General features: G+C 54.4%; 184 protein-coding genes, 1 tRNA gene and 2 pseudogenes (2 of these 187 only partly in view). 122 read left to right on the top strand and 65 right to left on the bottom strand.

The window, feature by feature from the left end:
• The 5 genes from hypB to flhA all read left to right on the top strand — a co-directional run.
• Positions 1-290 carry the final stretch of a hydrogenase nickel incorporation protein HypB gene (gene hypB, locus J9880_RS13660; protein ID WP_232769471.1) on the top strand. 490 nt of this gene lie to the left of the window's left edge, so 290 of the gene's 780 nt are visible here — the last part of the coding sequence; its start codon lies beyond the left edge, outside the window; the stop codon is at positions 288-290.
• Positions 281-571: a HypC/HybG/HupF family hydrogenase formation chaperone gene (locus tag J9880_RS13665; RefSeq protein WP_232769472.1), complete on the top strand. Its 291-nt coding sequence runs from the start codon at positions 281-283 to the stop codon at positions 569-571. Before hypB ends, J9880_RS13665 begins: the two co-directional genes overlap by 10 nt.
• Positions 571-1,737: a hydrogenase formation protein HypD gene (hypD, locus tag J9880_RS13670; protein WP_232769473.1), complete on the top strand. Its 1,167-nt coding sequence runs from the start codon at positions 571-573 to the stop codon at positions 1,735-1,737. Before J9880_RS13665 ends, hypD begins: the two co-directional genes overlap by 1 nt.
• Positions 1,730-2,752: a hydrogenase expression/formation protein HypE gene (hypE, locus tag J9880_RS13675; protein ID WP_095922923.1), complete on the top strand. Its 1,023-nt coding sequence runs from the start codon at positions 1,730-1,732 to the stop codon at positions 2,750-2,752. Before hypD ends, hypE begins: the two co-directional genes overlap by 8 nt.
• A 105-nt stretch (positions 2,753-2,857) precedes the next feature.
• Positions 2,858-4,945, top strand: coding sequence for a formate hydrogenlyase transcriptional activator FlhA (flhA, locus tag J9880_RS13680; RefSeq protein ID WP_408637204.1), 2,088 nt, complete (start codon positions 2,858-2,860; stop codon positions 4,943-4,945).
• Between the two features lie 2 nt (positions 4,946-4,947).
• Here the strand turns inward: flhA and J9880_RS13685 are convergent, their stop codons facing one another.
• Together J9880_RS13685 and J9880_RS13690 are read right to left on the bottom strand one after the other, a co-directional pair.
• Positions 4,948-5,367 carry a tautomerase family protein gene (locus tag J9880_RS13685; RefSeq protein ID WP_232769475.1) on the bottom strand — a complete coding sequence of 140 codons (420 nt, stop codon included), beginning with the start codon at positions 5,365-5,367 and terminating at the stop codon, positions 4,948-4,950.
• Between the two features lie 15 nt (positions 5,368-5,382).
• Positions 5,383-5,706 carry a carboxymuconolactone decarboxylase family protein gene (locus J9880_RS13690; protein ID WP_095922919.1) on the bottom strand — a complete coding sequence of 108 codons (324 nt, stop codon included), beginning with the start codon at positions 5,704-5,706 and terminating at the stop codon, positions 5,383-5,385.
• 105 nt (positions 5,707-5,811) lie between these two features.
• Here J9880_RS13690 and J9880_RS13695 point away from each other — a divergent pair, with 105 nt between their 5' ends.
• Positions 5,812-6,693 carry a LysR substrate-binding domain-containing protein gene (locus J9880_RS13695; protein ID WP_095922918.1) on the top strand — a complete coding sequence of 294 codons (882 nt, stop codon included), beginning with the start codon at positions 5,812-5,814 and terminating at the stop codon, positions 6,691-6,693.
• 12 nt (positions 6,694-6,705) lie between these two features.
• On the opposite strand, the gene J9880_RS13700 is transcribed toward J9880_RS13695, so the two are convergent.
• On the bottom strand, positions 6,706-6,906 hold the full coding sequence (locus J9880_RS13700; protein ID WP_232769476.1) for a DNA polymerase III subunit theta: 201 nt from the start codon (positions 6,904-6,906) through the stop codon (positions 6,706-6,708).
• 155 nt (positions 6,907-7,061) lie between these two features.
• On the opposite strand from J9880_RS13700, the gene yghX reads away from it, so the two are divergent.
• Positions 7,062-7,967: a YghX family hydrolase gene (gene yghX / locus J9880_RS13705; RefSeq protein ID WP_133822889.1), complete on the top strand. Its 906-nt coding sequence runs from the start codon at positions 7,062-7,064 to the stop codon at positions 7,965-7,967.
• Positions 7,968-8,032: 65 nt separating this feature from the next.
• Here the strand turns inward: yghX and yghU are convergent, their stop codons facing one another.
• Both yghU and J9880_RS13715 read right to left on the bottom strand, forming a co-directional pair.
• On the bottom strand, positions 8,033-8,878 hold the full coding sequence (yghU, locus tag J9880_RS13710) for a glutathione-dependent disulfide-bond oxidoreductase (RefSeq protein ID WP_232769477.1): 846 nt from the start codon (positions 8,876-8,878) through the stop codon (positions 8,033-8,035).
• Positions 8,879-8,972: 94 nt separating this feature from the next.
• Positions 8,973-10,034 (bottom strand): LacI family DNA-binding transcriptional regulator, encoded by a 1,062-nt coding sequence (locus J9880_RS13715; protein ID WP_095922914.1) that lies wholly within the window; start codon positions 10,032-10,034, stop codon positions 8,973-8,975.
• Positions 10,035-10,319: 285 nt separating this feature from the next.
• Here J9880_RS13715 and J9880_RS13720 point away from each other — a divergent pair, with 285 nt between their 5' ends.
• From J9880_RS13720 to J9880_RS13735, 4 genes are read left to right on the top strand one after another with little or no spacing between them, the layout of a single operon-like run.
• The gene (locus J9880_RS13720; RefSeq protein ID WP_232769478.1) at positions 10,320-11,495 is read left to right on the top strand and encodes a Gfo/Idh/MocA family protein; all 1,176 of its coding nucleotides are present in this window, start codon (positions 10,320-10,322) and stop codon (positions 11,493-11,495) included.
• A 2-nt stretch (positions 11,496-11,497) separates the two neighbouring features.
• On the top strand, positions 11,498-12,565 hold the full coding sequence (locus tag J9880_RS13725; RefSeq protein ID WP_232769479.1) for a Gfo/Idh/MocA family protein: 1,068 nt from the start codon (positions 11,498-11,500) through the stop codon (positions 12,563-12,565).
• Between the two features lie 13 nt (positions 12,566-12,578).
• Positions 12,579-13,601 (top strand): Gfo/Idh/MocA family protein, encoded by a 1,023-nt coding sequence (locus J9880_RS13730; protein WP_133822893.1) that lies wholly within the window; start codon positions 12,579-12,581, stop codon positions 13,599-13,601.
• A gap of 37 nt (positions 13,602-13,638) precedes the next feature.
• The gene (locus J9880_RS13735; RefSeq protein WP_232769480.1) at positions 13,639-15,177 is read left to right on the top strand and encodes an MFS transporter; all 1,539 of its coding nucleotides are present in this window, start codon (positions 13,639-13,641) and stop codon (positions 15,175-15,177) included.
• Between the two features lie 43 nt (positions 15,178-15,220).
• Here J9880_RS13735 and J9880_RS13740 read toward each other — a convergent pair whose 3' ends face one another.
• The gene (locus J9880_RS13740; protein WP_095922909.1) at positions 15,221-15,748 is read right to left on the bottom strand and encodes a GNAT family N-acetyltransferase; all 528 of its coding nucleotides are present in this window, start codon (positions 15,746-15,748) and stop codon (positions 15,221-15,223) included.
• Positions 15,749-15,998: 250 nt separating this feature from the next.
• Here J9880_RS13740 and J9880_RS13745 point away from each other — a divergent pair, with 250 nt between their 5' ends.
• A complete protein-coding gene (locus J9880_RS13745; RefSeq protein WP_232769481.1) occupies positions 15,999-16,331 on the top strand; it encodes a hypothetical protein in 333 nt (110 codons plus the stop codon).
• A gap of 64 nt (positions 16,332-16,395) precedes the next feature.
• Here J9880_RS13745 and J9880_RS13750 read toward each other — a convergent pair whose 3' ends face one another.
• Positions 16,396-17,250 (bottom strand): DUF4225 domain-containing protein, encoded by an 855-nt coding sequence (locus J9880_RS13750; RefSeq protein ID WP_166654447.1) that lies wholly within the window; start codon positions 17,248-17,250, stop codon positions 16,396-16,398.
• 261 nt (positions 17,251-17,511) lie between these two features.
• Here J9880_RS13750 and nlpA point away from each other — a divergent pair, with 261 nt between their 5' ends.
• From nlpA to kwaB, 4 genes are all read left to right on the top strand, one after another.
• On the top strand, positions 17,512-18,330 hold the full coding sequence (gene nlpA / locus J9880_RS13755) for a lipoprotein NlpA (protein ID WP_232769482.1): 819 nt from the start codon (positions 17,512-17,514) through the stop codon (positions 18,328-18,330).
• A gap of 218 nt (positions 18,331-18,548) precedes the next feature.
• Positions 18,549-18,980, top strand: a complete 432-nt coding sequence (locus J9880_RS13760) for a hypothetical protein (protein WP_232769483.1) — start codon at positions 18,549-18,551, stop codon at positions 18,978-18,980.
• A 791-nt stretch (positions 18,981-19,771) separates the two neighbouring features.
• On the top strand, positions 19,772-20,233 hold the full coding sequence (kwaA, locus tag J9880_RS13765; RefSeq protein ID WP_232769484.1) for an anti-phage protein KwaA: 462 nt from the start codon (positions 19,772-19,774) through the stop codon (positions 20,231-20,233).
• Between the two features lie 9 nt (positions 20,234-20,242).
• A complete protein-coding gene (gene kwaB, locus J9880_RS13770; protein ID WP_232769485.1) occupies positions 20,243-21,223 on the top strand; it encodes an anti-phage protein KwaB in 981 nt (326 codons plus the stop codon).
• 22 nt (positions 21,224-21,245) lie between these two features.
• Here the strand turns inward: kwaB and J9880_RS13775 are convergent, their stop codons facing one another.
• The 3 genes from J9880_RS13775 to J9880_RS13785 form a co-directional block, all read right to left on the bottom strand.
• Positions 21,246-22,412 (bottom strand): tyrosine-type recombinase/integrase, encoded by a 1,167-nt coding sequence (locus J9880_RS13775; protein ID WP_232769486.1) that lies wholly within the window; start codon positions 22,410-22,412, stop codon positions 21,246-21,248.
• 160 nt (positions 22,413-22,572) lie between these two features.
• Positions 22,573-22,647, bottom strand: a tRNA-Arg gene (locus tag J9880_RS13780).
• A gap of 90 nt (positions 22,648-22,737) precedes the next feature.
• Positions 22,738-23,655, bottom strand: coding sequence for a formate/nitrite transporter family protein (locus J9880_RS13785; protein WP_232769487.1), 918 nt, complete (start codon positions 23,653-23,655; stop codon positions 22,738-22,740).
• A 248-nt stretch (positions 23,656-23,903) separates the two neighbouring features.
• Between J9880_RS13785 and ccmA the strand changes: the two genes are divergently transcribed.
• From ccmA to mlaA, 11 genes and pseudogenes are all read left to right on the top strand, one after another.
• Positions 23,904-24,530 carry a cytochrome c biogenesis heme-transporting ATPase CcmA gene (gene ccmA, locus J9880_RS13790; RefSeq protein ID WP_095922902.1) on the top strand — a complete coding sequence of 209 codons (627 nt, stop codon included), beginning with the start codon at positions 23,904-23,906 and terminating at the stop codon, positions 24,528-24,530.
• A gap of 21 nt (positions 24,531-24,551) precedes the next feature.
• The gene (gene ccmB, locus J9880_RS13795) at positions 24,552-25,211 is read left to right on the top strand and encodes a heme exporter protein CcmB (RefSeq protein WP_095922901.1); all 660 of its coding nucleotides are present in this window, start codon (positions 24,552-24,554) and stop codon (positions 25,209-25,211) included.
• Positions 25,212-25,544: 333 nt separating this feature from the next.
• Positions 25,545-25,880, top strand: a pseudogene (ccsA, locus tag J9880_RS13800) (cytochrome c biogenesis protein CcsA); the annotation flags it as partial.
• A pseudogene (ccsA, locus tag J9880_RS13805) lies at positions 25,862-26,371 on the top strand (cytochrome c biogenesis protein CcsA); the annotation flags it as partial. The pseudogenes ccsA (J9880_RS13800) and ccsA (J9880_RS13805), both read left to right, overlap by 19 nt.
• The gene (ccmD, locus tag J9880_RS13810) at positions 26,368-26,628 is read left to right on the top strand and encodes a heme exporter protein CcmD (protein ID WP_095922899.1); all 261 of its coding nucleotides are present in this window, start codon (positions 26,368-26,370) and stop codon (positions 26,626-26,628) included. The pseudogene ccsA (J9880_RS13805) and the gene ccmD, both read left to right, overlap by 4 nt.
• Positions 26,625-27,119, top strand: a complete 495-nt coding sequence (gene ccmE, locus J9880_RS13815) for a cytochrome c maturation protein CcmE (protein ID WP_095922898.1) — start codon at positions 26,625-26,627, stop codon at positions 27,117-27,119. Before ccmD ends, ccmE begins: the two co-directional genes overlap by 4 nt.
• Positions 27,116-29,089 carry a heme lyase CcmF/NrfE family subunit gene (locus J9880_RS13820; RefSeq protein ID WP_095922897.1) on the top strand — a complete coding sequence of 658 codons (1,974 nt, stop codon included), beginning with the start codon at positions 27,116-27,118 and terminating at the stop codon, positions 29,087-29,089. The genes ccmE and J9880_RS13820 overlap by 4 nt, the downstream gene beginning before the upstream one ends.
• Positions 29,086-29,637, top strand: coding sequence for a DsbE family thiol:disulfide interchange protein (locus tag J9880_RS13825; RefSeq protein WP_119822599.1), 552 nt, complete (start codon positions 29,086-29,088; stop codon positions 29,635-29,637). The genes J9880_RS13820 and J9880_RS13825 overlap by 4 nt, the downstream gene beginning before the upstream one ends.
• The gene (locus tag J9880_RS13830) at positions 29,634-30,119 is read left to right on the top strand and encodes a cytochrome c-type biogenesis protein (RefSeq protein WP_119822598.1); all 486 of its coding nucleotides are present in this window, start codon (positions 29,634-29,636) and stop codon (positions 30,117-30,119) included. The genes J9880_RS13825 and J9880_RS13830 overlap by 4 nt, the downstream gene beginning before the upstream one ends.
• Positions 30,116-31,330, top strand: a complete 1,215-nt coding sequence (gene ccmI, locus J9880_RS13835) for a c-type cytochrome biogenesis protein CcmI (protein WP_232769489.1) — start codon at positions 30,116-30,118, stop codon at positions 31,328-31,330. Before J9880_RS13830 ends, ccmI begins: the two co-directional genes overlap by 4 nt.
• A 34-nt stretch (positions 31,331-31,364) precedes the next feature.
• A complete protein-coding gene (mlaA, locus tag J9880_RS13840) occupies positions 31,365-32,132 on the top strand; it encodes a phospholipid-binding lipoprotein MlaA (protein ID WP_095922893.1) in 768 nt (255 codons plus the stop codon).
• Between the two features lie 66 nt (positions 32,133-32,198).
• On the opposite strand, the gene fadL is transcribed toward mlaA, so the two are convergent.
• Positions 32,199-33,476 carry a long-chain fatty acid transporter FadL gene (gene fadL / locus J9880_RS13845; RefSeq protein WP_131694030.1) on the bottom strand — a complete coding sequence of 426 codons (1,278 nt, stop codon included), beginning with the start codon at positions 33,474-33,476 and terminating at the stop codon, positions 32,199-32,201.
• Positions 33,477-33,894: 418 nt separating this feature from the next.
• On the opposite strand from fadL, the gene J9880_RS13850 reads away from it, so the two are divergent.
• The 4 genes from J9880_RS13850 (at position 33,895) to sixA (ending at position 38,969) form a co-directional block, all read left to right on the top strand.
• Positions 33,895-34,227, top strand: a complete 333-nt coding sequence (locus tag J9880_RS13850) for a YfcZ/YiiS family protein (protein WP_095925185.1) — start codon at positions 33,895-33,897, stop codon at positions 34,225-34,227.
• Positions 34,228-34,554: 327 nt separating this feature from the next.
• On the top strand, positions 34,555-35,868 hold the full coding sequence (gene fadI, locus J9880_RS13855; protein WP_195817402.1) for an acetyl-CoA C-acyltransferase FadI: 1,314 nt from the start codon (positions 34,555-34,557) through the stop codon (positions 35,866-35,868).
• Positions 35,865-38,066 (top strand): fatty acid oxidation complex subunit alpha FadJ, encoded by a 2,202-nt coding sequence (fadJ, locus tag J9880_RS13860; protein ID WP_408637205.1) that lies wholly within the window; start codon positions 35,865-35,867, stop codon positions 38,064-38,066. The genes fadI and fadJ overlap by 4 nt, the downstream gene beginning before the upstream one ends.
• 414 nt (positions 38,067-38,480) lie before the next feature.
• Positions 38,481-38,969, top strand: coding sequence for a phosphohistidine phosphatase SixA (gene sixA, locus J9880_RS13865; protein ID WP_095922889.1), 489 nt, complete (start codon positions 38,481-38,483; stop codon positions 38,967-38,969).
• 212 nt (positions 38,970-39,181) lie between these two features.
• Here the strand turns inward: sixA and smrB are convergent, their stop codons facing one another.
• On the bottom strand, positions 39,182-39,721 hold the full coding sequence (gene smrB, locus J9880_RS13870) for an endonuclease SmrB (protein WP_095925184.1): 540 nt from the start codon (positions 39,719-39,721) through the stop codon (positions 39,182-39,184).
• A gap of 203 nt (positions 39,722-39,924) precedes the next feature.
• On the opposite strand from smrB, the gene prmB reads away from it, so the two are divergent.
• The 6 genes from prmB (at position 39,925) to J9880_RS13900 (ending at position 44,685) form a co-directional block, all read left to right on the top strand.
• Positions 39,925-40,857: a 50S ribosomal protein L3 N(5)-glutamine methyltransferase gene (prmB, locus tag J9880_RS13875; RefSeq protein ID WP_095922888.1), complete on the top strand. Its 933-nt coding sequence runs from the start codon at positions 39,925-39,927 to the stop codon at positions 40,855-40,857.
• A gap of 77 nt (positions 40,858-40,934) precedes the next feature.
• Positions 40,935-42,020: a chorismate synthase gene (aroC, locus tag J9880_RS13880; RefSeq protein ID WP_095922887.1), complete on the top strand. Its 1,086-nt coding sequence runs from the start codon at positions 40,935-40,937 to the stop codon at positions 42,018-42,020.
• 86 nt (positions 42,021-42,106) lie between these two features.
• Positions 42,107-42,880, top strand: a complete 774-nt coding sequence (mepA, locus tag J9880_RS13885) for a penicillin-insensitive murein endopeptidase (RefSeq protein ID WP_095925183.1) — start codon at positions 42,107-42,109, stop codon at positions 42,878-42,880.
• 44 nt (positions 42,881-42,924) lie between these two features.
• Entirely contained in the window at positions 42,925-43,725 is an 801-nt protein-coding gene (locus tag J9880_RS13890) for a sulfite exporter TauE/SafE family protein (protein ID WP_119822594.1), read from the top strand.
• 99 nt (positions 43,726-43,824) lie between these two features.
• A complete protein-coding gene (locus J9880_RS13895) occupies positions 43,825-44,382 on the top strand; it encodes an elongation factor P hydroxylase (RefSeq protein WP_131694026.1) in 558 nt (185 codons plus the stop codon).
• Between the two features lie 24 nt (positions 44,383-44,406).
• Positions 44,407-44,685, top strand: a complete 279-nt coding sequence (locus J9880_RS13900; RefSeq protein WP_013574543.1) for a YfcL family protein — start codon at positions 44,407-44,409, stop codon at positions 44,683-44,685.
• A gap of 73 nt (positions 44,686-44,758) precedes the next feature.
• Here the strand turns inward: J9880_RS13900 and mnmC are convergent, their stop codons facing one another.
• Positions 44,759-46,789: a bifunctional tRNA (5-methylaminomethyl-2-thiouridine)(34)-methyltransferase MnmD/FAD-dependent 5-carboxymethylaminomethyl-2-thiouridine(34) oxidoreductase MnmC gene (gene mnmC / locus J9880_RS13905; protein WP_095922884.1), complete on the bottom strand. Its 2,031-nt coding sequence runs from the start codon at positions 46,787-46,789 to the stop codon at positions 44,759-44,761.
• Positions 46,790-46,958: 169 nt separating this feature from the next.
• On the opposite strand from mnmC, the gene fabB reads away from it, so the two are divergent.
• The 4 genes from fabB (at position 46,959) to J9880_RS13925 (ending at position 51,496) form a co-directional block, all read left to right on the top strand.
• Complete coding sequence (gene fabB / locus J9880_RS13910) at positions 46,959-48,179, top strand: beta-ketoacyl-ACP synthase I (RefSeq protein WP_095922883.1); 1,221 nt, start codon at positions 46,959-46,961, stop codon at positions 48,177-48,179.
• A 159-nt stretch (positions 48,180-48,338) separates the two neighbouring features.
• Positions 48,339-48,824 (top strand): DUF2946 domain-containing protein, encoded by a 486-nt coding sequence (locus J9880_RS13915; protein WP_095922879.1) that lies wholly within the window; start codon positions 48,339-48,341, stop codon positions 48,822-48,824.
• A gap of 87 nt (positions 48,825-48,911) precedes the next feature.
• Positions 48,912-50,351 carry a PepSY-associated TM helix domain-containing protein gene (locus J9880_RS13920; protein ID WP_095922878.1) on the top strand — a complete coding sequence of 480 codons (1,440 nt, stop codon included), beginning with the start codon at positions 48,912-48,914 and terminating at the stop codon, positions 50,349-50,351.
• Positions 50,352-50,368: 17 nt separating this feature from the next.
• Complete coding sequence (locus J9880_RS13925; protein WP_232769491.1) at positions 50,369-51,496, top strand: SLC13 family permease; 1,128 nt, start codon at positions 50,369-50,371, stop codon at positions 51,494-51,496.
• Here J9880_RS13925 and pdxR read toward each other — a convergent pair.
• Entirely contained in the window at positions 51,450-52,961 is a 1,512-nt protein-coding gene (gene pdxR, locus J9880_RS13930; protein WP_232769492.1) for a MocR-like pyridoxine biosynthesis transcription factor PdxR, read from the bottom strand. The genes J9880_RS13925 and pdxR overlap by 47 nt on opposite strands.
• A 100-nt stretch (positions 52,962-53,061) precedes the next feature.
• On the opposite strand from pdxR, the gene J9880_RS13935 reads away from it, so the two are divergent.
• Positions 53,062-53,514 (top strand): rhodanese-like domain-containing protein, encoded by a 453-nt coding sequence (locus J9880_RS13935; RefSeq protein WP_133822925.1) that lies wholly within the window; start codon positions 53,062-53,064, stop codon positions 53,512-53,514.
• 9 nt (positions 53,515-53,523) lie between these two features.
• On the opposite strand, the gene flk is transcribed toward J9880_RS13935, so the two are convergent.
• Positions 53,524-54,573 (bottom strand): flagella biosynthesis regulator Flk, encoded by a 1,050-nt coding sequence (gene flk / locus J9880_RS13940; RefSeq protein ID WP_232769493.1) that lies wholly within the window; start codon positions 54,571-54,573, stop codon positions 53,524-53,526.
• A 243-nt stretch (positions 54,574-54,816) separates the two neighbouring features.
• Positions 54,817-55,722: a DMT family transporter gene (locus J9880_RS13945; protein ID WP_119822588.1), complete on the bottom strand. Its 906-nt coding sequence runs from the start codon at positions 55,720-55,722 to the stop codon at positions 54,817-54,819.
• A gap of 128 nt (positions 55,723-55,850) precedes the next feature.
• Here J9880_RS13945 and J9880_RS13950 point away from each other — a divergent pair, with 128 nt between their 5' ends.
• The 15 genes from J9880_RS13950 (at position 55,851) to hisP (ending at position 70,831) form a co-directional block, all read left to right on the top strand.
• Positions 55,851-56,642, top strand: a complete 792-nt coding sequence (locus J9880_RS13950; protein WP_232769494.1) for an AraC family transcriptional regulator — start codon at positions 55,851-55,853, stop codon at positions 56,640-56,642.
• A gap of 100 nt (positions 56,643-56,742) precedes the next feature.
• Positions 56,743-57,870, top strand: a complete 1,128-nt coding sequence (pdxB, locus tag J9880_RS13955; RefSeq protein ID WP_232769495.1) for a 4-phosphoerythronate dehydrogenase PdxB — start codon at positions 56,743-56,745, stop codon at positions 57,868-57,870.
• 115 nt (positions 57,871-57,985) lie between these two features.
• Complete coding sequence (locus J9880_RS13960; RefSeq protein ID WP_095922870.1) at positions 57,986-58,996, top strand: aspartate-semialdehyde dehydrogenase; 1,011 nt, start codon at positions 57,986-57,988, stop codon at positions 58,994-58,996.
• 2 nt (positions 58,997-58,998) lie between these two features.
• A complete protein-coding gene (gene truA, locus J9880_RS13965; RefSeq protein WP_232769496.1) occupies positions 58,999-59,829 on the top strand; it encodes a tRNA pseudouridine(38-40) synthase TruA in 831 nt (276 codons plus the stop codon).
• Positions 59,830-59,905: 76 nt separating this feature from the next.
• Positions 59,906-60,574, top strand: coding sequence for a DedA family protein (locus J9880_RS13970; protein WP_095925182.1), 669 nt, complete (start codon positions 59,906-59,908; stop codon positions 60,572-60,574).
• A 263-nt stretch (positions 60,575-60,837) separates the two neighbouring features.
• Entirely contained in the window at positions 60,838-61,752 is a 915-nt protein-coding gene (gene accD, locus J9880_RS13975; protein ID WP_095922868.1) for an acetyl-CoA carboxylase, carboxyltransferase subunit beta, read from the top strand.
• 189 nt (positions 61,753-61,941) lie between these two features.
• Entirely contained in the window at positions 61,942-63,228 is a 1,287-nt protein-coding gene (folC, locus tag J9880_RS13980; protein ID WP_232769497.1) for a bifunctional tetrahydrofolate synthase/dihydrofolate synthase, read from the top strand.
• Positions 63,218-64,006: a cell division protein DedD gene (gene dedD / locus J9880_RS13985; protein WP_095922866.1), complete on the top strand. Its 789-nt coding sequence runs from the start codon at positions 63,218-63,220 to the stop codon at positions 64,004-64,006. The genes folC and dedD overlap by 11 nt, the downstream gene beginning before the upstream one ends.
• 676 nt (positions 64,007-64,682) lie before the next feature.
• A complete protein-coding gene (cvpA, locus tag J9880_RS13990; protein WP_013574561.1) occupies positions 64,683-65,174 on the top strand; it encodes a colicin V production protein in 492 nt (163 codons plus the stop codon).
• A gap of 30 nt (positions 65,175-65,204) precedes the next feature.
• Positions 65,205-66,722 (top strand): amidophosphoribosyltransferase, encoded by a 1,518-nt coding sequence (gene purF / locus J9880_RS13995; RefSeq protein WP_131692945.1) that lies wholly within the window; start codon positions 65,205-65,207, stop codon positions 66,720-66,722.
• Between the two features lie 127 nt (positions 66,723-66,849).
• On the top strand, positions 66,850-67,422 hold the full coding sequence (locus J9880_RS14000) for a UbiX family flavin prenyltransferase (RefSeq protein WP_095922863.1): 573 nt from the start codon (positions 66,850-66,852) through the stop codon (positions 67,420-67,422).
• Between the two features lie 322 nt (positions 67,423-67,744).
• Positions 67,745-68,527, top strand: coding sequence for a lysine/arginine/ornithine ABC transporter substrate-binding protein ArgT (argT, locus tag J9880_RS14005; protein WP_095922862.1), 783 nt, complete (start codon positions 67,745-67,747; stop codon positions 68,525-68,527).
• A 106-nt stretch (positions 68,528-68,633) separates the two neighbouring features.
• A complete protein-coding gene (locus J9880_RS14010; protein ID WP_095922861.1) occupies positions 68,634-69,320 on the top strand; it encodes a histidine ABC transporter permease HisQ in 687 nt (228 codons plus the stop codon).
• The gene (locus J9880_RS14015) at positions 69,317-70,030 is read left to right on the top strand and encodes an ABC transporter permease (protein ID WP_095922860.1); all 714 of its coding nucleotides are present in this window, start codon (positions 69,317-69,319) and stop codon (positions 70,028-70,030) included. The genes J9880_RS14010 and J9880_RS14015 overlap by 4 nt, the downstream gene beginning before the upstream one ends.
• Positions 70,031-70,057: 27 nt before the next feature.
• A complete protein-coding gene (gene hisP / locus J9880_RS14020) occupies positions 70,058-70,831 on the top strand; it encodes a histidine ABC transporter ATP-binding protein HisP (protein ID WP_095922859.1) in 774 nt (257 codons plus the stop codon).
• 45 nt (positions 70,832-70,876) lie between these two features.
• Here hisP and pepT read toward each other — a convergent pair whose 3' ends face one another.
• Positions 70,877-72,109, bottom strand: a complete 1,233-nt coding sequence (gene pepT, locus J9880_RS14025) for a peptidase T (RefSeq protein ID WP_095922858.1) — start codon at positions 72,107-72,109, stop codon at positions 70,877-70,879.
• A 159-nt stretch (positions 72,110-72,268) separates the two neighbouring features.
• On the opposite strand from pepT, the gene J9880_RS14030 reads away from it, so the two are divergent.
• Positions 72,269-73,864 (top strand): ABC transporter substrate-binding protein, encoded by a 1,596-nt coding sequence (locus tag J9880_RS14030; RefSeq protein ID WP_232769498.1) that lies wholly within the window; start codon positions 72,269-72,271, stop codon positions 73,862-73,864.
• A 334-nt stretch (positions 73,865-74,198) separates the two neighbouring features.
• On the opposite strand, the gene J9880_RS14035 is transcribed toward J9880_RS14030, so the two are convergent.
• Positions 74,199-75,095, bottom strand: coding sequence for a TIGR01777 family oxidoreductase (locus J9880_RS14035; protein WP_095922856.1), 897 nt, complete (start codon positions 75,093-75,095; stop codon positions 74,199-74,201).
• A gap of 150 nt (positions 75,096-75,245) precedes the next feature.
• On the bottom strand, positions 75,246-75,875 hold the full coding sequence (gene yfcG / locus J9880_RS14040; RefSeq protein ID WP_095922855.1) for a GSH-dependent disulfide bond oxidoreductase: 630 nt from the start codon (positions 75,873-75,875) through the stop codon (positions 75,246-75,248).
• Between the two features lie 316 nt (positions 75,876-76,191).
• Here yfcG and yfcD point away from each other — a divergent pair, with 316 nt between their 5' ends.
• Entirely contained in the window at positions 76,192-76,806 is a 615-nt protein-coding gene (yfcD, locus tag J9880_RS14045) for an NUDIX hydrolase YfcD (protein WP_095922854.1), read from the top strand.
• 38 nt (positions 76,807-76,844) lie between these two features.
• Here yfcD and J9880_RS14050 read toward each other — a convergent pair whose 3' ends face one another.
• The gene (locus J9880_RS14050; protein WP_095922853.1) at positions 76,845-77,861 is read right to left on the bottom strand and encodes a LacI family DNA-binding transcriptional regulator; all 1,017 of its coding nucleotides are present in this window, start codon (positions 77,859-77,861) and stop codon (positions 76,845-76,847) included.
• Between the two features lie 353 nt (positions 77,862-78,214).
• Here J9880_RS14050 and J9880_RS14055 point away from each other — a divergent pair, with 353 nt between their 5' ends.
• The 5 genes from J9880_RS14055 to J9880_RS14075 all read left to right on the top strand — a co-directional run bounded on the left by J9880_RS14055 (position 78,215) and on the right by J9880_RS14075 (position 82,379).
• On the top strand, positions 78,215-78,658 hold the full coding sequence (locus J9880_RS14055; protein ID WP_095922852.1) for a PTS sugar transporter subunit IIA: 444 nt from the start codon (positions 78,215-78,217) through the stop codon (positions 78,656-78,658).
• A gap of 128 nt (positions 78,659-78,786) precedes the next feature.
• Entirely contained in the window at positions 78,787-79,068 is a 282-nt protein-coding gene (locus tag J9880_RS14060) for a PTS sugar transporter subunit IIB (protein ID WP_013574575.1), read from the top strand.
• 50 nt (positions 79,069-79,118) lie between these two features.
• The gene (locus J9880_RS14065; protein WP_119822577.1) at positions 79,119-80,495 is read left to right on the top strand and encodes a PTS ascorbate transporter subunit IIC; all 1,377 of its coding nucleotides are present in this window, start codon (positions 79,119-79,121) and stop codon (positions 80,493-80,495) included.
• Positions 80,496-80,599: 104 nt separating this feature from the next.
• Positions 80,600-81,433 (top strand): transketolase, encoded by an 834-nt coding sequence (locus J9880_RS14070; protein WP_095922850.1) that lies wholly within the window; start codon positions 80,600-80,602, stop codon positions 81,431-81,433.
• On the top strand, positions 81,426-82,379 hold the full coding sequence (locus tag J9880_RS14075; RefSeq protein ID WP_095922849.1) for a transketolase family protein: 954 nt from the start codon (positions 81,426-81,428) through the stop codon (positions 82,377-82,379). Before J9880_RS14070 ends, J9880_RS14075 begins: the two co-directional genes overlap by 8 nt.
• A 72-nt stretch (positions 82,380-82,451) precedes the next feature.
• Here the strand turns inward: J9880_RS14075 and pta are convergent, their stop codons facing one another.
• Together pta and ackA are read right to left on the bottom strand one after the other, a co-directional pair.
• Positions 82,452-84,596 (bottom strand): phosphate acetyltransferase, encoded by a 2,145-nt coding sequence (gene pta / locus J9880_RS14080; protein ID WP_195817542.1) that lies wholly within the window; start codon positions 84,594-84,596, stop codon positions 82,452-82,454.
• 180 nt (positions 84,597-84,776) lie between these two features.
• On the bottom strand, positions 84,777-85,979 hold the full coding sequence (gene ackA, locus J9880_RS14085; protein WP_112289913.1) for an acetate kinase: 1,203 nt from the start codon (positions 85,977-85,979) through the stop codon (positions 84,777-84,779).
• Positions 85,980-86,497: 518 nt separating this feature from the next.
• On the opposite strand from ackA, the gene yfbV reads away from it, so the two are divergent.
• From yfbV to J9880_RS14105, 4 genes are all read left to right on the top strand, one after another.
• Positions 86,498-86,953: a terminus macrodomain insulation protein YfbV gene (gene yfbV / locus J9880_RS14090; protein ID WP_133822932.1), complete on the top strand. Its 456-nt coding sequence runs from the start codon at positions 86,498-86,500 to the stop codon at positions 86,951-86,953.
• Positions 86,954-87,148: 195 nt separating this feature from the next.
• Positions 87,149-87,643, top strand: a complete 495-nt coding sequence (locus J9880_RS14095; RefSeq protein WP_013574583.1) for a YfbU family protein — start codon at positions 87,149-87,151, stop codon at positions 87,641-87,643.
• A gap of 24 nt (positions 87,644-87,667) precedes the next feature.
• Complete coding sequence (locus J9880_RS14100; RefSeq protein WP_095922844.1) at positions 87,668-88,321, top strand: sugar phosphatase; 654 nt, start codon at positions 87,668-87,670, stop codon at positions 88,319-88,321.
• 136 nt (positions 88,322-88,457) lie between these two features.
• Entirely contained in the window at positions 88,458-90,290 is a 1,833-nt protein-coding gene (locus J9880_RS14105; protein WP_095922843.1) for an SLC13 family permease, read from the top strand.
• A gap of 8 nt (positions 90,291-90,298) precedes the next feature.
• Here J9880_RS14105 and yfbR read toward each other — a convergent pair whose 3' ends face one another.
• Both yfbR and J9880_RS14115 read right to left on the bottom strand, forming a co-directional pair.
• On the bottom strand, positions 90,299-90,898 hold the full coding sequence (gene yfbR / locus J9880_RS14110) for a 5'-deoxynucleotidase (RefSeq protein WP_095922842.1): 600 nt from the start codon (positions 90,896-90,898) through the stop codon (positions 90,299-90,301).
• Between the two features lie 110 nt (positions 90,899-91,008).
• Positions 91,009-92,223: a pyridoxal phosphate-dependent aminotransferase gene (locus J9880_RS14115; protein WP_095922841.1), complete on the bottom strand. Its 1,215-nt coding sequence runs from the start codon at positions 92,221-92,223 to the stop codon at positions 91,009-91,011.
• Positions 92,224-93,209: 986 nt separating this feature from the next.
• Here J9880_RS14115 and lrhA point away from each other — a divergent pair.
• The 22 genes from lrhA to menE all read left to right on the top strand — a co-directional run bounded on the left by lrhA (position 93,210) and on the right by menE (position 118,377).
• Complete coding sequence (lrhA, locus tag J9880_RS14120) at positions 93,210-94,154, top strand: transcriptional regulator LrhA (protein ID WP_095922839.1); 945 nt, start codon at positions 93,210-93,212, stop codon at positions 94,152-94,154.
• Positions 94,155-94,858: 704 nt separating this feature from the next.
• Complete coding sequence (locus tag J9880_RS14125; protein ID WP_015696460.1) at positions 94,859-95,302, top strand: NADH-quinone oxidoreductase subunit A; 444 nt, start codon at positions 94,859-94,861, stop codon at positions 95,300-95,302.
• A 22-nt stretch (positions 95,303-95,324) separates the two neighbouring features.
• A complete protein-coding gene (locus tag J9880_RS14130; RefSeq protein ID WP_013574590.1) occupies positions 95,325-95,999 on the top strand; it encodes a NuoB/complex I 20 kDa subunit family protein in 675 nt (224 codons plus the stop codon).
• Between the two features lie 81 nt (positions 96,000-96,080).
• Complete coding sequence (gene nuoC / locus J9880_RS14135; protein WP_095922838.1) at positions 96,081-97,880, top strand: NADH-quinone oxidoreductase subunit C/D; 1,800 nt, start codon at positions 96,081-96,083, stop codon at positions 97,878-97,880.
• Positions 97,881-97,882: 2 nt separating this feature from the next.
• The gene (gene nuoE, locus J9880_RS14140) at positions 97,883-98,419 is read left to right on the top strand and encodes an NADH-quinone oxidoreductase subunit NuoE (RefSeq protein WP_229921071.1); all 537 of its coding nucleotides are present in this window, start codon (positions 97,883-97,885) and stop codon (positions 98,417-98,419) included.
• Positions 98,416-99,777, top strand: a complete 1,362-nt coding sequence (gene nuoF, locus J9880_RS14145; RefSeq protein WP_119822573.1) for an NADH-quinone oxidoreductase subunit NuoF — start codon at positions 98,416-98,418, stop codon at positions 99,775-99,777. The genes nuoE and nuoF overlap by 4 nt, the downstream gene beginning before the upstream one ends.
• A gap of 143 nt (positions 99,778-99,920) precedes the next feature.
• Positions 99,921-102,647, top strand: a complete 2,727-nt coding sequence (nuoG, locus tag J9880_RS14150; protein WP_232769499.1) for an NADH-quinone oxidoreductase subunit NuoG — start codon at positions 99,921-99,923, stop codon at positions 102,645-102,647.
• The gene (gene nuoH / locus J9880_RS14155) at positions 102,644-103,621 is read left to right on the top strand and encodes an NADH-quinone oxidoreductase subunit NuoH (protein ID WP_232769500.1); all 978 of its coding nucleotides are present in this window, start codon (positions 102,644-102,646) and stop codon (positions 103,619-103,621) included. The genes nuoG and nuoH overlap by 4 nt, the downstream gene beginning before the upstream one ends.
• A gap of 14 nt (positions 103,622-103,635) precedes the next feature.
• Complete coding sequence (nuoI, locus tag J9880_RS14160; RefSeq protein ID WP_013574596.1) at positions 103,636-104,178, top strand: NADH-quinone oxidoreductase subunit NuoI; 543 nt, start codon at positions 103,636-103,638, stop codon at positions 104,176-104,178.
• Positions 104,179-104,190: 12 nt separating this feature from the next.
• Positions 104,191-104,748: an NADH-quinone oxidoreductase subunit J gene (nuoJ, locus tag J9880_RS14165; RefSeq protein ID WP_119822572.1), complete on the top strand. Its 558-nt coding sequence runs from the start codon at positions 104,191-104,193 to the stop codon at positions 104,746-104,748.
• Positions 104,745-105,047, top strand: a complete 303-nt coding sequence (nuoK, locus tag J9880_RS14170) for an NADH-quinone oxidoreductase subunit NuoK (protein ID WP_004936014.1) — start codon at positions 104,745-104,747, stop codon at positions 105,045-105,047. The genes nuoJ and nuoK overlap by 4 nt, the downstream gene beginning before the upstream one ends.
• On the top strand, positions 105,044-106,891 hold the full coding sequence (gene nuoL / locus J9880_RS14175; RefSeq protein WP_131692955.1) for an NADH-quinone oxidoreductase subunit L: 1,848 nt from the start codon (positions 105,044-105,046) through the stop codon (positions 106,889-106,891). Before nuoK ends, nuoL begins: the two co-directional genes overlap by 4 nt.
• Positions 106,892-106,988: 97 nt before the next feature.
• Positions 106,989-108,518 carry an NADH-quinone oxidoreductase subunit M gene (nuoM, locus tag J9880_RS14180; RefSeq protein ID WP_095922834.1) on the top strand — a complete coding sequence of 510 codons (1,530 nt, stop codon included), beginning with the start codon at positions 106,989-106,991 and terminating at the stop codon, positions 108,516-108,518.
• Between the two features lie 6 nt (positions 108,519-108,524).
• Entirely contained in the window at positions 108,525-109,985 is a 1,461-nt protein-coding gene (nuoN, locus tag J9880_RS14185) for an NADH-quinone oxidoreductase subunit NuoN (RefSeq protein WP_095922833.1), read from the top strand.
• A gap of 193 nt (positions 109,986-110,178) precedes the next feature.
• The gene (locus J9880_RS14190; RefSeq protein ID WP_095922832.1) at positions 110,179-110,694 is read left to right on the top strand and encodes a DUF1097 domain-containing protein; all 516 of its coding nucleotides are present in this window, start codon (positions 110,179-110,181) and stop codon (positions 110,692-110,694) included.
• 111 nt (positions 110,695-110,805) lie between these two features.
• Positions 110,806-111,114, top strand: a complete 309-nt coding sequence (gene elaB / locus J9880_RS14195; protein ID WP_095922831.1) for a stress response protein ElaB — start codon at positions 110,806-110,808, stop codon at positions 111,112-111,114.
• 231 nt (positions 111,115-111,345) lie between these two features.
• A complete protein-coding gene (gene menF / locus J9880_RS14200) occupies positions 111,346-112,683 on the top strand; it encodes an isochorismate synthase MenF (protein ID WP_232769501.1) in 1,338 nt (445 codons plus the stop codon).
• Between the two features lie 23 nt (positions 112,684-112,706).
• Positions 112,707-114,380 carry a 2-succinyl-5-enolpyruvyl-6-hydroxy-3-cyclohexene-1-carboxylic-acid synthase gene (gene menD, locus J9880_RS14205; RefSeq protein ID WP_232769502.1) on the top strand — a complete coding sequence of 558 codons (1,674 nt, stop codon included), beginning with the start codon at positions 112,707-112,709 and terminating at the stop codon, positions 114,378-114,380.
• A complete protein-coding gene (gene menH / locus J9880_RS14210) occupies positions 114,374-115,174 on the top strand; it encodes a 2-succinyl-6-hydroxy-2,4-cyclohexadiene-1-carboxylate synthase (protein WP_408637236.1) in 801 nt (266 codons plus the stop codon). The genes menD and menH overlap by 7 nt, the downstream gene beginning before the upstream one ends.
• Positions 115,161-116,018: a 1,4-dihydroxy-2-naphthoyl-CoA synthase gene (gene menB / locus J9880_RS14215; RefSeq protein WP_095922827.1), complete on the top strand. Its 858-nt coding sequence runs from the start codon at positions 115,161-115,163 to the stop codon at positions 116,016-116,018. The genes menH and menB overlap by 14 nt, the downstream gene beginning before the upstream one ends.
• A complete protein-coding gene (menC, locus tag J9880_RS14220; RefSeq protein ID WP_195817388.1) occupies positions 116,018-117,019 on the top strand; it encodes an o-succinylbenzoate synthase in 1,002 nt (333 codons plus the stop codon). The genes menB and menC overlap by 1 nt, the downstream gene beginning before the upstream one ends.
• A complete protein-coding gene (gene menE / locus J9880_RS14225) occupies positions 117,004-118,377 on the top strand; it encodes an o-succinylbenzoate--CoA ligase (protein ID WP_232769503.1) in 1,374 nt (457 codons plus the stop codon). The genes menC and menE overlap by 16 nt, the downstream gene beginning before the upstream one ends.
• A 64-nt stretch (positions 118,378-118,441) precedes the next feature.
• On the opposite strand, the gene J9880_RS14230 is transcribed toward menE, so the two are convergent.
• Positions 118,442-119,875, bottom strand: coding sequence for a catalase (locus tag J9880_RS14230; RefSeq protein WP_119822567.1), 1,434 nt, complete (start codon positions 119,873-119,875; stop codon positions 118,442-118,444).
• A gap of 322 nt (positions 119,876-120,197) precedes the next feature.
• Between J9880_RS14230 and J9880_RS14235 the strand changes: the two genes are divergently transcribed.
• Together J9880_RS14235 and J9880_RS14240 are read left to right on the top strand one after the other, a co-directional pair.
• Complete coding sequence (locus J9880_RS14235) at positions 120,198-120,743, top strand: YfaZ family outer membrane protein (protein ID WP_095922823.1); 546 nt, start codon at positions 120,198-120,200, stop codon at positions 120,741-120,743.
• Between the two features lie 126 nt (positions 120,744-120,869).
• Positions 120,870-122,075, top strand: coding sequence for a nicotinamide mononucleotide deamidase-related protein YfaY (locus J9880_RS14240; protein WP_131692960.1), 1,206 nt, complete (start codon positions 120,870-120,872; stop codon positions 122,073-122,075).
• 139 nt (positions 122,076-122,214) lie between these two features.
• Here the strand turns inward: J9880_RS14240 and yfaE are convergent, their stop codons facing one another.
• From yfaE to nrdA, 3 genes are all read right to left on the bottom strand, one after another.
• A complete protein-coding gene (yfaE, locus tag J9880_RS14245) occupies positions 122,215-122,475 on the bottom strand; it encodes a class I ribonucleotide reductase maintenance protein YfaE (RefSeq protein ID WP_095922821.1) in 261 nt (86 codons plus the stop codon).
• Positions 122,476-123,606 carry a class Ia ribonucleoside-diphosphate reductase subunit beta gene (gene nrdB, locus J9880_RS14250; RefSeq protein WP_095922820.1) on the bottom strand — a complete coding sequence of 377 codons (1,131 nt, stop codon included), beginning with the start codon at positions 123,604-123,606 and terminating at the stop codon, positions 122,476-122,478. It abuts the gene before it with no gap.
• Between the two features lie 79 nt (positions 123,607-123,685).
• Positions 123,686-125,968: a class 1a ribonucleoside-diphosphate reductase subunit alpha gene (gene nrdA, locus J9880_RS14255; RefSeq protein WP_095922819.1), complete on the bottom strand. Its 2,283-nt coding sequence runs from the start codon at positions 125,966-125,968 to the stop codon at positions 123,686-123,688.
• Between the two features lie 718 nt (positions 125,969-126,686).
• Between nrdA and yfaL the strand changes: the two genes are divergently transcribed.
• Positions 126,687-130,472 carry an AIDA-I family autotransporter adhesin YfaL/EhaC gene (yfaL, locus tag J9880_RS14260; protein ID WP_408637237.1) on the top strand — a complete coding sequence of 1,262 codons (3,786 nt, stop codon included), beginning with the start codon at positions 126,687-126,689 and terminating at the stop codon, positions 130,470-130,472.
• Between the two features lie 69 nt (positions 130,473-130,541).
• Here yfaL and ubiG read toward each other — a convergent pair whose 3' ends face one another.
• Positions 130,542-131,264, bottom strand: coding sequence for a bifunctional 2-polyprenyl-6-hydroxyphenol methylase/3-demethylubiquinol 3-O-methyltransferase UbiG (gene ubiG, locus J9880_RS14265; protein ID WP_232769505.1), 723 nt, complete (start codon positions 131,262-131,264; stop codon positions 130,542-130,544).
• 259 nt (positions 131,265-131,523) lie between these two features.
• Here ubiG and gyrA point away from each other — a divergent pair, with 259 nt between their 5' ends.
• Positions 131,524-134,175: a DNA topoisomerase (ATP-hydrolyzing) subunit A gene (gyrA, locus tag J9880_RS14270; RefSeq protein WP_095922817.1), complete on the top strand. Its 2,652-nt coding sequence runs from the start codon at positions 131,524-131,526 to the stop codon at positions 134,173-134,175.
• Between the two features lie 127 nt (positions 134,176-134,302).
• Positions 134,303-137,164: a two-component system sensor histidine kinase RcsC gene (gene rcsC, locus J9880_RS14275; protein WP_232769506.1), complete on the top strand. Its 2,862-nt coding sequence runs from the start codon at positions 134,303-134,305 to the stop codon at positions 137,162-137,164.
• A gap of 812 nt (positions 137,165-137,976) precedes the next feature.
• Here the strand turns inward: rcsC and rcsB are convergent.
• From rcsB to J9880_RS14290, 3 genes are read right to left on the bottom strand one after another with little or no spacing between them, the layout of a single operon-like run.
• Positions 137,977-138,627: a response regulator transcription factor RcsB gene (rcsB, locus tag J9880_RS14280; RefSeq protein ID WP_013574620.1), complete on the bottom strand. Its 651-nt coding sequence runs from the start codon at positions 138,625-138,627 to the stop codon at positions 137,977-137,979.
• Positions 138,628-138,631: 4 nt separating this feature from the next.
• Positions 138,632-141,328, bottom strand: a complete 2,697-nt coding sequence (rcsD, locus tag J9880_RS14285; protein ID WP_232769507.1) for a phosphotransferase RcsD — start codon at positions 141,326-141,328, stop codon at positions 138,632-138,634.
• Between the two features lie 40 nt (positions 141,329-141,368).
• Entirely contained in the window at positions 141,369-142,538 is a 1,170-nt protein-coding gene (locus tag J9880_RS14290) for an MFS transporter (protein WP_195817538.1), read from the bottom strand.
• Positions 142,539-143,203: 665 nt separating this feature from the next.
• Between J9880_RS14290 and J9880_RS14295 the strand changes: the two genes are divergently transcribed.
• From J9880_RS14295 to J9880_RS14310, 4 genes are all read left to right on the top strand, one after another.
• Positions 143,204-157,234, top strand: coding sequence for an Ig-like domain-containing protein (locus J9880_RS14295; protein WP_232769508.1), 14,031 nt, complete (start codon positions 143,204-143,206; stop codon positions 157,232-157,234).
• Between the two features lie 76 nt (positions 157,235-157,310).
• Positions 157,311-158,687, top strand: a complete 1,377-nt coding sequence (locus J9880_RS14300; protein WP_232769509.1) for a TolC family outer membrane protein — start codon at positions 157,311-157,313, stop codon at positions 158,685-158,687.
• 50 nt (positions 158,688-158,737) lie between these two features.
• Positions 158,738-160,915 carry a type I secretion system permease/ATPase gene (locus tag J9880_RS14305; RefSeq protein ID WP_232769510.1) on the top strand — a complete coding sequence of 726 codons (2,178 nt, stop codon included), beginning with the start codon at positions 158,738-158,740 and terminating at the stop codon, positions 160,913-160,915.
• A gap of 17 nt (positions 160,916-160,932) precedes the next feature.
• Entirely contained in the window at positions 160,933-162,102 is a 1,170-nt protein-coding gene (locus J9880_RS14310) for an HlyD family efflux transporter periplasmic adaptor subunit (protein WP_095922811.1), read from the top strand.
• Between the two features lie 463 nt (positions 162,103-162,565).
• Here J9880_RS14310 and J9880_RS14315 read toward each other — a convergent pair whose 3' ends face one another.
• Complete coding sequence (locus tag J9880_RS14315; RefSeq protein WP_119822556.1) at positions 162,566-164,554, bottom strand: DUF4034 domain-containing protein; 1,989 nt, start codon at positions 164,552-164,554, stop codon at positions 162,566-162,568.
• Between the two features lie 777 nt (positions 164,555-165,331).
• Between J9880_RS14315 and ompC (J9880_RS14320) the strand changes: the two genes are divergently transcribed.
• Positions 165,332-166,450: a porin OmpC gene (gene ompC / locus J9880_RS14320; RefSeq protein ID WP_095922809.1), complete on the top strand. Its 1,119-nt coding sequence runs from the start codon at positions 165,332-165,334 to the stop codon at positions 166,448-166,450.
• Positions 166,451-166,583: 133 nt separating this feature from the next.
• On the opposite strand, the gene J9880_RS14325 is transcribed toward ompC (J9880_RS14320), so the two are convergent.
• From J9880_RS14325 to J9880_RS14350, 6 genes are all read right to left on the bottom strand, one after another.
• A complete protein-coding gene (locus J9880_RS14325; protein WP_095922808.1) occupies positions 166,584-166,970 on the bottom strand; it encodes a helix-turn-helix domain-containing protein in 387 nt (128 codons plus the stop codon).
• Positions 166,971-167,489: 519 nt separating this feature from the next.
• Positions 167,490-169,262 carry a penicillin-binding transpeptidase domain-containing protein gene (locus tag J9880_RS14330; protein WP_131692967.1) on the bottom strand — a complete coding sequence of 591 codons (1,773 nt, stop codon included), beginning with the start codon at positions 169,260-169,262 and terminating at the stop codon, positions 167,490-167,492.
• Positions 169,263-169,482: 220 nt separating this feature from the next.
• A complete protein-coding gene (locus J9880_RS14335; protein WP_095922806.1) occupies positions 169,483-169,725 on the bottom strand; it encodes a DinI family protein in 243 nt (80 codons plus the stop codon).
• 79 nt (positions 169,726-169,804) lie between these two features.
• Positions 169,805-170,770 (bottom strand): glutathione S-transferase family protein, encoded by a 966-nt coding sequence (locus J9880_RS14340; protein WP_119822555.1) that lies wholly within the window; start codon positions 170,768-170,770, stop codon positions 169,805-169,807.
• A 187-nt stretch (positions 170,771-170,957) separates the two neighbouring features.
• The gene (yejM, locus tag J9880_RS14345; protein WP_095922804.1) at positions 170,958-172,739 is read right to left on the bottom strand and encodes an LPS biosynthesis-modulating metalloenzyme YejM; all 1,782 of its coding nucleotides are present in this window, start codon (positions 172,737-172,739) and stop codon (positions 170,958-170,960) included.
• A 24-nt stretch (positions 172,740-172,763) separates the two neighbouring features.
• The gene (locus J9880_RS14350; protein ID WP_015696497.1) at positions 172,764-172,991 is read right to left on the bottom strand and encodes a YejL family protein; all 228 of its coding nucleotides are present in this window, start codon (positions 172,989-172,991) and stop codon (positions 172,764-172,766) included.
• A 232-nt stretch (positions 172,992-173,223) separates the two neighbouring features.
• Here J9880_RS14350 and yejK point away from each other — a divergent pair, with 232 nt between their 5' ends.
• Positions 173,224-174,228: a nucleoid-associated protein YejK gene (gene yejK / locus J9880_RS14355; protein WP_119822553.1), complete on the top strand. Its 1,005-nt coding sequence runs from the start codon at positions 173,224-173,226 to the stop codon at positions 174,226-174,228.
• Between the two features lie 227 nt (positions 174,229-174,455).
• Here the strand turns inward: yejK and rplY are convergent, their stop codons facing one another.
• Both rplY and J9880_RS14365 read right to left on the bottom strand, forming a co-directional pair.
• Complete coding sequence (gene rplY, locus J9880_RS14360) at positions 174,456-174,746, bottom strand: 50S ribosomal protein L25 (RefSeq protein ID WP_095922802.1); 291 nt, start codon at positions 174,744-174,746, stop codon at positions 174,456-174,458.
• A gap of 136 nt (positions 174,747-174,882) precedes the next feature.
• Positions 174,883-176,646, bottom strand: coding sequence for a DEAD/DEAH box helicase (locus J9880_RS14365; RefSeq protein ID WP_095922801.1), 1,764 nt, complete (start codon positions 176,644-176,646; stop codon positions 174,883-174,885).
• A gap of 332 nt (positions 176,647-176,978) precedes the next feature.
• Here J9880_RS14365 and rsuA point away from each other — a divergent pair, with 332 nt between their 5' ends.
• Both rsuA and J9880_RS14375 read left to right on the top strand, forming a co-directional pair.
• Complete coding sequence (gene rsuA, locus J9880_RS14370; protein ID WP_095922800.1) at positions 176,979-177,686, top strand: 16S rRNA pseudouridine(516) synthase RsuA; 708 nt, start codon at positions 176,979-176,981, stop codon at positions 177,684-177,686.
• Positions 177,687-177,712: 26 nt separating this feature from the next.
• Positions 177,713-178,912: a Bcr/CflA family multidrug efflux MFS transporter gene (locus J9880_RS14375; RefSeq protein ID WP_232769511.1), complete on the top strand. Its 1,200-nt coding sequence runs from the start codon at positions 177,713-177,715 to the stop codon at positions 178,910-178,912.
• A 232-nt stretch (positions 178,913-179,144) separates the two neighbouring features.
• Here J9880_RS14375 and J9880_RS14380 read toward each other — a convergent pair whose 3' ends face one another.
• Both J9880_RS14380 and J9880_RS14385 read right to left on the bottom strand, forming a co-directional pair.
• Entirely contained in the window at positions 179,145-180,497 is a 1,353-nt protein-coding gene (locus J9880_RS14380; RefSeq protein ID WP_095922798.1) for an MFS transporter, read from the bottom strand.
• Between the two features lie 175 nt (positions 180,498-180,672).
• A complete protein-coding gene (locus J9880_RS14385) occupies positions 180,673-181,656 on the bottom strand; it encodes a LacI family DNA-binding transcriptional regulator (protein ID WP_095922797.1) in 984 nt (327 codons plus the stop codon).
• Positions 181,657-181,861: 205 nt separating this feature from the next.
• Between J9880_RS14385 and idnO the strand changes: the two genes are divergently transcribed.
• Together idnO and J9880_RS14395 are read left to right on the top strand one after the other, a co-directional pair.
• Entirely contained in the window at positions 181,862-182,626 is a 765-nt protein-coding gene (gene idnO, locus J9880_RS14390; RefSeq protein WP_095922796.1) for a gluconate 5-dehydrogenase, read from the top strand.
• Positions 182,627-182,637: 11 nt separating this feature from the next.
• Entirely contained in the window at positions 182,638-183,393 is a 756-nt protein-coding gene (locus J9880_RS14395; protein ID WP_119822551.1) for an SDR family oxidoreductase, read from the top strand.
• A gap of 62 nt (positions 183,394-183,455) precedes the next feature.
• Here the strand turns inward: J9880_RS14395 and J9880_RS14400 are convergent, their stop codons facing one another.
• From J9880_RS14400 to J9880_RS14410, 3 genes are read right to left on the bottom strand one after another with little or no spacing between them, the layout of a single operon-like run.
• Entirely contained in the window at positions 183,456-184,859 is a 1,404-nt protein-coding gene (locus J9880_RS14400; protein ID WP_095922794.1) for a cytochrome c, read from the bottom strand.
• The gene (locus J9880_RS14405; RefSeq protein ID WP_095922793.1) at positions 184,856-186,511 is read right to left on the bottom strand and encodes a GMC family oxidoreductase; all 1,656 of its coding nucleotides are present in this window, start codon (positions 186,509-186,511) and stop codon (positions 184,856-184,858) included. Before J9880_RS14405 ends, J9880_RS14400 begins: the two co-directional genes overlap by 4 nt.
• A complete protein-coding gene (locus J9880_RS14410) occupies positions 186,511-187,128 on the bottom strand; it encodes a sorbitol dehydrogenase family protein (RefSeq protein WP_119822549.1) in 618 nt (205 codons plus the stop codon). The genes J9880_RS14405 and J9880_RS14410 overlap by 1 nt, the downstream gene beginning before the upstream one ends.
• Positions 187,129-187,809: 681 nt before the next feature.
• Here J9880_RS14410 and J9880_RS14415 point away from each other — a divergent pair.
• The gene (locus J9880_RS14415) at positions 187,810-188,154 is read left to right on the top strand and encodes a YejG family protein (protein ID WP_095922791.1); all 345 of its coding nucleotides are present in this window, start codon (positions 187,810-187,812) and stop codon (positions 188,152-188,154) included.
• Between the two features lie 43 nt (positions 188,155-188,197).
• On the opposite strand, the gene yejF is transcribed toward J9880_RS14415, so the two are convergent.
• From yejF to J9880_RS14455, 8 genes are all read right to left on the bottom strand, one after another.
• The gene (gene yejF, locus J9880_RS14420; RefSeq protein WP_131692970.1) at positions 188,198-189,805 is read right to left on the bottom strand and encodes a microcin C ABC transporter ATP-binding protein YejF; all 1,608 of its coding nucleotides are present in this window, start codon (positions 189,803-189,805) and stop codon (positions 188,198-188,200) included.
• 1 nt (position 189,806) lies between these two features.
• The gene (locus tag J9880_RS14425) at positions 189,807-190,859 is read right to left on the bottom strand and encodes an ABC transporter permease (RefSeq protein WP_162928546.1); all 1,053 of its coding nucleotides are present in this window, start codon (positions 190,857-190,859) and stop codon (positions 189,807-189,809) included.
• Positions 190,859-191,953 carry a microcin C ABC transporter permease YejB gene (yejB, locus tag J9880_RS14430; RefSeq protein WP_095922789.1) on the bottom strand — a complete coding sequence of 365 codons (1,095 nt, stop codon included), beginning with the start codon at positions 191,951-191,953 and terminating at the stop codon, positions 190,859-190,861. Before yejB ends, J9880_RS14425 begins: the two co-directional genes overlap by 1 nt.
• A gap of 10 nt (positions 191,954-191,963) precedes the next feature.
• Positions 191,964-193,769, bottom strand: coding sequence for an extracellular solute-binding protein (locus J9880_RS14435; RefSeq protein WP_119822547.1), 1,806 nt, complete (start codon positions 193,767-193,769; stop codon positions 191,964-191,966).
• 197 nt (positions 193,770-193,966) lie between these two features.
• Positions 193,967-195,499, bottom strand: a complete 1,533-nt coding sequence (locus J9880_RS14440; protein WP_229921067.1) for a cyclic di-GMP phosphodiesterase — start codon at positions 195,497-195,499, stop codon at positions 193,967-193,969.
• Between the two features lie 217 nt (positions 195,500-195,716).
• The gene (gene mepS / locus J9880_RS14445) at positions 195,717-196,292 is read right to left on the bottom strand and encodes a bifunctional murein DD-endopeptidase/murein LD-carboxypeptidase (protein ID WP_095922787.1); all 576 of its coding nucleotides are present in this window, start codon (positions 196,290-196,292) and stop codon (positions 195,717-195,719) included.
• A 429-nt stretch (positions 196,293-196,721) separates the two neighbouring features.
• The gene (locus J9880_RS14450; RefSeq protein ID WP_095922786.1) at positions 196,722-197,435 is read right to left on the bottom strand and encodes a phosphatase PAP2 family protein; all 714 of its coding nucleotides are present in this window, start codon (positions 197,433-197,435) and stop codon (positions 196,722-196,724) included.
• Between the two features lie 60 nt (positions 197,436-197,495).
• Positions 197,496-198,470 (bottom strand): CobW family GTP-binding protein, encoded by a 975-nt coding sequence (locus J9880_RS14455; protein WP_232769512.1) that lies wholly within the window; start codon positions 198,468-198,470, stop codon positions 197,496-197,498.
• Between the two features lie 214 nt (positions 198,471-198,684).
• Here J9880_RS14455 and J9880_RS14460 point away from each other — a divergent pair, with 214 nt between their 5' ends.
• Together J9880_RS14460 and J9880_RS14465 are read left to right on the top strand one after the other, a co-directional pair.
• Positions 198,685-198,996 carry a hypothetical protein gene (locus tag J9880_RS14460; protein ID WP_119822545.1) on the top strand — a complete coding sequence of 104 codons (312 nt, stop codon included), beginning with the start codon at positions 198,685-198,687 and terminating at the stop codon, positions 198,994-198,996.
• Positions 198,997-199,245: 249 nt separating this feature from the next.
• Positions 199,246-199,977, top strand: a complete 732-nt coding sequence (locus tag J9880_RS14465; RefSeq protein WP_095922783.1) for an FCD domain-containing protein — start codon at positions 199,246-199,248, stop codon at positions 199,975-199,977.
• A 103-nt stretch (positions 199,978-200,080) separates the two neighbouring features.
• Here J9880_RS14465 and J9880_RS14470 read toward each other — a convergent pair whose 3' ends face one another.
• Complete coding sequence (locus tag J9880_RS14470; RefSeq protein WP_095922782.1) at positions 200,081-201,550, bottom strand: mannitol dehydrogenase family protein; 1,470 nt, start codon at positions 201,548-201,550, stop codon at positions 200,081-200,083.
• A 269-nt stretch (positions 201,551-201,819) separates the two neighbouring features.
• A complete protein-coding gene (yeiP, locus tag J9880_RS14475) occupies positions 201,820-202,392 on the bottom strand; it encodes an elongation factor P-like protein YeiP (RefSeq protein ID WP_095922781.1) in 573 nt (190 codons plus the stop codon).
• Positions 202,393-202,636: 244 nt separating this feature from the next.
• On the opposite strand from yeiP, the gene J9880_RS14480 reads away from it, so the two are divergent.
• Positions 202,637-202,891, top strand: a complete 255-nt coding sequence (locus tag J9880_RS14480; protein WP_095922780.1) for a YkgJ family cysteine cluster protein — start codon at positions 202,637-202,639, stop codon at positions 202,889-202,891.
• Here J9880_RS14480 and J9880_RS14485 read toward each other — a convergent pair.
• Together J9880_RS14485 and J9880_RS14490 are read right to left on the bottom strand one after the other, a co-directional pair.
• A complete protein-coding gene (locus J9880_RS14485) occupies positions 202,888-204,102 on the bottom strand; it encodes a sugar efflux transporter (protein WP_095922779.1) in 1,215 nt (404 codons plus the stop codon). The two genes, J9880_RS14480 and J9880_RS14485, sit on opposite strands and share 4 nt — an antisense overlap.
• A 58-nt stretch (positions 204,103-204,160) precedes the next feature.
• A complete protein-coding gene (locus tag J9880_RS14490) occupies positions 204,161-204,322 on the bottom strand; it encodes a hypothetical protein (RefSeq protein WP_232769513.1) in 162 nt (53 codons plus the stop codon).
• A 243-nt stretch (positions 204,323-204,565) separates the two neighbouring features.
• Between J9880_RS14490 and fruB the strand changes: the two genes are divergently transcribed.
• From fruB to fruA, 3 genes are read left to right on the top strand one after another with little or no spacing between them, the layout of a single operon-like run.
• Positions 204,566-205,696, top strand: a complete 1,131-nt coding sequence (gene fruB, locus J9880_RS14495; protein ID WP_119822543.1) for a fused PTS fructose transporter subunit IIA/HPr protein — start codon at positions 204,566-204,568, stop codon at positions 205,694-205,696.
• Complete coding sequence (gene fruK / locus J9880_RS14500; protein WP_056778537.1) at positions 205,693-206,628, top strand: 1-phosphofructokinase; 936 nt, start codon at positions 205,693-205,695, stop codon at positions 206,626-206,628. The genes fruB and fruK overlap by 4 nt, the downstream gene beginning before the upstream one ends.
• Before the next feature lie 15 nt (positions 206,629-206,643).
• Positions 206,644-208,344, top strand: a complete 1,701-nt coding sequence (gene fruA, locus J9880_RS14505) for a PTS fructose transporter subunit IIBC (protein ID WP_119822542.1) — start codon at positions 206,644-206,646, stop codon at positions 208,342-208,344.
• A 262-nt stretch (positions 208,345-208,606) separates the two neighbouring features.
• Here fruA and nfo read toward each other — a convergent pair whose 3' ends face one another.
• Together nfo and J9880_RS14515 are read right to left on the bottom strand one after the other, a co-directional pair.
• Positions 208,607-209,473, bottom strand: coding sequence for a deoxyribonuclease IV (gene nfo, locus J9880_RS14510; RefSeq protein WP_232769514.1), 867 nt, complete (start codon positions 209,471-209,473; stop codon positions 208,607-208,609).
• Between the two features lie 90 nt (positions 209,474-209,563).
• Positions 209,564-210,670 carry a YeiH family protein gene (locus J9880_RS14515; protein WP_195817373.1) on the bottom strand — a complete coding sequence of 369 codons (1,107 nt, stop codon included), beginning with the start codon at positions 210,668-210,670 and terminating at the stop codon, positions 209,564-209,566.
• Between the two features lie 189 nt (positions 210,671-210,859).
• Here J9880_RS14515 and yieE point away from each other — a divergent pair, with 189 nt between their 5' ends.
• The 4 genes from yieE to J9880_RS14535 all read left to right on the top strand — a co-directional run bounded on the left by yieE (position 210,860) and on the right by J9880_RS14535 (position 215,490).
• Positions 210,860-211,732 carry a DNA-binding transcriptional regulator YeiE gene (yieE, locus tag J9880_RS14520; protein ID WP_095922774.1) on the top strand — a complete coding sequence of 291 codons (873 nt, stop codon included), beginning with the start codon at positions 210,860-210,862 and terminating at the stop codon, positions 211,730-211,732.
• A gap of 131 nt (positions 211,733-211,863) precedes the next feature.
• Positions 211,864-213,339 carry an amino acid permease gene (locus J9880_RS14525; protein ID WP_119822539.1) on the top strand — a complete coding sequence of 492 codons (1,476 nt, stop codon included), beginning with the start codon at positions 211,864-211,866 and terminating at the stop codon, positions 213,337-213,339.
• Between the two features lie 232 nt (positions 213,340-213,571).
• Positions 213,572-214,654, top strand: coding sequence for a FecCD family ABC transporter permease (locus J9880_RS14530; RefSeq protein WP_095922772.1), 1,083 nt, complete (start codon positions 213,572-213,574; stop codon positions 214,652-214,654).
• Positions 214,654-215,490 carry an ABC transporter ATP-binding protein gene (locus J9880_RS14535; RefSeq protein ID WP_133822957.1) on the top strand — a complete coding sequence of 279 codons (837 nt, stop codon included), beginning with the start codon at positions 214,654-214,656 and terminating at the stop codon, positions 215,488-215,490. Before J9880_RS14530 ends, J9880_RS14535 begins: the two co-directional genes overlap by 1 nt.
• Before the next feature lie 193 nt (positions 215,491-215,683).
• On the opposite strand, the gene J9880_RS14540 is transcribed toward J9880_RS14535, so the two are convergent.
• Both J9880_RS14540 and ompC (J9880_RS14545) read right to left on the bottom strand, forming a co-directional pair.
• Positions 215,684-216,490, bottom strand: coding sequence for a 5'-nucleotidase, lipoprotein e(P4) family (locus tag J9880_RS14540; protein ID WP_119822537.1), 807 nt, complete (start codon positions 216,488-216,490; stop codon positions 215,684-215,686).
• 215 nt (positions 216,491-216,705) lie between these two features.
• Complete coding sequence (gene ompC / locus J9880_RS14545) at positions 216,706-217,815, bottom strand: porin OmpC (RefSeq protein ID WP_095922769.1); 1,110 nt, start codon at positions 217,813-217,815, stop codon at positions 216,706-216,708.
• A gap of 325 nt (positions 217,816-218,140) precedes the next feature.
• Here ompC (J9880_RS14545) and dinG point away from each other — a divergent pair, with 325 nt between their 5' ends.
• From dinG to J9880_RS14565, 4 genes are all read left to right on the top strand, one after another.
• A complete protein-coding gene (gene dinG, locus J9880_RS14550; RefSeq protein WP_232769515.1) occupies positions 218,141-220,315 on the top strand; it encodes an ATP-dependent DNA helicase DinG in 2,175 nt (724 codons plus the stop codon).
• Between the two features lie 30 nt (positions 220,316-220,345).
• Positions 220,346-221,308, top strand: a complete 963-nt coding sequence (gene ybiB / locus J9880_RS14555) for a DNA-binding protein YbiB (protein ID WP_232769516.1) — start codon at positions 220,346-220,348, stop codon at positions 221,306-221,308.
• A 313-nt stretch (positions 221,309-221,621) separates the two neighbouring features.
• Positions 221,622-221,963 carry a zinc ribbon domain-containing protein YjdM gene (locus J9880_RS14560; protein ID WP_095922766.1) on the top strand — a complete coding sequence of 114 codons (342 nt, stop codon included), beginning with the start codon at positions 221,622-221,624 and terminating at the stop codon, positions 221,961-221,963.
• Positions 221,964-222,075: 112 nt separating this feature from the next.
• A complete protein-coding gene (locus tag J9880_RS14565; RefSeq protein WP_232769517.1) occupies positions 222,076-223,938 on the top strand; it encodes a M3 family metallopeptidase in 1,863 nt (620 codons plus the stop codon).
• 86 nt (positions 223,939-224,024) lie between these two features.
• On the opposite strand, the gene J9880_RS14570 is transcribed toward J9880_RS14565, so the two are convergent.
• A complete protein-coding gene (locus tag J9880_RS14570) occupies positions 224,025-224,654 on the bottom strand; it encodes a flavin reductase family protein (protein ID WP_232769518.1) in 630 nt (209 codons plus the stop codon).
• A gap of 206 nt (positions 224,655-224,860) precedes the next feature.
• On the opposite strand from J9880_RS14570, the gene rlmF reads away from it, so the two are divergent.
• The gene (rlmF, locus tag J9880_RS14575) at positions 224,861-225,829 is read left to right on the top strand and encodes a 23S rRNA (adenine(1618)-N(6))-methyltransferase RlmF (RefSeq protein ID WP_232769519.1); all 969 of its coding nucleotides are present in this window, start codon (positions 224,861-224,863) and stop codon (positions 225,827-225,829) included.
• Positions 225,830-226,171: 342 nt separating this feature from the next.
• Entirely contained in the window at positions 226,172-227,482 is a 1,311-nt protein-coding gene (locus J9880_RS14580; RefSeq protein WP_232769520.1) for a methyl-accepting chemotaxis protein, read from the top strand.
• Positions 227,483-227,631: 149 nt separating this feature from the next.
• Here the strand turns inward: J9880_RS14580 and ybiO are convergent, their stop codons facing one another.
• The gene (ybiO, locus tag J9880_RS14585) at positions 227,632-229,830 is read right to left on the bottom strand and encodes a mechanosensitive channel protein (RefSeq protein WP_232769521.1); all 2,199 of its coding nucleotides are present in this window, start codon (positions 229,828-229,830) and stop codon (positions 227,632-227,634) included.
• Between the two features lie 269 nt (positions 229,831-230,099).
• Positions 230,100-230,686, bottom strand: the 3' portion of a protein-coding gene (glnQ, locus tag J9880_RS14590) for a glutamine ABC transporter ATP-binding protein GlnQ (protein ID WP_095922760.1). Its footprint extends 136 nt past the window's final position; 587 of the gene's 723 nt are visible here — the last part of the coding sequence; the start codon falls outside the window, past its right edge; the stop codon is at positions 230,100-230,102.

Here is a 230,686-nt window from a genome sequence, read left to right on the forward strand (position 1 = left end):
ATCTGGTGTGTCCGGCCAGTTTTGATCTCGGCGAACTGCACAAAGTGGCCGTGCTGTCCGTGACGGAAGGCGAGGACAAACCGCTGAAATATCCGCATATGTTTGCGGCGTCACGCCTGATGATCCTCAATAAAATCGATCTGCTGCCGTACGTCAGTTTTGACGTTGAAGCCTGCATTGCCAATGCGCGGCAGGTGAATCCGCAGATAGAGGTGATTCAGTTGTCAGCCACCACAGGCGAAGGGATGGATCTGTGGCTGGCGTGGCTGGAGCAGCAACGATGTGCATAGGCATTCCGGGACAAATCCTGGCGCTGCACGATCAGCAGCCCGATCACGCCTGGGCGGAAGTGTGCGGTTTGCGCCGCGAAGTGAATGTCGCACTGGTGTGTGATTGCGGACGTGACGGCGCACGCGAGGCGCTGATCGGCGGCTGGGTGTTAATCCACGTCGGTTTTGCCTTAAGCAAACTCGATGAGCAGGAGGCGCAGGAAACGCTGGCCGCGCTGCATGCGATGGAGGAAGTGGAAGCCGATGTCGCCCTGTTTCTCGGTGCGGGAGAGGCAAGATAATGCGTTTTGTCGATGAATTTCGTGACCCGACACTGGCGAAAACGCTGATTGAGCGGCTGCATCAGCGTGCCGCCTTGCTGCCTTACACGGCTGAAAAACCGATGCAGATTATGGAAGTGTGCGGCGGCCATACCCACGCCATCTTCAAATTCGGGCTGGATAAACTGCTGCCCCCGCAGCTGGAATTTATTCACGGGCCGGGCTGCCCGGTGTGCGTGTTGCCGATGGGGCGCATTGATGCCTGCTGCGAAATCGCCGCCCGTCCCGGGGTAATTTTCTGCACCTTTGGCGATGCGTTGCGGGTGCCCGGTCAGCAAGGCTCACTGTTGCAGGCGCGTGAACGTGGTGCCGACGTGCGCGTGGTGTATTCACCGCTGGATGCGCTGAAACTGGCGCGTGAAAATCCGCAACATCAGGTGGTGTTTTTCGCCCTCGGTTTTGAAACCACGTTGCCGGTGACGGCGGTGACGCTGCAACAGGCGCGGCGGGAAGGCATGACCAATTTCAGCGTGTTCTGCCAGCACATCAGCCTGATGCCGACACTGCGCAGCCTGCTGCAACAGGACGACGTTCGCATTGATGCGTTTCTGGCACCCGGCCACGTCAGCATGGTGACCGGCACTGCGCCGTTCCATTTTATCAATGAAGAATTCGGCAAACCGCTGGTGATCAGCGGGTTCGAACCGCTGGATATGTTGCAGAGCGTCCTGATGCTGGTGGAACAAGTTTGCGAGGCATCGTGTAAAACGGAAAACCAGTACCGGCGCGTGGTGCCGGAAGAGGGTAACCTGCTGGCACAGGACGCGATGCGCGAGGTGTTCCGGCTTTGCGGTAACAGCGAATGGCGCGGTCTTGGTGTCATTGCGGATTCGGGGATTTCCCTGACTCCGGCGTATGCCCGGTTTGATGCCGAACGACGTTTTAATCCGCAGGCACAGCCGGTCGCCGATGATCCGCGATCCCGTTGCGGTGAGGTGCTGACCGGCCGTTGCAAGCCGCACGAATGCCCGCTGTTTGGCACCGGTTGTACGCCGCATAACGCTTTCGGCGCGCTGATGGTCTCTTCCGAAGGGGCTTGCGCGGCGTGGTATCAGTACCGGCATCAGGAAACCCCGGCGCAGCAACAGCCGGAACTTGCACAACAAAAGGTATGGCAGGATGAGTGATCGCAAAGAAGTCGTCACGATGGCGCATGGCAGCGGCGGCCGTGCCATGCAGCAGATGATCGAACACCTGTTTCTCAGCGCGTTCGATAATCCCTGGCTCAATGAGCGGGAAGACGGCGCGCGGCTGTCACTGGCCAGCCTCAGCGCGCAGGGCGATCGCCTGGCGTTCACCACCGACAGCTATGTCATTGATCCGATATTTTTCCCCGGCGGCAACATCGGCAAACTGGCCGTATGCGGCACGGCGAACGATCTGGCCGTGAGCGGCGCGACACCGGCCTTTCTGTCCTGCGGGTTCATCCTGGAAGAAGGGTTGCCGCTGGATGACTTGCAGAAAATCGTCAGTGCGATGGCGCAGACCGCCCGCGACGCGGGCATTGCTATTGTGACCGGTGACACCAAAGTGGTTCAGCGCGGCGCGGCCGACAAAATCTTTATCAACACGGCGGGGATCGGCGTGATCCCGACGGCGGTCAGATGGGCGGCCGGCACGATAAAGGCAGGGGATAAAGTGATCGTCAGCGGCACGCTGGGCGATCACGGCGCGGCGATCCTCAATCTTCGTGAACAGCTGGGGATGGATCTGGGCGTGGAAAGTGACTGTGCGGTGCTGGCACCGATGATCGCACCGCTTCGTGTCCTGCCCGGGGTTCATGCGCTGCGCGATGCCACACGCGGCGGGGTGAATGCGATTTTGCATGAATTCAGCGCGGCCAGTGGATTCGGAATCTGCATTGATGAAACGGCCCTGCCGGTTAAACCCGCCGTGCGCGGGATCTGCGAGCTGCTGGGGCTGGAACCGCTGAACTTTGCCAACGAAGGCAAGCTGGTGGCGGTGGTCTCTGCGGCGGCAGAACAGAAAGTGCTGAACCTGCTGCGGCAACATCCGCTGGGCGCGGATGCGGTGACCATCGGTGAGGTAACCGAAAATCCGCAGGTGTGTCTGCGCGGTGCGCTGGGCGTCTCCCGCCAGCTTATGTTGCCCCATGCGGAGCCGTTACCCCGCATTTGTTGATCTCGTCAGGGGAGCGCGCCGTCACGAAGGCGTAAACTTTCTTAATCGTTTTTTTCAGAATGCTTTAAATCAAGAGCCAGAGCCCACGGTATGCAGAGCGCAACAATGAGCACCACAAAACATAAAGGATTACTGGAACTGACACGCACGCTGTTGCTGCAACAGACCATGACGTCGCTGCTGGAGACCCTGACCCAGGTGGTTCAGGGGGCCGGTATTGCCGACGCGGTGACGCTGGTGTTGTTTGATCAAAACAGTGAACGTGTCAGCTTTTACGGTATCGATCCGCACCATCAGCCGGTCAGTTATGAAGACGAAACCCTGCTGGCGACCGGACCGGTACATGCCCTGCTGAGCAATCCGAAAACGCAGGTCTGGCGCAGTGAAGCCTTGCATCTTCGCTATCCGCAACTGGCGGCCCTTAACCTTTATCCGGCCTTTACGGATTATTGTCTGGTGCCGTTGCTGGCCACTTCCGGCTTACTCGGCGGCTGTGAATTTACCCGTCAGCATGCGACGCCGTTCAGTGAAGAAGACAAAAATGGCCTGTATGAACTTTGTATGCTGGCGGCCATTGCGGTGGAACAAATTCAGCTGCGTGAGAATGCGCTGTTCCAGCAATCCATGCTGCGCCATGAGCGGGACGATTTCCGCATTCTGGTGGATATCACCAACGCGGTGCTCTCCAAACTGGATCTTGATGAACTGACGGGCGAAATTGCCAAAACCATTCACCATTTCTTTCATATCAACGCCATCAGCATTGTGCTGTGCGATGCGGATAAAGACAGCGAACAGGCCAGTGTTTACGCCACCCATTACGTGCAGACGCATGTGGCGGAGCGCGAACAGTCGCGGATGACGCTGGCCGGTTCCCTTGAACAGCAGGTGATGAAAAACGGCGAAATGCTGCTGACCAACGTGCGGCCCGCCGAAGAGCCGGAGAGTGATGAGAGCACGCTTTTCCAGTTGTTGTGGCGTGACCAGACGAAAACGCTGTGCATCCTGCCGCTGTGTTTCGGCCATAAAACGCTGGGTGTTTTGAAACTGGCGCAATGTCAGCCGGACAATTTTAATGCCGCCAATCTGCGGGTGTTACAGCAAATCGCGGAACGCATCGCGATCGCCGTGGATAACGCGCTGGCCTATCAGGAAATCAAAAGCCTGAAGGAAAAGCTGCAACATGAAAATCTGTATCTGACCGAGCAGATCAACAGCAACAATCCGGATTTCAGTGACATTGTCGGGCGCAGTTCCAGTATGTCGGCGGTGCTGAAACAGGTCGAGATCGTGGCGAAAAGCGACTGTTCGGTACTGATCCTCGGTGAAACCGGCACCGGAAAAGAGCTGATCGCCCGTGCGATCCATAATCTTGGTGATCGCCGCGATCAGCGCATGGTGAAAATGAACTGTGCCGCCATGCCTGCCGGATTGATGGAAAGTGATTTGTTCGGCCATGAAAAAGGATCCTTTACCGGCGCGACTGCTCAGCGCATGGGGCGCTTCGAACTGGCGGACAAAGGCACGTTATTCCTTGATGAAGTGGGGGAAATCCCCATCGAACTGCAACCCAAATTACTGCGTATTTTGCAGGAACAGGAGTTCGAACGGGTCGGCGGCAATAAACTGATTTCGGTCGATGTGCGGATGATCGCGGCGACCAACCGCGATTTACGCCAGATGGTGGCTGATAAAGAATTCCGCAGCGATCTCTATTACCGGCTGAACGTGTTCCCGATCGTGATCCCGCCGCTGCGGGAGCGTCCGGAAGATATTCCGCAACTGGTGAAATTCCTTACCTACAAAATCGCCAAACGCATGAAACGCACCATCGACAGTATTCCGGCGGAGACCCTGCGTCTGCTGAGCCGTATGCCGTGGCCGGGCAATGTGCGCGAGCTGGAAAATGTCATTGAACGCGCTGTGCTCTTGACGCGCGGTACGGTGCTGGATTTGCAACTGCCGGAGCTGAATTACCCGATGCCGGTGTCTCAGCCGGTAATCATGCCTTGCGTGGCGGACGCGGCGCCCGCACCGCATATGAGTGAGGATGACGAGCGCGAGCGCATTCTTCAGGTGTTAAAAGAAACCAACGGCGTGGTCGCCGGGCCGCGTGGTGCGGCGCAGCGGCTTGGGTTAAAACGTACGACGTTGTTATCGAGAATGAAAAAACTGGGTATTGCGGCGCATTAATGTTACTGGCTGTCTGCGGGCAGCCTTTCCCCTTCTGGCATAAACATTTCACCTTGGCTGAATGACCAGTCTTCCGGTTGGGTGAAACTCACCACCACCATCACGTCGGCGGGGGAAATGCCCAGCGCCGCATGCAGTTTATCCGCCAGATAACGGTATAGTTCCTGTTTTTGGTATGAGTTACGCGGTTTGCCCGCCGTAATGTGAAACAGCAGAAAATCGTCTGAACGGCGGTCATTTTCTCCCGCTAAATAGGTCGGGTTGATCACCCGCTGGCGGCGGCTGACCGGTTCGAACAGCTGAAAACAGTCATTTTTCGGCACGGAAAAAGTATGCACCAGCGCCGCCTGCAAAATAGCGGAGATCTGATCCTGCCAGATTTCAGCGCGGTGTTCAGGCAATGATATGCGGGTAAAAGGCATCGTAAACTCCTCCGGTTATTGGTCGTTCAGGCTGGCAAAACGGGTCAGGGCAGACGCCGCTGCGGGCCAGCCGGCATAAAACGCCAGATGAGTGATCATCTCTGAAAGCCCGGCCTGCGTGACGCCGTTTTTAACCGCAAGGCTCAGATGAAAGGGCAGTTGTTCACTGCGGTTGAGGGCAATCAGCGCGGCAACGGTGATCAGGCTGCGGTCTCGGGGCGACAGCCCGGGGCGTTGCCATATATCGCCAAACAGCACCTGTTCGGTCACTTCGGCGAATTTGGGGGTCAGACGCGCCATGGCATCGAGTGTCAGTGTCTGGGAAGTATTGCTGTCCATATCAGGCTCCTTTTTATCAGTGTGGAAAGGAGCATAAGACGTTATGATTATCCGAAATATCGAAAATATCAGCAGTGTTAATCCATAAAAACGGGATGATGAAACGTGGTAAAACGGCCCTTAACTTTTGATGCAGAAGCCCTGCGCACTTTTGTCACCGGCATTGAACTGGGCAGTTTTGTGCTGGCGGCAGACCGGCTGGGGCGCTCGACCTCTGCGGTCAGCGCACAATTGAAAAAGCTGGAGCAACAGGCGGGGACGGAGCTGGTACAAAAATCCGGACGGCATCTGATCCTCACCGGGCGCGGGGAAGTGATGATGAGCTACGCCCGCCGGTTGCTCAGCCTGAATGACGAACTGAGTGCCGCGCTGCTGGCCAGCTCGCTCAGCGGCAGCCTGAATCTGGGTATGCAGGAGGATTTCGGCGAAACCCTGTTGCCGGCCATCCTCGGGACATTCACCCGCGCGCACCCGCAGGTCCAGGTTTCGGCCAGCATCACCCGTAATCAGCAGCTGCTCGACGGTATCCGCCATAACGAATTCGATCTGGCGGTGTGCTGGCAGGGCGATGACGCGCCGCTCTTTCCGTCAAGTCAGTCGCTCGGCCGGATCCCGTTGCGCTGGATTGGCCCTGAAAATTTCGCCCTGAAGCATTATCAGGAAAGCGGTGAACCACTGCCATTACTGGTGTTCGAAGCGCCATGCCTGATGCGCAGTGCGGCGACGGCGGCGCTGGATAAGGCGGGTATTTCGTGGCGGATCGCCTTTACCAGCCGCAGCCTGAGCGGGATCTGGGCGGCGATGTCGGCGGGATTAGGCATCACCGTGCGCACGGATTTCGGTAAACCCGCCGCAGTACGCCTGTTGAATGAATTGCCCGAACCGGGCGAGGTGGGTATCAGCCTGCACCAGAGCCAGATGCAGCCCGGCGACGCGGCCCGTTATCTGACTCAGGCGATCACGGATTTTTTCGCGACGCGTCAGTAAGCGGCAGCGGGATTATTTTTTAGCGGGCTGCTGGCGATAGTGCGCCAGACGCTCGCGGAAATACGCCCGCAGATGCTCCGGTTGTTCCATTTCAACTTCGTCTGCATTCACCGGCAGATGATTGCGCTCACGCACCGCCACCGTTCCGGCGGCCAGACCGGCGCTCACTTTATCCATTTCTTCTTTACTCAGACCTGCGAGAGTTTTGTTCATGATGTCTCCTCCTGACTGTCAGCAGTTTAGCATCCTCAGGGGGCAAAAAGGTTTTGGACTTTCCTGAGAAACGTGCCCGATTTCATCACCGGCTTACAAAATCACCAAAAACAGGCCATTATTTATCCTTCACTTGTACGGAACGGAGCCTGAAGATGACGCGAATGACAGCTAAAGATTTCCCTCCTGAACTCCTCGAATATTTTGATTTTTATGTACACGGCAAAATGACCAAGCGTGAGTTTCTCGATCTCTCGGCGAAATTTGTCGCGGGTGGACTTTCTCTCGCCGCGCTGACCACGCTGATGACGCCCAATTATGCCTATGCGGAGCAGGTTGAATTTACCGACCCGGACATTGTGGCGGAATACATCCAGTATCCGTCGCCGCAGGGGCACGGCAGCGTAAAAGGCTATCTGGTGCGTCCGGCAAAGGCCACCGGTAAAGTGCCGGGTGTGGTGGTGGTGCATGAAAATCGCGGGCTGAATCCCTATATCGAAGATGTCGCCCGGCGGGTGGCGAAAGCCGGATATGTTGCGCTGGCACCGGACGGTCTGAGTTCGGTCGGCGGTTATCCGGGCAATGACGAAAAAGGCCGTGAGCTGCAAAAACAGGTCGATCCCACCAAACTGATGAACGACTTTTTTGCGGCGGTGGAATTTCTGATGCACCACGAGACGGCGACCGGCAAAGTTGGCATCACCGGTTTCTGTTACGGCGGAGGTGTGGCGAATGCGGCGGCCGTGGCGTATCCGGAGCTGGCGGCGGCGGTGCCGTTCTACGGGCGTCAGCCGAAAGCTGAAGATGTGCCGAAAATTAAAGCGCCGTTATTGCTGCATTACGCCGAACTGGATAAACCGATTACCGAGGGCTGGCCTGCGTATGAGGCGGCTCTGAAGGCTAATAATAAAGTCTATGAGGCGCATATTTATCCCGGTGTGAACCACGGTTTCCACAATGATTCGACGCCGCGTTATGACAAAGCGGCCGCCGATCTGGCGTGGGAAAGAACCCTTGCCTGGTTTAAAAAATATCTCGAACCGCAAACAGAAAGTGCCTGATTTTCAGGCAGATAAAAAAAGGGCGGGATCCTGCGATCCCGCCCTTTTTGCGTGTCAGGCTTAGGTTATGATTTCAGTACGCCATCGAAATCTGAAGCATCGTGGCGCTCTTCCAGCTGTTCGTCGCCCCAGGTGCGGTTAACGATGCGCCCGCGTCTGACCGCCGGACGGCTCGCCACTTCCGCTGCCCAGCGCTGGAAGTGCTTATAAGAATCGATATCGAGGAATTTAGCGGACTCATACAGGCCGCCCTGTGCCAGACTGCCGTACCAGGTGAAGATGGCAATATCGGCAATGGTGTATTCTTCTCCGGCGATAAATTTATGGTCTGCCAGTTGTCTGTCGAGCACGTCGAGCTGACGTTTGGCTTCCATCGTGAAACGGTTGATGGCGTATTCGATTTTCACCGGCGCGTAGTGATAGAAATGGCCGAAACCGCCGCCCAGATAGGGTGCGGAGCCTTGCAGCCAGAACAACCAGTTGAGGGTTTCTGTGCGTCCGGCGAGATCTTCCGGCAGGAATTTGCCGAATTTTTCCGCCAGATACAGCAGGATGTTGCCGGATTCAAACACGCGGATCGGCGGCGTGGTGGAATTGTCCAGCAGCGCCGGGATTTTCGAGTTCGGGTTAACATCGACAAAGCCGCTTGAGAACTGATCGCCTTCGTTGATGCGGATGATAAACGCATCGTATTCCGCACCGCTGACGCCCAGCGCCAGCAACTCTTCCAGCAGGATCGTCACTTTCTGACCGTTTGGCGTGCCAAGCGAATAAAGCTGAAGCGGGTGTTTACCCACCGGCAGCGTTTTCTCGTGTGTCGGGCCGGCTACCGGGCGGTTAATGTTTGAGAATTTGCTGACTTCATCTTTATTCCAGGTCCAGACTTCAGGTGGCTGATACTGTTCTGACATGGCAATCTCCGCTTCTTTTTTGAGGTTAAGACTCAAAAGTCTAGCAGGAGATGAAACAGCGCGACGCTGAGAATGTGCCCCCCGGGTGCGTGGCTTAACCGGCGGCGGAATACAGCCCTTTACGTTTCCATTTCACATCGGCCACCGACTGGCCGGTGTGGTTTTTGCCCTGTAACAGCAGGTTGAATTTCGCTCCCGTTGCCCGCATCAGGCGGCTTTGCAGGATATACACCGCCTCGATACCCAGTTCGCGGCAGGGCAGATGCACGGCGGTAAAACTCTCCGCTGCCGGTGTTTTCATATCGTGCGCGAAATCGATACTCATCACGGAAATATCTTCCGGGACTTTAAAGCCGTGTTTAGTCAGGGCGTCTACGGTGGCCTGCGCGATCTGATCGCCTCCGCATACGATGGCTGACGGCATGTTTGCCCGCTGATGTTCCCGGAGATACTTCTCAATCGTTTCCCGCGCCTGTTCCCCTCCGTTGCCATGATTGACCAGCAAATGCAGGGCTTCGTCGAATGCCACATGGTGCTCGAGGCAGGCACGTTTAAAGCCGTCGAGACGCTGCATCATGGTTTCACGCCGCAGGTCGGTGAACAATAAAACCGGACGATGGCCTCTGACAAACAGATAGTTGGCGGCGCTGTAACCAATGGAATAGTGATCGGCGGAAACACAGTCGAGGCGCATTTCGCTGTCTTTGGCATTGATCATCACCACCGGCTTGTTGGATTCCGCCGCCAGCCGGTACAGCATGACGTCATCAATGCCGATGATGATAATCCCGTCGACATCCCCCTGACTGAGCGCCTGCATAAACACGGCGATGTCCGGATCATTCACGGTCAGCGCACACCTGCGCACATGAATATCAAAGCGTGCCACTTCCGCCGTGATTTCCTGAATGACTTCATAATAATAACGATCTTCATGCGGGGAGAAGGCGGCCGGTGGCGCACAGATCAGCAGACAATTCATTAACAACCGGCTGGCCGGAATGTCGCGCAAAATACCCATTGAACGCGCATGGGTAAATACTTTCTCTTTTGCCTGCGGACTGACATTGGCTTTCCCTGCCAGCACCCGGGAAACGGTACTCGGAGAAAGCCCGGTTAACTCGGCAATTTGCCTGATTTTTAATTTTCCCGTCATTTTGTGATCAACGCCTCATATGCAGATGGACTTATTACCACGCTTAACTGCTTGTAATTGATGGGCTATTCAGAATGATAGCAAATCCCGCAAACGGCACTGCAATTCCTGTCACAAATAGCGGTTGTTGGAAAAAAAATCCATTACTACTCTCCGGAATATAAATCTCAGAAACAAAAAAATAAGGTATTTATCCGCGCTGAATCTTTAAAGAATTCAATACGGTGACGTCCTTTGTGCGGCGTAAATCTGCCCGCTGTCCGGTTCAATATTAGGAGTAAGATAATGCTGAAAATAGCAATTATTGGTACGGGTAATATTTCCCATAACCATATTCAGGGATATTTAGAGTTTGCTGATCGTTGCCAGATTGTTGCGTTGGTAGATATTTATCCGGAGAAAGCCGAAGAGAAAAAACGCCATTACGGCCTGACGAATGCGAAGGTCTACGCCCGCCATGAGGATATCCTCAATCAGGCGGATATCGACATTTTTGACGTCTGTACGCCGCCGTATGTCCATGCGGAAATTTCCATTAATGCGCTCAACGCGGGCAAACATGTGTTGTGCGAAAAGCCGATGGCGGCGTCTTTGCAGGAATGTGACGCGATGATCCGCGCGGCAAACGAGAGCGGCAAAACGTTGTCCATCATTGCGCAGAACCGTTTTACCGATGCGTTCTGGCGGCTGAAAAAAGTGATCGATTCCGGCGAGGCGGGCAAGGTGTGCCACGCGCAGGTGGATTCTTTCTGGTGGCGCGGGCATTCCTATTACGATTTATGGTGGCGCGGCACCTGGGAAAAAGAAGCCGGTGGCTGCACCCTCAACCACGCCGTTCACCATATCGACGCTATTCAGTGGATGCTCGGCTTCCCTTCCGAAGTGGTTTCCATGATCACCAATGCCGCACACGATAATGCGGAAGTGGAAGATCTGTCGGCGGCCATTTTCAAATATGACACCGGCGCGCTGACCCAGCTGACCGCCTCCGTGGTGCATCACGGCGAAGATCAGAAGATTGTGATTCAGGGTGAGAATGCGCGCATTTCAGCCCCGTGGGACAAATACGCCAGCATTTCCGCGCCTAACGGTTTCCCGATCGATGCGCGCGATACGGATCACGAGAATCAGCTGGAAGACATTTACCAGTCGATCCCCAAACTGACCTATACCCTGCATACCGGTCAGATCGACAATTTCCTGACGGCGCTGGAAACCGGCACCGCACCGCTGATAGACGGCATTCAGGGCAAGCGTTCACTGGAGCTGATCGCCGCGATTTATAAATCCGCCATTACCCGCAGCATCGTTTCTCTGCCGCTGACCCCTGCCGATCCGTTCTATCAGACCGGCGGACTGGTTTCGCTGGCACCGCATTTTTATGAAAAATCCGCCTCTGTAGAAAACTTCGCCAATGAAGACGCGATCCCGCTGGGTAAAAACATGGATAAAGGAGCCTGAACATGAGCAATAAAGACGGAATGAACTATGCGCCGGTGGGCAAACCGCAGCCGGTTGTGAAACCGGGAGAGTTCGTGATTGCCGCAGCGGCACTGGATCACGGGCATATCTACGGCATGTGTAACGGATTGATTGAGGCGGGGGCCAGCCTCAGGTGGGTTTACGACCCTGATCCGGCCAAAGTGGAGAAATTTGTCGCGCAGTATCCGCAGGTGAAGGTCGCGGATTCGTTGCAGACGCTGCTTGATGACAAGGAAGTGCAACTGGTCGCCGGTGCGGGCATTCCCGCTGAACGCTGCGCGCTGGGGCTGAAAGTCATGGCGGCCGGCAAAGATTATTTCACCGACAAAGCGCCGCTGACCACGCTGGAACAACTGGCACAGGCGAAGGCGAAAGTAGCGGAAACCGGACGCAAATATGCCGTGTATTACAGCGAACGCCTGCATGTCGAAAGCGCGGTATTTGCCGGACAACTGGTGCAGCAAGGGGCCATCGGCCGGGTGATCCAAACCCTCGGTACCGGTCCGCACCGCGAGGGAGAAGGGCGTCCTGACTGGTTCTACGAGAGAGAACGTTTTGGCGGCATTCTGTGTGATATCGGCAGCCACCAGATTGAACAGTTCCTGTTTTACACCGGCAACCACAACGCCCGCGTGGTGGCCGCACAGGCACTGAATTTCAATCATCCGCAATATCCGCACTTTGAAGATTTTGGCGACACCATGCTGGAAGGCGAAAACGGCGCACGCGGTTATTTCCGCTGCGACTGGTTCACGCCGGAAGGACTGAGCACCTGGGGCGATGGCCGTCTGACGCTGCTCGGCACTGAGGGGTATATCGAGATCCGCAAATATGTCGATCTCACGCTCGGCGAGCAGGACGTGGTGTATCTGGTCAATCAGCAGGGCGAATTCCGCTATCCGGTTTCCGGCAATGTCGGCTTCCCGTTCTTTGGTCAGCTGATCCTGGATTGCCTGAACCGTACCGAACACGCCATGACGCAGGAGCATGCGTTTAAAGCTGCCGAGCTGTGCGTCCGCGCGCAAATGCTGGCAAACGAAACGCACTGAGAAGGGGCGGATCATGAAAACTCTCCAGACGGCGGTGATTGGCTGCGGCGCTATCCATACCTGCCATGTGGCGGCGATCCGGCATGAGCCGGACTGCCAGTTACGGGCGATTGCCGAATGCGATATTGGCAAAGGCCGGGCGCTGGCGCAGGAATATGGCTGTGATTTTTATACGGATTATCACGAAATGTTGTGCGATCCGCAGATTGACGTGGTGCATATCTGCCTGCCGCATCATCTGCACAAGGAGGCTATTCTCGCCGCGCTGGCGGCGGGAAAGCATGTTTTCACTGAGAAACCGGTGGCGCTGAATATCGGTGAAGTCAGCGCCATTAAACTCGCACAGACCCAGGCGGCGGGGCTGGTTGGCGTCTGTTATCAGAACCGCCTGAACCCTTCGAGCCGGAAAATTAAAACGCTGCTGGAAAGCGGGCAACTGGGCAACATGCTGAGTATCAAAGCGGTGCTGACCTGGTCGCGCAGCGGCGCTTATTACACCGAAAGCCTGTGGCGCGGGCGTTTTGCCACCGAGGGCGGCAGCCTGCTGATCAATCAGGCCATCCACACGCTGGATTTAATGCAGTGGTTTGCCGGTGGCGTCCAGGCGCTGAAAGGCGTGGTGGAAAGAACCTTTCTCAGTGATGTGACTGAAAACGAAGACACCGCGATGGCCAGTCTGAAAATGGGCAACGGCGCACGCGGCATGTTTTATGCCACCAACTGTCACAGCACCGATTCGCCGTTGCTGCTGGAAATTCATTGTGAAAAAGGACTGCTGCAGTTGCACCACAATGCGCTGTGGCTGATTGAAGGAGAAAATAAAACACTGCTGGTCAGTGATGACAGCCCGTCAGGGGCAGCAAAAAGCTACTGGGGCGACAGTCACCGTCAGGCAGTCTCAAATTTTTATTATTCCGTTCGTCATCCTGAAGAAAAAAATTATACCTCTGTATCACAAGCCGAAGTGTCTCTGAATATTATCGGGGCAATTTACCGCTCCTCACAATCAGGGAAATGGATCACGCTGGCTGATTGAATAATTTAAAATAACCTTACCTCACAGGATAATAATAATGAAACCTACTGAACGCAGAGTAGGTTACGGCACAGCAATAGGCTATGGCGTAACCGACTTATTTGGTGGCGGTGCATTCGCCGTTATCGGTACCTGGCTTTTATTCTTCTATACCACGTATTGCGGATTGTCCGTTCTGGAAGCGGGATCTATTTTTGCCATCGCCCGTGTGATCGACGCCATATTAAGTCCGATCATGGGCTATATCACCGACCACTTCGGCAATACCTGGCTCGGTAAACGGTTTGGCCGCCGTCGCTTTTTCCTGCTGATCAGTTCGCCGCTGATGTTCCTGTATGCACTGGTCTGGGTCAAGGACATGGGCTACTGGTATTATCTCGGCACTTATCTGTCGATTGAGTTACTTTCAGCGATGGTACTGGTGCCGTGGGAAACGCTGGCCGCAGAGATGACCAACCGTTTTGGCGAACGTACCCGTCTGGCGGGTGTGCGGATGATTTGTTCGCAGCTCGGCGGTTTTCTGGCGGTGTCGGTGCCGGGCGTGATCATGATGTATACCGGTAAAGATAATCCGATGACTTACACCTATACCGGTATGTTTTTCGCCACGGTATTTTGCCTGGCGGTCTTAACCACCTGGATGTGTACCTGGGAAGCCAAAGATGTACGGGATCCCAATGAACCGGAACCGGAAATGGAAACCGGCGGCAGCCTGTGGCACCATCTGAAAAGTCTGGTGCTGGATTTTATCTCGTCCTTTAATATCCGCATGTTCCGCCAGCATATTATTATTTATATCGCTTCTTTCACCGCGATGGACGTATTTGGTGCCGTCTTTACCTATTATGTGGTTTATGGCCTGCATCAGGATGTCGGGGCTGTTTCGGGATATTTAAGCGTTGCCGCGTTTGTTTCAGTACCTTCCACCATTGTCTATATGATGGTCATGGAACGGTTGAATCTTTCGCCCTCTGCGGCGCTGCGTATCGCCTACGGCTGTATATTCTTCGTTCTGGCTGCGCTGTTTTATATTTACATCACCAAAATCACGGTGCCGTTAATTCTCTTCACTTCCATCTTCGTTATTTTGGGGTTCGGACGTTCAGGGCTTTATTATATTCCCTGGAATATTTACAGCTTTATTCCAGATGTCGACGAGATCGTGACCAAAAAACGTCGCGAGGGGATCTTTGCCGGTGTGATGGTGTTTACCCGTAAAAGTACTGTCGCTATTGCCATTATGATCATCGGGCTGGTACTGGAAGAGAGTGGATTTGTGAAAGGGCAGGGCGCGCAACCGCTCAGCGCACTGCATGCGATTATCGGGCTGATGATCTTCGCCACCGGCGCCTTGCTGGCGATCAGTTTCTACATGACCTTCAAATTCAAACTGACGCGGGAAACGCATAAAATTCTGATCAAAGAAACCGCGCGACTCAAACTGGGTGGCGCGCAGGAAGACTGCGACGAAGTATCACGCAAGGTCATTAAAGACCTGACCGGTTACGAATACGACGAAGTGTGGGGCGGAAGCGCGACACGCAAAACCGCGAGGGAAAAATTAGCGATTGAGTAAGCGGTAAAAAAACGGGCAGAGAGACTGCCCGTTTTCTTTTACGTCAGCCTTCCTGCGCTGGCAACGTCTGATTCCCTTCTCCCAGCGCACGCTGCATAAAGACGGTATCCAGCCAGCGGCCATGCTTAAATCCGACGCAATGCAGGGTGCCTTTTATCTGAAAACCGGCCGCGAGATGTAAGTTAATCGAGGCTTTATTTTCACTGTCACCGACATTGCCGATCATCTGCCGGAAGCCATGGGTTTCAGCCCAGTCGATTGCCCGGCGCAGCAACGCCTTACCCGCGCCGCGTTTCTGAAAAGCGGGGTCAATGTAGATCGAATCTTCCAGCGTGTGACGATAGGCGTAACGTTCGCGATAACGCCCGAGGTAGCAATAACCTTTCACTTCTCCCTCATGCAACACCACCAGCCACAGCAGCCCCGCTTCATTAATCTTCTTCAGACGGCTTGCCATCTCGCGTACGTCAGGGGGTTGTGTCTCGAACGACGCAGTGCCGTGCAGCACATGCCAGGCATAAATTTTCTGCATTGCGGGGATATGCTGTTCTTCGGCTTCAATAATTTCCATTCCGGCAGGCTCTCATTGGTTATTTCTGATAAGCCTACTCTTTCCGAAAAGAGGCGGGGAGGGCAAATTGTTTATGACTGATATAAGGAAAAGATCTGGATGTAGTACGGAATTTGAACAGCGAAGGTCGTCTTTTTCGCAAACAATTTTGAGACAAACGTAGCAGATTTATTGAGTTAAGCATTTTCTCAAAATTGATTATGTTATGCTTTTACTCTTTCTGTGGTTGTTATTTTTAAGGATGAAAATAATGAAAAACAAAGCGTTGTTGGTATCAATGAAAACATCCGGGTTTCGCAATAGTGAAATCGAGTGGGTAAGCAACCGGGCGAAGAAGTTAAGCATAACACCCTCAGCACTTCTGTCGGAGTTATCAGCAGTTTTTCTTAAATTGATACTGTCTCATAGTCTGGTTACGATTATTTTTGTGCTCACAATCGTGTTGAATTATCAGGATATAGAAGAGCCAGAATTGATCTCTCTGATATTCACCTATGCTGTCGCTTGTATAATCATTACAATGTTTGGCCCTTTAATTATATCTTTTAAATCGTTTAGAATGTTAAGAAAAGAAAAACTTTGAAATCATAAAATTCGTGGCCTGTAATCGTTATTAGTAGGGGTTTTTAATGGTCAAATCATTTATTTCATTCCGTTGGGAATGGGAAAGGTATAATTGTAGTGACAGGTTGCAGCGAATCACTCATCGATTTGATTGTTAATCCGTCTATCCCTATTTCTATTTTCAATGCTCTGTTTGTCATGTTTCTGAATCCAAATACGGTATCATCATACATATAATAATACAGCCTGTTTTTTTCCGGTTTAAGAACGGATCGTGAGAGGGTATATGTCGATAATAGTAAGTCAACGCCGCCATAGATGATATCCCCTTGCGCGCTTGTTAGGCCAACATGTTGCGCTGCGCTTTCATAACCTTTCCTTAAATATCCTTTATAGGTTGTATTTCCAGTAATAATGGCGGTAAAGTTTTCCTGAATCGCTCCAAGTCCATGGATGACTAATGTAATGCCCGCAATATTACCAATGACCGCACCTGGCCCGGTAACATAACCGCCTCCAATTAATCCAATACCAGTGTGTATCTGAAGAGCGCCTGAAACAATGCCGATACCTTTTACGAAATAATAAAGTGGTGTTTCCAGAGCACTGTCAATGATATCAAGTGACAGTAAAATCATGAGGCTGACTTGTTTATATTTTAACTTAAAAACCTGATCGGAAAGATATCTTCTTTCCTGTTTTAAAACTCGGATAGCTTGAAGTTTTTTGTCAGGTGTTGATTCATCGTTGATTATTTCTTTCTGGTGCTCAATGAAAAGGGAGAGGTTATTGATGAAATCTTGTTTAACTTTGACATTTTTTAAGTAATTCGATGCGATTATCGTTTCTTGTAATAATGCTCTGATTTCAAGATTACCCATTATTTGATAGTAATCATTTGCCCGAGTATTATCTCTATGTAGTATATATTCATCCATTTTATACTTCCACATCCTATGAGGTTGATATTAAAATACAGTTTATCCCCATCTTTTTGCAAATGAATGAAACATCTTTGAGTCACAAATTTCATAAATAAAGCAAAGGAAGTGCGCGCCACATGAGTTATGAGGAAATCGATGCTAATGTCTATATAATTTTATCTTATAAGCGATGCTTTATTGGTTTTTTAAACCGCGCCAAACCTCCTGCTATAGTCAGTTCATTACTCTTTAGCGGTTATTTTTTAAGGAAAAAAAGTGAAACTGACGATAGCTCATTTACGGACCGGCGCGGTGGTATTACTGGCAGGATTGCTGCTGGCGGGATGTGATCAAAAAAGCGGTGATGCCAGGCATATCAAAGTCGGGGTGATTAACGGCGCTGAGCAGGATGTGGCAGAAGTCGCGAAACAGGTCGCCAAAGACAAATACGGGCTGGACGTTGAGCTGGTTGGTTTCAGCGGCGCGTTATTGCCCAATGATGCCACCGAACATGGCGAACTCGATGCCAACGTTTTCCAGCACCGTCCGTTCCTTGAGCAGGATAACAAAGCTCATGGCTACCATCTGGTGACCGTCGGCAACACCTTTGTCTTCCCGATGGCGGGCTACTCGAAAAAAATCAAAACCGTGGATCAACTGAAAGATGGCGCAACAGTGGCGATCCCAAATGATCCGACCAACTTAGGCCGTGCACTTCTGCTGCTGCAAAAAGAGAAACTGATCACGTTGAAAGAAGGCAAGGGCTTGCTGCCAACGGCGCTGGATATCACCGAAAACCCGCATCATCTGAATATTATGGAACTGGAAGGCGCGCAACTCCCCCGCGTACTGGACGACCCGAAAGTCGATGTGGCGATCATCAGCACCACCTACATCCAGCAAACCGGTTTATCGCCGGTGCATGACAGCGTATTCATCGAAGATAAAAATTCGCCGTACGTGAACATTCTGGTTTCACGTCCCGATAATAAAGACGCGGAAAATGTGCAGGAGTTTCTGAAATCCTATCAGTCGCCGGAAGTGGCAAAAGCGGCGGAGAAGATCTTTAACGGCGGGGCGGTTCCGGGCTGGTGATTGGGTCGGAAAACCAGGTTTCCTGATATGTTTAAGCGTTCAGATGGGGGAGGCTACAAGATATCTTCCCCTGATTATTTTTTTGATGACTTGAGATGACTCATTTTAATTGATACGTGTTTGTCTTACTAACTAGTGGTTGCTATTTTTCTCTGCAATATATTAATCTTAACAGATTGATGATTTCTATTAATTCTAATATATGCATGGGGTTTTTAGTGGACACAGCAAAGGCAGGGCAAGCAAAAGCGTTTGGCAAGATTAAGGAGTTAGGAGCTACAGATATCTTGATTACTAAGGAGAGTAATAAAACATTTTTTACATTCAAAGCCCCGAATGGTAAACGATATAAATTCACAACCCGGTCCAAAAAATCAAAAACCTGGCAGACCTCAATCACTTACGGAAAAGAATGCCCTGCTAATCAAAATGAATCAGAATTTTGGGTTTTTGTTGATATCACGAATGAACAGGGGGCGTTTTATATAGTTCCTCTTTTCTGGGTAAAGAACGATATTTATATTGTTCACAAGGAATATCTCAAAAAACACGGTGGACATCGCCCCTTCAATGAAAACTCAATACATCATTCCATTGCAGTTAAAAGAATTGAAAAATGGAAAGATGAATGGAGATTAATGGGGTTTTGAACCCTAAAATCTGCAACTTCCGGTCCTTCTCCGAACCAGATCACTGTCACACTTTTGTGATGAGCATGATATTTTTTCCCTATGCTAAGTTTCAGAGTCTGGGCATACAGTTGGATCATAAAGGAGGTTAAGACAGTATCACGCCCGCCTAGCTTGAAAAAATATCGACTTGTCTGAGTAACTCAGTAAAAGAAACGTGGGAAGAAGCACGACGAAACAGTGAGGCAAAAAGTACGGTTGTACGCCGAAGTTAATCCGGTGAGCGCAATGCACAAACGCGGACTGACAGATTTTTAGCCTTACATTTTTTTCAGTTTTGATTTTCATCCCTTGTGCTGCCAAGGCGCGTGGCGCAAGGGTTCTCACGACTTACCCCACCTAAAACTCCTTGTCTTTTTCTCTCCTCATTTTCGCGTAAAATAGAAAAATTCTTTGCAAACATAAGGTTAACCAGCATTCAACAAGATAGCCAAAACACTAAAACTGAAAAATACTGAAATTCATTTCAATCTTTTCAGTTTGAGATTTGCTAGAGAACCCCAGACGCGGCGCGGTCTAGCGTATCGGTTTGTAGAAAATGAAAACTGAAAAAATTATGCATTGCAAAAACCGCAGGCGGGTGCGGTGTAGTGCAATTTTTGTTATTTGAACCTTAATTTTTATGAACAAAATGATGTGTAAAGTGATCGTGCTCATACACTTAGATTGTTTCTAGAAAACTTGTATTTTACTATGCTGGATGTATTGTAAGAAAAGGGATTGTGATATCGAATCTAGAAAAGGGGGCTTAATTGGACGCTGATAATAAAAAACAGAGAGAGCAAACAAGAAGAAAAATAGATTTATATATATTATCTCTTGCTATTCTATTTGGTTTTTTTATATTTATTACATGTAAAGTCCCGATGTGTTTTTCATCAACTTGTGAATATATTGGCTCGTGGGAGCTATTAAAAACAAATATCGTTCCTGCTGTATGCATATTATTATTGTTGTATTGCCGCTTCGCTTATTCAAGATTCAAAAAAGACACAAGGAGGTCAGTTGAATTACCTTTTGAAATCATTAAGATAGAAAAAATAAATTACGAGCATTTAACATTTTTGGCAACCTACATAATACCTTTAATTACATTTGACTTTGAAAAGGAAAGGTATGTTTTTGTGTTGGGAGCATTATTGATTATCATGGGTATAATATATATAAAAACTGATCTTTTCTATGCTAATCCTTCTTATTATTCTGGTAATTAAGGGATTTTTATGACTGCACAGGTTTTAACTAAAGAACAGCTGGATGTGGATCTCCGGTATTACGTAGAAAATAAGGATTCAATTGCTGTAATTGTTTATGCAATAACTAAAGGAGATCCTACTCCCCTAAGGATGGACATCGAGGCTCCAGCTCAATCTGGACTTAAATCTCTTTTTTTAGATGTAATACAGAAAGATGTTATCGATAACGAAGAATTAACACTGTTGCCTCTTTCATCCGCTGATGAAAGAGGCAAAGTGCTTTATCACTATGATATCGAAATACCTGAAGAATTAAACTGTTTGAATCGAAGTTTAGGCCAACCAGATGAACAGGAATTTGATTTCAATGTTCATAAATTAGAAGATATAAGAGTTTTACTTATCTGCATAGGTAATGTTGGGAGGCAGATAATTTTATATAAAACAATGGCTCCTGTAAATATTTTCTCACAGGATAGCTTCTTCCTTGTGAAGTCAGATACAAGGCTTAAGGAAATAAAAGAGGATTTCTTCAGAGTTAGTGGTAATTTTCAAATAATAAAAGTCAATGAAAACCTCTTTGTCGTTGATCTGAGATTAGTTGAGAAGATGTTCGGTTTTCATGAAGTAATAAAAAAGGAAGCGACTCAGGGGATGCAGGCTATCAGTGATATGAATATTGTAGCTAATATGAATGTTATAGAGGAGTTAATTGCTGATGTTAAATATGCTAGGAAGCTGACAAGAGTAGCCAAGGCTTCACCTGTAATTAAAGCCGGAATTGATAATTTGAGTATCATTCAGTTCTGTAAAACCTATCCAACTCTCAAAGATCGCATCCGTTTTAATGAAGATGAAACAATGATTTCTTTAGATACAAAGGTGTCTAAAGATTTATTCATAAAAGTTTTAATGGACGACTTTTTAACATCTCAGTTAACTAAGTTTTATTATGATAGTATTGCTAAAGACACTTTAGCCGCCGAAGAAGATGCTGTGGTTAACTAATTATATATTGTGGTGATACCATTCACCACAATATTTTATTTGAGTACCATTCAAGCATTTCTCTACGACCATCCAAGTACTGCGCATGATTATAAGTCCCTCGAATTGAGTTCTTATCAACATGCGCAAGCTGCATCTCAATCCAGGCACTATCAAAACCTTCCTCATGCAAGACAGTGCTCATGGTGTGCCTGAATCCATGCCCTGTGGCTTTGCCATGATATCCGATCAGTTTGAGCACCTTATTAATGCTCCCTTCACTCATCGGCTTGCTGGCATCATTGCGCCCAGGGAACACAAGCTGATAACGACCTGTAAGCGTCTCTAATTGCCGTAGGATACCCACTGCGTGAGTGGATAATGGTACCAGGTGAGGGCGTTTCATTTTCATACGTTCCGCAGGGATCTCCCACATAGCATTTTCTAAATCAAACTCCTCCCATCTTGCTGCCCTTAACTCGATTGTTCGGGTGCCGGTTAGCATCAGCAGCTGCGTGGCCAATTTAGTGATGATGCTGCCTGAGTAGGAATCCAGAGCTTTTATAAAAGCAGGGAGTTCATCCGCCATCAGGAAGGGGTAGTGGTTTCTTTTTGGTGTCTGTAAGGCGCTGGCCAGATCTGGAGCTGGGTTATATGCGGCGCGGCCAGTAATAACCGCGTAGCGGAATACCTCTCCACAGCGCTGGCGTACTTTACTGGCTAATTCGACCGCTCCCCGGCCTTCAATTTTCTGAAGTACAAGCAGTAACTCTAAAGGCTGGATCCCACCAATAGCCCTTTCACCCAGGAAAGGAAACACATTCAACTCAAGAAGGCGAATCACTGACTGAGCGTAATTCTCTGTCCAAGATGCTTTCTTAGCGGCATGCCATTCCAGAGCAATAGCTTTGAAGGTATTGCCAGCAGCGGACATCTGAGCAAGTTTACCGGTTTTGCGGGCTTCACTAGGATTAATACCTTTGGCCAGTTGGGATTTGGCTTCTTCACGTTTGGTACGCGCATCGGCTAAAGAAACTGCGGGATACACACCAAAAGAAATCATTTTTGGTTTACCTGCAAAGCGATATCTGAACCGCCAGCCCTTCGCGCCCGAGGTTTCGACGAGTAAAGAAAGCCCATTACCATCATTGAGGGTGAAGGATTTTTCGGCTGGTTTGGCGCGTTTTATTTGGATATCACTGAGTGGCATGTGTATAGCTCTCTACATCGAACCTGAGTTATACGCAATTATATACACAATTGTGCGAGCTTTTACCGCATTTTATTAGATGTGTTGAGACGTGGGTTTAGTTTATTGATTTGAAATGTATGGATTTTTAGACTTTAAGAGACGTAATGAGAAGTGAAAATGGTGTCCCCTACAGGAATCGAACCTGTAACTAGCCCTTAGGAGGGGCTTGTTATATCCGTTTAACTAAGGAGACACGGGCGCCTGTGGAAAGCGCCCGCGTAGTATACCCATTTTTCTCAGAATAATAAGGCGTCAGACTGCCGTTTGGTTGTTTCCTCGCCAGTCAGGGTTTTGCGGCCTCTTTTTTCGCGGCTTCCCGTTCCTCTTTTTTCGCCTTCGCTTTCTTCTGATTACTCATATCGTTACGGATCTGCGCGTGGCTGATCAGCGCGAAGATAAAGGTGCCGCCGAAGATGTTTCCGGCAAGCGTCGGCAGGGCGAAAGGCCAGATAAATTCATACCAGGGGATGGCACCGGAGAACACCAGATACAGGATTTCTACCGAGCCGACCACGATGTGCGTCAGGTCGCCAATCGCCACCATATAGGTCATCAGCATGATCACCCACAGCTTGGCGGTACCGGCGGAGGGGATCATCCAGACCATTGTCGCAATCAGCCAGCCGGAGACCATGCCGCCGACAAACATGCCTTCGGCGTCTTTCTCCATGATTTCCAGACTGATGGTGCGGAATGCCTCGTCGGTCGCCGTATCGAAAAAGGGCACCAGATGAAAGACCAGCGCCGCCAGCCCGCCGCCAATCACGTTACCCGCCAGCACGATGGCCCATAAACGCAGCAGCAGCAGGATATTCCTGCCGGTCGGTTTTTGCATGATCGGCAAAACGGCGGTGACAGTGTTTTCGGTAAATAACTGCTGGCGCGCCATGATCACAATAATGAACCCGACGGTATAACCGAGGTTTTCGATAAAAAAACGTTCCGGCGTATCGGGCAGACGGGCGTGAAGAATGCCTTTCGCCATCAGCGAGGCGCTGATCGACAGCCCGGCGGCAATGGCTGACCACAGCAGCGCCTGTCCGTCGCGCTCGAGTTCTTTCTCCCCTTCCATGCGGATGACTTCATGTACGGCGGCCGCTTTCGACGGCAAATTCTCCTCGCCGGTTTCGATCTTTTTGCCTTGCGCGTGTTCGTCGCTGTCGACATCGTTATCATCGCGATGCTTTTTTTCTTCAGTCATTGTTGTTCCCCAAAAGTACGGCAAGTCAGTTTTATTGGTGTTCCTGAATAAGCATAGGCGAGGCGGGAAGATTATGAGCAGGTATACAAAAAAGTTACAAACCGTTAACCCATGAACCTTATGGGACATTTTACGGAATGTTTGCTGGATTTCAGGGATTTCAACCCTGTAAACTGTCGTCCCCTAAGCTGCGTCACGTCCGGCGCCTGTGATATGATGCGCACTTGTGAAAAATAAGAGACATCACCATGTTTGAAGCCCTTAACCTGAGCTGTGTTCGCGATGAGCGGACCTTGTTTAGCGGCTTAAGTTTCACTATCGAACCGGGTGAAATGGTGCAGATTGAAGGCCGTAACGGTGCCGGTAAAACCAGTTTACTGCGTATTCTTGCCGGGTTGTCCTCTCCGGACGCCGGTGAAGTCCGCTGGCAGGGCGTGAGTACCCGCCGTCAGCGCGATATTTTCCATCAGCAACTTCTGTACCTCGGCCATCAGCCCGGCGTAAAGTCAGTGCTCACTGCGTTTGAAAACCTTGCCTTCTGTCAGTCAGTGACCGGAAAAACCAATGCCGACGCTATTTATCAGGCGCTGGAGAATGTCGGTTTACTGGGCTACGAAGATGTGACGGTGGCGCAGATGTCAGCCGGACAGCAACGCCGTGTCGCGCTGGCGCGTTTATGGCTGAGTGAAGCGCCGCTGTGGATCCTCGATGAACCGCTGACCGCGATTGATAAACAGGGCGTTGCCACACTGATTGCCCTGTTTGAGCAACATGCGCAGCAGGGCGGAATGGTGCTGCTGACCACGCATCAGGATTTGCAGGGTGTGAACCGCGACGTGCGAAAACTTCGTCTGACCAGTGCTGAGCCGGTGTGACGCGAAAGGGAAAGAATAGGAATGTTTACGAAAGTCCTGCGCCGCGAGCTGAAAATCGCCTTTCGCAAAAGCGCTGAAATTATTAACCCGCTGTGGTTCTTCCTGATTGTGATTACGCTGTTCCCGCTCGGGATCGGCCCCGAGCCTAAATTACTGGCACGCATTGCACCCGGCATTGTCTGGGTCGCCGCGCTGCTGTCCTCGTTGCTGGCGCTGGAAAGGTTGTTCCGTGACGACTACCTGGACGGCTCGCTTGAACAACTGTTGTTACTGCCTTCGCCGCTGGCACTCACGGTTCTGGGGAAAGTATGTGCTCACTGGGTGGTGACCGGTTTGCCGTTACTGATCCTCTCTCCGCTGATTGCTTTGCTGCTTTCACTGGATTTTGACACCTGGAAAGCCGTCGCACTGACGATTTTACTGGGGACGCCGACGCTGAGTTTTATCGGCGCGATTGGTGTGGCGCTGACCGTCGGGTTGCGCAAGGGCGGCGTTCTGCTCAGTCTTCTGGTGCTGCCGCTGTACATTCCGGTGCTGATTTTTGCCACCGGCGCGATTGATGCCGCCTCGATGTCGATGCCCGTTGGCGGTTATCTGGCCATTCTTGGTGCGATGCTGGCGGGCAGTGCGACGCTGGCGCCATTCGCGACGGCCGCTGCTCTGCGAGTCAGTGTTCACTAACCCGTCATGCTTCGAGCCGCAGATGCGTTGGCTGCGCTTCGCCACCCGAATCACTTACTTGTGTAAGCTCATCGGGATGGCGTCGTTTGCCGCCTTCCTGCAACCCGAATTATTTAGGGTTAACCTGGACGCTGGCCAGTAGCACAGAATTATTTTACGTGTCGTTACAATAGAGAAGAAAAAACGCAACCTTTGACTAACATCACACTTCTCTATAGTGAACAATAGAGACGCCAACAATAAGTGCGGGTGATTGAAGGCTGACCGCGCAAGAACCCACCGAGGTTCCACGGCATATCACACAGTGACATTTTATAGTGAGCAACGATAACAATGTGGAAATGGTTACATCAACTCGCAAGGCCTGAACGGCTTTACCACGTCTGTGGCCGGTTCATTCCCTGGCTCGGCATTATGGGTCTTGCCTGCCTGCTGATCGGCTGGGTATGGGGTTTTGGCTATGCGCCTCCGGATTACCAGCAAGGTAACAGTTACCGGATAATGTATATCCATGTCCCGGCGGCGATCTGGTCGATGGGCATTTACAGCGCGATGGCGATCGCGGCATTTATCGGCCTGGTGTGGCAGATGAAAATGTCGGATCTGGCGGTGGCTGCGATGGCACCGGTCGGCGCGGTGTTCACGTTTATCAAGGTAACAGTTACCGGATAATGTATATCCATGTCCCGGCGGCGATCTGGTCGATGGGCATTTACAGCGCGATGGCGATCGCGGCATTTATCGGCCTGGTGTGGCAGATGAAAATGTCGGATCTGGCGGTGGCTGCGATGGCACCGGTCGGCGCGGTGTTCACGTTTATCGCGCTGGTCACCGGCTCCGCATGGGGCAAGCCGATGTACAACGCCTTCGACGACCGCCGTCTGGCCGGACGTGCCGCCGGTATTCTGGTGCTGGTCGGCGTGGTTAACATTCCCATCATCCATTACTCCGTGCAGTGGTGGAACACCCTGCATCAGGGATCCACTAACATGCAGCAGACCATCGACCCGAGCATGCGTTATCCGCTGCGCTGGGCGATCTTCGGTTATCTGTTCTTCTTTATTACCCTGACGCTGATGCGTTTGCGTAACCTGATTTTGGTTCAGGAACGTCTGCGTCCGTGGGTGGCTGGCTTGCTGAATAAGGAGCATCGCGGATGAGCCCTGCATTCTCAAGCTGGCATGATTTCTTTGCGATGGGCGGCTATGCCTTTTATGTCTGGCTGTCGGTCGCCGCCACCCTGATTTCCCTGATTGCGCTGGTGGTGCATACCTTTGTGCAGCACCGGCAGATCCTAGGCGAGGTTCATCGTCGTCAGGCGCGTGAAAAACGTATCAGTCAGTCTCAGTCTAAAAAACAGCAAGACGCGCAGACGTCACCGCTGGAACCGGACACTTCCCCGGAGAAGTTATTGTGAATCCACGTCGTAAAAAGCGGCTGTCGCTGGCGCTGGTGGTGCTGATCGGCCTTGGCCTGAGCATCTCACTGGTGATGTACGCGCTGCGCTCGAATATTGATTTGTTTTATACACCCAGTGAAATATTGCAGGGCAAAGGCGAAGACCACGAAATGCCGACCGTTGGCCAGCGCCTGCGCATCGGCGGCATGGTGATGCCCGGTTCCGTGAAGCGTGATCCGAAAAGTTTGCAGGTCAGTTTTAAAATTTATGATGCGCGCGGCGCGATCGCGGTGACATACAACGGCATCCTGCCGGATCTGTTCCGCGAAGGGCAGGGCGTGGTGGCGCAGGGCGTGATGGAACCGGGGAACGTGGTGAATGCCATTCAGGTTCTGGCGAAACACGATGAAAAATATGTGCCGCCGGAAGTTGCCGACGCCATGAAAGAAAACCACAAAGGGCCGGCTTCGGCCTATGTGGGCAACGATAAAGGAAATGACCGCTCATGATGCCGGAACTGGGAACATTTGCACTCTGTCTGGCGTTAGGTCTGGCGGTGTTACTGAGTATTTATCCGCAGTGGGGCGCTGCCCGTCAGGACAGCCGGATGATGGCAATGGCGCGTCCGCTGGCGTACGGCATGTTCGCCTGCATCGTGCTGGCCTTCATTATTCTGGTGCATGCGTTTGTGGTGAATGATTTTACCGTCGCGTATGTCGCCAATAACTCCAACACCCGTCTGCCGGTATATTACCGCGTGGCGGCCACCTGGGGCGCACACGAAGGTTCGCTGCTGCTGTGGGTGTTATTGCTGAGTTGCTGGACGCTCGCCGTGGCGCTGTTCAGCCGCCGTATGCCGCAGGATGCGGTGTCGCGCGTGCTGGCGGTGATGGGCATGATCACCGGCGGTTTCCTGCTGTTTATTTTGCTGACGTCGAATCCGTTTATCCGCTCTTTGCCGAATTTCCCGGTAGACGGCAGCGACCTGAATCCGGTGTTGCAGGATATCGGCCTGATTTTCCATCCGCCTTTGCTGTACATGGGCTACGTCGGTTTCTCCGTGGCCTTTGCATTCGCGATTGCTTCGCTGATGGCCGGTCGTCTGGATACCGCATGGGCGCGCTGGTCACGTCCGTGGACACAAGCCGCGTGGGTGTTTCTGACTATCGGCATTGTGCTCGGGTCCGCCTGGGCGTATTACGAATTAGGCTGGGGCGGCTGGTGGTTCTGGGATCCGGTTGAGAACGCCTCCTTTATGCCGTGGCTGGCCGGTACGGCGCTGATCCACTCGCTGGCGGTGACCGAAAAGCGCGGGACGTTTAAAGCCTGGACGGTACTGCTGGCGATCACCGCGTTCTCGCTGTGTCTGCTCGGCACTTTCCTGGTGCGCTCCGGCGTGCTGGTCTCCGTTCACTCGTTTGCTTCGGATCCGGCGCGCGGCATGTTTATCCTCGCTTATCTGGTGATTGTGATCGGCGGCTCGCTGCTGCTGTATGCCTTCAAAGGTAACTCGGTGCGCGCGCCGAGCCGTCACGAATTACACTCTCGCGAAAGCTATCTGCTGGGCAACAACGTGCTGCTGGTGGCGGCGATGCTGGTGGTATTGCTCGGAACATTGTTGCCGCTGATCCACAAACAGCTCGGGCTGGGCAGTATTTCTATCGGCGAACCCTTCTTTAATACGATGTTTACCTGGCTGATGGCACCGCTGGCGCTGCTGCTGGGGATCGGGCCGCTGGTGCGCTGGCGTCGTGATGAACCGAGCAAACTGTGGCGTCGTCTGGGCCTGGCGCTGGTCGTCACGCTGGTCTTGTCGATTCTTCTGCCGTGGTTGTTGCAGGATAAAATTGTCGGCATGACCGTGGTCGGTATGCTGATGTCGGTGTGGGTGATCGTGCTTACGCTGATGGAATTGCACGAACGCGCCACGCACCGTCATTCATTCTGGCGCGGTCTGACCAAACTTTCCCGCAGTCACTGGGGCATGGTGCTTGGCCATCTCGGCGTGGCGGTCACGGTGATCGGCATTGCCTTCAGCCAGAATTACAGCGTGGAGCGCGATGTGCGCATGAAGTCCGGCGATACCGTGGATATTCATGACTATCACTTTATTTTCCGCGATGTTCGTGACATTACCGGCCCGAACTATACCGGCGGTGAGGCGAATATTGACGTCACGCAGAACGGCAAAAAAGTCACCACGCTTCACGCTGAAAAACGCTTCTACAGCGTGGCGCGCAGCATGATGACCGAAGCGGCCATCGACGGCAATCTGGCGCGTGACCTGTACGCCGCGCTGGGTGAAGAGATGGACGACGGATCCTGGGCGGTGCGGTTGTACTACAAACCCTTTGTCCGCTGGATCTGGCTCGGCGGCCTGTTTATGGCGGCGGGCGGCGTGCTGTGTATTCTCGATCCGCGCTATCGCATGAGCAAAAAGCTTAAGAAGCAAGGGCTGACGGAGGCTGAAGAAGCATGAACCGTAAACTCCTCTTTATTCCGCTGATCTTGTTTCTGGCGCTGGCGGCGGCTTTTCTGGTGCAACTGACCCGCAATGCCAACGGCGATGATCCGACCTTGCTGGAATCTGCCCTGATCGGCAAACCAGTGCCGGTGTTTAAACTGGAATCGCTGGCGCAGGCGGGGAAAACCTACGATCAGTCGGTACTGCGCGACGGCAAACCGATGCTGCTCAATGTCTGGGCGACGTGGTGCCCGACCTGCCGCGCCGAACACGATTATCTGAATACCCTCGCCGCCAAAGGCGTGCGCGTGGTCGGGCTGAATTATAAAGACGACCGGCAGAAAGCGGTCAACTGGCTGAATACGCTGGGTAATCCTTACATGCTGAGTCTGTACGACGGCGACGGCATGCTGGGGTTAGATCTGGGGGTTTACGGTGCGCCGGAAACGTTCCTGATCGACGGACAGGGCATTATCCGCTATCGCCATGCCGGTGACCTGAATGAAAAGGTCTGGCAGAGCGAAGTCTTGCCGCTGTACAAAAAATACGGAGGCAGCGTATGAGACTGATTTCGTCACTGCCCGCGTTGCTGCTGGGCATGCTGCTGAGTGTCAGCGCCTTTGCGTCGATTGATACGTATCAGTTCACATCGCCGGAGCAGGAACAGGCTTACCGCGACATCACCGCTCAGCTGCGCTGTCCGAAATGCCAGAACACCAATATCGCGGCGTCGGATTCGATCATCGCCGCCGATATGCGCACCAAGGTGTTTCAGCTGCTCAATGAAGGGCAGGATCGCCAGCAAATCGTGGCCTATATGGTGGCGCGTTACGGTAATTTCGTCACTTACGAACCGCCGGTCACGCCCTCGACAATCATTTTGTGGCTCGGTCCGGTGCTGGTGATTGTGATTGGCGCGGGAATGATTTTCATGCGTTCCCGCCGTGGTAGGGTGCGCACGATAAACACAACAGAAGACATGTCAGAACAAGAGAGACAGCGCCTGGCGCAGTTACTTAAAGACAGCGACGGGAAAGGATCATGAGCATTTTTTGGCTGTGCATTATTGTGATGCTGGTTATCGCGCTGGCACTGTTTATTGTGCCGGTGGTGCGTGGCGACCGGGCGGAACATACCTCCCGCGATGCGCTGAACAAAGCGTTTTACCATCACCGTCTGAGTGAGCTGGAAGAAGACGAAGCGCAGGGCGTGGTGGATGAGCGTCCGGCGCATATTCAGGAGTTACAGGAAAACCTGCTGACGGACATTCCTGCCGGACAGGCACCGGTTGCGGTTCAGCCGATAGGCCGCTGGACGCTGGTGCCGGGCGGTATTCTGCTGGTGATCATCACGCTGGGGCTGTATCTCTACGCCGGTGGTCTGGGGCAGGTGAGTGCGTGGAATCAGGTGATGCAACACATGCCTGATCTGCGCCACCGCATTGCTGACGATCACGGTGCGCCGCTGACCGCCACGGATGTGCAGGATCTGGGGCTCGGATTGCGTACCGATTTGCAGGCTAATCCGGATAATATTCAGGACTGGGTGATGCTTGGCCGGGTCGGGATGGCGCTCAACAATGCCGCCACTGCCACGCAGGCGTATGCCCATGCGTATCAGCTCGCGCCAAACGATATGTCCGTCAAACTCGGTTATGCCGAAGTGCTGACCCGCTCGTCGGATCCGCAGGATAACCTTACCGGCGGCAATCTGTTACGCAGTATGCTGGAAAAATCTCAGGGCGATCTGCGTGTGCTAAGCCTGCTGGCCTATAATGAATATGAACAGGGTCACTACCCGCAAGCCATTGGCGCGTGGGAAGTTATGCAGAAAATCCTGCCTGCCGGGGATAAGCGTCTGGAAATGGTTAACGCCAGCATTGCACAGGCAAAACAGAAAGCCGGTCTGGATCAGGCTAAACTGGCGGTCAATGTGACGCTTTCTGCTGACGCACAGACGAAACTTCCGCAGAATGGCACGGTCTTTATTTCCGTGACAGATGGCAGCAGTCCGGTGCCGGTAGCGGTTAAAAAGCTGCCGCTCAGCCGCTTCCCGCTGGCGATCACTGTCGATGACAGTAACGCAATGATGCCGGAACGCTTGCTTTCTTCGCTGCATCAATTAAAAGTACGCGTTCGTATTTCACAAAATGGTCTGGCAACCCCGGCCTCAGGTGACTGGTACGGCGACAGTCCGCTGACTGATTTTTCCGGCAACGGTCAGGTCAGCATCGACATTAATCAGCAGGTTCCATAATAAGGAACCGACGATCAAAAACAGGGAGATATCCATGAACTTACGCCTGACTGGGCTGGCGTTTGCGACAGTTTTGCTGGTCGGTTGTGCCGGCACGTCCGGATCTTCGGACAGCGAACAGCAAGGACGTTCTGATCCGCTGGAAGGTTTCAACCGGGTGATGTTCGACTTTAACTACAACTATATGGATCCGTACCTCGTGCGGCCTGTTGCCGTCGCATGGCGTGATTACGTGCCGCAACCGGCGCGTAACGGTACCAGCAATTTCCTCAGCAACCTTGATGAACCGGCCAGCATGGTCAACTCCTTGCTGAAAGGCGATCCGTACCGTGCGGCGATCCACTTCAACCGTTTCTTCCTGAACACGCTTCTGGGGATGGGCGGTCTGATTGACGTGGCGGGCATGGCGAATCCGAAACTGGCGCGCGAGGAAGCACAAGGCTTCGGCAGCACGCTGGGACATTACGGTGTCGGCTACGGTCCGTATGTGGTTCTGCCGGGTTATGGCAGCGCGACCATTCGTGATGAAGGGGGCGATCTGGTCGATGATCTGTACCCGATGCTCAGCTACCTGACCTTCTGGATGTCGGCCGGTAAATGGGTACTGGAAGGCGTCGAAACCCGTGCTGAACTGCTCGATTCTGATGGCCTGATCCGTAACTCTTCTGATCCGTATCTGTTTATTCGTGAAGCATACTTCCAGCGTCATGATTTCCTGGCGAGAGGCGGTCAGCTGACGCCGCAGGAAAACCCGAACGCGGCATTGATTCAGGGCGACCTGAAGGATATCGATGCGGAATAACCGTTTCTTGTGCATAAAAAAAGCGCCTTCCGGCGCTTTTTTTCTCTCTGGCGTAACTTTGGCTTATCAGAAGCTATAGTTAAAGTTCGCGCCATACAGCATCGCGGTGCCTTTCGCTTCGAACTCATAGTTCGGCACACCGTCTGCCACTTTCTCGCTGATATTCACTGTCTGGCCGTGCATATAGGAGACACCGACATCCACTGACGCATCTTTATTGAAGGCGTAAGTGGTACCCGCGGAAATCCAGAAGCGATCCTGATCCGGGATAGAAATGGTGCGGTTATCTGCCGGAACCGGGCTGTCATCGAAGGCGATACCGGTACGGAAGGTCCAGTTCTCGTCGTAGTAATACGTGGTACCCAACGCGATGCGGTACGCATCATGGTAGCCTTCGTCTTTCTGGAACAGGGTCTGACCGTCAGAACCGGTGGCTTTCAGCTCCTGGAACTGGCTCCAGCTGGTGTAAGCCAGGCTGTAGTGAATCGCCCATTTCGGTGCGACTTTGTTATAACCGGACAATTCCCACATTTCTGGCAGGTTGAGGGTCAGAGAACCCGGAACGGTATGACCGCCCGTGCCGCCTAACGCCTGCGGAATGCCGTTGCGGTATTCGCCGTCAAAGTCGATTTTCACTTCTGAACGGTAGGTGAAACCGTAACGGTTATTATCATCCACTTCATACAAGATACCGGCGTTCCAGCCGTAGCCCCATTCGTTACCTTTCAGCTTGGCGGCTTCCGTGTCGGCTGGCAGCAGGCCACCCGTTTGCAGCGGAACCAGCTCACCGGCGGTACGACGGATTTTCGCTTTCGCGTAGACGGCATCAAAGCCGACACCGAAGCTGAAATTCTGGTTTAAACGGTAAGCGACACTTAAGTTAGTGTTGATGGTGGTGAGGTCTGTTTCACCGCCGATCGGGCCTGCCGGATAATTATCACTGAATTCTGTTGCCAGCCCGTAGTTGGAGGTGGCGGATGCGCCGACCGCCCACTGATCGTCCAGAGGCATAATAAAGTGGATATTCGGCACCCACTGATTTGGCGCAATATTATCATCACTGGTGCTGGCACCGGTGACCGGGGATTTCCCCGTCACGCTGACGTCCGGGTCGACATAAATCGCGCCTGCCGAGAAGGAAGGGCGATCGAACATGGTCATGGTTGCCGGGTTACGGCTACCGGACGCTGCGGTGTCAGCGATAGCGCCTTCACCAGAGAAGGAGCGACCTAAGCCCGCAGCGGTATATTCATTTAACTGAAAACCTGCTGCATATACGTTGGAGGAAACAATTGCCACTGCAGCTGCCAGAGCTGATCTTTTAAACAGGTTTTTCTGGTTCATGACCAAAACCTCAATTTTATGTTTTTTATCAAACAATGTTACATGACGTAACAATGAGCGCGGGATTGTAGGGTCCGTTATCAGTCTGACAAATCAGACCAGTGAGCGAAGTATAGGTCTGACCTGTGGTGTAGTTGCAATAATGTTTCATTGATATTTCTTACTTGATGCAAGAAATTGGATCCACTTAACAAAAAACCAACAATAAAAGTTCAATTAAGAAACGTTAAAGTGAGAAGGCAGACTTAGTTTTAACCGATTGCTTGCATTTACGTGATCTGGATCACCCCAAAGCCACATAAAAAGTAAGTTGTCGTGTGTTGTCAGGGCGGTGGCGTAAAATACAGGCTGAAAATAAATTCTTTATTCGCAAACAGGCCAGACGGTGGATGTTGCCGTTGATGCCGGGGAGAAAATGATGTCTGACGTAACTATGTCCTCTAAATCCACCCAACCTCTGCATTCCATCAACAAATGTGGCGCGGAAGAAACCGCCGCCTGCTGTTGTGTTGATGTGGGTACCATCATGGACAACACCGATTGCACCGCCTCTTACAGCCGCGTTTTCGAAAATGAAGCACAGGCGAAAGAAATGCTGCAAACCCTGACCGAACGTGCGCGCGATGTAGAATCCGAGCCATGCGAGATCACCAGCCGTCTGGAAAAAGTCGAAGGCGGCGTTGAGCTGAATATCGATTTCACCTTTAGCTGTCAGGCTGAGACCATGATCTTCCAGTTAGCCTTGCGCTAATCCCCGTCATACTTTGAGCCGCAGATGCGTTGGCTGCACTCAGTAACCCGAATCACTGACTTATGTCAGCTCATCGGGATTACCTCGATTGCCGCCTTTCTGAGACTCAAATTATTTAGGGGAAGTTTTAAATTGTAATACCGCTTATATAAGCGGTATTTTTTTGTCTGCTATTCCTGCCAGTCACTTTTCTTCTCCTTCTTATTTCAGAAAAATTTGCTGTTGCTCTCACTTCACTGCCTTTCGCTTTGCCAAATGTAAATACATGGTTAAAACTGAGTTATCAGGTCTGACCTCTTAAGACCCTATTTTTTCTCAGGAGCGTGTATGAACAAAGTCATTCCACTGGTAACGCGTGAGGGCGATCGCATTGCGATTGTCGATGGCTTGCGTACGCCGTTTGCGAAACAGGCCACCGCCTATCACGGCATTCCTGCTGTCGATCTCGGCAAGATCGTGGTCAGTGAGCTGCTGGCAAAAAGTGGGATAGACCCGAAAGACATCGACCAGCTGGTTTTCGGCCAGGTGGTGCAGATGCCGGAGGCGCCGAATATTGCGCGTGAGATTGTGCTGGGCACCGGCATGAATGTTTCGACCGATGCCTACAGTGTGTCGCGCGCCTGCGCCACCAGCTTTCAGGCGGTAGCGAACGTGGCGGAAAGCATTCTCAGCGGCACGGTCAGTGTCGGGATCGCGGGCGGAGCGGATTCCTCCTCGGTGTTGCCGATTGGCGTCAGTAAACGTCTCGCCCGCGCACTGGTGGACGTGAATAAAGCGCGCACGCTGTCGCAGCGCCTTTCCATTTTCAGCAAACTGAAACTGCGCGATTTACTGCCGGTGCCACCGGCGGTCGCGGAATATTCCACCGGTTTGCGGATGGGCGATACGGCCGAGCAAATGGCGAAAAGTCATCACATCAGCCGTGCGGAACAGGATGAGCTGGCGCACCGCTCGCATACACTGGCCGCGCAGGCGTGGGAGCAGGGGTATCTGACCTCTCAGGTGATGGCCGCGCAGGTGCCGCCGTACCGCGAGGTGCTGCAAAAAGACAACAATATTCGTCTCAACTCTGAAATCGGCCAGTACGCGAAATTGCGTCCGGCGTTTGACCGCAAACACGGCACGGTCACTGCCGCCACCAGCACGCCGCTGACCGATGGCGCGGCGGCGGTGCTGATGATGAGTGAATCGCGTGCGCGGGAACTGGGTCTGAAACCGCTGGGTTATCTGACAAGTTTTGCCTTCGCCGCCATCGACGTCTGGGAAGATATGCTGCTCGGCCCGGCTTATGCCACGCCGCTGGCGCTGGATCGCGCCGGACTGACGCTGGGCGATCTGGATCTGATTGATATGCATGAGGCGTTCGCGGCGCAGACGCTGGCGAATATCAAAATGTTAGCCAGTGATGAATTTGCCCGTGAAAAACTTGGTCGCAGTCAGGCGGTTGGCGAAATTGACTGGGATAAATTCAACGTTCTGGGCGGTTCGCTGGCGTACGGGCATCCGTTTGCCGCAACCGGCGCACGAATGATTACGCAAACGCTGCATGAATTACGCCGCCGTGGCGGAAAATACGGGCTGACCACAGCGTGCGCGGCGGGTGGCCTGGGCGCGGCGATGATTGTGGAGGCTGCGCAATGAGGGACACGATGGAAAACCGACAACCCGCAGAAACCGAAGCGACTGAACCGGTTTCCGCTTTCTCACTGATGTTTACCGCAGAACATATCGGCATCATCACTATTGATGTTCCGGGCGAAAAGGTGAACACCTTAAAGGCTGAATTTGCTCAGCAAATTTGCGCCATTTTGCAAAAAGCGCAGCAGTATCCGAATCTGAAAGGTCTGGTGCTGATTTCCGGCAAGCCGGACTCGTTTATTGCCGGTGCCGATATCACCATGATTTCCGGTTGCAGGACGGCCGCCGAAGCCAGTGAACTGGCGCAGAAAGGTCAGACGGTGATGTCGCACATTGCCTCATTTTCTGTGCCGGTGGTGGCGGCCATTCACGGTGCCTGTCTGGGCGGCGGACTGGAGCTGGCGCTGGCCTGTCATTCCCGCGTGTGCTCGCTGGATGACAAAACCCAACTTGGTCTGCCGGAAGTGCAACTGGGTTTACTGCCGGGTTCCGGCGGCACGCAGCGCCTTCCGCGTCTGATCGGCGCGCCAAAAGCGCTGGAGCTGATGCTGACCGGTCGCAGCGTTCGCGCCAAACAGGCGCTGCGGATGGGGCTGGTGGATGATGCCGTTCCTTACTCTATTTTGCTGCAAACGGCGCTGGAGCGTGTCGCGAAGGGGCGTAAATCGCGTCCGCCATTACCGTGGCAGGCGCGGCTGGCAGGGGGGCCGCTGGGCAAAAGCGTGCTGTTCCATTTAGTGCGTAAACAGACACGGGCGAAAACCCACGGCAATTACCCGGCCACCGAAAAAATCATTGATGTGGTAAGAACCGGGCTGGATCAGGGCAGCGGTAACGGCTATCAGGCCGAAGCCAACGCGTTTGGCGAACTGGTGATGACGCCGGAATCCGCCGCGTTGCGCGGGCTGTTTTTTGCTTCTACTGCGCTGAAGAAAGAAAAGGGCGGAGACGCCGAACCCCTGCCGGTGCGCCGTGTGGGCATTCTCGGCGGCGGCCTGATGGGCGGCGGTATCGCCAACGTGACCGCCACCAAAGCCGGTCTGCCGGTGCGCATCAAAGACATTAATCACGAAGGCATCCGCCATGCGCTGAAATACAGCTGGGATCTGCTGGAGAAAAAAGTGCGTCGCCGCAGGCTGACCCGCAACGAGCAGCAGCGTCAGATGATGCTGATTTCCGGCACCACCGATTACAGCGGGTTTGCGCGCATCGATATCGTGGTGGAAGCCGTATTTGAGGACTTGTCACTCAAGCAATCAATGGTGGCAGAAATCGAACAAAATGCCGCGCCGCACACAATTTTTGCCTCAAACACCTCTTCCCTGCCGATCCATCGCATCGCAGAGCAGGCCGCCAGACCCGAACAGGTCATTGGTCTGCACTATTTCAGCCCGGTGGATAAAATGCCGCTGGTGGAGGTGATCCCCCACGCAGGCACCAGCGCACAGACGATTTCCACCACCGTGGCGCTGGCGAAGAAACAGGGGAAAACAGCGATTGTGGTGGGCGACAGCGCCGGATTCTATGTAAACCGTATTCTTGCTCCTTATATCAATGAGGCGGCCCGTTGCCTGCTGGCCGGAGAACCTGTCGATCACATTGACAGCGCGCTGGTGAATTTCGGCTTCCCGGTCGGACCGGTTCAGTTACTGGATGAAGTCGGGATTGATGTCGGCACCAAAATCGTACCCATTCTGGAAGAGGCGTTTGGTGAGCGGTTTGCCGCACCGTCCGGCTTTGATGCGGTGCTTAAAGACGACCGCAAAGGGCGTAAAAACGGCAAAGGTTTCTACCTTTACAGCCAGAAAGGACGGGCGGCGAAGAAAAAACAGGTCGATCCGTCGGTCTATCGCCTGCTGAATGTCACGCCAAAAGCGCAGCAACCGGAAGAAGAGATCGCCCGCCGCTGCGTGATGCTGATGCTCAACGAAGCGGTACGATGCCTCGATGAGAACGTGATCCGCAGTGCCCGCGATGGCGATCTCGGGGCTGTGTTCGGGATTGGTTTCCCGCCATTCCGCGGTGGCCCGTTCCGTTACATCGAATCGCTGGGTGTGGCCAATGTGGTGAAAACCCTTGAGCAGCTGGCGCAGCAATATGGCGAACGTTTTGCGCCCTGCGAAGGATTATTACGTCGCGCAGAGCAGGGGGAAGGATTCTGTTCAGCGCGCGAGGCACGCGAAAAGGTCAGTGAAGTGTGATTGCGGTCACTGCTTATTGCTGAATTTCGCGCGAATCTGGAACAGATCCTGCTTGCAGCCAGACATATGCCGGCGGGATCTTTTTTATGGTGAGGCTGACTTTGTACAGAAACAAAGCCAAACGATTGATCTACAACCCGAGTGGTTAAATAATCAGCACAATGGTTTACAACCGGTAAGGGTTGGTGTAAAAAACAGCGTTTTCTTTACGTGAACTTTCAGGCAAAATGCCCGACCGCTGATGCTTACCATGCAAAGCATGTGGGCACAGCGCGTTAAGTGGATGTACTGCCTTACAGCTATCTTGTAATGAGAACGGTCACCTCTGCGGTGACTGACATGCTGGGCAACGGGTGATACAGCACGCAAGGCGTTTCTGTATAGCGCTATTTTTGTTAACAAAAGCGGTGCAATATGCAAGTTGTAATTATGCGTCACGGTGATGCAGTTCTCGAAGCTGCAAGCGATTCAGTTCGCCCGTTAAGCGAATGCGGATGTGACGAATCAGTACATATGGCTGCCTGGCTGAATGGCCGTGGCGTCAACATTGACCGTGTTCTGGTCAGTCCGTACCTGCGTGCGCAGCAGACACTTGAAAAAGTGCGCCAGTGTCTGGCTCTGCCTGAAAACGTTGAAATTGATATTCTGAAAGAGCTGACGCCGGGCGGTGATCCTGCTCTGGTCGCCAGTGAACTGCAACATCTGGCGCTGACCGGCGTCAGTGCCGTGCTGGTGGTCTCTCACCTGCCGCTGGTCGGTTATCTGGTGGCAGAACTGTGTCCGGGCGTCTGCCCGCCGATGTTTGCCACATCAGCCATGGCCAGCATCGAGCTGAACGGGGAAACCGGTCAGGGGACGTTTGACTGGCAGTTCAGCCCATGCCAGGTCATGGCCAAAGTATAATCCCCGTCATACTTCGCATTGCAGATGCGTTGGCTGCGCTCACTTACCCCGGTCACATAGTTATCTATGCTCCCGGGGATGCGTTCACTTGCCGCCTTCCTGCAATCCGAATTATTTAGGGGATCTGTTCTGAGACAGACAGTTCAGCGACAGACAAAAGAAAGGCACAGCTCCGGCTGTGCCTTTCTCGTTTCTGGTGGTTGGGGTAGGGGTCAGCTGATTTTGTCGTCCAGCTCCACCAGCACCAGCAGGGCGGCGGTGCCACCGAGTTCTTTCGGGGCCTGATGGAAGGCTTCGACGTCAGGGTGCTGTGCCAGCCACAGCGGCGTTTGCTGTTTGAGAATATGCTTGCCGTGACCGTGCATGACGCAGGCGCAGTGGACATGTTCGCGACGGCAGGCGGCGATCAGCGCGCCCAGTTCCTGTTTGGCTTCTTTCTGCGTTAAACCGTGCAAATCGAGAAACAGCTCGGGTGAGTAATCGCCGCGCCGCAATTTTTTCAGTTCAAAATGACTGATGTCTGGCCGGATGTGACGAACCGGGCCTTCTTCCTGCAACATCGGCTGGAATTCATCAGAAAAATAATAACTTGCGTCCACCTGCTCCTGAATCAGCTTTTTAGGTGACAGTTCGGCCACCTTTTTCCGTGGCGGACGGTGAGTAATCGTATCGTTTTTCAGGCGCTTGACGCCCGGTACGGCCTCGCGGAATAACGCGGCTTCTTCCGGGCTGAGCAGGTGTTTTTTCTTCATCTTTTCATCGTCATTTTCGCTCAATTCACACAGTGTACCTTCCGTCGCCCTGCGGTTTAAAGAAAACTCAGGGTTAAATTCTTCGAGACATCGCGCAAGTGCGTTGACTAGCTGCTGATTTGTGGCGGGCTTCGTGGCAAACTATGCGGCAAATAATGGGTTAAACGTCTGTTAAAAACCCGTGCACTGCCTGGAGAATAAAATTGGACAAAATTTTCGTCGACGAAGCTGTCAGTGAACTGCATACCATTCAGGATATGCTGCGCTGGACCGTCAGCCGCCTGAACGCGGCCAATGTCTATTACGGTCACGGCACCGATAACCCGTGGGACGAAGCAGTGCAACTGGTCTTGCCAAGCGTGTTTTTGCCGCTGGACATTCCTGAAGATATGCACACCGCGCGCCTGACCTCCAGCGAGCGTCACCGTATCGTTGAGCGTGTGATCCGCCGCGTTAACGAGCGCATCCCGGTGGCCTATCTGACCAATAAAGCCTGGTTCTGCGACATGGAATTTTATGTCGATGAACGCGTTCTGGTGCCGCGCTCGCCGATTGGTGAACTGATCACCAACCGTTTCTCCGGCATCCTGAGTGAGCAACCGCAGCACATTCTGGACATGTGTACCGGCAGCGGCTGTATCGCTATTGCCTGCGCTTATGCATTCCCGGAAACCGAAGTTGACGCTGTCGACATTTCTGCCGATGCGCTGGCCGTGGCAGAACGCAACATCGACACACATGGCATCGAGAACTGGGTTACGCCAATCCGCTCTGACCTGTTCCGCGAACTGCCTCCGCTGCAATACGACCTGATTGTGACCAATCCGCCGTATGTGGACGAAGAAGACATGTCAGATCTGCCGCAGGAATATCGCCACGAGCCGGTTCTGGGTCTGGCTTCCGGCACTGACGGTCTGAAACTGACCCGCCGCATTCTGGCCTGTGCGCCGGATTACCTGACCGACAACGGCGTGCTGATTTGTGAAGTGGGCAACAGCATGGTGCATCTGATGGATCAATATCCTGAGATCCCGTTCACCTGGCTGGAATTTGAAAACGGCGGCGACGGTGTCTTTATGCTGACCAAACAGCAACTCCTCGATTGCGCGGAAACATTCCACGCATACAAAGACTAAAAGTCGCCTCTGACAATGATGGCCGGCATAGCGCCGGCTATTCTGCAATCCATCAACATAATGGTTAAGGAGCCGTGATGGCAGGGAACAGTATTGGGCAGTTTTTCCGCGTCACCACTTTTGGCGAATCCCACGGTGTGGCACTGGGCTGTATTATTGACGGCGTGCCGCCGGGCATTGCGCTGACCGAAGCAGACCTGCAACACGATCTCGACCGTCGTCGTCCGGGCACTTCGCGTTACACCACGCAACGCCGCGAAGCCGACGAAGTGAAAATTCTGTCGGGCGTGTTTGAAGGCGTGACCACCGGCACCAGCATCGGTCTGGTGATCCAGAATACCGATCAGCGTTCGCAGGATTACAGTGCCATCAAAGACGTGTTCCGTCCGGGACATGCGGATTACACCTACGAGCAGAAATACGGCGTGCGCGATTACCGTGGCGGCGGCCGTTCTTCTGCCCGCGAAACCGCCATGCGCGTGGCGGCGGGTGCCGTGGCGAAGAAATACCTGCTGGAAAAATTCGGCGTTAAGGTGCGCGGTTATATGTCCCAGATGGGCGATATCACCTGCGAGCTGAAAGACTGGGATCTGGTCGAAACCAACCCGTTCTTCTGCCCGGATGAAAGCAAGCTGGAAGCGCTGGACGAACTGATGCGCGCGCTGAAAAAAGAAGGCGATTCCATCGGTGCCAAAATCACGGTTGTGGCGGATCACGTGCCGGTCGGTCTCGGCGAGCCGGTGTTTGACCGTCTGGATGCCGATCTGGCGCATGCGCTGATGAGCATTAACGCGGTGAAAGGCGTGGAAATCGGTGACGGTTTTGCTGTGGTTGCCAAACGCGGCAGCGAGAATCGTGACGAAATCACACCGAACGGTTTTGAAAGCAATCACGCGGGAGGCATTCTCGGCGGGATCAGCAGCGGTCAGCCGGTGGTTGCCCATCTGGCGCTGAAACCGACGTCCAGCATCACCGTTCCGGGTCGCACCATCAACCGTGAAGGTGAGCAGGTAGAGATGATCACCAAAGGCCGTCACGATCCCTGTGTCGGTATCCGCGCGGTGCCAATCGCTGAAGCGATGATGGCGATCGTGCTGATGGATCATTTGCTGCGTCAGCGCGCTCAGAACGGCGACGTCCATTCCACCGTGCCACGCTGGTAATCCAACCGATGAAATCCTCACGTACGCTTCCTGTGTTTCGTGCTGTCTGCGCCAGTCTTCTGGCGCTTGCACTGTGCGCCCCTGCGATGGCGGCCACGCCGTGGCAGAAAATCACCCAGCCGGTTGCCGGTGTCCCGCAGGCCATTGGCAGTTATGCCAATGGCTGTCAGGTAGGCGCGCAGCCATTGCCGCTGAATTCGTCTGATTATCAGGTGATGCGCACCGATCAGCGCCGCTATTTCGGGCAACCGGATTTGCTGGCGTTCATCACCCGTCTTGGCACGCAGGCGCAGCAAAAAGGGCTGGGCACCATGCTGATCGGCGATATGGCGATGCCTGCGGGCGGCCGATTCAGCAGCGGTCATGCCAGCCATCAGTCGGGGCTGGATGTGGACATCTGGCTGCAACTGCCGCGTCAGCGCTGGAGTGAGCAAATGCTGCTCAGGCCGCAACCTATCGATCTGGTCAGCGCCAATGGCAAATCCATTGTGGCAAGCCAGTGGCAGCCACGCATCGAAACGCTGATCAAAATGGCGGCGCAGGATAAAGACGTGGTGCGGATTTTCGTCAACCCGGCCATCAAACAGCAACTTTGCCTCGATGCCGGAACGGATCGCGAATGGCTGCATAAAGTGCGTCCGTGGTTTGGTCATCGTGCACACATGCACGTACGTCTGCGTTGCCCGGTCGGTAATCTGGAATGTGAAAACCAGGCACCGCCGCCGCCGGGAGATGGCTGTGGTGCGGAACTGCAAAGCTGGTTCCTGCCTCCGAAGCCTTCGACAGGCAAGCCGGTGAAAAAAGAGCCGCCTCCGCTGCCGCCGTCATGTCAGGCGCTGCTGGATAAACACGTTCTTTAACAGGTTTCACTTACTCTTCGCCATGCATAGCGAGCTGACAGAAAATGGACTGGTTGATTGTTGCCCCGTGGGTTCTGGTTGTTTTATTTTTCGTTGCACTTTTTGCCGGTTTCATTGATTCCATAGCAGGTGGCGGCGGGTTGATCAGCCTGCCTGCCTTGCTCGCGGCGGGGGTTCCTCCGGCGCAGGCGATTGCGACCAATAAACTGTCATCGATAGGCGGGTCTTTTTCCGCCAGCCTGTACTTTGTGCGGCGCGGGGTGGTGGATCTCAATGATCAGAAACTGAATATCGCCTGCACCTTTGTCGGTTCGGTGATCGGCGCGATCCTGATCCAGCATCTGCGCGCCGACATGCTGCGTCAGGTTCTGCCGCTGCTGATCATCTGCATCGGCTTGTATTTCCTGCTGACACCGCGTCTGGGTGAAAGCGATCGCGCCAGACGTTTGAATGCGCTGCCGTATGCGCTGGTGGCGGGGGGCTGCGTCGGTTTCTACGATGGCTTTTTCGGCCCCGGTGCCGGGTCTTTCTACGCACTGGCTTTCGTGACCTTATGCGGGTTTAATCTGGCAAAAGCCACGGCGCATGCGAAAGTGCTGAATTTCACCTCCAACTTTGGTGGCCTGTTATTTTTCATTCTGGGCGGCAAAGTGGTGTGGGTGCTGGGTTTTGTGATGATGGCAGGGCAGTTTATCGGCGCACGGCTGGGCGCGCGGATGGTGCTGAGTAAAGGCCAGAAGATGATCCGCCCGATGGTGGTGGCCGTTTCCGTCGTGATGAGCTGTAAGTTAATTTATGATAATCACGGCACTGAAATCATGCACTGGTTAAGCCTGCATTTATAATGTCAGGAGCAGCAAAATGCTTGCCTGAGGTCATGAAATCGGGTGTTTAAACAAGGGTATATTGTCGCCCTTTCTCACTTACTGAGTTTCACAGCTTTTATGTCAGATTCGACTGCAACACATAACTATCATCAATTGATCGACATTTTTGATTCCTGCTTCTTTGAGGAATTCAACGTTCGCTTAGTCAAAGGCGACGACGAGCCGATCTATCTGCCTGCCGATGAACAGGAATCCTTTAACCGCATTGTGTTCGCGCACGGTTATTACGCCAGTGGTATGCATGAAATCTCCCACTGGTGCGTGGCCGGTGCTGAGCGTCGTAAACGAGTGGATTTCGGCTACTGGTATTGCCCGGACGGCCGCGATGCGCAAACACAAAGTGAATTCGAGAAAGTCGAAATCAAACCCCAGTCTTACGAATGGTTGTTCTGCGCGGCGGCAGGTTTCCGTTTCAATGTCAGTTGCGACAACCTGAGCGGCGATTGCGAGCCGGACCGCGTGGGTTTTCAGAATAAAGTGCGTGAAGAAGTGTTGCGTATGCTGGAGCAAGGCATCCCTGAAAGACCGGCGCGCTTTATTAACGCGTTACAATCGTTTTACAATACGCCCCCTTTGACGCCTGCGGACTTCCCGGCGTTGCAGCCGATTGAATAAATACCGGATACGAGAGGAAGAGTAATGATCGCAGAATTTGAAACGCGGATTTTAACGCTGATCGACGATATGGTTGAAAGCGCCAGTGACGACGAACTGTTTGCCAGTGGTTATCTGCGGGGCCATCTGACTGTCGCCGTGGCAGAAGCGGAAGAAAACGGTGAACACACCGCCGAAGCGCTGAAACTCCGTGTTCAGGACGGCCTGGACAAAGCCATCAAAGCCGGTGAACTGTCGCCGCGCGATCAGCTTCTGGTGCAGGGGATGTGGGAAAATCTGTATCAGGCATCTCTCCCTCAGTAATCTCTTTTCAGTAAAAAAAAGCGCAGCGACGGGTTAACCGGCTGCGCTTTTTTATTGCCTGAGAAGGGACGGATTAATGCGATTCGACCGGGCGGCCTTTCAGCAGTTTTCTGACCCACATGCGGTTCGGGTTCAGCGCCGACAGTGTGTCGCTGTCCAGAGGTATCGGTTCACCGGCTATCTGCGCCGCCAGAATTTCTGCGCCGAGCGGGGCAGAACTGAGGCCGCGTGAGCCGAGTGCGCCAAACAGGAACAGGTTTTCATAGACCGGCGCTTCTGCAATCGGGCGATGACGCTGAATGTCCAGATCCAGCTTTTTATAACTCTCCAGCAGGGCATCGTAATCCGACACCGAACCGATCATCGGCAGATGGTCACGGGTGGCGCAACGCACACCATTTCGCGCCTCGCCTTCGCTGACATCCACCTCATGCGGCCATTGCTGTTCCGGCAGGCAGCTGATCAGACGCTGACGGTTTTGTTGCTGATCCTCTTCCCGGTAATCCGTGCATTTATCCGCACGGTGATAGCTGGCACCGATGCAATGATGCTGATTTTGCGGGCTGACCGGCGTCATATACCCGTCGTAACACAACACTTGTTTCAGCTTACTCAGCGACGAAGTGGTCGGGATATGCGAAACCTGACCGCTGACCGCGTAAACCGGCAGTTTTTCACTCTGACTGAAATCGGTAATGTCCGCGCCGTTGGCCAGCACCACCGCCTGATGACGCGCAACATGGCCGTCGGCAAAGGTCAGCGCCCACTGAGACTCTGCGTCGGAATTTAACGCTGTCACGCGCTGGCGATAATGCACCGTTAAACCCTGTGTTTCGGCCAGCGCAATCAGCGAAGCCGTCAGCTGTGCCGGACAAAGCCACGCGCCGAGCGGATAGGTCACGCCGCCGCTGCCGCAGGGCAATCCGCACAACGCCTCCACGTCTTCTTCCGTCAGCCCTTTTGCCAGATCTTCCGGCCAGCCGCCGCTGATAATGCCGTCAATTTTGCCCTGACTTTTTTCGTCATAGCCGAGCTGCGTGACGCCACTCCAGCCGTGGTCGAAAGGCACATCCCACTTTTCGAGCTGCGCATACTGGCGGCGGGCGAAAGTGAAAGCGTGAGCAAAGAAGTTTTCCAGCGTGTCGCCGCGGCCATTGAGCAGCGGATATACCGCGCCCTGACGGTTACCGGAAGCGCCAAGTGCCGGTTTTTCATCAGCGCAATACAGCGTGACTGCGTAACCACGGCGTAGCAACGCCAGCGACAACACGGCGCTGGCCACACCGCCGCCGATTACCGCAAATTCTGTGGCATTTTTCGCCGCCGGGCGCGCATACCACGGCGCAGGATGAGGTACGTCAATGCCTGCCGGTAACGCGCCCGCTAACATATGCCGTTTTTCGCCGAACCCCGGCACCTTACCGATGTCAAAACCGGCGTCCTGCAATCCCCGGCGGACAAAACCGGCCACGGTGAAGGTGGCAAAGGTGCCTTGCGGACGGGTCATTTTCGCCATAGAGCGGAATAAATCTTCCGTCCACATATCCGGGTTTTTGGACGGGGCAAAGCCGTCGAGAAACCAGGCGTCAACCTGCTGATTCATACTGGTGTCACATGCCGGAAGCAGGGTAGTCACATCACCGAACCACAGGTCCAGCGTGATGCGTCCGCCTGCCAGTAACAGGCGGTGACAGCCGGAAAAGGCCATCGGCCATTGTTCGCAAAGCTGTGCGGAATACGCAGCGAGTTCGGGCCACTGCGTGTGCGCTGTCGCCAGATCACGGGCAGATAACGGGAATTTTTCGTAGCTGATGAAATGCAGACGTTGCAGCGTGGCGTCGGGGTGTGCTTCGCGGAAGGCGTCAAAGGCCTGCCACAGCGACAGAAAGTTCAAACCGGTGCCAAAACCGGTCTCCGCGATGATACACAGCGGGCGAGGGTGCGCGGCAAAACGCGCCGGAAAATGGTTGCCGTTGAGAAAAACATGACGGGTTTCCAGCAGGCCGTTCTGGTTGGAAAAATAGACGTCATCAAAATGTCGGGAAACAGGTGTACCCTGTTCGTTCCAGCTTAATTCGGCGGGCGTGATCGGGTTATGGCTCACGTGAAACTCTCTCAGTTCAAGGCGATGCCGGAGTTTAACGCTGCGTTTGACCCTGCGCAAATTTACCACGATTTACACAAGGAATTGCTGATCGGACTTGTTCGGCGTACAACTGTACGCTAGAGTGCGTGACGAAATCCCAAATGGTGAATAGTACAAGAGGTATTAAATGAAACGTGCAGTGATTACTGGCCTGGGTATCATCTCGAGCATCGGTAACAACAAGCAGGAAGTTCTTGCATCTCTGCAGGAAGGTCGCTCTGGGATCACCTTCTCGCAAGAGCTGAAAGATGCCGGGATGCGTAGTCACGTCTGGGGTGATGTCAAATTAGACACCGCAGGCCTTATCGATCGTAAGATTGTGCGTTTCATGAGTGATGCCTCGATCTACGCTTACCTGTCCATGCAACAGGCGATTGAAGACTCCGGTCTGACTCCTGAAATGGTCTCCAACGAACGTACCGGCCTGATTGCAGGTTCCGGCGGCGGTTCTCCACGCAACCAGGTTGCGGGTTCCGACGGTATGCGCGCCAAAGGGCTGCGCGGCGTGGGTCCTTACATGGTGACCAAAGCGATGGCCTCCGGCGTGTCTGCCTGCCTCGCGACGCCGTTCAAAATTCGCGGTGTTAACTATTCCATCAGTTCTGCCTGCGCCACCTCTGCACACTGCATCGGTAACGCGGTAGAAATGATCCAGCTGGGCAAACAGGATGTGGTGTTTGCCGGTGGTGGTGAAGAACTGTGCTGGGAAATGGCGTGTGAATTCGATGCCATGGGCGCACTGTCCACCAGCTACAACGAAACTCCAGACAAAGCTTCCCGTACCTACGACAAAGCGCGTGACGGTTTCGTTATCGCAGGCGGCGGCGGTATGGTTGTTGTCGAAGAGCTGGAACACGCTCTGGCCCGTGGCGCACACATCTACGCAGAAATCGTTGGCTACGGCGCAACGTCTGACGGCGCAGACATGGTGGCACCATCCGGTGAAGGCGCAGTGCGTTGCATGAAAATGGCAATGAACGGCGTGGATACCCCAATCGACTACGTTAACGTGCACGGAACATCAACTCCGGTCGGCGACGTGAAAGAACTGGGTGCTATCCGTGAAGTGTTCGGCGATAAAACCCCGGCACTGTCTTCCACCAAAGCCATGACCGGTCACTCTCTGGGTGCCGCTGGCGTTCAGGAAGCGATCTACACCCTGCTGATGGCAGAGCACGGCTTCATCGCGCCAAGCATCAACATCGAAAACCTCGATGAGCAGGCAGAAGGCATGGACATCATCACTAAACCGACTCAGCGCGAGCTGACGACGGTGATGTCTAACAGCTTCGGCTTCGGTGGCACCAACGCCACGCTGGTCATGCGTAAGCTGAAAAACGACAAATAATCTCCGTCGTTAATACCTGAATAAAAGCCTGCTTCCGAGCGGGCTTTTTTGTATCCATCATCCTTCAAGCCGCCTTGATGCAACTCGAATGATTTTGGATATGTTTCTCTACAATTCAGGTACAATTTCGCCGCTTCTTATTTTCACCTTGTTGACATAATGCTCTCACTCAGACACATCCATCATCGACACCTGCACTTCCCGGCCTGGCTCGGGATGGTGGCGATACTGATGTTGTTTATTGCGCCGGTGATTTCCAAATCACGGGTGGCAGAGGGTGCGCAGCATATGATGATGCCCGGCATGATGATGTCCGATATGGACATGGAGATGCCGGACGCAGATATGGCTGACATGAATATGTCAGGCCATCACTCATCATCGATGGAACATTGCGACAAGCAAACCTGTAAATCCGCGCCGCACGATGCCGTTAAGGCGCTGCTTGCCGGTGACATGAGCGATGCCGCCTGCGGATATTGCGTGCTGCTGGTGCATCTGCCGATGCTTGATTTACAGGCCATGCCGATGCTGTGGTCGCTGGATTTCTCCAGCCGTGCCCCTCCGCGTGCAGTCATACAACGTCTTATCCCTTCACTGTTCTTCACGGATTCCCAACCCCGCGCACCGCCCGTTTTTTCATAACCGCGTAATACAACATTTCTCTTCAGGTTAACCGCCAGACTGACAGCGGTTGACGGCGTGCTATTTGAAATTTTGGGATCCGTATTTATGAACCAACCTGTCTATCCGGCTAAAAAACTGCCTGCGCAGGCGGCTTTTCTGGCGCTGTTGCGCCGCTTACATTTCTATATTGGTCTGTTTGTCGGGCCGTTTATTTTTGTCGCCGCACTCACCGGCACCCTGTATGTGCTGACGCCTCAGTTCGAAAATTACCTCTATGCTGATGCGCTGTTTACCCGCTCAGAAGGCACCGCACAGCCGTTATCACGTCAGGTGGATGCGGCGCAAAAAGTGGCCGGTCAGGAGAAACAAATTTACGCCGTCAGACCGGCGCCGTCTGCCGGGGAGACCACGCGGGTGATGTTTTCTGATCCGCAACTTGGGGCATCCAAAACCCGGGCGATTTTCATCGATCCGGTCACGCTGGCGGCGAAAGGCGATATGACGGTGTACGGCACCAGCGGCATTCTGCCGTTCCGTACCTGGCTGGACGATTTGCATCGCGGCCTGTTACTCGGCGATGCGGGACGCGTTTACAGCGAGCTGGCCGCGTCATGGTTATGGGTGGCGGCGCTGGGTGGTGTGGTGCTCTGGTTTACCGGACGTCGCCAACCCCGTCAGTTGCGTAAGGTCAGCGGGAAAGTGGAAAAACAGCAGCACAGCCGTCGCTGGCACAGCACGCTCGGCCTGTTGTTACTCGCCGGATTGCTGTTCTTCTCGGCCACCGGTCTGACCTGGTCACAATGGGCGGGGGACAATATCAGCGTACTGCGCGCGTACATGGGCTGGATGACCCCTGCGGTGAACACCCGTCTGGACGGGCAAACAGTGGCAGCACCGGCTGACGAACATGCGGAGCATCATGCGCAGATGGCCGGTATGCCCGGCATGGACATGTCCGTGCACGCAATGCCTGCGGTAACGGTTTCCGCACAGACTTTCGACGCGGTACTTCAGGCGGCGCGGGAGTCTGGCATCACGGCAGATAAGATTGAAATCCGTCCGTCCGGGGACGCCGGAAAAGCCTGGACGGTGACGGAAGTCGATCGCCGCTGGCCGACGCAGGTAGATGCGGTTTCGGTGAATCCTCGCTCAATGCAGATTGTCGATCACGTGCGGTTTGCTGATTTTCCGCTGCTCGCCAAGCTGACCCGCTGGGGCGTCGATGCCCATATGGGGATTTTATTCGGCGTCTGGAATCAGGCCATTCTGGTGATTTTTGGTGCCGGATTATGCGTGATGATTGCCTGGGGATATCGCTTGTGGTGGCTGCGCAGAAGCGTCAGCAACGACGGCAGCAATCCGGCGGTGACGCTGCTGCAAACCTGGACATCGCTCCCGTTCAGCCTGCAATGTCCGGTGTTTGTCATCACGCTCGGGCTGGCGATTTCATTACCGGTGATGGGCATCAGCCTGCTGATTTTCCTGCTGATCGATGTTATTCGCTGGCAGCGGCGAATTTCTTCGGGTAACGTCAGCGCATTCTGATCAGCGAAGAAAAAAACATGTTGATGGCGGCACTCGGCTCAGTCTTTAAGCCTTTTTTACGTGACAGGTTTTTGCATCTGTTAATCATACTTGGGGTCATTCTGACGCTGTTCCAGCCTGCGAAAATCATGCAGTTTCCGCAGTTTGTCGACTGGAACACTATCGTCACGCTGCTGGGTTTGCTGATGCTGACCAAGGGCGTGGAGGTCAGCGGCTACTTTGATTTTGTTGGCCGCAAGATGATTAACGCCATCGACAATGAACGGCGGCTGGCGCTTTTCCTGGTGAGTGCGGCGGCGGTGCTGTCGACCTTTATGACCAATGACGTCGCGCTGTTTATCGTTATTCCGCTGACCATTACCCTGAAAAAACTGACGTCGCTGCCGGTCACGCGGCTGATCATCTTTGAAGCGCTGGCGGTGAACGCCGGTTCGCTGCTCACGCCAATCGGTAACCCGCAAAATATCCTGTTATGGAATAAGTCCGGTCAGTCATTCCTGCATTTCATCGGGCAGATGGCACCGCTGGCGCTGGTGACCCTGGCCGCCTTATTCGTGGTGACCTGGTGGTGTTTTCCGTCGCACAGCCTGAAAAAGCTGGAGAGTAATCAGGGGTATCCGTTCCAGAAACGTCTGCTGATCAGTTGCGTGGTGCTGTATGTGGCGTTTATTGCCTGCGTGGATCTGGGGTATGCGTTATATGGCCTGCTGGCGGTAGTGGCGTGCTTTTTACTGCTGGCGCGTAACGTTCTGCTGCGTATCGACTGGCCGCTGATTTTGGTGTTTATCGTGATGTTTATCGATGTGCGTTTGCTGGTCGGGCTGCACGCCTTGCAGCCTGCGTTTACCCATATTCACGGGCTGCCGGATTACGGACATTATCTTCTCAGCATCGGGCTTTCGCAGGTGATCAGCAACGTGCCGGCGACGATCCTGATGATCAATTATTTACCGTCCGGCCCGCTGCTGGCTTACGCCGTGAATGCCGGGGGTTTCGGGCTGGCGATAGGATCGCTGGCCAACCTGATCGCACTGCGCATGGCGGGTGACAAAAAAATCTGGCTCCGTTTTCACTACTACTCCTTCCCGTTCCTGTTGTTCAGCGGCGGGGCTGGCTGGTTGCTGCTGGCATTGTTTGCGAAATAGCAGGCACTTTCAGCGAGGCTAGCCGGTTTACTGCGGTGGTGATTTCAGACGGCGTTAAGGCCGAAAAGCCGAGCAGCCAGCCATCCTGATGCTGCGCCGGTGAACCGCCATTGCCGGTAAACAGCGGCGAAAGACGCGGAGTCTCAATGCCCGCCTGTGCGGCAAGCGTGCTGAAATACTGTTCTTGTCCGGCAGGCAGATGAGCGGCGAGTTGCAATCCTCCGGCTGACACCTGAGGTATCAGCCAGTCAATTTTCTGCCCAATCTGTGCCAGCAGATGATCGCGGCGGCTGTGATAAAGCTGACGCGAAAAACGCAGGTGAGAAGCGAAATGGCCGGTGTGCATAAATTCGGCGGTCACCGCCTGCATCAGCTGTGAAGAGTGGCCGTCATTCACCGTGCGCAATGTGACCATCGGAGCCACCAGTGCCGGCGGCAAAACGGCATAGGCCAGCCGTAATGACGGGAACAGCACTTTCGAGAAGGTGCCGAGATAAATCACCTGCTGATGTTTATCCAGCCCCTGCATGGCGGGAAGCGGCCGTCCGTCGTAATGCAATTCGCTGTCGTAATCGTCTTCAATGATCCAGCTGCCGTGCCGCCGGGCAAACTCAAGCAGGTGTAAGCGGCGGGGCAGACTCAGGCTGACGCCGGTCGGGTAATGATGCGAAGGCGTCAGGTATATCAGGCGCGGAACCGGGAATGCGGGATCCGGCGCCATTCCCTGATCATCCACCGGAATGGCGCAAATGTCGGCGCCGGCGCTGGCAAACGCATTGCGCGCACCGGGATACCCCGGCTGCTCCAGCCAGACGCTATCCGCCGGATCAATCAGCAGCATCGCCAGTAACTGCAATGCCTGTTGCGAACTGGTGGTGATCAGGATTTGCGCGGCGGTGCAGCTCACCCCGCGCGACTGTTGCAGGTAACGGGCAAGCGCCTCACGCAGCGGCAAATACCCTTGCGGATCGCCATATCCCAGCAGACGTTCTCCCTCAACACGTAATTGTCTGGCGGTCATCTGTTTCCAGATTTTCAGCGGAAAAGCGCGAAGGTCGGGCGAACCGGCGGCAAAGGCGACGGGGGATTGCGGGTCACGGCATCCGCCGGTGGCGACAATTTTCTGCCCTCTGGCTGATATTCTGGCAAGACCGGGTTTGACGACTTTGCTTTTGCGTGCAGACGGCGCGCGGGGCAGCGACTGGCTGACAAAGGTGCCTTTGCCGGTATGACGCTGAAGATAACCTTCCGCCTCCACCTGCGCATAAGCCGCCTCAACCGTGACTCGCGACAGATTCAGATCGCAGGCCAGCAGACGGGAAGAGGGCAGACGCTCTCCGGCCGTCAGTGCTCCGCTGCTGATGGCCTGCCGCAACGCGGCACACAGCCTGTCACGCAGACCTGCCGTGGTCGCTGTATTTTCAAAAAGCGTAATCAGAGCCGGTGGCTGGGGCTGCGCGGGCATAATGGGTCTTAGTGTTAACCGGAAATTGGCATTAATCATAAGACCAAAAACAGCGATGATGAAACTGTTTTCAGACACATCACTTTATGAGGAAGCGTTTATGCAACAGGCGTCTTATGTGTTGGGATTTGCACCGCCGTCACCGGAAATCAGTGCCGCATATTTGTTGTCCAAACTGAGTTTTTATACCGATGCGGCGGATGTCGCGGCGGATTTACAAAACGGCATCGAAGGCATTGTGGTTATTGATACCCGTTCTGCTGAACATTATGCACGCGGTCATGTGCCCGGCGCGGTCAGTTTTCCGCATAAACATATGACGGCAGAAAGCACCCGCGAGCTGAGCAAAGACGTGGTGTATGTGACCTATTGCGACGGCATCGGGTGCAACGGCTCGACGCAGGGCGCGTACAAGCTGGCAAAACTGGGGTTCAGGGTAAAGGAAATGATTGGCGGGCTGGATTTTTGGATCCGCGATCAGCACCCGCTGGCAACAGGTGAAGAACGCGGACAATATGCGCCGGAACAGGCACCGCAGGAGTGCGGTTGCTGAAAGTCGCGCTTAAAACAGTAACCACAACAGCAGCACGATCACCACGAACGCAATAAACAGCAGCGGTTTGCCACCCATCGCCTGCATGGAAGGCGGCAACATCGCGATGAACGGATTCATGATTGGTTGCGGGTCGGTGCGCGACACGGTCGTGAATGCATCGTCGGTTTCATCCGCACGCGGTGAACGGTCAACCCGCTGGCTGAACAGCACACCAATCAGATCGCTTACCTGAACCGGCGTCAGCGGCGTGGATAATGTCGCGCTGAAACGGTTTTCCGCATATTCCGTCAGCTGATGGATTTCATGCGTGCTGGCAGGTTGTTTGAGCACACTCAGCAGCGTTGTCAGCGTCGGTGGCGTCGTCTGCTGGCTGAGCGAGGCTTTTACCTGCAAAAACTGGCTGAGCACCTGAAAATGCTTCGCCGGTATTGGCTCGCCCACCTTCACACCCACCAGCGTAAACAGCGCCTGCCAGACTTTTACCGGTGCTTCGCCGGTAGCCGCGCTGAGGCGCGTGACAAGCTGTTGCAGGCTGTTATGTTCGGCAGGCAGCAACGGACGATCGGTCACCGGCGTCTGTTGCGGTTGCGGGATATTCATCTGACGGGTCTGGATCAGATCCAGCACCTGTTGCAGCTGCGGATGCGTCAGCTGGCTGAGCACGGTGTGTCCGAAATTCTGGCGTATAAAGTCACTCACCGCCTGACGGTTATTGCCCTGCGGCAGCAGTTCGGTCAGTTGCAACATCAGCTGGCGCGAGGCATGGCTGTCCTGCGCTTGCGTGAGTTTCCCCTGCAACAGCGTTTCGGCCTGCGGGAACTGTTGCGAAGTGATTTCTGCACCGTGCGGCAGCGCCAGGTCGTGGCGCAAATTCGCCCAGATCTCGGCCGATTTAATCGGCGTGAGCGCCATCAGTTTGACGATCAGTTTTTCCAGCGTGGTGCGCTGTACCGGCGTTAATGGCAGTTCAGCGCCTGTTTTAACCGGAACGGTCTGACCCTGGGGCTGTGTTCTGTTGTCGCCAACCGGCATGCCCGGGCCGCTCAAAGGTTGCATATCACCGTCCTTCGCTGGAAATTTAAAACGTTGCCTGAACTTAATGAAAAGTAAAAAGCACGGCGCAGAGCGCGGAAGCGGCTCATCATACCTGCAAAGTGTATTAATCGACACCGTGAATAGCAGGCTGAGTAAGATTCTTCGGGAGATTGTTTCCTAAAACGGCAGATAAAAATGTCTGGCGGGGCGCGAAAGCAGAAAACAGGCAAGTGCCATCTTCTTTTCGGAAGATGGCACGAGGATTTAGCGGGGATTTTTTTGTGCCGCAGGGACGGCGCGGCTGAACAGCGGTTTACGCAAACGCTGCGCCAGGATCACCCCGGCAAGGGTGATACCCCCGCCGATAAGATGGTAGCTGTGCAACTGCTCGTGCAGGAACAACACGGCGATCACGGCGGTGAAAATCGGCGACAGGTTCATGAAAATGGACGCTTTGTTGGCACCGAGACGAATAACGCCCTGGATCCATAAAAACGGCGCAATGATCGAGGCCGGGATCCCCGCGAACAACACCAGCGGAATATTGTGTACCGTCAGGCTGACATCCTTCGCCATCAGGAAATTCGGCAGCAGCAGTAACACACCGAAAATGATCTGCACATATAACGACTGCCAGTTCGGCAGCGGGATCGCCCAGCGTTTGGTCAGCACGCCATACAATGCGTAGGACGCCGAAGCGGCAAACATCATCAGCTCACCCGTGCCAATCCCGTGTTGCAGCAGTTGCGCTGGATCACCAGCACTGACCAGCCAGACCAGCCCGCCGAGAGAAATCATACTGCCCAACGCCACGCCGACGGTCGGCACCACGCTCAGCACAAACAGACCAATCAGCACGGTCAGCAGCGGGATCAGCGAGTTGAGGATCCCCATAAACAGCGCACTGACACTGTGGGCGGCGTAATAGGCCAGACTCTGATAAAGCACCATGCCCAGCAGGCCGAGGATCAGCAGTTTCCACCAGTATTGTTTTATCGCCTGAAGGTTGCGCAGCACACCGGGCAAAATGAACGGAGTCAGCGTCAGCAGGGCGAGCAGCCAGCGGTAAAACGAAATGGCAGCCGGATCAATCGCGCTGGCCGAGGCTTTACTGACCACCGCGTTCAGTGACCAGATCAGGACGGCGAGCAGGGGAAAAAGCACATTCATGACATAATATTCCTCAGTAAATCGTCACGTCAGTGTACGATTGTCTTGTTTGTTAGATATAACGATAATCAGACAATACGTCGTGCAATCCGGACAATCCCGTGCGGCTCACAGACAAAAAGGTTTTTATGCGTTCGCCACGTTCTTCCTCACCCCGTTATTATCCGCCATTACCCGAAAAGATGCCGGTTACGCTGCTTTTTCGCGGCGAAATCGTTGAGGGGAATTCGGAGTATGTGCGCCATTCGCATCCCTGGAGCCAGATTATCTGCGTCAAATCCGGCGTACTGGCCATGCTGGTGGCCGGTCAGCGTTATCTGGCCCCGCGTGAATTCGCTATCTGGGTGCCTGCGGGCGTGGAGCATTCCAGTTATAACCGCAAAACAACCCGTTTTTGTGCCATCGATATTGCGCTGGAACTGGACACCCATCTGCCTGCCGAACCTTGTCTGCTGACGCCCACGGCCATTTTTAATGCCATCGCTGATGACTGCTTCTCGCGAAACATGACCGAGCCGCAGAGTGAGGCGGATTTGCGCATGTGCCGCGTGTTGCTCGATCAGATCAGTCTGGCACCGCGTCAGAACACCTATCTGCCGACGTCAGAGAATAAATTACTGGCTCCGATCCTGAGCGCGCTGGAAAAGAATCCGGCGGATAATACGCCGCTGGCGCACTGGGCGACGCAGGTGTATACCACCGAACGGACATTGTCGCGGCGATGCCAGCAGGAACTGGGGATGAGCTTTGCGCAGTGGCGTCAGCGGCTGCGTTTTCTGCATTCCATCTCATTGCTTGAGCAGGGGAAGACGGTGCAGGATATCTCACTCGAACTGGGTTACAGCTCGTCGTCTGCCTTTATCGCTATGTTTCAGCAGGTTTCCGGTACCACACCGCAGCGTTTTCGTAACGACAGGTAAACCTGTGCCCTGAAAGTTGGGATCTGACCCGGTATCGTGGCAAAATCAATGCCCTCTTTATTTTCTATTCTTTCTTTAGGCCATGCTGCCGGAGACAAACGTGAAAATCCTGGTTGATGAAAATATGCCGTATGCCGTCGAGCTTTTTAGCCGTCTGGGTAACGTGCAGGCTGTGCCCGGCCGTCCTATTCCGCAAGATGCCCTGAATGATGCCGATGCGCTGATGGTGCGGTCTGTGACCAAAGTGAACGAAAGTTTACTGGCGGGAAAACCGGTGAAATTTGTCGGCACCGCCACGGCGGGAACCGATCACGTGGATGATGCATGGCTGGCCAGCGCCGGGATTGGTTTCTCCGCCGCGCCGGGCTGTAATGCGATTGCGGTAGTGGAATACGTGTTCTCATCCCTGCTGATCCTCGCGCAACGCGACGGTTTCCAGTTGCGCGATAAAACGGTCGGGATCATCGGCGTGGGGAATGTCGGCTCGCGCCTGAATGCGCGTCTTGAAGCACTCGGTGTTCGTACGTTGCTGTGCGATCCGCCACGCGCCGATCGCGGTGACGCCGGTGAATTCTGGCCGCTGGAAAAACTGGTCGCTGAAGCAGACATTCTGACGTTCCACACGCCGCTGAATATGTCCGGCCCGTATGCCACGCATCATCTGGTGGATGCAGATTTACTGGCGCGTCTGCCCGCTGACCGCATTCTGATTAACGCCTGCCGTGGCGAAGTGGTGGATAACGCCGCGCTGCTCGAGGCGCTGAACGGCAGTAAAAAACTGACCGCCGTGCTGGATGTCTGGGAACCGGAACCGGATTTATCGCTGGCGCTGCTGGATAAAGTGGCTATCGGTACGGCACACATCGCCGGTTACAGCCTGGAAGGCAAAGCCCGCGGCACCACGCAGGTGTTCGAAGCATTCAGCAAGTTTATCGGTCAGCCACAAACCGTGCCGCTGGAATCCTTGCTCCCTGCGCCTGAATTTGCCGAAGTGACCCTGAGTGGCGCGCTGAGCGAAGCCAAACTGCTGCGTCTTATTCACTTAGTGTATGATGTGCGCCGCGATGACCGGCCTTTGCGCCGTGTCGCCGGTAAACCGGGCGAATTCGACAAGCTGCGTAAGTTCTATGAAGAACGTCGTGAGTGGTCCTCTTTACGGGTGATATGCGACGATGCAGCGACCGCGGATGTGCTGAAAAAACTGGGCTTTAACAGCCAGTTAGGTTGAGTTAAGCCAGCCTGAATCTTTTCACTGTACATTCACGCAATATTACTCTGATAGCCGGGCGGTGAGTTTCACCGCCCCTTTGTATTTTGTACTTTTATTTCTGGAGAATACCAACATGTCTGATGGCTGGAATATTGCGCTGCTTGGCGCAACGGGCGCAGTCGGTGATGCGTTACTGGAATTATTGGCTGATCGTCAGTTCCCCGTTGGTGAGCTCTTCCCGCTGGCCAGTGAACGCAGCGCCGGTCAGACCGTGCGTTTTAACGGTAAAAGCCTGCGCGTGCAGCAGGCGTCTGAATTTGACTGGTCGCAGGTTCAGCTGGCGTTCTTTGTCGCAGGCTCTGAGGCTTCAGCGTTGTATGCCGAAGAAGCGGCAAATCAGGGTTGTCTGGTGATCGACAGCAGCGGCCTGTTCTCCCTTGAGCATGACATTCCTCTGGTGGTGCCGGGCGTGAACCCTGACGCGCTGTCTCATTACCGCAACCGTAATATCGTGGCTGTGGCCGACAGCCTGACCAGTCAGTTGCTGACGGCCATCAAACCGCTGACCGAACAGGCCGGTTTGTCCCGTCTGCACGTCACGTCGCTGCTGTCCGTTTCGGCGCTGGGTAAAGCGGCCGTTGACGATCTGGCCGGACAAAGTGCCCGCCTGCTGAACGGCATTCCGGCAGAAGAAGGTATTTTCAGCAAACAACTGGCATTCAACCTGTTACCGCTGGTCAGTGATGAAGAGGGCAGTGTGCGTCAGGAACGCCGACTGGTGGATCAGGTGCGCAAAGTGTTGCAGGACGATGGCCTGCCGATTTCGGTCAGCTGCGTGCAGTCGCCGGTGTTCTACGGTCACGCGCAGGTGGTGCATCTGGAAGGCTTGCGCCCGCTGTCTGCCGATGAAGCGCGCACCGAACTGGAACAAATTGATGACATTAATCTCAGCGATGAAGATGATTTCCCGACGCAGGTCAGCGATGCGTCCGGCAATGCCAACCTGAGCATCGGTTGTATCCGTAATGACTACGGCATTCCTGAGTTACTGCAATTCTGGTCAGTGGCCGACAATGTGCGTTTCGGCGGTGCCCTGATGGCGGTGGAAACCGCAGAGAAGCTGATTAACGAGTACTGGTACTGATTATGTCCGAAGATGTGATCGCTGACGTCAGCGCGGCACCGGTTGCCGGGCGTGTGGCGTTAGGCGTGGAATATGACGGCAGTGCCTACTTTGGCTGGCAGCGTCAGCAGGGCGTCGCCAGCGTGCAGGAATGCCTGGAAAAGGCGCTGAGCCGTGTCGCGAATACGCCGATCGTGGTGTTCTGCGCCGGTCGTACGGATGCCGGTGTCAGCGCGACCGGACAGGTAGTGCACTTTGATACGCCGGTGCTGCGTAAAGATGCGGCGTGGACGATGGGGGTGAATACCCATCTGCCGAAAAATATTGCCGTGCGCTGGTGCGCGAACGTGGCGGAAGATTTCCACGCCCGTTTCAGCGCCACCGCCCGCCGCTACCGTTACGTTATTTATAACAACCGTTACCGCTCAGCGATTTTGCATACCGGCGTGACCCACGTTCATATGCCGCTCGATGTGGAGAAAATGCAGCTTGCCGGTCAGGCGTTGCTGGGGGAGAACGACTTTACCTCTTTTCGCGCATCGCAGTGCCAGTCGCGCACGCCGTGGCGCTACGTGATGCATTTGAATGTCAGCCGTCACGGCAACTATGTGGTGGTCGATATCAAAGCTAACGCTTTTGTTCATCACATGGTGCGCAATATTGTCGGCAGCCTGGTGGAAATCGGCGCGGGCAATCAGCCGGTGAGCTGGATGGGCGACCTGCTGGCAGCGAAAGATCGTAACCTTGCCGCCGCTACCGGGAAACCGGAGGGGTTGTATCTGGTCTCGGTTGATTATCCGGAAAAATTTTCATTACCTCAGGTAAATATGGGGCCACTGTTCCTGGAAGATTAAGGGACATTTTTAGCGATTGTTGCATTAACGTTTATTCACAACGGCGTTTTTTGACCAGGAAGAGGTGGAGGAACTGATGGGCTTTATTCACTTTGTCATAGATTTCATTCTGCATATTGATGTGCATCTGGCGGAACTGGTTGCACAGTATGGCGTCTGGGTTTACGGGATTTTGTTCCTGATTTTGTTCTGCGAAACCGGTCTGGTGGTGACACCTTTCCTGCCGGGCGATTCCTTATTGTTCGTGGCAGGTGCGCTGGCGGCGTTGCCGGGCAACGATATGAATGTCCATCTGATGGCATTGCTGATGGCTGTCGCGGCGATCCTCGGGGATGCGGTGAACTACACTATCGGACGGGTGTTTGGTGAACGACTGTTCAGTAATCCGGACTCAAAGATTTTCCGTCGCAGTTATTTAGACAAGACGCATAAGTTTTACGAGAAACATGGCGGCAAAACGATTATTCTTGCGCGCTTCGTGCCGATCGTCCGCACGTTTGCGCCGTTCGTGGCCGGTATGGGGCATATGTCTTACCGCCATTTTGCGGCCTATAACGTGATTGGGGCGCTGGTTTGGGTGCTGTTATTTACCTATGCTGGCTACCTTTTCGGCGATCTGCCGATTGTTCAGGAAAATCTGAAATTACTGATCGTGGCAATCATTGTGGTTTCCATCCTGCCGGGTGTGGTTGAAATCTGGCGGCACAAACGCGCAGCCGCAAAAGAAAAGCGTCAGCAGGAGTAATCCCTGACGTTTTTTTACGCAAGCGCGTTAAAATTTAAGGCATTAAACCCGAGGGTAAGACCAGTTTTTTATCCACAGTGTCTGGCCGTTATGGTTTAATGAGCGACAATTTATGGTCTGTTCCTGCGAACAACCCTTCTGTGACGCGGTGTGTGAGGTTTTTTATCACGCCGCGCACAGGTGATTTTGGGTAGGTTTCAGGGGACTTGTTACAGCATGAACAGCGGACTGGCTTCGGCCGGGTTCAAACAGAAAGGTTATCGATGAGCTGGATTGAACGAATTCTTAGTAAGAGCACCGACTCGCAAACCCGTAAGGCAAGTATTCCTGAGGGCGTCTGGACTAAATGCGACAGCTGCGGGCAGGTCCTTTACCGCGCCGAGCTTGAGCGCAACCTCATGGTGTGCCCTAAGTGCGACCACCATATGCGTCTTACCGCGCGTATGCGTCTGGCCACTTTCATGGACGAGGGCAGTGAGGTTGAATTAGGCAGCGAGCTTGAGCCTAAAGATGTTCTGAAGTTTAAAGATTCCAAGAAATACAAAGATCGTCTGGTTGCGGCACAAAAAGAAACCAACGAAAAAGACGCGATGGTCGTCATGAAAGGCACGCTGTTCGGCATGCCAATCGTGGTGGCTTCATTTGAATTTGCCTTCATGGGCGGTTCAATGGCGTCCGTGGTGGGTGCGCGTTTTGTGCGTGCCGTTGAGCAGGCGCTGGAAGATAACTGTCCGCTGGTGTGTTTCTCTGCCAGTGGCGGTGCCCGTATGCAGGAAGCGCTGATGTCGCTGATGCAGATGGCGAAAACCAGTGCTGCACTGGCGAAATTACAGGAACGCGGCCTGCCGTACATTTCTGTGCTGACTGACCCGACCATGGGCGGTGTTTCTGCCAGTCTGGCGATGCTGGGCGACATCAACGTCGCTGAGCCGAAAGCGCTGATCGGTTTTGCCGGTCCACGCGTTATCGAGCAAACCGTGCGCGAAAAACTGCCGCCGGGCTTCCAGCGCAGTGAGTTCCTGATCGAAAAAGGTGCGATTGATATGATCGTACGTCGTCCGGATATGCGTGCCAAACTGGGCAGCGTGCTGGCGAAACTGACCGGGCAACCGGAGCCGAATGTGGCTGACGTCCATGTTGCTGTCAACGGTTCCGCCGCTGACAACCAGGATGCCTGATCAGACAGGGTAAACGCCGGTCAGTAATTGGGGCGGCCATCGGTTGTTGTGCCGCCCACACTGTTTTTCTGCAAAACAGGCAGCCCGTGCTTTTACTCTGTTGGTGAGATCTGACAAAGAGGGCATTGCCTGCTGTCACAGTCTGGTGATGTAGTGTCGAAGTGAACCTGACAAGGTTGAACGGGACTCATGCAAAATCAACTTATCCCCCAAGCCACGTCGCCTTTGGCCACGTGGCTTTATTATCTCGAACATCTCCATTCTCAGGCCATTGAACTGGGCCTCGACCGCGTGAAAGCGGTTGCCACGAAACTCGATTTACTGACGCCAGCACCGTTTGTGTTTACCGTCGCCGGAACCAATGGCAAGGGCACCACCTGCGCCACGCTGGAGTCCATCCTGATGGCGGCCGGATACCGCGTGGGCGTTTACAGTTCCCCGCATCTGGTGCGCTACACCGAACGGGTGCGCATTCAGGGTGAAGAGCTGCCGGGATCCGCGCACTGTGAATCCTTCGCGGTGCTGGAAGCCGGTCGTGGCGATATCTCGCTGACCTATTTCGAGTACGGCACATTGTCGGCGTTGCACCTGTTCAAACAGGCGAAGCTGGATGTGGTGATCCTCGAAGTCGGGCTGGGCGGACGCCTGGACGCGACCAATATCGTCGATGCCAGTGTCGCCGTGGTCACCAGTATTGCGCTCGATCATACCGACTGGCTGGGTTCGGATCGCGAAAGCATTGGCCGCGAAAAAGCCGGTATTTTCCGTGGCGGTAAACCGGCCGTGGTCGGTGAGCCTGATATGCCGCAATCCATTGCCGCCGTTGCGCAGGAAAAACACGCTGATTTACATCGCCGTGATGTGAACTGGCATTTTTCTGCCGATGCCGGACAGTGGCGCTGGGCGGCGCTGGAACAGGGCAACGAGGTGAACGTGCTGGAAGGTTTACCGTTGCCGAATGTGCCGCTGGCCAATGCGGCGACCGCGCTGGCTGCCCTGCATTATTCCGCACTGGCTGTTCCTGAAGCCGCGTTGCGCAGTGGTTTACAGCGCGCGGCGTTGCCTGGACGTTTCCAGACGGTGAGTGAATCGCCACGCCTGATCCTGGATGTCGCGCATAACCCGCATGCGGCAGCGTATCTGGCCGGACGTCTGGCAGAACAGCCGCGAAATGGCGGCAAAGTTCGCGCCGTCGTCGGAATGTTGAAAGACAAAGATATTGCCGGTACGCTGGCTTGCCTGTCGCCGCAGGTGGATGAATGGTATTGCGCGCCGCTGGAAGGCCCGCGCGGGGCCAGTGTCGAAGAACTGACGACGCATCTGCCGCAGGCGCACCAGTTTGATGATGTGGAGTCTGCCTGGAAACAGGCTATGCAGGAGGCGGCTCCTCAGGATATTGTGATTGTCTGCGGCTCGTTCCATACCGTAGCTCACGTAATGGATGCTTTAGACACGGGGAAAACCAGTGGCAAGTAAGTTTCAAAATCGTCTGGTCGGGACGGTCATTCTGGTGGCGCTGGGCGTCATCATTTTGCCCGGTTTACTCGACGGCAAGAAAAAGCATTACGAAGACGAATTTGCGTCTATTCCATTGGTGCCGAAACCGGGTGATGTTGAAGAACAGGACTCGGTGCCACCGGTCACGCAATCTTTGCCTGCTCAGCCGCCGGAAGGTGCCGATCAGGCCATGAACGGCGAACCGGACACGGAGAGTTCAGCCAACAATACCAATGCCGCGAATCAGGGCAATGTGGCACCCGGCAACACCACCATAGAAGCTCCGCCGGCCACCACACTGCCTGAGCAGAAAAAACCGGTACAGACCGCGCCGGTCAAACCTGCGCCGCAGAAGCCAAAAACGATTGAACCTAAACCGATGGTGGAAGCTAAGCCCACGGTGAAACCGAAGCCTGTGGAGCAGCCGAAACCGGTCGAACAACCGAAGGCAGTTGCCGAACAACCTAAACCGGTTGAACAGCCGAAACCTGCACCGGAAGAAAAAGCACCGGCGGGGCAGTCTTATGTGGTTCAGCTTGGCGCATTGAAAAATGCCGCTAAAGCCAATGAAATTGTGGCGAATCTGCGCCTGTCAGGTTTCCGTGCTTACACCGTTCCGGCCACACCGGTTCAGGGGCAGATCACGCGCTTGTACGTCGGCCCGGATGCCTCGAAGCAGAAACTCGAAGCCTCATTGCCGCAACTGCAACAGCTGAGTGGATTAGGCGGGCAGGTTCGCGCATATTCTGCACACTGACTTTGCTCCTTCCCCTGGGAAGGGGGAGGCTGGGAGGGGGTTTAGCAGGCAACGCCAGATTCAGAGTTGCCATTAATACCCCACCCCAACCCTCCCCTTCGCAGGGGAGGGAGCCGATCGAGTTCTTTACTCCTCTCCCTGCGAAGGGGGTGGCGGGGAGGGAGCCGATCGAGTTCTTTACTCCTCTCCCTGCGAAGGGGGTGGCGGGGAGGGAGCCGATCGAGTTCTTTGCTCCTCTCCCTGCGAAGGGGGTGGCGGGGAGGGAGCCGATCGAGTTCTTTGCTCCTCTCCCTGCGAAGGGAGTGGCGGGGAGGGAGCCGATCGAGTTCTTCGCTCCTCCCCCTGCGAAGGGGGAGGCTGGGAGGGGGTTTAGCAGGCAACGCCAGATTCAGAGTTGCCCTTAATACCCCATCCCAAACCCTCCTTTCGCAGGGGAGGGAGTTGATAAATACATAAAAAATACCACGGAGGGCACAAGCGATTTGTGCCCTTTTTCTATAAGATCCTCTGGCTGGATTTTTATAGGTTTATGCTGCGATTGAGGTTTTTTTAATCGCTATTATTAATTTGTCTGACCGGCAGATTTCCCCTACGCAAACGTTTTCTTTTTCTGTTAGAATTCGCCGCGAACTGGATGCCGGGGCAGACGTGACTGGATTAGACACTGGAATAGTTAATGGTCTGGATTGATTACGTCATCATTGCGGTTATCGGATTTTCTGCTTTAGTCAGTTTAATCCGTGGTTTTGTCCGTGAGGCTTTATCGCTGGTAACCTGGGCTTGTGCCTTTTTCGTTGCCAGCCATTATTACCCTTACCTCGCCATCTACTTCACACGTTTCGAAGATGAGTTAGTTCGAAACGGGATCGCAATTGCCATCTTGTTCATCGCGACGTTGATCGTAGGTGCAATTGTCAACTATGTGATTGGTTCACTGGTTGAAAGAACCGGGTTGTCCGGCACTGACAGGGTGTTAGGTGTGTGCTTTGGCGCACTGCGCGGGGTGTTAATCGTCTCCGCGATGCTGTTCTTCCTCGATACTTTTACCGGTTTTTCACAAAGCGAAGACTGGAAGCAATCCCAGTTGATCCCACAGTTCAGTTATATCATCAGGTGGTTCTTTGACTACCTGCAGAGCACGTCGAGTTTCTTGCCCAAACATATTTAGTTTTGGCAGCGCTGAAGAGGAAAAGACAACATGTGCGGTATTGTCGGTATCGCCGGTTTCATGCCGGTAAACCAGTCGATTTATGACGCGTTAACGGTGTTACAACACCGCGGTCAGGATGCTGCAGGCATCACCACCATCGACGCGAATAATAACTTCCGTTTACGTAAAGCGAATGGCCTGGTGAAGGATGTTTTCGAAGCCCGCCATATGCAACGCTTACAGGGCAACATGGGTATTGGCCATGTGCGCTACCCAACGGCTGGCAGTTCCAGCGCTTCAGAAGCTCAACCTTTCTACGTCAACTCTCCGTTCGGCATCACCCTTGCTCATAACGGTAACCTGACCAATGCTCACGAATTGAGAAGTAACCTGTTCGAAGGCCAGCGCCGTCATGTGAACACGACGTCCGATTCTGAGATCCTGCTGAATATCCTGGCGAGTGAACTGGATCGTTTCCAGCACTACCCGCTGGAAGCAGACAACATTTTCGCGGCAGTGGCGGCGGTGAACCTGAAAATTCGCGGTGCCTATGCGTGTGTGGCGATGATTATCGGTCACGGCATGCTGGCGTTCCGTGACCCGCACGGTATCCGTCCGCTGGTCATCGGTAAACGTACGCTGGAAGATGGCCGTAACGAGTACATGGTGGCTTCTGAGAGCGTGGCGCTTGATACGCTGGGCTTTGAGTTCCTGCGTGACGTTGCGCCGGGCGAAGCGGTGTACATCACCGAAAAAGGTCAGCTGTTCACCCGCATGTGCGCGGAGAACCCGCAGTACAATCCGTGCCTGTTCGAATACGTCTATTTCGCGCGTCCGGATTCCTTCATCGACAAAATTTCCGTCTACAGCGCCCGTGTCCGTATGGGTGAAAAGCTGGGCGCGAAAATTGCCCGTGAATGGGAAGACATGGATATCGACGTGGTCATTCCGATCCCGGAAACCTCCTGCGATATCGCGCTGGAAATCGCCCGTATTCTGGATAAACCGTACCGTCAGGGGTTTGTGAAAAACCGTTATGTTGGCCGTACCTTTATCATGCCGGGGCAGCAGGAACGTCGTAAATCTGTACGCCGTAAACTGAACGCCAACCGTGCTGAATTCCGTGATAAAAACGTGTTGCTGGTGGATGACTCCATCGTGCGCGGCACCACCTCTCAGCAGATTGTTGAGATGGCGCGTGAAGCCGGGGCACGACGTGTTTATCTGGCGTCAGCGGCACCGGAAATCCGTTTCCCGAATGTGTACGGAATCGATATGCCAAGCGCCAACGAACTGATTGCGCATGGCCGTGAAGTCAGCGAAATCAATCAGATAATCGGTGCTGATGCCTTAATCTTCCAGGATCTGAGCGACCTGATCGCCGCAGTGAAAGAAGATAATATGGATATCGAGAAATTCGAATGTTCAGTCTTCGACGGTGTTTACGTCACCAAAGACGTTGACCAGAACTATCTGGAATACCTTGAAGCCCTGCGCAACGATGACGCTCAGGCGTTACGTGGTCAGCAGGAAGCTGAAAATCTCGAGATGCACAACGAAGGCTGATTCGCCCGTTACTGACATCCGTTAAGGCGCGCCCCTCCGGTCACCACCGGGCGGGCGCGTTTTTTTATGCCTGAATTTATGTCAGTATTGGCTGAAACGGATCCGGGTTCATTTTAAGGCAGTGTTTATGAAACGACTTATCGTCGGTATTTCCGGCGCCAGCGGCGCAATTTATGGTGTCAGACTTTTGCAGGTTTTGCAGAGTGTACCTGATATCGAAACCCATCTGGTGATGAGCAATGCCGCCCGCCAGACGCTGACACTGGAAACCGATCTTTCCCTGCGCGATGTGCAGGCGCTGGCAGATGTGGTGCATGATTCCCGCGATATTGCCGCCAGTATTTCTTCCGGTTCCTTTAAAACCGCCGGTATGGTGATCCTGCCGTGTTCGGTCAAAACACTTTCCGGCATTGTGAACAGTTATACCGACGGTTTACTGACCCGCGCCGCTGACGTGGTGCTGAAAGAACGTCGCCGTCTGGTGTTGTGCGTGCGTGAAACCCCGCTGCACCTCGGCCATTTACGGCTGATGACCCAGGCCGCCGAACTGGGTGCTGTGATTATGCCCCCGGTTCCGGCGTTTTATCATCGTCCGGCCTCGGTCGAAGATATTATCGATCAGACGGTAAACCGGGTGATCGATCAGTTTGATATCGAGCTGCCGGAAGACTTATTTGTTCGATGGCAGGGCAGTCACTGATCTTTCCAGTCTCAATACGCACTCATTTCGCGCACTTCAGTTACATTGCACCAACAATGATCACAATTTGATTCATTGAGGTGCAGTGTTCACCACGCCTTCAGCTATTCTTCCTTCAGACCTTTGAAAACTTTCATTATCCCGATGCTTTTTTGACCGGTTTTCACACTCTCACGGCGCAAAATCGCTGTGCAGAGAAGCGGCACGAAAAGTGCATGAGAAAACCTGGCAAAAAGCCATTTGCATCGTTCAGCAAACTATAAAAAGACGTTCATTCACGCACACACAACCACAACAGATGAATAATCACTGAGGCTAATGTATGAAAAAGTTGTTCAAGGTTCTTCCGCTGGTTCTGGTCTTAGCCAGTGCAGGTAGTGCATTTGCTGCCGCGCCTAAAGCAATTAATATCGGTACTGATCCGACTTACGCCCCATTTGAATCAAAGGACTCCAGCGGCAAGCTGGTAGGTTTTGATATCGACCTGGCTAACGAGATGTGTAAACGTGCAGAAATAAAATGCACCTACGTCGAAAGTGATTTCGATGCCCTGATCCCTTCCCTGAAAGCCAAGAAAATTGATGCGATAATTTCCTCGTTATCCATCACTGAGAAACGTCAGCAGGAAATTGATTTCACTGAAAAACTGTATGCGGCCAACGCCCGTCTGATCGCACCAAAAGGGTCAAAAGTGCTGCCAACGCTGGACGCGCTGAAAGGCAAAAACGTCGGTGTTCTGCAGGGTTCCACGCAGGAAGCTTATGCCAATGCAATGTGGCAGCCAAAAGGCATCAACGTGGTGGCTTACCAGAACCAGGATCTGATTTATGCGGATCTGGCTTCCGGTCGTCTTGACGCGGCATTCCAGGATGAAGTGGCAGGCAGCGAAGGCTTCCTGAAACAATCTGCCGGTAAAGATTACGCGTTCGCCGGTCCGTCCGTTAAAGACGACAAATTCTTCGGCGTGGGCACCGGCATGGGTCTGCGTAAGACCGATACTGACCTGAAAGACGCGCTGAACAAGGCGTTTGACAGCATGCGTAAAGACGGTACCTACGACAAACTGGCGAAAAAATACTTCGATTTTGATGTTTACGGCGGCTGATTTGCCCCGTGAGATGTGCCAAAGGGAGCGGTACGCCGCTCCCTGCGGTTCTGACGCAGGCTGCCGTTTTGCCTGCGCAGGGATCCACTAAAGACAGGAAAAAACCATGCTGTATGGGTATTCCCAGGTAATCATCCAGGGCACGTTAGTGACACTGGAGCTGGCGATTTCGTCAGTCATTCTGGCGCTGGTGATAGGGTTAATCGGCGCGGGCGGGAAACTGTCAAAGAACCGGATCGTGTCTGGTTTATTTGGTTGCTACACCACGCTTATCCGCGGCGTACCTGATCTGGTATTGATGTTATTGATTTTCTACGGGTTGCAGATTGCACTTAACAGCGTCACAGAATCACTGGGCATGACACAAATTGATATCGACCCGATGAGCGCCGGTATTATCACGCTGGGCTTTATCTATGGTGCCTATTTCACCGAGACGTTTCGTGGCGCATTTATGGCGGTGCCGCGCGGACAGATCGAAGCCGCAACGGCCTACGGTTTCAGCGGTTCACAAATTTTCCGTCGTATTTTATTTCCGGCCATGATGCGTTTTGCGCTGCCGGGCATTGCCAACAACTGGCAGGTTATCCTCAAAGCCACCGCGCTGGTGTCCTTGCTGGGCCTGAATGACGTGGTGAAAGCCACGCAACTGGCCGGGAAAGGCACGTATCAGCCATTCTATTTCGCGATTGTGGCGGGTGTGGTTTATCTGATTTTCACCACGCTGTCGAACGGCGTGCTGGTGTGGCTTGATCGCCGTTATTCGCTGGGTGTGAAGAGGGCTGATCTATGATCGAAATTTTACAACAGTACGGTATGTCCTTGCTCTACAGCGACGGTTACCGTTTCACCGGTCTGGCGATCACCCTGTGGTTACTGATCAGCTCCGTCGTGATAGGCGGATTACTGGCGGTGCCGATGGCGGTGGGGCGCGTGTCTGCCAACAAATTCCTGCGTTATCCGATCTGGCTGTATACCTACGTTTTCCGCGGAACGCCGCTGTATGTCCAGTTGCTGGTGTTTTATTCGGGGATGTACAGCCTGGAAATCGTGCGTGGCACCGACTTCCTCAATGCCTTTTTCCGCAGCGGGCTGAACTGTACGATTTTGGCGCTGACGCTCAATACCTGCGCCTACACCACCGAAATATTTGCCGGTGCCATCCGTTCTGTTCCGCACGGCGAAATCGAAGCGGCCAATGCGTACGGGTTCTCACGCTTTAAATTGTATACCTGCATTATTTTGCCGTCGGCATTGCGCACGGCGCTGCCTGCGTACAGTAATGAAGTCATTCTGATGTTGCACTCCACCGCGCTGGCGTTTACCGCCACGGTGCCGGACGTGCTGAAAATTGCCCGCGACATCAACTCGGCGACGTATCAGCCGTTTTATGCTTTCGGGATTGCAGCAGTGATTTATCTTTGTGTTTCTTTTGTCCTGATCGGGCTGTTCCGCAAGGCGGAAAAACGCTGGCTGGCTCACGTAAAGCCTCAAGCTCATTAATAAGAATTATTTTTGCGGAATAACTTTATGCCAGAAAACAAATTAGCGGTTCTCGATCTCCACAAACGCTATGGCGACCACGAAGTGCTGAAAGGCGTTTCATTGTCTGCCAATGCGGGAGATGTGATCAGTATTATCGGTTCATCCGGTTCCGGGAAAAGTACCTTCCTGCGCTGCATTAACTTCCTTGAAAAGCCAAGCGAAGGCTCGATCAGCGTGAATAATCAGGATATCCGTATGGTGCGCGATACCGACGGTCAGCTGAAAGTGTTTGATAAAAAACAGCTGCAACTGCTGCGCACCAAACTGACGATGGTATTTCAGCATTTCAACCTGTGGAGCCACATGACGGTGCTGGAAAACGTCATGGAAGCGCCGGTACAGGTGCTGGGGCTGAGCAAGGCAGAAGCGCGGGAACGCGCGGTAAAGTACCTCGATAAAGTGGGTATCGACGCCCGTGCGCAAGGCAAATATCCGGTGAACTTATCCGGCGGCCAGCAACAGCGCGTATCTATTGCCCGTGCGCTGGCGATGGAACCGGAAGTGCTGCTGTTTGACGAGCCAACTTCCGCGCTCGATCCTGAACTGGTGGGCGAAGTGTTGCGCATCATGCAAAAGCTGGCGGAAGAAGGAAAAACCATGGTGGTGGTGACGCACGAGATGGAGTTTGCCCGTCACGTCTCCAGCCACGTCATTTTCCTGCATCAGGGGGTGATTGAAGAGCAGGGCGATCCGTCTGAAGTCTTCGGCAGCCCGAAAAGTGCGCGCCTGCAGCAGTTCCTGTCAGGTGCATTGAAGTGATATCCGTGCTCCTTCCCCTCTCACGAGGGGAAGGTTTAAAGCAAATCAACCTTTCGCGGCCAGCAGGCACAACTGAAGGGTCAGTTCGTAGGATTTCACAAACGAATTCACCGGCAGGAATTCGAATTTCGAATGGAAATTGTGCGCGCCGGTGAAGTAGTTCGGCGTCAGCAAACCTTTGGCTGACAATGCGGCTCCGTCGGTGCCGCCGCGCATCGGGATCACTTTCGGCTCCACGCCAATCTCTTTCAATCCGGCAAAGATCAGGTCAATCGCCCGGCGGTCTTCACCGATGGCGCTGCTGATATTGCTGTAGGTGTCGCTGATCTCAACCGAGACTTTCGCCGTCGGATACTGCGCGGCAATCTCTTTCGCGACATCCTGAATTTTCTGCTTACGGGCGGCAAAACTGGCGCTGTCGAAATCACGGATTGAGGCTTTCAGTTCGGCCCCTTGCTGGGACGCGCTCATGCCGTTAAACCAGACATAACCTTCACGGCCTTCGGTATTTTCAGGGGTTTCTGCGCGATCAAAATGGCTGATGAAATCCTGTGCCATCAGCAACGGATTCACCAGTACGCCTTTTGCTGACATCGGGTGCGCTGTCACGCCGGTAAAGGTAATCTCTGCCGCTGCCGCGTTGAAGTTTTCATACACCACTTCGCCCAGTTCGCAGCAGTCGATGGTATAGGCGAAATCCACATCAAAGCGCGCCAGATCCAGCGCCTTGGCACCACGCAGGCCGATTTCTTCGTCAGGCACAAACGCCACCACGATATCGCCATATTCCTGCTCTGCCGTCAGGTTTTCCAGCAGCGTCATCACCACGGTGACGGCCGCTTTGTTATCGGCACCCAGCACGCTGGTGCCGTCGCTGAAAATAATGTCTTCGCCTTTGTACGGCAGAATTTCCGGGCGTTCAGCAGGGCGCAGCCAGATATCCTGTTCCCTGTTGAGGCACACATCCTCACCGGTAAAACGCAATGTTTGCGGATGAATATCCGGGCGCAGGCCGACATCCACCGTATCAATATGCGTGATGAAACCGATGCGCGGGCCGCCTTTTTTGGTGCCGGATTTTACTGCCGTTACGGTCGCATGTTCGTCGATCTGAATGTTTTCCAGACCCAGCTGATGCAGTTCTTCCGCCAGCAAGCGTGCCATATCATGCTGGCCCGGCGTGCTGGGCAGGGTGGTCGCGCTGGCATCACTTTGTGATGTCACGGAGAGATAGCGGTAGAAACGTTCGGTAAGCTGTGTTGCGATTGTTGTCGACATCTTGACCTCTGAATGTGCGCAAATAGGGTTCCTTGTTATAAGATTTTCATATATAACAAAGTATTACTACGTGTTATCCAGATGTTAATCTGTTTTTGCTTTATGTTCCACGATGAAGAAGATCTAAACACTCTCCGGACAGGGAAAATAGGGAAAAGAATGAAACACAACATTTTAAAAATAAGCACAGGTTTACTGGCATTGGCGATCACCGGCGGCGTTTCTGCGAAAACGCTGGTTTACTGCTCCGAAGGCTCGCCTGAGCAATTCAACCCGCAACTGTATACCTCGGGCACCTCGGTAGATGCGAGCGCCGCGCCGATTTATAACCGTCTGGTGGATTTCAAAATCGGCACCACCGAACTGGTGCCAAGCCTGGCGGAAAGCTGGGACGTCAGCGCGGACGGTAAAACCTATACCTTCCACCTGCGAAAAGGCGTGAAATTCCAGAGTAATAAGTTGTTCAAACCGACCCGTGATTTTAACGCCGATGACGTGATCTTTTCGTTCATGCGTCAGAAAGACGAAAATAATCCTTATCATAAAATTTCCGGCGGCACGTATCTGAACTTTGACAGCCTGAAAATGGGCGATCTGATCGGCAGCATTGATAAGGTGGATGACTACACTGTTCGCTTCAATCTGACCCGCCCTGAAGCGCCGTTTGTCGCCGATCTGGCGTGGTATTTTGCGTCAATCCTGTCGGCGGAATATGCGGATCAGATGCTCAAAGCCGGTACCCCCGAGAAACTCGATCAGGTCCCGGTCGGCACCGGTCCGTTTGAACTGATGCAATACCAGAAAGACACCCGTCTGCTGTATAAAGCGTTCCCGGAATACTGGCAGGGCAAATCTAAAATTGACCGTCTGGTGTACACCATCACGCCGGATGCCTCAATGCGTCTCGCAAAACTCGAGAAAAACGAGTGTCAGGTGATGCCGTTCCCGAACCCGGCTGACCTTGAGCGTATGCGCGCCAATAAAGACATCAACCTGATGAGCAAGGCGGGCCTGAACACCGGTTTCCTTTCGTTCAACACGCAGAAAGCGCCGCTGAATAATGTGAAAGTGCGTCAGGCGCTGACCATGGCCATCAACAAACCGCAAATCATCGAAGCGGTATTCCACGGCACGGGCACCGTCGCCAAAACGCTGCTGCCGACCGGCGTCTGGAGCTACAACGACAAGCTGGTGGATTACGATTATTCACCGGAGAAAGCCAAAGCGTTGCTGGCAGAAGCCGGTATGCCGAACGGTTTTGATATCGACTTGTGGGCGATGCCGGTTCAGCGTCCTTACAACCCGAACGCCCGTCGTATGGCGGAAATGATCCAGTCAGACTGGGCGAAAATCGGCGTGAAAGCGCATATCGTCAGCTACGAATGGGGCGAATATCAGACCCGTATCCGTAACGGCGAGCATATGGCAGCTCTGATGGGCTGGACGACGGCGAACGGTGACCCGGATAACTTCTTCGGTCCGCTGTTTACCTGTAACGCCGCGAAGGGCGGTTCGAACTCAGCCAAATGGTGTTACGCACCGTTCGACAAGCTGATTACCGAAGCGAAAGAAACCACCGATCACGCCAAACGCGTCGCGCTTTACGAACAAGCCCAGCAGATGATGCACGATCAGGCCCCTGCGGTGATGATCGCCCACTCGACCATTTTCGAACCGGTCCGCAAAGAAGTGACCGGCTATGAAGTGGATCCGTTTGGGAAACATGTGTTTTATCAGGTGGATGTGAAGGAGTAAAAGCGGCTAGTTCAGTTAACTCCCTTCCCAGCGAAAGGAAGGGCTGGGATAGTAAAGAAAAATCAAAAATTTGAAGCGTACATGAGTAACGGTGTTAGTCCTTAAAACCCCCTCCCAGCCTCCCCCTTCGCAGGGGGAGGAGTAAAAGCGCCGATCTGCTCCACCTTCGCAGGGGCAGGAGTAAAAGCGCGGATCTGCTCCATCTTCGCAGGGGCAGGAGTAAAAGCGCGGATCTGCTCCCTCCCCTGCGAAGGGGAGGGCTGGGGTGGGGTATCAAAGGAAAATCAAGAAGTTGAGGTGTGCATTAGTAATGGTGTTAGCCCTTTAAGACCCTTCATCCCAACACATCCTCCAGCGCTTCTTTCAATTCCTGATGCTTAAAAATAAACCCTGCCGCTTCCAGCCTGCGCGGGACGGCACGTTGTCCGCCGAGCACCAGCACGGCGGATTCCCCCATCAGTAACCGCACCACCGGCGCGGGCGCACGCATAAAGGCCGGGCGGTGCAACACTTCACCCAGCAGGGCGCTGAATTGTTCGTTACGGGCGGGATAAGGCGACACCATATTGAACGGGCCGGAAAGTGTCTCGTGAGCGAGCAGGAATAAAATCCCGTCAATCATGTCGTCAATATGGATCCACGGCATGTATTGCTGACCATCACCCAGCGGGCCGCCGAGACCGGCGCGGTAGGGCAGAACCATTTTTGCCAGCGCGCCGCCTTTTTTAGCCAGAACGATACCGGTTCTCAGCAGACAAACCCGGGTCTGCGGGCTTTGGGCTGTCATCGCCAGCGCTTCCCAGCGGGCGCAGAGCTGCCAGGTAAATTGCTTGTCAGGCGGCTCGTCTTCTGGCACCAGCGCCTGCCCCTGATCGCCGTAATATCCTACTGCCGAACCGGAAATAAACACTGAAGGCGGCGTTTGGCTGGCATTTATCAGCGTCGCCAGTTTCTCCGTCAGCTGCCAGCGGCTTTCACACAGCAACGCTTTCTGATCTTTCGTCCAGCGTTTATCGGCAATCGGCTCACCCGCCAGATTAATCACGGCATCAAAACCGTCCAGCGTGGTTTTGCCTGTCAGCGTTTCCCAAATCTGAACCGCGGGGCCGAGTAATTTTGCCGCGCGTTCCGGGGCGCGGCTCAGCGCGGTAATCTGATGAGAGTGACTGAGAAGTTGTTCGGTCAGTTTGCGGCCAATCAGGCCGGTCGCGCCGGTAATCAAGATCTTCATAACGTGATCCTTAACTGTCTGAATACGCGGATGAACTGTCTTTCATCATAGTTGAGTCGCCGCCATTAACTCGCGATATGGAGCACAATTAAGCATTTTCGTTCTAAGGGGAGGGTGAACGCCTCCGGCAGGAACCGGAGACGGAAGGGCTTACTGCGCCTGCGCTAAGGCATAAGCTTTCTGCGTGGCGGGACGGCTTTTCACCCGTTCGAACCAGTTGCGCACGGCAGGGTATTCCGCCAGATCAATACGCTGGCGTTCATGCGCTACCACCCACGGATACGTGGCCATATCGGCAATACTGTACTGGTCACCGGCAATATAGGCGTTTTTCTCTAACTGCCGGTTCAGCACGCCATACAGACGCTGGGTTTCCTGCAGGAAACGCTCAATGGCGTAAGGCACCGGTTGCGGGGCGTAATGGGTAAAGTGATGGTTCTGACCCAGCATCGGACCAAATCCGGCCACCTGCCACGTCAGCCATTCCAGCGTGAGGGTACGCTCACGCAACTCTTTACTGAGGAATTTGCCGGTTTTTTCTGCCAGATATTGCAAAATTGCGCCAGACTCAAAAACACTGACCGGCGCGCCGCCATCAACGGGCTGACTGTCAACAATGGCCGGGATTTTATTGTTGGGTGAGATGGCAAGGAATTCAGGTTTGAACTGCTCCCCGGCGCTGATATCAATGCGGTGAAGCCGGTATTGCAGGCCACTCTCTTCAAGAAAAAGAGAAATTTTATGGCCGTTAGGTGTTGGTGCGTAATAAAGATCGATCATATTGCCTCCTGCGTTGTTTTAATCACTTTCCGCGACGTGCGGGGCGGGATGCGCCAATGTGGAATTGGTAATCACAAGCTTCTTATCTGAAGTAATAGGGTATCATAATGCAGATGAAGAGCGGCCTATGTCAGAGTTGTCTGATGGCGAACTTTGCGGGGTGACATAGCTTTTACGTTGCGAGAGCGCATCCATAGCTATTGAAGCCACCCTGCAGACCCAGATAGAATCTCGGGACATTACCGACGTGTTGCAAAATCACAGCGCACAGACTTATTGCGCACAGACCAGCGCTTAAAAGAGAAGGTTCCAGCGGATGTCAGAACAAGAGCAAAACATCAGTACGGATGAGTGGGTTGATATCGTCAACGAAGACAACGAGGTCATTGCCCAGGCCAGCCGACAACAAATGCGCGCTCAGGTCCTGCGTCACCGTGCCAGCTACATTGTGGTTCATGACGGAATGGGGAATATTTTGGTTCAGCGCAGGACTGAAACCAAAGACTTCTATCCGGGCTGGCTGGATGCCACCGCCGGTGGTGTGGTGCAAAGCGGCGAAAATATTCTGGACTCTGCCCGCCGAGAAGCGGAAGAAGAACTGGGCATTGCCGGTGTGCCGTTTGCCGAGCACGGTCAGTTCTATTTCGAGGAAGAGAATAAATGCCGCGTATGGGGCGCGCTGTTCAGTTGCGTATCCCACGGTCCGTTTGCCCTGCAGGAAGAAGAGATCGACTCTGTCCGCTGGATGAAACCGGAAGAAATTACCGCGCGTTGTGATGAATTCACGCCGGATTCTCTGAAAGCGTTGTCTTTATGGATGACGCGCAACAACGAAAAAGAGCACGGTAAACCGCTGACCCGTGAAGTCACCGCCCCTGTCTGTGAAGAGAAAGGCAATCAGGAAGACGCGTCACCGAAAGACGATATCTGATCCTGCCTTACGGGCGATCCCGCATCGCCCGTACTCTTTTAGCAACTGTCCCGCTTGCACAATGACGAGGCAATCGTCACTTCTTCCCATTCCTCATCATGAATTCTCGCCAGCAATGCCTGCGCGGCCCTGACACCAATCTCTTTATGCGGGATGGCAATCGTAGTCAGCGGCGGCTGGCACACTTTACTGACATCCGCATTGCCGAATCCGACGACCGCCAGATCGTCCGGCACCTTGATGCGTCTGCGCTGGCATTCATACAACGCGCCACAGGCCAGATCATCGGAGACACACACCAGCGCGTCGATTTCCGGCCAGGCCAGAAGGAATTCCGGCAACTGTTGTGCGCCGGTGGAGAAGCAGGCCGGTTCGGCGGCATTGATCACCCGGTGTGGTGACATGTGCGCTTTCAGCATCGCCTTACGCCATCCCTGAAGATGCTGCTGGAAAATCCACTGTTCCTGATTGGCGCACAGCATGCCGATATTCTGGTAACCCTTTGCCACCACGGTCTGCGTCAGCTGAAACATCGCTTCCACGTAATCAATACCGATATTCATGTCGATCGGCGAATCGGTCAGCGCCCCGATTTCCAGTACCGGAATCGTCAGGTTATCCAGCCATTGCCGGACGTTGGCGGAATGTTCGACCGACAGCAAAATCGCTGCCGCCAGATTGTAGGAGAGCAGCGTTTCCAGCAGTTTTTCTTCACGCTCAATACGGTGCTGAGATTCCGCCAGCATGATCTGATAACCCGCCGGTTGCAGCACTTTCTGCAATCCGGCAAACATTTCGGCACAGCCCGCTTCGGACAGGCTCGGCACAATCATGGCAATGGTATTTGACGAGGCAGACGCCAGTGAACTGGCCGCCTGATTAGGCAGATAGCCCAGCTGACTGACCGCTTCTTCGATCTTCTCCCGCAGCTTATCGGAAACCTGTTCAGGCGTTCGCAGCGCACGGGAAACGGTCATGCTGCCCACGCCTGCAAGCTGTGCGACATCGGCCAGCGTCACTCTTCCGGTACTGCGTCTTTTCTTGTTAATGGACATTCACGATCCTGACCTTAACTGCGCATCTTGCGCACAATGTATACCCACAGGTATAGCGAAAAAAGCGGGCCGCAGCAGGACCGGCAAAACGGGAACCACGGCAGAATTCGGTAAATTATCGGCAATTTCCTGACAAAGTATACCGTTATTTATGCGATCCACGGACGGGTGATACCGCCGCGCGATTATTTTTGATAGCGCTATCACAGATCTCAATGATAGAAATTTGGTAGCGCTACCTTTGTGATTTGTATCACAGATGTTAACGCTATCGCTGAAGTAGAGTCTGGATCGTTGGTGCGGTCTGGGGGAAATTTGACCGGCCATCTTCAAAAATAAAACGGAGTATCACTATGCTGAATGATTGGCTGACCTCTGAACGAATTCAGATCAGAACGGATATAACGGACTGGCGGCAGGCAGTGGAAGTCAGTGCACAACCGCTGCTGAAAGAAGGGACAATTACCCCGGAGTACCTGACGGCAATTTTTGCCCAACGGGAAAAACTGGGGCCGTATTTTGTGCTGGCACCCGGCATCGCCATGCCTCATGCCAGACCGGAAGAGGGCGCACACGGATTAGGGTTATCACTGCTGACATTGCCGCACGGCGTCGTGTTTAATTCAGAAGATAACGACCCGGTGTACACGGTGGTGATGTTATCGGCACCGGATAAGCACAGCCATATTGAGCTGATTTCCGAACTGGCTGAATTATTTTCCTGCGATGAGGATATGCAGAAAATACATCAGGCCGGAACGATAAGCGAAATACAGGATGTGATATCCCGCTATTAATTTGAGTTAATACCGAAATAAAGTGACGCGTTAAATAAAAAGGAATTCAGACCTCTCAGATGCATTTTCACAGGCAGCTGATACGGTATTCTACATTTTAAAAAACAGATAAATAACAGGTGAATAATATGAAAATCATGGCGATTTGTGGTTCCGGTTTAGGCAGCAGCTTTATGGTGGAAATGAACATCAAGAAAGTCCTGAAGAAACTCAATATTCAGGCGGATGTTCAGCACTCCGATTTGTCATCGGCCATTCCGGGCGAAGCCGATCTGTTCGTGATGGCAAAGGATATCGCCGCCAGTGCCAGCATTCCTGAAAACCAGCTGGTGGTGATCACCAATATCATTGATATTAATGAACTTGAAACAAAACTGATTGCCCATTTTGAAAAACATCCAGTGTCCTGACCGGCGCTGAATAACCCTACAAATAAAACAAATAGACAAACGAGGTGGATATGTTTATCCAGGAAACGCTCAAGTTTGTGGTTGATATATTAAAGGTGCCTTCCGTTCTGGTCGGGCTTATCGCATTAATCGGTCTGGTGGCACAAAAGAAAAACTTTTCTGATGTGGTGAAAGGTACGGTGAAAACAATACTGGGCTTCCTGGTATTGGGCGGTGGTGCGACCGTACTGGTCGGCTCATTAAATCCATTAGGCGGGATGTTTGAACACGCCTTTAATATCCAGGGTATTATTCCTAATAACGAAGCGATTGTTTCCATCGCGCTGGAGAAATTCGGTGCGCCGACCGCCTTAATTATGGCCTTCGGTATGGTGGCAAACCTGATCGTGGCACGTTTCACCCGTCTGAAATATGTGTTCCTGACCGGGCATCACACGTTCTACATGGCCTGTATGATCAGCGTCATCCTGACGGTCGCCGGTTTCGAAGGCATCTCGCTGGTGTTTACCGGTTCCCTGACGCTGGGTTTGATCATGGCGTTCTTCCCGGCGCTGGCGCAGCGTTACATGCGTAAAATCACCGGCAGCGACGACGTGGCCTTCGGCCATTTCGGCACCATCGGGTATGTTTTATCCGGCTGGATCGGCAGCAAGGTCGGTAAAGGTTCACGTTCTACGGAAGAAATGAATCTGCCGAAAAACCTCAGCTTCCTGCGCGACAGCTCTATTTCTATCTCTCTCACCATGATCATCATTTACCTGATTATGGCGGTATTCGCCGGTCAGGTCTTTGTTGAAGCCACTTACAGCGCGGGCCAGAACTATCTGGTGTACGCCATCATCATGGCGATTACCTTCGCGGCCGGTGTATTCATCATTCTGCAGGGTGTGCGTCTGATCCTGGCGGAAATCGTTCCGGCATTCGTCGGCTTCTCCGAGAAGCTGGTACCTAATGCGCGGCCTGCGCTGGACTGTCCGGTGGTCTATCCGTACGCGCCGAATGCCGTGCTGATTGGCTTCCTGTTCAGCTTCCTTGGCGGTCTGGTGGGGCTGTTCCTGTTAGGGCAAATGCATCTGGTGCTGATCCTGCCGGGCGTGGTGCCACACTTCTTCACCGGTGCGACGGCGGGCGTGTTCGGTAATGCCACCGGCGGACGTCGCGGGGCGATGGTCGGTGCCTTTGCCAACGGCGTGCTGATTACCTTCCTGCCGGTTCTGTTGTTGCCGGTGCTGGGCGCGCTGGGCTTTGCCAATGCCACCTTCTCCGACGCGGACTTCGGCGTTATCGGCATCCTGCTGGGTAATCTGGCCCGCTTCATGTCGAAGGAAGGCATCATGGCGCTGATTGTTGGCATCTTCGCGGTACTGGTTGCCTGGAACTATCTGGGCAAAAAACCGGTGGCTGAGAAAGAAGTCACTGAGAAGTAATTCCCTGTATTACTACGTTTATTAACTCCATCCGGGAAACACTGTCCTGCCTGTTAGCAATAACAGGCCAGGATAAGTGCTCACTAAAATAAGGACCCATCAAGATGAAAGATGTCCAGGAGGTTCGTGATCTGGCCCGCCATATCCGCATCGAGACGCTGAAAATGCTGACCGGTCTGGGATTCGGCCACTATGGCGGCAGCATGTCAGTGGTGGAAACGCTGGCAGTATTGTATGGCGATGTGATGCGCATCGACCCGAAAAAACCGGACTGGCAGGATCGCGATTATTTCGTGCTATCCAAAGGCCATGCCGGACCGGCTTTGTATGCCACGCTGGCGCTGAAAGGTTATTTCCCGGTCAGCGAATTGCACACCCTCAACCAGAACGGCACCCGTCTGCCGAGCCATCCTGACAGGCTGAGAACCACCGGCGTGGATGCCACCACCGGTTCGCTCGGACAAGGCGTTTCCATCGCTGCGGGTATGGCGCTTTCGCATAAACTGGCCGGTCGCAGCAACCGCGTCTTCTGCATTCTGGGAGACGGTGAGCTGAATGAAGGCCAGTGCTGGGAAGCCTTCCAGTTTATTGCCCATCACAATCTGCATAACCTGACGCTGTTTATTGATTACAACAAACAGCAACTCGACGGCACGCTGGATGAAGTGATTAAACCTTTCGATCTGGCCGGAAAATTCAGTGCGTTCGGGTTTGATGTGCAGACGATCAAAGGCGATGACATCGTGGCAATCTGCGAGGCGGTGACGCCGGTGCGCCACGGCGAACAACGTCCGCTGGTGGTGATCCTCGACAGTATTAAAGGGCAGGGCGTGAAGTATCTCGAACAACTGGCGAACTCACATCACCTGCGGTTAACGCCGGATGTGAAACTGGAAATCGAAAACGCTATCGCTGAGCTGGAGGCCACCCATGTTTGAAGTCACTCTGGAGTTGCAAAAAGACGCGGTAGAAATGCGTAAAGTTTACGCCAATACCGTGCGTGAAAAGATTGTTGAGAATACGCCAATTATCGCGCTGGAAGCCGACCTGATGAGTTCGATGGCAATGGACGGCGTGCATAAAGATCATCCTGATCACGTGATTAACTGCGGCATTATGGAAGCTAACGTTATCGGTGTGGCCGCCGGGCTTTCGCTGACCGGCCGCGTGCCGTTTGTGCATACCTTCACCGCCTTTGCCAGCCGCCGTTGTTTCGATCAGTTGTTTATGTCGCTGGATTACCAGAAGAATAACGTCAAGATTATCGCCTCTGATGCCGGTGTCAGCGCCTGTCATAACGGCGGAACGCACATGTCGTTCGAAGATATGGGCATTGTGCGCGGGCTGGCGAGTTCAGTGGTGATGGAAGTGACCGACGCGGTGATGTTCCGCAATATCCTGCTGCAACTGATGGATTTAAAAGGCTTCTACTGGGTGCGTACCATCCGTAAACAGGCCACACAGGTTTACAAAGAAGGTTCGACGTTTACCATCGGCAAGGCCAATGTGCTGCGTGACGGCACTGATGTCACGCTGATTGCTAACGGGATTATGGTCGCTGAAGCGCTGAAAGCAGCGGAAATGCTGGAACGCGAAGGGGTCAGTGCGGCGGTCATCGACATGTTCACCCTCAAGCCGATTGATAAAGACATCATCATTCACTACGCCGCGAAAACGGGCAAAATTGTCACCTGTGAAAATCACAGTATTCACAACGGCCTGGGATCGGCGGTCGCTGAAGTCCTGGTGGAAAACGAGCCGGTGCCGATGCGCCGTGTCGGCGTGAAAGAACGTTACGGACAGGTGGGGACGCAGGAGTTTTTACAGCAGGAATATGGCCTGACCGCGGAGCATATTCTGGAAGCGGCGAAAACCTTGCTCTGAGATCCTGAAGAACAAAAGACCAAAAAAAACGCCGGACATAAAGCCCGGCGTTTTGCGTTCAGGGGGGTTGGCTTATTTAGCCGGAACCGCCGCTTCTGCCTGAGCAGACTGAATCGCAGTCAGTGCCACGGTATAGACGATATCGTCTACCAGCGCGCCACGTGACAGGTCGTTAACCGGTTTACGCATACCCTGCAGCATCGGCCCGATAGAGACCAGATCCGCAGAACGTTGTACCGCTTTGTACGTGGTGTTACCGGTGTTCAGGTCTGGGAAGATGAACACGGTCGCTTTACCCGCCACCGGCGAGTTTGGCGCTTTGGATTGTGCAACGTCAGCCATAATCGCGGCGTCATATTGCAGCGGACCATCGATGATCAGGTCAGGACGTTTTTCCTGGGCCAGACGGGTCGCTTCACGCACTTTCTCAACGTCGCTGCCTGCGCCGGAGTTACCGGTGGAGTAGGAGATCATCGCAACGCGAGGTTCGATACCGAATGCCGCGGCGGAATCCGCAGACTGGATGGCGATTTCAGACAGCTGTTCAGCGGTTGGATCCGGGTTGATCGCGCAGTCGCCGTAAACCAGAACCTGGTCAGGCAACAGCATGAAGAACACCGAAGAAACCAGTGAGCTGCCCGGCGCGGTTTTGATCAACTGCAACGGTGGACGGATGGTGTTGGCGGTGGTGTGAACAGCACCGGAAACCAGACCGTCAACGTTGCCTTGTTCCAGCATCAGGGTGCCCAGCACCACGTTGTCTTCCAGCTGTTCGCGCGCAACCACTTCGGTCATGCCTTTGCTTTTACGCAATTCAACCAGACGTGCCACGTATTCTTCGCGTACAGCCACCGGATCAACGATTTCGATGCCTTTACCCAGTATCACGCCCTGTGCCGCAGCAACACGTTTGATCTCGTCAGGATTACCCAACAGCACGCATTCCGCGATACCACGTTCAGCACAGAGGGCTGCCGCTTTCACGGTACGTGGCTCGTCGCCTTCCGGCAGAACGATACGCTTACCGGCTTTACGGGCCAGTTCAGTCAGCTGATAGCGGAATGCCGGTGGAGACAGGCGGCGTGAACGCTCTGAATGGGCGCTCAGGGAGTTGATCCAGTCGGCGTTGATGTGAGAAGCGACATATTGCTGCAGTTTCTCTACGCGCTGATGGTCGTCTGCCGGAACTTCCAGGTTGAAGCTTTGCAGGCTCAGGGAAGTCTGCCAGGTGTTGGTGTCAACCATGAAGACAGGCAGGCCAGTCTGGAATGCACGTTCGCACAGGCTGTTAATGCGCTCGTCAATTTCGTAGCCACCGGTCAGCAGGATAGCGCCGATTTCCACGCCGTTCATCGCTGCAAGGCATGCTGATACCAGCACGTCAGGACGGTCTGCAGAAGTGACCAGCAGGGAACCCGGACGGAAGTGTTCCAGCATATGGGGAATGCTGCGTGCACAGAAAGTCACGGATTTCACGCGGCGGGTTTTGACATCGCCTTCGTTGATAATACGGGCGTTCAGGTGCTTGGCCATGTCGATTGCACGGGTGGCAATCAGCTCGAAGCTCCATGGAATGCAACCCAGAACCGGCAACGGGCTGTTGGCGAACAAGGTGGTCGGGTCGATATTCGCGACGCTGGCTTTGGTGGAATCATCAAAGATTTCAGACAGGTCAGGACGGGTACGCCCCTGATCGTCAACCGGTGCGTTCAGTTTGTTGATGATTACGCCGGTGATGTTTTTGTTTTTGCTGCCACCGAAGCTGGAACGGGCCAGTTCGATACGTTCTTTCAGCTGTGCCGGAGAATCATTGCCCAGTGCCAGCACGAAGACGATTTCCGCGTTCAGGGTTTTGGCAATTTCGTAGTTCAGGGCATTTGCAAACTGATGCTTGCGGGTGGGCACTAAACCTTCAACCAGAACCACTTCAGCGTCTTTGGTGTTTTCGTGATAACGCGCGATGATTTCTTCCATCAGCACGTCTTGCTGGTTAGAACTCAGCAAGGTTTCCACGTGGCTCATTTTCAGCGGTTCGGCTGCGGTCACGCTGGAATTAGCACGGATAATCGTGGTGGTTTGATCAGGTGCATCTCCGCCAGTACGCGGCTGGGCGATAGGCTTGAAGATGCTCAGGCTGACGCCTTTTTGTTCCATGGCACGGATCACACCCAGGCTGACGCTGGTCAGACCGACGCTGGTGCCTGTTGGGATCAACATAATTGTACGGGACACGGCTAAACCTCTTTAACGGTTGCCAGGCAGGGACGGTCACAGGTTTGTGCAGAGGAGATAACGATCGGCATAAGCGCGATGATTACCTGCGCGGTGCGTCCAAACGGGCGATGTTTGCCTATAAGTGAAAAATTGCCCGCATGAAGCGGGCAGTCTTGAATCGTATTATGCGGTCAGACGCGCGGCGTCTTGTGCAATCACCAGCTCTTCGTTGGTCGGAATGACCAGAGCGGTGCGGGTGCCTTCTTTGTTGATGGCACCGGATTTGCCGAAACGGGCAGCCAGGTTGCGTTCGTGGTCAACTTCAAAGCCCAGCAGGCCCAGTTTAGCCAGAGACAGTTCGCGAACCATTGCGGCGTTTTCACCAATACCGCCGGTGAATACGACGGCGTCCAGACGGCCTTCCATCAGTGAAGTATACGCACCGATGTATTTCGCCAGACGGTGGCAGAAGACGTCCATGGCACGTTTCGCATCGGCTTTGGTGGTGTAGTTATCTTCAACATAACGGCAGTCGCTGGTAACTTCAGTCAGACCCAGCAGGCCGGATTCTTTGGTCAGCATTTTGTTGATTTGATCAACGCTCATGCCCAGAGAATCGTGCAGGTGGAAGATGATTGCCGGGTCGATGTCACCGCTGCGGGTGCCCATGACCAGACCTTCCAGCGGGGTCAGACCCATAGAGGTGTCAACACATTTGCCGTTACGGATGGCGCTGACAGAACCGCCGTTGCCCAGGTGGCAAGTGATCAGATTCACTTCTTCCACAGGTTTGTTCAGCATTTTTGCCGCTTCCTGCGTCACATAGAAGTGACTGGTGCCGTGTGCGCCATAGCGACGGACATGGTGATCTTTGTACAGGCTGTACGGCAGGGCGTAGAGATAAGATTCTTCTGGCATTGTCTGATGGAAAGCGGTGTCGAAAACGGCAACGTTTTTATCAGCCAGTTTAGGGAAAGATTTCAGCGCTTCATCAATACCGATCAGGTGAGCCGGGTTATGCAGCGGTGCAAACGGGATAGATTCTTTGATACCTTCGATAACCGCATCGTTAATCAGCATGGATTTGGTCAGCTTTTCGCCGCCATGAACGATACGGTGGCCGATCGCCACCAGCTCTGCGGACAGCTCAGGTTTTTTGCTCAGAATGTTATTAACGATGAATTTCAACGCTTCACTGTGTGCGGCGCCCGCACCTAAAGCGGCTTCTTCTTTGCCACCGTCCATTTTCCATTTAATGCGTGCTTCTGGCAGATGGAAACATTCGGCTAAACCTGAAATGTGCTCTTCACCATTTGCAGCATCAATGATGGCAAATTTAAGGGAAGAACTACCACAGTTAAGAACCAGTACAAGCTTACTCGACATGGAAGTACCTATTTATTGTTGGTGCTGTTTAAAAAAACAATACACGTGGTTAATAAATCGTCAGTCTGACATCAAGCGTAGCGCATAATGGCGGTGACAATTATGATTAACATCATGCCAGAGAGCCAAAAAAGGCATGACGATGAAAAAGCTGAAGAATCGCCGGGCTCTGGTTTTTATAAGCCCACGGATACCGCAAAAAAGTCTGTGTCGTGCACAAACCCTGACGGTCACGCGCCTTCAGAATGTTACTAATCAGTAAAAACACTAACAAAAAATACAATAACTAATTACAAATCCACTCAGACCGAGGCACTATGCTTAATGTACGGGTGAAACATTGCAATTCACCGCATTTACCCCAACTTTATATTGATATCGTTGCCTGAGAGGGTTGCGAGGCTGCGATAGAATACCGACAGGTGCCAGCAAAAACAAAATATATTTTATCGTGGTAAACTCCAGTTTGTGTTTTACAACTATTTTTTAAATTTTATACGCGAAGTTGAGGTGCAAAGATGACGAGTAAGCCAACAGGCTCCGTAGGCTGGTTCCAGATATTCCAGCGCGGACAGCATTACATGAAGACATGGCCGTCAGATAAGCGCCTGGCTCCGATGTTCCCGGAGAACCGGATTTCCACCGCGACACGCTTTGCCGTGCGCATCATGCCCCCGGTTGCCGTCTTTACGCTGACCTGGCAAATCGCGCTGGGTGGCCAGCTCGGGCTGGCGGTCGCGACCGCGATCTTTGCCTGCAGCCTGCCGATGCAGGGTTTATGGTGGCTGGGCCGCCGTTCCCTGACGCCGCTGCCGCCGGGATTACTCGGCTGGTTCCACGATGTGCGCAATAAACTGGCCGAGGCAGGTCAGGCGTTGGCACCGATTGACGGCACGCCGACCTATCAGTCATTAGCCGATGTCCTCAGGCGTGCGTTCAAACAACTGGATAAAACCTTTTTAGACGATCTGTAAGCCTGATTTCCCCGCTTGCCGCGTCCTTCATCATCTATAGTCTTTCATAAGTCGCATTTCGCCGGAGGAAAGTCTCCTCCGGTGATTATTTCAGATGAGATCCCGACCCAAATCAAAGAATGGTGTGCTTGCGATTTCGCGGAACTTTGCGCTATGCCATGCTTTGCTCATTATGCAGACATGAGGATTTTCACGATGGAAATGACTAACGCTCAACGCCTGATTTTGTCCAATCAATACAAAATGATGACCATGCTCGATCCTGATAACGCGGAACGTTATCGCCGGTTACAAACCGTGATCGAACGAGGTTTTGGTTTGCAAATGCGCGAGCTGGACCGGGATTTCGGCGAGCTGCCGGAAGAAACCTGTCGCACCGTCATTAACATTATGGAAATGCACCATGCCATGCAGGTGTCATGGACCAACCTGAAAGACACCCAGGATCTCGATCGCCGCCGTATTGATTTCCTTGGCTTTGATGCCGCCACGGAATCCCGTTATTTAAGCTATGTCCGCTTTATGGTGAACACCGAAGGACGTTACACTGACTTTGATGCGGGAACGCATGGCTTTAACTCACAGACCAAAATGTGGGATAAATACCAGCGGATGCTGGCGGTGTGGCAATCATGCCCGCGTCAGTACCATCTGAGCGCGGTAGAGATCGCGCAAATTATCAATGCCTGATGTAAACACTTAAAGGAGTCGCCTGTGCTTTGTAAGGGTTTTTTGTTCGACCTTGATGGAACGTTAGTGGATTCATTACCCGCAGTTGAGCGCGCATGGATTAACTGGGCGCTAAGCCGGGGTGTCAGCCCGCAGGAAGTGCTGGCGTTTATTCACGGCAAGCAGGCGATCACCTCTTTACGCCATTTTATGGCGGGCGAAAGCGAAGAAACGATCCAACAGGAGTTTCTCAAGCTGGAGCAAATTGAAGCCACAGATACCGAAGGCGTGACCGCGCTACCCGGTGCCCATCTGCTGCTCAGTGAACTCAACCGGCAGAACATTCCCTGGGCGATTGTGACCTCCGGTTCGATGCCGGTGGCCAGCGCCCGGCACAAAGCTGCACTGTTGCCGGAACCTGAAGTGTTTATCACCGCAGAACAGGTTAAACACGGCAAACCGCAACCTGATGCTTATTTGCTGGGTGCCGAACGTTTAGGTCTGGCACCGGAAGAGTGCGTGGTGGTGGAAGATGCCGCTGCCGGCGTGATGGCCGGACTGGCCGCAGGCTGTAAAGTCATCGCGGTTAACGCACCGGACGATACACCCGGCATTGAAAACGTTGATTTTGACCTGACGACGCTGGAAGTACTGTTGATCAGTCATACCGATGAAGGTGTGAAAGTCAGCCTGCGCTAAGTACAGAAAAAATACAGTTTCCTTGTATTAATTGATATAAACCTCGCTTATGCGGGGTTTTTTTATGCCATTCTGATTGAATTATTTAGGGTATCCGGTGAGTTAACGTCCCTTCTCAACGCAAACGGAGTGTGTTTTGACCGGTGAATTACTTTGGGTGGTGATGCTGCTGGTGGTGGCAATGGTGTTGTTCGCACGCAATACGCTGCGGATGGATATTGTCGCATTGCTGGTGATCATTGCTTTCGTGCTCAGTGGCACGCTGACCATCAATGAAGCGCTGGCCGGATTCAGCGATCCTAACGTCATTCTGATCGCGGCATTGTTTGTCGTCGGCCATGGTCTGGTGAGAACCGGCGTGGCGTATCAGGTAGGCGACTGGCTGATGAAAGTGGCGGGCAACAGCGAAACGCGAATGCTGGTATTACTGATGCTGACGGTTGCCGGTCTCGGTGCTTTTATGAGTTCCACCGGCGTGGTCGCGATCTTTATTCCGGTGGTGATCAGCGTTTCTGCACGGATGAAAACGTCTCCCGCACGTCTGATGATGCCACTGAGTTTCGCCGGGCTTATCAGCGGCATGATGACACTGGTCGCGACGCCGCCCAATATGGTGGTGAACAGCGAACTGTTGCGTGAAGGGTTCGACGGTTTTGGCTTCTTCGGCGTGACGCCGGTGGGGCTGGTGGTGCTGATCATGGGCATCGGCTACATGTTACTTGCCCGCCGCTGGCTCTCTTCCGAGGATACGTCAACGGGTCAGCAACGCTGGAAGCGCCGGACTTTCCGGGATCTGATCCGCGATTATCACCTGACCGGCAGGGCGCGTCGCGTCACTATCCGTCCTGGCTCGCCGCTGGTCGGTCGCACACTGGATGATGTGCATCTGCGTTCCCGTTATGGCGCGAATGTCGTCGGCATTGAGCGCTGGCGTAAATTTCGTCGTGTAATGGTCAGCGCCACCGGGAATACCGAACTGTTTGCCCGCGATGTGCTGCTGCTCGATATGTCTGACCCTGAGGTCTCCATCAGACAGTTTTGTACCGATGAAATGCTTGAACCTATGGTGCTGCGCGGCGAGTATTTCTCCGAACAGTCGCGGGATGTCGGCATGGCCGAAGTATCGTTAATTCCCGATTCCGAATTACTGGGCAAAACGCTGCGTGATGTTGCTTTCCGTTCGACCTACGGCCTGAATGTGGTGGGGATCCGCCGTCAGGGGGAAGCGCTGGACGGCAAACTGGTGGACGAAGAGTTGCAGCTTGGCGACATGCTGCTGGTGATCGGCGACTGGAAACTGATCCGCCAGCTTCAGCAACAAATGCATGATTTCATCGTGCTTAACCTTCCTGCCGAAGTAGACGAAGTGGCACCGGCATTAAGTCAGGCGCCCCATGCGCTGTTTTGTCTGGCGCTGATGGTTGCGCTGATGCTCACCGATGACGTGCCCAATGCCATTGCTGCCATTATCGCCTGTATGCTGATGGGCAAATTCCGCTGTATCACGATGGAAGGCGCTTACAAAGCCATTCACTGGCCGAGTTTGTTGCTGATTGTCGGCATGATGCCTTTTGCGCTGGCGTTGCAAAAAACCGGCGGTGTGGCGCTGATTGTGAAGGGATTAATGGAGGTCAGTGGCGGTTATGGTCCGTACATGATGCTGCTGAGTTTATTTATTCTCTGCGCAGGCATCGGGCTGTTTATTTCCAATACCGCCACCGCCGTGCTGATGGCACCGATCGCCATCGCGGCAGCACATCAGATGGGCGTTTCACCTTACCCGTTCACCATGATTATCGCGATTGCTGCGTCTGCTGCATTTATGACGCCGGTGTCTTCACCGGTCAACACGCTGGTCATGGTGCCGGGCAATTACAAATTTGGCGACTTTCTGCGCATCGGTGTGCCATTTACGCTGCTGGTGATGGTGGTCAGCGTATTTCTGGTGCCGGTCCTGTTCCCGTTCTGATTGGCAAATCAGAGCGGGGAATCAAGACTGATTTCATCCAGAGACAGGCTGAAGCTGGGAATGAACACTTCCATAAAATAATCCATTTCCGGGCTTTTTCTGTCTGCCAGCGTTTTCTCAAGACGGGCTTTTGCCAGCGTAAATTCATTGTTGCCAGCCGATAACTCCTCGAGACACTTCAGGTAAGCACAGAGCGCATCGGCCTGTTTGACCGTCAGTTTTTCATCTTCGCTGTAATAGTGTTCATCGATCAGCGGGCGGAAATCTTCCTGCAATTCTTTCGGCAGCATTTCAATCAGCTTCTGCTGAGCAATTTTTTCGATCTTCTTATATTCGTGCGCAATTTGCGGATTGTAATACTTGATCGGCGTCGGCATATCGCCGGTCAGCACTTCGCTGGCATCGTGATACATGGCGAGCAGGGCAACACGTTCAGCACTCAGGTTACCGTTAAATTTGCGGTTTTTGATCACGGCTAAAGCATGCGCGACAAAAGCGACCTGCAGGCTGTGTTCCGAGACATTCTCGGTGCGGACATTGCGCATCAGCGGCCAGCGGCTGATCAGCTTGAGACGGGAAAGGTGGGCGAAAAAATGACTCTGATTCATAGCACTCTCAATAACAACGGTGAATGAGCGTCCATTGTGAGCAGTGCGGGGCAGTGATGTAAATAGGTGAAAGAGAAAAGGGCGCAGCCGTTTATGCTGCGCCCTGAAGATTACTGGCGGTAGGTTTCCAGGAAGCGGCCCAGTTTGTTGACGGCCATTTCCAGCTCATCAACGCGTGGCAGCGTCACGATACGCACATGATCCGGATACGGCCAGTTAAAGGCTGAACCCTGAACCAGCAGCACTTTCTGCTGTAACAGCAGGTCGAGTACCATTTTCTGATCGTCATGGATGTTGAAGCGTTTCGCGTCGATACGCGGGAACATATACAGCGCACCTTTCGGTTTCACACAGGACACGCCGGGGATCTCGTTAATCAGTTCCCATGCGCGGTCACGCTGTTCCACCAGGCGTCCGCCCGGCTGAATAAACTCGCTGATACTTTGATAGCCGCCCAGCGCAGTCTGAATCGCGTGCTGCATCGGCACGTTGGCGCACAGGCGCATGGACGCCAGCATCTCCAGACCTTCGATATAGCCTTTCGCGTGTTTCTTCGGCCCGTTCAGCACCATCCAGCCCTGACGGAAACCCGCCACGCGGTAGGTTTTGGACAGACCGTTAAAGGTCACGGTCAGCAAATCCGGTGCCAGCGAGGCGATGGAAATATGCTGGGCTTCGTCGTACAGGATTTTGTCGTAAATTTCGTCGGCAAAAATGATCAGATTGTGTTCGCGGGCGATGTCCACGATCTGCATCAGCAGTTCTTTGCTGTAGACCGCGCCGGTCGGGTTGTTCGGATTGATGATCACAATGCCGCGGGTGCGTGGCGTGATTTTGTCACGAATATCGGCGATGTCGGGGAACCAGTCTGCCCCTTCATCACACAGATAATGCACCGCATTGCCACCCGACAGAGACACTGCCGCAGTCCACAACGGATAGTCAGGCGCCGGGACTAACATTTCGTCGCCGGTGTTGAGCAGCGCCTGCATAGACTGAACAATCAGTTCGGAGACACCGTTGCCGATATAAATATCTTCTACCGTGATGTCGCGCATCTCGCGCGCCTGATAGTGCTGCATGATCGCTTTACGTGCAGAAAACAGGCCTTTCGAATCACAGTATCCCTGGGCAGTAGGAAGGTTGCGGATGACATCGACCAGAATTTCATCAGGCGCATCAAAACCGAACGGGGCGGGGTTGCCGATGTTCAGTTTGAGGACTTTGTTTCCTTCTTCTTCCAGACGTTTTGCTTCTTTGAGCACCGGGCCGCGAATGTCGTAACAGACGTTGTCCAGTTTGTGGGATTTCTCAATCGGGGACATGTAAATGGGAGCCTTTTGCAATAAAGCCTGTTCTTCCCTGGTGCCGAGTGACCGTAGAACAGTGCGAAGGGCTCAATTTACTCCCCCACAGAGGGCATGAGAAGTGCCTTGCACCGTTTTGGTGAAAAACAGCAGTAAAGGAAGATGTGGTGGGGTTTTACCTCAGTCACGTTATGCGCTGGTGGTGTTTAATTCCGGGTAATTCCATTTTGGTGATTTTTTATTTTGTGATTGCGCGCTTTATAATCAAAAAATTCACTGTTTTTGCTGTCCTGCCGGGATCCCCGGCTGACGCTTTGTCAGGCGATTTTACCCGGAACATCATGAAAACTTACCAAAGCTCGACAAATTCTGAAAAAAAAATCGGCTAAGATGTTTTTCCGATAAAAATGGGTAACAAGAATTAGTTTTATTTATCTAATGAGTGAGTATGAGTGCTGGATAAATGATCATACAGCAGGCGTTATCCGAAACGTATTCGTTTAAGATTAAGTAAATGCTTTTCCAGCCTATATTTCACGTAACTGTTATAAACAAAATTTGAAGAAACGAGAAAAATCTTAATGTCCCTTTAACTAAAAGATCTCCCTGGAATTGGTTATTCTTGTGACTCAATGAATTTACTGGATTATATTTTTACTTGCCCGCATTATTAATTAATTTAGCTTATGTTTTTATAGGCGTGCGTCAGGGAATGCAGGGGCGTGCTGGCGCTGTGAGCGGGAAGGGGCCGTGGGTGGAACGGTTTGATGAGGGAGACTATATTAAATAAGGTGTACTAATCATTTAGTCTTCATGTGGAATTATTGTGCGCGTTTTTAATGCCCGGACGCTCACAATGACGAAAACTTTTGTGCACAAATATTTCTCAATTTCGGTTATCAAATGAGTGAGTATCCGCCATATCTGGTATTCTGCTTTTTGCGGGTACTTTGACGCACCATCAGGGTAGCTTGTTATTAGATTCTATAAAGTGAAGAAAAACTATGACAATTGCAAATCGTCCAATCCTCAATCTCGATCTTGACCTGTTGAGGACATTTGTAGCTGTTGCTGATTTAAATACGTTCGCTGCGGCTGCGGCTGCGGTGTGCCGTACTCAGTCGGCGGTCAGTCAACAAATGCAACGTCTAGAACAACTCGTTGGAAAAGAACTGTTTGCCAGACATGGACGCAATAAATTATTAACTGAACATGGTATTCAGTTATTGGGGTATGCACGCAAGATCCTTCGTTTTAATGATGAAGCCTGCACCTCTTTGATGTACAGCAATGTCCAGGGTGGGATCACGATTGGTGCGTCAGACGATACGGCTGACACCATCTTGCCTTTCCTGCTCAGCCGTGTGACCTCGGTCTATCCCAAGTTGTCTATCGATGTCCGCGTAAAACGCAGTCCTTTCATGTTGTCGATGCTGGAAAGTGAGGAAGTGGATCTGGCCATCACCACGATGACTAACACCGATCATCCGCACATCGTTCTGCGCACTTCGCCAACATTGTGGTATTGCTCGGCTGATTTTGCGTATCCCTCCGGCGACAGTGTGCCGCTCGTCGTACTTGATGAGCCAAGCCCATATCGTTTAATGGCGATAGAGCATCTGAATCAGGCGGGGATCCCGTGGCGTATTGCCTACGTCGCCTCGACGTTATCGGCGATCCGTGCGGCAGTCCGTGCCGGGCTGGGGGTGACTGCGCGACCTATCGAAATGATGAGTCCGGAGTTGCGTGTGCTGGGCGAACAGGACGGTTTACCGCGCCTGCCGGATACACAATATGTGCTGTACAAAAATGCCCGTAGCGAAAACGAACTGGCCATGGCGATTTTCAATGCTGTGGAGCAAGGGAATGATCCGTATTCTCTCAGTGCTTACGGTCCGCGTCCTGCCGTGGATGACGATCAAGAGTTCCTGACGGATACACAAAGTTAAGGCAATCCCCCGGCTTTACCTTCCGCCTGCGTATCACGGGGCGGGGGTAAAAGTTCCTACCTCTTTAGGGGTGAATAAGTGCTGTTTTTAAAGGTTTTGTTTACTATTCTTCCTAAAACCATTTTTTTCTGATGTTAACGCTTCTCGTTCCCTGCCATCACTGTCATCTGCGTCAATTATCACTTCACTAAATCACGTAAATATCAGCCTTTTTTCAGGTTAAAAAAAACCATCAATTTTTTCCGCAATTCGCTTGTCGTTTTTTGAAAATCAATAAAACTTGTTAAATGTGTGTCTTTTTTTCTATCAAAATTGACAGAACTCTGACGTGGATCAAAAAAATACCCCCATTAAGAGAGTGGAAGCGCTGTCTATTCCTGCGACAATAGGAAAGCTCGAAAGATGCCATAACTCCCATCACAGGCTCATGCTTTATCACAGTATTTAACTGACACGATTTAGCTTAAGTACCGTCGCATGATATGTTAATTAAATGCTAAGCATGTAAACTAATGTGGAGATACTTTTGTCAAAGTTGACAAAAGGTTATAGAAAAGGGTAAAAAGCCCACAACAAATCACTGGCTTAATCCCTTGTTGAGCCGTGAACTGTGTGGTTTTTAATCCTTCCCTTGAATCGATGTGGTGCGCAAGCTGCCGACCTTACAGAGCAGATGCCAAAGTGCCACTTTTGATGAGTAAGCAATGAGTATGTCAACAGCCACTGAAGTCATCGCTCAACACTGGGCGTTCGCCGTTTTTCTTATCGTCGCAATGGGCCTTTGCTGCCTGATGTTACTGGGCGCCGCGTTCCTCGGCGGGAGAGCCAGAGCGCGCTACAAAAACACGCCTTTTGAATCCGGCATCGCCTCCGTCGGCACCGCCCGGCTGCGTCTTTCCGCTAAGTTCTATCTGGTCGCCATGTTCTTCGTCATTTTTGACGTTGAAGCCTTGTATCTCTATGCATGGTCAACGTCTATTCGCGAAAGCGGCTGGACCGGATTTGTAGAAGCCACCATTTTCATTTTGGTATTGCTGGCTGGTTTGTTCTATCTGGTGCGTATTGGCGCGCTCGACTGGACACCAACACGTTCGAAAGGACCTGTTAAACCAAGCCCGGCAATTAATACCAACAGTCACCCTCAGTAAGCAGTCATAGCGAGGCAATAAGATGGACTATACGCTCACCCGCATAGACCCGGACGGTGAGAACGACCGTTACCCCCTGCAATCCCAGGAGGTCGTCGGTGATCCCCTTCAGGAACAGGTTAAGCGCAGCGTCTTTATGGGAAATCTCCAGGAGTCACTGCATGGCATGGTGAACTGGGGTCGTAAAAACTCCCTTTGGCCGTACAACTTCGGTCTTTCCTGCTGTTATGTCGAAATGGTGACGTCATTCACTGCGGTGCATGACGTTGCGCGTTTTGGCGCAGAAGTTCTGCGTGCTTCCCCACGTCAGGCTGACTTCATGGTGGTGGCGGGAACCTGCTTCACCAAAATGGCGCCGGTTATTCAGCGTTTATACGATCAGATGCTGGAACCTAAATGGGTGATTTCGATGGGTGCCTGTGCGAATTCCGGCGGCATGTACGATATTTATTCTGTGGTGCAGGGCGTGGATAAATTCCTGCCTGTCGATGTGTACATCCCGGGATGTCCGCCGCGTCCGGAAGCCTATATGCAGGCTCTGCTGCTGTTGCAGGAGTCCATTGGTAAAGAACGTCGCCCATTGTCATGGGTTGTTGGCGATCAGGGTGTTTACCGCGCGAATATGCAGTCTGAAAAAGAGCGTAAACGTGCTGAGCGTATTGCCGTGACAAATCTGCGTTCGCCGGACGAGATTTAACACTGCGGTCTGAGAGTCAACCCTGAGGGGTGAGTGTTCCCCCTTACGGCATAAATGACCATTTAGTGTGGTGAAAAAAATATGACAGATTTGACGACGCAAGATTCCGCCCTGCCAGCATGGCATACCCGTGATCATCTCGATGATCCGGTTATTGGCGAATTGCGTAACCGTTTTGGGCCAGAGGCCTTTACTGTCCAGGCAACCCGCACCGGAATTCCTGTGGTGTGGTTCAAGCGTGAACAGTTACTGGAAGCGATTACCTTTTTACGAAAACAGCCAAAACCTTACGTCATGCTTTTCGATTTGCATGGCTTTGATGAGCGTTTACGTACACACCGCGACGGTTTACCGGCTGCGGATTTTTCCGTTTTCTACCACCTGATCTCCGTCGAGCGTAACCGCGACATCATGATCAAAGTGGCGTTGTCAGAAAACGATCTTCATGTTCCGACGATCACCAAAGTGTTCCCGAACGCTAACTGGTACGAACGCGAAACATGGGAAATGTTCGGCATTACCTTCGACGGCCACCCGCACCTGACGCGCATCATGATGCCGCAGACCTGGGAAGGGCATCCGCTGCGTAAAGACTATCCGGCGCGCGCCACCGAGTTCGATCCTTATGAGCTGACTAAGCAAAAAGAAGAACTCGAGATGGAATCGCTGACCTTCAAGCCGGAAGACTGGGGCATGAAGCGCGGTACCGATAACGAGGACTTTATGTTCCTCAACCTCGGTCCTAACCACCCGTCAGCGCATGGTGCATTCCGTATTATCCTGCAGCTGGATGGCGAAGAGATTGTCGACTGCGTGCCTGACGTCGGTTACCACCACCGTGGTGCGGAGAAAATGGGCGAACGCCAGTCATGGCACAGCTACATTCCTTACACCGACCGTATCGAATATCTCGGCGGTTGTGTTAACGAAATGCCTTACGTGCTGGCTGTTGAAAAACTCGCCGGTATCGTGACGCCGGATCGCGTTAACACCATCCGTGTGATGCTGTCTGAACTGTTCCGTATCAACAGCCATCTGCTGTACATCTCTACGTTTATTCAGGACGTGGGCGCGATGACGCCGGTGTTCTTCGCCTTTACCGATCGTCAGAAAATTTACGATCTGGTGGAAGCGATCACCGGTTTCCGTATGCACCCGGCCTGGTTCCGTATCGGTGGCGTAGCGCATGACCTGCCGAAAGGCTGGGACCGCCTGCTGCGTGAATTCCTTGACTGGATGCCAGCCCGTCTGGATTCCTACGTCAAAGCGGCGCTGAAAAACACCATTCTGATTGGCCGTTCCAAAGGCGTGGCCGCGTATAACGCCGACGACGCACTGGCCTGGGGCACCACCGGTGCTGGCCTGCGCGCAACGGGTATCCCGTTCGATGTGCGTAAATGGCGTCCGTATTCAGGTTATGAAAACTTTGACTTTGAAGTGCCGACCGGTGATGGCGTCAGTGACTGCTATTCCCGCGTGATGCTGAAAGTGGAAGAACTTCGTCAGAGCCTGCGCATTCTGGAACAGTGCTACAAAAACATGCCGGAAGGCCCGTTCAAGGCGGATCACCCGCTGACCACGCCGCCACCGAAAGAGCGCACGCTGCAACACATCGAGACCCTGATCACGCACTTCCTGCAAGTGTCGTGGGGGCCGGTCATGCCTGCACAAGAATCTTTCCAGATGGTTGAAGCAACCAAAGGGATCAACAGCTACTACCTGACCAGTGACGGCAGCACCATGAGCTACCGCACCCGTGTCCGTACGCCGAGCTTCCCGCATTTGCAGCAGATCCCGTCCGTAATCCGTGGCAGCCTGGTATCCGACCTGATCGTGTATCTGGGCAGTATCGATTTTGTAATGTCAGATGTGGACCGCTAACGATGACAGATATCAATAAAGACTCAGAAGTTCAGTACATCAACGTCAGCGAGCCTGTTGCGCCGCCGGTGTTCGTGCTGAGCGACGCTGAACGTGAAGCGATTGAGCACGAAAAACATCACTACGAGGATGCCCGTGCGGCCTCTATCGAAGCGTTGAAAATCGTGCAAAAAGCGCGTGGCTGGGTGCCGGACGGCGCTATCTACGCGATCTCCGATGTTCTGGGCATTCCTGCCAGCGACGTTGAAGGTGTGGCGACATTCTACAGCCAGATCTTCCGTCAGCCGGTGGGCCGCCATGTGATCCGTTACTGTGACAGCGTGGTGTGTCACATCACCGGTTATCAGGGGATCCAGGCCGCGCTGGAACAACAGTTGCACATCAAGCCGGGCCAGACGACCGAAGACGGACGTTTTACCCTGCTGCCGACCTGCTGCCTCGGTAACTGTGACAAAGGCCCGTCAATGATGATTGACGAGGACACGCACAGCCACCTGACGCCAGAAGCGATCGGCCAGCTACTGGAGCGCTACGCATGACATACACCCCTCGACACATCGAACGTACACCGGAAATGCATCCGCTGACCTGGCGTATGCGTGACGACAAACAACCTGTCTGGTTCGACGAATACCGCAGCAAAAACGGTTACGTCGGTGCAGAGAAAGCCCTGAAAAGCATGGCTCAGGAAGAAATCGTCAATCTGGTGAAAGACGCGGGCCTGAAAGGGCGCGGCGGCGCAGGTTTCTCCACCGGTCTGAAGTGGAGCCTGATGCCGAAAGACGAAAGCATGAATATCCGCTATCTGCTGTGTAATGCCGATGAGATGGAACCGGGTACCTATAAAGACCGCATGCTGATGGAACAGATGCCGCACCTGCTGGTGGAAGGCATGCTGATCTCCGCGTTTGCGCTGAAATCTTACCGTGGCTACATCTTCCTGCGTGGTGAGTACATCGAAGCTGCGGTGAACCTGCGTCGTGCGATTGCGGAAGCCACGGAAGCGGGTCTGCTGGGTAAAAATATTCTCGGCACCGGGTTTGATTTTGAACTGATTGTTCACACAGGCGCAGGGCGTTACATCTGTGGTGAAGAAACCGCCCTGATCAACTCGCTGGAAGGCCGCCGTGCTAACCCGCGTTCCAAGCCACCGTTCCCGGCCTCCGCCGGTGCCTGGGGTAAACCGACCTGTGTTAACAACGTCGAAACCCTGTGTAACGTGCCCGCAATCCTTGAGCACGGTGTGGACTGGTACAAAGGCATGTCTGCGGGCAAAAGTGAAGATGCCGGCACCAAACTGATGGGCTTCTCCGGTCGGGTAAAAAATCCGGGCGTCTGGGAGCTGCCGTTTGGGACTACCGCACGTGAAATTCTTGAAGACTATGCCGGTGGCATGCGCGATGGCCTGAAATTCAAAGCCTGGCAGCCGGGCGGGGCAGGGACTGACTTCCTGACCGCCGATCATCTGGATCTGCCGATGGACTTTGCCAGCATTGGTAAAGCCGGCAGCCGTCTGGGGACCGCACTGGCGATGGCCGTCGACCATGAAATCGGCATGGTTCCGCTGGTGCGTAACCTGGAAGAGTTCTTCTCCCGCGAATCTTGTGGCTGGTGTACACCGTGCCGCGACGGCCTGCCGTGGAGTGTGAAAATTCTTCGTGCGCTGGAACGTGGTGAAGGCCAGCCGGGTGATATCGAAACGCTCGAACAGCTTTGCCGCCAGCTTGGCCCGGGCAAAACCTTCTGCGCACACGCGCCGGGTGCCGTGGAGCCATTGCAGAGTGCGATTAAATATTTCCGGGAAGAGTTTGAGGCGGGTATCGCCAAGCAGCATTACAACAACGCGCGTGCGATTGCAGGCATTCAGCCAAACAATCTGCTGAAAGAGCGTTGGTAGTGAAGGCAACAGGCAGCGGACGTGAGCCCGCTGTGCGCGAATTCCCGGAACAAGGGACGCGCTGTCGAATGATATACGCCAACCCGGCAAGAATTTTTGATTAACGCCCGCCGTCAGGTGGGCCACGTGGAAGCATGCTGACTATGGCTACGATTCATGTAGACGGCAAAGAATACGACGTAGACGGAGCGGACAACCTGTTACAGGCTTGCCTCTCTCTCGGCCTCGATATTCCTTATTTTTGCTGGCATCCGGCGCTGGGAAGCGTCGGCGCTTGCCGCCAATGTGCGGTTAAGCAATACCAAAACGCGGAAGACACGCGCGGTCGTCTGGTGATGTCTTGTATGACACCTGCGTCTGATGGCACCTTCATTTCCATCGACGACGGCGAAGCGAAAGAATTCCGTGAAAGCGTCGTGGAATGGCTGATGACCAACCATCCGCACGACTGTCCGGTGTGTGAGGAAGGCGGTAACTGTCACCTGCAGGATATGACAGTGATGACCGGCCACAGTATGCGCCGTTACCGCTTCACCAAACGTACCCATAACAACCAGGATCTCGGCCCGTTCATCTCTCATGAAATGAACCGCTGTATCGCCTGTTACCGCTGTGTCCGTTACTACAAGGATTACGCGGACGGCACCGATCTGGGCGTTTATGGCGCACACGACAACGTCTATTTCGGTCGTCCGGAAGATGGTCCGCTGGAAAGCGAGTTCTCCGGCAACCTGGTAGAAGTGTGTCCGACCGGCGTATTCACCGATAAAACGCACTCCGAACGCTACAACCGTAAATGGGACATGCAGTTTGCGCCAAGCATCTGTCAGCAATGTTCTGTGGGCTGTAACACCAGCCCGGGTGAGCGTTACGGCGAACTGCGTCGTATCGAAAACCGTTATAACGGTACCGTAAACCACTACTTCCTGTGCGACCGTGGCCGTTTCGGCTATGGCTACGTGAACCTGAAAGATCGTCCGAAGAAACCCCTGCAATTGCGTGGTAACGACTGGATCGAACTTAACGCTGAACAGGCGATGCAGGGCGCGGCAGACATTATCCGTCAGGCGAAGAAAACCATAGGTATCGGTTCTCCGCGTGCCAGTCTGGAAAGCAACTTTGCCCTGCGCGAACTGGTGGGGGCCGAAAACTTCTACACCGGGATTAACGCGGCAGAGCAGGGACGTCTGCAACTGATGCTGAACATTCTGCGTAACAGCGGTGTACGTACACCGGCGCTGCGCGAAATTGAAGATTACGATGCGGTTCTGGTGCTGGGTGAAGATTTAACCCAGACCGGTGCACGTATCGCGCTGTCTGTGCGTCAGGCCGTAAAAGGCAAAGCGCGCGCGATGGCGGCGGCTCAGCGTGTTGCTGACTGGCAAATCGCCGCTGTACAGAACATCGGCCAGCATGCCAAACATCCGCTGTTTATCACTAACGTGGATAACACCAAACTCGACGATATCGCGGCATACAATTACCGCGCACCGGTCGATGAGCAGGCGCGTTTCGGCTTTGCTATCGCCCATGCGCTGGATAATTCTGCGCCAGCCGTCAGCGATCTGTCTGAGGGTCTGAACAAGAAAATCGACGTGATCGTGCAGGCGCTGACCGGTGCCCGCAAGCCGTTGATCATAACCGGAACCAGTGCCGGTTCTGACGCGATTATCGAAGCAGCCGCGAATATCGCGAAAGCGCTGAAAGTGGCTGGCAGCGATGTCGGCATTACCTTCGTGGCTTCTGCGGCAAACAGCATCGGTCTTTCGATGATTGGTGGCGGCTCGCTGGACGAAGCACTGGAATTGCTGACCCGTGGCGAAGCCGACAGCGCGATCGTGATGGAAAATGACCTTTATCGTCAGGCGCCTGAAGCGAAAGTTGATGCGGCATTAGCGAATGTGCAGAACCTGCTGGTCGTTGACCATCAGCGTACGCGCATTATGGATAAAGCCAGCCTGATCCTGCCTGCGGCAAGTTTCGCAGAAAGCGACGGCACACTGGTGAATCAGGAAGGCCGCGCGCAGCGCTTCTTCCAGGTTTACGATCCGGCTTACTACGACACAACGGTTGCCATGCTGGAAAGCTGGCGCTGGATGCACTCGCTGCATTCCACCATCAACAGCCGCCATGTTGACTGGACGCAGCTGGATCACGTCATTGAAGCCTGCGTTGAAGCACTGCCACAGCTGAAAGGCATGGTAGAAGCTGCGCCAAACGCCAGCTTCCGTATCCGTGGTCAGAAACTGGCGCGTTCTCCGGCACGTTCCAGTGGTCGTACCGCCATGCGCGCGAACATCAGCGTTCATGAACCGCGTCAGCCGCAAGATAAAGACACCATGTTTGCCTTCTCAATGGAAGGGAACAACAGCCCGACAGCCAACCGCAATCAGGTGCCATTCGCCTGGGCGCCGGGCTGGAACTCACCACAAGCCTGGAATAAATTCCAGAGTGAAGTCGGCGGCAGTCTGCGCCATGGTGATCCGGGTGTGCGTTTGATTGAAGCAGGTGAGGGGACACTCGATTACTTCACCACTATTCCGGCTGCCTTTACTGCGCAGAGCGATAACTGGCGTGTTGCGCCTTATTATCACCTGTTCGGCAGCGAAGAAATGACACAGCGCTCTAAGGTGATCCAGCAACGTATGCCACAGGCGTATGTGATGGTTAACCCGGCAGATGCTGCGCAATTAGGGGTGAATGCAGGTTCTCAGGTGGAATTCACCTGTGCCGGTCAGACCCTCAAACTGCCCGTTCGTCTGAGCGAAACATTGAGTCAGGGCCAGGTTGGCCTGCCGCTGGGCTTGCCGGGTATTCCGCCGGTGCTGGTTGGCGCAACGGTTGAAAATCTGCGGGAGGCAGCACAATGAGCTGGTTTACACCTGTCGTGATTGATTCGTTGATCGCCATTCTGAAAGCTGTCGTGATCCTGCTGGTCGTCGTGACCTGCGGGGCCTTCATGAGCTTCGGCGAGCGCCGCTTGCTGGGCCTGTTCCAGAACCGTTACGGACCAAACCGTGTCGGCTGGGGCGGTTCCCTGCAGCTGGTTGCTGACATGATCAAGATGTTCTTCAAGGAAGACTGGGTTCCTAAATTCACTGACAAAGCCATCTTTACGCTGGCGCCGATGATTGCGTTTACGTCCCTGCTGATCTCCTTTGCGATCGTTCCGGTCAGCCCGACCTGGTTCGCCGCAGACCTGAACATCGGTATTTTGTTCTTCCTGATGATGGCCGGTCTGACCGTCTATGCGGTGTTGTTTGCTGGCTGGTCCAGTAACAACAAATACTCGCTGCTGGGGGCGATGCGTGCATCGGCCCAGACGCTGAGCTACGAAGTGTTCCTCGGTTTATCGCTGATGGGCGTGGTGGCGCAGGCGGGTTCTTTCAATCTGCAAGACATCGTCATTTCTCAGTCGCACATGTGGAACATCATCCCGCAGTTCTTTGGCTTCGTGACCTTTGCGATTGCCGGTGTGGCTGTTTGTCACCGTCACCCGTTTGACCAGCCGGAAGCCGAGCAGGAACTGGCCGATGGTTACCACATTGAATATTCCGGTATGAAATTCGGTCTGTTCTTCGTGGGGGAATACATCGGTATCGTGACTGTCTCTGCGCTGATCGTCACCTTGTTCTTCGGTGGCTGGCAGGGTCCGTTCCTGCCGCCGTTTATCTGGTTTGCGCTGAAAACCGCTTTCTTCATGGTGATGTTCATTTTGATCCGTGCTGCTTTGCCGCGTCCTCGCTACGACCAGGTGATGTCATTTGGCTGGAAAGTTTGCCTGCCACTGACCTTGCTTAATCTGCTGGCGACCGCTGCGGTCATCTTGTACAACGCGCAATAAGGGGTGATGAAACCATGACATTGAAAGACATAGTGGTCGGGTTCGGTACCCAGGTTCGCAGCTTGTGGATGATAGGCATGCACGCCTTCGCCAAGCGCGAAACCCAGATGTACCCGGAAGTACCGGTCAATCCACCTCCGCGTTACCGTGGCCGTATCGTGCTGACGCGCGATCCGGACGGTGAAGAGCGCTGCGTTGCCTGTAACCTGTGTGCGGTAGCCTGTCCGGTCGGCTGTATTTCTCTGCAAAAAGCAGAAATGAAAGACGGTCGCTGGTATCCGGAATTCTTCCGTATCAACTTCTCACGCTGCATTTTCTGCGGCCTGTGTGAAGAAGCGTGCCCGACAACAGCCATTCAGCTGACGCCGGACTTCGAACTGGGCGAGTTCAAACGCCAGGATCTGGTGTATGAGAAAGAAGATCTGTTGATTTCTGGGCCGGGTAAATATCCGGAATACAATTTCTACCGGATGGCCGGTATGGCGATTGACGGCAAGTCGAAAGGCGAAGCTGAAAATGAAGCCAAACCGATCAACGTCAAAGGTCTGATGCCTTAAGGAGCCGCAAGCATGGAATTTGCATTTTATATTGCAGCCCTGGTGGCCGTGTTGGCGACATTGCGTGTGATCACGCATACCAACCCGGTGCACGCATTGCTGTACCTGATCGTCTCTTTACTGGCGATTGCTGCGGTCTTCTTCTCGCTCGGTGCCTATTTCGCCGGTGCGCTGGAGATCATCGTCTACGCCGGTGCCATCATGGTGCTGTTCGTCTTCGTGGTGATGATGCTTAACCTCGGCAACGTCGAGGAGCAGGAGCGCGCATGGCTCAAGCCTGCCACCTGGATCGGACCGTCGGTTCTGTCTGTCATCCTGCTGGTGGTGATGATCATGTCAATCCTCGGATTGCACGATCACGGCATCAAAGGCGACATGATTGACGCGAAAGCGGTGGGTATCGCGCTGTTCGGGCCGTATGTTCTGGCGGTTGAACTGGCGTCAATGTTGCTTCTGGCCGGTCTGGTCGTGGCGTTCCATATCGGTCGTGAACACAAACCGGGTGAAGTCTTTGGTGACGCACCGGCCACGACGGAAATGGCAAAAAGAAAAACGGAGGAGAGAGCATGATCCCTCTACAACATGGTCTTATTCTGGCCGCCATTCTCTTTGTGCTGGGGCTGACCGGGCTGCTGGTTCGTCGTAACCTGCTGTTTATGCTGATCAGTCTCGAGGTGATGATCAACGCGGCAGCACTGGCGTTCATCGTGGCGGGAAGCTACTGGGGTCAGGCAGACGGGCAGGTGATGTACATTCTGGCTATCAGCCTGGCTGCGGCGGAGGCCAGTATTGGTCTGGCGTTGCTGCTGCAACTGTATCGCCGTCGCCACACTCTGAATATTGATACTGTCAGTGAGATGCGCGGATGAACCTACTCTATTTAACAATTCTGTTCCCGCTGATCGGCTTTGTATTACTGGCCTTTTCACGCGGTCGCTGGTCTGAAAATACGTCCGCAACTATTGGTGTGGGTTCGATTGGTCTGGCAGCACTGACCACGATTTACGTCGGTATCAACTTCCTCAGCCAGAAAGCGGCGGGCGTTGAAATCTTTAATCAGACATTATGGAACTGGATGCAGGTCGGCGATTTCAATATCTCCGCGACGCTGACCCTCGACGGTTTGTCGATGACCATGCTGTCTGTGGTGACCGGCGTCGGTTTCTTTATCCACATGTTTGCTTCCTGGTACATGCGCGGTGAAGAAGGCTACTCACGCTTCTTTGCTTACACCAACCTGTTTATCGCCAGCATGGTGATTCTGGTACTGGCAGACAACCTGTTGCTGATGTACCTCGGTTGGGAAGGCGTGGGCCTGTGCAGCTATCTGCTGATCGGTTTCTATTACACCAATCCGGCGAACGGCGCGGCAGCGATGAAAGCCTTCATCGTGACCCGTGTCGGTGACGTGTTCCTGGCTTTCGCGCTGTTCATCCTGTACCGCGAACTGGGTACGCTGAACTTCCGCGAACTGATGGTGCTGGCACCGCAGAAACTGGCTGTGGGCGACACGGCGATCACCTGGGCGACGCTGATGTTACTCGGTGGGGCAGTGGGTAAATCGGCCCAGCTTCCGTTGCAGACCTGGCTGGCAGACGCCATGGCCGGTCCGACACCGGTTTCTGCGCTGATCCACGCCGCGACCATGGTGACCGCCGGTGTTTACCTGATTGCACGTACGCACGGCCTGTTCCTGATGGCGCCGGAAATTCTGCATCTGGTAGGCATTATCGGTGCGGTGACGCTGGTGCTGGCGGGCTTTGCTGCGCTGGTGCAAACCGACATCAAACGTGTTCTTGCGTACTCGACCATGAGCCAGATTGGTTACATGTTCCTGGCGCTGGGCGTTCAGGCGTGGGATGCCGCTATCTTCCACCTGATGACGCACGCGTTCTTCAAAGCACTGTTGTTCCTTTCTTCCGGTTCGGTCATTTTGGCCTGCCACCACGAGCAGAACATCTTCAAAATGGGTGGGTTACGTAAATCCATTCCGCTGGTGTACATCTGCTTCCTGGTCGGTGGCGCGGCGCTGTCTGCCTTGCCAATCATCACTGCGGGCTTCTTCAGTAAAGATGAAATCCTCGCGGGTGCGCTGGCGAACGGCCACCTGAATCTGATGGTTGCCGGTCTGGTCGGTGCGTTTATGACCTCGCTGTACACCTTCCGCATGATCTTCATCGTCTTCCACGGCGAAGAGAAAATCAAAGCGCATGCGGGTAAAGGCATCACTCACCACCTGCCGCTGCTGGTGTTACTGGTTCTGTCCACCTTCATTGGCGCAATGATTGTTCCGCCACTGAAAGGCGTTCTGCCGGAAACCACTGAGCTGGCGCACGGCAGCGTGCTGACGCTGGAAATCACATCAGGCGTGATTGCAATTGCCGGCATTCTGCTAGCGGCGGCCCTGTATCTGGGCAAACGCTCGCTGGTTAACAGCATTGCGAAAAGCGCACCGGGCCGTTTCTTCACGACCTGGTGGTTCCACGCCTGGGGCTTCGACTGGCTGTACGACATGATTTTCGTGAAACCGTATCTGCTGGTCGCGAAACTCCTGCAACGTGACCCGCTGAACGCAATGATGAATCTGCCTGCGCTGTTCGCCCGTCTGGGTAACCGCGGTCTGACCGTCAGCGAAAACGGGCAAGTACGTTGGTACGTCGCGTCAATGGGGCTGGGTGCAGTGGTGGTTCTGGCGCTGCTGCTGGTGATTTAAGCCTGCATTACGGGTGTAATTATCAATGCCGGTCTGTTCCCGTGACAGACCGGCAAGTGAAATAGCCTTCGGGCATAAAAGAAGGGAACGACACGCCATGCTATTACCTTGGCTAATATTTATCCCCTTTATCGGCGGGCTGCTGTGCTGGCAGACTGAACGCTTTGGGAGCAAAGTACCGCGCTGGATCGCGTTAATTGCGATGGGGCTGACGCTGGCTCTTTCCGTGCAATTGTGGTTGCAGGGAGGATATTCATTAACGACGCCTGCGGGTATTCCACAGTGGCAATCCGAGTTTTCGGTACCGTGGATCCCTCGTTTTGGCATCAGCTTCCATCTGGCGCTGGACGGTTTGTCCCTGCTGATGGTGGTGCTGACCGGTCTGCTGGGTGTTCTGGCGATCCTCTGTTCGTGGCGTGAAATCCAGAAGTATCAGGGTTTCTTCCACCTGAACTTACTGTGGATCCTCGGCGGCGTTATCGGCGTGTTCCTCGCCATCGACATGTTCCTGTTCTTCTTCTTCTGGGAAATGATGCTGGTGCCGATGTACTTCCTGATTGCCTTGTGGGGTCACAAAGCGTCAGACGGTAAAACGCGTATCAGCGCAGCGACCAAATTCTTCATCTATACGCAGTCCAGTGGCCTGGTGATGTTGATTGCCATCCTCGGTCTGGTGTTCGTGCATTACAACGCGACCGGCGTGTGGACATTCAACTATGCCGACCTGCTGAAAACGCCAATGTCGCACGGTGTTGAATATCTGCTGATGCTGGGCTTCTTCATTGCCTTCGCGGTGAAAATGCCGGTGGTGCCGTTGCACGGCTGGTTGCCGGATGCGCACAGTCAGGCACCGACCGCAGGTTCCGTCGACTTAGCCGGTATCTTGCTGAAAACCGCAGCCTACGGGATGTTGCGCTTCTGTCTGCCGCTGTTCCCGGAAGCGTCACACCAGTTCGCCCCGATTGCGATGTGGCTGGGGGTGATTGGTATCTTCTACGGCGCGTGGATGGCCTTCTGCCAGACCGACATCAAACGACTGATTGCTTACACCTCGGTGTCGCACATGGGCTTCGTCCTGATTGCCATCTACACCGGCAGCCAGCTGGCGTACCAGGGTGCGGTGATCCAGATGATTGCGCACGGTCTGTCTGCGGCCGGTATGTTCATCATTTGTGGTCAGTTGTACGAACGTCTGCATACCCGCGATATGCGCCAGATGGGCGGATTGTGGGGACGGATTAAATACCTGCCAGCGTTGTCCCTGTTCTTTGCGGTGGCGACCTTAGGGATGCCAGGTACCGGTAACTTCGTGGGTGAATTCATGATCTTGTTTGGCAGCTTCCCGGTTGTGCCGGTGATCACTGTCATCTCGACCTTCGGCCTGGTGTTCGCTTCGGTGTACTCCCTGGTGATGATGCAGCGCGCGTATTACGGCAAAGCAAAATCAGACCAGCCGCTGCAAGGCATGACCTCACGTGAACTGTCGATCATCCTGTTGCTGGTGGTATTACTGGTGGCGCTGGGCGTGTTCCCGCAGCCAATTCTGGATACTTCGGGTGCAGCGATGAGCAACATTCAGCACTGGTTCGGGTCTTCAGTTTCCACTATTTCAACGACAAGGCCGTAACTCGCCATGACATTTACACTTCAAAATCTGATCGCACTATTACCGCTGATGATCGTCGGATTGACGGTGGTGGTGGTGATGCTGTCCATTGCGTGGCGACGCGACCATTTTCTCAATGCCACACTGACAGTCATCGGGCTGAACGTTGCCTTACTTTCCCTTTACTACGTCGGGCAGGTCGGCCCGCAGGATGTCACGCCGCTGCTGCGTGTTGACGGCTACTCGATGTTCTACATCGGGCTGGTGTTGCTGGCGAGTCTGGCTACCAGCACCTTTGCCTATCCGTGGCTGGCCGGTTATCCGGACAACCGCGAAGAGTTCTACCTGTTGGTACTCATCGCGGCCATGGGCGGCATTCTGCTGGCATGCTCTAACCATCTGGCTTCCATGTTCCTGGGGATCGAACTGATTTCGCTGCCTTTGTTCGGCCTGATTGGTTACGCCTACCGTCAGAAACGCTCGCTGGAAGCCAGTATCAAATACATGCTGCTGTCTGCCGCTGCTTCCTCCTTCCTGCTGTTCGGTATGGCGTTGCTGTACGCACAGTCTGGTGATCTGTCCTTCGCGTCACTGGGCAAAAATCTGGGCGATGGCGTGATCCTGCACCAGCCGCTGCTGATGGCCGGTCTGGGCATGATGATTGTCGGTCTGGGCTTTAAACTGTCACTGGTTCCGTTCCATCTGTGGACGCCAGATGTGTATCAGGGCGCGCCGGCACCGGTATCGACTTTCCTGGCAACCGCCAGCAAAATCGCTATCTTTGCTGTGGTCATGCGTTTGTTCCTGTATGCGCCGGTGGCTGACAGCGAATCGATCCGCATCGTACTGGGCATCATTGCCTTCTGTTCGATTCTGGTCGGTAACCTGATGGCGATCAGCCAGAGCAACATCAAACGTCTGCTTGGTTATTCGTCTATCGCCCACCTCGGTTATCTGCTGGTGGCACTGATTGCGGTGCAAACCCATCAGCTGTCGATGGAAACCGTGGGTGTGTATCTGGCGGGTTATCTGTTCAGCAGCCTCGGCGCGTTCGGTGTGGTCAGTCTGATGTCCAGCCCGTACAAAGGCCCGGACGCAGAATCACTGTTCTCCTACCGTGGTCTGTTCTGGCATAAGCCAATCCTGTCTGCGGTAATGACCGTGATGATGCTGTCACTGGCCGGTATCCCGATGACGCTTGGCTTTATCGGTAAGTTCTACGTGATTGCTACCGGTGTGACTGCGCATCTGTGGTGGCTGACCGGTGCTGTGGTTGTCGGTTCTGCGATTGGTCTCTACTACTATCTGCGTGTCACCGTGAGCCTGTATCTGAGCGCACCGGAAACGCTGGTTCGTGATACGCCAAACAACTGGGCACTCACGGCGGGTGGTGTGGTGGTACTGATTTCCGCGATTCTGGTGCTGCTGCTGGGTATCTTCCCGCAACCGCTGATTTCGCTGGTGCAGATGGCACAACCCCTGCTCTGATAAAGACAGTCAGATCTGACGAAGCCGCTCGTATGAGCGGCTTTTTTCATCATATTGCTTAATAAATGTGATTCACATCACGTTTATATGTACGTTCAGCAAAATATTACATTGGTTTTGTGATCTCTCCCATTCCATTATTCCTGCCAATGCGTACACTGCGCGCTTGTTCCGATTCGTACAGGTTTACACCATGAATGTTTTAGTGATGATCGCCATCACCACCGGCATCCTCTCCGGTATCTGGGGCTGGGTGGCTATCAGCTTTGGCCTGATTAGCTGGGCCGGTTTCCTCGGATGCACGGCCTATTTCGCCTGTCCGCAGGGCGGATTACGCGGATTGCTGATCAGCACGCTGACCTGCCTCAGCGGCGTATTCTGGGCGGTTGTGATCATCGCGGGCAGTGCCATGCGCCCCGAGTGGAGCATTCTGGGCTATCTGCTGACGGGTGTGGTGGCCTTCCTGATGTGTATTCAGGCGCGCCAGCAATGGCTGGCTTTTGTACCGGGCACCTTTATCGGCGCGTGTGCCACCTTTGCCGCGCAGGGCGACTGGCGTCAGGTAGTGGTGTCCTTGCTGGTCGGACTGGTCTTCGGTTACGCGATGAAAAACAGCGGATTATGGCTGGCGAAACAGCGTGAAAAGCAGCAACGCGACGCTAAAAAAGCCGCCGTGTTTAGCGACATCAAAGGGTCAGAAGGTTCTTAAAACCCCGAGTTTTCGGCAGTTTAGCGAGATCAGTCAGGCAATTGATCCCGATATGCGCTAGGGTTAAAGGCAGTCTTAGCTTTTCCCAGAACACATCATAAGGAGATAACCATGGCTGACCAATTTGAGACACAGCAGAATTCGTTGGATGACGATTTACGCATGTTGACTGAAACGCTGGAAGAAGTGCTGAAATCCTCCGGCGATAAAGCGGATGAGAAATACATCCAGATTAAAGCGCGTGCTGAAAATGCACTGAAAGACATCAAATCACGTATTGATCCGGCCGCGCGTTCTTACTGCAAAAAAGCCCGTCAGGTAGCGGAAAGAACGGACGACTATGTGCATGAAAACCCATGGCATGGCGTCGGTGTCGGTGCTGCCGTCGGTCTGGTTGTCGGTCTGCTTCTGCGCCGCTAACCTGCCTGAACAGGGGCGGCACCTGCTGCTCCTGTTATTCCTGAGTTTGCTTACTCCTTTCTCCCCTCCTATACTCCTTCTTAGCTAACGGCACTCACTTCAGCTTGATCTGTCGCATATTTTCATTTTTCGTATCGCCGCATAATTCATCCGTAATTGATCCAACCCGTTTTTTGATCCAGAAGGGTATTTCTACCCGTCACTAAACATCCGGTATGGCCCGAGGTAGCGGTGAAACAAATATCAGCAATCATTGAGCAGCTTGATACCACGCTGGCAGGCGAATGGCCTGATACTGCGGGGATCCGGCAGTTCAGTTATTCCCTGCAAAAACAGCCTGACACCGGCCTGCTGGAATGGCTGGCTGCGCAACCCTGCTACCCGAAATTCTACTGGCAACAACGTGACGGAAAAGAAGAGGCGGCTGTCTGCGGTGATGCCTACGCCTTTGGTGATACCGCTCAGGCACAGGCGTTTATCCGTCAGTATCCTGAGGTTCCCGATTTACATATCTGGGGGCTGAATGCCTTTAATGGCGCGGAAGTTTCCAATTTCGCCGCTAACGCACTTTTCCTTCCCCGTATCGAACTTTGCCGCCAGGCCAATACTTACTGGCTGCGCTGTACGCTTTTCAGTCCGCATTCTTTACGTGATGAAGCCCGCCGCACGCGCTTATTCCTGCGTTCTCTGGTCGCCAGTCGCGCGTTGCCGCCGATCGCCTCCCGCGTATTGCAGCATCAGCATTTACCGGCGGAGCCGCAGTGGAATCAGCTGATTGACCGGGCGCTCACCGGCATCGAACAGCATCAGTTCGACAAAGTGGTGCTGGCGCGGAAAACCACCTTAACGCTCAGCCAGCCGCTGAATGCCTGCGCCTTTCTCGCCGCCAGCCGCGATGTCAATCATCACTGTTATCACTTCATGCTGGCGTTTACGCCACAACGCGCTTTTCTGGGTTCCAGCCCGGAGCGTCTGTTCCTGCGCGATCACGGTGAACTCTATACCGAAGCGCTGGCGGGCACCGTCGCCAATCATCCCGATGATCACGAAGCGCAGAAACTGGGGGCGTGGCTGCTCGGCGACGGTAAAAACCAGCGCGAAAATCTACTGGTGGTCGACGATATCTGTCAGCGTTTGCAGGGCGGGGCGCACTCGCTGGATGTGACGCCTGCCGAGATTTTACGTCTGCGCAAGGTGCAGCATTTACGCCGCAATATTCACGGCGAACTGGCTGAACCTGATGACGCCGGTTGCCTGCAACGTCTGCAACCGACGGCGGCGGTTGCCGGATTGCCGCGACAGGCGGCGCGTGAATTTATCGCCGAATTCGAACCTTTTGATCGCGAATGGTATGCCGGTTCCGCCGGGTATCTCAGTGCCGAACAAAGTGAATTCACCGTTGCGCTGCGTTCTGCGGCGGTGAAAGGACATCATCTTGAACTCTACGCTGGCGCGGGGATTGTCGCCGGTTCTGACGCTGCACAGGAATGGCAGGAAATCGAAAACAAAGCCGCCGGTTTGCGCACTTTGTTGGAAGAGCACTACACGCCTGCCGTTCAGGCCGGATAACCCTTTGCCGGAGTGAGTTGAACATGTCTGTTGCCGTCTTTAACCGCCGCTGGGCGACGCTTATCCTCGAAGCGTTAACCCGCCATCAGGTGCAGCACGTCTGCATCGCGCCCGGTTCCCGCTCCACGCCGCTGACTCTCGCCGCTGCCGCGCATCCGCACCTTATTTGTCACACCCATTTTGATGAACGTGGTCTTGGCCATCTGGCGCTCGGGCTGGCAAAAGCCAGCGGACAGCGCGTGGCGATCATCGTTACGTCCGGCACGGCAGTGGCAAATCTGTATCCGGCGCTGATCGAAGCCGGGCTGACCGGCGAAAAGCTGGTGTTGCTGACGGCTGACCGCCCGCCGGAACTGATCGACTGCGGCGCCAATCAGGCGATCCGCCAGACGGGTATGTTTGCCAGCCACCCGGTTCAGTCGCTGGATTTACCCCGTCCGACGCCGGAAATCAGCGCGCGCTGGCTGGTCTCGGCGCTGGATAACACGCTGGCGCACCAGACGCACGGGGCGGTGCATATCAACTGTCCGTTCGCCGAACCGCTTTATGGCGAAGATAACGGCGAGCATCAGGACTGGCTGCAGGCGCTGGGCGACTGGTGGCAGGGGCATCAGCCGTGGCTGAATTACTCTCAGATTCTGCCTGCGACCGCGCAGCCGGACTGGTTTTCATGGCGTCAAAAGCGCGGCGTGATCATCGCGGGGCGGATTTCAGCACAGGAGAGTGAATTCGTCGCACATTGGGCAGAACAACTGGGCTGGCCGCTGATCAGCGATGTTCAGGCGTCCACCGGCAATCCGCTGCCTTGTGCCGATTTATGGCTGGCGTCGCCGCAGGCGCAGACAGTGCTGGCGCGCACGCAGCTGGTGATCCAGTTCGGCGGAGGGCTGACCGGTAAGCGTCTGCTGCAATGGCAGGCGGCGTGTGAACCCGAAGAGTACTGGCTGATTGATCCGCTGCCAGGCCGTCAGGATCCGGCGCAGCATCGCGGTCGCCGTATCCAGGTGGACGTTGCCGGCTGGTTGCAGTCGCATCCGGCACAACCGCAGCCTGACTGGGCGGAAGCCCTTGACCATTGCGCACAGCGCGCGCTGTATGCGGTGGAAACCCGTCTCGAAGGCGTATTTGGTGAAGCCACCGCCGCGTGGCAGCTTCCGGCGTTATTACCCGAGCACGGTCAGTTATTCCTCGGCAACAGCCTGATTGTTCGTCTGGTGGATGCCTTTGCCCGGCTGCCCGCCGGTTACCCGGTGTTCGCCAATCGTGGCGCGAGCGGTATCGATGGTCTGCTGTCGACCGCCGCCGGTGTGCAGCGCGCAACCTGCAAGCCGACGCTGGTGCTGCTGGGCGATATCTCCGCGCTCTATGATCTCAATGCGCTGGCGCTGATGCGTCAGTGCTCAGCGCCAACTGTCATTATTATCGTCAACAATAACGGCGGGCAGATTTTCTCCCTGCTGCCGACGCCGGAAGCGGAACGCCAGCGGTTTTACTGCATGCCGCAGAACGTCAGTTTCAGTCATGCGGCGGCGATGTTTGGCCTCGACTATGCCTGCCCGACCTCCATGCCCGCGCTGCATCAGGCGGTCAGTCAGTGCTGGCAGCATGGCGGCGTGAAACTGATTGAGCTGAAAGTCAGCGAGACGGAAGGGGCGGAATGCCTGCGCGCGCTGGTGCAGGAGATGAACGCATCATGACGCTGGCCTGCCAGACACTCAACGCCGGGGTGAAACACCGCCCGTGGCTGGTGTTTCTGCACGGTCTGCTGGGCAGCGCGGAAGACTGGCAACCGCTGCTTTCCGCCCTGACAGACTGGCCCTGTTTGTTTGTGGATTTGCCGGGGCATGGCCGCTCAGCGTCGTTAACCGCTGCCGGATTTGCGGATGTCAGCCAGCTGTTAACCGACACCTTGCGCGAAAAAAACATTACCACCTACTGGCTGATCGGCTATTCGCTGGGCGGGCGCATCAGTCTGTATCACGCCTGTCAGGGCGACCGCAGCGGTTTGCAGGGCGTACTGGTCGAAGGCGCGCATCCGGGGCTGACCTGTCAGGCGGAACGCGCGCAGCGCCGCCATCATGATCAGCAATGGGCGACCCGTTTTTTGCAATTGCCGTGGCAACAGGCGCTGGATAACTGGTATCGCCAGCCGGTGTTTTCCAGCCTGACCGACAGCCAGCGTCAGCAACTGATCGCCCTGCGTGCGGACAATAATCCCCGCACCGTGGCGGCGATGCTGGCGGCCACGTCGCTGGCGGTACAACCGGATTTGCGCGGGGATTTGCAGCAGTTGTCCCTGCCGGTGGTCTGGTTGTGCGGCAGTCAGGATGCCAAATTTATTCATCTCGCGCAGCAGTCAGGTTTTGCGCTGCGCACTATCGCCAATGCCGGGCATAACGCCCACCGCGACAATCCGGCGGAATTTACCCGTCAGGCGCTGGCATGTATTTCTTCACCTGTCTTAAAGGACGTTGCACATGATTTATCCTGATGAAAAACAACTGTATGCGCCTGTCGAATGGCGTGATTGCACGGGTGAGTTTGAAGATATCCGTTACCACAAATCCACGGACGGTATCGCGAAAATCACCATCAACCGCCCGCAGGTTCGCAATGCGTTTCGTCCGCTGACGGTTAAGGAAATGATCCGCGCGCTTGACGACGCCCGTAACGACGAAGGGATTGGTGTGATCGTGCTGACCGGTGAAGGCGAAAAAGCCTTCTGTGCCGGTGGCGACCAGAAAGTGCGTGGCGATTACGGCGGCTATCAGGATGCCAGCGGCGTACATCATCTGAATGTGCTGGATTTCCAGCGCCAGATCCGCACCTGCCCGAAACCGGTGGTGGCGATGGTGGCCGGTTATTCCATCGGCGGCGGCCACGTTCTGCACATGATGTGCGATCTGACCATTGCGGCGGATAACGCCATCTTTGGCCAGACCGGCCCGAAAGTCGGCTCCTTCGACGGCGGCTGGGGCGCATCCTATATGGCGCGCATCGTCGGTCAGAAAAAAGCGCGCGAAATCTGGTTCCTCTGCCGTCAGTACGATGCCAAAGCCGCACTCGACATGGGGCTGGTCAACACCGTGGTGCCGCTGGCGGATCTGGAAAAAGAAACCGTGCGCTGGTGCCGTGAAATGCTGGAAAACAGCCCGATGGCGCTGCGTTGCCTGAAAGCCGCACTGAACGCCGACTGCGACGGTCAGGCCGGGCTGCAGGAGCTGGCGGGGAACGCCACCATGTTGTTCTACATGACCGATGAAGGTCAGGAAGGCCGCAACGCGTTTAATGAAAAACGCCAGCCGGACTTCAGCAAATTTAAGCGTAATCCCTGATGCGCCGCGCCACGGTGTACCGGTACAGCGTGCCGATGGAGGCTGGCGTGGTGCTGCGCAATCAGCGCCTGAAAACCCGCGACGGTTTTTTAGTGTCACTGTGGCAGGACGAAAAAACCGGCTGGGGCGAAGTGGCGCCGCTGCCGGGGTTTAGTCAGGAAGATGTGCCTCAGGCGCAGGACGCGGTGCAGCACGGTTTGAGCCAGTGGGTGCAGGGCGCCTCGCTGGCTGCCGTGGCCTCGGCCTTCAGCGCGTTGCCCTCCGTGGCGTTCGGGCTGAGTTGTGCGGATGCCGAACTGCGCGGTGAACTGCCCGACGTGCTGAGTACGCGCTGTGCGCCGTTGTGTCATGGCGATCCGAATGAGCTTTATGCCCGCCTCGGCGCGCTGCCGGGCGATTTTCGCGGGCGAAAAGTGGCGAAGGTGAAAGTGGGGTTGTACGAATCCGTCGGCGACGGGCTGAATGTCAGCATGTTGCTGGAAGCCTTGCCGGAACTGCATTTACGTCTCGACGCCAACCGCAGCTGGACGCCGGTCAAAGCCGAAGGTTTCGCCCGCCACGTCGCCCCTGAGCTGCGTTCGCGCATCAGCTTTATCGAAGAACCCTGTCTGACCCGCGAACAGTCGCGCGATTTTGCCCGTCAGACCGGCATCGCGATTGCCTGGGATGAAAGTGTGCGCGAAGCCGGTTTTACCGTACAGGCTGAGCCGGGACTGGCGGCGATCATCATCAAACCGACGCTGACCGGCAGCCTGATGCGTTGTCGTCAGCTGATCGCGCAGGCGCATGCCGCCGGGCTGGAAGCGGTGATCAGCTCCTCCATTGAATCAAGCCTCGGGCTGACGCAACTGGCGCGTATCGCGCAGTGGCTGACGCCGGATGCCATTCCTGGGCTGGATACGCTGGATCTTATGCAGGCGCAGCTTATCCGCCGCTGGCCGGGGTCGGAATTACCGCTGACTGACGTGTCTGAACTGGAGGTTGTGTGGCAGAGCAAATGATCAGCGACTGGCCGTGGCGTGAACGGGCACATTTGTCGCCTTTTGCCGTGGCGCTGAAAGCCGGAGATATCACCTGGTGCTGGCGTGATTTACAGCATCGCGTGGATTCGCTGGCGGCCGGATTTATTTCGCAGGGCGTGGGCGAAGGCACCGGCGTGGTGTTGCGCAGCAAAAACACACTGGATGCATTACTCAGTTATCTGGCGTTGCTGCAAACCGGCGCACGCCTGTTGCCGCTCAATCCGCAACTGCCACAGGCATTGTGCGCAGAACTGCTTTCACAGCTTGATATCGCTTTTGTGCTGGATCTGACGGAACCGGCTCTGCCGCTGAATATTCCCGCGTTAACGATGCAAAATGCCTGCTGGCTCAGTTGTGCCGGATGGCAGCCACAGCGTATCGCCACGCTGACCCTGACGTCCGGCTCCAGCGGTCTGCCGAAAGCCGCCGCGCATACCCTGGCCGCGCACCTTGCCAGCGCCGCAGGTGTGCTGGATCTGATCCCGTTCACACGTCGCGACAGCTGGCTGCTCTCGCTGCCGCTGTTCCATGTGTCCGGGCAGGGCATCCTCTGGCGCTGGCTGACGGCAGGAGCCACGCTGGTGCTGGCGGAAGGGCAACCGCTGGAGGCGGCGCTGGCAGAATGCAGCCATGCGTCGCTGGTGCCGACGCAGCTCTGGCGTTTGCTGCAAAGCGGCGCCGTGCCTGAAAAGTTGCAGGACGTGTTACTTGGCGGGGCGCAAATCCCGCCGGAGCTGACAGAGCAGGCTGAGCGGGCAGGGATCCGTTGCTGGTGCGGATACGGGCTGACGGAAACCGCCTCGACCGTAACAGCAAAACGGGCTGATGGCAGTGCCGGTGTCGGAAAGGCGCTGACCGGCAAAGAAGTCAGGATTGTCGATCAGGAGATCCAGATCCGCGCTGACAGTCTGGCGAGCGGTTACTGGAAAAACGGTCAGCTGTCGCCGGTCGCTGATGCTGATGGCTGGTTACATACCCGTGACCGTGGTTTGTGGGCGGACGATGAGTTGCTGGTTTCCGGACGTCTGGATAATCTGTTTTTCAGCGGCGGGGAAGGGATCCAGCCGGAAGATATCGAGAAAGTGCTGGTCCGCCATCCGCTGATTTCACAGGCATTTGTCGTGCCTGTGAATGATCCGCAATTTGGTCAGCGTCCGGTCGCGGTGCTCGAGGCACAGGCCGGATTGTTGTACGAGGAACTCAATCTCTGGCTGAGTGATAAGATCCCGCGCTTTCAGTTGCCGGTAGCCTATCATCCGCTGCCGGGAAAACTGGCGCAGGGAGGGATTAAAATCTCGCGTGTCAGCGTCCGGAAATGGATAGAGAGGCTTTCGTAAAACAAGCCGTTGAAACAAACAAAAAGGGCCGCACATCGCGGCCCTGATCATTTCTGAAAAAAAATCAGTCTTTCAGTGCTTTCTCGACACCGGCACCGTAGGCCGGATCCACTTTATAAAACAGCGCCAGCTGGCGTGTCTGTGTTTCCTGCGAGGCATGTTTCAGTTCGCCGGCGATACGGGCAAACATACGCTGATGTTCTTCTGCCGACAGCAAATTGAACAGCAATCCCGGCTGAGTGAAGTAATCCTCATCCTCGCGATGATTCCAGTGATCGGCGGCACCTTCAATGCTCAGTGGCGGTTCGCTGAAATCCGGTTGCTCCTGGAACAGACCGGCGCTGTTTGGCTCGTAGGTCACGCCGTTGCCGCTGTTACCGTCCACCCGCATTGCGCCGTCACGGTGATAGTTATGGAACGGGCATTTCGGCGCGTTCACCGGGATCTGATGATGGTTCACACCCAGACGGTAGCGGTGCGCATCGCCGTAGGAGAACAGACGCCCCTGTAGCATGCGGTCCGGAGAGAAGCCGATGCCCGGCACCACGTTGGCCGGGCTCATGGCGACCTGTTCCACTTCGGCAAAGTAGTTTTCCGGATTGCGGTTCAGTTCGAATTCACCCACTTCAATCAGCGGGTAATCCGCATGCAGCCAGACTTTGGTCAGGTCAAACGGGTTGTACGGCAGTTTTGAGGCGTCGGCTTCCGGCATGATCTGCACGAAAAGTTTCCAGCGCGGGAAATCGCCGCGTTCAATGGCATCGTACAAATCACGCTGCGAACTTTCGCGGTCGGTGCCGATCAGTTTTTCTGCTTCGTCATCCATCAGGTTTTCAATACCCTGCTGGCAGCGGAAGTGGAATTTCACCCAGAAACGTTCGTTTTCTGCATTGATAAAGCTGAAGGTATGGCTGCCGAAACCGTGGATATGACGGTAAGACGTTGGCAGACCGCGGTCACTGACGTCGATGGTCAGCTGATGCAGGGCTTCCGGCAGGTGGGAGAAGAAATCCCATTTGTAGGCCGGATTACGCAAGTTAGTGCGCGGGTCGCGTTTTACCACATGGTTCAGGTCCGGGAATTTCAGCGGATCACGCAGATAAAACACCGGCGTATTATTCCCGACTAAATCCCAGTTACCTTCTTCGGTATAAAACTTCATTGAGAAGCCGCGAATATCACGTTCCGCATCCGCCGCGCCGCGCTCGCCCGCGACGGTAGAGAAACGAACAAACATGTCAGTTTGCTTGCCGATTTCGGCGAAAATCTTCGCGCGGGTGTAGGCGGTAATATCATGGGTGACGGTGAAAGTACCGTGAGCGCCGGAACCTTTGGCGTGCATACGGCGTTCAGGGATCACTTCCCGGTCAAAATGCGCTAATTTTTCAAGAAACCAGACATCCTGCAAAAGCAGCGGTCCACGGCGTCCCGCAGTTATCACATTATTATTATCGACAACCGGTGCGCCGGCTGCGGTGGTTAAACCTTTCTTGGTCATAACAAATTCCTTCCAGTGAAAACGGGTGTAGGTATAAAGAGAGACTCTGAGGGGTTTTTTAGCCTTCCCTGTTTGCGGGGTGTGTCCCTAAGCCAAATTAACTCTACCCATTAGAAATAAACCATATGTTGATCAGGGGCAAATAGGTGGGAGTTATCATTTCGATGGGAATACTTCATTTCATCAATGAAATCGATGTTTCTTACAATTTTCACTGCTCAGATGAATGCTTAAAGTTCCAAAAAGTTGTTACGACAGAGTGAATTGCTTTAGACTTCGTGCGGAAGATTTAATGTCGTTTAGCTATTATTTGGGAAAAATAATGAAAAAGATCCTTGTCGCTGGCGCTGCCGCCAGCCTGATGTTCGCTGCTGCCTCTGCGAACGCGATCAGTGTTAACGGTGAAGTTGGTGAACATTACACTCATCTGGGCGTGGGCTTCGGTACCACTTCTCCGGGGCTGGCATTGAGCGGTGATTACACCCATAACGATGACGACGGTGATGTGGCAGGTTTAGGATTAGGCTACAACATTCCGCTGGGTCCGTTTATGGCGACCGTGGGCGGTAAAGGCCTGTACACCAATCCGAAAGACGGCGACGAAGGTTATGCGGTTGCTGTTGGCGGTGGTCTGCAACTGCCTATCGCCAAAATGTTCACCCTGTACGGTGACTACTACTATTCCCCGGATTCCCTGTCCAGCGGCATTGCTAACTATGAAGAAGCCAACGCCGGTATTCGTCTGACGGCGATCCCACTGGTTACCGTGAGCGTGGGTTACCGCTACATGGCGATGGATGGCAAAGACGGCAACCGCGACAACGTGGTGGCCGACGGCGCATACCTCGGTGGCGCGATTAATTTCTGATTTTGTCTGAAGCAAAATCCGGAGGCTCGCATTCGTGCGGGCCTTTTTGTTTTCTGCCATAGGGAGATTGTGTTTCTGCTTCAGGCTTTCTACAGTGGAATGACAAAAAAACAGAAGGAGAACGGGATGCTTAGGGTTGAGATGCTGAGTACGGGTGATGAAGTGCTGCACGGCCAGATTGTGGATACCAATTCGGCATGGCTGGCGAATTATCTATTTGAGCAAGGTTTACCGATGACCAGCCGCGAAACCGTGGGCGACAGTCTGGACGCGCTGGTGGCTGTGCTTAAAGAACGCAGCCATATCGCCGATGTGCTGATCGTCAACGGTGGTTTAGGGCCAACGACGGATGATCTCAGCGCGCTGGCGGCGGCAAAAGCCTGCGGCGTCGAACTAGTGGAAGACGCGGGCTGGATTGCCACCATGCAGGCGTTCTTCAATGAGCGTGGCCGTCCGATGGCCGATTCCAACCGCAAGCAGGCGCAGATCCCGGCCAATGCCGAACTGCTGGATAATCCGGTCGGCACCGCCTGCGGCTTCAGCGTGAAACTTAACCGCTGTCAGATCTTCTTCACGCCGGGCGTACCTTCTGAATTCAAAGTGATGGTGGAGCAGCAAATCGTTCCGCGTCTGCATAAACAGTTTCCGGCGCTGGAAGCCCCGTTATGTCTGCGCCTGACCACCTTCGGACGCGGCGAAAGTGATCTCGCCACCGAGCTGGATAAACTCGAACTGCCGGAAGGCGTGGTGATGGGTTACCGCTCTTCCTCACCGATTATCGAACTGAAAGTCACCGGCCCGCGTTCTCAGGAAGCGGCGATGCACAAAGCCTTCGAACGCGTGCGGGAAGTGGCGGGGGAGAGCACTATTTTTGAAGGGCTGGGCAGCCTGCCGGATCGTCTGGCTGAACGCCTGCTGGCGCAGGATTTGCGTCTGGCGGTCAGTGAAAGTTTCACCGGCGGCCTGCTGAACTGGCGTCTGCAAAGCGCCGGGGTTCCGCTGGTCAACGGCGAGTTATTGCCACAGGGCGACGAAGCCTCACCAGAGAAATCCCTCGAATGCCTGCTGGCACGCGCGCAAAATCTGGCAGAAACTACCGGCGCACAACTGGCGCTGGCCGTCGGGGCGCTGTCTGGTGAGGAATTGAGTCTGGCACTGCACACGCCATCCGGCACCAGCGGATTAACCATTCGTTACACTGCGACGCGTCACGGTCTGGCATTACGTCAGGAGACGATAGCAATGGTGGCGATGGATCTTCTCAGGCGTTACCTGAACGGGTGGGAACCGGTGGCGGATTATCCGTGGTTGGATCGCGTTGCTAAGGTTTAGCTTTAGCTCCCTCCCCTGCGAAGGGGAGGGCTGGGGTGGGGTATTAAAGCAAAATCAAAGAGTTGAGATTGGCTTTGATGAGATGTCAGCCCTTAAAACCCCCTCCCGTCCTCCCCCTTCGCAGGGGGAGGCGTAAAGACTAAAACGCAATCTCAATATCCCCGACCGGCATGCAACAACACGGCAAGATCTCGCCGTCGGAGATAAAAGCCAGCGGTTTTTCACTGTAAGTGACTTCACCGTTGATGAGCTTCATCCGGCAGGATCCGCAATAACCTTCACGGCACTGGTATTCCACTTCAACCTGATGATGTTCAAACACTTCCAGCAAATTCCGGTGTCCGGCTTTGCAGGCCAGTTGCTGGCCGTTTGCTGAAAGTGTGATGGTTCTGTCGGTCATTTACAGCTCGAAATCACTCAGGTCATCGGCGTGAACTTCAGAATCAATCTGACCCACCAGATAGGAGCTGACTTCCACTTCCTGCGGGGCAACCTGCACGTTATCAGACACCAGCCAGGCGTTGATCCACGGGATCGGGTTTGAGCGGGTTTTGAACGGCGCGTCCAGACCTACCGCCTGCATACGGATATTGGTGATGTATTCCACGTACTGACACAGAATGTCTTTGTTCAGGCCGATCATCGAACCGTCTTTGAACAGGTATTCTGCCCAGTCTTTTTCCTGCTGCGCGGCAAGCACGAACAGGTCATGACATTCCTGCTGACATTCCTGCGCGATTTCTGCCATTTCCGGGTCGTCCTGACCTGAACGCAACAGGTTCAGCGCATGCTGAGTCCCGGTCAGATGCAGGGCTTCGTCACGGGCAATCATCTTGATGATTTTCGCGTTGCCTTCCATCAGTTCACGTTCGGCGAACGCAAAGGAACAGGCGAAGCTGACGTAAAAACGGACGGCTTCCAGCGCGTTGACGCTCATCAGACAGATGTAGAGTTTTTTCTTCAGCTCACGCAGGTTCACCACGACAGTTTTGCCGTTGACCTGATGAGTGCCTTCGCCCAGCAGATGATAGTAGCTGGTCATCTCAATCAGCGTGTCGTAATAACCGGAGATGTCTTTCGCGCGCTTGAGGATTTCTTCGTTAGTCACGATATCGTCAAACACAATCGCCGGATCGTTCACGATGTTACGGATAATGTGCGTGTAAGAACGTGAGTGAATGGTTTCTGAAAACGCCCAGGTTTCGACCCAGGTTTCCAGCTCAGGAATGGAGATCAGCGGCAACAGCGCCACGTTCGGGCTGCGGCCTTGAATGGAATCCAGCAGGGTCTGGTATTTCAGGTTGCTCAGGAAGATGTGTTTTTCATGTTCCGGCAGCGCCTGAAAATCGATACGGTCGCGGGAAACATCAATCTCTTCCGGACGCCAGAAGAAGGACAGTTGCTTTTCGATCAGTTTTTCAAAGATTTCATGCTTCTGCTGGTCGAAACGGGCAACGTTAACCGACTGGCCAAAGAACATTGGCTCAAGAAGCTGATCGTTTTTATTCTGGGAAAAAGTACTGTAAGCCATGACGTTAACTTCCTCGGAATGCTCGGCAAAAACCCCCTGACGGGGGTTTTGAATAATAGTTTTTAGTTAAAACAGACGGTTAGATTTTGCAGGCGCCGCTTTCGCAGTCGTCAGCCACTTCGGCTTTCATGTCTTCCTGCACATCATCAGCCCCGTCGCGGGTGTTCTGATAATACAGAGTTTTCACGCCAAATTTGTAGGCCGTCAGCAAGTCTTTCAACAACTGTTTCATCGGCACTTTGCTGTTCGGGAAGCGCGACGGGTCATAGTTGGTGTTGGACGAAATCGCCTGGTCGATGAATTTCTGCATCACGCCAACCAGTTGCAGGTAACCGTCGTTGTTCGGCATATCCCACAGGAGTTCGTACTGATCTTTCAGACGCTCATATTCCGGCACCACCTGACGCAGGATCCCGTCTTTCGACGCTTTGATGCTGATGTGGCCGCGTGGTGGCTCGATACCGTTGGTGGCGTTGGAGATCTGCGAAGAGGTCTCGGAAGGCATCAGCGCGGACAGCGTGGAGTTACGCAGGCCGTGGGTTTTGATGTTTTCACGCAGCGTATTCCAGTCCAGATGCAGCGGCTCATCGCAAATCGCATCCAGATCTTTCTTGTAAGTGTCCACCGGCATGATGCCTTGTGAATAGGTGGTTTCGTTGAACCACTGACACGCGCCTTGTTCTTTCGCCAGCTCGTTGGAGGCTTTCAGCAGGTAATACTGAATGGCTTCAAAGGTTTTGTGCGTCAGGTTATTGGCGCTGCCGTCGGAATAACGCACGCCGTTTTTCGCCAGATAGTACGCGTAGTTAATCACGCCGATACCCAGCGTACGACGGCCCATCGCACCGCGTTTCGCGGCTTTGATCGGGTAATCCTGATAATCGAGCAGGGCGTCGAGGGCGCGAACCGCCAGCACTGCCAGCTCTTCCAGATCGTCGAGGCTCTCGATGGCACCGAGGTTGAAAGCAGACAGCGTACACAGCGCGATTTCGCCGTTTTCGTCATTTACGTCATCCAGCGGTTTGGTTGGCAGCGCGATTTCCAGACACAGGTTGGACTGGCGGACGGGCGCAATAGCCGGATCAAACGGGCTGTGGGTGTTGCAGTGGTCAACGTGCTGAATGTAGATACGGCCGGTGGAGGCACGTTCCTGCATCATCAGCGAGAACAGCTCAACCGCTTTCACTTTCTGCTTACGGATGCTGGCGTCCTGCTCGTATTTCTCGTACAGACGCTCGAACTCGTCCTGATCGGCAAAGAATGCATCGTACAGGCCAGGCACGTCAGACGGGCTGAACAGGGTAATGTCGCCGCCTTTCACCAGACGCTGATACATCAGTTTGTTGATCTGCACGCCGTAGTCCATATGACGGACGCGGTTGCCTTCCACACCACGGTTGTTTTTCAGCACCAGCAGGCTTTCAACTTCCAGATGCCACATCGGGTAGAACAATGTCGCCGCACCACCACGAACGCCGCCCTGAGAGCAGGATTTCACGGCTGTCTGGAAATGCTTGTAGAACGGGATACAACCGGTGTGGAACGCTTCGCCGCCACGGATCGGGCTGCCCAGTGCACGGATGCGACCGGCGTTGATGCCGATACCGGCACGCTGGGAAACGTATTTCACGATGGCGCTGGAGGTCGCGTTAATGGAATCCAGGCTGTCGCCACATTCGATCAGTACGCAGGAGCTGAACTGACGGGTTGGGGTGCGCACGCCGGACATGATTGGCGTAGGCAGGGAAATCTTGAAGGTCGAAATCGCGTCGTAGAAACGTTTGATGTAGTCCAGACGGGTCTCACGCGGGTAGCCGGAGAACAGGCAGGCCGCGACCAGAATGTAGAGGAACTGCGCGCTTTCGTAGATATCGCCGGTGACACGGTTCTGCGCCAGATATTTGCCTTCCAGCTGCTTAACGGCAGCGTAGGAGAAGTTCATGTCACGCCAGTGGTCAATAAAACTGTCCATCTGCTCGAACTCTTCAGCCGTGTAGTCTTCCAGCAGATGTTTGTCGTATTTACCCATTTCAACCATGCGGGTGACCTGGTCGATCAGTTTTGGCGGTTCAAACTGGCCGTAGGCTTTTTTACGCAGGTGGAAGATCGCCAGACGCGCCGCCAGATATTGATAGTCCGGGGCATCTTTAGAGATCAGATCAGCCGCTGCTTTAATGATGGTTTCGTGAATGTCAGCGGTTTTGATCCCGTCATAGAACTGGATGTGTGAACGGAGTTCTACTTGAGAAACTGATACGTTTTGAAGACCTTCCGCTGCCCAGTCAATGACACGGTGGATTTTATCAAGGTTGATGCGTTCTGTGCGGCCATCACGTTTAGTAACAAGCAGACTTTGGTTCATTGGGTGCGATACCTTAAAGGTTTATAAAGGGTCTGACCTGGCCGCGTAAAACACGGGCGACAGCACAAGAGGTCCCTAGTGTGCTGGTCAGGATATAAACACAATATATTGTGGGTTTGTTATTTTCTGATGACAAGATAGTGACTGAATGACCCTTTTGCAAGTGAACAAAACGGGCAGATTTGTGGATAAGTTGGGGAGAAATTTTCAGCTTCCGCCTGAGGAGTCCGTCATTGCTGGCGCGACAAACCTGTCAATATCTGAGATACGATTTTCTTATATTTTTATGAAAGGTGATCGACTGCCGGTTTATTAAACGTTAGAAAAAAACGCTATATTGATCTGGATAACTATTCTAAAAAATCATGTTAAGCCGCCCCCGCTCACCAACGCGCTAAAAACTAAGGTTTTAACGCCCGGCCGCCCGTCCCCTAACGCAAATTCGCCCAAACCGGCTAAAAAAAGCGCTTGCATCCGCTGGCGATTTGGCGTTATCAGTCAGCAGGAAGCCGCTCACCGTCAGCCTTGCGCGCATCATTTTTCTCTTTTTTTATCACACTTTCTTAAACAGGCAGTCCTGAGAAAACCAGTGATTTTATAAATACATATCATGAATATATTGAGTCATTTATATATTCTAAACTTATCATTAAGTCGTCTCTCTCACTCGCCTGTATTACCTTCGCCCGTCTTTAACCAGTGCGGGAATAAAATGTCGATGGTATTCAATAAAATTACAGTGTGTTTATTTTTAGCCTTTAATTTACTGCCATTGGCAGACGTTGCGTTTGCAGAAACCCTCCCGGCCTGTTCAGGCACGCACATCAATGAAAGTTGCAGTGTGACCAGCACCACCACACTGGATGACAAAGTTCTAAATACCTACCTCATCGCCGACGGCGCTGACATGCAGTTTTCAGGGTTGAAGGCGACCAATGGCTCGGGGGGCGCGCTCAGGCTGAGTAACGGTACCTCGCTGGAGATTATTCCTGAGAGCACCACCGGTTACAGCGTATTTACCGGAAACAGCAGTTCGGGAAACGGCGGTGCGATTTTTGCGAAAGAAAACTCAACAGTATATTTAGAAAATACCCTGTTCATTGATAACGTTGCGCATGATTACGGCGGCGCAATATATATGAATGGCACTAATGATGAAGGCGATGTTGATCTTGCCATCACTAATGCCGTGTTTTCAGGGAACATTTCCAGCGAGGGGAAAGGCGGTGCGATTTATTCTCTTAATAATAAAGTTCAGCTGACGAATGTGTTATTTGAGAATAATCAGGCGAAAACCAGTAAAAGCGCCAGTTCGGGTAATGGCAGTGGCGGCGCGATCGACGCGACGGACAATACGTCCGACTCCCACGGCAGTATGTTTGTCACCAACAGCGAATTTACCGGTAATCAGGCGGAGGGAGAAGGCGGAGCCATCTACACCAGCAGCGCGTCTACGCCATTCCTGGTCGACATAAAAATTGATGAAAATTATGAAGATAACGACGGTGTGGCGTACTACCACGACAACGTCGCCTACAACTATGGCAATGACCCCGACGCCGCAGGCGGTGGTTTCATGTACCTCGGTCACAGTGAAGCCGATTTTGATATTGCCGCAGATAAAACCCTGATCATCGGCAATACTGCCAACGACGGTGCGTACGATTCGATTGCTGGTTACGGCGCTATTTTCAAACGCGGTGCTGGTGAGCTGGTACTTAATGCTGATAACAGCAGTTTTACCGGCGTATTCGACATTTTAGAGGGCACGGTCACGCTTGGACGTGATGACACGCTGATCAATGTCGGCGACACCAACTGTCAGGAGGCGGCAGATACCTGTCACGGGATTGTGTTAGGTAACGATAAGTATGCGAATGACACGGCAATACTGAACGTGGGCAGCACGCAGCAGACTTTTAAAAATGCCTTCATGGGGCATGAGAACAGCACATTGAATATTGATGCTGGCGGTAATGTCATTGTTAATAGTGGCTACATGGCGGGGACAACCACCGGGGCTGGCGACCTGACCGTGGCAGAAAACGGCAGTTTCACCCTGACCGGCGCGCAGTCTATGGGGCTGGAGGGCGACATCATCGTCGAACAGAATGCCGTTCTCAGTCTGGAAGGTAATGCTGACGATTTAGCGATGTTGCAGGCAGACCCACAATCTATTTTGTTGAACGGCGGTGTGCTGGATTTATCCGATATGACGACGTTTAACGGCGAAACGAATCAGGTAAATGATGGCCTGGCGATCGCAGGCTCCGGCGGTACGGTGATCGGTAATGATGATCTGGTCACGCTCGGGGCAGGCAGCGGCTATCACGTTGAGGGCGGCGTGTATGCGGTAATTGATGCCGGAAACGGACGTGTCACGCTGGCGGATAACAATACCTATCTGGGCACCACGCAAATTGCTTCCGGCACCTTGCAGATCACCGCTAACTCTCAGTTGGGCGATGAGGCGTATAACCGTCAGGTGATTTTTACCGACCCTGCACAAGCCAGTACGCTTGAAGTTTCCGCACCAGCGGATGGCAGCGGGCAGGTCGATACCACATCAGCACAGACCGGTAAGGCGCGGGACATTGAAATGCGGGCATCTGGGTCGATGCTGGTGGACGACGGCGTGACCACGCAATGGGGCGGCTTAACGGCTGACAGCACCGGCTCGCAGGCCGACGTTAACAGCACGTTCACCAAAACCGGTAACGGTACGCTGATACTCAATGATTCAGGCAGCTGCCATTCCGCTGTCCGTGTCGAGCAGGGCACCTTACAGGGCGGGGCGGAAAATATCCTCGCCAGCGCGTCTTCCCTGTATGTCGGCGACCAGGCCACTTTTGAAACCGGGCTGGATCAGCAGGTGCAAAGCCTCGATGTGACCTCCGGCGGGACGGTGGTGATTTCCGGGGGTACGCAGCTGATGCTGACCCATCAGGACACTTCTGCGGCGCTGGATGCCAGCCTGTTTGCGGATACGGACGGCACGCTGGTCAACGCCACGTCCGGCATGAGTCTGCAAGGCTCACTGAACACCAATATGTCCCTTGATGCCTTAACCTATCTGGCCGGTGTCACGGTGAATGGCAATCTGGATAACAGCGCGGGAACCGCCAGTCTGCAAAACGGCGCCGCGGGCGATACGCTGACGGTTAACGGTGATTACACCGGCGGTGGTACTGTGGTGCTGGAAACGGAAATGAATGGCGATACGTCGGCTACCGACCAACTGATCCTCAACGGCAATACTTCCGGTGATACCGCGCTGGCGATTGTGCCGGTCGGCGGTATCGGGCAGGCCACGCAAACCGGCATTAAAGTCGTCGATTTTGTTGCCGACCCGCAAAGCTTCCAGAATGCGGCAGATTTCCATCTGGCCAGTGGTCAGCAATATATCAATATGGGTGCGTACGACTATTCGCTGGTGCAGGATAATCAGGATTGGTATCTGCGTTCGCAGGTGGTAAAACCCGATCCGCAGCCTGAACCCCAACCTCAGCCCGATCCTGATGTCCAGCCACAGCCAGAACCGCAGCCACAACCTGAGCCAGCCTCTGGCGGGGATGATTTCACCCCGGTGCTGAACCCTAAAATGGGCGGCTATATGAGTAACCTGCGCATCGCCAATAACGTCTTCAGTATGACGGCGCAGGATCATGCCGGTGCTGATCACGACCACCTGAAATTGCGCGTGGATACCGCGCGCGACAGCGCCACCTTTGGCAATCAGATTGACAGCCACAACGACACGTCGGTGGCGCAACTCAGCGCCAATTTCCTGCAACACTCTGCGGGCAATGGCGAGTTACTGGCGGGTGTGGTGGCGGGCTACAGTCATAACAGCGGCGACAGCACCAGCGTGCTGACCGGACGTAAATCCGACAATGACAGTCAGGGTTACGCCGTGGGGCTGACCGGTGCCTGGTATCAGGATGCGCAGGCGCATCAGGGAGCCTATCTCGACAGCTGGCTGCAATATGCCTGGTTTGATAACAGCGTCAGCGAAGACGGCACGGGCGACGATAATTATCACTCCTCCGGTCTTCTGGCCTCACTGGAAGGGGGTTACCGTTTCACCCTGATGCAGGGAGATCAGTGGAACTGGACCCTGCAACCGCAGGCGCAGGTGATTTATCAGGGCGTGAAACAGAAGGATTTCACCTCGGCCAGTCAGTCAAAAGTGGCACAGGCGGGTGATGACAATATCCAGACGCGAGTGGGTTTACGCAGCGAATGGGATATTCATCCGGGCAAAACGCTGCATATCAAACCTTTCGTCGACGCCAGCTACCGCCATAACAGTGCGCAGACCTCCCTGAATGTCGACGGTGTGAGTTTTAGCGATAACACGGCAAAAGACAGCGCGGAACTGAGTGCCGGTATCAGCGGCAACCTTGGCGCGAATACCACCGTCTGGGGCAAAATCGGACAGCAAAAAGGGTCGGATGATTTTTCGCAAACCGAAGGCTCAGTCGGGTTGACTGTCCGCTGGTAAAACGGCCGGAAAGAAAGCATAAAAAAAGGGTGACAGACGGATCTGTCACCCTTTTTTGCTGGCCGTGTTTTACAGGGCCTGCGTGTGGATCATGTAGTTCACATCTACATTTGGCCCGAGCTTAAAGTGATCCGTCAGCGGGTTGTAATGCAGCCCCATAATATGACGTTCAAACAGCGAGGTGCGGTCGATCATACCCAGCAATTCAGAAGGCTTGATGAATTTTTTGATGTCGTGCGTACCTTTCGGCACCATCTTCAGCACGTATTCTGCGCCGAAAATCGCCATCAGCCAGGCTTTGTTATTGCGGTTGATGGTGGAGAAAAACACGTGACCTCCCGGTTTCACCAGACGCGCACAGGCGGCAACCACAGAAGCCGGATCCGGCACGTGCTCGAGCATTTCCATGCAGGTCACCACATCATATTGCTGCGGATGTGCGTCGGCATGAGATTCTACCGTTTCCTGTACGTAATCCACTTTCACGCCACTTTCCAGCGCATGTAAACGTGCCACCTGTAATGGCTCACCGCCCATGTCTAGACCGGTAACATTCGCACCTGCTACCGCCATGCTCTCACTCAAAATGCCGCCACCGCACCCGACATCCAGCACGTTCTTGCCGAACAGGCCATCGGCGCGTTCGAGAATGTAGTTCAGACGCAGCGGATTGATACGGTGCAGCGGTTTGAATTCGCCTTCCAGATCCCACCAGCGCGAGGCGACGGCCTCAAACTTGGCGATTTCTTCGTGGTCGATGTTTTGTGTTGCTGAGGACGGTGTGGTTGCCATGAGCGTGATGAACTCCTTATAACTTGATTAGCGGATTATACATATTCCATCTGCTTTGGCGCAGTTTTGTGGTTCTGGTTAATGTTTATACGAAATGCAGCCGTTTGCGCAAAGGTTTGAAACGCGTTGGATAATAGTACGCAAAAGGGGGCGGTTGTTTTCCACGTTTGGCTGGTTTGTGGTATAGTTTTACACCTTTGCGCTATATATGCCTACGTGGGCAGCGGCCATGAATAATCAGTAGAGGGATAGCAGCTCCATGAGCGACCTTGCCAGAGAAATCACACCGATTAACATCGAAGAAGAGCTGAAAAACTCTTATTTGGATTATGCGATGTCCGTTATTGTCGGACGTGCGTTACCAGATGTGCGCGATGGTTTGAAACCGGTGCACCGCCGCGTACTTTTCGCAATGAATGTCCTCGGTAACGACTGGAATAAAGCCTACAAAAAATCGGCCCGTGTGGTCGGTGACGTTATCGGTAAATATCACCCGCACGGTGATACCGCGGTGTATGACACCATTGTTCGTATGGCTCAGCCTTTCTCACTTCGCTATATGCTGGTGGACGGCCAGGGTAACTTCGGTTCGGTGGATGGCGACTCCGCCGCCGCCATGCGTTACACCGAAATCCGCATGTCAAAAATTGCTCACGAACTGCTGGCAGACTTAGAAAAAGAAACTGTCGATTTCGTGCCTAACTATGACGGCACCGAACAAATTCCTTCTGTGATGCCAACCCGAATTCCTAACCTGCTGGTCAACGGCTCGTCAGGTATCGCGGTCGGTATGGCGACCAACATTCCGCCGCATAACCTCACCGAGGTGATCAACGGCTGTCTGGCGTACATTGAAGATGAAAACATCAGCATTGAAGGGCTGATGGAACACATCCCGGGGCCGGACTTCCCGACGGCGGCGATCATCAACGGTCGTCGCGGCATCGAAGAAGCTTACCGTACCGGTCGTGGCAAGATTTACATCCGCGCCCGCGCGGAAGTGGAAGCCGATGCGAAAACCGGTCGCGAAACCATCATTGTTCACGAGATCCCGTATCAGGTGAACAAAGCCCGTCTGATCGAAAAGATCGCCGAGCTGGTGAAAGAAAAACGTGTTGAAGGGATCAGTGCCCTGCGCGATGAGTCTGATAAAGACGGCATGCGTATTGTCATTGAGATCAAACGCGATGCGGTCGGCGAAGTGGTGCTGAACAACCTGTATTCCCTGACCCAGTTGCAGACCTCTTTCGGTATCAACATGGTGGCACTGCATCAGGGTCAGCCGAAAATTCTCGGCCTGAAAGAAATCCTGTCTGCCTTCGTCCGCCACCGCCGTGAAGTGGTGACACGCCGTACCATTTTCGAACTGCGTAAAGCCCGCGACCGTGCTCATATCCTCGAAGCACTGGCCATCGCGCTGGCAAACATCGACCCGATCATTGAACTGATCCGTGCTGCACCGACGCCGGCTGAAGCGAAAGCGGGCCTGGTGGCGCGTTCATGGGATCTGGGCAACGTTGCCGCGATGCTGGCAAGTGCCGGTGACGATGCAGCCCGTCCTGAATGGCTGGAGCCGCAGTTTGGTATTCACGATGAAAAATACTTCCTGACTGAACAACAGGCGCAGGCCATTCTGGATCTGCGTCTGCAGAAACTGACCGGCCTTGAGCATGAAAAACTGCTGGATGAATACAAAGAGCTGCTGGTACAAATCGCCGAGCTGCTGTTCATCCTGTCCAACCCTGAACGTCTGATGGAAGTCATTCGTGAAGAACTGGAAGCGATCCGCGATCAGTATAACGATCCGCGTCGTACCGAAATTACGGCCAATACGTCTGACATCAACATCGAAGACCTGATCAATCAGGAAGACGTTGTGGTGACCTTGTCGCATCAGGGCTACGTGAAATACCAGCCTCTGACCGATTACGAAGCGCAGCGTCGCGGCGGTAAAGGTAAGTCAGCAGCACGCATCAAAGAAGAAGACTTTATCGATCGTCTGCTGGTGGCCAACACCCACGACACCATTCTGATGTTCTCAAGTCGCGGACGTCTGTACTGGATGAAAGTCTATCAGTTGCCGGAAGCCAGCCGCGGTGCCCGTGGCCGTCCTATCGTCAACCTGTTGCCGCTTGAGCCGAACGAACGTATTACCGCCATTCTGCCAGTACGCGAGTACGAAGAAGGCCGTCATGTGTTCATGGCGACCGCCAGCGGTACCGTGAAGAAAACCGCCCTGACTGATTTCAGCCGTCCACGCAGCGCTGGCATCATCGCCATCAACCTTAACGAGGGTGATGAGCTGATTGGTGTTGACCTGACTGACGGTAAAGACGAAGTCATGCTGTTCTCTGCTGCCGGTAAAGTGGTGCGCTTCTCTGAAGAAGCGGTCCGCTCGATGGGCCGTACGGCGACCGGTGTACGCGGTATCCGTCTGGGCGAAGGCGACAGCGTTGTGTCGTTGATCATCCCACGCGGCGACGGGTGTATTCTGACTGTGACGCAGAACGGTTTCGGTAAACGTACTGAATCGACCGAATACCCAACCAAATCCCGTGCAACGCAGGGCGTTATCTCGATCAAAGTGAGCGAGCGTAACGGACCGGTTATTGGCGCGATCCAGGTGGATGAAGCCGATCAGATCATGATGATCACCGATGCCGGCACCCTGGTGCGTACCCGCGTTTCCGAAGTGAGTACTGTTGGCCGTAACACCCAGGGTGTGACGCTGATCCGTACCGCAGACGACGAAAACGTGGTGGGTCTGCAACGTGTTGCAGAACCGGTAGAAGACGAAGAACTGGATGGCGTAGCCACCGAAGCGGGCGAACTGGAAGCAGCACAAGCGGCTGACCTGCCAGACGACGCAGAAAGTGAAGACGATCAGCCAGCAGATGACGAAGAAGAATAAGTCTTCTTAGTCAGATAACAAAAGGGCATAACATTTGTTATGCCCTTTTTTATAGAAACCGCAACAATAGTGTATTCTGAATTCAAATTTATCCCGCTCTCAGAGCCGTAACATCAATGGTTAACCCTTGAAATATCTTGCTTCGTTTCGCACCACGCTGAGGATCTCCCGTTATCTTTTCCGGGTGCTGGCGCTTATGTTGTGGACACTGGGTGTGCTGCTGACCACCTTTTATGTGCTGAGTATTTTCCATAACAAAGAATCCGAGATCCGCGATGAGGACAACCTCAATTACGATCTGGCGCAGAGTTACGTCAAAAACTCGAATGACGTCATGCACAGCATTAAGTTTATGGCAGAGAAACGGCTCAGCGACTCGATGAACGGGCTGGATATCATCAATGGCATGATCAGCACCAAAAATACCACGCCGACGTATCTCTCCCTGTTCCCTGAATCTGATTGTTCCCAGATCAACGACAGCTACCGTAATTCGCTGTCTTCACTGGGTAACATGATCCACTACTGGAAAGACAATTTTTCCGATGCCTATGATCTCAACCGCGTGTTTTATATCAGCGGTGAGAATTTGTGTCTGGTCGATTTCGGTATCAGCAGTGAACCGCTTGAGCGTGAGAGTCAGGATCAACTGAAATCGCTGCACGAAAAAATCCTGCAATACCGCAACGGCAAGAGTCAGGATAAAGAAAACAGCCTGTACTGGGTGTCGCAGTCCGACAATAAAGACTCCGGTTATTTGTACGTGCTGACGCCGATTTATGTCGGCAACAAGCTGGAAGCGCTGATGGGCATTCAGCAAAACCTGCGTATGGAAGACCTGATCAACCCGAACGCCCAGCACACCTCCGTCACGTTGCTGGACGCTGATGATCAGCCCTTGCTGCGGATTTCTGAAAATGAACACACCAATCCCGCGCCGGGAGTGTATCCGCAGGAAAGCGCGTATTTCGGATACGTGAATGGCTACAAAGATCTTATTTATAAAAAGCCGCTGACGCCATCGTCCCTCAGCGTGGTGTATTCCATGCCGTTTAATACGGTGATTGAGCGGTTTAAAATCCTGATATTTAACGCCGTCTTACTGAATATTTTCTCCGGCCTGCTGCTGTTTATTCTGGCCTGGGTATTTGAGCGCAAAATGTTTTTACCGGCGGAGGAGAACGCTTTCCGGCTGGAAGAGCACGAGCAGTTCAATCATAAAATCGTGGCCTCAGCCCCGGTCGGGATCTCCATTTTGCGTATCAGCGATGGCGTAAATATCCTGAGTAACGAGCTGGCGCACAACTATATCAGCATGCTGACGCAGGAAGACCGGCAGCGCATTACGCGGATCATCTGCGATCAGCAGACGAATTTCGTCGATGTTATCACCAAGAACAATAACAACATCCAGCTGAGCTTCGTGCATTCGCGTTACAGAAACGAAGACGTGGCGATTTGCGTACTGATCGACGTCAGCGCGCGGGTGAAAATGGAAGAATCCCTGCAGGAAATGGCGAACGCCGCCGAGCAGGCCAGCCAGTCGAAATCTATGTTCCTGGCGACGGTCAGCCACGAATTACGTACGCCGCTGTACGGTATCATCGGTAACCTGGATTTACTGCAAACTCAGGGACTGCCGCAGGGGGTTGACCGTCTGGTGACGGCGATGAACAACTCCTCGGCGCTGTTACTGAAAATCATCAGCGACATTCTCGACTTCTCCAAAATCGAATCCGAGCAGCTGAAAATCGAGCCGCAGGACTTCTCCTGTCGCGAAGTGATCACCCACATTGCCGGTAACTATCTGCCGCTGGTGGTGAAAAAACGCCTCGGGCTGTACTGCTTTATCGAGCATAACGTGCCGTTATCGTTCAATGGCGATCCGGTGCGTTTACAGCAGGTCATTTCGAACATTCTCAATAACGCGATCAAATTCACCGATACCGGCTGTATCGTGCTGAACGTCAGAACCTGCGGCAACTACCTCGAATTCCAGGTACGCGACACCGGCGTCGGCATTCCCGAGCGGGAAATCACCCGCCTGTTTGATCCGTTCTTCCAGGTCGGAACCGGCGTGCAACGTCATTTCCAGGGCACCGGGCTGGGTCTGGCGATCTGTGAAAAGCTGATTAACCTGATGGATGGCGATATCGAGGTGGAATCCGAGCCGGGGCTGGGCAGTTCCTTCACGGTGCGCATCCCGCTGTATAACGCCATCTTCCCGTCAGGGGAACCGCTGGATAACTGGCAGGACAAAACGGTCTGGCTGGATGTGCGCAATGCTTATCTGGAAAGCTATCTGATGCAACTGATGCGCTATTACGGCGCGAACGTTCAGCGTTGCGAGCCGGGTCTGCAAAGTCAGCGGGAAGACGTGCTGATCACCGATACGCCGTTGATCCACAAGGGTGAGCTGGCCGCGCAGATTGAATTCTCCATCGACCATATCGGGCCACCGGTGGAAACCCGGCCGGGCTATTGGGTTCACAGCACCTCGACACCGCTGGAGATCACGGCGCTGCTCAACCGGATTTACCATCTTGAGGCAACGGCGGAAGAGGGCGGTTTACCGGCACCTGAAGCCGCAGTGACGCAGGACTTCAGCGACATCACCCTGCTGGTGGTCGACGACCATCCGATCAACCGCCGACTGCTGGCAGATCAGCTGGGCACAATGGGCTATATCGTCGTCACCGCCAATGACGGGATGGATGCGCTGGATGCCATGCGCGCTCATGAAATTGATATCGTGCTCAGCGACGTCAACATGCCGCGACTCGACGGCTATGGCCTGACGCAAAAACTGCGTGAGCTGGGCCATACGCTGCCGGTGATTGGGGTAACGGCCAACGCGCTGGCGGAACAGCGTCAGCGTTGTCTGGAAGCGGGTATGGATAACTGCCTGTCGAAGCCGGTCACGCTCGATACCCTGCGCAGTACCCTCAGCTACTACAGCGCGCTGGTGCGCAAAAAACGACAGTCCTGACGGACGACGTCGGAAAATACAAAAGGCACCGTGAGGTGCCTTTTGTATTGATCCTGCCTGAGATGGCCAGGTTTATTAAAACTGCTTATAGCCCGCTCTTTTACAAATACTCAAAATAATCCTATCGCAGTCTGTATTTAACCGGAATGCAATATAAGCATAAAAAACAAAATATAAAATGAAACGGACGCAGGTACGGGTATATTTCAATATCAATGAACCCGAGAAATGCATCGCTAAAAACTGCTGCCCGAAAATAGGGGAGTGCAAAAACCATGCAAGCTAAAAATCCTAAAAAATAAAACATCCTTCGTTTTCCTTTACATATAGCAAGTTGCATCAAGTAAAGTGAAAAAATAGCGAACAGTGAAATAGCAAAGTATGACAATACAATCCACCATGAAAAAGAAGATATGATTATCTGGCTTGATTCAGTTATGTTTTCCGTCATGGTTTTTCTTGTATTAATGAGGGTGTTTTTATAGTGGAATTAAACTGCGAATGACAACTCATTTTAACTGTTTACTAAGCTGTTCTATTAATTTACCTTTGCATAGGTTTTCTCAAGATCTATTTGATATATTTATGAGTTGAAGTCCACTCCCTATATAGTGCCTGCCATCATGGAATAATACACGGTGAGATTTCTAAAACTTTAAAATTCAGTAAATTCTGCTGATTTTGCAAATATTATAACCGGACTCACTGCTCATGCAGTTCAAAACATCACACTCCGGTATGTGGGTTCAGATGTGAAAAAGGCACCTTCCGGTGCCTTTTGTACGTCTGGACCTACATATCGCCCTGAAACGTTAGTCTTTATCCACCGGCTGGGAGCTGACGGAAGACAGGTAGTTCAGCAGGGCGATATCGTTTTCCACGCCCAGTTTCAGCATGGCCGATTTCTTCTGGCTGCTGATGGTCTTGATGCTGCGGTTCAGTTTTTTGGCAATCTCAGTCACCAGGAAGCCTTCTGCGAACAGGCGCAGCACTTCGCTTTCCTTCGGAGACAGGCGTTTGTCGCCGTAACCGTTGGCGCTGATTTTCTCCAGCAATTTTGCCACGCTGTCAGGCGTGAATTTTTTCCCTTTCTGCAAAGCGGCCAGCGCTTTCGGCAGATCGGTGGGTGCGCCTTGTTTAAGCACAATCCCTTCGATATCCAGATCGAGAACAGAACTGAGGATCGCCGGGTTATTGTTCATGGTCAGAACAATAATGGAGAGCTGCGGGTAATGGCGTTTGATGTATTTGATCAACGTGATGCCATCGCCGAATTTGTCGCCCGGCATGGACAGGTCTGTGATCAACACATGGGCATCAAGTTTGCTTAAGCTGTTAACCAGTGCCGTTGAGTCTTCGAACTCGCCTACAACATTCACCCATTCAATTTGTTCAAGGGACTTACGAATACCAAACAGGACGATAGGATGGTCATCAGCAATAATTACGTTCATATTATTCATGTGATTAGCTACCTTGCTGGAGCAGTCTGGAGACAAAAGAATCAATGTGATTGATGGTTTCAGTAATCTGTAATGCATCGCCATCTGCGATGTATTGTTCTAACGATTCACACATTTGCTTGCCTGGGGTCAGGTTCAGCATGGCGAACACCCCCTTGAGACGATGTGCTGTTTGGGAAAGTGATGTGAAATCACGGCGTTGGTTTTCATTATACAGTTTCTCAAGATCTTCCGGTACTGTCTCGACAAAAAGCTGATAGTAATCGCTTGATTTTAGCTGCTTTTCATAAAAGTCGAGAGAGTCTTCTCCGGGTTCTTCGGGTGAAACACTGTCATCGGACACAGCAAATTGCTGCTCAATTAACAGTAAGGTTGCGTCGATCAGCGCACTGCTGATGTTGTAATTGACGCGGATATAATGCTTTTCAAGCTGCTGGAAACCGGACTCATCGTCGGTCAGCAGCAGCGTAAATTTGTCACTGTTTTGCGGATTATCTGTCAGTAAAACATCATATTCCCGCGCCACCTGACGGTCATCCGCCACGATGCAGACAGCGCCGTAAGCGTTCATGGTCCGCGTAACAATACCGCGAACTTCATCCGATGTGATATCGAGTAACACCGTCACATCGTTCAGTAATTTCTCGTCGTCCGCTTCCACTTCCTGCGCTTCCTGACGCTGTTTAACGCGAACAGTATAGCGCGTGCCGATATTGAGCTTGCTGCGGATTTCCAGCTGACCGCCCAGTTTTTTGCACAACTGATTACACAGGAAGAATGTCAGCCCGGAGCCGTGATTAAAGCGATCGACTAACGTCTGGCTCAGGAAAGGATAATTCAGATTGCTCAATTCTTCTTTGGAAATTCCGCTGCCGGTGTCGTTAATGTGGAAAATCAGCTGATCCGGGCGATCTTCGTCCTGTTCGCTGGTCAGCGTGACTTTACCCAGAGACGTCGTGACAATGGCGTAATCAAGCAGCAGGGACAGGATTTTCTTCACGGCCTGCACATCGCCGGTAAAGGTGGCGTCCGGCGCAATCTGGAAATGATTGAGCAAGCCAAGTCCTTTCTGACTCAGGCGGGGCAGGGCCTCGAGCAGCAGTTCATCAACCATCGCCGACAGCACATAGCTTTCATTGGCCGGTTGCCAGTCCTGGGTTTCCAGCCGGGTCAGCAGGGTGATGTTATCCACCAGCGTCAGCGCATTCCGCGATTCATTGAGCAGCTTGCCTTCCAGCGTCTGACGTTCTTCGGGGTGCTGTTCTTCCACCAGTGCGACAGCCAGCCCGTTCAGTTCCTGCAACGGCTGATTCAGCTCAATGCCCAAATTATGCAGCATCAGTTTGCGCGCCTGCAGGTTCTTCTCAAACTCACGTTTGGCCTGTTGCAGCGTGCGGTTCACCATCACCTCTTTATCCTGATCGTGGAGCATAAACAGGTAGGTTTCCGGCGAAATCTGACTGCGGATCATGCGGATTTCATAGACTTCATTATTCACCGTCGCCTGAATGGTGCCGTGATGCTGCTCGGCCATATTGGCGATTTTATTCAGGCTAAGGTGCGGTAACAGCTGATCAGCGATTTTGTTACTGAGGATCACGCTGTGATTGCTGAAGTTATACACCAGCAAACCAAGCGGCAGACCCGAGATGATTTCCTGATTCAGCGCCTGCTGCATTTGCAACTGCGCGGCCATATTCTCGCTTGGCCGGATGTACTGATGGCGGATGAAATAGATGCTGGCCATCGCCAGACCCATCAGGAACAGGTTGATGAGGATCAGCCAGAAGTTATTGCGGGAAAGATCCACCACCAGACTGACCAGCGGCACGTGATAGGTCAGCGACAGCGGGGAATTGCTCAGAGGCACGTCAAACACCAGCGACCAGCCCTGCATCACAATGCTGCTGGCGGCGGCGTTGTCATCATCTGCCGGATCGCCTTCATTCACGGCGGTGGTGTTGCCATTAAGCTGGAAATTATCCCGCGCCATGTTGTAAGGGATCAGATCACTCATCGGCAGATCGAAGGCAATCACGGTCGCCAGATGGCCCGGATTATTGAAGGTTGTGCGCAGTGAGAAAGAGTAATCATTGCTCTGGCGTGATTTACGCAAAGCCGAATAACTTTCACGTTCATCCAGCGTGTTGGCCTGTTGCAACATTTCGGCGCGACGCGATTGCAGCGTACTGGTGAAGTAGTTTTCCTTCAGCCGGGAATCCTGCTGTTGCAGCGGTACGGTGGTGACCAGCAGCATGCTGTTGTCCTGACCGTTGAGGTAGTACAGCGAATAAGGCTGGTTAGTGGCGCCCCACTGGTCATCCAGAAACGCCGAAATTTTCAGGGTCAGATCCAGCGTTGAGCTGTCGTGTGTACCGAAAATCAGCGCATCGGTTTTTTTGTGAGGTTTCGAGACAAAATACATGTCCTGACGCAGGCGGATTTCCTGCGTGCTGACGGCTTCCGGCGACAGCGGCTGGCCGGTGAAGTTATCATAAATCTGATAGGTCATATAACGGTACTTATCGATGCGCTTTTGCAGTAGTTCGGCGGTGTTCTGCACCGTGCGCAGTTTATCGTTCAGATAAGCATTGGTGTAATTATAGCCATACAGGCCCAGCCCCATGACCAGCAGCAAAACGAAGAACCAAAAGAACCGCGTGATATTGGTCGAGGTCAGCGATAAGTATTTACCAGCCATGATGATGAGTTTTTTCCTTCATTCTTGTTATCACTCTTTTTTATCTGACAACGGCTCTGGCGCAGGCAGCGACGCATAACATCATGGCTGCCACGCAACCTAAGGCAATGGACAGGCTGCTGACTTGCGCAATAAAACCGATCAATGCCGGACCGGCCAGGATCCCGGCGTAGCCTAATGTGGTCACCGACGCAATCGCCATACTGGCGGGCATCGACGTCTGATTTCCCGCCGCGCTGAACATGATGGGCACCAGATTAGCGGCGCCAAATCCAATCATGACAAAGCCCAGTCCGGCTATCCACAAATTATCGACGGTGGTCAGCAACACCAGCCCGAGGCTGGCACATAAACTGCCGTACATCAGCACATTAAAACGGCCAAACGTGGCGATGATCCGGTCACCGGTAAGACGTCCGGCGGTCATGGCGACGGAGAACACCGCGTAACCCAGACCGGCCTGATGGGCCGACACGCCGCGTTCCGTCGTCAGGAACAGTGCGCCCCAGTCCAGCATTGACCCTTCGGTCATAAACATCACAAAACATAAAAATCCGAGCAATACCACCCAGCCACGGGGCAGCACAAATATCGGGCCGTCGCCTTCATGACGGGTGTGACGCCACAAATGCGGACTGGTAAACATCACCAGAATCGCCAGCAGAATCACCACCAGAACTACCGACTGAAACGGTGTCAGCCCGAGAAACAGCAGCCCGGTGACCGCCAGCGCGCCAAAAATACTGCCCATGCTGAAGAAGCCATGAAACCCGGACATCATCGCGCGTCCGCTGGCTTTTTCCACCACCACCGCATGCACGTTCATCGCCACATCAATCATGCCCATTGCGGCACCGAACACCAGCAGGATCAGCGCCATGCCCGCCGTGCTGTCCATCAGCGTCAGCAAAGGCAAAGACAACAACAGCAAGGTGCTGGCAATCAGAATCACCGTCTTACAGCCCAGCTTACCGGTCAGAAAACCGGTCAGCGGCATCGAAAAGGTCGAGCCTGCGCCGATGCACAACAGCAGCAGTCCCAGCGTGCCGTCGCTGATCGCCAGACGCAATTTCACAAAGGGCACCAGCGGTGCCCAGGCGGCCATGGCAAAGCCCGAAAGCAGAAACGTCAGTCGTGTTGCATGTTGCTGCGCCACGCCCGGTACAGAGGCGGCCGCGCGCGGTAAGGCAGGGGATGAATCTGTGGTCATCGGGTCATGAGACATGACGGTAAAATCCTTTTTGCTGTACGTAAGAAGGGTGACTCACATTCCACCTGTCTGACTGACCGGACACTTTATCAGAAAGCATAAGTTACTGTGATTGCACATAGTCTTAATTATTTGTTAGTGAAATAGGTTAACGCCAGAAAATCTAAAAGACGATCACACAATTGGTAAGTCATTTTGATGGTTAAAGCCTGAGTCTAACACTTGATTTTATTAATAATAAGCCCGCTTACTCTTCATGGATAAGTTGCAAAGATGTTGTTTTTTATCGTTATGTTTAGCGCAAATTGTGACTAGGACAGGATTTTACATCCGTCAAACTTATATTTTGGCTAACTTTAATGAAATTTTTCAATCTCATTGATTATCTTTTTTTATGGCACTTAAGCCAAATCATGCATATAACTTATGGAGTTTCGGACAAAAAATTACCGAAATGATGTTTTTTACGCATCCTAAAAAAAGACATAAATGCATTAACGACGCTGTATTTTGTTTGTTTTGTAGTCTATGACGTCCCAAACACCAGTTGGAAGTATACCCATTTTTCTTAATGGTCTTCATACATGTGGAACTGCTCTGCCCCGATAACCGGCACAGCGGTTCTTTGCACGTGTGGGCAACAACTGGTGTTACAGGGGTACAACATGGCTCAGAACGGTAGCGTAGTGACAGATGTTCTTTCTCGTACAAACGGTGCGGTAATCTCTCAGGTTTCAAATTCCAGCCAGGACGTCACCCTCAATCAAATCAGTATCGTACGCGTGCATGCCACGCGTGATGCCGTCACCAGCTACGAGCGTGTCGGCAATGATCTGGTCATCCACATGAAGGATGGCCGCACGGTCCGCTACCACAGCTTCTTCGACACCGATGGCAAAGGCCATCACAGTGAACTGATTTTCGATGACGGCGTGCATCCGATTGAGCACGCCGCTTTTGTCGATACCGGGGCCACTGCGGCTGCGGTACCGATTGTTCCCGCCTATGAAACCATTCCGGGCGTGGGCGCGCTGGTTATTGATTCTTCCAATTTTGATCCCGCGGTCTTAGGTGCCGTGCTGGGCGTTATCGCGCTGGGTGCGGGTATTGCGATTGCCGCAGGTGGCGGCGGGGGCGGTGGTGGCAGCAGCAGCGACAATGGCGGCAATAACGGCGGCAACGAGGGCGGCGATACCCCGACCCTGACGCTCGGCGCGTTCGCCGGTGATAACCGCCTGAACGCCACGGAAGTGCGCAGCACCCAAACCTTCTCCGGCGTGGCGACCAACGTGGCAGCGGGTGATACGATCACCCTGACCATCAACGGCAAAACCTACACCACAAAAATTGGCAGCGGCGGGGCGTGGAATTTACCGCTGACCGCCGGTGAATTGCAGGGACTGGCGGACGGCACTTACGTGGTGACCGTGAAAGTGACCAACAGTGCGGGCGCCAGTATCAGCAAAAGCGTCACCGTGGTGGTCGACACCACACCGCCGGTCATCAACGTCAACGCCGTTTCCGGCGACAATATTATCAACGCTGCCGAACACAACCAGCCGCTGGTTGTCTCCGGTACTGCCTCCGCGTCAGAAGCCGGGCGCACGATCACCGTCACCCTGAACGGCGTGAATTACACCGCGACCGTCGGCAGCAATGGCGCGTGGTCGGTCACTGTTCCGGCCAACCGCGTCGCGGCGCTGGCGAACGGCGAGTATGACATCCGTGTCGCGCTGACCGATTCTGCCGGTAACAGCACCACGGTAACCCATGATCTGACGGTTAATACCTCGGTGGTCAGTACCACGCCGACCATCACCCTGAACGCCTTTGCCGGAGACAACGTGCTCGATGGCGCGGAACGTCAGGTGAATCAGACCATCAGCGGCTCGACGACCCATGTCACCGCCGGTCAGGTTGTCACCATCACGCTGAATGGCAAAACCTATACCGCGACGGTACTGGCCAATGGCAAATGGAGTGTCTCCGTGCCTGCCGCCGATCTGCTCGGGCTGGAAAACGGTACGCTGACCATCAACGCGACCGTGAAAGACACCGCGGGCCATACCGCCACCACCAACGAAAATGTGACCGTCAATGCGTCCCTCGCCGGGATTGTGGTGAACCCGATTTCCGGTGACGGCCAGCTTAACCAGACCGAAGCGCAGTCACCGCTGGCCATCAGCGGGATTGCCTCGAACGTCCCAGCTGGCACCGTCGTGACGGTGACGCTGAACGGCAAAACCTATACCGGCACCACCACGGCAAACGGTTCCTGGAGCATCAACGTCCCGGCGGCTGATTTGCAGGCGCTGGCCGATGGCGCGACCACCGTCAAAGTCAGCATGGCGGGCGTCAGTGTCAACGCCAGCGTCAATGTGGCTACGCATCCGGGCGACGTCACCCTGACGCCACCGTTTGGCGGCGACGGCGTGCTCAACAATACCGAGGCGGGATCTAACCAGACCCTGACCGGTAACACCGGGCTGAAAGGCGCGGGTCAGACCGTCAGCGTGGTGATCGACGGCCACACTTACACCGGCACGGTTCTGCCAAACGGCACTTACACCGTCACGCTGCCAGCCTCGGCGGTATCAACCCTGCCGCAGGGCCAGAATTCTGTGGTGGTGAACGTCACCGATTCTGCCGGTAACCACAACTCGCTGACTACCAACGTATCCGTCGATACCGTCGCGCCAACACTGGTGATCAATCCGCTGGCGGGCGACGGGCAAATCAGTCTGGCCGAAGCGGCGGGCGCACTGACCCTGTCAGGTACCGCCTCAGTGGCTGACGCGGGCAAAACGGTCACCATCACCATTGATGGCAATACCTTTACCGCCGTGGTCGGCGATAACGGCGCATGGAGCACGCAAATTCCGGCAGGTACCCTGACCGGTCTGAACGGTGATTTCACCGTCAGCGCCACGTTGACGGATGCGGCGGGTAACAGCACCACCAGCACCAGCCCGCTGCACGTTGTCGCGGATGCCACGGTTCAGCCGGTTATTACGGTGAATGCGTTTGGCGGTGATAACGCCGTGGATGGCGCAGAAGTGCAGACGGCTCAGGTGCTGACCGGGACCACGACCCGCGTCGAAGCGGGTCAGATTGTCACCATTACGCTCAACGGCAATACCTATGAAGCCACGGTGCAGGCCAGCGGTAACTGGAGTGTGATCATTCCGGCAGCCGATATGGTCGCGCTGACCGACGGCACGAAAACCATCAATGTCAGCGTGTCTGATAAAGCCGGTAACCCGGCGACCGGCAACGATACCTTCACGGTGGATTCCACTGACAATGGCATCGCGATTGATCCGGTGACCGGCGACAACGTCATCAACGTCACCGAAACCAATGACGGTATTTTGATCACCGGGACCACGCTCGGCGTCGCGCCGTTTGCGCTGGTGACGGTGACGTTCGGTTCACTGATCCGCCTTGCCCTGGTGCAGCCAAACGGCAAATGGTCTCTGGCACTGTCATCCGCCGATTTACAATCTCTGGGAACGGATCCCGCTGGCCTGCAACTTTCCGCCAGCGTTCAGGCGCTGGACGGTACGACGCTCAATAACAGCGTCTCCGTCGGTGTGGATAACGTCGCGCCGGTGCCAACCCTCAATACCCCGTTTACTGATGGCCTGCTCAATGCGACAGAAGCCGCCGCCGGACAGACCCTCAGCGGCACCACCGGCAAAACTGGCGATGGTCAGACGGTTACCGTTACGCTGGGTGGTCACACCTATAACGCCACCGTCGCCGCAGACGGTAGCTGGACAGTGAAAGTGCCGGCGGCCGATTTGCAGGCTTTACCGGCGGGCAATGTGCCGATCACCGTCAATGCCACCGACGGCGCAGGTAACACTGCCAGCGTGAGCGGCAATGCGAGCGCAGATTTCACCGCACCGACGCTGACCGTCAATCCGGTCTCCGGCGACGGTTACATCAACGGCGCAGAAGCGGCGGACGGTGTGGCGATCACCGGCACGGCCTCGATTTCTGAGCAAGGACGTACGGTCACCGTCACCCTCAACGGCGAAACCTATACCGGCATTGTGCAACCCAACGGCCAGTGGAGCGTTTCCGTCCCGGCTGCCACGTTTAACGGCGTGGCAGACGGCAGCTATCCGGTGAAAGTTCAGCTGTCTGATGCCGCCGGTAACAGCACCACGGTCAATTCCAGCGTGCAGGTGGCGGCGGATGCGGCTAACAGCCCGACCATCAGCGTCAATACCTTTGCGGGCAACAACGTGCTGGATGGCGCGGAGCAAAAAACCGCACAGCAACTCAGCGGAACGACGTCGCATGTGGAAGCCGGTCAGACGGTGCTGATCCTGCTCAACGGTCACTCTTACACGGCGGTGGTTCAGCCAAGCGGTAGCTGGAGCGTCAGCGTACCGGCGGCGGATCTGGCGCTTCTTGCCAACGGCACCACACAAATCAGCGTGTCCGTGGCGGATAAAGCCGGGAATGTGGCGACCGGCAGCGAAACCCTGACCGTCAACAACCTGCTCAGTGGCCTGTCGGTCAATCCGGTGGCGGGTGATAACCAGCTTAATGCCGGTGAAGCGGCGGCGGGTATTACCCTCAGCGGCACATCCAGCAACGTGCCGGTTAACGGCGTGGTGACCATCACGCTGAACGGCAAAACCTACACGGCAACGGTTGGCGTCGGCGGTGCCTGGAGCGCACAAATCCCGGCCGCCGATCTGGCACTGCTCAATGACGGCAATAACACCGTGAAAGTCAGCGCGACCGATGCAGCAGGCAATCCGGTGTCCGGCAGCAGCGACTTCGGCGTGATCATTCATTCCGTACCGGCGGCCACGCTTAATACGCCGTTTGGCGATACCCAGCTTAATGCCAGTGAAGCGGCGGCGGGTCAGACCCTGACCGGCAGCACCGGCGTCAGCGGCGACGGACAAACTGTCACCGTTACCATCGGCGGTAATGGTTACCCTGCGACAGTGGATGCCAGCGGGAACTGGAGCGCCACCGTCCCGGCCGGGGATTTGCAGACCCTCCCGCAGGGACCTGGCGCTGTACAGGTTGCGGTCACTGACGCGGCAGGCAACACCAGCAATATCAGTGCGCCGGTGACCATCGATACTGTCGCGCCCGTTGTCACCATCACCACGCCGGTGGCGGGCGACGGCACCATCAATGCCGCCGACGCCGGAGCGGTTATTCCGGTCAGTGGTACGGCGGGGGCGGGTGAGGCGGGGGATACCGTCACTATCAGCATTGGCGGACACACTTATACCGGCACCGTGGCAGCAGGCGGCGGCTGGACGGTGAACATTCCGGCGGATGCGCTGGCGAACGTCGCCAACGGCACCTATACCCTGACCGCGACCGTCACCGATGCCGCCGGTAACGCAGGCACCGCCACCGCACCGGTGACCGTGACAGCGGATCCGGCATTCCTGCCGACCATCGACATTGATCTCTTTGCCGGAGACGGCACGCTGGATGGCGCAGAGCGCACCAACCCGCAAACCGTCAGCGGCACGACGACCAATGTGGAAGCCGGGCAACTGGTCATCGTGACTGTCGGCGGCATTGAGTATGAAGCCACAGTGCAGGCCAGCGGCGCATGGAGCGTCAGCATTCCGGCGGGGACCTTGCAGACGCTGCAAAACGGCCAGGCAACCATTGAGGTTTCTGTCGCGGATAAAGCCGGTAACCCTGCTGTTAACAGTGAAGACTTCACCGTGAACAGCGCACTGGGCGGTGTAACCATCAACCCGATCACCGGCGATAACAAAATCGATGCCACCGAAGCGGGTACCGGTTTTGACATCAGCGGTAAAACCGCCAATGTACCGGAAGGCACTGACGTCACCGTCAAACTGGGCACCGCGACGTACACCACACAGACCGATGCCGACGGCAACTGGACGGTCAATGTTCCGTCGGGGGATGTCGCGAATCTGGCGGACGGCACCAGTCATGTGATTGTGACCACCGTGACCACCGATCAGGGAGAGGTCACCACCACGCAGGATCTGGGCATTTACACCACCTTGCCGCAACCGACGCTCAACACGCCGTTTGGCGATGGCTTGCTGAGCAGCGCGGAAGCCGCGACCGATCAGACCCTGACCGGGAAAACCGGGCTGACCGGCGACGGCCAGACGGTGACGGTCACCATTGACGGCACGCCTTACACCGGCACCGTGGCGACCGACGGAAGCTGGACAGTCACTATTCCTGCGGCAGATTTGCAGGGTCTCGGTGAAGGTACCAACACGATTACGGTGGCGGTGACCGACGCCGCTGGCAACACCGGCACGCTGCCGGGTTCGGTGGACGTGGACTTCACGCCGCCAGCGCTGTCGCTGGATCTCGTGGCGACGGATAACGTGATTAACGCCGCTGAAGCTGGCGCGCCGATCACCCTGAGCGGGAACAGCGATCCGGCCGATGCCGGGCAGATCGTGACACTGACCTTCAACGGCCAGACCTATACCGCAGAGGTACAGGCAAACGGCAGCTGGAGCACCACCATTCCGGCGAACACCCTCGACGGTCTGGCCGACGGCAGTTATCCGCTGACCGCTGAACTGACCGATGCGGCAGGCAACACCACCACGCTGCCACCGGTCAGTATCGAAGTGGCGACGCAGAACGTGCCGGTGCCGACCATCGATACGCCGTTCGGCGATACTTTCCTCAATCAGCGCGAAGCAGACACCGACCAGACGCTCACCGGGACCACTGGCGTCACGGGCGCAGGTCAGTCCGTCGTTGTGAATATCGGCGGTGTGGATCATGCGGCGACTGTCGATGCGGCCGGTATCTGGACGGTGAATATCAGTGCGGCGGATTTGCAGTTAATCACCGAAGGTCCGCAAAACATTGTGGTCACGGCTACCGATAGCGCGGGTAATGCGGGTACGGCCAACAGCGCCATCACCGTGGATTACACGCTGCCAACGCTGAGCTTTGATCCGGTGGCGACGGACGACATTATTAATGCGGCGGAAACCTTGCAGCCGGTGGTGATCAGCGGTACCTCTGACATCCCGGATGCCGGACAAACGGTTTCTGTGGTGCTGAGCTTCAACAATGTGACCTACACGGCGATCGTCCAGCCGGACGGAACCTGGAGCTTCACGCTGCCAAGTTCTGTGGTACAGGCGCTGGCAGATACCACTTACACACTCTCCGCGACCATCACTGATGCCGCCGGTAACACCACCACCGGCAATCATTCCTTCACCGTGGATGCGGCGGCGGCTGACTTGCCAACGCTGACCATCACAGCGGTGTCGGAAGATGATTACATTAATGCGGTAGAAAAAGGTGCGGATATCCCGATCACCGGGACATCCACCAATCTCGAAGCCGGACAGACGGTGGTGGTGAGCTTTAACGGCAAAAACTACAATGCCCTCGTCGGTGCGAATGGCGAATGGACGGCAACCGTGCCGCTGGCGGATCTGGCGACCTTGTCCGACGGGCCGATTACCGTAACAGCGACTTCAGCTGATCTGGCCGGTAACCCGGCGTCAGCGTCGCATAACGCCACCGTGATCGCCCAGCCGGGCGACCTGCCGACCCTGACCATCAACGCCATTTCCGGCGATGATTACATCAATATCACCGAACACAATCAGGGCATGACCGTGAGCGGCACCTCCACGCATATTCCTGTGGGTGGCACGGTGACGGTGGTCATTACCGGCGAAGACTACACGGCGACCTATACGGCCACCGTGCAGGCCAACGGCAGCTGGAGCTTCCCGATGACCGCCGCGCAGGTTCAGGCGATGCCGTCCGGCAACAACACCTTTACGGCTACTGCGGATGACGTGGCGCAAAACGTCGCCACCAGCACGCACGATGTGACCGTGGATACTATTCCGCCGTTGCTGACCGTGACCGTGGATACCGGCGGTGACGGCATCATCAATCTGGCCGAAGCCGCGCTGGGCGTCCCGGTAAGCGGGACCACCGATCCTAACCTGACGGTCAAAGTGACCTTCAATGGTAAGGATTATCTGACCACCGCCAGCGATCAGGGCGTCTGGTCGCTGACCATTCCGGGCGCGGATGTGCAGGCGCTCACCACCGATGGCAACAAAACCTTCGGCGTCAGCGTCACTGACACCTCAGGCAACATTGTCACCGGCTCGGGCAATTTCACCCTGGCCACGCATTCACTGCCAACCCTGACGGTCGGTCTGATTGCCGGTGACGGCGTGCTGAACATTGCCGAAGCGGCCGCCGGGTTTACCCTGAACGGCACCAGCAGCGGGCTGGCGGCGGGCACTGCCGTGCTGGTCACCATTCCGGGGCTGGCGGATCCGATCTCCGGTGTCGTAAATGCCCTCGGAACAGGCTGGACTGCCGTCGTGGCACCGGGTCTGCTCAGCGGGCTGGACAACGGGCCAATACAGATCAGCGTCTCGGCGACGGATACGGCGCTTAACCCGGCTTCTTCCAGCGCCAGCCTCAATGTGGCACTGACCCAACCGGGCATACCGACCATCAATACGCCGTTTGTGGATGGCGTGCTGAATGCCGCCGAAGCGGGCGCAACCCAGCTGATCACTGGCTCCACCGGCATTGTCGGCGCAGGCCAGACCGTGACGGTGACGATAGATGGCACGGCGGTCACCGCGACCGTCGGGGCGGATGGCGTATGGACCGCCACGGTGCCTTCTTCTGTGTTACTGGGGCTGACGGATGCCACGCACACCATTTCGGTGACGGCGACAGACAGTGCGGGTAACCCGAGCAGTGAAGCGGGTACGCTCGATTTCACGGCGCTGACGCATGTTCTGCCTGTGGCGGGAATCAATATCCCGTTCGGTGACGGCGTGCTGAATCTCGATGAAGCCACAGCGGGCGGCACCATTACCGGTACCACCGGTATTACCTCGCCGGGTCAGACCGTCACGGTGGTGATTAACGGTAACGCGGTGCCGGTGGATGTGGATTCTGCTGCCGGAACCTGGACGGTTACCCTGACGCCAGCGCAGTTGCTGGGCTTGCAGGACGGCACCTGGCCGGTCGTCGTGACTGTCACCGACAGCGCGGGCAACACCTCGCCGCTGACGGCGTCGGTTGACGTGCAAATCCACAACGTGCCGGCACCGACCATCAATCTGCCGTTCGGTGACGGCACGCTGAACATTGCCGAATCGACGGCTGTGGGCGGCCAGACGCTTACCGGGTCCACCGGCGTGACAGGCGCAGGTCAAACCGTCAGCGTGGCGATTGCAGGCATGACCGGCAGTCCGTTTACCGCCGCGGTTGATCCGGTTACCGGCAACTGGAGCCTCAACCTGACACCTGTGCAGCTGGCCAGTCTTGGCACCCCGACGGCGGCACACCTGATTACCGTCACGGCGACCGATGGCGTGGGCAACCATACCGATGCCACCCTGTCCTTCACGTCGCATCTTTCTGCCCCGGTACCTGTTATCAATGAACCTTTCCTTGACGGTAGTCTGAATATCGCTGAAGCCGCGGGTGTGAACGTCATCACCGGTAACACCGGCATCACCGGCGACAACCAGAACGTCAAACTGACCATCGACGTGGGCGGCACCATTTATACTGCGACCGTCGATCCGACGACGGGCGACTGGGCGGTCAGCCTGCCTGCGGGCGTGCTGAACTCTCTGGGCAGTGGCACGCACGATATCAACGTGACGGTGACGGATGCCGCAGGCAACACCACGCCAGCGACATTGCCATTCACCAGCTATCTCACCGTGCCGGATGTCACCATCGACACGCCGTTTGGCGACGGTTACCTGAACGCGACCGAAGCCGGGGTCACGCAGACCCTGACCGGGACGACGGGGCTGACGGGGGCAAATCAAACCGTGGTGGTGACCATTGGCGGTCTGACGATCCCCGGTGTCACGGTGGATGCGAACGGTAACTGGTCAGCCCCTCTGACGGCTGGCGAACTCGCCGATCTGCCACAGGGACCGCAGGAAATCACCGTCACCGTCACCGACGGCGGCGGCAATACCGGTTCGGCCATGGCGGATGTCGGCATTGCCGTGACGCTCTTGCCAACGGTGGCGGTGACCTCCTTCGCCGGTGCCGGTTTTGACCTGACCTATACCGAAAGCCAGAGCACGCAAACCATCACCGGTACCACGGTGAACGTGCAGGCGGGGCAGCAGGTAACGGTTTCCGTCGGCGGCATCAGCCATCAGGCTACGGTGCTGGGTGACGGTTCATGGAGTGTGACGCTGACACCGGCTGAACTCGGTACGCTGACCACCGGGCAGACGATCGGCGTCACGGTGAGCGATCTGGCGGGTAACCCGGCAACAGGGGCTTCAGCGCCAATCACGGTCAACCTGACACCGCCAGCGTTCTCCATCAGTATCGATCCGGTCACCGGCGACAACATCATTAATGTGGCGGATGGCAGTCCGTTGAACATAACCGTTTCCGGTAAAACCCTGAACGTACCGGACAACACAGAGGTTATCGTGACGGTGGGCAGCGTGGCGCACACGGCGACGGTCACCGGTGGCGTCTGGTCGGTGTCTGTGGCTGCCACTGAATTTACCAATGGCACCACCACGACGGTTACCGCGTCAACACTGGATCCATTAACCAATGCCACACAAGGCGTGCTGGTGGATACCACCTTGCCAACGGTGACGATCAATGCCTTTACCGGCGACGATGTTCTCAACAGCACCGAGTCGAAATCCGCGCAGCTGATTACCGGTACGGCGGATGCCGGCGACGTGGGGCGTGTGGTGGTTGTCAACCTGAATGGCAAAACCTACAGCGGCACCGTACAGGCAGGCGGCACCTGGTCCGTCAGCGTACCGGCAGCTGATTTGCAGGCATTACCACAAGGTAGCGGCGCGACCAACGTGATCTCCGCGACGCTGACAGACGCGGCAGGCAACGTGGGCACGGCGGTTCCGCATACCGTGAACGTTGATACCGCCGCACCGTTACTGGCGCTGGATGTGGTGGCCGGTAATAACGTCATTAACCTGGTGGAATCGCTGGCCAACGTACTGGTCGGCGGTACCTCCAGCGGGGCAGACGGTCAGACCGTCAACGTCACTCTCGGCGGTGCGTCAATTGGTACGGCAGTGATCCAGCCGGGCGGGGCATGGACGCTCAACCTGACGCCAGCGCAGTTGCTTCTGCTCAACGACGGCACCCTGACTCTGGCAGCTACCGTGACGGATCAGGCGGGTAACACCACCAGCGTCAGCACCGGTCTGGATATCTTCTTCAACAAACTGCTGGCACTGAATGTGACCAGCGGTCTCGGGCTGACGGACGGCTTCCTCAATCTGGCGGAATCGCAGGTGGCGCAAACCATCAGCGGGACGGCGATTGGCGCGGGCGTGGGATCGGTGGTCTCGACTGTCATCAACGGCACGCCGCTTTCGGCGATTGTCGGGGCGAACGGCGCGTGGTCGCTGAACATTCCGGCGGCGTTACTCGGTGCGCTGGGTGAAGGCCAGCAGGTGCTCAACATTAACCTCACCGATGCCGCAGGCAACGTGAAAGCCTCCGTGCTGAATCTGGACGTCATTAAAACGCTTCCGGTTCTGGGCGATCTGGATCCGCTGTTTGGCGGCAACGGTCTGCTGAATGCGGCGGAATCGCTGCTGGCGCAAACCATCGGCGGGGTAGCGACGGCGGTTGACGGCACTCTGGTGACCGTGACCCTCGGCGGTAAAACCTACAACACCACCGTGACGGCGGGGACCTGGGACCTTCAGATCCAGCCGGGCGATCTGGGCGCGTTGCTGGACGGCAATCTGAATCTGGGGATCACCCTGACGGATCCGGCGGGTAACACCTCCACCACCACTGTTCCGGTGGGGATTGCCATCCACAATCTGCCGCAGGTGGTGCTCAACACCGTATTTGGCGACGGCGTGCTGAATATCGCCGATCTGCTGGTGAATCAGACCATCAGCGGTACTGTTTCCAATGTGGCGGCGGGTACAGCAATCGCCGTGCAGGTCGGCACGCAAACCATTAACGGCGTGGTCGATGCGACGGGGCATTTCCTGGTCACCGTTCCGCCGTCCGTTCTTGGGTTGCTGAGTGGTACCACTGCGGCGGTCAGCGTGACGGTCGCCGATGCGGCGGGCAACGTCGGCAGTGCGGTGGCGAACGCGGTGCTGGATCTGGTCAAACCGGTCATTAACCTCACGTCGGTTCTGGGCGATGGCTTGCTGAATGCGGCTGACGCACTGACCACGCAGGTGATTGGCGGTACGGTCAGCGGCGTGACCACCGGGACGCAGGTGCAGGTGACGCTGGGCGGGAAAACCTTCCTCGGCGCAACCGATGCCAGCGGTGCGTTCAGCATCACCCTGCAACCGGGTGACCTGAAAGCCCTCGGCGACGGCACCTTCACGGTCGGGGTTTCCGTGACCGACAGCGGCGGTAACACCAGCACCACCAGCGGAACGCTGAATTCGATCATCAACGCAGTACCGAAAATTGTGCTGGATCCTGTGTTCGGTGCAGACGGCATCCTCAACGCGGCTGAAGCCCTGCTGACGCAAACTATCAGCGGGACAGTCACCAACGGGCATGTCGGTGAAACGGTCAATATCAACATCGGCGGGGGGCTGATTAATCTGACGGCCGCCGTAGGCAGTGACGGCAAATTCACCGCGTCGCTGACACCGCTGCAACTGGCCGGGCTGCTGGACGGCAATCTGACCATCGTCACCTCGGTGACCGATGCAGTGGGCAACACGGCGTCCAATACCGTGGGGCTGAATGTCGGTATCCATAATCTGCCGTCGATTGTCCTTAACCCGCTGTTCGGTGACGGCGTGCTGAATGTGGTTGACCTGCTGACCGGACAGACCATCAGCGGTGTCGCCACCAACGTGGCGCAGGGCACGCAGGTTCAGGTTTCCCTGAATGGCAAAAACTATCTGGCGACGGTGGGCGCGGGCGGCATCTTCAGTGTCACCGTGCCGGCGCTCGATCTCTCCGCCATCCTTAACGGCACGCAGTCGGTGGTCGCCAGCCTGACGGACGGATCCGGTAACCCGGCCTCTGTCACCGGTCTGCTGAATGTGGTGTCGCAGTCGCTGCCAACCATCACGCTTAACCCGCTGTTTGGCGATGGCCTGCTGAACGCGGCAGATGCGCTGCTGACCCAAACCATCAGCGGGACCACCACCAACGCGCAGGGATCGACCGTGACCCTGAACGTGGGCGGCAATACCCTGACGGCGCTGGTGAAAGCCGACGGTACCTTCAGCGTGGCGGTCCCGCAGCTCACTCTGTCGGGCCTGCTGGACGGAACGCTGAACGTCGGTGCCTCGGTGACTAACGCCGCCGGTCACGCCGTCAGCGGGAACGCCACGGCGACGGTGGGGATCCACACCTTGCCGACGCTGCTGGTCAATACCCTGTTTGGCGGAGACCAGTATCTCAATGCCGCCGAGGCCGGGGTCAACACCAACATCACCGGTACCTCCAACCTGCTCAACGGCACGGTGTCGGTCAGTATTGGTGGCGTAACACACACCGGCACCATCACCAACGGCGCGTGGAGTGTGCCGTTCACCTCGGCAGAACTGAAAGGGCTGGCGGATGGCTCAACGCAGGTTTCCGTCTCGGTTGCGGATCTTGTGGGCAACACCGCGATTATCTCTAACCCGCTGAGCGTACTGACGCATGCCCTGCCGCTGGTGGCGCTGAATCCACTGCTCGGGCTGACGCTCGGTGTAGTAGGCGGCATTTTGGGTGGTCAGGGTCTGACCCTGAGCGGGACCAGCCGCAACATCGCACAGGGCGGTCAGGTCAGTGTGACTCTGCTGGGCAATACGCTGGCCGGGACCGTGCAGGGGGATGGATCGTGGACCGTGAAATTATCCAGTGCCCTGCTGAGCAGTTACGGGCTGGTGGGCTTACTGAACGCATTGCTCGGCGCGATTGTTGAACTGAAAGCGGTGGATGCGGCGGGTAACGGTTTCGATGCTCACGTCGGGCTGACGGTCGGTTCAAGCTTACCGCCAGAAACCGCCACGCTGATGGCAACGTCACTGTCTGCTGAAGACAGCAACACGCACACGCTGGCGGCGGCCAGTCTGACATCCGAGGCTTCCACCACCTCCACCACGGAGTCCAGCGACACCACGCACGCCACCAGCACGCTGGTGTCTTCGCTGGCGACCACGGAATCCGGCACCACCACCACCGCTGACACCACGTCGCACGCGGACACGGCCTTCTCCATCGGTGGCGTGACCCTCGATCTGACGGCAACGGACGGTGTGGCAGTGGGCGGCAGCGGCGATGACGTGATTGCGGTTCACACGCTGGACTTCGGTCTGATCGACGGCGGTACCGGTGTCGATACCTTGCTGCTGGCGGGCACCAATCAGCATCTGGATCTGACGGTTCTCGGGCTGAAAGTTGAACACATCGATATCTTCGATTTGGGTAATTCCGGCACCAACAGCATCTCACTTAATCTGCATGAGGCGCTGAGCGTGAAGGATAACCCGACGGATGAAGTGATCATCAAAGGCGGCGAAGGCAGTCTGGTCAATCTGCAAATGGGAACCGACGGCGCATGGAGTGAAACCGGACAACGCACCGTCGATGGCCTGACGTTTGACGTGTACCACAACGCATCTATGGATGCCTCAAACACTCTCGGAGACGTTCTGGTGCAGCACGGTCTGCACGTACAACAGAGTTAATTTCTGTACTCCTCCCCCTGCGAAGGGGGAGGCGCAGTACCAAAAAATCAATCGGCGTAATTAAGTGGTGTCGGTAATGAAAAATAAGAGGGTGATGCGGTCACTGACCGTCATATTGGGCACCTTGTGCCTGACCGGGTTAACAGGGAATACGGATGTGATGGCTGCGGTGAAACAGCCGGAATTTAACTGGCAGGCCGCGCCAACGGAAGAAATGCGTGCCAGCCTGACGTTACAGGATGCCATCCTGCGGGCGTTTGCGCGCAATCCGCAAATCTCCGAGGCCGCCGCGCAAATCCGCGTCGGCAAAGGCAATCTTGATGAGGCCAAAAGTGCGTGGTATCCGCAGATTTCCTTACAGGGAACGGCGGGAAAATCCCATCAGACCGACTCCGCGGGCAGCCTGAGCAACAACGCCTCGGCGGGTGTCCAGCTCAGCCAGTTGCTGTATGACTTCGGTCGTACCGGCGGCAGCATCAGTCAGCAGGAATACCTGTCTGACTCCTATCGCTATTCGCTTTACAGCACGATGACCGACGTGGCGCTCAGCACCATGCAGGCCTATCTCTCGGTCAAACGCTATCAGGCACTGAGCCTGGCGGCGCGTGACAACATTGCCTCTCTTGAACGGGTGCGGGACACCGCCAAACTGCGCGCCGACGCCGGGCTGAGTTCTCAGTCCGATGTGTTGCAGGCGGAAACGCGCATTGCCGGTATGAAAGCCACCGTCGAACAATACCGCGCGCAGCAACGCTCCGCACAGGCACAACTGACGGTGCTGACCGGCGTGGTCTCCGACAATCTGCCGGATCTGCCGCAAAGCCTGCTGGATCAGAAAGTGACCCTCGACAAAATCCCTTACGAAAGCAGCACGCTGGTTCGCGCCGCACAGGCCAAACAGCAGGCGGCGATCGAAGAAGTGAATCAGAACGAGGCCCAGCACTGGCCGACCCTGAAAGTACAGGCGGGACGCACGCGCTATGAAAACAGCGGCGGTGGCGGTTCTTACTGGGATGATCAGGTTCAGCTGGCGGTGGATGCGCCGGTGTATCAGGGCGGCGCGGTCAGCGCCAGAGTCCGCGCGGCAGAAGGCCAGCGGCAGGCGGCGCAGGCCGAAGTGGAAAAAGCCAAGCTGGATATCAACCAGAAAGCGTCAACGGCCTATGCCGACATGATCGGCGGTCAGCAGCGCCAGCTTGCAGGCGAGGAACAGTTCGGCAGCGCGACGCACACCCGCAGCGTCTATCAGGACGAATACAAACTCAGCAAGCGCAGCCTGAACGATTTACTCAGCGTCGAGCAGGACGTCTTTCAGGCCGACACCTCGCGCATCGGCGCGCTGTATGACGGCTGGGACGCCACGGTGCGTTACGCCGCTGCGGTCGACAATCTGGTCGACATGTTAGGCATCGACCGCCAGAAACAAACAGGTGACACCATCCCGTCGCTGTAACGCACGGGCAGGACGGGAATAACCCAGAAGCATTCGATAACGAGGTTGAAATGAGTAATGAAGCAACAACACCTTTGTCGATCGACGTCTGGATAAGCGCCATGGGGCGTGTGGCCGAAACATTCGGTAAGCCAGCAGATCCGCTCTATCTCCGCCAGCAAATGCGCTGGTTTGAACATCAGCCGTTGCGGCGTCAGCTCGACCGGCTCAGCGGTCTGATGGGACTTCAGGTCGGTATGGTCAGCTGGAATCAGGTGCGCTGGCGTCAGGAAGTATTGCCTGCGGTGATCACCCTCGAACAGGGCGGCATTGCGGTACTGGAAAATCTGCACGACGACGGCACGGTGGATTACTGGCTGAGCGACGGCGGCGATTTACTGCGTTCCGCCGAACTGGTGCTGCTGCTGGAGCAAAGCAACGGGCCGGTCTTTCTGGTGGGCGTGGCGCCGCGCGGGCGCGATCAGCGTATCGACCAGTTTGTTCAGCCGCATAAAAAGCACTGGTTCTGGGAGAATTTTCGTGGCTCCGGACGCAAAATTGCCGAGATCTCGCTGGCGTCCATTCTCGGTAACGTGCTGGCGCTGGCCGGGATTTTGTTCTCGATGCAGGTGTACGACCGCGTGATCCCGGCGCAGTCTTACCCGACATTGTGGGTGCTGTTTTTCGGCGTGGTGCTGGCGGCGGGCATGGAATATGTCATCCGTCTGATGCGCACGCTGGTGTCCGATTTAATGGGCAAAAAAGTCGACCTGAAAGTCTCCTCGCTGTTTTTCGTGCGGGCGATGAACATTAAAAACGACGACCGTCCCAAATCCACCGGCTCCTTTATTTCTCAACTGCGCGAAATCGATCAGGTGCGCGAACTGCTGACCTCAACGACCATCAGCGCGGCGGCAGACATGCCGTTTGTGTTCCTGTTCCTCGGCATTATGTTTTTCATCGGCGGCCCGCTGGTGATCATCCCGCTGCTGGCGATCCCGCTGATTGTCATCCCCGGCATTCTGATCCAGTGGCCGATGGCCAAACTGGCGAAAGAGGGGATGCGTGAAAGCGCGCTGCGCAACGCCGTGCTGGTAGAAACCATTGAAGGCATCGAAGACATCAAGGCATTGCAGGCGGAAGCCTATTTTCAGCGTCAGTGGGAACAGACCCACGAAGTGAGCGCGGCGGTGGGCATGAAGCAACGTGTGTGGGGCGCACGCCTGACCGGCTGGGCCTCTACCGTGCAGCAACTGACTTATGGCGGGATGCTGGTGTTCGGGGTGTATCTGGTGCTGAGCGGCGATATCACCACCGGGACGCTGGTCGCCAGCAGCATGTTGTCATCACGCACCATCGCGCCGCTGATGCAGCTGACGATGGTCTTTTCCCGCTGGCAGCACGCCAAAAGCGCCATGCGCGGGCTGGATGAATTGCTTAAAAAACCTGTCGATCGCCCCGCGGATGCTGAGCTGTCGCATTGCCCGACGCTCAGCGGTCATTTCAACGTGCGCAATCTGCAATACACCTACGACAAAGAAAACGCGCCGAACGTGTTAGGCATCGGCCAGCTGGAGATCAAACCGGGCGAACGGGTGGCGATCCTCGGCAAAGTCGGCGCGGGGAAATCCACCCTGCTGAAATTGCTGTCCGGCCAGGCCAGTCCGTCACAGGGGAAAATCCTGATCGACGGTGTCGACATGACCAAAGTTGAACCGGCCGATATCCGCCGCCAGTTGGGTTATCTGTCGCAGGATTCACGGCTGTTTTTCGGCACCCTGCGCCAGAACCTGATGCTGGGTTATCCGCATGCCACCGATCAGGAAATGATCCAGGCGCTGCGGATCAGCGGTGCGCTGTCGATGGTGCAGGCGGATGCCTCGAGCCTCGATAAAATCATCAATGAAGGTGGGCGCGGGTTGTCCGGCGGCCAGCGGCAGATGGTGATGCTCAGCCGCATGATCCTGCGTAATCCGCAGGTGGTGCTGATGGATGAACCGACCGCCTCCATGGATGAACAACTGGAAGATTACGTCATCCGCCAGTTACACGGCTGGCTGGTGGGGCGCACGATGATCGTGGTGACGCACCGTCCGGCGCTGCTCAAACTGGTGGACAGAATTGTGGTGATGGATAACGGGCGGGTGGTGGCTGACGGGCCACGGGATCAGATCCTCGCCAAAGCGGCCAGTAACACGCCCGCACCGGCGGCAGCCGTGGTGGACGATAAAAAACAAGGCGCAGCCTGAGCTGCTAAGGACACCGCATGGCACATCTGACATTGCATGATGAACTGGAAGCCGAAAGCCGCAAAGTGTCGTGGATTATCTGGGTGACGCTGGCCAGTTTGCTGGTATTTTTCGTCTGGGCGCGTTTTGCCGTGCTCGACGAAGTCACCGTCGGCACCGGCAAGGTGACGCCATCCAGCAAGGCGCAGCAGATAGATTCCCTTGACGGCGGCGTGATTTTAAAACTGATGGTGCAGGAAGGCTCGGTGGTCAATCGCGGCCAGCTTCTGGCGCAGCTCGACCCGACCCGTTCGCAGTCGAACTACGGTGAAGCGGCTTCCCGTGTGCGGACACTGCGGGCATCGTCTGAACGTCTGAGTGCCGAACTGACCGGCGCACCGCTGAAATTCAGTCCGGAGACCATGAAATCCCCCGAACTGGTGGCGCGTGAACGGCAGTTGTATTTATCGCGCAAGCAGAACCGGGATGAAACGGTCAGTAATCTGCAACAGTCGCTCAAACTGGTGAATGACGAAATCAACATGACGCAACCGCTGGTGGCAAAAGGCGCGGCTGGGCAGGTGGAAGTGATCCGCCTTAAACGTCAGGCCAGTGAACTGCGCGGAAAAATTGACGATGCCGTTAACCAGTACGCAGTGCGCGCGCGTGAGGAGCAGGTAAAAAACAACGCCGATCTCGACGCCGAATTGCAGGTGATGGCCGGGAAGGAAGACCAGGTCACGCGGTCTGAGCTGTATTCGCCGGTGCATGGCATCGTCAAAGACATACAGGTCTCCACCGTCGGCGGCGTATTACAACCCGGCGGTAAGCTGATGGAAATCGTGCCGATTGAAGATCAGCTGCTGATCGAAACCCGCATCAATCCGCGTGATATCGCCTATATCCGTCCGGGATTGCCTGCCACGGTAAAAATCTCAGCGTACGATTCCTCCATATATGGCGACCTCGACGGCAAGGTCGAAGGCGTGTCGCCGGACACCTTGCAGGACGAAGTAAAGCGTGACCAGTATTACTACCGCGTGTATGTCCGTACCGATAAAGCCTTCCTGACCAACAAAGCCGGACGCCAGTTCCCGATTGTGCCCGGCATGGTGGCGAACGTAGACATTAAAACCGGCCAGAAAAGTGTGCTGGATTATCTGATTAAACCGTTGAATAAGGTGAAGGAATCGCTGAGGGAGAGGTAAGAAAAACGACGTGTTTTGCTCCTCCCCCTGCGAAGGGGGAGGTTGGGAGGGGGTTTTACAAGCGAAAAGAAAGTTGAGGTGAGCACATCAACTTTTTGATTTTGCATTAATACCCCACCCCAACCCTCCCCTTCGCAGGGGAGGGAGCCGATCGCATCAACCGGGGTTTTGATTTTGCTCCTCCCCCAGGGAGGGGAGGGAGTCGACCGCATCAACCGGGGTTTTGATTTTGCTCCTCCCCCTGCGAAGGGGGAGGTTGGGAGGGGGTTTTACAAGCGAAAAGGAAGTTGAGGTGAGCACTTCAACTTTTTGATTTTGCATTAATACCCCACCCCAACCCTCCCCTTCGCAGGGGAGGGAGCTGTCCTCTGCTATGCCATTTATAACTGTTACCCATGTGGCCGGTCTATACCGTTTAAAACCCTTAAGGCCGGAGTGGGCGGCAACCCAAGATATCAGCCCGCTATTGCAGCGGCTCCTGCAAACGAAACTCCGCCACCGGATCTTCCACTTCGGCCTTCCGCTTGTCCTGCCACAGATTCATTCTGGCGCGCAGGGAACCGTTGAGATCGTCGTGAACCTGTTTCGCGGCCTCCGATTCCGGGTTCAGTTCCAGCACGAATTCCATGAATTTATCAGCGAGGTAGCGGTTTTTCTTTACGCCGGTACCGGTCAGATATGCCATGCCGAGGGTATAGGCGGCGTCGGCCCGATCAGGGTGTGCCGGATTGTGCAGAATTTCAGGTAACCAGGTTTGTGCCGCCTGACGTTTTTCGGCGTCTGAGCCATTATCCAGCGCGCAGCTGGCGCGGAAGTAGGCGGCGGAGAGGTGTCCGGCGTCCATGGCGCGCTGATACCACTGCATCGCCTGCCCGTAATCCGGTTCGCCACCCAACCCTTCACGCAGGGCGTTGGCACAGGTAAACATGGCAGGCACCATGTCGGAACGGGCGGCGCTGAGCACGCAATCCATCGCATTGCTGTCGTTGTGATAGTGCTCCGGCACATCCTGATGCCAGCCGTTGCGGTAGAAGAAATACAGCTCATAACAGTGAATGGCGCTGCCGTGACGGGCCATGCCGGTCATCAGGAAATGCGCGGCGTCAATATCGTCATTGATTGCCATGTCATGCGCCAGTGTGACCAGATCGCTGAGCGGCTGATCATCGCCGGACTGCTGGATCAGCGACCAGGCGTGCTCCATCAGGCCGTCGCTCAGCTCCGGCCGGGCGGGTAATCCGTACAAACCAAATTGCAGCGCAGTGGCGGCAAACGCCACCAGCAGCGGATCATTGGCCTGACTCAGTCCGCGGGTCAGCAGCTGTGTCAGGACCGGCAACCCTTCCTCGTGACCATTTGCCAGCACGGCACGCGAAATAAACATCTGCGCGGAATGGCCGGGCATCGCCTGCGGGGAAACGGCAAATAATTCGTCATAAACGGCCAGTCCGGCCTGATCATCATCCTGCCAGTACGCGGTACAAATCCCGGCCAGATCCAGCAGACGGATGCGGGTCGCCGGTTCGAGAGGTGTCGCCAGCAACGCGGCTAAACGTTGCTGTAATTCAAGCGCCCGTGGCGACTCGCGGTCAGCGATGTCCCCGGAGAGGGCATCGCACATAGCAGTAGCGCGGAACTGATTGCGCTCCTCATCACTGAATTCAGCACAAAGCGGACTGTCGATAATCTGCATCTGTTGCTCGTCGCTGCCACCCCAGAACGCGGAATGGAATAACAGATAGGAAGCCATGGTGCCGGCATCAGCATGGCGTACTGACATGGCCATCCGCAGCCAGTAATCCAGCGCGTCTTCGCCGGGCTTGCGGGTTTGTTGTAATGCTACCGGCAACGCCTGCGGCCAGTGGGTTGCGGGTTCAAAACCAAGGGCATGGAGATGTGCCACGCCAGCCTGCCAGATTTCACTGCCCTGAATTGAAAACTTCTCATGCAGGGGCTTAGGGATTTCACCGGCAAACAGGGCTTTCAGCCAGTACGGCTCGCCGAAACCGCCGCTCAGATTCATCATATGACGCAGGGCATGGGTCGGACGCGGATGCAATTCTATGGCACGTAAAAACGCCAGAACCGCATAATCACAGCACAGTTGTGCGCCAAGCCACTGGTGATCTTCCGTCTCATTTTCGCCCTGCGGCTGGCGGATTATCCAGGCGTGTTCATGCCAGACCATGCCCAGCAGCACATGGGCGTGGTAGCTTTGCGGACACTGCTGCGCCCAGTCGCTGAGTATTTCCAGCGGATTAAGCGGGGGAGATTCTGTCCCGGTAAACAGGGTGGACGGGTGCATCAGCAGGCCATAATCGCTGTGACCTTCGCCCTGATTTTGCCAGCCACGCATCTGTGACAACAGCCACTCGTCGAGTTTTAGAAAACGGCGGGTTGCCAGAAGCATTCTGGCTTTGGAGAGGTTGTCGAGCTGGTCCTGTTGTGGCATGAGGTTCCCTGAACAGTTGAATAAAGAAGGCATTACGTGGCACCGGCAGTCTAACGGTCTTCCCGCTGGCTTTCAGCGGGATTGGTCTGACTTTGGCTATAGTAACGGATCTGAACGGTCAGTGACTAACATTGCCTCTCCACAATTACCGGTTAATAACTTTCCTAAAATACCTTATTAATTTAGGTGATTAGATAGCAATTATTAAGAAAATCGGGTTTTGAAATAAGGAGAAATGATGAGGTTATTATGGAGAAATACAGTTAACCGTCGCGATATAATTAGTGATGAATATCACAGGACGTGATCATATTTTCACGAAACGAAAAAAAACCGACCACAAAGGGTCGGCTGTTGTTTCCACAAAACGGGGAATGAGGGTAATTAAATAACAAATAATGATGATAGCGAGAGAGAGTATATATTAAATACGAATGTTTGCTTTATCACTTAGTGCGGTAAGTATTTTGTATAACTGTTTGTTTTTAATGGTAATTATTTGAATTTAGCTTTGCGTGCTTTATTTTAACAATTATCTTAAGCTGAAAAATTACTCAAAATTAATATTTTGTTACACGTTTAAATATAAACGAAATGTCTTAACTAATTTCGTATCATTTTCTTTCTGGATTAATAGAATTTATATCATGAGAATGGATTTGCCATGTCGGGCCAACATTTATACAGATACCAATAAGCGTTAAGCAGATTTAAAACAGTAAAAAACGTGTACTTTACATTCAGTGGCACGGTCCGACACCTATCGAGGACAGAAAAATGAAACTCCGCGTTCTTTCACTCATGATCCCTGCGTTAGTGGTAGCGGGTTCAGCAAGTGCGGCAGAAGTTTATAATAAAGATGGTAATAAACTGGACCTGTACGGTTTAGTTGATGGTTTGCACTACTTCTCAAATGATGCGGGTTCAGACGGTGACCAGAGCTACATCCGTCTGGGCTTCAAAGGTGAAACACAGATCACTGATCAGCTGACCGGTTACGGCCAGTGGGAATATCAGGTTCAGGCGAATCAGGATGAAGGTTCCAGCAATACCTCCTTCACCCGTTATGGCTTCGCGGGTCTGAAATTTGGCGACATGGGTTCTTTCGACTACGGTCGTAACAATGGCGTGATGTACGATGTGGCCGCCTGGACCGACATGCAGCCTGAGTTCGATGGTTCGACGTACGGCGCAGACCAGTTCCTGTACCAGCGTACTAACGGCGTGGCGACTTACCGTAACGATAACTTCTTCGGTCTGGTGGATGGCCTGCACTTTGCTCTGCAATATCAGGGTAAAAATGACGGCGGCGGCGAACCGGGTACGCGTGATGTGCTGACGCAGAACGGCGACGGCTACGGTATGTCCCTGAGCTACGACATTGGCGCGGGCGTCAGCGTGGCGGGTGCCTTCTTTAACTCTGACCGTACCAATGAGCAAAACTCCGCAACCGGTATCATGGGCGACGGTAAAAAAGCCGAAGGCTATACCGGCGGTCTGAAATATGACGCCAATAACGTCTATCTGGCCGCGATGTTTACTCAGGCGTATAACGCTTCCCGCTTCGGTTCTACCGATTCAGAAGCTTACGGTTATGCAAACGAATCTCAGGCATTTGAAGCCTACGCCAGCTACCAGTTCGATTTCGGTCTGCGTCCGTTCGTGGCCTATAACCAAACCCGCGGTAAAGATTTAGGTTCAGACCGTTTGGGTAACAACTATCAGGATCAGGATCTGGTTAAATTTGTTGACCTGGGTGCGACTTACTACTTCAACAAAAACATGTCAGCCTACGTTGACTATAAAATCAACCTGATCGACAGCAGCACCTTCACCGATAACGCCGGTATCAACACCGATGACGTGACGGCGGTAGGTCTGGTGTATCAGTTCTAAGCGTGCCTTTCTCAGACACAGAATAGCGCGTAGTCTTTAGCAATAAAGAATGTGCAGTAAAAAGAACGCGGCCTCTGAGGGTCGCGTTTTTTTTGGGTAAAGCGTGGGGGAGACGAGCAGGACTCAGGCAGCCTCAGGCTGATTTCTGATGGATCAGATGCAGCGGGGGAGACACATCGAGTTCGATGTCAGGGTTCTGGCGGAATTCATGTGGCGTAATGTTGAAACGCTTGCGGAACATGTAGGTGAAATGCGATTGCGAGCCGAAACCGAAATCCATCGCGATATCGAAAATCGGCGTTTCACTGCTGCTCAGCTGATAAACAGCGCTCGCCAGACGTCTTTCCCTGATGTATTTCCCCAGAGAAATGCCGGTCGATTCCTTGAACAGTTTTTGCATGTGCCAGAGCGAATAACCTGAGTACTCAGCCAGTTCTTCCAGGTGGATCACGCGACCAAGGTGGCCTTCAATCCATTTGCTGAGTGCGCAGACGATAGCGAGATGAATGTCTTGAGCCATAACCAGTCTGTATTAAGGTTGAATACCGCTATTATACACGAGTTCGTCAGGTTGGCGTGGCAGGTGTTGCTCTGAGTGGGTCAGGGGTTGAGCAGACAACAATGGCCCGGTAAGCCGCACAGCCAGACGGGCCTGATCCTAACGTAACAGGATCCAGTGGATTAACCGGGCGATGCCGTCATCCACCAGAACGATCCCGACCAGAATAAGAATAATCAACATCACGAAGTGCTTACGCCCCGGCAAAGTGATGCCTCCCCCTGTTCCGCGTCAGGGAACGGCAATCAGTTACCACGGGCCGTTGCCCTGCATATTCAGTGCAATCACACCCAGACAAACCGCAACAAATATCAGAAAGACGATAAGAAGCCGTTTCATGCTTTTTCTTTCAGAGCGTACGCTCTTCCTCCACAGTAGGTCTTCAGCCAGCCGTTCAGCCAATAAGTCTGCGAACGTTAACCGCTTATTTCTGTGAGATCCAGCCTGTCAGGAATTTTTAACGAATTTTAGAGGTTTCGTTTAACCATCCGTTGCCGGACGGCGCACCAGATCGGTTTTCTGACCCCCATTAATCACCGTTGTTGGGGGCGTTTCCGGCACCAGCGCATCCGGCGCAATGTTCATATGGTTGAGGATTTCACCCATAATCTGGCCGAAGATCGGCCCGGCCACTGACCCCCCGAAGTGCTTACCTGCCTGCGGGTTGTTGACCATCACCACCAGCGCCACGCGCGGGTTACTGGCAGGGGCCACACCGGCGGTGTAGTTGATATAACCACCATCGTATTTGCCGCTGGCACCCATTTTTTCCGCCGTACCGGTTTTGATGGCCAGACGATAGCCCGGCACTGCCGCGCTCAGGCCGGAGCCGCCCGGCAGGGCGTCACTTTCCATCATATGAATAACCGTTCTGACCACATCAGCCGACATCACGCGGGTGCCCAGCACCGGCGGCGTGACTTTGGTGATCGACAGCGGACGGTAAATGCCTTCCGCGCCGATAGTGGCGTATTCGCGGGCAATTTGCAGCGGGGTGACGCGCAGACCATAGCCAAACGAGAAAGTGGCGCGTTCGATATCGGCCCAGCGATCACGGTGCGCCGGGAAATAACCGCTGCTTTCGCCGCCAATGCCTAAGTCGGTCGGCTTGCCTAAACCGAACGACTGATAAAGCTGCACCAGCACGTTGGCGGGCATCGCCAGCGCGATATGCGAAACGGCAATGTCACTGGATTTTTGCAAAATGCCGGTGATGGTCAGCGCAGGCCAGTGGCCGACGTCGCGGATCAGGTGACCGTTAACGGTGTACGGATGGGTATCCAGTACCGAATCCGGGCGGATCATATGGCGGTTCAGACCGGCCATCACCACCAGCGGTTTCACCGTCGAACCCGGCTCGAAGCTGTCGCTGATCGCCACATTTCGCATGTTCTTCGCCTGAACTCCGGCGTAGTTATTCGGGTTGTAAGAAGGGTAGGAGGCCATGCCTAAAATCTCGCCGGTATTCACATCCACCAGAACGGCGGCACCGGACTCCGCCTGATTGAGCGTCACGCCATCACGCAGCCGGGAATACAGCACGTACTGCATGAAGCTGTCGATGCTCAGGTTGATGGTCGGCGGTTGTTGCGGCGGCACCTCTTTAAGCACACCGATCACATTGCCATGGCGATCCTGACGGTATTCGCGCATACCCGGTTTGCCCTGCAGCAGCGTATTAAAGCCTTTCTCGATGCCGTTCAGCCCTTCATTATCGGTGCCGACAATTCCCACCAGATTGGCGGCGGCTTCACTCATCGGATAATAGCGGCTGTCATCAAGCTGGCTGGTGATACCGCCAAGGTGAAGCTGGCTGATATCGGCGGCAATGCCTTCTTCGATTTTGCGGCCAAGATAAACGAAGCGGCGTTGCGGATCACTGGTGATGGTTTGCTGCAACTGGGAGAGCGGCATATTCAGCGCGGAAGCAAGATATTGCCACTTAGGGCTGTTCAGATCGCTGTGCAGTTCCAGCACACGGAACGGATCCGCAATAATGTCTTTTGAGGCGACGCTCAGCGCCAGCGGGTGACCGTTACGGTCTACAATGGTTCCGCGTCCGGCAGGAATGACGGTGGAGCGCAGAGAGCGTGAGTCGGCTTCCTTCTCCAGCATTGGCTGGTTAAGTAACTGCAGATAACCCACGCGGCCCAGCAGAAGCGCCAGGCAGAAGACAATACCGAGACAAATCAGCGCAAAGCGCTTGGTGTAAAAATTAGGTTGGGCGCTGGATTTTCTTGGGCTCGGTGGCATGGCGGTTTCGCAAAGTCATTGACACATGTGAAGCGAAAAGCGAAGGCGCGGGGGAACAAGTGGCCGGAGAAATCAGCCCTGTCTGAACCACGTTTTGCGCAACTCATCGCTCTGATTGATAATGAATTTCGTATAACACGCACATCTTATATTAAGCCACCGCGATGGATTGTTTATTTCAATTGCCCTTTGTAAGCAAGTGCAACGGCGGCGCGGATTTTTACTCCACTGAAAGCCATTCATCGGCTTCTTCAAACATTTCTTCTAACATTTGGTTTAATTGCGAACGTTCCTGCTTGCTGGCGCCGTGGGTGTTCAGCCCGTTGGCCTGCATCGGTTTGACCTTTACTTCCGCGTCAGGAAACAGCCGGTGAACCCGCTTGACCAGTTCCGCTTCAATCTTTTCACTGGCATTCGGGATACCGGAGACATTCCGTTTGTCAAAAATCAGTTCGACCCGCATAACATTCCTCATCAATATGACTGGCAAAAAAAATAGCTGTTCAAATATACAGTGTTATGCCTGCGGGTCCAAGTGATTTTTAGCCGGTTGTGTGCATCACCCCGCGTCCGCTGAGACGCTGACGATCATGCGGGCGGCGCAGATCCAGTTCCGGGCCTGCCGGAACAATGCCGGTCGGGTTAAGCCACAGAATGCCGTAGTAGCCCTGTTTGATGTGCGGGAGGTTTACCGTGTCGCTGATCCCCGGCCACTGGTAGAGTTCGCGCAAATAATTTGAAAGATTAGGGTAGTCTTCGATACGGCGGATATTGCATTTGAAGGCACCGTGATAGGCACTGTCAAAACGCACCAGCGTGACGAACAGCCGCCAGTCGGCTTCGGTCAGATATTCACCGGCGATATAACGGTGAGTCTGTAAATGCGCCTCGAGGGTATCGAGCGTGCTGAACAACCGGGTTACGGCCGCGTTGTAGCTTTCCTGCGTTTTCGCAAAGCCGGTCTTGTAAACCCCGTTGTTGACGTCGTGATAAATCACCTCATTCCAGCGGTCGATCTCTTCGCGCAGGGCGGCAGGGTAGAAGTCATCCTGATTACCCGTCAGCGCATCAAAGGCATGGTTGAGAATGCGGATAATGTCGGCAGATTCATTGTTGACGATGCGGCCTTCCTGGCGATCCCACAACACTGGCACCGATACCTTACCGGTGTAAGTGGCGTCGCTGGCGGTATACAGCTGATGAACATAGCTGACCGGCGCAATCTTATCGCCTGCATCTTGCGGCGTATCGAACGTCCAGCCATTTTCGCCAATCACCGGCTGCGCGACCGAAATCTGAATGAATTTTTCCAGTCCTTTCAGATGGCGGAAAATCAGCGTGCGCGATGCCCACGGGCAGAGCAAAGAGATGAACAACTGGTAGCGCCCCGCCTGCGGCCCGATATGCATTTCACGAAACGCGGTGTCTTCCCGATGAAAGGCACCGTTTTTGATTTCTTCTTTCGCGACGTCGCCGCTTACCCATTTTCCGTTGACCAGTCCTGACACGATGGCGCACTCCGCTCTGTTTTTATCAGCTTGTTAGAATTCAGATCCCAAGCTAACGGTTTCAGGCCGGGCTATAAACGACATAATTTTCATAGAGAAGGTCAAATAATTTGAAGGGGAAATGCGGGGCAAAAAAAAGCCAACCGGTGAGGGCTGGCTTTTTCGGCTTCATGTCTGGCGGCGAACGTCAGTTTGCCAGGAAGCGTTTTTCATCGGTCAGTACCTGCAACAGCAGGCCAAGCTCCGGTTTCTGATCTTTAATCCGCTTGCCGTGCGCATCGAACGCGCGGAAATCACCGTCAGTCTCGAGTTCCAGCGTCTGATCTGGCGTGGTGATCACCAGCGTTCCGTCATCACTGGTGGTTACCCAGTTGTGACGACGTTTGGCTGCAAATAAATCCTCACCCTGAGAGTAATCGGCAGGCGCGGTGGTCACGTGCAACAGGCGCTGCATCAGCGTGGTCATCACATCGGCATGGTCGGTCAGCTTATCGATACTTTGCGCCGGTGTCCCCGGCCAGTGGATGATCAGCGGAACCTGCAACTGCTGGCGGTTCATGGCATTGCCGGAACCCCAGGTCCCGTTTTCGTTGAATTCGATGCCGTGAGACGCGGTGATCACCACCACGGTTTTATCCAGTTCGCCGCGATCTTTCAGTGCCTGCAGAATCGCCTTGATCTGTTCATCGACCGTCTGCGCACCCGACTGATAACGACGGATAAAGGGTTTGCCGACCGGTACGCTGTCGCCATTCTGACGTAATGCCGCGCTGATACCGTTCAGGTTCACATACGAGAACCACGGGCCGTTACCGCGCACATTCAGCCATTGCTGCCACTGATACACCGTCTGCGCGTCGGTCTGTTTCACCGGCGGCGGCAGGGTAAAGTCAGTCAGCAATGCCTGACGGTACAGCGGGCTGTTAAAGCCGTCGGAAGCAAACAGGCCAAATTCATAGCCTTGCTGCTCCAGCGAGGTCACCAGCGCAGAAGGCTTACGTGCCGCCAGAATGCCCTGCATATAGCTCGGTGAAATCCCGTAGAACAGGCCAAACTGGCCGGTATCGTTACGGTTACCGGAACTGAAATGTTGATCAAAACGGATGTTGTGTCGGGCGAAGTCGCTCAGCACCGGCATGTCGTTATCGAGCGTGGCGGTATGAACGCCGTCCAGCACCACCATCAGCAAGTTATATTTGGAACCTGTTTTCGCAAAACTGATGCTGTTCAGCGGATATTCCACTGCCAGCGCTTCCGGATTGCCCTGTTCGATCAGGCGTTTCTGATATTCCTCGGCATTCAGCAGACCGTGTTTTTCGAGGAACTTACGCGCTGTCATCGGATACGACAGCGGCAGATTGGCGCGCTGCATGGTGATCGGACGATAGAAGTTGGCATCCGCCCAGATGTACATCAGGTGCGACGCAAAGAAGCTGGCAATAAACAGCACCACAATCGGTTTGGCAAAATTACGGCGGTTCAGGCTGCGCAGCTTCTGCCACGCCCAGGTGCCGAACAACATTTCGAGCAGGAAAATCACCGGCACAGCAATAAACATCAGCTGCCAGTCACGCGCCATCTCGCCCCGGCCGGGATTCACCACCAGTTCCCAGACCACAGGATTAATGTGCAGATGGAAACGGGTAAAGACTTCGGTATCGACCAGGATCAGCGTCAGCCCGGCGGTCGCCAGAATGGCAGACAGGAACCGCAGCAGGCGCTGCGACATCACCACAAAAGTGAGCGGGAAGATAATCAGCAGATAGGCAGCAAAACCGATAAAGCTGAAATGCCCAAGCCAGCTGACCAGTGCGTAAATACGCCCCTGCAATGAAGAAGGCCAGTCAGAAACAAACAGGTAGCGGCTGCCGATCCCCAGAATGAGCAGGATATTAAACAGGGCGAACCAGTGGCCCCAGCTGATCATCTGGGATACTTTTTCGCGATAGCGCTGACGATTCGTCACCATGAGAGGTTTTGGGCAAGTAATGGATTAATGGGCTTTATCTTCTCTTATCGACGCTTGCAACGCCTTCGCAAAAGACTGAGACAAGGCTTTGCGCTGTGCAGGAGCGACGCTGGTATTAATAAGGTTTGTCACCATATTGCCCAGAACCATCAAAGACAGGTCTGTCGGGGCGCGGTGTTTTTCCAGAACGGTTGCCAGCTCGGAAAGGAGTTGTTCAACGTGTTCGTCACTGTAACGGGATGATTGTGCCATAGAGTATTGTGCTTCTTGATCTGACAAAGTCCAATATCTTAGCGTATCACAGACTCACTTTCCGCATTTTTATAACCCCCCTCATACTTCGCCTTGCCGATGCGCGGGCTGCGCGATTAAATTCTTCTTTCTAAGGCATGAGCGGTTGCGGCTTTAGAACTTCGGTGTTTGAATACGCCCCGCAGGCACGCCCTTCTTAAACGGCTGCAATTCTTACAGGAGAGAGTCCCCCATGAGTCTGGATATTGAGCAGATCGCTCTGCACCAGTTGAACAAACGTGACGAGCAAACGCTGGATGTTGTGCTGCGCGATACGCTGCTGACGCCAAATGCGGCCGTTGATGAAATGATGGCGGAGTTGCACCGCGTTTACAGTGCCAAAAGCAAAGCCTACGGTTTGTTCAATGAAGACAGCGAACTGGCTGTGGCGTTACGCAGTTGCCGCAAAGGGGACGACGATTTCCTGTCATTCAGCCGCGCCGCCACGGGGCGTTTGCGTGATGAACTGGCGAAATACCCGTTTGCCGAAGGCGGCGTGGTGTTGTTCTGCCATTACCGCTTCCTGGCGGTGGAATATTTGCTGGTCGCCGTGCTCAACAGCCGCAGCAGCATGCGCGTCAATGAACAGCTGGATGTCAGCAGCATTCATTATCTCGATATCAATCATGCGGATATCGTGGCGCGTATTGATCTGACCGAATGGGAAACCAACCCCGAATCCACCCGTTATCTGACTTTCCTGAAAGGCCGGGTAGGGCGCAAAGTCTCTGACTTCTTTATGGATTTCCTCGGGGCATCCGAAGGTCTGGACACCAAGGCGCAAAACCGCGGCCTGTTGCAGGCGGTTGACGATTTCTGTACCGAAGCGCAGCTCGATAAAAATGAGCGTCAGAATTACCGTCAGCAGGTTTATACCTACTGCAACGAGCAGTTACAGGCGGGCGAAGAAATCGCACTGGATGATTTGTCTGAAGAACTGCCGCCGTGGAATGACAAGAAATTCAAAGAGTTTACGCAGGAACAAGGTTATCAGCTGGAAGAGACTTTCCCGGCGGATCGCAGCACCTTACGTCAGCTCACCAAATTCGCCGGCAGCGGCGGCGGGCTGAGCATTAACTTTGACGCCATGCTGATGGGCGAACGCATCTTCTGGGATCCGGCCACGGATACCCTGACCATCAAAGGCACGCCACCGAATTTGCGGGATCAATTGCAGCGCAAAGCGGGCAATAAATAATCGCCCCCTCCCCTGCGAAGGGGAGGGTTGGGGTGGGGTATTAAAAGCAAAATCAAGATGTTGAAGTGTGCTTTAGCAAAGGATGTTAGCCCTTAAAACCCCCTCCCGCCTCCCCCTTCGCAGGGGGAGGAGCAAACCTGAATAGCGCCCAATAAAAAACACCGCCTGGGCGGTGTTTTTTATTTGTTCTCGCACGGCGTCCCGATGCGCAACAACTTGGTCAGCGATTAAACGCGAACGAAGTCGATGTGAGCCAGTTTTGGCTTGAACGGGTGACGCTGTACAGCCTGAACTTTAACTTTGGTTTCTTTACCGTCGATAACCAGAGTAATAGCTTCAGAGTAGAACTCCGCTTTAACTTCCATGTTCTTAACAGAATCATGGTCCAGTTTGATAGAAACCGGAGCAGCTGAGCCACCGTAAACGATAGCCGGGAATTTGTTTTCTGTACGCAGGCGGCGGCTCGCACCTTTGCCCTGCTCGTCCTGTGGACGTACTTCTACATTGATAGTGAACATGTATGTTTCTCTATATAAGAAAGTTTGCCCCGCCACCTGCGACCGAGTGACGAGTTGAGTACTGCAACTTCCACACAAGGCGAAAGCGGGCGGTATGATACCGGATAACCACCCGGACTAAAAGTCCTATTGTCGGTTACCCGCGCAACTCATTGGCGCGCCGGTAGCGGCCTTCATAATCAAACATTTTTTCCCGCACCTGCCAGAACTGGCCTTTCATGCGCGCCACCACAAAATCCGGATGACGTAATAAAACCTGCTGCGCGACGATATCCGCAGCGGTGTTCCATTCCAGCGGTACGCCCGGCGCGCGCTGGTGGGGACGCAGGAAGTTATGCAAAAACGCCATGCGCTGGGCCGGTGTTTGCAGGCGGAAGCGTTCGGAAACGTCGGCACCGTCTTCATCGTAATAGGTAATTTTCAGCCATTCGCCTTTGTCGTCGCGGCCATTTTCCAGATTCATGCCGCCGCAGCGCAGTACCAGCGCATCTTTCAGACGCAGCGCCGCTTTCAGCATGTCATCCGGATCGACCAGAATTTCCTGACACTGATGGCAACGCCGTGCGGCGATGTCGTTTTCCGCGCCGCAATGCGGACAGCTTTTAAAGCGGAAGCGAAAATCACACTGCTCGCGGTTGCCTTCGTCATCTTCCAGCACGCCCTGACAGCGGCGGCCAAAATGCTCAATAATGGTGCCGTCTTCGGTGGTTTTTCCCCAGAAAATATTGGCAAAACCGCAGGCCGGGCAGAAGACCTGTACCGGTTTGTTATCACCCGCCGGTTTATGGCTGCCGACTTCCGGCGTAAACAGGTCGTGCGGATTGCCAGCGTAATCGAGGATCAGGCAGTCGGTTTTGCCGGGGGCCAGCCGCAGCCCGCGTCCGACAATTTGCTGATAAAGGCTGACCGATTCGGTAGGGCGCAAAATAGCGATCAAGTCCACATGCGGCGCGTCAAAGCCGGTGGTCAGTACCGACACATTCACCAGATAGCGCAACTGCCGGGCTTTGAAAGCATTGATCAGCCGGTCACGGTCAACCGCATGGGTCTGTGCGCTGATCAGCGCCGCTTCGCCTTCCGGCAGCAATCCGTAAATCTCTCCGGCATGTTCTACCGTCGAGGCAAAAATCATCACGCCTTTGCGATCCTGCGCGAACTCGACGATCTGGCTGATGATGTGTGGCGTGATGCGCTTTTGCTGACGCAGTTCGTCATTCAGATCCGCTTCGCTGAACAGGCCGTTACTGTTGGCCTGTAAGCGGCTGAAATCGTAACTGACCACCGGCATATCGAGCCGCTCAGGCGGCACCAGAAAGCCATTTTTAATCATGTAGCGCAGCGGCAGTTCATAGATGCAGTCGCGGAACAGGCTGTTCGCATCGCCGCGTACGATGCCCTGATGGTGATACTGATAAATCCAGCCTTTGCCCAGACGATAAGGCGTGGCGGTCAGGCCGAGCAGACGCAGACGGGGGTTTTGCGCTTTAAGATGGCCGATGATCTGCTGATACTGGCTGTTGTCATCGTCAGAAATCCGGTGGCATTCATCGATAATCAGCAGGGAAAACTCGCCGCTGAATTGGGCAAGGTTCGGCGCGACGGACTGCACGCTGCCGAACACCACTTTGCCGCTGCTTTGTTTCAGGTTCAGCCCGGCGGCGAAGATGTCCGCTTCCAGCCCGTAGGACAGATATTTACTGTGATTTTGCGCCACCAGTTCTTTAACGTGCGCGAGCACCAGCACACGCCCGCGCGCCACCCTGGCCAGTTCGGCAATCACCAGACTTTTTCCGGCACCGGTGGGGAGCACAATCACCGCCGGTTCATCGTGCTGGCGGAAGTGACGCAGCGTGGCATCCACGGCATCTTGCTGGTAGGGGCGGAGGGTAAAAGCAGTCACGCGATGATCACCTGTTGATTTTCCGGTTAACAACCCTGTTTATAAAAACAGTAATGAAGTATGCCAAGAAATCCACCGGATGGCGATGAGCAAAAAAATCACCCGCCGTGAATGTTTAGCCTGCTTATTTTCCTTCTTCCTTACCGGATGCGCGGCTATACTGGTCACCTCAATGCGGCAGCGTGTCTGCCCCCCCGAAGTAATAATAACTCGTTGCAATTATTACGAAACGAACAACCCTGAACCCTGTCAGTTGCCTGAGCGCAGCGGCGGGGTCTTGTGTTTTATCAGTAACGCGATCACTCAGATCGCCATGAAGGCAAGTCGATCCAATGCGTCTGGACAAATTTCTCTCTCAGCAATTAGGTGTAAGCCGCGCGCTTGTGTTGCGTGAACTGCGCAATAAACGTGTCACCGTCGACGGTGAAATCGTCAAAACCGGCGCGATGAAAATCAGCCCTGAACAACGCGTCGAATTTGACGGCAATGTGCTGGATCAAATCACCGGCCCGCGTTATTTCATGCTTAACAAACCGCAGGGTTATGTGTGTTCCACCGATGATCCGGATCATCCGACCGTGCTGTATTTCCTCGAAGAGCCGGTGGCTTACAAGCTGCACGCGGCAGGGCGTCTGGACATCGACACCACGGGGCTGGTGCTGATGACCGATGACGGACAATGGTCGCACCGCATTACCTCCCCGCGCCATCACTGCGAAAAAACCTATCTGGTGACGCTGGAACATCCGCTGGCTGACGATACCGCCGCGCAGTTTGAAGCGGGCGTTCAGCTGCATAACGAAGATTCCCTGACCAAACCGGCACAACTCGAGAAAATCGAGGACTGTCTGGTGCGTCTGACCCTCAGCGAAGGCCGTTATCATCAGGTAAAACGCATGTTTGCTGCGGTCGGTAACCGCGTGATCGCGCTGCACCGTGAACGTATCGGTGAGATTGTGATGGATGAAGATTTGGAACCGGGTCAGTACCGGCCTTTAACTGAGCAGGAAGTGGCCAGCGTTGGCGTTCCCTCGCGATAGTTTTTTATTAACTGGAGCAGCTGAAAGTGCAAGAAAAACCGGTCTCCCACATCGGACTGATTTTCATCCTGGGATTGATATCGATGCTGATGCCTCTGGCTATCGATATGTATCTGCCAAGTATGCCCGTGATTGCGCAGGAATATGGCGTTCCGGCGGGCAGCGTGCAAATGACTCTCAGCGCTTACGTGCTGGGGTTTGCGATAGGGCAGCTGTTTTACGGGCCGATGGCGGACAGCCTCGGGCGTAAGCCGGTTATCTTCTGGGGCGTGCTGATCTTTGCCGTCGCGGCCGGTGCCTGTGCGCTGGCTCAGTCGGTCGAGCAACTGGTCTGGATGCGTTTCCTGCACGGTCTGGCGGCGGCCGCGGCGAGTGTGGTCATCAATGCGCTGATGCGCGATATGTTCACCAAAGATGAATTCTCACGAATGATGTCTTTCGTGGTGCTGGTGATGACAGTTGCGCCGTTGCTGGCGCCGATGCTCGGCGGTTTGCTGATGGCGATTTTCAGCTGGCACGCGATTTTCTGGGCAATGGCTATCGCCGCGCTGATCGCCGCGACGCTGGTGGGCGTGTACATCAAGGAAACGCTGCCCAAAGAGCGGCGGCAAAAATTCCATCTGCGAACCAGCGTCGGCAACTTTGCTTCCCTGTTTCGGCATAAACGTGTGCTGAGTTATATGCTGGCGAGTGGCTTCTCGTTTGCCGGGATGTTCTCCTTCCTCAGCGCCGGTCCGTTTGTTTATATCGAACTGAACGGTGTATCGCCGCAGCATTTCGGTTTTTACTTTGCGCTGAATATCGTTGCACTGGTCATTCTGACGCTGATCAACAGCCGCAATGTGCGCCGGACCGGCGCGGTGAAAATGTTCCGTTTCGGGCTGTTTGTGCAGCTGACGATGGGCATGTGGCTGGTGATCGTCTGCACTTTCGGGCTGCCATTCTGGGCGATGGTGATTGGCGTGGCGGGGTATGTCGGCGTGATTGCGATGGTGACGTCCAACGCGATGGCGGTGATCATGGATGACTTCCCGCATATGGCCGGTACGGCGGCGTCACTGGCGGGGACGATTCGCTTCGGCACCGGTGCGGCGATTGGCTCTGTGTTGTCGCTGTTTACCGCCAAAAGCGCCTGGCCGATGGTCGGCTCCATGGCGTTCTGTGTCCTGGCCGCCACCTTGCTGTATCTCTACGCCAGCCGTCCGGCGAAAGCAGTATCTGCATAACTTCCTCCCCCTTCGCAGGGGAGAAACAAAGTCCGGTTGGCCTGCTGATTTTACAGATGTCGAAACAGGAATTCGGTCTGCTCCCTCCCCTGCGAAGGGGAGGGTTGGGGTGGGGTATTAAGGTCAAAATCAGAAAGCTAACGTTTTCTTTAACAAGGGGTTAGCCTTTAAAACCCCCTCCCAACCTCCCCCTTCGCAGGGGGAGGAGCTAAACCAGCACCGTTTTGGGTCATTAAACTACTTCTGCTTTTACTCCCTGAACCCTGCGCGCGGCTTTGGCACGGGCGTATTCATCCGCCATGGCTTTGGCTTTCGCACCCGGCACCAGCGCCATGTCGCACTCTTTTGGCAGCAGGGTGGTGACCGCCGCCGCAATCAGCAATGAGGCTACCAGCGCATAAATCGCGGTGCTCTGGCCGTACAGGCTGACCAGCACGCCGACCAGATAAGGTCCGCAGAACCCGCCAAGATTCCCCAGACCGTTAATCACACCGCGTGCGCTCCCCGCGACTTCCGGCGTGGTGACTTTGCCCGGAATGGTCCAGAAGGCACTGGTCGCGGCTTGCAGGAAGAAACCGGCACCGACCAGGAAACCGTAGGCCGCCATGATGTTATGACCGAATGCCACAGACGCGGCCAGACAGGCGGCGAAGCCACACAGCGGCAGGGCGATGAACATACGGCGCTTACCGGTTTTATCCGACAGTACCGACATCGCCAGGATCCCCAGCATGGTGCCGACGTAAGGAATAATCGCCAGCATACCCACCGAACTCATGTCGCCACCGGTCAGGTTTTTCAGGATGGTGGGCAACCACAACGTATAGCCGTAAATCCCGGTCTGATAGAAAAAGTTAATGATGATCAGTTTGACGATGGACTTGTTGCGGAACACCTCTTTCAGCGGCGCGTTATTCACCGGCGCCAGTGCCCGCAGGGCTTCACGTTCGCGGTTCAGCTCAGTCACCAGATAGTCGCGTTCACGGTCTGACAGCCATTTGGCTTCTTCCGGACGGTCGCTGATGGTGAACCACCAGAACAGCATCACCACGAAAGATAACGTCCCTTCGATGATGAACAACCAGCGCCAGTCGAGCGTATCCAGGATCAGGCCGGACAGCGGTGCGGTGATCATTCCGCCAAGTGGCGCGAACATCAGTACATAAGCATTGGCGCGGCCACGTTCTTTATCCGGGAACCAGTTGCTGACCATGGTCAGCACCACCGGCAACATCCCGCCTTCTGCCACGCCGAGCGCAAAGCGCAGGAACAGAAGCTGATACTGATTGGTGATAAAGCCGGTCAGGATAGAGATCACCGCCCAGGCAATCAGCGAACAGGCGATGAATTTACGTCCGCTGCCGTGCACGGCCAGACTGCCGCCGGGAACCTGCAGGAATAAATAACCGATAAAGAAAATACCGGCGGCCAGACCGGCCATTGACGCGGTGATCCCTAATTCAGCATCCATTCCGCCTGGCATGGCGAAACTAATATTGACCCTGTCCATGAAGGAAATAATACAGGCGATAAGAATAGGTGTTATTACACGAAGCCAGCGAGCCTTAGGAATCTTATTATCCATGTTCTTTCCTCTGTGTGCTTGTAATCGGCGATGGCTTAATAAAAGCATTTTGAGGAAAGTATTTCGTGACAGGAGTCACGTTGAATTATGTTAAGAAAAGGTGTTACTACATACGTGATCCTGCACCGGAGTTGGCGTGCAGGATGGAAGAGGGAAATTCAGTAAGAAAAGAGGATTAAATTGTGCCGCCGAGGGAGATGCGGTAGTGCAAATCCACCCGTTCAATGGTCGGCAGGTTTCTGATTTTTTTGAGCAATATCTCAGCCACGACCTTTCCCATTTCAAAGCGTGGCGTAATCACACTGGCTAATAATGGGGTCGTCGCCAGCCCGATATCCAGCCCGTGGAAGCCGGAAATCGCCATGTCCTGCGGTACGCGGATGCCCAGTTTGATACATTCCTGTAACACGCCTACCGCAATATCGTCGTTGGTACACAAAATGGCATTGGTCTGCGGATAGAGCTGGCGCGCCATAGATAACATGCCTGCGCCGATAGACACCGATGACACTTTATTGGGCGTGATATGCACCGGCGTCAGTCCGCGTTCAGACATCGCGCGGCTGTAGCCCTGATAACGTTTCTGGTCGCGGGCATCTGACATCGATCCGAAATACACCACATGCTCTTTGCCGCTGGCGAGCAGGGTATTGGCCATGTCGTAACCGGCCTGCTGATTATCAAATCCCACCGCGATACGCCCGTGCGGGTCATCCAGATCCATCACCTGCGCCACCGGGATCTCACTCGCATTCAGGTACTTATCGGCTTTCAGCGTATGCACGGAGTCGGTGAGGATCAGCCCCGCCAGCTGATAACCGAGCAGGTTGATGATGTGTTCTTCTTCGCGCTCTTTGCTGTAATCATAATTGACCACCAGCGTCTGAAAGCCCTGCGCGGAAGTGACCGATTCAATGCCTGCCAGCAAATCGGAGAAAATCTGGTTATTGAACGAGGGGACTAATATGCCGATACGCGGCGCTTTGGCCGGTCCGCGGGCTTCTTCCAGCGGATAACCCACTTCTTCCATGACCTTCGTGATGCGCTCACGGGTTTCAGGAGACACCTTTTCCGGCGTGCGCAGAAAACGGCTCACCGTCATCTTCGTGACATCCGCCAGTTGGGCGATGTCCTGTAGTGTCACGCGCTGGTTTCTCATGCGGAATGTTCCTGGTTGGGGCAGCAAATATACCTGATTATTGAAACAGAAAGCGCCGAAGATTGTTATCAAAATGATGAGGATCACAGCGGGAGTAACAGGGTTTTTTAACATCCCGCGAGGTGATCTGCATCACAGTTTAGCGCAGGGTAAACCGGTGTAGTGAAGCTAACTTTTTAAATCAGCATTCAATAAGGCCAACGTCATGACAAATCTCTTCTCACTGGATAATAAAAAGATTCTGGTTACCGGCTCGACGCGCGGTCTGGGTTTTCTGCTGGCGAAAGGGCTGGCGCAGCATGGCGCAGAAATTATCGTCAACGGCACGCAACCTGAATCGACGCAAAAAGCGGCGGAAGCCCTGCGTGCGGAAGGCTTTATTGCCCATGCGGTCTCCTTTGATGTCACCAGCAGTCAGGCGGTGAATCAGGCGATTGATCATATTGAAAGCACCATAGGACCGATTGATGTGCTGGTGAATAACGCCGGTATTCAGCGCCGCCATAAATTCACCGAGTTTCCGGAAAAAGACTGGGACGACGTGATTGCCGTAAACCAGAAATCCGTGTTCCTGGTGTCGCAGGCGGTGGCGCGTTACATGATCCAGCGTGAGCGCGGCAAAATTATCAATATCGGTTCGATGCAAAGCGAGCTGGGCCGCGACACCATCACGCCGTATGCCGCCTCAAAGGGCGCGGTGAAAATGCTGACCCGCGGCATGTGCGTCGAACTGGCGCGCTACAATATTCAGGTGAACGGCATCGCGCCGGGCTATTTCAAAACCGACATGACGCAAGCGCTGGTGGATAACAAAGAGTTCTCCGAATGGCTGTGCAAACGTACGCCGGCCGCACGCTGGGGCAATCCGGAAGAGCTGGTGGGTGGTGCAGTTTATCTGTCCTCTAAGGCCTCAGATTTCGTGAATGGTCATTTACTCTTTATTGATGGCGGCATGCTGGCGGCGGTTTAAAAGGAAACATAATGAGTACTGAAGACACCAAAATTGCACTGGTAACCGGCGGCGGGAGCGGCATCGGATTAAGCGCCGCCAAAGCGCTGGAAGCGATCGGCTTTATTGTGATCCTGGCCGGACGCAACAAAGAAAAGCTGGATCAGGCGGTGGCGTTGTTTACGCCGGGGCAGGCGGTGGCGCGTCAGCTGGATGTCACCAGCCCGTCGTCGGTGGCCGCGCTGTTTCAGGATATTCAGGAAACCTTCGGGCGGCTGGATGTGCTGTTCAATAACGCCGGTAATAACGTGAAAGATGTGCCAATCGAAGAACTGCCGGTGGAGGACTGGCTGTCGGTGATCAATACCAATCTCACCGGCGCGTTTCTATGTACGCAGGCGGCGGTAAAACTGATGAAACAGCAATCGCCACAGGGCGGCCGTATCATCAACAACGGGTCGATTTCGGCGCAGTCGCCGCGTCCGAATTCCGCGCCTTACACGGCCAGCAAACATGCCATCACCGGTCTGACCAAATCCACCGCGCTGGATGGCCGGGCGTTTAACATTGCCTGCGGACAGATAGATGTCGGCAACGCCGCGACGGACATGGGCAATAAAGCGCTGGCGGGCAGAATGCAGGCGGACGGACATATCGCTGAGGAACCGGTGATCCCGGTGGAGCGCGTCGGTGAGGCGGTGGCGTTTATGGCCGGTTTGCCGCTCGATACCAACGTGCTGACCATGACGGTCATGGCGAGCGCCATGCCGCTGGTCGGGCGCGGTTAAGCTGAGTTTCAGGCATAAAAAAACGGCCCGTTATGGGCCGTTTTGCATGTCAGCGTGAAGGATTACGCTGCTTTGGTTTTGCGTTTCCGGCCAAGCCAGAAAATCAGCACCAGCAGAACAATTACGCCAGCCACCATCGCCGGTGCCATGAACGGTTGCAATTTTGCCAGCAATGTCACCGGACCGCCTGCCCGTAACACCGCCACATCCTGCGCGCTGACCTGCACACCGGCGTTGCCGTAGTTTTTCAGCACGTAGTTGGAGATGTCGGCAATTTGCTGGTCGTCTAACTGACCGACATATGATCCCACGCCGAATTTCGGCATCAGCACGTGATGGTCACCGACCTGACGATCCACGCCGTACAGAATGGCAGAAATCAGGTTAGAGGCGTTGCCCATGCCGGTGGCGGTGTTGTTAAACAGTGACGGATAAGCCTGATTTTCGCTGCCTGAGCCATCCGGCTGGTGGCAACTGGCGCAATAGCCGCTGAACAGTGCAGCACCGTTGTCGATAGTTTTATTGGCGTTAAACGGATGTGCGCCGCGTAAACCTTCTTCCACATTGACTGGTTTGCCAAAGGTATCCGCCGCCTGCGTATCACGCGGGTCGCGAACCGGCGTGCTGTTTTTCAGGTAGAAGGCAATCGCGTTCAGATCGCTGTCAGACATGTATTGCAGACTGTTCTGTACCGCTTCCGCCATGCCGCCTGCTGCCTGATTTTTTCCGGCGGTACGGCCGGTTTTCAGGTATTCCACCAGTTGCGCCTGCGACCAGTTGCCGATACCGCTGACCGGATCTGAACTGATATTCGGCGCATACCACGGCCCGACCATGCCGCCTGCCAGCGGTTTATCCGTCACCGACCCCATCATCAGGTTACGGGGGGTATGGCAGGTATCACAGTGACCGGCACCGTTCACCAGATAAGCGCCGCGATTCCATTGCTCACTTTTCGACGGATCCGGCTTAAACGGCGTGCTGTCGAGGTACATCATGTTCCAGCCCGCCATGGCGATACGCATGTTGAACGGGAACGGCAGGGCGGTTTCCACATTCGGCTGCTCAACCGGTTTCACCCCTTGCTGGAAATAGACATACAGCGCGTGCATGTCGGCATCGCTCATATGGCTGTAAGAGGTGTAAGGCATGGCCGGATACAGATTGGCACCGTCCGGACGAACCCCTTCACGTACCGCGCGGATGAACTGCGCTTCGGTGTAATTGCCGATACCAGACTGCTTCGATGGCGTGATGTTAGTGGTATAAATCGTGCCCATCGGCGAGTGAATTTCATAACCCCCGGCAAAAGGTTTGCCGCCTTCCGGGGCGGTATGACAAGCCTGACAGTCAGCGGCGGTCGCCACTTCCTGACCCTGACGGATCAGTTCTGCCTGATTATCGGCAGCAAAAGCCATTCCGCTAAGGGATGCGCTTAACAGGCAGGCGGTGAGAAGTTTTTTCATGCGGCACCTGCCAGTTTTTTCGCCATATCATCAGCTGCTTTCAGGCCGAGTGCGGCCATGGTCAGCGTACTGTTTACCACGCTGGAAGACGGGATCGCGCCGCCGCCCGGTAACCACAGGTTAGCGTGGTCATGAGCACGACAGTTGCCGTTCACCACCGAATCTTTCGGATCGCTGCCCATGATGGTGCCGCCCATGATGTGGTTGTTGGCATTCAGGCTGGTGGTGATATTGAATTCTTCCGCCATAAACAGGGAACCGATGTGCTCCAGCTGCTTGTGCGCGGCTTCTGCGCCTTTACGCACGTAATCGCCGACGTCGTAATGAATGTCCGGGCACGGCAGACCGTGTGGATCTTTACGGGTGGTGCTCAGCGTCAGGCGGTTATTCGGATCCGGCAGCGGTTCGAGGCTGATGGACAAATCCACACCGAAGATTGAACGGCGGCGGATCTCTTCATCCAGCTCTTTACCCACCAGCCCCATCTGTAAGGCTTTTGAGGTGGCCGGGATCACACGGCTGATGTTGTTGAGGATCATTTTGTTGGCAGAATAATCTTTGCGGAAATCGCCGTCGCGCGGCCCCACCAGACAACTGCTTTGTGCCGGACCACGACCGATCCACAGCGGTTCTTTGGCAATGAACGTACAGTGGAAACCGGAGTGGTCCATCATGTTACGGCCAACGTGATCAGAAGAGTTGGCGATACCGTTCGGGTTCTTGTCGTTGGCCGCCATCAGCAGCAGACGCGGCGTTTCGATGCCATTACAGGCCAGCGCGAACACTTTACCCGTGGCTTTATGCGATTTCTTCTCACTGTCCAGCCAGTGAACGGCGGTCACATTGTTGTTTTCATCGGTGTCAATTTTGTAGACCACCGCTTCAGCCAGCACTACGGCACCTTTGTTCTCCGCGCGTTCCACGTGGGCAATGCCGTTGTACATCGCGCCAATCGGGCAGATCGGCTGGCAGTTATTGTTGCCACAACAGGTCGGACGGCCGTTCCACGGACGGGTACTGCGGCCCTGGGGGATCGGTACGGAGCGGTAACCGTGCGGGTTAACGATTTCAGCGAAACGGGTGTCGCCGTAACCGTAAGGGACCTGTTCCATCGGATAGGGTTTGCTGCGTTCAGAAGGGGATTGCAGTTCCGGATCGTTCGGACCCGCTACGCCGATTTCTTCCTCAGCGCGGCAATAATAAGGTTCCAGCTCATCGTAAGAAATCGGCCAGTCACGTCCCACGCCATACAGGGTTTTCATTTTGAAATCGTTAGGAACATGACGCCAGCAGGAAGCCGCCCAGTGCCAGGTGGTGCCGCCCACAGTGCGCAGGTAACCCTGTTTGAAGCTGCTGGCGCTCGGTCCGGTCAGATGGACGTAGTTATTTTCCGGGAAGTACAGCGGGGCAGGCGCGTTTTTGGACTGCGGGTAAAGCCCCTGGAAATCCGAACCGGCACGGTTTTCAAACGGCATGTTGCGCCAGTTTTCCACCGCCTGAGCACGTTCAATACGCAACCCGGCTTCGAGCACCAGAACAGAATGTCCCTGACTGACCAGCTGATCGGCAATCATGCCGCCTACAACGCCGGAACCGACAACAATCACATCAGCAGACGCATCGCCGTCTGCAGTAAATTCTGGTTTTTTCATCAGGCTTTGCTCACAACATTTGTTTCAGAAGGATTGGTAAAACGATCGGCGTTCATGGATTCAGGCATCGCGGCAGCAGGCGGCGCAGCGGTGAAATACAGCGGACCATTACCGCAGTAAGTCGGCACAATCAGGCCGTCACTGACCGGGCGATACATCAGCGCGTCTTTATAGGAGATAAGAATGGAATCGGTTCCATGCCCGACCGTGCCGGTATACCAGGCGGTGACGATGGCGGTCACCAGTTCACCCAGACCATTTTGTTTCGCCACTTCCTGCAAATCTTTTGCCGCCTGACCTGGTTTCACCAGCGCGTGCAGTTTGCTGACCTGCGCAGGGAAGTCGGGTTGAGAGCGGTAAAAGGCGTTGAAAATCTGGGCGGAAGTCCCTTCGCTGATATTTTTATGCTCAGTGATGGCCTGTGAAACCAGATAGAACTGACCGAAAATGACCGGATCCTGAGCAGCGGTTTCTTTCTCCGCCTGGCTGAGGAACGGGAAGCCGAGCAGGGTGGTGGCCACCATGGCGGACGTCAGTCCTTTCAGCAGTTCACGACGACTGAAACCGGTTCCATTTTCGGGTGTATTGCTTCCAATGATTGAAGGATCGTTTTCCATCTCTTTCTCGCTGGGATTGGGTTGTTTTGCCAAACGGCAGTGAATTCGCGTATCTGATTCTTATTATAATTTGCGTAATGCGAGATTTATCAGCGGGTTAGTTTCTGCCGATGTGTGTCGCGATAGGGTATACCACTTATAACGGTGCGGATGATAAGCCAAAGAAGAGGGATTTGTGCAAACAAATTGTGCGGATTTATTAACATTAGATCCGCAATTTAACGTATGATGCGCGGCGGTAAAAATTGTAACCAACCGGTTCATTTCAGACTGAAATTAACAGAGTGACTGAACGACCCGCTGAAGTAAAAATCCACTATCTTATTGATAATAAGAGTTTTGTGAGATTGACCTGAGTTTTTAAGGCTTTCTATTTGTATATAAAATGTAAACAAATAAGCAATTAAAAGTAGCGCCAATTGATTAAAATGGTTGTGAATCAACACGGAAAAGGTTACAAATAAGCCAAAATGAGATCTGCCTCGCAGAACAGGTGAGAGCAGAGATAAAAATGACGGTGGTCTGCCGTTTTGTATCCGGTGACGTTAATTTAATGTTAATTATTTGAACGGAATGTGGGCAAAGCTCAGCCTGTCGGCTATAACTTAAACAGTGCGGTTGTAGCCATTTTGTAAAAATATCGTGTAAATGATTTGAATGAATCATTGTCTGGGGAACCACGTGAATAATATCCAACTTTCGGTAGTACATCGTTTGCCGCAAAGTTATCGCTGGTTATCAGGGTTTGCGGGTATCAAAGTTGAACCGATTCCGCTGCCGGGTAACGAGGAAGATAACAATCTGATCGGCCTGAAACTGCTCAGCCATGAGGGCGAATTCGCCTGGCAGGTGATGCATCAGCTGACCGATGCCTTAGAAGATATTCAGGTAAAAGCGGCGATTGTTGAAATTGACGGTGAGCCTTGTCTGTTCGTGCATCGTGAAGATGAAAGCGCCACCTTGTGCTGCCTGAAAAACATCGGCGCGGCGATCGCGGAATCTGTCACCGCACTTTATCCTTTCTGACACGCCTGAATTGTCACTCCTTCAGGCGCGTTGATCCTGTGTATCAGGATGTCGTATCGAAAGCATCTGACGCGGCCAGCAATTCGCGGGTGTAAGCCTGCTGCGGCGCGGTAAAAATCTGCTCGCAATCTCCCTGTTCCACCACTTCCCCGTTGCGTAACACTAACAACTGATGGCACAACGCCCGCACCACATGCAAATCATGGCTGATAAACAGATAGGTCAGGCCGTGGCGTTGCTGCAATTCACTCAAAATGGTCAGGATTTGCGCCTGTACCGACTTATCCAGAGACGACGTGGGTTCATCAAGGATCAGCATTTCCGGCTGGAGGATCAGTGCGCGGGCAATTGCAATACGCTGGCGCTGGCCGCCGGAAAACTCGGTCGGATACCGGTGGCGGGACTGCGGATCTAACCCCACTTCCTGCATCGCGCGGATCACTTCTGCGTCGCGTTCCTGTTCACTCACGTTGCGGTGCACTAGCAACCCCTCGGCAATAATCTGTCCGACGGTAAAACGCGGATTCAGTGCCGAGAAGGGATCCTGAAACACCACCTGGATCCGGCTGCGGAACGGCAGCATTTTCTTGCGGGAGAACGTATGCAGCGGCTGGCCGTCAAACCAGATTTCGCCCTGCGACTTCATCAGACGCAGGAGTGCCAGCCCGGTGGTGCTTTTGCCGGAACCGGATTCGCCCACCACGCCGAGACTTTCTCCGCGACGCAGCTGAAAACTAACCTGATTCACCGCATGTTTGATGCTGACCGTGCGGCGCAACAGGCCACGCCGGACCGGAAAACCGACATCCAGATTTTTCACCTCCAGCAGAACGGGCTGTTCGCCATTCAGCGGCTGTGGGCGTCCCTGAGGTTCGGCCAGTAACAACTGGCGGGTGTAGGGATGCTGAGGCTGGCTGAACAGCGTGCTGCGCGGTTGCTGCTCAACAACGCGTCCGTGTTGCATTACCGCCACGGTGTCCGCCAGACGGCGCACAATGCGCAGGTTATGGGTGATAAACAGCATCGCCATGCCCATTTCCTGCCTGAGTTCGGCAAGCAGCGATAAAATCTGCGCCTGAACGGAGACGTCCAGCGCGGTGGTTGGTTCGTCAGCAATCAGCAATTTTGGCCGCGTCAGCACCGCCATCGCAATCATCACGCGCTGCCGTTCACCGCCGGAAAGCTGATGCGGAAAATCCCGCAGACGCGAGGCGGCCTGACGGATACCCACGCGGTCCAGACAGCGGAGAATTTCGCCGCGCGCTGCTTCTCCGCGCAGATTGCGGTGCAGCGTCAGCACTTCGGTCAGCTGTTTTTCAATGGTATGCAGCGGATTGAGCGACACCATCGGTTCCTGAAAGATCATCGAAATCTGATTGCCGCGGATCTGCCGCAATGTCATGGCGTCGGCCTTCAGCAGCGACTGCCCGGCAAAAAGGATATCGCCCTGCGGCCAGACCACGGAAGAGGGCAGCAGGCGCAATACCGACAGTGCGGTGACGCTTTTACCGGAACCGGATTCGCCGACCAGCGCCAGCGTTTCTCCCGCATGGATATTCAGCGACACGTCGCTGACCACTTCGCGCTGTTCGTTCCCCTGACGGAAAGCGACGCTGAGGTTTCTGATCTGCAATAACGCGGCGTCTGTCATGTCAGAGTGCCTCACTGTTGTGGTGTGCGGACGGATTGAAGGCGTCGCGAACCGCTTCACCAATGAAAATCAGCAATGACAGCAGGGTGGCCAGCACCACGAACGCACTGATCCCAAGCCAGGGCGCCTGCAAATTATTCTTGCCTTCCATCAGCAGCGTACCCAGCGACGGAGAACCCAGCGGCAGACCGAAGCCGAGGAAATCCAGCGACGTCAGGGTGGTGATGGAGCCACAAAGGATAAACGGCAGATAGGTCAGGGTCGCAACCATTGCATTCGGCAACATATGTCGCCACATAATGGCGCGGTCACTGACGCCCATCGCCTGTGCAGCGCGGATATAATCGAAATTACGGGTGCGCAGGAATTCCGCGCGCACTACGCTGACCAGCGTCATCCAGCCGGAAAGTACGGTTATCAGCAGCAGCCACCAGAAATTCGGCTGCACCACGCTGGCCAAAATGATGATTAAAAACAGGGTCGGGATACTCGACCAGACCTCAATAAAGCGTTGCCCCAGCAGGTCGGTCAGCCCGCCGTAATAACCCTGCGTGGCCCCGACCATAATGCCCATCACCGAGGTCAGCACGGTCAATAAAATCCCGAAGAACAGTGAAATGCGCAGGCCATAGAGGATCTGCGCCAGCACGTCGTGACCGTTGCTGTCGGTGCCCAGCCAGTTCTGCGTGGAAGGCGGCGAAGGGAAGGGCTGCGTGGTGGAAAAATTGATGGAGTGGTAACTGCTGCGGATCGGTGCCCACACTGCCCAGCCGTGGTCTTCAATCTGGCGCAGGACAAAGGGATCCTGATAATCGGTCGGGGTTTCCAGTTCTCCGCCAAACGTGGTTTCGCTGTAATTCACCATAAAGGGCACGTACAGATGTCCCTGATAGCGTGCCAGCAGCGGTTTATCATTGGCCAGCACATTGGATAACAATACAAGAATCAGCATCGCCATGAATATCCACAGTGACCAGAAGCCCCGCCGGTTCTGGCAAAAACGCGCCCAGCGCGCCTGATTGACGATGTTCAGCTTAAAGAGACTCACGCTCATCAGTGGCGGCCCTCAAAATCGATACGCGGGTCAACCAGCGTGTAAGTGAGGTCACTGATGATATTCAGCAGTAAACCGATCAGGGTAAAGACGTACAGCGTGCCGAAAATGACCGGGAAATCGCGCTGCACGATCGCGTCGTAGCCCAGCAACCCCAGCCCCTGCAAGGAGAACATCACTTCAATCAGTAAGGAACCGGTGAAAAACATGCTGATAAAGGTGGCCGGAAAACCGGCGATCACCAGCAGCATGGCGTTGCGGAAAACGTGGCGGTACAAAATCTGTTTCTCGTTCAGCCCCTTGGCGCGTGCAGTCACCACATATTGCTTACCGACTTCATCCATAAACGAGTTTTTGGTCAGCATCGTCAGCGTGGCGAACCCGCCGATGACCGTCGCCAGCACCGGCAACGTAATGTGCCAGAGGTAATCGGTCACTTTGCCATACCAGGGTAACGTATCGAAATTCGGTGAGGTGAGACCACGCAGCGGGAACCAGTCGAGGTAGTTGCCGCCGGTAAACAGCACGATCAGTAAGATGGCGAACAAAAAAGAGGGCACGGCGTAGCCGACGATAATCACCGAACTGCTCCAGGTATCGAATTTCGAGCCGTTGCGGACGGCTTTGCGGATCCCAAGCGGGATCGACACCAGATAGATTATCAGTGTGCTCCATAAGCCGAGGGTAACCGACACCGGCAAGGCACTTTTCACCAGCCCCATCACGGAAGAACCGCGGAACAGACTGTCGCCGAAATCAAAGCGAACGTAGTTCGATAACATCTCAAAATAGCGTTCATGCAGGGGTTTATCGAAACCGAAGCGGTGGGTGATTTCCGCAATGACTTCCGGATCCAGACCGCGTGCGCCACGGTACTGGCCTTCACTGAACTGCGCCAGTCCCGGAGACGCCTTGCCATTTCCGCTGCCGCCTCCCGCACCGGGTAAGCCGCCGGATTGTCCCATTTCTATCGCCGCGATGGCCTGATCCACAGGACCGCCGGGGGCGATCTGCACGATAAAAAAGTTAATGGTGATGATCGCCCATAATGTCGGGATCACCAGCAGCAGTCGTCTTAACAGATAGGCGGCCACAATGTGCTCCTCAGCGACGTTGCGCAGGTAAGCGGGCTGCGCGGTTCATGTCATACCACCAGGTATCGAGTTCCATACCATTAGACGGCGTGACCGCGGGCATCGAGAATTTATCCCAATAGGCATAGCGTTCGTGGTGGGTGTACCACATCGGGATCATCAGCATGTTCCAGGTCAGCACGCGGTCGAGCGCATGGCCCAGCGACAACAGCGCCTCAGGTTTGCCCTGATTCGCGGCAATCTCATCGGTCAGCTTATCAATGGCCGGATCGCTGACACCGGATTTGTTGTAAGTGGAATCGAGATACTGGGTGTTCCAGTAAATACGTAAATCACTGCTGGGGTACGAAGTGGCGGGGTAAACGGTCGGCAGCATATCGTAATCACGCTGGCGCATACGGCGGACAAACTGGGAGTTATCCACCTCACGGATCGACATCTTAATGCCAAGCCGCTGTAAATTATGCTGGAACGGCAGAACATACTGCGAGTTACCCCCGCTTGGCAGCAGCAGTTCAAAGGTCAACGGCTTGCCGGTTTTGCTGTTCACCAGCACCTGATTTTTGATTTCCCAGCCCGCTTCTTTCAGCAAAGCGGTGGCTTTCAGTAAATTCGTCCGGTCGTTACCGCTGCCGTCCGAAGCGGGAGGCTGATACAACGTGGTGAAGACTTCCGGCGGAACCTTGCCTTTCAGCGGCCCCAGCCACGCCAGTTCGGCAGAGTTGGGATAATCTTTTGCCGCATATTCCGTATTCTGAAAATAGCTGTTCACGCGCTGGTATGCGCCGAAATACAGCGCCTTGTTCATCCAGTCAAAATCAAAGGCCAGCGTGATGGCTTCACGCACCTTACGGTCGGCAAACTGCGGGCGATGGATATTAAATGCCAGCCAGCGGGTGTCCTGTGCCGCCTGATTTTCCTCATCAGCTTTGACGATAAAGTTTTTGCTGAAATTACCGCCCTGATATTGCGTCGCCCAGTTTTTCGGCGAGGACTCCATGCGGAAATCGAATGCGCCAGATTTGAATGCTTCCAGCGCGACGTTATCGTCGAGGTAATAATCGTAGCGGATGGTGTCGAAATTATAGCGTCCCCGGTTGACCGGCAGATTGGCCGCCCAGTAATCTGTGACCCGCGAATAGGTGACGTACTGACCCAGTTTGTAATCGCTGATGCGGTAAGGCCCGCTGCCCGGCGGCGGCGTACTCAGCGGTTCGTTGAATTTATGCTTTTCCCAGAATGTCTGCGGCAAAATCGGTAAACCGAGCAGGCCGAGCATCATGTCTTTATCCGGTTTCGGCAGTACCATGCGTACCGTCAGTCGTGAAATGGCTTTCACTTCCACGCCTTTATAGACCACGCGGAACTGCGGCACGCCTTCGGTCATGAATTTTTTGAAGGAGAACGCCACGTCGCTGGCGGTAATCGGCGTGTTGTCGTTGAATCGTGCGCGGGGATTAATATCCACTTCAACCCAGCGGTACTGGCTGTCATAGCGTGCAGAATCGGCGATCAGCGGGTAGTAGCTGCCGATTTCATCGCTGGAGGTGGTGAACAGGCTGTCGTAAAGCGAACCGCTGCGTGCGGCCGGATTGCCACGGGTCGCGAAGCGGTTGAAGTTGTCATAGGTGCCGATTGCTGCCAGCGTGATCTGTCCGCCTTTCGGGGCAGCCGGATTCACATAGTCAAAACTGGTGAAGTTAGAGACGTACTTAGGCTCGCCCAAAATGGCGAACGCATAACTGTCCTGTATGACTTCAGCCTGTGTGCTGAAACTCAGCAGACAGAGCACAACGGCGAACGCACGGGAAAACATCCTGAATCTCCACTCCTGTGATGACGACAGCATGAGTCGGACAGGGCCGCAGCCGAATGTCCGGTATTAATCAATTGAAAGCTAAGATGTTGTAACCTGCAAATCTTAGATCCCGCCCCTGATTTCGGCCTTTTTATCACAACCGGATGCAGACGCCTAAGAGAAAAATGGAACAAAAGGTGCGGGGCTGATGCAGGTCAAATCTGCCAGGTGGCTTCTTTCTCATTGAAATCCCGGATAAAGTCCAGCAGTTCGGGCACGCCCAACGGCTTACTGTACAGATATCCCTGCAAATAGGTCACCCCGTGATTGCGCAGATATTCCGCCTGCATCTCCGTCTCGACGCCTTCCGCCACGGTTTTCAGCTTCAGCTCTTCCGTGAGTTTAAGAACAGTGTCCAGCACCGGTGCGATCAGGGTTTTCTGATCAATCGACATCACGAAGCCGCGGTCAATTTTCAGATAATCCAGGGTAAACTTCTCAAGATAAATCAGCGCGCTGTGGCCGGTGCCAAAATCGTCGATGGCGATTTCGATCTTATGGCGGCGCAGCCAGTTAAATTCACGCAGCGCCCCTTCGGTATCAATCATGCCGCGTTCGGTGATTTCAAACACCACCTGAAACGCATTCTCCGGCAATGCTTCGATAAAATTCATCACATCGTCATGAAAACTGACTTTACCCATATGATGAGGAGAAATGTTGATGCTCAGTTTTCCCTTTTCGGCAAACGCATGCTGTAATTTATGCGCATCCGCCGCCACCATCGACATCATGTGCTGCGTCAGTTCGACAATCAGCCCCTGATTTTCCGCGTAGCCAATAAAGACATCCGGCGGAATACGTCCCTCGATAGGATGCTGCCAGCGCAGCAAGGCTTCCACGCCGGTGACTTTCAGGTTTCTGGCGTCGATCACCGGTTGGTATTCGACAAAGAACTCTTTATTTTTCAGTCCGCGCAGAATTTCACGTTCGACATTGTGGCGGTTGAGCAGGCTGTGATAAATCAGCGCGCACACCAGCAGGCTGAGCAGCAGACCGCCGGACAGGGTAAAAAGTACGTTATCGCGGGTCAGGGAAGGGGAGTAGAGGCGGATATTAAACGGATAACTGTCGATTTTGACTTCGGTAAAATGACTGCGCGGTAAATTTTTGACAGGCACCAGCCCGGCCTGCGAGGAAATCAGCGCGGTATCCCCCACCAGCAGGGCAAAACCCCGGTAGCCGGAACCGGGCTGCGCAAAAAGCATGTAGGGTGACAGGGTGAGTTCAAGCGTGGCAATCACACCGTCATCTGATGCACCGGGATTACGCTGCCACACAATGATCACCGCGCGGTTAGGCACGGCGGGTGTGCCCATTTGCAGATCAATACTCATCGGTTTGTCGAAATCGATATCGTGCAGCGAGCTGTTGGCAGCAATATGCTGGTTTCCTGAGGCCGAAGAGCAAAAGACCATGCCGTTGCGCACCAGCTGAAAATCACGCACACCGATACTGAATGCCGCGTCGCGGTTTAACTCCCCGGCAATGGAATCACAGGACTCTGCCGTCAGCAGCCCGATCCGCCGCATGGTGTCGGTTAACTGATCTAAATAGTCGGAAGTAAACTTTGCGGTGCGCTGCGCAATTTCATTTTGTTCACGAAGCGTGTTGGTTTTAATGACGGTGAGGGTGACGGCGGTAAATAAAATAAAAAACAGGGCGGAGAAAAGGACACTTCTTTTCAAATAACGGCGCTTGGGTAATACGGTGTGTGTGAGCGCCGTTTTTAAACCCATATGTTTTGCCCTTTTTCTCGCCGAAGAAATAAAAGTATAACCCAGTAAAAAAAACAACAGACCCTAAATACACTTTATTACGGGCATAAAAAAACGCCATCCGAAGATGACGTTTTTTTATTCGCTTGGCACAGGACAACAAGAACTAAATCATAGGGTAACGTACTCAGCCGTTAGCCAAAACTCGTCTTGCTTCACGATAACGCGCATTCCAGTAGGATTCTTTCAGATTTGAAATCATCACACCGTTGCTGGTGGATGCATGAACAAACTGATCATTCCCTAAATAAATACCGACGTGACGTCCCGTGGATCCTGCGCGGAACAGAACCAGATCGCCCGGACGCAGTTTGGTGCGCTGAACTTTCTTGCCTTTCTCTTCCTGTTCATAGGTTGAACGAGGTAAATCCATACCAAATTGTTCGCGGAATGTTACCTGAACGAAGGCTGAGCAATCGATACCACGCTTGCTGTCACCGCCTAACCGATAACGAACGCCTTTCCAGCCAGCGTACTGATCCATAATTTTGGATTTAACGTTGACGTTGCGAACCATTGCTTCGAATTCATCCTGAGAGGCTTGCAGTAGAAGGCCATCATTGCCATTTACTGCACGCATATCAGTTTGTGCGTTTTCTGTGTTCGAAGAATGTGTACCACTACACGCAGAGAGAATAATTGCTGCGCCAATCGCGGGGATCATCCGCGTGATATATCTCAGAAACGGTTGAGACTTGACCATTATTGTTGTTATCCCTTGCTGTCCTTAACGATGAAATCGTTATTAAAATTGCCAAACGAAGCGAGACTACCTGCCACTCACACGGTGGACAAACACCTCTGGGGTAAAATGTGCGTCAGAGCAAGTTTTTTTCCTTCAACACGGGTGTTTTTGCCACAATTGTGTGCGGGCGTTTTGGAGAGTACCGTAATGAATAGGGGATTGCGAGAGGTATTATGAGATTTTTTATAAGAAATTGTGATGTAAGGTGATGTAAGTAAACATGTTAAAAACGATGGGTGTTTTTTATACTTATTTAGCTTAAAACCGCATCACAAGCGGGTTGCAGGCACATAATACAGCACAGACGCCCTGAGAAACCTCTCAAAAAAAGGCCCGGCAGATCATCAACATCTGTCGGGCCATAACTTTTCTGTATATATCTAAAAATCAGACCGGCGTCTTAGGATTTTTGGTACCGGGTAATTTTTTCTCCAGCCAGTTAATCAGCGCATCGCTGGCGGGGGTCATCAGCCACCAGCTGGCACCGACCAGCACCACAGACATCGATCCGACCGCGATATCGGTGAACCAGTGCGCGCCAATCATCACACGCGGTAGCGAGAAGATAATGGTGATGAGCACGGCGATAGCAAACGCAGACTTGCTCAGGTAGCGCAGCATAAAGCACGAGAAAATAATCAGCATCATGCCGTGGTCACCGGGGAAGCTGTCACTGGAGGCATCTTTTGTCGGAATGCCGGTCAGTTCGCTCACGCGGTTTACGCCAGGGAAGCTCAGCGACGGGCTTTTATGGCTGACAGGCAACAAATGCCCGAGCTGGTTCAGCACCACGGCGGTGAGCAGCATCACCACGCCGATCACAATATAGCGGCGGCGCCCGGCGGTATCCTGCTTCAGGAAGTAGCTCAGATAGAGCAATCCCATCGCCAGCAGCGAAATCAGGTCAAAAGCCCGGTTATTGGTCACTGCGACGAGATGCAGGAACCAGGCGTCAGTCGCCAGATGCTGGTTAAAGAAGAAGAAAATCGATTTATCAATCGGGAACCAGAAACCATGATTCGCCGGCAGATAGAAAGATAAAAACAAGGCAACACCCAATACATTGAGTATCAGGATTGCGGGAATATTTCGGCGCCACATAAAGGAAGACCTATTCTTAGCAGGATAAGGAATAATTTATTCAGCGTTAACTTAATCCGTTTAACCTAAACGAACCTTCAACAAGGATGATTGTATTGTATTCCATTGTGCCTCATTTTGAGTAATCAGCTCAATCCGGCTGTCTGACGGCGCCACCGGTTTGGTTTCGATATGCAAATCGTTGCCCTGACGGTTAATCAGTATCGTGCCTTCTTTAATACGAATAATGCCTTTCACCCGGTCAACCGGCACCGCCCGCGCCCAGTCGAGAATGCCTGCGGTATCAAATTGCGTGTCACCATCAAATATCCAGCCACAACTGGTGTAACCGTCCGCCTGATTGAGGGCACGACGCCAGCGCTGATTCCCCGGCAGGCTCAGTGCCGCCAGCCCCTGTTTCGCCGCATGCGCATGATGATGTTTCCCTTCCGGTAAGTCGGCAAGATTCAGGCGGGGTAAATCGAGCAGGGCCGGATCAATCACGCCCTGTGAGGCTGTCACCAGACGACGCTCGCGACCTTGACGTTGATACCACTCTTCCAGTTTCTGCCTGTCCTGGGGCTGAGCCACATCCGACTTATTGGCGACAATAATGTCAGCCGCCGCCAGCTGATCGCGGAAGTTTTCGTTTTCAGTTACCCGCTGATCGCTCAGCTGACGCGCATCCACCAGGCACAGGGTAGCGTTCAGCGTCAGCCAGTTGCGGTAAACGTCGGAGGTTAACAAAGACAGGATCTGTTTCGGATGTCCGAGACCGGTGGGTTCAATCAGCAGACGGTCAGGTTTGGCCTGCTGCAATAACATATTCAGGCCAACCTGCATCGGCAAACCATTCACGCAACACATGCAACCGCCGGGAATTTCTTTCAGGACTGCGCCACTGTCAGCCAGCAATGCGCCGTCAACTCCGACTTCACCGAATTCATTGACCAGCACGGCCCATTTCTCACCTTCAGGTTTCTGAGCCAGCAGATGGCGCACCGTCGTGGTTTTGCCGCTTCCCAGAAAGCCGGTGATCAGGTTGGTTTTCGTCATGGTTGCCGATCCTTTTTGAAAAATTCACCCGCCAATGTGCAGCGACTCATTAAGAAAATCCAGCGTTGTGCCGATGAATAACATGGATTGCTTATTTCTGCCCGCCGCGACGGCAAAATATTTTGCCGGAGAGCGTGAAAATTTAATTAGATGTATTAATGTTAAATTGCGGTTACGTGAAGTTTAAAATTTACAACAATGATGAGGTGTCACCATGAACAGAACAACCTGCTTACTGTTTTTGGGAGTCATGGCCTCAGGGACGATTCAGTTTGCCAATGCCGCCGCTTCAGGCGGAATAATTCATATTACGGGTTCGATTGTTGAAGCAGGATGTAACTTCAATACCGCGCGCAACAAGGTGATCAGCGACTGTGACCACGGTGGGAAACAGGTGCGGCAGGTGCATGCGCTGAGTGTGGATAATCCTTCCTCATTCTCGCTGCCGATGTCACTCGGACATGTCACCACGAAGCAGGTCAACAATAATCCTCATCTCGCCGTCATGACCGTGAGCTACAACTAAGCTCACGAAAAAGATTAACAGGACTGATAAGTTTCAGGCCGGTCACGCTAGGCGCGGCGTAACACCCGCCACAGGTGGCCGGACAACTTCACAAACTGGCTGGCCCAATTTTGATCGGGCCGTCAGTTTTCTATTCCCGTCCTTTCCCTTTCTGCCGACATGTTATAATTTCCTCTCTTATTTCAGGCATCAGAACCCGTAATCAGGTGTCGGACCAATTGCGTGCGTGTCACAGACAGGGGCAACATTATGCGACTTTATCAGGAAATTGGCGGCCATCTGCGTCGTGATATCCATGCCGGGAAATATGCCCCTGGCGATCGTCTTCCGCCGGAACGTGATATTGCCGAGTCTTACTCGGTGAGCCGCAGCGTGGTGCGTGAAGCACTCATTATGCTGGAGCTGGAAAAAGTGGTCGAGGTGCGCAAAGGCTCCGGTGTGTATGTTCTGCATCAGCCGGAAAACAGCCAGCCGGAAGGCGCGGACAGCGGATACGGGCCATTCGAACTGTTACAGGCGCGGCAATTGCTGGAAAGTGAAGTGGCCGCCTTTGCGGCGATGCAGGCCACCAAAACCGATATTCTGCAAATGCGTGATGCGATTGATGCTCAGCGGGAGTGCATTGCGCGGGGCGTATCGGACGACGTTGAGGATCAGCGGTTTCATGCCCTGCTGGCGCAGGCGTCTCAAAACAGCGTGCTGGTTAAACTGGTGGATGATTTATGGCAGATCCGTCAGCGCAGCCCGATGTGGCTGGGAATTCATCAGCATGTCGGCGATAAAAATTACAGCCAGATCTGGTTGCAGGATCACCAGACCATCTTGCAGGCCGTGCTGCGGCGGGATCCGAAAGCCGCCAAGCAGGCGATGTGGCAGCATCTGGAAAATGTGAAGGATATGCTGTTGCAGGTGTCTGACGCGGATGACCCGTCTTTTGACGGATTCCTTTTTTCATCGGTGCCTTCCGAACTGAACGACTGATTTCTCCGCTGCTGATTTTCCCCGTGATTTTCCACGCTAATAATAAAAAACGGCTGCCTGTGAGCAGCCGCTTTCTATTTTCCGTATAACCTGCCGGGCTTAATTAACCGACATATTTCGCGACGGTTTTCTTCGCGCCGATCCTTTGCAGGTCCGCATAAGCATTGAGGATCGCCTGCACGACTTTTTCTTCCTGCGGCAACTGCTCGCCAAATACGCCATTCAGCGCCAGCAGGGCTTTCACGCGCGGTTCGCCATCTTCGGTTGACGCCACAATTTGCGCCACCGTGTCTGCCATCGGGTCTTTAATCTCGATAGCCTGACCGGCATCGTCGGTGCCGCCGACATAGCGCATCCAGCCAGCCACGCCCAGCGCCAGCAGTTCATACGAACCGCCATTTTTTACGTGCCAGCGGATGGAGTCGAGCATACGTTGCGGAAGTTTCTGCGTACCGTCCATGGCGATTTGCCAGGTGCGGTGTTTCAGTGCCGGATTGCTGTAACGCGCAATCAGGCTGTCGGCGTAGGCGCTGAGATCGACACCTTCAACGCTCAGCGTCGGTGCCTGTTCATGCAGCATCAGCTGGTGAGCCGCGGCTTTATAGTTGGCATCTTCCATGCAGTCGTTAATGTGCTGATAACCCGCCAGATAGCCGAGGTAAGCCAGGAAAGAGTGGCTGCCGTTCAGCATGCGCAGTTTCATCTGCTCGAAAGGCAGAACGTCAGACACCATCTGCGCACCGGCTTTTTCCCAGTCAGGACGACCGGCAACAAAATGATCTTCCACCACCCACTGGATGAAGGGTTCGCAGGCAATACCGCACGGATCTGTCACGCCACCCAGCGCCTCGGTGATTTCTTCCAGCGTATTTTCCGTCGCGGCAGGCACAATGCGGTCAACCATGGTGCTTGGGAAAGAAACATTGCCGGTGATCCATTCCGTCAGTTCGGCGGAACGGGCTTTCGCCATGCCCAGCACGGCATTTTTTACCACCAGACCATTTTCAGGAATATTATCGCAGCATAAAACCGTAAAGCCCGGCAGACCGCGCTCATGGCGCAAACGCAGCGCTTCCACTAACACACCCGGCGCGGTACAAGGTGCTTGTCCGCCCGCCAGATCCTGCTGAATTTTCGGGTTCTGCAAATCCAGTTCGCCCGTTCCCGGCTCAATGCAGTAGCCTTTTTCGGTAATGGTCAGGGAAACAATCGCCACCTGCGGTTCGGTGAGTTTTTCAAGCACCGCATCCAGACCGTCAATGCCGCCGTGCACGGATTCGTGCGCCGAACCAATGATAATGGCCTGATTGCCGTCTGCGCCTTTTTCCAGCACGGTGAACAGATGGTTTTGCTCGCGCAATTGTTTGATCAACGCTTCATTGCCAAACAGGCTGATTTCGCAGATACCCCAGTCGCCGCCCTGCTGATTCAATACGCGGTTGGTCAGCAACGCCTGATGGGCGCGGTGGAAAGCGCCGAATCCCAGGTGAACAATACGGCTTTTCAGTGCATCGCGATCATAAGCAGGCAATGACACTTCTGCAGGCAGGGACGCTGTGGCAATAGTTTTCATGCAATACTCCAGGCAAGTCAGAAATTAGTAATTGGTCAGGCCAAATTGGGGCTGTTTACCCGTCAGTTGAATTTTATGCTGGATAAAGCGACGATTTAAGCCGAAATCAGGGCTTAGAGTGTAAAGTCATATGATAGAAAGGGGAATTGGTAAGTCCAGACAGCCACTCATTTTGTGATGCAGATCCACAGTCTGTGGAATTAATGGCAAAAAGCAGACAATAAAAAAGGAACGCCGGAGCGTTCCTTTCGCAGAGCAGGGCGGTCTGATTAATCCGCACGGCCCATATAACGACGTTCCGCGATATGAATGCGGATTTTATCGCCAGAGCTGAGGTATTCAGGCACCTGGATGCTCAGGCCGGTAGCCATGACCGCAGGTTTGGTTCGGGAGCTGGCGGAAGCGCCTTTGATGCCCGGTGCCGTTTCCACGATTTCCAGATCCACCGTCTGTGGCATTTCCAGCGCCAGTAACTGGCTGTCCAGTGTCAGCACCTGCATACCCTGCAAACCTTCCTCAGGGATGAACAACAGTTCGTCTTCGATCTGCGCCTTATTAAAGGTGTACGGCGTGAAGTCCTCATCATCCATAAAGATGTACTCATCGCCATCGACGTAAGAGAAGTTCACTTTACGACGGGTCAGGCTGACGGTATCGAGAATATCGTCGCCTTTGAAGCGTTCTTCCACTTTGCCGCCAGTGCGTACGTCAGCGAAACGCATTTTGTACAGGGTGCTGGCACCACGGGCGCTTGGGCTTTGAACATCGATGTCTTTTACCAGCAGCAATTTGCCGTCGTAGTTCACGACGAAGCCGCGTTTAATTTCGTTAGCACGTGCCATATAAATAACCTGTCAGCAGAGAGATAAATAATTTGCGACACGTTACCCGCGCCGCTGAATTCAGGCAAGCGGATAGCGTAAAAAGAGTCGCGAAAACCCGCTTTATGACCCATTTTTTGCGCCTGTTCTGTCCGCGTGAAAAATGTTCGGTATAGCCTGTTAAAGGATAGTAAATATTTCGCTGGTGGCGCATAACGCCGCCTGCTATTGTCGCGCCTCAAAATGAGGCCTGAGGAGGCTGTTGATGGACTGTCGTACCGATTGCGGAGCCTGTTGCATCGCGCCTTCAATTTCCAGCCCGATCCCGGGGATGCCAGACGGCAAACCGGCGAATACCCGCTGTGTTCAGCTGGCGGATAATTTCCTGTGTAAGATTTTCACCTCACCGCTGCGCCCGAAAGTGTGCGCCAGCCTGCAGGCCAGCCGCGAGATGTGTTTCACCCATCGCGACCAGGCCCTGACGTACCTGATTAAGCTGGAAGCGGATACTGCGCCTTAAACCACCGCAGCCGGAATTTCTTCCGCCGGTTTATCGACGTTTTTCACATTCCAGATACACAGCACGGAACCAACCACCATCGCCAGCGCGGCATAAAACACGGCATGATAAGTCCAGAACTGCGCAATCACGCCCGCCAGCGAACCGGCAAGGATCCAGCCCGCACGCGTTGAATTGGTAAACAGCGTGGTGGCCGCACCGGCCTGACCCGGCATCAGATCCTGAAAATACAACATGCCGATCCCGGCCAGAATGCCGATGAAAATCGCGTTCAGCAGCTGTAAAGCAATCAGCATGGCCGCGCCGGTGGTAAACAGAATACAACCGTAGAAAATCACCCCTGCGACTACCGCAAACCGCATCAGGAAGCGTTTCCCCAACTGCTTCGCCAGATACCCGGCAATCAGCATGGTGGGGATTTCCAGACAAGCCGCACTGCCCATCAGCACGCCCGCCAGTTTCTCCGGCAAGCCCAACTCACGCACCACATACAACGGCATATTGATCAGATAAATACTGTTCGCCGCCCACATCAGGGAACACGCGATAAACAGCATCAGCGTATCGCGGCGGTTACGGCGGGGGGCTTCCAGCGTGGCGGTGGTCTTGATGTGTGCTTTAGGCATTGAAGGCAGGAACATCCACACCATCACCCCGCACAGCAGGAAGGCCAGCGTGGCGGCGCAATACATAAAGGTAAAGCCAAAGCCCATAGAAAGGGCGAAAGCCAGCGGCGGACCCACCACCCAGGCGAGTGACACCTGCGCACGCAAAATAGAGCTGAACATCACGGCTTCACGGCCGGTTTTTTCGGAATGCTCCCGTGCCAGCGCGAACATCTGCGGGTTCGCCGTGGAGCCAAAACTCGACAGCAACACGCCGATGAACAGCAGAATAAAGTAGTTGCGGTTGAAGGCGAAAAGCACGCACGCCAGCGCGCCGAGAATGCAGCAATACAGGATCAGCGTTTTGCGATCGCCGCGTTTATCTGACCATGTCGCCAGCAACTGACTGACGAAAATGCCAATCACGGCGCTGCCGGTAAAGAAAATGCCGACCATGAACGGGCTGACATGAACCTGCGATGTCAGAAACAGGCTGAGCGTCGGGGTCTGTAAGGCGCCTGCAATACCGGTAAGAAAGGCGATGATCAGAAAAGCCGTTGATGTCATGTCGGGTAAACGGCGGGCTGACGTTGTAGAAATTCGCATTAGCTAAGTGAACCAGAGAAAAGGAAGGGGACGAAATTTGCGCGAATGTTACGTCAGTTTAAAAAAAACAAAAACAGGTTTTGATCATCAAAAATGTAAACCCGAGTGAATTTGCCATACTGAATAATAAAACCGCACGTTGTGCCAAAAACAACCCAACGGAGGGGCGCTCATTCACGCCGTAAAAACCACGACGCTGACGGTCAGCTTGCGTCAGCATTTTCCGTCAGCCTGACTTCAGCATTTGCGTTAAGTTATTCGTTTCAGAAAGCGCTTAGAAAGGAAACTGTGCGTAGCATCAAAAAATTGTTACGCAAAATCAGGGAAAGCTTGCTTTAAAAACTGGCCGGAATGAGACTCCCTGAAACGTTTCAGCGTTGTCAGCTTTTCTCCTGAAATCTGACGGCGCTCCTTTTTTCTCAGTAAAGCTGAAACGATTCAATTTCAGCAGGAGAGGAGAATTATGTTCCAACTGTCACAGCAAGATATTCATCTCGGTGCGGCTGCCAGCGATAAGCAGGACGCTATTCGTCAGGTTGCAGCAGCACTGACTCAGGCCGGTCGCGTCAGCGAAGGCTATGTAGACGGCATGCTGGCGCGTGAGCTGCAAACCTCTACGTACCTTGGCAACGGCATCGCCATCCCGCACGGCACCACCGATACCCGTGATCTGGTGCTCGACACCGGCGTACAAGTTTTCCAGTTCCCGCAGGGTATTACCTGGGGCGAAGGCCAGACGGCGTATGTCGTTATCGGCATTGCCGCCCGCTCTGACGAACACCTTGGTTTGCTGCGTCAGCTGACGCACGTACTGAGTGACGACAGCGTGGCCGATCGTCTGGCAAAAACAGATTCAGCTGAAGAATTACGCAGCCTGCTGATGGGCGAAAAGAATGCCGCTGAATTCCTGTTTGATACCCAGCTGATCGCGGTTGACGTGGCGGCTGAAAGCCTGATCACGTTACAGGCGCTGAACGCCGGTCGCCTGAAAGAAATTGGCGCGGTCGACACGGCGTTTGTCAGCGACGTCATCAGCCGTCAGCCGCTGAATCTGGGGCAGGGCATCTGGCTCAGCGACAGCACCGAAGGCAATCTGAAAAGTGCCGCCACGGTCAGCCGTGCAAAGCAGGCCTTTGATCTGAATGGCGAAAAAGTTTCCATGCTGCTGACGATTTCCGTCGCAGATGACCAGCCGCTCGATGTGCTGAATTACCTCAGTGATTTACTGATTGCCAACAAAGCTGAACGCTTGCTGACGGCAGATTCCGTCGGTGTGCTGGCATTGCTGACCCGTGAAGTGGAAGAACAAGCCAACGTGCTGACTGCGGAATACGTTATCCGTAACGAACACGGTCTGCACGCGCGTCCGGGTACTGCGCTGGTGAACGTGATCAAACAGTTCAGCAGCGAAATTACGGTCACCAATCTGGATGGCAGCGGTAAACCGGCTAACGGCCGCAGCCTGATGAAAGTCGTGGCGCTGGGCGTTAAAAAAGGTCATCACCTGCGCTTTACTGCCAGCGGTGAAGATGCCGAACTGGCATTAAAAACCATCGGTGAAGCCATTTCTGAAGGTCTTGGGGAGGGCGCATGAGCCGCAGAGTTGCCACTATTACGTTAAACCCGGCGTACGATTTAGTCGGCTATGTGCCTGAAATCGAACGCGGTGAAGTCAATCTGGTGCAAACCACCGGTCTGCACGCCGCAGGTAAAGGCATCAACGTGGCGAAAGTGCTGAAAGATCTCGGCATCGACGTCACCGTGGGCGGTTTCCTCGGGAAAGAAAATCAGGACGGCTTCCAGCTGTTATTCAGCGATCTGGGCATTGCTAACCGCTTCCAGGTGGTCAATGGCCGTACCCGTATCAACGTCAAACTGACCGAAAAAGACGGCGAAGTCAGCGACTTCAACTTCTCCGGTTTCAACGTCACCCCTGCCGACTGGGAACGTTTCGTGACCGATTCCCTGTCATGGCTCGGTCAGTTCGACATGGTTGCCGTCAGCGGCAGTCTGCCTGCCGGCGTTGATCCTGACGCATTCACCGACTGGATGAAACGTCTGCGTGCTCAATGCCCGTGCATCATCTTCGACAGCAGCCGTGAAGCACTGGTTGCCGGTCTGAAAGCCGCGCCGTGGCTGGTGAAACCAAACCGCCGTGAGCTGGAAATCTGGGCTGGCCGTAAATTGCCGGAACTGAGTGACGTGGTTGAAGCCGCGCACGCCTTGCGTGATCAGGGGATCGCCCACGTGGTGATTTCTCTGGGCGCTGAAGGTGCCTTGTGGGTGAACGCATCCGGTGCGTGGATCGCCAAACCGCCAGCCTGTGAAGTCGTCAGCACCGTGGGTGCCGGTGATTCTATGGTCGGTGGTCTGATTTACGGTTTGCTGATGCGCGAATCCAGTGAACATACGCTGCGACTGGCCACTGCCGTTGCCGCCCTGGCTGTCAGCCAGAGTAATGTCGGCGTCACCGATCGTCCGCAGCTCGCGGCGATGATGGCCCGTGTTGATCTGAAACCCTTTTAATCCGCAGGAGGCAGAATGAAAACGCTGCTGATGACAGACAGTTCGCTGGGACAAGCTCGCAGCCAACTGGCGAAAAAATTACTCGCTGCTGCTGCGGCGAAAGCCGGACACCAGCTGACCGAACAGATCGCTGAGGCTGATGTGGTGATCGTTGCCGGTGAAACCGTGCCAGATGACGCGGCACTGACCGGCAAAAACATGTATACCGGCGATGTGGCTGAGGCAGTTCGTGAGCCGGAAGCTTTCCTGCAACGCGCACTGGCCGAAGCCAAACCTTATGTTGCACCGGTTGCGACTGCCGTTGCTGCTCCGGCTGCCAGCGGTCCGAAACGTATCGTCGCAATCACCGCTTGCCCGACCGGTGTGGCTCACACCTTTATGGCTGCGGAAGCGATTGAAACTGAAGCGAAAAAACGTGGCTGGTGGGTCAAAGTTGAAACCCGCGGTTCTGTGGGCGCAGGCAATGCCATCACGCCGGAAGAAGTCGCAGCGGCCGATCTGGTGATCGTCGCGGCAGACATCGAAGTGGATCTGGCGAAATTTGCCGGTAAGCCGATGTACCGCACTTCTACCGGTCTGGCACTGAAAAAGACCAAACAGGAACTGGATAAAGCCCTGGTTGAAGCTGAAGTGTTTTCGCCGGCCTCTCAGGGTGCAGCGACAGGCGCGAAGAAAAAAGAAGCAGGCGGTACGGGCCCTTACCGTCACCTGCTGACCGGCGTGTCTTACATGCTGCCGATGGTAGTGGCGGGCGGTCTGTGTATCGCGCTGTCGTTTGTCTTCGGTATCAAAGCGTTTGAAGTCAAAGGCACACTGGCGGCGGCACTGATGCAAATCGGTGGCGCATCCGCCTTTGCCCTGATGGTTCCTGTGCTGGCAGGCTTTATTGCCTTCTCCATCGCTGACCGTCCGGGTCTGACCCCGGGTCTTATCGGCGGCATGCTGGCGGTGAGCACGGGCGCAGGTTTCCTCGGCGGTATCATTGCCGGTTTCCTGGCGGGTTACGTGGCGAAAGCCATCAGCGGCAAGCTGAAGTTACCGCAAAGTATGGAAGCGCTGAAACCTATCCTGATCATTCCGCTGGTGGCGAGTCTGATTACCGGTCTGGTGATGATTTATGTTGTCGGTACGCCGGTGGCGAAAATCATGGCAGGTCTGACCGCATGGCTGCAATCTCTGGGCACTGCGAATGCGGTACTGCTGGGTGCTATCCTCGGTGCGATGATGTGTACCGATATGGGTGGCCCGGTGAACAAAGCGTCTTACGCCTTTGGTGTCGCACTGCTGAGTTCTTCCGTCTACGGTCCGATGGCCGCCATCATGGCAGCCGGTATGGTGCCACCGCTGGCCATGGGTCTGGCAACGATTCTGGCGAGCAAGAAGTTCGAGCAGGGTGAACGCGAAGGCGGTAAAGCGGCGCTGGTTCTGGGTCTGTGCTTTATCTCTGAAGGAGCGATCCCGTTCGCGGCCCGTGACCCGATGCGTGTTCTGCCTTGCTGTATCGCCGGTGGCGCGCTGACAGGTGCTCTGTCTATGGCGTTCCATGCGCAACTGATGGCACCGCATGGTGGTCTGTTCGTGCTGCTGATCCCGGGTGCAATTACCCCAATCCTCGGTTATCTGGTGGCGATTATCGCCGGTACCGTGCTGGCAGGTGGTGCATACGCGATTCTGAAACGTTCAGATGCAGCGGTCGCGGCAAAAGCGGCGGCATAACGGTAAATCGTTAAAAGCCAAAAGGCGCGACATGTGAATGTCGCGCCTTTTTTATTGCCCCTTCTCTGCGAAAAAAAAGAGAGTATGGAGCTGAGTCTTTCTGTTTTTTTACTCCTCCCCCTGCGAAGGGGGAGGCGGGGAGGGGGTTTTAAGGACTCACATCCTTGCCCATGCACACTTCAGCTTTCGTTTTTGACCTTAATACCCCAGCCCAACCCTCCCCTTCGCAGGGGAGGGAGCCGACCGGAATTTACTGTACAAACTACGCGGCGGCTTCGTCATTCTCTGACTTCTGCTGCGCTTTCAGCCAGGCGATTTCATCTTTCCAGATATCCGGATCCACCGTTTCGAGGATCATCGGGATGCCGTCGAAACGGGCATCTTTCATCATCCAGCTGAACACCGTGTTGCCGATATTCCCTTCGCCGAGGCTGTGGTGGCGGTCGACGCGGCTGTTGAACTCGCTTTTCGCGTCGTTGAGGTGCATACCGCGCAGGTATTTAAAGCCCACGACATCTTCAAAGTATTGAAAGGTTTTCTCGCATTCTTCTACCGTGCGCAGATCGTAGCCCGCAGCAAAAGCGTGGCAGGTATCGATGCAGACGCCGACACGGCTTTTGTCTTCCACGCCGTCGATGATTTTCGCCAGATGCTCGAAACGAAAGCCCAGATTGCTGCCCTGACCGGCGGTGTTTTCGATCACAGCGGTCACGCCTTGGGTTTTATCCAGCGCGATGTTCAGGGATTCAGAAATCCGCTCAAGGCATTTATCTTCTTCGATTTGCATCAGGTGGCTGCCCGGATGGAAATTCAGCAGCGACAAGCCAAGCTGTTCACAACGTTGCAGCTCATCGAGAAACGCCTCGCGGGATTTCTCCAGCGCCTCAGTCACCGGGTGCCCGAGGTTAATCAGGTAGCTGTCATGCGGCAAAATCTGGTTGCTCTTGTAGCCGTATTTTTCACAGGCCGCTTTGAATTTTTCGATGACATCTTCCGGCAAGGCTGCCGCTTTCCACTGCCGCTGATTCTTGGTGAAAAGCGCAAAAGCCGTGGCTTCCAGTTCGTGTGCCCTCAGAACCGCCTGATCGACACCCCCGGCTGCACTCACGTGTGCTCCCACAAACTTCATTTTTGCTCCTCAGTTATTCATCGCGTTTATGGACGAATGATAGCGCCTCCGGGCAGGAGGCGCAGCACCGAAGTGTTAAAAGTCGCAACATCAGCCAAAAAGATGCTGAACCAGCTGGTTGATACCGGCACCGCCAACAATCAGCCAGATGAACAGCACAGCCGCCAGCAGCATGGGTTTCAGACCCGCCTGACGCAATGCGCTCATGTGAGTGGTCAGGCCGAGAGCCGCCATCGCCATCGCCAGCAACACGGTATCGAGCGTGATCAGCGCCGGGATCCAGCTGTGCGGCAGAATATCCAGTGAGTTAAATGCCGCCACCAGAATGAACAGCAGGGCAAACCAAGGAATGGTGATGTTGCGCATGCCTGCATTCTGACCACCTTGCTGCACCACTTTGCGAGATTTCCAGCCAGAGAGCAGCAGCAGGAACGGTGCCAGCATCATCACGCGGATCATTTTGGCGATCACCGCTGCATTTTCTGCATCCGGGCTGACACCCTGACCCGCCGCGACGACCTGCGCCACTTCATGCACCGTTGAACCGGTATAGATGCCGAACTGGGCAGCGGTTACGCTCAGCCAGTGGTATTGCGCATTCAGATGCCACAGCCACGGATACAGGAAGATTGCCGCTGTACCGAAGATAACCACGGTCGCCACCGCGACAGTGACCTTCTCGGCTTTGGCTTCCAGCACGGGTTCTGTCGCCATGACCGCCGCCGCGCCGCAAATGCTGCTGCCCGCGCCGATCAGCATGGACGTGTCGCGGTCGAGCTTAAACACCCGCTGACCGAGCCAGCAGGCGAGGGTGAAGGTGGAACACAGCATCAGGGCGTCGATCAGAATACCGGTGGCACCGACATCGGCGATTTGCGCGAACGTCAGCCGCAAGCCGTAAAGAATAATCCCCAGACGCAGCAGCCGCTGTTTCGCCAGTGTCACGCCTTCCTCACACCAGGGTTTTGCCGCCGGATACAGGGTGTTGCCGATCACCATACCGATGACAATCGCCATCGTCAGCGCGCTGAGACCCAGATGGTTCAGCGCCGGAATGTCGCTCAGCCAGACCGCCAGCGCGGTGATCACGCCGGTCAGTGCCAGGCCGGGTAACACGCGGCGCAAAGCTGACAGAAGTGAAGCATCGTGTTTATCCGTCGTCTTTCTCTCTTCGCGTTTAAGCGCAAATGTATTCATCGTCCGTTCCTCGTTCAGGAGTGATGACATAAGGCTACGCCGCGCTTATATAAAAATGAAATTGATTATTACTTTATAACCTATCGATAAAACTGGTATAAAACAGCCATTCAAAAGAGGCCTGCAAGGCGAGGGTCTATACTAAAAAAACGGGCGTGCAGTCAGGCGCAGGAGAATAGCGGGACATTTATGCACATAACATTGCGACAACTTGAAGTTTTCGCCGAAGTGCTGAAAAGCGGTTCGACCACGCAGGCATCGGTTGTGCTCTCCTTATCACAATCGGCAGTCAGTGCGGCGCTGGCCGATATCGAAGGTCAACTGGGCGTGCAGTTATTTGACCGTGTCGGTAAGCGGCTGGTCATTAATGAACACGGGCGTTTGTTGTATCCGAAGGCGCTGGCCTTGCTTGAACAGGCCGGTGAAATCGAGCGTCTGTTCAATCACGATAACGGTTCGCTGCGCATCGGTGCCAGCAGCACGATCGGCAACTATATGTTACCGGCGATGATCGCCGATTACCGGCTGGATTATCCGGCGACACCGCTGGAGCTGAACGTCGGTAACACCAATGACGTCATTAACGCGGTGGCGGATTTTCGTGTTGACCTCGGTTTGATCGAAGGCCCCTGTCAGGTTCCGGAACTGATCACCCAGCCCTGGCTGGACGACGAACTGGTGGTGTTTGTCGCGCCGGAAAATCCGCTGGCGGGCAAAGTGGCATCGCTCGAATCGCTGGCGCGGGAACCCTGGATCCTGCGTGAGCGCGGCTCCGGTACGCGCGAGGTGTTGGATCATCTGCTGTTGCCGCAGTTGCCGGATTTTAATCTGGTGATGGAATTGGGGAATTCCGAAGCGATCAAGCACGCGGTGCGTCATGGCATCGGCATCAGCTGTCTGTCGCGGCGGGTCATTGCCGAACAACTGAGCAGCGGTTCACTGGTGGAAATTCCGTTGCCGGTGGCGCCGCTGGTGCGCAAACTTTATCTGATCCATCACCGGCAGAAACATATCTCCGGTGCATTATCACGGTTTCTTACGTATTGCCGTGAAACCCGATAATGGTCTTTCACTAATGATCGGCGGCCTGTTATGAAGGTGTCTTATAACAGGTCGTTCCTGCTATTCAGAGCGGCAGGTTTTGCTACAATCCGCGCTTAAATTTCCACATGACGAGCGGATATAGGGTAAAAATGGCTCAACAACCTACAAAAAATACGCAGGTGGCTCCCACACTGCGTCGCGAGCTGAAGGCACGTCACTTAACGATGATCGCCATCGGCGGTTCAATTGGTACGGGTTTATTTGTCGCCTCCGGCGCGACGGTTTCTCAGGCAGGCCCGGGTGGGGCGCTGCTCTCCTACGCATTAATCGGCATCATGGTGTACTTCCTGATGACCAGTCTCGGTGAGCTGGCGGCGTTCATGCCGGTCTCCGGTTCATTCTCTACCTACGGCTCACGCTATGTTGAAGAAGGCTTCGGTTTCGCACTGGGCTGGAACTACTGGTACAACTGGGCCGTCACCATCGCGGTTGACCTGGTGGCCTCGCAACTGGTGATGAACTACTGGTTCCCGGACACGCCGGGCTGGATCTGGAGCGCCTTGTTCCTCGGTCTGATCTTCCTGCTCAACTACATTTCCGTGCGCGGTTTTGGCGAAGCGGAATACTGGTTCTCGCTGATCAAAGTCGTGACGGTCATCATCTTTATCGCCGTCGGCGTCCTGATGATCACCGGCATTATGCGCGGTGCGGAAACAGCGGGCTGGCACAACTGGACCATCGGTGATGCGCCGTTTGCGGGTGGTTTTGCCTCGATGATTGGGGTGGCGATGATTGTCGGCTTCTCCTTCCAGGGCACTGAACTGATCGGTGTCGCGGCGGGCGAATCGGAAAATCCGGGTAAAAATATTCCGCGCGCCGTGCGTCAGGTTTTCTGGCGTATCCTGCTGTTCTATATTCTGGCGATTCTGGTGATCAGCCTGATCATCCCTTATACCGATCCAAGCCTGTTGCGTAATGAAGTGGGCGATATCTCCGTCAGCCCGTTCACGCTGGTGTTCCGCAATGCCGGTCTGCTGTCAGCTGCGGCGGTAATGAATGCGGTGATCCTGACGGCGGTATTGTCTGCCGGTAACTCCGGGATGTACGCCTCAACCCGTATGCTGTTTACGCTGGCAAGTGAAGGCAAAGCGCCGCGCATGTTCGCCAAACTGTCGAAAGGCGGTGTGCCGCGTAACGCACTGTACGCCACCACCATCGTGGCTGCGCTGTGCTTCCTGAGTTCAATGTTTGGTAATCAGACCGTGTACCTGTGGCTGCTGAACACCTCGGGCATGACCGGTTTTATCGCCTGGCTGGGCATTGCTGTCAGTCATTACCGCTTCCGTCGCGGTTACGTCTCTCAGGGACGTGATCTGAAGAAACTGCCTTATCTGTCTGGCTTCTTCCCGTTCGGTCCGGTCTTTGCCTTTGTGCTGTGTCTGATCATCACGCTGGGTCAGAACTATCAGGCCTTCCTGAAAGACACCATTGACTGGGGCGGCGTGGCAGCGACTTACATCGGCCTGCCTCTGTTCCTGATCATCTGGTTCGGCTACAAGCTGAGCAAAGGCACCAAAGTGGTGAAATACAGCGAAATGGAATTCCCGGAACACGTTGATAAATAAGTGACGGAACGTTCTTGCTGCTGAGAAGCGGAGCCACGGCTCCGCTTTTTTTATGTCCGGGATCCACGGCGGGGAGACACCACGTCATGTTTTGTTACCCCGCCGTTTAATCTGAACGCCTGATAGGTTTTGCAAAACACATTGATAATTATTATCATTTCTTTCCTTCCTACGGGAACCGCAGAGCACGTCTCCCGCCGTAAGTTCTTAACTTAATGAGATTGAAGCGAAAATGAGTGCAACTACCGAACCCGCTCTGGCGGTGAAAGGCAATGCCGAACACAGCGTGATGGGGCGATATCAGAATATTGTGCGCCGCCGTCTGTTGATCATGCTGGTACTGGTTCTGGCGATTGTCGTCTCACTGGTGATTGATTTTGTGATGGGGCCTTCGGGGTTGTCACTGGGCACGCTGTGGAAAACGCTGTTTGACGCCGCGTCGGCAGATCCGGGTACGCGGGTCATTGTCTGGGATATCCGCCTGCCGTACGCGCTGATGGCGGTGGCGGTCGGGATGTCGCTGGGTCTGGCGGGCGCTGAAATGCAAACCATCCTGAACAACCCGCTGGCCAGCCCGTTTACTCTCGGCGTCTCCTCGGCGGCGGCGTTTGGTGCCGCGCTGGCGATCGTGCTCGGTATCGGTATTCCGGGCATTCCCGACCAGTGGTTTATCTCCGCCAACGCCTTTATTTTTGCGCTGTTAGCGGCACTGATGCTCGACGGCATTACCCGCTGGACGCGCGTCGCCAGTTCCGGCGTGGTGCTGTTTGGTATCGCGCTGGTCTTTACGTTCAACGCACTGGTTTCGCTGATGCAATTCATCGCCACCGAAGACACCTTACAGGGGCTGGTCTTCTGGACGATGGGCAGTCTGGCGCGGGCGTCGTGGGTAAAACTCGGCGTGATGGTGCTGGCCTTCCTGATTTTGCTGCCGTGGTCGATGATGAGCGCGTGGAAACTCACCGCGCTGCGTCTGGGTGAAGATCGCGCCGTCAGCTTTGGTATTGATGTCCGTCGTCTGCGCCTCGGCACCTTACTGCGTATCAGTATTCTTTCCGCGCTGGCGGTGGCGTTTGTCGGGCCGATTGGCTTTATCGGTCTGGTCGCGCCGCACATCGCCCGCCTGATGTTTGGTGAGGATCACCGTTTCTATCTGCCTGCCAGTGCGCTGATTGGCGCGCTGGTGTTATCCATGGCGTCGGTGGCGTCGAAAAATCTGGTGCCGGGCGTCATTATTCCTGTCGGTATCGTGACCTCGCTGGTCGGCGTACCGTTCTTCCTGAGCATTATTCTTCGTCACCGGGGGAACGTCTGATGTCAGCCATGCCGGAAATACAGCCTGAGGATCTGCTGAACGCCGCCACCCAGGGGCTGCAAATTCGTGATTTCAATGCCGGTTACCCGAAGCGTCATGTGATCCGCCATCTCAATGTGCCGATGCTGCCGCGCGGTAAAATTACCGTTCTGCTCGGGCCAAACGGCAGCGGGAAATCGACGTTACTGCGTTCGCTTGCCGGTCTTAATCGTGCGGAAGGGCAGTTGCTGCTCGACGGCCACGACTTAATGCCGATGCCGTTTGCCCGCCGTGCGGAGCAGGTCGTTTACCTGCCGCAAACCCTGCCAGCGGGTGTCCATCTGCATGTGCTGGAATCCATTATCGTGGCGCAGCGCGCGTCCGGTGGGAAAGGCAAACAGGCGGAGGGCACTGATAAAGTGATGGCGCTGCTGCGTCAGCTGGGAATCGAACATCTGGCGCTGAGTTATCTCGATCAGCTTTCCGGCGGGCAGAAACAGCTGGTGGGTCTGGCGCAATCGCTGATCCGCCAGCCTTCGCTGTTACTGCTCGACGAACCGCTCAGTGCGCTGGATCTTAACTATCAGTTCCACGTCATGGATCTGGTGCGCAAGGAAACGCAGAAACGCCATATCGTGACCGTGGTTGTTGTGCATGACATCAACATCGCCCTGCGTCATGGCGATCGGGTGCTGATGCTCAAGGACGGTAATCTGATCGCCGATGGCGCGCCGGAAGACGTGATCACCCCCGACAGTCTGGCACGGGTTTACGGCGTACGCGGAAGGATTGAGCGTTGCTCGCAGGGGACACCGCAGATATTGATTGACGGGCTAGTGGGGGATCCGGAGATTTAACGTTATGTCCTGACAAAAGGCAGACATTACTCAGGCGTTCACCGATCCGCTCCCTCCCCTGCGAAGGGGAGGGCCGGGGTGGGGTATTAACGCAAACACATTGGGTGACGTTTCCGCTCAGGCCATTGATCTACAGTCTAAAACCCCCTCCCAACCTCCCCCTTCGCAGGGGGAGGAGCAAACCGCAACGGGCTTACTTCCCGTTCCACGCCTTCAGATTCTGATCCCGCGCAGACAATTTCTGCTCAGGCGTCAGCTTGTTGTAATCCTTCGCCAGACCGCTCTCCCAGTCGCCGTATAACGGGTTCGGCAGCACGATATATTGGGTGCCAAAGTGCTGATGATTCTGGTTCACAAACGCACGGCGCTGCTCGTTGCCCTGATGATAGGTCGCGGCACCAAAGTCATTCAGATTGTCACCGATGTAAATCACCACGTGATAACCGGCGGCTTTGATGGAATCAAAACGCGCCTGTTTATTCGAGGTATCTGAACTCAGCAGCATGGTTTTTTCATTGGCACCGGTGAAGCCCAGACGGTTCATGTTGTCGAGGGTAGCGGCGTATTCACTGGTTTTACGGTTAGACACGTAGAACATGGTGCCGCCGTGGGAATTGACATAGTTAGCGAACTCAACAGCGCCGGGAATGGCCGTGGCCTGACGGGCAGCGGTCCATTGTGACCAGGTTTTGCTGTCAAAGGGCTGATTGGCTTTGACCTGCCAGGCGCTGTAGGCGCTGTTATCCAGCATGGTTTCATCCAGATCCACCACCACCGCTTTCTTCTGACCTGCCAGCGGCTGCGCCTGATCGTAAGCCATCTTCGCCGTATTAAACGCCTGATACGCCAGCGCCTGATATTCACCAGATTGCTGGAACCAGTTAAGCGCCATCACCGACTGATCATTGAGTTTCTGCTGGGCATCAGGTTTTTGCTGCGCACAGCCGCTGAGGGCCAGCATGATTAACGCACTGGTGGTGCAAAGTGTCATTTTATTCATTGGTCATCCCTATGCTTGTTAAGAAAGATTCGCATTTATGAAAATCGTTAAAACTGTAGCAGATTCAGCGGGATGTGAAACAAGAAATGACGGGTTACGCGAGATGTCGCGGAAAATCATAAAAATAAAAAAGGCCGGAGGGTGAGTCCGGCCGAAGAAAATCAAGACAGAGAATAATAATGAGGTGGTAAAGCGCCTGTTTTAATAACGGATTGTCAGAACTGATAAACCAGGCCGACAGCCGTCACGTCGTCGTTATTCAGACCGAGTTTGTTGTCGTCGTCCAGCTGGTTGATTTTATAATCAACATAGGCAGACATATTTTTGTTGAAATAATAGGTCGCGCCGACGTCGATATATTTAACCAGGTCAACATCACCGATGCCTTCAATATCTTTGCCTTTGGTCTGCACATAACCCAGAGAAGGACGAAGACCAAAGTCAAATTGATATTGTGCGACCGCTTCCACGGTCTGTGTTTTATTTGCAAAACCGCTGCCTGCTGGCGCGCTGGCAATACCTGCCGGCACAGTAATGGCGATCATATTACGGGTTTCCGCATACATCGCGGCTAAATATACCCCGTTGTCATCATATTTCAGGCCGCCGGTCCAGGCGTCTGCTTTATCGCCTTTGCCGTACGCGGAGGTGCTCTGGCCGATAGTGCGGTCAGAGGACGCGTAGGCGCCACCGATGCTCACGCCGGTATCACCGAGTGCGTAAGTGGTGGAAAGGGCGTAACCGTCGCCGTTCGCGGTGCTGTTGCCGCGACCGTCATTTTCGTTTTTACCCTGATACTGAACGGCCACATTCAGGCCATCAACCAGACCGAAGAAGCCACGGTTACGGTAGGTGGCCACGCCGTTGGTACGGCCCGTCATGAAGCGGTCTGCCTTGGTGTAGCCGTCGCCGCCGAACTCAGGGAACATATCGGTCCAGGCTTCGACGTCATATAGTGCGCCGTAGTTACGACCGTAGTCGAAAGAGCCGTACTGACCGAATTTCAGACCGGCAAAGCCCAGACGGGTTTTGGTGCCGGTGGTGCTGGCTGTCTTGCTGTCGGATTCAGCATGGTTAGCCATGATGTTGTATTCCCACTGGCCGTAACCGGTGATCAGGTCGTTAATTTGCGTCTGACCTTTAAAACCGAAACGCACATAACTCTGGTCGCCGTCGTTGCTGTCAGAATCAGAGAAATAATGCAGACCTTTTACTTTACCGTACAGGTCAAGTTTATTGCCGTCTTTATTATAAATTTCCGCTGCGTGTGCGCCTGATGCCATCAATAAACCAGGAATTAAAAGTGCCAGAATGTTACGTTTCATCAATTTTTACCCTGCATTCTTTTATTAAAAGCTTTTCATAAAAGCTTTATATGAAGTCTTGTGAAAAGACGCTGTTCATCATTGTTTGCTGTGCATTCCGTATGGACTCGGATTTTTCTCAGCGAGAGTTTTTTACCGTATATTTGTGATCAATTTATGACAGGCAGAAATGAACTTTTTCTTTTTTTACACGTCCTCCGTTTTTTCTGCACAATTTTCATTCAGGCAAAAAGCCCGGAATTAAGATTTCGGGCTGCGCCCGATGCCGGTCTGTGTGACAATAGCGGCCACATTCCGGTCACGACCTTCAACCAAAAAGAGATGCATGGCGCTTTCCCCCGCAGTTAAAAATCAGATAAGCCAGTGGTACAAAGCCCTGCAACAGCAAATCCCGGACTTCATTTCCCGCGCTCCGCAACGTCAGATGATTGCAGAGGTGGCGAAAGCGTTCTCGGGGGATTCCGCACGGCATCTGGCCATCGAGGCGCCCACCGGCGTCGGGAAAACGCTGTCTTATCTCATTCCCGGCATTGCCGTCAGTCGCGAAGAAGAAAAGCCGCTGATCGTCAGCACCGCCAACGTGGCGTTGCAGGATCAGATTTACAGCAAAGATTTGCCGCTGCTGAAAAAAATCATTCCCGATCTGAAATTCACCGGCGCGTTCGGGCGCGGCCGTTATGTCTGCCCGCGTAATCTGGCGGCGATGAGTAATGAAAATGCGCAGGGCGATCTCGGGTTATTTCTCGGCGATGAACTGGCGCCCTCGAGCGGCGAAGAACAAAAGTTCTGTAAAACGCTGGAAACCGCGCTTTCCCGTTACGAATGGGACGGACTGCGCGATCACTATCAGAAAACGATCGACGATCCGCTGTGGATCAAAATCAGCACTGACAAAGCCAACTGCCTCAGCCGCAACTGTCACTATTTCCGCGAATGCCCGTATTTCGTGGCGCGCAAAGAGATTGAAAGCGCCGACGTGGTGGTGACCAACCACGCGCTGGTGATGGCCGCGCTGGAATCCGAATCGGTACTTCCGCCCGCGAAGGACTTGCTGCTGGTGCTCGACGAAGGCCATCATCTGCCGGAAGTGGCGCGCGATGCGCTGGAAGTCGATGCGGAAATTACCGCCGTGTGGAATCACCTGCAACTCGACAATTTTGTGCGCCAGATTGAGCAATGTCTGGCGTTGTTTACCCCGAAAAATCCGCCGCCGCTGACCAATGCTGAACGTCTGCACAATCATTGCGCTGAAATGCGTGAATTGCTGCTGCTGGTCGAGCAATCCGTCAGCCAGTATCTGCCGCCTGCGGAACCGGAAGCCGAATACCGTTTCGAACTGGGCGCCTTGCCGCCGGAACTGACTGAACAGTGCAGCCACCTGTTCAAGCTGACTGACGGCCTGCGCAGTCTGGCGGAATATATGGTGAATGATCTCAGCGAAAAGACCGGCAAACACGACATTATGCGGCTGCACCGCGCCATTTTGCACATGAGCCGGATGCAGGGTTATCTCGAAACCATGAGCAAACTGTGGCGGCTGGCGGCGCTGGATAAAGCCTCGAACGCGCCGATCGGTAAATGGGTGACGCGTTCCTATTTCGATAACCAGACGCATCTGGTGTTTCACTGCGCCGGGATCCGCGTCAGTGAGCAGCTGGAAAAAATGCTCTGGCGTAAAGTGCCGCATGTGGTGATCACTTCCGCCACGCTGCGGTCGCTGAACAGTTTCTCGCGGTTGCAGGAAATGAGCGGCCTGACGGAAAAAGCCGGTGACCGTTTCGTCAGTCTGGATTCGCCGTTTAATCACGTCGAACAGGGCAAGCTGGTCATTCCGCAAATGATCCACGAACCGCTGATGGCTAACGAAGCGGCACATATTCAGGAAATGGCGGATTTTTTCCGCACCGAACTGGCGAAAGGCGGACACACCGGGCAACTGGTGCTGTTTGCCAGCAACCGCGCGCTACAGCAGTTTGTGTCCCTGCTGCCGGACCTGCGGCTGATGCTGCTGGTGCAGGGCGATCAGCCTCGCTACCGGCTGGTAGAAGAGCACCGCAAGCGGGTGGCGGCAGGCACGACCAGCGTGCTGGTGGGGCTGCAATCGTTCGCCGAGGGGTTAGATCTGAAAGGCGAACTGCTGACGCAGGTGCATATTCATAAGATCGCGTTCCCCCCTATCGACAGTCCGGTTATTCTGACGGAAGGCGAATGGCTGAAAACACTGAAACGTTATCCGTTTGAAGTGCAGAGTTTGCCGAGTGCGTCATTCAATCTGATCCAGCAGGTCGGGCGGCTGATCCGCAGCCATGAATGCACCGGCGAAATCGTCATTTACGATAAACGTCTGCTGACAAAAAACTATGGCGCACGCCTGCTGGCGGCGTTGCCGGTGTTCCCGATTGAGCAGCCTGAAATGCCCGCGCCCGGTTCGGTGAAACGCCCCGATATTCTTAAAACCGCGAAGAAAGATCCGGTTCGTCGCCGTGCACGCAGACGATGACTTTTTTCGGACAGACAAGGTAAGGCTACGATGGATTACACCAAACTTATCAAAGAAGTGGGGCGCGGAAAAAATCACGCCCGGGATCTGGATCGGGAACAATCGCACGCGCTGTATCGCGAGATGCTGGCAGGTGAAGTGCCGGATTTACAGCTGGGGGCGCTGCTGATTGCGTTTCGTATTAAAGGCGAAGCGGAAGAAGAAATGCTGGGTTTTTATCAGGCGATGGCAGAAAGCGTTATGCGCCTGCAGGCCCCGGCAGACCGTCCGCTGCCGGTGGTGATCCCCACCTATAACGGCGCGCGTAAACAGGCGAACCTGACGCCGCTGCTGGCCATCTTGCTCAGCCGTCTGGGGCTGCCGGTGCTGGTGCATGGCGTGGATGAAGATCCGACCCGGATCACCAGTGCCGAGATTTTCCGCGCACTGGGCATCCCCGCCGCACAAAACCAGCAGGAAGCGCAGCAGCAGCTGGATGCCGCCAGCGGACCGGTCTTTGTGCCGATCTCCGTGCTGTGTGCGCCCATTGAGAAGCAGCTCGCCCTGCGCTGGCAGATGGGGGTTCGCAACAGCAGCCATACGCTGGCGAAACTGATCACACCGTTTACCGGTCAGGATTGCCTGCGCTTATCGAGCGTTTCGCACCCGGAATATGTCCAGCGCGTTTCCTCGTTCTTCCGCCAGATCGATGGCCGCGCCTTACTGACGCAGGGCACCGAGGGCGAAGTGTATGCTAACCCGTCACGCTTCCCGCAGACGCACCTGATCGCCGCCGGAGTTCAGCAGGTGCTGGCAGAAAAAGAAGAGATTTTCGCCGCGGACGTGCCTGCCTCGAAAGACGTGGCGACCACCGTCGAATACATCAATCAGTGTCTGAATGGCGGGCGCGCGATCCCGCAGGCGATCATCACGCAACTGGCGTGTTGTCTGGTGGCCGCAGAGGTTTGTGCCGATATGGCCGAGGCCAGAATGATTGTGGATCAGATATTTTAAAAGCCGGGAATTAGCTAAGTTAGCTCCTCCCCCTGTGAAGGGGGGCGGGTATTAAGGTCAAAATCAGGCGTTTAAGTGTGCTTAAGCATGGGTTTCGCCTTTAATACCCTCTCCCGGCCTCCCCCTTCGCAGGGGGAGGAGCTAAAAAAACAGCTCTTATTACTCTATAAATCCTGCGTTTAGGTTTGTCTCAGCTCCCCAAAATCTCCGTTACCCTGTTCAAAAGTGTGGTTAAAGGCTAAAATAAAGAAACTACGAAATCTATTGACTGATTTCATTCGTTTTTTTTATAAAGTTTTATGGAGATTAAAATATGGAAACGTTACCAGCTTGCCCGGCATGTCAATCTGAATTCACCTGGCAGGACGGCGAAATGCTTAACTGCCCTGAATGTGGACATGTCTGGTCGATGAACAGCGATGCAGCGGGTGAAGATGACACGCTGAAAGTGGTGGATGCCAATGGCAATCTGCTGGCGGATGGCGATTCTGTCACGGTGATCAAGGATCTGAAAGTCAAAGGCAGTTCTTCGATGCTGAAAATCGGCACCAAAGTGAAAGGCATTCGTTTAGTCGAAGGCGATCACAATATTGACTGCAAAATTGACGGTTTCGGCCAGATGAAACTCAAATCCGAGTTCGTTAAGAAAAACTGATCTCCGCACGATCCTGCCTGACGTTCAAAAGCGGTTCTGCCATATCGACATAACCGCTTTGCGAACATACACTCAATGCATAATCTCGTTAACTTTCAGCAGAGAAGAATGCATGAAACAGGCTCAGGACTATTTTAACGCGCTCAATCGCGACTACCTCAACGTGCATCAGGACAAAGAGAATTTGTTCTGGCAACACTATATGGGCACGGGTGATGAAAACGTCTCCGACGCATTCTCCGCTGCCGAAACCGCCTACAAACGCTTTATCGCCGAACCCTCCCGTCCGAAAGAAATCCGTGATGCCATTGCCGCCGCAGAGAAAGAACCTGCCGGTGAAGCGCGTGATGCGTTGCTGCATGGCCTGCGCGGCTGGCTGAGTTTCTTCGACTGCAACGTGATTGAAGATCCAAAAGCGCAGGCGCTGATGGATGAAATCATTCAGGCCGAATCCGTGCTGTTTGGTAAACGCAAACAGTACCGGATGACCCACATCAACAGCAAAGGCGAGCGCGTTAATGCCTCCCTCGGCGAGCTGCTGACCAATCAGGCCAATAACGAAAATGAAGCTTACCGCCGCAGTTCGCAAAATGCGTTGCGTGAACTGGAAGAGTGGCTGCTGCATAACGGTTTGCCGCAACTGATCGGCCTGCGTAACCGTTTTGCGCGCCAGCTCGGTTACCGTAACTATTTCGATTATAAAGTGAATAAAACCGAGCGCATGACGCCGGAACAACTGTTCGCCATCCTCGACCGGTTTGAAGAGCAAACGCGGGAAAGCAACACGCGCAGCCTCAATGAACTGGTGGCGCGGGAAGGCGATGCCGCGCTGCTGCCGTGGAATATCCGCTTTGCCAGCGCCGGTGACGTGACCCGTCAGCTTGACCCGTATTTCCCGTTTGCCGATTCCCTGCGTCGCTGGATCGACAGCTTTAAGCGCCTGAATATCGGCTTTAACGGCGCAGAAATGCAGCTGGATTTACTGGTACGCGAAGGCAAATATGAGAATGGCTTTATGCACGGGCCGGTGCCGCCGTTTTATGACAACGGCAAATGGGTGCCCGCGGTGATTAACTTCACCAGCCTGGCGAAACCGGATCAGATTGGCAGCGGTGCGAGCGGCCTGAATACGCTGTTCCACGAAGGCGGTCACGCGGCGCATTTCGCCAATATCCGTCAGAACGCGCCTTGCTTCTCGCAGGAATTCCCGCCGACCTCGATGGCTTACGCCGAAACCCAGTCGATGTTCTGCGACAGTTTGCTCGACGATGCCGACTGGCTGAAGCGTTATGCGAAAAATACCGCCGGAGAGCCGGTGCCGGATGAACTGATCCACGCCAGCATCGAAGCCCGTCAGCCGATGCGCTCTTTCAACGAGCGTCACATTCTGCTGGTGCCGTATTTTGAATGGCAGCTTTATCAGTGGCCGGATGAGAAACGCACGCCGGAAGCCATGATCGCGCTGGCGCGTGATGTCGAAACGCACATTTTAGGCGTGACCGGCAGCCCGCGCCCGACGCTGGCTATTCCGCATCTGCTTTCCATGGAATCCGCCTGTTCCTATCAGGGCTATCTGCTGGCGATGATGGCCGTAGAACAGACCCGCGCATTCTTCCTGAAACGCGATGGCTACCTGACCGATAACCCGGCCATCGGCCCGGATCTGGCGAAACATTACTGGACGCCGGGCAACAGCGTCAGTCATGACGATACGTTGCGCAGCCTGACCGGTGAAGGCTTCAATCCGGATTATCTGGCGCAGGCCTGCAACCAGACGATTGAAGCCGCGTGGCAGGATGCAAAGCAGACGATTGAAAAGGCCTCCGCACGTGAGCAGCCGGCAGCCGATTTCGACCTGAATGTGCATATCCGGGTGGTGGACGGCAGTCTGATCCTCGCGGACAGCGCCGACGGTGATGATGCCATGTGTCAGGATTTTGCGGATTTCGTTGAGCAAAACTACGGAAGTAAATAGCGACGGCAGCGAATAACCATCATTGATGAAAAAGCCACCGGCAGCGAACACTGCGCGGTGGCTTTTTTTATCGCAAGATTGTTAACTCAGCGGGCGTCGGGGCGCGTCAGGTCGAAACGTAAGTCTTCGGAAATGGCGTAATACGCCGACGGGCCGCCCGCGCGTAAAACCGGCTCGGCGAGGGCGGTCTGATAAATCCCGTCCACCAGCAGATGTGGCGCGATATGCACGGCGACCACTTCACCCAGCACCAGCCAGGTATCGATATCGCCGCCAGCGGCGGTTTTCAGCTGGATGCATTGCGTGAGTTTGCATTCAAAATTGACCGGACTTTCCAGCACACGGTCGGCGGCCACCAGCGTGCCGGCCTGCGCGGTCAGTCCTGCAAATTCAAATTCATCCACGCCGCGCTCCAGAGAGGCCGAGCTTTCATTCATTTTGACCGCCAGCGAGCGGGTGGTCAGGTTCCAGACGAATTCGCCGGTTTCCACAATGTTTGCCACGCTGTCTTTCCAGCCGCTGCTGGCGAAACCGATGATCGGTGGCCGGTAATTGAAGCAGTTAAAAAAACTGTAGGGCGCGAGATTGCGTTGTCCGGCAGCATTGCGGGAGGAAATCCAGCCGATCGGGCGCGGGCCGACAATGGCGTTCAGCGGGTCATGGGGCAGGCCGTGGCCTTTCGTTGGTTCGTAGTAATAGCGATCATCAGCGGTCATGATTTTCCTCAGCAAATAATTCATAAAGACTATGATTTGTACATTACCGGATTTCATCCCCCGTTGAGCGTTTTTATGTGCCCGTCTGCGACAGGATGCTTCCGGCAGGCAGCGGCGCTTTGTGGTATCTTGTGCGCCATTCATGAATATCCAACGCCTCATCGCATGTTTTATGCGTCGCGCACACCTTTCGGAGAGTCAATCAGGTGGAAAAAAAGAAAGTCTTCCCTCAGGAAAAAAGCGGTCTTCACCCGCGAAATCGTCATCGCAGCCGCTATGATTTCCCGGCCCTGATTGCCAGCAGCCCGGAACTGGCACCGTTCGTTACCGAAAACAAATGGGGCGATTTATCGGTAGATTTCGCCAATCCTCAGGCGGTAAAAGCCCTGAACCGTGCGTTGCTGCGCGACTGCTATCAGATTGAACACTGGGATATCCCCGCTGACTATCTGTGTCCGCCGATCCCGGGACGTGCCGATTACATTCACCATCTGGCCGATTTACTGGCCAGCAGCAACCAGGGCAATATTCCGCAGGGCAAAGACATTTCCGTGCTGGATATCGGCGTCGGCGCGAACTGTATTTACCCGATCATTGGCCTGCGTGAATATGGCTGGCGTTTCACAGCCAGCGAGATTGATGCGGTTTCTATGGCTGCGGCCAAAAAAATCGTGGCGACCAATCCGCTGCTGACCAATCAGGTGCGTTTCCGTTTACAGGCCAAACCGCAGCGTATTCTCGACACCATTATCCGTCACGATGAGCGTTACGACGCAGTGTTGTGTAATCCGCCATTCCACGCCTCTGCGGCGGATGCGGCGTCTGGCAGTCAGCGTAAACGTCAGAATCTCGGTCTGGATCGTCGTGCCGGTACCGCAGAACTGAACTTTGGCGGCCAGCACAACGAATTATGGTGTGAAGGCGGCGAAGAAGCGTTTGTGGTTCGCATGGCCGAAGAGAGCGCCGGTAAAGCGCAGAACTGTTTCTGGTACACGGTGCTGGTTTCTAAAAAAACGACATTGCCGTTACTGTATGACGCGCTGAGTGAAGAGGGTGCGACGGATGTCCGCACTGTCGAAATGGTTCACGGTAACAAGATCAGCCGTTTCGTGGCCTGGACATTCCTGACGCCTTCACAGCAAAAAAGCTGGGCAATCAAACGCTGGTCAGTTTGATCACGGGGTGAATTGCCTTAGTCCAGCGCGTTCATCTGACAGTGAACGCGCCGGAAAAAATAGTCCGGCATCCCCCTTTCTTTTTCAGTGGAATAAATTATGATTAATTCACTATAAGAAAGTTGATTAATTATCTGAGTAATGATTTTGCGCGTGACTTTATTTTTCACCGCATGCTGTTGTTTTTGTACGTTCCTGCCTGCAACCCACCCAGGGGTCATACTAATGTTACGCCGGTTATTATCAGCATTATTAATAACCTGTGAAACTTAGCACGTGTTTAATTCAGTTAATTGCCTTTTGTGCATTAATTCACGTTATCTGCCACAGGGTGTCTGTCCTATGCAATTATTTTCTCATCAATTTAGTACGGCATGGCGTGATAAGTTCGCGGCTATCCAGCAGGCAGTCCCGATGATTGCCTTCTCGCCAGAGGGCGTGGTGCTTGAGGTCAACGATCTGTTTCTCAGCAGCATGGGTTACAGCAGAAACGAAGTGATAGGCCAGCCTCACCGGATGTTCTGTACCCCGGAATTTGTTGCCAGCGATGCGTATCGCCTGCACTGGGAGGGTTTACGGCAGGGGAAGTCCGTCAGTGGAAATATTAAACGTGTGCAAAAGAATGGAAACTTAATCTGGCTGGAAGCCACTTACATTCCGGTAAAAAATAAACAAGGCAAAGTCACTGAAATAATTAAAATTGCCAGTGATGTCTCCGAAAGAATTAACGAATCGCACGAACACCAGGGAATTCTACAAGCACTTGAACGTTCTATGGCGCTGATTACTTTCACGCCTGATGGTCATGTCATTTCTGCAAACAATAACTTCATGAAAGTCATGGGGTATTCGTTGCAACAGATTAAAGGCCATTCCCACGCGATGTTTTGTCTTCCGCAATACCGTGACTCTCACGAATACCGCAATCACTGGCAGCGCCTGCGCAACGGCGAGTTTATTCTTGGCCGTTTTGAGCGGGTGAATGGCCGGGGTCAGTCCATCTGGCTGGAAGCCAGTTACAACCCGGTGATTGATGACGACGGCAAAGTGGTGAAGGTTGTCAAAATCGCGCAGGACATCACGGCGCAGATGGATCAGCAGCGTCAGCAGGAAAGCATGATGACGCATGTGCATAAGTTGTCGCTGACCACCGATAAAACCGCCGCAGAAGGCGTCACCATCGTGCAGAAAGCGGTGGAGGACATGCAGGAAGTGGAAGCACTTGCCCGCCGGACCTCCGACATCATCGGACAATTAGGTCAGACGTCAGAACGCATCGGCGAAATGGTCGACACCATCCGGCGCATCTCATCGCAAACCAATCTGTTAGCCATTAACGCCACCATCGAAGCCGCCCACGCAGGCGAGCAAGGCAGGGGATTCGCCGTGGTCGCCGGAGAAGTCCGCTCACTTGCCGATCAGTCGCGAAAAGCGGCGGTTGAGATTGATCAGCTGACCCAGAATATCCGCGACGGCGTCATGGCCGCCATCGACGGCATGGGCAACTGCGTTAACCGCGCAGGCGGCGGTGTCGCGTTGAGCCGCAATGCCGGTGATGTCATCAATCAGGTCAACCTCGGCATGCAGGATCTGGTGCGGATGATGGCGGAATTTTCCGTTGTCGCGAGGGACCAGGGGCAGACGAGGCATTAGTTGTCGTTTTGCTCCCTCCCCTGCGAAGGGGAGGGTTGGGGTGGGGTATTAAGGTCAAAATCCGCCGTTAAAGTGTACTTTTACCAAGGCTTAATCTTTAAAACCCCCTCCCGGCCTCCCCCTTCGCAGGGGGAGGAGCAGGTCAAAACCTAAGACACAGCCATTTTCCCCGGATTTTCTGGCGGCAAGCCTTCATCTTTATAAATCTGCACTGCCTGCCTCGGCATCGCCATGCCGGCTTTCTCGAAGTGGATTTTCACCAGCCTGTCTAGCGCGTACTGCACCGTCCATTGCTCCAGCGCTTTGGTGCGCACCAGCACGCGGATAGTGAAGAACTGGTCGCCTAATCCCACCACACCCTGGAAGGTCGGTTCGCCAAGCAACAGCGGTTTGATTTTCTCGTCCTGCTGCAACTCTTCCACGGCCTGACGCAGGACGTCATTGGCTTTATCCACGTCTTCGTCGCGGCTGATGTTATAGCTGGCGCGGTAGACGCCAAATTCACGCTCGTAGTTGGAGAGGGTGGTGATCGACGAATAAGGCACGATATGGAAGACGCCGTAAATGTCGCGCAGGCCGATTGAGCGGATGGTCATGCTTTCGACCGTGCCGGTGATCCCCATGACGGTGACGTACTCGCCGGTATTCATGCCGTTTTCAAACTGGATGAAGATCCCGGTGATGACGTCTTTCACCAGCGTCTGGGCACCGAAGCTGACCGCCAGACCCAGCGCACCGGCACCGGCGAGCAGGGGCGCAATATTCAGCCCGATTTGCGAAAGCATAATCATCACGGTAATAGTGCAAATTACGATGGCGAGCACGTTACGGAACAGCGTCAGTAACGTGCGTTCGCGGGCGCTCGGGCGTGCGCCGTTGCTCAGTTCCTGCCCCAGACGGTGTTCAATCATGCTGGCCAGCAGCGTCCAGCCGACAATCGCAAAGCACAAGATAAACAGGATATGTCCCAGCCCGCTGATCACTTTCTCACCGGTGTCGGTCATAAACCATTTATTGAGGTTGAAGATGTGCCAGGCATCCAGCAGCGACAGGGTGACGCTGAGCACCACCAGCACGCGGATGATTTTCAGACCCGCCGGAATGTACGAGTTGATGCGTTTTTGCAGCAGGGGATAACGGCGGTTAACGTCGTCGGGCAGGGTAATGCGGCGGTTGATCCAGCGCGAAAGCAGACCGGAGAGCAGGGCGCCGAGGGCGATCACCACCAGACTTTTCAGCGTGGCCGTCATCATAAACCGCAGGCTGCCCGCAAAATCAAACTGTGACAGGAAAAACAGCACCACAAAATAACTGACAGCCAGCAGATGCCAGACATGCCCGAGGGCGCGCAGGATCACGCTGAAAAAGGCCATTGAGCGTTCGGCCAGCAAATTGAATTCGCGGTGGATGGTGCGCCGGTTATGCATAATCAGCCAGCTGGCATACACCGTCAGCGCAAGCATCACCACGAAATTGACTACCGCCGCCGTGGTGTAATTGATTTGCGTGGCAACGACCGGCACGCCCACCATCAGCGCATAGCCAATCAGGCCGCTGACCCATGCCAGACGGGTATTCCAGTAGCGTGCGGTCATGTCGGTCAGCGGGAACGGACGAAGATAGCTGAAGCCGGGCGCAAAGATCAGCCGCAGTACGGCTTTGAAAAATTCAATGACGGCAAAGGCGCTGAGAAACAACGCCTGCTGGCGTGCAATGAGTGCGCTGCCACCGTTCACATATTGGGTGAACAGGTTTCCGGCGGCGACAGTCAGCAGCAAAATGACCACATCAATGGCAAACGCGCCCAGAATGCTGGCGGGCAACTGATACCAGTGCGCCTGTTTCAGGCGGGCGTTATTTCCCCAGCGCCCCAGACGGACATACAGCGGGCCGACAAGTTTACGAATCAGATGAAACAGGGCAAACGTCACGGCAACGGTTAACAGAAAATATCCCAGCGCCGGAAAAAAACGATCGGCGCGAAAATGATGCTGCGGGCCGGAGTCGATGGTCTCTTTCAGTTTTTCTACGCGCTGTCTGAACTGCGCGACAGTCTCTTGCGTGGTATCGACCAGCTCATCGATCAGGGAAAGCTGTTGCGGCTTAGGTTCGCTCTTTTCAGCGGCGGGAGCAGGCGCTGGCGTTTCGCTTTTGGCCGCTTCACGCAGATGTGAAATCAATTCAGCCCTGGCTTTATCATCCTGAAGAATATCGGCCAGCGCAGTGTAAGAGGCTTTTTGCTGATCGGCACCGGCGGGGTTTTCTGCCGCGTGGCTGAAGGCACTGAACAGAGCCAGCGTGATGAACAGCAAGGTGAAAAGTAAATGTGTCTGGATGCGGTGAGCCAACGGAGTCCTGTCGTTATGCGGCATTGTTCCTCTCTCAAATAAGGCGTTTTCGAAGGTGGGTAGTGTAGGTAATTGTGGCGAGCGATGTGTAGGGTGACGTGCGATAAGCAGGCAGCGTTACAAAAACTCCCTCCCCTGCGAAGGGGAGGGTTGGGGTGGGGTATTAAGGTCAAAAACCAAAGTCAAAGTGTGCTTTAGCAAGGATTTTATCTGCTAAACCCCCTCCCTGCCTCCCCCTTCGCAGGGCGAGGAGAACGGCAGCGTCACGCTTAAGAAACGTGTTGCAGGAACTCGCGCAGACGCTCGCTCGGCGGATTGTTTACCAGATCCGACGGTTTACCGTCTTCTGCAATGCGGCCTTTATCGATGAAGATCAGGCGGGAGGCCACTTTCTCGGCAAAGCCGACTTCGTGGGTCACGATCACCATCGTCATGCCTTCTTCTGCCAGTTGCTTCATGACGGTCAGCACTTCGTGACGCAGTTCAGGATCCAGCGCAGAGGTTGGCTCATCAAACAGCATCAGTTTAGGCTTAACTGCCAGCGCACGGGCAATCGCCACGCGCTGCTGCTGGCCACCGGACAGCTCTGACGGATAGTGGTTGGCCCGTTCGGACAGGCCCACTTTCGCCAGCAGTTCTTTCGCCAGTTTATTGGCTTCATCTTTCGACGCGCCACGCACACGGATCGGGCCGAACGCCACGTTTTCCAGTGCGGTCATGTGCGGGAACAGATAGAACTGCTGGAACACCATACCGGCTTCCTGGCGGATCAGACGTTCGTCGACTTTCGGATCGTTGACTTTCAGGCCATCAACAATCAGTTCGCCGGAAGTGATTTCTTCCAGCTTGTTGATGC

Source organism: Rahnella victoriana, from assembly GCF_021276285.1.
In the GTDB taxonomy this organism is placed as follows: domain Bacteria; phylum Pseudomonadota; class Gammaproteobacteria; order Enterobacterales; family Enterobacteriaceae; genus Rahnella; species Rahnella victoriana.

Excerpts from the sequence above, each read along its gene's own strand:
- J9880_RS14395 (WP_119822551.1), top strand. The coding sequence starts at position 182,638 with ATGAGTACTGAAGACACCAAAATTGCACTGGTAACCGGCGGCGGGAGC.
- J9880_RS14315 (WP_119822556.1), bottom strand. The coding sequence starts at position 164,554 with ATGCCACAACAGGACCAGCTCGACAACCTCTCCAAAGCCAGAATGCTT.
- ubiG (WP_232769505.1), bottom strand. The coding sequence starts at position 131,264 with ATGGCAACCACACCGTCCTCAGCAACACAAAACATCGACCACGAAGAA.
- J9880_RS14335 (WP_095922806.1), bottom strand. The coding sequence starts at position 169,725 with ATGCGGGTCGAACTGATTTTTGACAAACGGAATGTCTCCGGTATCCCG.
- J9880_RS13925 (WP_232769491.1), top strand. The coding sequence starts at position 50,369 with ATGTTGATGGCGGCACTCGGCTCAGTCTTTAAGCCTTTTTTACGTGAC.
- J9880_RS14565 (WP_232769517.1), top strand. The coding sequence starts at position 222,076 with ATGAAACAGGCTCAGGACTATTTTAACGCGCTCAATCGCGACTACCTC.
- J9880_RS14060 (WP_013574575.1), top strand. The coding sequence starts at position 78,787 with ATGAAAATCATGGCGATTTGTGGTTCCGGTTTAGGCAGCAGCTTTATG.
- ybiB (WP_232769516.1), top strand. The coding sequence starts at position 220,346 with ATGGATTACACCAAACTTATCAAAGAAGTGGGGCGCGGAAAAAATCAC.
- J9880_RS14115 (WP_095922841.1), bottom strand. The coding sequence starts at position 92,223 with ATGTCCCCGATTGAGAAATCCCACAAACTGGACAACGTCTGTTACGAC.
- sixA (WP_095922889.1), top strand. The coding sequence starts at position 38,481 with ATGCAAGTTGTAATTATGCGTCACGGTGATGCAGTTCTCGAAGCTGCA.
- J9880_RS14125 (WP_015696460.1), top strand. The coding sequence starts at position 94,859 with ATGAGTATGTCAACAGCCACTGAAGTCATCGCTCAACACTGGGCGTTC.
- lrhA (WP_095922839.1), top strand. The coding sequence starts at position 93,210 with ATGACAATTGCAAATCGTCCAATCCTCAATCTCGATCTTGACCTGTTG.
- nuoF (WP_119822573.1), top strand. The coding sequence starts at position 98,416 with ATGACATACACCCCTCGACACATCGAACGTACACCGGAAATGCATCCG.
- J9880_RS14425 (WP_162928546.1), bottom strand. The coding sequence starts at position 190,859 with ATGAGCGTGAGTCTCTTTAAGCTGAACATCGTCAATCAGGCGCGCTGG.
- J9880_RS13820 (WP_095922897.1), top strand. The coding sequence starts at position 27,116 with ATGATGCCGGAACTGGGAACATTTGCACTCTGTCTGGCGTTAGGTCTG.
- J9880_RS14015 (WP_095922860.1), top strand. The coding sequence starts at position 69,317 with ATGATCGAAATTTTACAACAGTACGGTATGTCCTTGCTCTACAGCGAC.
- J9880_RS14310 (WP_095922811.1), top strand. The coding sequence starts at position 160,933 with ATGGCACATCTGACATTGCATGATGAACTGGAAGCCGAAAGCCGCAAA.
- fruB (WP_119822543.1), top strand. The coding sequence starts at position 204,566 with ATGTTCCAACTGTCACAGCAAGATATTCATCTCGGTGCGGCTGCCAGC.
- pepT (WP_095922858.1), bottom strand. The coding sequence starts at position 72,109 with ATGTCGACAACAATCGCAACACAGCTTACCGAACGTTTCTACCGCTAT.
- yfaL (WP_408637237.1), top strand. The coding sequence starts at position 126,687 with ATGGTATTCAATAAAATTACAGTGTGTTTATTTTTAGCCTTTAATTTA.
- nuoJ (WP_119822572.1), top strand. The coding sequence starts at position 104,191 with ATGGAATTTGCATTTTATATTGCAGCCCTGGTGGCCGTGTTGGCGACA.
- J9880_RS14295 (WP_232769508.1), top strand. The coding sequence starts at position 143,204 with ATGGCTCAGAACGGTAGCGTAGTGACAGATGTTCTTTCTCGTACAAAC.
- menB (WP_095922827.1), top strand. The coding sequence starts at position 115,161 with ATGATTTATCCTGATGAAAAACAACTGTATGCGCCTGTCGAATGGCGT.
- kwaB (WP_232769485.1), top strand. The coding sequence starts at position 20,243 with ATGACTGCACAGGTTTTAACTAAAGAACAGCTGGATGTGGATCTCCGG.
- ccmA (WP_095922902.1), top strand. The coding sequence starts at position 23,904 with ATGTTTGAAGCCCTTAACCTGAGCTGTGTTCGCGATGAGCGGACCTTG.
- J9880_RS13685 (WP_232769475.1), bottom strand. The coding sequence starts at position 5,367 with ATGCCTTTTACCCGCATATCATTGCCTGAACACCGCGCTGAAATCTGG.
- J9880_RS13735 (WP_232769480.1), top strand. The coding sequence starts at position 13,639 with ATGAAACCTACTGAACGCAGAGTAGGTTACGGCACAGCAATAGGCTAT.
- J9880_RS14540 (WP_119822537.1), bottom strand. The coding sequence starts at position 216,490 with ATGAATAAAATGACACTTTGCACCACCAGTGCGTTAATCATGCTGGCC.
- J9880_RS14385 (WP_095922797.1), bottom strand. The coding sequence starts at position 181,656 with ATGAGAAACCAGCGCGTGACACTACAGGACATCGCCCAACTGGCGGAT.
- J9880_RS14055 (WP_095922852.1), top strand. The coding sequence starts at position 78,215 with ATGCTGAATGATTGGCTGACCTCTGAACGAATTCAGATCAGAACGGAT.
- fadJ (WP_408637205.1), top strand. The coding sequence starts at position 35,865 with ATGAGGGACACGATGGAAAACCGACAACCCGCAGAAACCGAAGCGACT.
- flhA (WP_408637204.1), top strand. The coding sequence starts at position 2,858 with ATGAGCACCACAAAACATAAAGGATTACTGGAACTGACACGCACGCTG.
- aroC (WP_095922887.1), top strand. The coding sequence starts at position 40,935 with ATGGCAGGGAACAGTATTGGGCAGTTTTTCCGCGTCACCACTTTTGGC.
- J9880_RS13690 (WP_095922919.1), bottom strand. The coding sequence starts at position 5,706 with ATGGACAGCAATACTTCCCAGACACTGACACTCGATGCCATGGCGCGT.
- fabB (WP_095922883.1), top strand. The coding sequence starts at position 46,959 with ATGAAACGTGCAGTGATTACTGGCCTGGGTATCATCTCGAGCATCGGT.
- yejM (WP_095922804.1), bottom strand. The coding sequence starts at position 172,739 with ATGGTGACGAATCGTCAGCGCTATCGCGAAAAAGTATCCCAGATGATC.
- elaB (WP_095922831.1), top strand. The coding sequence starts at position 110,806 with ATGGCTGACCAATTTGAGACACAGCAGAATTCGTTGGATGACGATTTA.
- J9880_RS14235 (WP_095922823.1), top strand. The coding sequence starts at position 120,198 with ATGAAAAAGATCCTTGTCGCTGGCGCTGCCGCCAGCCTGATGTTCGCT.
- nuoG (WP_232769499.1), top strand. The coding sequence starts at position 99,921 with ATGGCTACGATTCATGTAGACGGCAAAGAATACGACGTAGACGGAGCG.
- J9880_RS14410 (WP_119822549.1), bottom strand. The coding sequence starts at position 187,128 with ATGGAAAACGATCCTTCAATCATTGGAAGCAATACACCCGAAAATGGA.
- J9880_RS14240 (WP_131692960.1), top strand. The coding sequence starts at position 120,870 with ATGCTTAGGGTTGAGATGCTGAGTACGGGTGATGAAGTGCTGCACGGC.
- nuoH (WP_232769500.1), top strand. The coding sequence starts at position 102,644 with ATGAGCTGGTTTACACCTGTCGTGATTGATTCGTTGATCGCCATTCTG.
- fruK (WP_056778537.1), top strand. The coding sequence starts at position 205,693 with ATGAGCCGCAGAGTTGCCACTATTACGTTAAACCCGGCGTACGATTTA.
- rsuA (WP_095922800.1), top strand. The coding sequence starts at position 176,979 with ATGCGTCTGGACAAATTTCTCTCTCAGCAATTAGGTGTAAGCCGCGCG.
- J9880_RS14450 (WP_095922786.1), bottom strand. The coding sequence starts at position 197,435 with ATGTGGCGCCGAAATATTCCCGCAATCCTGATACTCAATGTATTGGGT.
- fruA (WP_119822542.1), top strand. The coding sequence starts at position 206,644 with ATGAAAACGCTGCTGATGACAGACAGTTCGCTGGGACAAGCTCGCAGC.
- ackA (WP_112289913.1), bottom strand. The coding sequence starts at position 85,979 with ATGTCGAGTAAGCTTGTACTGGTTCTTAACTGTGGTAGTTCTTCCCTT.
- J9880_RS14230 (WP_119822567.1), bottom strand. The coding sequence starts at position 119,875 with ATGACCAAGAAAGGTTTAACCACCGCAGCCGGCGCACCGGTTGTCGAT.
- J9880_RS14075 (WP_095922849.1), top strand. The coding sequence starts at position 81,426 with ATGTTTGAAGTCACTCTGGAGTTGCAAAAAGACGCGGTAGAAATGCGT.
- truA (WP_232769496.1), top strand. The coding sequence starts at position 58,999 with ATGTCCGAAGATGTGATCGCTGACGTCAGCGCGGCACCGGTTGCCGGG.
- J9880_RS13945 (WP_119822588.1), bottom strand. The coding sequence starts at position 55,722 with ATGAATGTGCTTTTTCCCCTGCTCGCCGTCCTGATCTGGTCACTGAAC.
- yeiP (WP_095922781.1), bottom strand. The coding sequence starts at position 202,392 with ATGGCACGTGCTAACGAAATTAAACGCGGCTTCGTCGTGAACTACGAC.
- J9880_RS14070 (WP_095922850.1), top strand. The coding sequence starts at position 80,600 with ATGAAAGATGTCCAGGAGGTTCGTGATCTGGCCCGCCATATCCGCATC.
- J9880_RS14435 (WP_119822547.1), bottom strand. The coding sequence starts at position 193,769 with ATGTTTTCCCGTGCGTTCGCCGTTGTGCTCTGTCTGCTGAGTTTCAGC.
- J9880_RS13715 (WP_095922914.1), bottom strand. The coding sequence starts at position 10,034 with ATGACGGGAAAATTAAAAATCAGGCAAATTGCCGAGTTAACCGGGCTT.
- hypD (WP_232769473.1), top strand. The coding sequence starts at position 571 with ATGCGTTTTGTCGATGAATTTCGTGACCCGACACTGGCGAAAACGCTG.
- yieE (WP_095922774.1), top strand. The coding sequence starts at position 210,860 with ATGCACATAACATTGCGACAACTTGAAGTTTTCGCCGAAGTGCTGAAA.
- J9880_RS14480 (WP_095922780.1), top strand. The coding sequence starts at position 202,637 with ATGGACTGTCGTACCGATTGCGGAGCCTGTTGCATCGCGCCTTCAATT.
- J9880_RS14400 (WP_095922794.1), bottom strand. The coding sequence starts at position 184,859 with ATGAAAAAACTTCTCACCGCCTGCCTGTTAAGCGCATCCCTTAGCGGA.
- J9880_RS14350 (WP_015696497.1), bottom strand. The coding sequence starts at position 172,991 with ATGGCACAATCATCCCGTTACAGTGACGAACACGTTGAACAACTCCTT.
- yghX (WP_133822889.1), top strand. The coding sequence starts at position 7,062 with ATGACGCGAATGACAGCTAAAGATTTCCCTCCTGAACTCCTCGAATAT.
- J9880_RS14065 (WP_119822577.1), top strand. The coding sequence starts at position 79,119 with ATGTTTATCCAGGAAACGCTCAAGTTTGTGGTTGATATATTAAAGGTG.
- J9880_RS13825 (WP_119822599.1), top strand. The coding sequence starts at position 29,086 with ATGAACCGTAAACTCCTCTTTATTCCGCTGATCTTGTTTCTGGCGCTG.
- nrdB (WP_095922820.1), bottom strand. The coding sequence starts at position 123,606 with ATGGCTTACAGTACTTTTTCCCAGAATAAAAACGATCAGCTTCTTGAG.
- J9880_RS14330 (WP_131692967.1), bottom strand. The coding sequence starts at position 169,262 with ATGCCACCGAGCCCAAGAAAATCCAGCGCCCAACCTAATTTTTACACC.
- fadI (WP_195817402.1), top strand. The coding sequence starts at position 34,555 with ATGAACAAAGTCATTCCACTGGTAACGCGTGAGGGCGATCGCATTGCG.
- J9880_RS14405 (WP_095922793.1), bottom strand. The coding sequence starts at position 186,511 with ATGAAAAAACCAGAATTTACTGCAGACGGCGATGCGTCTGCTGATGTG.
- nuoK (WP_004936014.1), top strand. The coding sequence starts at position 104,745 with ATGATCCCTCTACAACATGGTCTTATTCTGGCCGCCATTCTCTTTGTG.
- J9880_RS14535 (WP_133822957.1), top strand. The coding sequence starts at position 214,654 with ATGTCAGCCATGCCGGAAATACAGCCTGAGGATCTGCTGAACGCCGCC.
- J9880_RS14580 (WP_232769520.1), top strand. The coding sequence starts at position 226,172 with ATGCAATTATTTTCTCATCAATTTAGTACGGCATGGCGTGATAAGTTC.
- nuoI (WP_013574596.1), top strand. The coding sequence starts at position 103,636 with ATGACATTGAAAGACATAGTGGTCGGGTTCGGTACCCAGGTTCGCAGC.
- J9880_RS13970 (WP_095925182.1), top strand. The coding sequence starts at position 59,906 with ATGGGCTTTATTCACTTTGTCATAGATTTCATTCTGCATATTGATGTG.
- J9880_RS14460 (WP_119822545.1), top strand. The coding sequence starts at position 198,685 with ATGAACAGAACAACCTGCTTACTGTTTTTGGGAGTCATGGCCTCAGGG.
- folC (WP_232769497.1), top strand. The coding sequence starts at position 61,942 with ATGCAAAATCAACTTATCCCCCAAGCCACGTCGCCTTTGGCCACGTGG.
- J9880_RS13720 (WP_232769478.1), top strand. The coding sequence starts at position 10,320 with ATGCTGAAAATAGCAATTATTGGTACGGGTAATATTTCCCATAACCAT.
- mepA (WP_095925183.1), top strand. The coding sequence starts at position 42,107 with ATGGCGGCCACGCCGTGGCAGAAAATCACCCAGCCGGTTGCCGGTGTC.
- fadL (WP_131694030.1), bottom strand. The coding sequence starts at position 33,476 with ATGAACCAGAAAAACCTGTTTAAAAGATCAGCTCTGGCAGCTGCAGTG.
- ompC (WP_095922809.1), top strand. The coding sequence starts at position 165,332 with ATGAAACTCCGCGTTCTTTCACTCATGATCCCTGCGTTAGTGGTAGCG.
- J9880_RS14490 (WP_232769513.1), bottom strand. The coding sequence starts at position 204,322 with ATGCTGACGCAAGCTGACCGTCAGCGTCGTGGTTTTTACGGCGTGAAT.
- J9880_RS14455 (WP_232769512.1), bottom strand. The coding sequence starts at position 198,470 with ATGACGAAAACCAACCTGATCACCGGCTTTCTGGGAAGCGGCAAAACC.
- J9880_RS14290 (WP_195817538.1), bottom strand. The coding sequence starts at position 142,538 with ATGACCACAGATTCATCCCCTGCCTTACCGCGCGCGGCCGCCTCTGTA.
- rplY (WP_095922802.1), bottom strand. The coding sequence starts at position 174,746 with ATGTTCACTATCAATGTAGAAGTACGTCCACAGGACGAGCAGGGCAAA.
- pdxR (WP_232769492.1), bottom strand. The coding sequence starts at position 52,961 with ATGCCCGCGCAGCCCCAGCCACCGGCTCTGATTACGCTTTTTGAAAAT.
- J9880_RS14050 (WP_095922853.1), bottom strand. The coding sequence starts at position 77,861 with ATGTCCATTAACAAGAAAAGACGCAGTACCGGAAGAGTGACGCTGGCC.
- mlaA (WP_095922893.1), top strand. The coding sequence starts at position 31,365 with ATGAACTTACGCCTGACTGGGCTGGCGTTTGCGACAGTTTTGCTGGTC.
- nuoN (WP_095922833.1), top strand. The coding sequence starts at position 108,525 with ATGACATTTACACTTCAAAATCTGATCGCACTATTACCGCTGATGATC.
- mepS (WP_095922787.1), bottom strand. The coding sequence starts at position 196,292 with ATGGTCAAGTCTCAACCGTTTCTGAGATATATCACGCGGATGATCCCC.
- J9880_RS13850 (WP_095925185.1), top strand. The coding sequence starts at position 33,895 with ATGTCTGACGTAACTATGTCCTCTAAATCCACCCAACCTCTGCATTCC.
- yfaE (WP_095922821.1), bottom strand. The coding sequence starts at position 122,475 with ATGACCGACAGAACCATCACACTTTCAGCAAACGGCCAGCAACTGGCC.
- J9880_RS13920 (WP_095922878.1), top strand. The coding sequence starts at position 48,912 with ATGAACCAACCTGTCTATCCGGCTAAAAAACTGCCTGCGCAGGCGGCT.
- J9880_RS13950 (WP_232769494.1), top strand. The coding sequence starts at position 55,851 with ATGCGTTCGCCACGTTCTTCCTCACCCCGTTATTATCCGCCATTACCC.
- J9880_RS13740 (WP_095922909.1), bottom strand. The coding sequence starts at position 15,748 with ATGGAAATTATTGAAGCCGAAGAACAGCATATCCCCGCAATGCAGAAA.
- dinG (WP_232769515.1), top strand. The coding sequence starts at position 218,141 with ATGGCGCTTTCCCCCGCAGTTAAAAATCAGATAAGCCAGTGGTACAAA.
- J9880_RS14035 (WP_095922856.1), bottom strand. The coding sequence starts at position 75,095 with ATGAAGATCTTGATTACCGGCGCGACCGGCCTGATTGGCCGCAAACTG.
- smrB (WP_095925184.1), bottom strand. The coding sequence starts at position 39,721 with ATGAAGAAAAAACACCTGCTCAGCCCGGAAGAAGCCGCGTTATTCCGC.
- J9880_RS13915 (WP_095922879.1), top strand. The coding sequence starts at position 48,339 with ATGCTCTCACTCAGACACATCCATCATCGACACCTGCACTTCCCGGCC.
- yfcD (WP_095922854.1), top strand. The coding sequence starts at position 76,192 with ATGTCAGAACAAGAGCAAAACATCAGTACGGATGAGTGGGTTGATATC.
- yghU (WP_232769477.1), bottom strand. The coding sequence starts at position 8,878 with ATGTCAGAACAGTATCAGCCACCTGAAGTCTGGACCTGGAATAAAGAT.
- purF (WP_131692945.1), top strand. The coding sequence starts at position 65,205 with ATGTGCGGTATTGTCGGTATCGCCGGTTTCATGCCGGTAAACCAGTCG.
- nuoC (WP_095922838.1), top strand. The coding sequence starts at position 96,081 with ATGACAGATTTGACGACGCAAGATTCCGCCCTGCCAGCATGGCATACC.
- J9880_RS13960 (WP_095922870.1), top strand. The coding sequence starts at position 57,986 with ATGTCTGATGGCTGGAATATTGCGCTGCTTGGCGCAACGGGCGCAGTC.
- nfo (WP_232769514.1), bottom strand. The coding sequence starts at position 209,473 with ATGAAGTTTGTGGGAGCACACGTGAGTGCAGCCGGGGGTGTCGATCAG.
- yejF (WP_131692970.1), bottom strand. The coding sequence starts at position 189,805 with ATGACAGACGCCGCGTTATTGCAGATCAGAAACCTCAGCGTCGCTTTC.
- J9880_RS13750 (WP_166654447.1), bottom strand. The coding sequence starts at position 17,250 with ATGGATGAATATATACTACATAGAGATAATACTCGGGCAAATGATTAC.
- J9880_RS13890 (WP_119822594.1), top strand. The coding sequence starts at position 42,925 with ATGGACTGGTTGATTGTTGCCCCGTGGGTTCTGGTTGTTTTATTTTTC.
- J9880_RS14485 (WP_095922779.1), bottom strand. The coding sequence starts at position 204,102 with ATGCGAATTTCTACAACGTCAGCCCGCCGTTTACCCGACATGACATCA.
- J9880_RS13665 (WP_232769472.1), top strand. The coding sequence starts at position 281 with ATGTGCATAGGCATTCCGGGACAAATCCTGGCGCTGCACGATCAGCAG.
- J9880_RS13895 (WP_131694026.1), top strand. The coding sequence starts at position 43,825 with ATGTCAGATTCGACTGCAACACATAACTATCATCAATTGATCGACATT.
- J9880_RS13730 (WP_133822893.1), top strand. The coding sequence starts at position 12,579 with ATGAAAACTCTCCAGACGGCGGTGATTGGCTGCGGCGCTATCCATACC.
- ompC (WP_095922769.1), bottom strand. The coding sequence starts at position 217,815 with ATGAAACGTAACATTCTGGCACTTTTAATTCCTGGTTTATTGATGGCA.
- gyrA (WP_095922817.1), top strand. The coding sequence starts at position 131,524 with ATGAGCGACCTTGCCAGAGAAATCACACCGATTAACATCGAAGAAGAG.
- J9880_RS14530 (WP_095922772.1), top strand. The coding sequence starts at position 213,572 with ATGAGTGCAACTACCGAACCCGCTCTGGCGGTGAAAGGCAATGCCGAA.
- hisP (WP_095922859.1), top strand. The coding sequence starts at position 70,058 with ATGCCAGAAAACAAATTAGCGGTTCTCGATCTCCACAAACGCTATGGC.
- rcsB (WP_013574620.1), bottom strand. The coding sequence starts at position 138,627 with ATGAATAATATGAACGTAATTATTGCTGATGACCATCCTATCGTCCTG.
- ccmD (WP_095922899.1), top strand. The coding sequence starts at position 26,368 with ATGAGCCCTGCATTCTCAAGCTGGCATGATTTCTTTGCGATGGGCGGC.
- J9880_RS14470 (WP_095922782.1), bottom strand. The coding sequence starts at position 201,550 with ATGAAAACTATTGCCACAGCGTCCCTGCCTGCAGAAGTGTCATTGCCT.
- J9880_RS14305 (WP_232769510.1), top strand. The coding sequence starts at position 158,738 with ATGAGTAATGAAGCAACAACACCTTTGTCGATCGACGTCTGGATAAGC.
- J9880_RS14465 (WP_095922783.1), top strand. The coding sequence starts at position 199,246 with ATGCGACTTTATCAGGAAATTGGCGGCCATCTGCGTCGTGATATCCAT.
- argT (WP_095922862.1), top strand. The coding sequence starts at position 67,745 with ATGAAAAAGTTGTTCAAGGTTCTTCCGCTGGTTCTGGTCTTAGCCAGT.
- J9880_RS14030 (WP_232769498.1), top strand. The coding sequence starts at position 72,269 with ATGAAACACAACATTTTAAAAATAAGCACAGGTTTACTGGCATTGGCG.
- idnO (WP_095922796.1), top strand. The coding sequence starts at position 181,862 with ATGACAAATCTCTTCTCACTGGATAATAAAAAGATTCTGGTTACCGGC.
- J9880_RS13725 (WP_232769479.1), top strand. The coding sequence starts at position 11,498 with ATGAGCAATAAAGACGGAATGAACTATGCGCCGGTGGGCAAACCGCAG.
- J9880_RS14010 (WP_095922861.1), top strand. The coding sequence starts at position 68,634 with ATGCTGTATGGGTATTCCCAGGTAATCATCCAGGGCACGTTAGTGACA.
- J9880_RS14130 (WP_013574590.1), top strand. The coding sequence starts at position 95,325 with ATGGACTATACGCTCACCCGCATAGACCCGGACGGTGAGAACGACCGT.
- J9880_RS13700 (WP_232769476.1), bottom strand. The coding sequence starts at position 6,906 with ATGAACAAAACTCTCGCAGGTCTGAGTAAAGAAGAAATGGATAAAGTG.
- J9880_RS13900 (WP_013574543.1), top strand. The coding sequence starts at position 44,407 with ATGATCGCAGAATTTGAAACGCGGATTTTAACGCTGATCGACGATATG.
- J9880_RS14570 (WP_232769518.1), bottom strand. The coding sequence starts at position 224,654 with ATGACCGCTGATGATCGCTATTACTACGAACCAACGAAAGGCCACGGC.
- menC (WP_195817388.1), top strand. The coding sequence starts at position 116,018 with ATGCGCCGCGCCACGGTGTACCGGTACAGCGTGCCGATGGAGGCTGGC.
- J9880_RS13935 (WP_133822925.1), top strand. The coding sequence starts at position 53,062 with ATGCAACAGGCGTCTTATGTGTTGGGATTTGCACCGCCGTCACCGGAA.
- ccmB (WP_095922901.1), top strand. The coding sequence starts at position 24,552 with ATGTTTACGAAAGTCCTGCGCCGCGAGCTGAAAATCGCCTTTCGCAAA.
- nuoE (WP_229921071.1), top strand. The coding sequence starts at position 97,883 with ATGACAGATATCAATAAAGACTCAGAAGTTCAGTACATCAACGTCAGC.
- J9880_RS13745 (WP_232769481.1), top strand. The coding sequence starts at position 15,999 with ATGAAAAACAAAGCGTTGTTGGTATCAATGAAAACATCCGGGTTTCGC.
- J9880_RS14380 (WP_095922798.1), bottom strand. The coding sequence starts at position 180,497 with ATGGATAATAAGATTCCTAAGGCTCGCTGGCTTCGTGTAATAACACCT.
- J9880_RS13775 (WP_232769486.1), bottom strand. The coding sequence starts at position 22,412 with ATGCCACTCAGTGATATCCAAATAAAACGCGCCAAACCAGCCGAAAAA.
- yfcG (WP_095922855.1), bottom strand. The coding sequence starts at position 75,875 with ATGATCGATCTTTATTACGCACCAACACCTAACGGCCATAAAATTTCT.
- nuoM (WP_095922834.1), top strand. The coding sequence starts at position 106,989 with ATGCTATTACCTTGGCTAATATTTATCCCCTTTATCGGCGGGCTGCTG.
- pta (WP_195817542.1), bottom strand. The coding sequence starts at position 84,596 with ATGTTGATCCCAACAGGCACCAGCGTCGGTCTGACCAGCGTCAGCCTG.
- nrdA (WP_095922819.1), bottom strand. The coding sequence starts at position 125,968 with ATGAACCAAAGTCTGCTTGTTACTAAACGTGATGGCCGCACAGAACGC.
- J9880_RS14190 (WP_095922832.1), top strand. The coding sequence starts at position 110,179 with ATGAATGTTTTAGTGATGATCGCCATCACCACCGGCATCCTCTCCGGT.
- J9880_RS14325 (WP_095922808.1), bottom strand. The coding sequence starts at position 166,970 with ATGGCTCAAGACATTCATCTCGCTATCGTCTGCGCACTCAGCAAATGG.
- rcsD (WP_232769507.1), bottom strand. The coding sequence starts at position 141,328 with ATGGCTGGTAAATACTTATCGCTGACCTCGACCAATATCACGCGGTTC.
- J9880_RS14525 (WP_119822539.1), top strand. The coding sequence starts at position 211,864 with ATGGCTCAACAACCTACAAAAAATACGCAGGTGGCTCCCACACTGCGT.
- J9880_RS13785 (WP_232769487.1), bottom strand. The coding sequence starts at position 23,655 with ATGACTGAAGAAAAAAAGCATCGCGATGATAACGATGTCGACAGCGAC.
- J9880_RS14000 (WP_095922863.1), top strand. The coding sequence starts at position 66,850 with ATGAAACGACTTATCGTCGGTATTTCCGGCGCCAGCGGCGCAATTTAT.
- hypE (WP_095922923.1), top strand. The coding sequence starts at position 1,730 with ATGAGTGATCGCAAAGAAGTCGTCACGATGGCGCATGGCAGCGGCGGC.
- ccmI (WP_232769489.1), top strand. The coding sequence starts at position 30,116 with ATGAGCATTTTTTGGCTGTGCATTATTGTGATGCTGGTTATCGCGCTG.
- menD (WP_232769502.1), top strand. The coding sequence starts at position 112,707 with ATGTCTGTTGCCGTCTTTAACCGCCGCTGGGCGACGCTTATCCTCGAA.
- cvpA (WP_013574561.1), top strand. The coding sequence starts at position 64,683 with ATGGTCTGGATTGATTACGTCATCATTGCGGTTATCGGATTTTCTGCT.
- yfbV (WP_133822932.1), top strand. The coding sequence starts at position 86,498 with ATGACGAGTAAGCCAACAGGCTCCGTAGGCTGGTTCCAGATATTCCAG.
- J9880_RS14560 (WP_095922766.1), top strand. The coding sequence starts at position 221,622 with ATGGAAACGTTACCAGCTTGCCCGGCATGTCAATCTGAATTCACCTGG.
- J9880_RS14300 (WP_232769509.1), top strand. The coding sequence starts at position 157,311 with ATGAAAAATAAGAGGGTGATGCGGTCACTGACCGTCATATTGGGCACC.
- nuoL (WP_131692955.1), top strand. The coding sequence starts at position 105,044 with ATGAACCTACTCTATTTAACAATTCTGTTCCCGCTGATCGGCTTTGTA.
- yejK (WP_119822553.1), top strand. The coding sequence starts at position 173,224 with ATGAGTCTGGATATTGAGCAGATCGCTCTGCACCAGTTGAACAAACGT.
- J9880_RS14515 (WP_195817373.1), bottom strand. The coding sequence starts at position 210,670 with ATGAATACATTTGCGCTTAAACGCGAAGAGAGAAAGACGACGGATAAA.
- accD (WP_095922868.1), top strand. The coding sequence starts at position 60,838 with ATGAGCTGGATTGAACGAATTCTTAGTAAGAGCACCGACTCGCAAACC.
- J9880_RS14095 (WP_013574583.1), top strand. The coding sequence starts at position 87,149 with ATGGAAATGACTAACGCTCAACGCCTGATTTTGTCCAATCAATACAAA.
- flk (WP_232769493.1), bottom strand. The coding sequence starts at position 54,573 with ATGCAACCTTTGAGCGGCCCGGGCATGCCGGTTGGCGACAACAGAACA.
- J9880_RS13830 (WP_119822598.1), top strand. The coding sequence starts at position 29,634 with ATGAGACTGATTTCGTCACTGCCCGCGTTGCTGCTGGGCATGCTGCTG.
- yfbR (WP_095922842.1), bottom strand. The coding sequence starts at position 90,898 with ATGAATCAGAGTCATTTTTTCGCCCACCTTTCCCGTCTCAAGCTGATC.